Annotated in this window: 238 protein-coding genes, 9 tRNA genes, 1 pseudogene and 2 riboswitches (1 of these 250 cut by a window edge); of the genes and pseudogenes, 191 read left to right on the forward strand and 57 right to left on the reverse strand. The window is 40.6% G+C overall.

Annotated elements, in window-relative coordinates:
- The 3 genes from DFR63_RS12055 to DFR63_RS01195 form a co-directional block, all read right to left on the reverse strand.
- On the reverse strand, positions 1–287 hold a 287-nt coding region (locus DFR63_RS12055), incomplete at its 3' end, for an IS3 family transposase (RefSeq protein WP_147302186.1).
- Positions 288–400: 113 nt separating this feature from the next.
- The gene (locus DFR63_RS11685; protein ID WP_162842251.1) at positions 401–763 is read right to left on the reverse strand and encodes a helix-turn-helix domain-containing protein; all 363 of its coding nucleotides are present in this window, start codon (positions 761–763) and stop codon (positions 401–403) included.
- A gap of 475 nt (positions 764–1238) precedes the next feature.
- Positions 1239–1943: a dihydropteridine reductase gene (locus DFR63_RS01195; RefSeq protein WP_115883935.1), complete on the reverse strand. Its 705-nt coding sequence runs from the start codon at positions 1941–1943 to the stop codon at positions 1239–1241.
- Positions 1944–2481: 538 nt separating this feature from the next.
- Between DFR63_RS01195 and DFR63_RS01200 the strand changes: the two genes are divergently transcribed.
- The 4 genes from DFR63_RS01200 to DFR63_RS01215 all read left to right on the forward strand — a co-directional run bounded on the left by DFR63_RS01200 (position 2482) and on the right by DFR63_RS01215 (position 8222).
- Entirely contained in the window at positions 2482–3060 is a 579-nt protein-coding gene (locus tag DFR63_RS01200) for a hypothetical protein (RefSeq protein ID WP_115883936.1), read from the forward strand.
- 73 nt (positions 3061–3133) lie between these two features.
- On the forward strand, positions 3134–4522 hold the full coding sequence (gene fumC / locus DFR63_RS01205) for a class II fumarate hydratase (RefSeq protein WP_115883937.1): 1389 nt from the start codon (positions 3134–3136) through the stop codon (positions 4520–4522).
- Between the two features lie 10 nt (positions 4523–4532).
- On the forward strand, positions 4533–6059 hold the full coding sequence (locus DFR63_RS01210) for a Ppx/GppA family phosphatase (RefSeq protein WP_115883938.1): 1527 nt from the start codon (positions 4533–4535) through the stop codon (positions 6057–6059).
- 39 nt (positions 6060–6098) lie between these two features.
- A complete protein-coding gene (locus DFR63_RS01215) occupies positions 6099–8222 on the forward strand; it encodes an RNA degradosome polyphosphate kinase (protein WP_115883939.1) in 2124 nt (707 codons plus the stop codon).
- Between the two features lie 376 nt (positions 8223–8598).
- Here DFR63_RS01215 and DFR63_RS01220 read toward each other — a convergent pair whose 3' ends face one another.
- From DFR63_RS01220 to DFR63_RS01230, 3 genes are read right to left on the reverse strand one after another with little or no spacing between them, the layout of a single operon-like run.
- Complete coding sequence (locus tag DFR63_RS01220; RefSeq protein WP_115883940.1) at positions 8599–9414, reverse strand: RluA family pseudouridine synthase; 816 nt, start codon at positions 9412–9414, stop codon at positions 8599–8601.
- A gap of 1 nt (position 9415) precedes the next feature.
- A complete protein-coding gene (locus DFR63_RS01225; RefSeq protein WP_115883941.1) occupies positions 9416–9907 on the reverse strand; it encodes a thioredoxin family protein in 492 nt (163 codons plus the stop codon).
- A gap of 19 nt (positions 9908–9926) precedes the next feature.
- The gene (locus DFR63_RS01230; RefSeq protein WP_115883942.1) at positions 9927–10334 is read right to left on the reverse strand and encodes a disulfide oxidoreductase; all 408 of its coding nucleotides are present in this window, start codon (positions 10332–10334) and stop codon (positions 9927–9929) included.
- A 103-nt stretch (positions 10335–10437) separates the two neighbouring features.
- Between DFR63_RS01230 and DFR63_RS01235 the strand changes: the two genes are divergently transcribed.
- From DFR63_RS01235 to yhaM, 9 genes are all read left to right on the forward strand, one after another.
- A complete protein-coding gene (locus tag DFR63_RS01235) occupies positions 10438–11556 on the forward strand; it encodes a GAF domain-containing sensor histidine kinase (RefSeq protein WP_245954103.1) in 1119 nt (372 codons plus the stop codon).
- Positions 11557–12189, forward strand: coding sequence for a response regulator transcription factor (locus tag DFR63_RS01240; protein ID WP_115883943.1), 633 nt, complete (start codon positions 11557–11559; stop codon positions 12187–12189).
- Positions 12190–12346: 157 nt separating this feature from the next.
- Positions 12347–13669: a dicarboxylate/amino acid:cation symporter gene (locus DFR63_RS01245; protein WP_115883944.1), complete on the forward strand. Its 1323-nt coding sequence runs from the start codon at positions 12347–12349 to the stop codon at positions 13667–13669.
- Between the two features lie 224 nt (positions 13670–13893).
- Positions 13894–14340: an XRE family transcriptional regulator XdrA gene (gene xdrA / locus DFR63_RS01250; RefSeq protein ID WP_115883945.1), complete on the forward strand. Its 447-nt coding sequence runs from the start codon at positions 13894–13896 to the stop codon at positions 14338–14340.
- Positions 14341–14426: 86 nt separating this feature from the next.
- Positions 14427–15557, forward strand: a complete 1131-nt coding sequence (locus DFR63_RS01255; RefSeq protein WP_115883946.1) for a DUF445 domain-containing protein — start codon at positions 14427–14429, stop codon at positions 15555–15557.
- Between the two features lie 53 nt (positions 15558–15610).
- Positions 15611–15961, forward strand: a complete 351-nt coding sequence (locus DFR63_RS01260) for a YlbF/YmcA family competence regulator (protein ID WP_115883947.1) — start codon at positions 15611–15613, stop codon at positions 15959–15961.
- A 90-nt stretch (positions 15962–16051) separates the two neighbouring features.
- Positions 16052–17236 (forward strand): metallophosphoesterase family protein, encoded by a 1185-nt coding sequence (locus DFR63_RS01265; RefSeq protein WP_115883948.1) that lies wholly within the window; start codon positions 16052–16054, stop codon positions 17234–17236.
- Between the two features lie 7 nt (positions 17237–17243).
- Positions 17244–20171, forward strand: a complete 2928-nt coding sequence (locus tag DFR63_RS01270) for an AAA family ATPase (protein ID WP_115883949.1) — start codon at positions 17244–17246, stop codon at positions 20169–20171.
- A gap of 12 nt (positions 20172–20183) precedes the next feature.
- Positions 20184–21122 (forward strand): 3'-5' exoribonuclease YhaM, encoded by a 939-nt coding sequence (yhaM, locus tag DFR63_RS01275; RefSeq protein ID WP_115883950.1) that lies wholly within the window; start codon positions 20184–20186, stop codon positions 21120–21122.
- Between the two features lie 337 nt (positions 21123–21459).
- Here yhaM and DFR63_RS01280 read toward each other — a convergent pair whose 3' ends face one another.
- The 3 genes from DFR63_RS01280 to DFR63_RS01290 form a co-directional block, all read right to left on the reverse strand.
- Positions 21460–22587 (reverse strand): foldase protein PrsA, encoded by a 1128-nt coding sequence (locus tag DFR63_RS01280; protein ID WP_115883951.1) that lies wholly within the window; start codon positions 22585–22587, stop codon positions 21460–21462.
- A 111-nt stretch (positions 22588–22698) separates the two neighbouring features.
- Positions 22699–23082 carry a YtxH domain-containing protein gene (locus DFR63_RS01285; protein WP_115883952.1) on the reverse strand — a complete coding sequence of 128 codons (384 nt, stop codon included), beginning with the start codon at positions 23080–23082 and terminating at the stop codon, positions 22699–22701.
- Between the two features lie 51 nt (positions 23083–23133).
- Positions 23134–23565 (reverse strand): HIT family protein, encoded by a 432-nt coding sequence (locus DFR63_RS01290; RefSeq protein WP_115883953.1) that lies wholly within the window; start codon positions 23563–23565, stop codon positions 23134–23136.
- 89 nt (positions 23566–23654) lie between these two features.
- Between DFR63_RS01290 and DFR63_RS01295 the strand changes: the two genes are divergently transcribed.
- Positions 23655–24395 (forward strand): ABC transporter ATP-binding protein, encoded by a 741-nt coding sequence (locus tag DFR63_RS01295; protein WP_115883954.1) that lies wholly within the window; start codon positions 23655–23657, stop codon positions 24393–24395.
- Positions 24385–25587, forward strand: coding sequence for an ABC transporter permease (locus DFR63_RS01300; protein ID WP_115883955.1), 1203 nt, complete (start codon positions 24385–24387; stop codon positions 25585–25587). The genes DFR63_RS01295 and DFR63_RS01300 overlap by 11 nt, the downstream gene beginning before the upstream one ends.
- On the opposite strand, the gene DFR63_RS01305 is transcribed toward DFR63_RS01300, so the two are convergent.
- Positions 25584–26123: a hypothetical protein gene (locus DFR63_RS01305; protein ID WP_115883956.1), complete on the reverse strand. Its 540-nt coding sequence runs from the start codon at positions 26121–26123 to the stop codon at positions 25584–25586. The two genes, DFR63_RS01300 and DFR63_RS01305, sit on opposite strands and share 4 nt — an antisense overlap.
- 173 nt (positions 26124–26296) lie before the next feature.
- Between DFR63_RS01305 and hemE the strand changes: the two genes are divergently transcribed.
- The 5 genes from hemE (at position 26297) to DFR63_RS01330 (ending at position 35103) form a co-directional block, all read left to right on the forward strand.
- Complete coding sequence (hemE, locus tag DFR63_RS01310; protein ID WP_115883957.1) at positions 26297–27322, forward strand: uroporphyrinogen decarboxylase; 1026 nt, start codon at positions 26297–26299, stop codon at positions 27320–27322.
- A 6-nt stretch (positions 27323–27328) separates the two neighbouring features.
- Positions 27329–28246, forward strand: coding sequence for a ferrochelatase (hemH, locus tag DFR63_RS01315; protein WP_115883958.1), 918 nt, complete (start codon positions 27329–27331; stop codon positions 28244–28246).
- Between the two features lie 17 nt (positions 28247–28263).
- Complete coding sequence (gene hemY / locus DFR63_RS01320) at positions 28264–29637, forward strand: protoporphyrinogen oxidase (RefSeq protein ID WP_115883959.1); 1374 nt, start codon at positions 28264–28266, stop codon at positions 29635–29637.
- Between the two features lie 72 nt (positions 29638–29709).
- Positions 29710–30702 (forward strand): lipoate--protein ligase, encoded by a 993-nt coding sequence (lplA, locus tag DFR63_RS01325; RefSeq protein ID WP_115883960.1) that lies wholly within the window; start codon positions 29710–29712, stop codon positions 30700–30702.
- Positions 30703–30927: 225 nt separating this feature from the next.
- The gene (locus DFR63_RS01330) at positions 30928–35103 is read left to right on the forward strand and encodes an NACHT domain-containing protein (RefSeq protein WP_115883961.1); all 4176 of its coding nucleotides are present in this window, start codon (positions 30928–30930) and stop codon (positions 35101–35103) included.
- An 80-nt stretch (positions 35104–35183) separates the two neighbouring features.
- Here the strand turns inward: DFR63_RS01330 and DFR63_RS01335 are convergent, their stop codons facing one another.
- Complete coding sequence (locus DFR63_RS01335; protein WP_115883962.1) at positions 35184–35381, reverse strand: IDEAL domain-containing protein; 198 nt, start codon at positions 35379–35381, stop codon at positions 35184–35186.
- Between the two features lie 213 nt (positions 35382–35594).
- On the opposite strand from DFR63_RS01335, the gene DFR63_RS01340 reads away from it, so the two are divergent.
- From DFR63_RS01340 to DFR63_RS01350, 3 genes are all read left to right on the forward strand, one after another.
- Positions 35595–36188 carry a competence protein ComK gene (locus tag DFR63_RS01340; protein ID WP_115883963.1) on the forward strand — a complete coding sequence of 198 codons (594 nt, stop codon included), beginning with the start codon at positions 35595–35597 and terminating at the stop codon, positions 36186–36188.
- Between the two features lie 130 nt (positions 36189–36318).
- A tRNA-Asn gene (locus DFR63_RS01345) sits at positions 36319–36393 on the forward strand.
- 3 nt (positions 36394–36396) lie between these two features.
- Positions 36397–36485 (forward strand) — tRNA-Ser (locus DFR63_RS01350).
- 74 nt (positions 36486–36559) lie between these two features.
- Here the strand turns inward: DFR63_RS01350 and DFR63_RS01355 are convergent.
- From DFR63_RS01355 to DFR63_RS01370, 4 genes are all read right to left on the reverse strand, one after another.
- On the reverse strand, positions 36560–37633 hold the full coding sequence (locus DFR63_RS01355) for a tyrosine-type recombinase/integrase (protein ID WP_115883964.1): 1074 nt from the start codon (positions 37631–37633) through the stop codon (positions 36560–36562).
- An 11-nt stretch (positions 37634–37644) separates the two neighbouring features.
- Positions 37645–38094 carry an ImmA/IrrE family metallo-endopeptidase gene (locus DFR63_RS01360; RefSeq protein ID WP_162842252.1) on the reverse strand — a complete coding sequence of 150 codons (450 nt, stop codon included), beginning with the start codon at positions 38092–38094 and terminating at the stop codon, positions 37645–37647.
- Between the two features lie 102 nt (positions 38095–38196).
- Complete coding sequence (locus DFR63_RS01365; RefSeq protein WP_026859388.1) at positions 38197–38871, reverse strand: DUF4352 domain-containing protein; 675 nt, start codon at positions 38869–38871, stop codon at positions 38197–38199.
- A gap of 65 nt (positions 38872–38936) precedes the next feature.
- On the reverse strand, positions 38937–39287 hold the full coding sequence (locus DFR63_RS01370) for a helix-turn-helix domain-containing protein (RefSeq protein ID WP_051239022.1): 351 nt from the start codon (positions 39285–39287) through the stop codon (positions 38937–38939).
- A gap of 277 nt (positions 39288–39564) precedes the next feature.
- On the opposite strand from DFR63_RS01370, the gene DFR63_RS01375 reads away from it, so the two are divergent.
- From DFR63_RS01375 to DFR63_RS01620, 50 genes are all read left to right on the forward strand, one after another.
- Positions 39565–39774, forward strand: a complete 210-nt coding sequence (locus DFR63_RS01375) for a helix-turn-helix transcriptional regulator (RefSeq protein ID WP_115883966.1) — start codon at positions 39565–39567, stop codon at positions 39772–39774.
- 34 nt (positions 39775–39808) lie between these two features.
- Positions 39809–40576, forward strand: coding sequence for a phage regulatory protein/antirepressor Ant (locus DFR63_RS01380; RefSeq protein WP_115883967.1), 768 nt, complete (start codon positions 39809–39811; stop codon positions 40574–40576).
- Complete coding sequence (locus DFR63_RS01385) at positions 40577–40870, forward strand: hypothetical protein (RefSeq protein WP_115883968.1); 294 nt, start codon at positions 40577–40579, stop codon at positions 40868–40870.
- Between the two features lie 172 nt (positions 40871–41042).
- Positions 41043–41546, forward strand: a complete 504-nt coding sequence (locus DFR63_RS01390; RefSeq protein ID WP_115883969.1) for a helix-turn-helix domain-containing protein — start codon at positions 41043–41045, stop codon at positions 41544–41546.
- Entirely contained in the window at positions 41547–41789 is a 243-nt protein-coding gene (locus DFR63_RS01395; protein WP_115883970.1) for a hypothetical protein, read from the forward strand.
- A gap of 2 nt (positions 41790–41791) precedes the next feature.
- Complete coding sequence (locus DFR63_RS01400) at positions 41792–42019, forward strand: helix-turn-helix domain-containing protein (protein WP_035785450.1); 228 nt, start codon at positions 41792–41794, stop codon at positions 42017–42019.
- Positions 42020–42169, forward strand: a complete 150-nt coding sequence (locus tag DFR63_RS11690; protein ID WP_162842253.1) for a hypothetical protein — start codon at positions 42020–42022, stop codon at positions 42167–42169. It abuts the gene before it with no gap.
- Positions 42170–42173: 4 nt separating this feature from the next.
- Positions 42174–42458 (forward strand): hypothetical protein, encoded by a 285-nt coding sequence (locus DFR63_RS01405; protein WP_115883971.1) that lies wholly within the window; start codon positions 42174–42176, stop codon positions 42456–42458.
- Positions 42446–43393, forward strand: coding sequence for a YqaJ viral recombinase family nuclease (locus tag DFR63_RS01410; RefSeq protein WP_115883972.1), 948 nt, complete (start codon positions 42446–42448; stop codon positions 43391–43393). Before DFR63_RS01405 ends, DFR63_RS01410 begins: the two co-directional genes overlap by 13 nt.
- 2 nt (positions 43394–43395) lie before the next feature.
- Positions 43396–44229 (forward strand): recombination protein RecT, encoded by an 834-nt coding sequence (recT, locus tag DFR63_RS01415; RefSeq protein ID WP_115883973.1) that lies wholly within the window; start codon positions 43396–43398, stop codon positions 44227–44229.
- Positions 44216–44671 carry a single-stranded DNA-binding protein gene (locus DFR63_RS01420; protein WP_115883974.1) on the forward strand — a complete coding sequence of 152 codons (456 nt, stop codon included), beginning with the start codon at positions 44216–44218 and terminating at the stop codon, positions 44669–44671. The genes recT and DFR63_RS01420 overlap by 14 nt, the downstream gene beginning before the upstream one ends.
- 15 nt (positions 44672–44686) lie before the next feature.
- On the forward strand, positions 44687–45484 hold the full coding sequence (locus tag DFR63_RS01425; RefSeq protein ID WP_115883975.1) for a phage replisome organizer N-terminal domain-containing protein: 798 nt from the start codon (positions 44687–44689) through the stop codon (positions 45482–45484).
- A gap of 12 nt (positions 45485–45496) precedes the next feature.
- Complete coding sequence (locus tag DFR63_RS01430; protein WP_115883976.1) at positions 45497–46270, forward strand: ATP-binding protein; 774 nt, start codon at positions 45497–45499, stop codon at positions 46268–46270.
- A gap of 213 nt (positions 46271–46483) precedes the next feature.
- Positions 46484–46969: a hypothetical protein gene (locus DFR63_RS01440; RefSeq protein ID WP_115883978.1), complete on the forward strand. Its 486-nt coding sequence runs from the start codon at positions 46484–46486 to the stop codon at positions 46967–46969.
- A gap of 10 nt (positions 46970–46979) precedes the next feature.
- Positions 46980–47471 carry a hypothetical protein gene (locus tag DFR63_RS01445; protein ID WP_115883979.1) on the forward strand — a complete coding sequence of 164 codons (492 nt, stop codon included), beginning with the start codon at positions 46980–46982 and terminating at the stop codon, positions 47469–47471.
- Between the two features lie 2 nt (positions 47472–47473).
- The gene (locus DFR63_RS01450; protein WP_115883980.1) at positions 47474–47686 is read left to right on the forward strand and encodes a hypothetical protein; all 213 of its coding nucleotides are present in this window, start codon (positions 47474–47476) and stop codon (positions 47684–47686) included.
- Between the two features lie 248 nt (positions 47687–47934).
- A complete protein-coding gene (locus DFR63_RS01455) occupies positions 47935–48231 on the forward strand; it encodes a hypothetical protein (RefSeq protein ID WP_115883981.1) in 297 nt (98 codons plus the stop codon).
- Positions 48232–48242: 11 nt separating this feature from the next.
- Positions 48243–48503 (forward strand): hypothetical protein, encoded by a 261-nt coding sequence (locus DFR63_RS01460; RefSeq protein WP_115883982.1) that lies wholly within the window; start codon positions 48243–48245, stop codon positions 48501–48503.
- 197 nt (positions 48504–48700) lie between these two features.
- Positions 48701–48991, forward strand: a complete 291-nt coding sequence (locus DFR63_RS01465; RefSeq protein WP_147302187.1) for a hypothetical protein — start codon at positions 48701–48703, stop codon at positions 48989–48991.
- On the forward strand, positions 48981–49349 hold the full coding sequence (locus tag DFR63_RS01470) for a hypothetical protein (protein ID WP_115883984.1): 369 nt from the start codon (positions 48981–48983) through the stop codon (positions 49347–49349). Before DFR63_RS01465 ends, DFR63_RS01470 begins: the two co-directional genes overlap by 11 nt.
- Complete coding sequence (locus DFR63_RS01475; protein ID WP_115883985.1) at positions 49342–49602, forward strand: hypothetical protein; 261 nt, start codon at positions 49342–49344, stop codon at positions 49600–49602. The genes DFR63_RS01470 and DFR63_RS01475 overlap by 8 nt, the downstream gene beginning before the upstream one ends.
- Before the next feature lie 189 nt (positions 49603–49791).
- Complete coding sequence (locus DFR63_RS01485; RefSeq protein WP_115883987.1) at positions 49792–50049, forward strand: hypothetical protein; 258 nt, start codon at positions 49792–49794, stop codon at positions 50047–50049.
- A gap of 106 nt (positions 50050–50155) precedes the next feature.
- The gene (locus tag DFR63_RS01490; protein WP_162842254.1) at positions 50156–50605 is read left to right on the forward strand and encodes a YopX family protein; all 450 of its coding nucleotides are present in this window, start codon (positions 50156–50158) and stop codon (positions 50603–50605) included.
- Positions 50606–50681: 76 nt separating this feature from the next.
- Positions 50682–51206, forward strand: a complete 525-nt coding sequence (locus tag DFR63_RS01495) for a dUTP diphosphatase (protein ID WP_162842255.1) — start codon at positions 50682–50684, stop codon at positions 51204–51206.
- An 80-nt stretch (positions 51207–51286) separates the two neighbouring features.
- The gene (locus DFR63_RS01500) at positions 51287–51709 is read left to right on the forward strand and encodes a RusA family crossover junction endodeoxyribonuclease (protein ID WP_115883990.1); all 423 of its coding nucleotides are present in this window, start codon (positions 51287–51289) and stop codon (positions 51707–51709) included.
- Between the two features lie 20 nt (positions 51710–51729).
- Positions 51730–52152: a hypothetical protein gene (locus DFR63_RS01505; RefSeq protein WP_245954104.1), complete on the forward strand. Its 423-nt coding sequence runs from the start codon at positions 51730–51732 to the stop codon at positions 52150–52152.
- Positions 52153–52438: 286 nt separating this feature from the next.
- Entirely contained in the window at positions 52439–52864 is a 426-nt protein-coding gene (locus tag DFR63_RS01510) for a terminase small subunit (RefSeq protein ID WP_115883991.1), read from the forward strand.
- Positions 52861–54126, forward strand: a complete 1266-nt coding sequence (locus DFR63_RS01515; RefSeq protein WP_115883992.1) for a PBSX family phage terminase large subunit — start codon at positions 52861–52863, stop codon at positions 54124–54126. The genes DFR63_RS01510 and DFR63_RS01515 overlap by 4 nt, the downstream gene beginning before the upstream one ends.
- A gap of 12 nt (positions 54127–54138) precedes the next feature.
- Positions 54139–55524, forward strand: coding sequence for a phage portal protein (locus DFR63_RS01520; protein ID WP_115883993.1), 1386 nt, complete (start codon positions 54139–54141; stop codon positions 55522–55524).
- Positions 55511–56701: a hypothetical protein gene (locus tag DFR63_RS01525; protein WP_115883994.1), complete on the forward strand. Its 1191-nt coding sequence runs from the start codon at positions 55511–55513 to the stop codon at positions 56699–56701. Before DFR63_RS01520 ends, DFR63_RS01525 begins: the two co-directional genes overlap by 14 nt.
- A gap of 2 nt (positions 56702–56703) precedes the next feature.
- Positions 56704–57081 carry a WDGH domain-containing protein gene (locus DFR63_RS01530; protein ID WP_211313780.1) on the forward strand — a complete coding sequence of 126 codons (378 nt, stop codon included), beginning with the start codon at positions 56704–56706 and terminating at the stop codon, positions 57079–57081.
- Between the two features lie 397 nt (positions 57082–57478).
- Positions 57479–58054, forward strand: a complete 576-nt coding sequence (locus DFR63_RS01535) for a phage scaffolding protein (protein WP_115883995.1) — start codon at positions 57479–57481, stop codon at positions 58052–58054.
- Between the two features lie 14 nt (positions 58055–58068).
- Positions 58069–59046 carry a phage capsid protein gene (locus DFR63_RS01540; protein ID WP_115883996.1) on the forward strand — a complete coding sequence of 326 codons (978 nt, stop codon included), beginning with the start codon at positions 58069–58071 and terminating at the stop codon, positions 59044–59046.
- 14 nt (positions 59047–59060) lie between these two features.
- Complete coding sequence (locus DFR63_RS01545) at positions 59061–59177, forward strand: HeH/LEM domain-containing protein (protein WP_211313771.1); 117 nt, start codon at positions 59061–59063, stop codon at positions 59175–59177.
- Between the two features lie 15 nt (positions 59178–59192).
- Entirely contained in the window at positions 59193–59495 is a 303-nt protein-coding gene (locus tag DFR63_RS01550) for a head-tail connector protein (RefSeq protein WP_115883998.1), read from the forward strand.
- On the forward strand, positions 59495–59818 hold the full coding sequence (locus tag DFR63_RS01555; protein WP_115883999.1) for a phage head-tail adapter protein: 324 nt from the start codon (positions 59495–59497) through the stop codon (positions 59816–59818). The genes DFR63_RS01550 and DFR63_RS01555 overlap by 1 nt, the downstream gene beginning before the upstream one ends.
- 4 nt (positions 59819–59822) lie before the next feature.
- Positions 59823–60218: an HK97 gp10 family phage protein gene (locus tag DFR63_RS01560; protein ID WP_051239017.1), complete on the forward strand. Its 396-nt coding sequence runs from the start codon at positions 59823–59825 to the stop codon at positions 60216–60218.
- Positions 60219–60223: 5 nt separating this feature from the next.
- Positions 60224–60679, forward strand: coding sequence for a gp17 family tail completion protein (locus DFR63_RS01565; RefSeq protein ID WP_162842256.1), 456 nt, complete (start codon positions 60224–60226; stop codon positions 60677–60679).
- A gap of 5 nt (positions 60680–60684) precedes the next feature.
- A complete protein-coding gene (locus tag DFR63_RS01570) occupies positions 60685–61224 on the forward strand; it encodes a phage tail protein (protein ID WP_115884001.1) in 540 nt (179 codons plus the stop codon).
- A 62-nt stretch (positions 61225–61286) separates the two neighbouring features.
- On the forward strand, positions 61287–61781 hold the full coding sequence (locus tag DFR63_RS01575; RefSeq protein ID WP_115884002.1) for a tail assembly chaperone: 495 nt from the start codon (positions 61287–61289) through the stop codon (positions 61779–61781).
- An 11-nt stretch (positions 61782–61792) separates the two neighbouring features.
- Positions 61793–62131 carry a hypothetical protein gene (locus DFR63_RS01580; RefSeq protein WP_115884003.1) on the forward strand — a complete coding sequence of 113 codons (339 nt, stop codon included), beginning with the start codon at positions 61793–61795 and terminating at the stop codon, positions 62129–62131.
- A gap of 293 nt (positions 62132–62424) precedes the next feature.
- Entirely contained in the window at positions 62425–65157 is a 2733-nt protein-coding gene (locus tag DFR63_RS01585; RefSeq protein WP_147302188.1) for a phage tail protein, read from the forward strand.
- A complete protein-coding gene (locus tag DFR63_RS01590) occupies positions 65157–65960 on the forward strand; it encodes a distal tail protein Dit (RefSeq protein ID WP_115884005.1) in 804 nt (267 codons plus the stop codon). The genes DFR63_RS01585 and DFR63_RS01590 overlap by 1 nt, the downstream gene beginning before the upstream one ends.
- A complete protein-coding gene (locus DFR63_RS01595) occupies positions 65957–69835 on the forward strand; it encodes a phage tail spike protein (RefSeq protein WP_115884006.1) in 3879 nt (1292 codons plus the stop codon). Before DFR63_RS01590 ends, DFR63_RS01595 begins: the two co-directional genes overlap by 4 nt.
- Positions 69836–69885: 50 nt before the next feature.
- Positions 69886–70317 (forward strand): DUF1617 family protein, encoded by a 432-nt coding sequence (locus DFR63_RS01600; protein ID WP_115884007.1) that lies wholly within the window; start codon positions 69886–69888, stop codon positions 70315–70317.
- A gap of 2 nt (positions 70318–70319) precedes the next feature.
- Complete coding sequence (locus DFR63_RS01605) at positions 70320–70631, forward strand: hypothetical protein (RefSeq protein WP_115884008.1); 312 nt, start codon at positions 70320–70322, stop codon at positions 70629–70631.
- Positions 70632–70666: 35 nt separating this feature from the next.
- Positions 70667–71035 carry a DUF2951 family protein gene (locus DFR63_RS01610; protein ID WP_162842257.1) on the forward strand — a complete coding sequence of 123 codons (369 nt, stop codon included), beginning with the start codon at positions 70667–70669 and terminating at the stop codon, positions 71033–71035.
- 142 nt (positions 71036–71177) lie between these two features.
- Entirely contained in the window at positions 71178–71474 is a 297-nt protein-coding gene (locus DFR63_RS01615) for a hypothetical protein (RefSeq protein WP_115884009.1), read from the forward strand.
- A gap of 62 nt (positions 71475–71536) precedes the next feature.
- A complete protein-coding gene (locus DFR63_RS11695; protein ID WP_162842258.1) occupies positions 71537–71695 on the forward strand; it encodes a hypothetical protein in 159 nt (52 codons plus the stop codon).
- Positions 71695–72564, forward strand: a complete 870-nt coding sequence (locus DFR63_RS01620) for an N-acetylmuramoyl-L-alanine amidase (RefSeq protein ID WP_115884010.1) — start codon at positions 71695–71697, stop codon at positions 72562–72564. Before DFR63_RS11695 ends, DFR63_RS01620 begins: the two co-directional genes overlap by 1 nt.
- Positions 72565–72711: 147 nt before the next feature.
- Here the strand turns inward: DFR63_RS01620 and DFR63_RS01625 are convergent, their stop codons facing one another.
- On the reverse strand, positions 72712–73152 hold the full coding sequence (locus tag DFR63_RS01625; protein ID WP_115884011.1) for a hypothetical protein: 441 nt from the start codon (positions 73150–73152) through the stop codon (positions 72712–72714).
- Between the two features lie 198 nt (positions 73153–73350).
- Between DFR63_RS01625 and DFR63_RS01630 the strand changes: the two genes are divergently transcribed.
- From DFR63_RS01630 to DFR63_RS01640, 3 genes are all read left to right on the forward strand, one after another.
- Positions 73351–73995, forward strand: a complete 645-nt coding sequence (locus DFR63_RS01630; RefSeq protein ID WP_115884012.1) for a hypothetical protein — start codon at positions 73351–73353, stop codon at positions 73993–73995.
- Positions 73988–74407, forward strand: coding sequence for a hypothetical protein (locus DFR63_RS01635; RefSeq protein WP_115884013.1), 420 nt, complete (start codon positions 73988–73990; stop codon positions 74405–74407). The genes DFR63_RS01630 and DFR63_RS01635 overlap by 8 nt, the downstream gene beginning before the upstream one ends.
- 82 nt (positions 74408–74489) lie before the next feature.
- Entirely contained in the window at positions 74490–74876 is a 387-nt protein-coding gene (locus DFR63_RS01640) for a YolD-like family protein (RefSeq protein ID WP_115884014.1), read from the forward strand.
- Positions 74877–75539: 663 nt separating this feature from the next.
- Here the strand turns inward: DFR63_RS01640 and DFR63_RS11890 are convergent.
- The 3 genes and pseudogenes from DFR63_RS11890 to DFR63_RS01655 form a co-directional block, all read right to left on the reverse strand.
- Positions 75540–75859: pseudogene (locus tag DFR63_RS11890) on the reverse strand (MazG nucleotide pyrophosphohydrolase domain-containing protein).
- 395 nt (positions 75860–76254) lie between these two features.
- Positions 76255–77100: a MurR/RpiR family transcriptional regulator gene (locus DFR63_RS01650; RefSeq protein WP_115884015.1), complete on the reverse strand. Its 846-nt coding sequence runs from the start codon at positions 77098–77100 to the stop codon at positions 76255–76257.
- 57 nt (positions 77101–77157) lie between these two features.
- Positions 77158–78177 carry an NAD/NADP-dependent octopine/nopaline dehydrogenase family protein gene (locus tag DFR63_RS01655; RefSeq protein WP_115884016.1) on the reverse strand — a complete coding sequence of 340 codons (1020 nt, stop codon included), beginning with the start codon at positions 78175–78177 and terminating at the stop codon, positions 77158–77160.
- Positions 78178–78354: 177 nt separating this feature from the next.
- On the opposite strand from DFR63_RS01655, the gene DFR63_RS01660 reads away from it, so the two are divergent.
- The 3 genes from DFR63_RS01660 to DFR63_RS01670 all read left to right on the forward strand — a co-directional run bounded on the left by DFR63_RS01660 (position 78355) and on the right by DFR63_RS01670 (position 81287).
- Entirely contained in the window at positions 78355–79368 is a 1014-nt protein-coding gene (locus tag DFR63_RS01660; RefSeq protein ID WP_115884017.1) for an ornithine cyclodeaminase family protein, read from the forward strand.
- A 23-nt stretch (positions 79369–79391) separates the two neighbouring features.
- Entirely contained in the window at positions 79392–80768 is a 1377-nt protein-coding gene (locus DFR63_RS01665; protein WP_115884018.1) for a sodium/glutamate symporter, read from the forward strand.
- Between the two features lie 243 nt (positions 80769–81011).
- Positions 81012–81287, forward strand: a complete 276-nt coding sequence (locus DFR63_RS01670; protein ID WP_115884019.1) for a hypothetical protein — start codon at positions 81012–81014, stop codon at positions 81285–81287.
- A gap of 105 nt (positions 81288–81392) precedes the next feature.
- Here DFR63_RS01670 and DFR63_RS01675 read toward each other — a convergent pair whose 3' ends face one another.
- The 4 genes from DFR63_RS01675 to DFR63_RS01690 all read right to left on the reverse strand — a co-directional run bounded on the left by DFR63_RS01675 (position 81393) and on the right by DFR63_RS01690 (position 84206).
- Complete coding sequence (locus tag DFR63_RS01675) at positions 81393–81872, reverse strand: DUF4352 domain-containing protein (protein WP_115884020.1); 480 nt, start codon at positions 81870–81872, stop codon at positions 81393–81395.
- A 178-nt stretch (positions 81873–82050) separates the two neighbouring features.
- On the reverse strand, positions 82051–82281 hold the full coding sequence (locus tag DFR63_RS01680; protein WP_115884021.1) for a DUF378 domain-containing protein: 231 nt from the start codon (positions 82279–82281) through the stop codon (positions 82051–82053).
- Between the two features lie 112 nt (positions 82282–82393).
- Entirely contained in the window at positions 82394–83113 is a 720-nt protein-coding gene (locus tag DFR63_RS01685; protein WP_115884022.1) for a sulfite exporter TauE/SafE family protein, read from the reverse strand.
- A gap of 49 nt (positions 83114–83162) precedes the next feature.
- Positions 83163–84206, reverse strand: a complete 1044-nt coding sequence (locus DFR63_RS01690; protein ID WP_115884023.1) for a C45 family autoproteolytic acyltransferase/hydrolase — start codon at positions 84204–84206, stop codon at positions 83163–83165.
- A gap of 205 nt (positions 84207–84411) precedes the next feature.
- Here DFR63_RS01690 and DFR63_RS01695 point away from each other — a divergent pair, with 205 nt between their 5' ends.
- Positions 84412–85128 carry a deoxynucleoside kinase gene (locus tag DFR63_RS01695; RefSeq protein WP_115884024.1) on the forward strand — a complete coding sequence of 239 codons (717 nt, stop codon included), beginning with the start codon at positions 84412–84414 and terminating at the stop codon, positions 85126–85128.
- Between the two features lie 185 nt (positions 85129–85313).
- Positions 85314–85514, forward strand: coding sequence for a cold-shock protein (locus DFR63_RS01700; protein WP_115884025.1), 201 nt, complete (start codon positions 85314–85316; stop codon positions 85512–85514).
- A gap of 45 nt (positions 85515–85559) precedes the next feature.
- On the opposite strand, the gene DFR63_RS01705 is transcribed toward DFR63_RS01700, so the two are convergent.
- Together DFR63_RS01705 and DFR63_RS01710 are read right to left on the reverse strand one after the other, a co-directional pair.
- A complete protein-coding gene (locus DFR63_RS01705; RefSeq protein ID WP_115884026.1) occupies positions 85560–86003 on the reverse strand; it encodes a PH domain-containing protein in 444 nt (147 codons plus the stop codon).
- 233 nt (positions 86004–86236) lie between these two features.
- Complete coding sequence (locus tag DFR63_RS01710) at positions 86237–87100, reverse strand: VOC family protein (protein ID WP_115884027.1); 864 nt, start codon at positions 87098–87100, stop codon at positions 86237–86239.
- 129 nt (positions 87101–87229) lie between these two features.
- Between DFR63_RS01710 and DFR63_RS01715 the strand changes: the two genes are divergently transcribed.
- Complete coding sequence (locus tag DFR63_RS01715; protein WP_115884028.1) at positions 87230–87559, forward strand: winged helix-turn-helix transcriptional regulator; 330 nt, start codon at positions 87230–87232, stop codon at positions 87557–87559.
- Between the two features lie 41 nt (positions 87560–87600).
- Here the strand turns inward: DFR63_RS01715 and DFR63_RS01720 are convergent, their stop codons facing one another.
- Complete coding sequence (locus DFR63_RS01720) at positions 87601–88161, reverse strand: thermonuclease family protein (protein WP_115884029.1); 561 nt, start codon at positions 88159–88161, stop codon at positions 87601–87603.
- A gap of 128 nt (positions 88162–88289) precedes the next feature.
- Between DFR63_RS01720 and DFR63_RS01725 the strand changes: the two genes are divergently transcribed.
- On the forward strand, positions 88290–89021 hold the full coding sequence (locus tag DFR63_RS01725; RefSeq protein WP_115884030.1) for a MerR family transcriptional regulator: 732 nt from the start codon (positions 88290–88292) through the stop codon (positions 89019–89021).
- A gap of 21 nt (positions 89022–89042) precedes the next feature.
- Here DFR63_RS01725 and DFR63_RS01730 read toward each other — a convergent pair whose 3' ends face one another.
- A complete protein-coding gene (locus DFR63_RS01730) occupies positions 89043–90575 on the reverse strand; it encodes an FAD-dependent oxidoreductase (protein ID WP_115884031.1) in 1533 nt (510 codons plus the stop codon).
- Between the two features lie 181 nt (positions 90576–90756).
- Between DFR63_RS01730 and DFR63_RS01735 the strand changes: the two genes are divergently transcribed.
- From DFR63_RS01735 to DFR63_RS01800, 14 genes are all read left to right on the forward strand, one after another.
- A tRNA-Met gene (locus DFR63_RS01735) sits at positions 90757–90828 on the forward strand.
- 22 nt (positions 90829–90850) lie between these two features.
- Positions 90851–90926: transfer RNA gene (locus tag DFR63_RS01740), tRNA-Asp, on the forward strand.
- 20 nt (positions 90927–90946) lie between these two features.
- A tRNA-Phe gene (locus tag DFR63_RS01745) sits at positions 90947–91019 on the forward strand.
- Between the two features lie 19 nt (positions 91020–91038).
- Positions 91039–91112, forward strand: a tRNA-Gly gene (locus DFR63_RS01750).
- 9 nt (positions 91113–91121) lie between these two features.
- Positions 91122–91193, forward strand: a tRNA-Asn gene (locus DFR63_RS01755).
- A gap of 3 nt (positions 91194–91196) precedes the next feature.
- Positions 91197–91268, forward strand: a tRNA-Glu gene (locus tag DFR63_RS01760).
- Positions 91269–91306: 38 nt separating this feature from the next.
- Positions 91307–91394, forward strand: a tRNA-Ser gene (locus DFR63_RS01765).
- 473 nt (positions 91395–91867) lie between these two features.
- Positions 91868–93433 (forward strand): fatty acid degradation protein FadX, encoded by a 1566-nt coding sequence (fadX, locus tag DFR63_RS01770; RefSeq protein WP_115884032.1) that lies wholly within the window; start codon positions 91868–91870, stop codon positions 93431–93433.
- A gap of 17 nt (positions 93434–93450) precedes the next feature.
- On the forward strand, positions 93451–94965 hold the full coding sequence (gene fadD / locus DFR63_RS01775) for a long-chain-fatty-acid--CoA ligase FadD (RefSeq protein WP_115884033.1): 1515 nt from the start codon (positions 93451–93453) through the stop codon (positions 94963–94965).
- A gap of 52 nt (positions 94966–95017) precedes the next feature.
- The gene (gene fadE, locus DFR63_RS01780; protein ID WP_115884034.1) at positions 95018–96223 is read left to right on the forward strand and encodes an acyl-CoA dehydrogenase FadE; all 1206 of its coding nucleotides are present in this window, start codon (positions 95018–95020) and stop codon (positions 96221–96223) included.
- A 49-nt stretch (positions 96224–96272) separates the two neighbouring features.
- Positions 96273–98531 carry a 3-hydroxyacyl-CoA dehydrogenase/crotonase FadB gene (gene fadB, locus DFR63_RS01785; protein WP_115884035.1) on the forward strand — a complete coding sequence of 753 codons (2259 nt, stop codon included), beginning with the start codon at positions 96273–96275 and terminating at the stop codon, positions 98529–98531.
- 31 nt (positions 98532–98562) lie between these two features.
- Entirely contained in the window at positions 98563–99747 is a 1185-nt protein-coding gene (locus DFR63_RS01790) for a thiolase family protein (protein ID WP_115884036.1), read from the forward strand.
- Between the two features lie 191 nt (positions 99748–99938).
- Entirely contained in the window at positions 99939–100349 is a 411-nt protein-coding gene (locus DFR63_RS01795; protein ID WP_115884037.1) for a FixH family protein, read from the forward strand.
- Positions 100350–100576: 227 nt separating this feature from the next.
- Complete coding sequence (locus tag DFR63_RS01800) at positions 100577–101044, forward strand: hypothetical protein (protein ID WP_115884038.1); 468 nt, start codon at positions 100577–100579, stop codon at positions 101042–101044.
- Between the two features lie 102 nt (positions 101045–101146).
- Here the strand turns inward: DFR63_RS01800 and DFR63_RS01805 are convergent, their stop codons facing one another.
- The gene (locus DFR63_RS01805; protein ID WP_115884039.1) at positions 101147–101734 is read right to left on the reverse strand and encodes a DUF4352 domain-containing protein; all 588 of its coding nucleotides are present in this window, start codon (positions 101732–101734) and stop codon (positions 101147–101149) included.
- Positions 101735–101809: 75 nt separating this feature from the next.
- Positions 101810–102727 (reverse strand): 1,4-dihydroxy-2-naphthoate polyprenyltransferase, encoded by a 918-nt coding sequence (locus DFR63_RS01810; protein ID WP_115884040.1) that lies wholly within the window; start codon positions 102725–102727, stop codon positions 101810–101812.
- 116 nt (positions 102728–102843) lie between these two features.
- Here DFR63_RS01810 and DFR63_RS01815 point away from each other — a divergent pair, with 116 nt between their 5' ends.
- The 5 genes from DFR63_RS01815 to menE are packed head-to-tail and all read left to right on the forward strand — an operon-like array spanning position 102844 to position 108892.
- Positions 102844–104238 (forward strand): isochorismate synthase, encoded by a 1395-nt coding sequence (locus DFR63_RS01815; RefSeq protein ID WP_115884041.1) that lies wholly within the window; start codon positions 102844–102846, stop codon positions 104236–104238.
- Positions 104201–105868 carry a 2-succinyl-5-enolpyruvyl-6-hydroxy-3-cyclohexene-1-carboxylic-acid synthase gene (gene menD, locus DFR63_RS01820; protein WP_115884042.1) on the forward strand — a complete coding sequence of 556 codons (1668 nt, stop codon included), beginning with the start codon at positions 104201–104203 and terminating at the stop codon, positions 105866–105868. Before DFR63_RS01815 ends, menD begins: the two co-directional genes overlap by 38 nt.
- Positions 105855–106649, forward strand: a complete 795-nt coding sequence (menH, locus tag DFR63_RS01825; protein ID WP_115884043.1) for a 2-succinyl-6-hydroxy-2,4-cyclohexadiene-1-carboxylate synthase — start codon at positions 105855–105857, stop codon at positions 106647–106649. Before menD ends, menH begins: the two co-directional genes overlap by 14 nt.
- The gene (gene menB / locus DFR63_RS01830) at positions 106646–107464 is read left to right on the forward strand and encodes a 1,4-dihydroxy-2-naphthoyl-CoA synthase (protein WP_115884044.1); all 819 of its coding nucleotides are present in this window, start codon (positions 106646–106648) and stop codon (positions 107462–107464) included. Before menH ends, menB begins: the two co-directional genes overlap by 4 nt.
- 57 nt (positions 107465–107521) lie before the next feature.
- Positions 107522–108892 carry an o-succinylbenzoate--CoA ligase gene (menE, locus tag DFR63_RS01835; protein ID WP_115884045.1) on the forward strand — a complete coding sequence of 457 codons (1371 nt, stop codon included), beginning with the start codon at positions 107522–107524 and terminating at the stop codon, positions 108890–108892.
- Positions 108893–108920: 28 nt separating this feature from the next.
- On the opposite strand, the gene yidD is transcribed toward menE, so the two are convergent.
- Positions 108921–109154, reverse strand: a complete 234-nt coding sequence (gene yidD / locus DFR63_RS01840; RefSeq protein WP_115884046.1) for a membrane protein insertion efficiency factor YidD — start codon at positions 109152–109154, stop codon at positions 108921–108923.
- Positions 109155–109229: 75 nt separating this feature from the next.
- On the opposite strand from yidD, the gene ytkD reads away from it, so the two are divergent.
- Entirely contained in the window at positions 109230–109688 is a 459-nt protein-coding gene (ytkD, locus tag DFR63_RS01845; protein WP_115884047.1) for an RNA deprotection pyrophosphohydrolase, read from the forward strand.
- A gap of 193 nt (positions 109689–109881) precedes the next feature.
- On the opposite strand, the gene pckA is transcribed toward ytkD, so the two are convergent.
- The gene (gene pckA / locus DFR63_RS01850) at positions 109882–111456 is read right to left on the reverse strand and encodes a phosphoenolpyruvate carboxykinase (ATP) (RefSeq protein WP_115884048.1); all 1575 of its coding nucleotides are present in this window, start codon (positions 111454–111456) and stop codon (positions 109882–109884) included.
- 298 nt (positions 111457–111754) lie between these two features.
- Positions 111755–111858, forward strand: a riboswitch (SAM riboswitch).
- Positions 111859–111956: 98 nt separating this feature from the next.
- Here pckA and metK point away from each other — a divergent pair.
- From metK to DFR63_RS01865, 3 genes are all read left to right on the forward strand, one after another.
- Positions 111957–113141 carry a methionine adenosyltransferase gene (gene metK, locus DFR63_RS01855; protein ID WP_115884049.1) on the forward strand — a complete coding sequence of 395 codons (1185 nt, stop codon included), beginning with the start codon at positions 111957–111959 and terminating at the stop codon, positions 113139–113141.
- Between the two features lie 29 nt (positions 113142–113170).
- Positions 113171–114079: a nuclease-related domain-containing protein gene (locus DFR63_RS01860; RefSeq protein WP_115884050.1), complete on the forward strand. Its 909-nt coding sequence runs from the start codon at positions 113171–113173 to the stop codon at positions 114077–114079.
- Positions 114080–114156: 77 nt separating this feature from the next.
- Positions 114157–115536 carry an NAD-dependent succinate-semialdehyde dehydrogenase gene (locus DFR63_RS01865; protein WP_115884051.1) on the forward strand — a complete coding sequence of 460 codons (1380 nt, stop codon included), beginning with the start codon at positions 114157–114159 and terminating at the stop codon, positions 115534–115536.
- A 139-nt stretch (positions 115537–115675) separates the two neighbouring features.
- Here the strand turns inward: DFR63_RS01865 and DFR63_RS01870 are convergent, their stop codons facing one another.
- Complete coding sequence (locus DFR63_RS01870) at positions 115676–115888, reverse strand: hypothetical protein (protein WP_115884052.1); 213 nt, start codon at positions 115886–115888, stop codon at positions 115676–115678.
- 193 nt (positions 115889–116081) lie between these two features.
- On the opposite strand from DFR63_RS01870, the gene DFR63_RS01875 reads away from it, so the two are divergent.
- From DFR63_RS01875 to DFR63_RS01910, 8 genes are all read left to right on the forward strand, one after another.
- The gene (locus DFR63_RS01875) at positions 116082–116729 is read left to right on the forward strand and encodes a DUF2975 domain-containing protein (protein WP_115884053.1); all 648 of its coding nucleotides are present in this window, start codon (positions 116082–116084) and stop codon (positions 116727–116729) included.
- 14 nt (positions 116730–116743) lie between these two features.
- The gene (locus tag DFR63_RS01880; RefSeq protein ID WP_092598221.1) at positions 116744–116959 is read left to right on the forward strand and encodes a helix-turn-helix domain-containing protein; all 216 of its coding nucleotides are present in this window, start codon (positions 116744–116746) and stop codon (positions 116957–116959) included.
- A gap of 73 nt (positions 116960–117032) precedes the next feature.
- On the forward strand, positions 117033–117881 hold the full coding sequence (locus DFR63_RS01885) for a patatin-like phospholipase family protein (protein WP_115884054.1): 849 nt from the start codon (positions 117033–117035) through the stop codon (positions 117879–117881).
- 122 nt (positions 117882–118003) lie between these two features.
- Positions 118004–118714 (forward strand): threonine/serine exporter family protein, encoded by a 711-nt coding sequence (locus DFR63_RS01890; RefSeq protein ID WP_115884711.1) that lies wholly within the window; start codon positions 118004–118006, stop codon positions 118712–118714.
- 12 nt (positions 118715–118726) lie between these two features.
- A complete protein-coding gene (locus DFR63_RS01895) occupies positions 118727–119182 on the forward strand; it encodes a threonine/serine exporter family protein (RefSeq protein WP_092598228.1) in 456 nt (151 codons plus the stop codon).
- A 15-nt stretch (positions 119183–119197) separates the two neighbouring features.
- Complete coding sequence (locus DFR63_RS01900) at positions 119198–119773, forward strand: GNAT family N-acetyltransferase (RefSeq protein WP_092598231.1); 576 nt, start codon at positions 119198–119200, stop codon at positions 119771–119773.
- 65 nt (positions 119774–119838) lie between these two features.
- Entirely contained in the window at positions 119839–120507 is a 669-nt protein-coding gene (locus DFR63_RS01905) for a GOLPH3/VPS74 family protein (protein WP_115884055.1), read from the forward strand.
- A gap of 112 nt (positions 120508–120619) precedes the next feature.
- A complete protein-coding gene (locus tag DFR63_RS01910; protein ID WP_115884056.1) occupies positions 120620–122146 on the forward strand; it encodes a Na+/H+ antiporter NhaC family protein in 1527 nt (508 codons plus the stop codon).
- A gap of 53 nt (positions 122147–122199) precedes the next feature.
- Here DFR63_RS01910 and DFR63_RS01915 read toward each other — a convergent pair whose 3' ends face one another.
- A complete protein-coding gene (locus DFR63_RS01915) occupies positions 122200–123117 on the reverse strand; it encodes an aminoglycoside phosphotransferase family protein (protein ID WP_162842259.1) in 918 nt (305 codons plus the stop codon).
- Positions 123118–123206: 89 nt separating this feature from the next.
- Here DFR63_RS01915 and DFR63_RS01920 point away from each other — a divergent pair, with 89 nt between their 5' ends.
- From DFR63_RS01920 to DFR63_RS01960, 9 genes are all read left to right on the forward strand, one after another.
- Positions 123207–123947 carry a DUF429 domain-containing protein gene (locus DFR63_RS01920; RefSeq protein ID WP_115884058.1) on the forward strand — a complete coding sequence of 247 codons (741 nt, stop codon included), beginning with the start codon at positions 123207–123209 and terminating at the stop codon, positions 123945–123947.
- A gap of 72 nt (positions 123948–124019) precedes the next feature.
- On the forward strand, positions 124020–125072 hold the full coding sequence (locus tag DFR63_RS01925) for a 2,3-butanediol dehydrogenase (RefSeq protein WP_115884059.1): 1053 nt from the start codon (positions 124020–124022) through the stop codon (positions 125070–125072).
- Between the two features lie 109 nt (positions 125073–125181).
- Positions 125182–126099 (forward strand): SIR2 family NAD-dependent protein deacylase, encoded by a 918-nt coding sequence (locus DFR63_RS01930; protein ID WP_115884060.1) that lies wholly within the window; start codon positions 125182–125184, stop codon positions 126097–126099.
- 3 nt (positions 126100–126102) lie between these two features.
- Positions 126103–127128 carry a lipoate--protein ligase gene (gene lplA / locus DFR63_RS01935; protein ID WP_115884061.1) on the forward strand — a complete coding sequence of 342 codons (1026 nt, stop codon included), beginning with the start codon at positions 126103–126105 and terminating at the stop codon, positions 127126–127128.
- A 53-nt stretch (positions 127129–127181) separates the two neighbouring features.
- Positions 127182–128423 (forward strand): M20 family metallo-hydrolase, encoded by a 1242-nt coding sequence (locus DFR63_RS01940; protein ID WP_115884062.1) that lies wholly within the window; start codon positions 127182–127184, stop codon positions 128421–128423.
- A gap of 23 nt (positions 128424–128446) precedes the next feature.
- Positions 128447–128812, forward strand: coding sequence for a PH domain-containing protein (locus DFR63_RS01945; RefSeq protein ID WP_211313772.1), 366 nt, complete (start codon positions 128447–128449; stop codon positions 128810–128812).
- Positions 128813–128873: 61 nt separating this feature from the next.
- The gene (locus DFR63_RS01950; RefSeq protein WP_415708138.1) at positions 128874–129110 is read left to right on the forward strand and encodes a DUF1413 domain-containing protein; all 237 of its coding nucleotides are present in this window, start codon (positions 128874–128876) and stop codon (positions 129108–129110) included.
- Positions 129111–129204: 94 nt separating this feature from the next.
- Positions 129205–129831 carry an LbetaH domain-containing protein gene (locus tag DFR63_RS01955; RefSeq protein ID WP_115884065.1) on the forward strand — a complete coding sequence of 209 codons (627 nt, stop codon included), beginning with the start codon at positions 129205–129207 and terminating at the stop codon, positions 129829–129831.
- Between the two features lie 276 nt (positions 129832–130107).
- Entirely contained in the window at positions 130108–131703 is a 1596-nt protein-coding gene (locus tag DFR63_RS01960; protein ID WP_115884066.1) for a solute:sodium symporter family transporter, read from the forward strand.
- A gap of 62 nt (positions 131704–131765) precedes the next feature.
- On the opposite strand, the gene crcB is transcribed toward DFR63_RS01960, so the two are convergent.
- The 4 genes from crcB to DFR63_RS01980 all read right to left on the reverse strand — a co-directional run bounded on the left by crcB (position 131766) and on the right by DFR63_RS01980 (position 134089).
- Positions 131766–132128, reverse strand: coding sequence for a fluoride efflux transporter CrcB (gene crcB / locus DFR63_RS01965; protein WP_115884067.1), 363 nt, complete (start codon positions 132126–132128; stop codon positions 131766–131768).
- Positions 132121–132486: a fluoride efflux transporter FluC gene (locus DFR63_RS01970; protein ID WP_115884068.1), complete on the reverse strand. Its 366-nt coding sequence runs from the start codon at positions 132484–132486 to the stop codon at positions 132121–132123. The genes crcB and DFR63_RS01970 overlap by 8 nt, the downstream gene beginning before the upstream one ends.
- An 18-nt stretch (positions 132487–132504) precedes the next feature.
- Positions 132505–133491, reverse strand: coding sequence for a proline dehydrogenase family protein (locus tag DFR63_RS01975; RefSeq protein WP_115884069.1), 987 nt, complete (start codon positions 133489–133491; stop codon positions 132505–132507).
- Between the two features lie 94 nt (positions 133492–133585).
- Positions 133586–134089: a gamma carbonic anhydrase gene (locus DFR63_RS01980; protein ID WP_115884070.1), complete on the reverse strand. Its 504-nt coding sequence runs from the start codon at positions 134087–134089 to the stop codon at positions 133586–133588.
- A gap of 79 nt (positions 134090–134168) precedes the next feature.
- Here DFR63_RS01980 and DFR63_RS01985 point away from each other — a divergent pair, with 79 nt between their 5' ends.
- Positions 134169–134975 carry an alpha/beta fold hydrolase gene (locus DFR63_RS01985; RefSeq protein WP_115884071.1) on the forward strand — a complete coding sequence of 269 codons (807 nt, stop codon included), beginning with the start codon at positions 134169–134171 and terminating at the stop codon, positions 134973–134975.
- Positions 134976–134994: 19 nt separating this feature from the next.
- On the opposite strand, the gene mnmM is transcribed toward DFR63_RS01985, so the two are convergent.
- Positions 134995–135543: a tRNA 5-(aminomethyl)-2-thiouridylate-methyltransferase MnmM gene (gene mnmM / locus DFR63_RS01990; protein ID WP_115884714.1), complete on the reverse strand. Its 549-nt coding sequence runs from the start codon at positions 135541–135543 to the stop codon at positions 134995–134997.
- A gap of 51 nt (positions 135544–135594) precedes the next feature.
- On the opposite strand from mnmM, the gene DFR63_RS01995 reads away from it, so the two are divergent.
- The 4 genes from DFR63_RS01995 to leuS all read left to right on the forward strand — a co-directional run bounded on the left by DFR63_RS01995 (position 135595) and on the right by leuS (position 141005).
- The gene (locus DFR63_RS01995; protein WP_115884072.1) at positions 135595–136347 is read left to right on the forward strand and encodes an ABC transporter ATP-binding protein; all 753 of its coding nucleotides are present in this window, start codon (positions 135595–135597) and stop codon (positions 136345–136347) included.
- Entirely contained in the window at positions 136322–137884 is a 1563-nt protein-coding gene (locus DFR63_RS02000) for a putative ABC transporter permease subunit (protein WP_115884073.1), read from the forward strand. Before DFR63_RS01995 ends, DFR63_RS02000 begins: the two co-directional genes overlap by 26 nt.
- A 5-nt stretch (positions 137885–137889) precedes the next feature.
- Positions 137890–138387 carry a methylated-DNA--[protein]-cysteine S-methyltransferase gene (locus DFR63_RS02005; protein ID WP_115884074.1) on the forward strand — a complete coding sequence of 166 codons (498 nt, stop codon included), beginning with the start codon at positions 137890–137892 and terminating at the stop codon, positions 138385–138387.
- A gap of 203 nt (positions 138388–138590) precedes the next feature.
- Entirely contained in the window at positions 138591–141005 is a 2415-nt protein-coding gene (gene leuS, locus DFR63_RS02010) for a leucine--tRNA ligase (RefSeq protein ID WP_115884075.1), read from the forward strand.
- A gap of 281 nt (positions 141006–141286) precedes the next feature.
- Here the strand turns inward: leuS and DFR63_RS02015 are convergent, their stop codons facing one another.
- Positions 141287–142540 (reverse strand): BaiN/RdsA family NAD(P)/FAD-dependent oxidoreductase, encoded by a 1254-nt coding sequence (locus tag DFR63_RS02015; protein WP_115884076.1) that lies wholly within the window; start codon positions 142538–142540, stop codon positions 141287–141289.
- Positions 142541–142623: 83 nt separating this feature from the next.
- Here DFR63_RS02015 and DFR63_RS02020 point away from each other — a divergent pair, with 83 nt between their 5' ends.
- From DFR63_RS02020 to DFR63_RS02050, 7 genes are all read left to right on the forward strand, one after another.
- On the forward strand, positions 142624–144258 hold the full coding sequence (locus DFR63_RS02020) for a putative polysaccharide biosynthesis protein (RefSeq protein ID WP_115884077.1): 1635 nt from the start codon (positions 142624–142626) through the stop codon (positions 144256–144258).
- Positions 144258–144947, forward strand: a complete 690-nt coding sequence (locus tag DFR63_RS02025; RefSeq protein ID WP_115884078.1) for a pseudouridine synthase — start codon at positions 144258–144260, stop codon at positions 144945–144947. The genes DFR63_RS02020 and DFR63_RS02025 overlap by 1 nt, the downstream gene beginning before the upstream one ends.
- Positions 144948–145023: 76 nt before the next feature.
- Entirely contained in the window at positions 145024–145848 is an 825-nt protein-coding gene (locus tag DFR63_RS02030) for a hypothetical protein (RefSeq protein ID WP_115884079.1), read from the forward strand.
- A 539-nt stretch (positions 145849–146387) separates the two neighbouring features.
- Complete coding sequence (pepV, locus tag DFR63_RS02035) at positions 146388–147797, forward strand: dipeptidase PepV (RefSeq protein WP_115884080.1); 1410 nt, start codon at positions 146388–146390, stop codon at positions 147795–147797.
- Positions 147798–148248: 451 nt separating this feature from the next.
- Complete coding sequence (locus tag DFR63_RS02040) at positions 148249–149040, forward strand: phosphotransferase family protein (protein WP_115884081.1); 792 nt, start codon at positions 148249–148251, stop codon at positions 149038–149040.
- A 22-nt stretch (positions 149041–149062) separates the two neighbouring features.
- Positions 149063–149695 carry a tRNA (guanosine(46)-N7)-methyltransferase TrmB gene (gene trmB, locus DFR63_RS02045; RefSeq protein ID WP_115884082.1) on the forward strand — a complete coding sequence of 211 codons (633 nt, stop codon included), beginning with the start codon at positions 149063–149065 and terminating at the stop codon, positions 149693–149695.
- A gap of 86 nt (positions 149696–149781) precedes the next feature.
- Positions 149782–150978 (forward strand): MalY/PatB family protein, encoded by a 1197-nt coding sequence (locus DFR63_RS02050; protein WP_115884083.1) that lies wholly within the window; start codon positions 149782–149784, stop codon positions 150976–150978.
- Positions 150979–150992: 14 nt separating this feature from the next.
- Here DFR63_RS02050 and DFR63_RS02055 read toward each other — a convergent pair whose 3' ends face one another.
- Positions 150993–151289 (reverse strand): hypothetical protein, encoded by a 297-nt coding sequence (locus DFR63_RS02055; protein WP_115884084.1) that lies wholly within the window; start codon positions 151287–151289, stop codon positions 150993–150995.
- 70 nt (positions 151290–151359) lie between these two features.
- Here DFR63_RS02055 and DFR63_RS02060 point away from each other — a divergent pair, with 70 nt between their 5' ends.
- The 9 genes from DFR63_RS02060 (at position 151360) to ccpA (ending at position 160047) form a co-directional block, all read left to right on the forward strand.
- Complete coding sequence (locus DFR63_RS02060; RefSeq protein ID WP_115884085.1) at positions 151360–152433, forward strand: M42 family metallopeptidase; 1074 nt, start codon at positions 151360–151362, stop codon at positions 152431–152433.
- A 3-nt stretch (positions 152434–152436) separates the two neighbouring features.
- The gene (locus tag DFR63_RS02065) at positions 152437–153426 is read left to right on the forward strand and encodes a PTS sugar transporter subunit IIC (RefSeq protein WP_115884086.1); all 990 of its coding nucleotides are present in this window, start codon (positions 152437–152439) and stop codon (positions 153424–153426) included.
- Between the two features lie 15 nt (positions 153427–153441).
- On the forward strand, positions 153442–154251 hold the full coding sequence (locus DFR63_RS02070; protein WP_115884087.1) for a DUF1444 family protein: 810 nt from the start codon (positions 153442–153444) through the stop codon (positions 154249–154251).
- Positions 154252–154262: 11 nt separating this feature from the next.
- The gene (gene ytpR / locus DFR63_RS02075) at positions 154263–154856 is read left to right on the forward strand and encodes a YtpR family tRNA-binding protein (RefSeq protein ID WP_245954105.1); all 594 of its coding nucleotides are present in this window, start codon (positions 154263–154265) and stop codon (positions 154854–154856) included.
- A 12-nt stretch (positions 154857–154868) separates the two neighbouring features.
- A complete protein-coding gene (locus tag DFR63_RS02080; RefSeq protein WP_115884088.1) occupies positions 154869–156554 on the forward strand; it encodes a DNA translocase FtsK in 1686 nt (561 codons plus the stop codon).
- A 15-nt stretch (positions 156555–156569) separates the two neighbouring features.
- Positions 156570–157871 carry a UDP-N-acetylmuramate--L-alanine ligase gene (gene murC / locus DFR63_RS02085; RefSeq protein WP_115884089.1) on the forward strand — a complete coding sequence of 434 codons (1302 nt, stop codon included), beginning with the start codon at positions 156570–156572 and terminating at the stop codon, positions 157869–157871.
- A gap of 95 nt (positions 157872–157966) precedes the next feature.
- Positions 157967–158440 (forward strand): DUF948 domain-containing protein, encoded by a 474-nt coding sequence (locus DFR63_RS02090; protein WP_115884090.1) that lies wholly within the window; start codon positions 157967–157969, stop codon positions 158438–158440.
- Positions 158441–158474: 34 nt separating this feature from the next.
- Positions 158475–158930, forward strand: a complete 456-nt coding sequence (locus DFR63_RS02095) for a YtxH domain-containing protein (RefSeq protein WP_115884091.1) — start codon at positions 158475–158477, stop codon at positions 158928–158930.
- A gap of 127 nt (positions 158931–159057) precedes the next feature.
- Complete coding sequence (gene ccpA / locus DFR63_RS02100; RefSeq protein ID WP_115884092.1) at positions 159058–160047, forward strand: catabolite control protein A; 990 nt, start codon at positions 159058–159060, stop codon at positions 160045–160047.
- Between the two features lie 197 nt (positions 160048–160244).
- Here the strand turns inward: ccpA and DFR63_RS02105 are convergent, their stop codons facing one another.
- Genes DFR63_RS02105 through DFR63_RS02115 form a run of 3 tightly spaced genes read right to left on the reverse strand, consistent with a single transcriptional unit; the run spans position 160245 to position 162676 of the window.
- Positions 160245–161390 (reverse strand): acetoin utilization protein AcuC, encoded by a 1146-nt coding sequence (locus DFR63_RS02105; protein ID WP_115884093.1) that lies wholly within the window; start codon positions 161388–161390, stop codon positions 160245–160247.
- Positions 161390–162025, reverse strand: a complete 636-nt coding sequence (locus DFR63_RS02110) for a CBS and ACT domain-containing protein (RefSeq protein WP_115884094.1) — start codon at positions 162023–162025, stop codon at positions 161390–161392. The genes DFR63_RS02105 and DFR63_RS02110 overlap by 1 nt, the downstream gene beginning before the upstream one ends.
- Before the next feature lie 18 nt (positions 162026–162043).
- Positions 162044–162676, reverse strand: a complete 633-nt coding sequence (locus DFR63_RS02115) for an N-acetyltransferase (RefSeq protein ID WP_415708139.1) — start codon at positions 162674–162676, stop codon at positions 162044–162046.
- A gap of 218 nt (positions 162677–162894) precedes the next feature.
- On the opposite strand from DFR63_RS02115, the gene acsA reads away from it, so the two are divergent.
- Both acsA and DFR63_RS02125 read left to right on the forward strand, forming a co-directional pair.
- Entirely contained in the window at positions 162895–164604 is a 1710-nt protein-coding gene (gene acsA / locus DFR63_RS02120; RefSeq protein ID WP_115884096.1) for an acetate--CoA ligase, read from the forward strand.
- Between the two features lie 138 nt (positions 164605–164742).
- Complete coding sequence (locus tag DFR63_RS02125) at positions 164743–166410, forward strand: formate--tetrahydrofolate ligase (RefSeq protein WP_115884097.1); 1668 nt, start codon at positions 164743–164745, stop codon at positions 166408–166410.
- A 162-nt stretch (positions 166411–166572) separates the two neighbouring features.
- On the opposite strand, the gene DFR63_RS02130 is transcribed toward DFR63_RS02125, so the two are convergent.
- On the reverse strand, positions 166573–169113 hold the full coding sequence (locus DFR63_RS02130) for a transglycosylase domain-containing protein (RefSeq protein ID WP_115884098.1): 2541 nt from the start codon (positions 169111–169113) through the stop codon (positions 166573–166575).
- A gap of 425 nt (positions 169114–169538) precedes the next feature.
- Between DFR63_RS02130 and tyrS the strand changes: the two genes are divergently transcribed.
- The gene (gene tyrS, locus DFR63_RS02135; RefSeq protein WP_115884719.1) at positions 169539–170801 is read left to right on the forward strand and encodes a tyrosine--tRNA ligase; all 1263 of its coding nucleotides are present in this window, start codon (positions 169539–169541) and stop codon (positions 170799–170801) included.
- A gap of 157 nt (positions 170802–170958) precedes the next feature.
- Here tyrS and DFR63_RS02140 read toward each other — a convergent pair whose 3' ends face one another.
- Positions 170959–172287, reverse strand: a complete 1329-nt coding sequence (locus tag DFR63_RS02140) for a YjiH family protein (RefSeq protein ID WP_115884099.1) — start codon at positions 172285–172287, stop codon at positions 170959–170961.
- Between the two features lie 148 nt (positions 172288–172435).
- Between DFR63_RS02140 and DFR63_RS02145 the strand changes: the two genes are divergently transcribed.
- Positions 172436–173383: a dipeptidase gene (locus DFR63_RS02145; RefSeq protein WP_115884100.1), complete on the forward strand. Its 948-nt coding sequence runs from the start codon at positions 172436–172438 to the stop codon at positions 173381–173383.
- A gap of 40 nt (positions 173384–173423) precedes the next feature.
- Here the strand turns inward: DFR63_RS02145 and DFR63_RS02150 are convergent, their stop codons facing one another.
- The gene (locus tag DFR63_RS02150) at positions 173424–173915 is read right to left on the reverse strand and encodes a hypothetical protein (RefSeq protein WP_147302191.1); all 492 of its coding nucleotides are present in this window, start codon (positions 173913–173915) and stop codon (positions 173424–173426) included.
- A gap of 115 nt (positions 173916–174030) precedes the next feature.
- Between DFR63_RS02150 and DFR63_RS02155 the strand changes: the two genes are divergently transcribed.
- From DFR63_RS02155 to DFR63_RS02185, 7 genes are all read left to right on the forward strand, one after another.
- A complete protein-coding gene (locus DFR63_RS02155; RefSeq protein ID WP_115884102.1) occupies positions 174031–175173 on the forward strand; it encodes an MFS transporter in 1143 nt (380 codons plus the stop codon).
- A gap of 60 nt (positions 175174–175233) precedes the next feature.
- On the forward strand, positions 175234–175503 hold the full coding sequence (locus tag DFR63_RS02160) for a hypothetical protein (protein ID WP_115884103.1): 270 nt from the start codon (positions 175234–175236) through the stop codon (positions 175501–175503).
- Between the two features lie 132 nt (positions 175504–175635).
- Complete coding sequence (locus DFR63_RS02165) at positions 175636–176841, forward strand: DUF418 domain-containing protein (protein ID WP_115884104.1); 1206 nt, start codon at positions 175636–175638, stop codon at positions 176839–176841.
- A gap of 11 nt (positions 176842–176852) precedes the next feature.
- On the forward strand, positions 176853–177527 hold the full coding sequence (locus tag DFR63_RS02170) for a response regulator transcription factor (RefSeq protein ID WP_115884105.1): 675 nt from the start codon (positions 176853–176855) through the stop codon (positions 177525–177527).
- A 6-nt stretch (positions 177528–177533) separates the two neighbouring features.
- Positions 177534–178526 carry a sensor histidine kinase gene (locus DFR63_RS02175; RefSeq protein ID WP_115884106.1) on the forward strand — a complete coding sequence of 331 codons (993 nt, stop codon included), beginning with the start codon at positions 177534–177536 and terminating at the stop codon, positions 178524–178526.
- Between the two features lie 101 nt (positions 178527–178627).
- Positions 178628–179389, forward strand: coding sequence for an ABC transporter ATP-binding protein (locus tag DFR63_RS02180; protein ID WP_115884107.1), 762 nt, complete (start codon positions 178628–178630; stop codon positions 179387–179389).
- Positions 179376–181325 carry an FtsX-like permease family protein gene (locus DFR63_RS02185; protein ID WP_115884108.1) on the forward strand — a complete coding sequence of 650 codons (1950 nt, stop codon included), beginning with the start codon at positions 179376–179378 and terminating at the stop codon, positions 181323–181325. Before DFR63_RS02180 ends, DFR63_RS02185 begins: the two co-directional genes overlap by 14 nt.
- Before the next feature lie 88 nt (positions 181326–181413).
- Here DFR63_RS02185 and DFR63_RS02190 read toward each other — a convergent pair whose 3' ends face one another.
- Together DFR63_RS02190 and queF are read right to left on the reverse strand one after the other, a co-directional pair.
- Positions 181414–182061 (reverse strand): queuosine precursor transporter, encoded by a 648-nt coding sequence (locus tag DFR63_RS02190; RefSeq protein WP_115884109.1) that lies wholly within the window; start codon positions 182059–182061, stop codon positions 181414–181416.
- Positions 182062–182108: 47 nt separating this feature from the next.
- Positions 182109–182597 carry a preQ(1) synthase gene (gene queF / locus DFR63_RS02195; RefSeq protein ID WP_115884110.1) on the reverse strand — a complete coding sequence of 163 codons (489 nt, stop codon included), beginning with the start codon at positions 182595–182597 and terminating at the stop codon, positions 182109–182111.
- A gap of 51 nt (positions 182598–182648) precedes the next feature.
- A riboswitch (PreQ1 riboswitch) is annotated at positions 182649–182694 on the reverse strand.
- Positions 182695–182830: 136 nt separating this feature from the next.
- Here queF and DFR63_RS02200 point away from each other — a divergent pair.
- Positions 182831–183742, forward strand: a complete 912-nt coding sequence (locus tag DFR63_RS02200; protein WP_115884111.1) for an alpha/beta hydrolase — start codon at positions 182831–182833, stop codon at positions 183740–183742.
- Between the two features lie 15 nt (positions 183743–183757).
- Here the strand turns inward: DFR63_RS02200 and DFR63_RS11700 are convergent, their stop codons facing one another.
- A complete protein-coding gene (locus tag DFR63_RS11700) occupies positions 183758–183973 on the reverse strand; it encodes a hypothetical protein (protein ID WP_115884112.1) in 216 nt (71 codons plus the stop codon).
- Positions 183974–184053: 80 nt separating this feature from the next.
- On the opposite strand from DFR63_RS11700, the gene DFR63_RS02210 reads away from it, so the two are divergent.
- The 8 genes from DFR63_RS02210 to DFR63_RS02245 all read left to right on the forward strand — a co-directional run bounded on the left by DFR63_RS02210 (position 184054) and on the right by DFR63_RS02245 (position 192624).
- A complete protein-coding gene (locus tag DFR63_RS02210; protein WP_115884113.1) occupies positions 184054–184677 on the forward strand; it encodes a GNAT family N-acetyltransferase in 624 nt (207 codons plus the stop codon).
- Between the two features lie 21 nt (positions 184678–184698).
- Positions 184699–185877, forward strand: a complete 1179-nt coding sequence (locus tag DFR63_RS02215) for a M20 metallopeptidase family protein (protein WP_115884114.1) — start codon at positions 184699–184701, stop codon at positions 185875–185877.
- Positions 185877–187160 (forward strand): amidohydrolase, encoded by a 1284-nt coding sequence (locus DFR63_RS02220; RefSeq protein WP_115884115.1) that lies wholly within the window; start codon positions 185877–185879, stop codon positions 187158–187160. The genes DFR63_RS02215 and DFR63_RS02220 overlap by 1 nt, the downstream gene beginning before the upstream one ends.
- A gap of 119 nt (positions 187161–187279) precedes the next feature.
- A complete protein-coding gene (gene pruA, locus DFR63_RS02225; protein WP_115884116.1) occupies positions 187280–188821 on the forward strand; it encodes an L-glutamate gamma-semialdehyde dehydrogenase in 1542 nt (513 codons plus the stop codon).
- A 294-nt stretch (positions 188822–189115) separates the two neighbouring features.
- Positions 189116–190258 (forward strand): CitMHS family transporter, encoded by a 1143-nt coding sequence (locus DFR63_RS02230; RefSeq protein WP_245954106.1) that lies wholly within the window; start codon positions 189116–189118, stop codon positions 190256–190258.
- Between the two features lie 130 nt (positions 190259–190388).
- Complete coding sequence (locus DFR63_RS02235; protein ID WP_115884117.1) at positions 190389–190757, forward strand: hypothetical protein; 369 nt, start codon at positions 190389–190391, stop codon at positions 190755–190757.
- Positions 190758–190912: 155 nt separating this feature from the next.
- A complete protein-coding gene (locus DFR63_RS02240) occupies positions 190913–192259 on the forward strand; it encodes a thermonuclease family protein (protein ID WP_115884118.1) in 1347 nt (448 codons plus the stop codon).
- Between the two features lie 164 nt (positions 192260–192423).
- A complete protein-coding gene (locus tag DFR63_RS02245; protein ID WP_135098129.1) occupies positions 192424–192624 on the forward strand; it encodes a cold-shock protein in 201 nt (66 codons plus the stop codon).
- Positions 192625–192925: 301 nt separating this feature from the next.
- Here the strand turns inward: DFR63_RS02245 and rpsD are convergent, their stop codons facing one another.
- Both rpsD and DFR63_RS02255 read right to left on the reverse strand, forming a co-directional pair.
- Entirely contained in the window at positions 192926–193528 is a 603-nt protein-coding gene (rpsD, locus tag DFR63_RS02250) for a 30S ribosomal protein S4 (RefSeq protein WP_115884120.1), read from the reverse strand.
- 219 nt (positions 193529–193747) lie between these two features.
- Positions 193748–194218 (reverse strand): GAF domain-containing protein, encoded by a 471-nt coding sequence (locus tag DFR63_RS02255; protein WP_115884121.1) that lies wholly within the window; start codon positions 194216–194218, stop codon positions 193748–193750.
- 115 nt (positions 194219–194333) lie between these two features.
- Between DFR63_RS02255 and DFR63_RS02260 the strand changes: the two genes are divergently transcribed.
- The 4 genes from DFR63_RS02260 to DFR63_RS11705 all read left to right on the forward strand — a co-directional run bounded on the left by DFR63_RS02260 (position 194334) and on the right by DFR63_RS11705 (position 198657).
- Positions 194334–196028 (forward strand): septation ring formation regulator EzrA, encoded by a 1695-nt coding sequence (locus tag DFR63_RS02260; protein ID WP_115884122.1) that lies wholly within the window; start codon positions 194334–194336, stop codon positions 196026–196028.
- 57 nt (positions 196029–196085) lie between these two features.
- The gene (locus DFR63_RS02265; protein WP_115884123.1) at positions 196086–197213 is read left to right on the forward strand and encodes a cysteine desulfurase family protein; all 1128 of its coding nucleotides are present in this window, start codon (positions 196086–196088) and stop codon (positions 197211–197213) included.
- A complete protein-coding gene (gene thiI, locus DFR63_RS02270; protein WP_115884124.1) occupies positions 197210–198412 on the forward strand; it encodes a tRNA uracil 4-sulfurtransferase ThiI in 1203 nt (400 codons plus the stop codon). Before DFR63_RS02265 ends, thiI begins: the two co-directional genes overlap by 4 nt.
- Before the next feature lie 80 nt (positions 198413–198492).
- A complete protein-coding gene (locus tag DFR63_RS11705) occupies positions 198493–198657 on the forward strand; it encodes a hypothetical protein (RefSeq protein WP_162842260.1) in 165 nt (54 codons plus the stop codon).
- A gap of 120 nt (positions 198658–198777) precedes the next feature.
- Here DFR63_RS11705 and DFR63_RS02275 read toward each other — a convergent pair whose 3' ends face one another.
- Positions 198778–199161 carry a cytidine deaminase family protein gene (locus tag DFR63_RS02275; RefSeq protein WP_115884125.1) on the reverse strand — a complete coding sequence of 128 codons (384 nt, stop codon included), beginning with the start codon at positions 199159–199161 and terminating at the stop codon, positions 198778–198780.
- A gap of 15 nt (positions 199162–199176) precedes the next feature.
- Positions 199177–199974, reverse strand: coding sequence for an NAD kinase (locus DFR63_RS02280; protein ID WP_115884126.1), 798 nt, complete (start codon positions 199972–199974; stop codon positions 199177–199179).
- Between the two features lie 264 nt (positions 199975–200238).
- Between DFR63_RS02280 and sppA the strand changes: the two genes are divergently transcribed.
- From sppA to DFR63_RS02315, 7 genes are all read left to right on the forward strand, one after another.
- Positions 200239–201240: a signal peptide peptidase SppA gene (sppA, locus tag DFR63_RS02285; RefSeq protein ID WP_115884127.1), complete on the forward strand. Its 1002-nt coding sequence runs from the start codon at positions 200239–200241 to the stop codon at positions 201238–201240.
- 12 nt (positions 201241–201252) lie between these two features.
- Entirely contained in the window at positions 201253–201834 is a 582-nt protein-coding gene (locus tag DFR63_RS02290) for an RDD family protein (RefSeq protein ID WP_115884128.1), read from the forward strand.
- A gap of 106 nt (positions 201835–201940) precedes the next feature.
- Positions 201941–202840, forward strand: coding sequence for a class I SAM-dependent methyltransferase (locus tag DFR63_RS02295; RefSeq protein WP_115884129.1), 900 nt, complete (start codon positions 201941–201943; stop codon positions 202838–202840).
- A gap of 7 nt (positions 202841–202847) precedes the next feature.
- The gene (locus DFR63_RS02300) at positions 202848–204038 is read left to right on the forward strand and encodes an acetate kinase (protein ID WP_115884721.1); all 1191 of its coding nucleotides are present in this window, start codon (positions 202848–202850) and stop codon (positions 204036–204038) included.
- A 240-nt stretch (positions 204039–204278) separates the two neighbouring features.
- Positions 204279–204764: a MepB family protein gene (locus tag DFR63_RS02305; protein ID WP_115884130.1), complete on the forward strand. Its 486-nt coding sequence runs from the start codon at positions 204279–204281 to the stop codon at positions 204762–204764.
- 26 nt (positions 204765–204790) lie between these two features.
- Positions 204791–205294, forward strand: a complete 504-nt coding sequence (locus DFR63_RS02310) for a GNAT family N-acetyltransferase (RefSeq protein WP_115884131.1) — start codon at positions 204791–204793, stop codon at positions 205292–205294.
- Between the two features lie 87 nt (positions 205295–205381).
- Positions 205382–205900, forward strand: coding sequence for a cysteine hydrolase family protein (locus DFR63_RS02315; protein ID WP_115884132.1), 519 nt, complete (start codon positions 205382–205384; stop codon positions 205898–205900).
- Between the two features lie 236 nt (positions 205901–206136).
- Here DFR63_RS02315 and DFR63_RS02320 read toward each other — a convergent pair whose 3' ends face one another.
- Positions 206137–207192: an LLM class flavin-dependent oxidoreductase gene (locus DFR63_RS02320; protein WP_115884133.1), complete on the reverse strand. Its 1056-nt coding sequence runs from the start codon at positions 207190–207192 to the stop codon at positions 206137–206139.
- A 108-nt stretch (positions 207193–207300) separates the two neighbouring features.
- Entirely contained in the window at positions 207301–207798 is a 498-nt protein-coding gene (locus tag DFR63_RS02325) for a universal stress protein (RefSeq protein ID WP_115884134.1), read from the reverse strand.
- Between the two features lie 143 nt (positions 207799–207941).
- Between DFR63_RS02325 and ald the strand changes: the two genes are divergently transcribed.
- A complete protein-coding gene (ald, locus tag DFR63_RS02330; RefSeq protein ID WP_115884135.1) occupies positions 207942–209057 on the forward strand; it encodes an alanine dehydrogenase in 1116 nt (371 codons plus the stop codon).
- 93 nt (positions 209058–209150) lie between these two features.
- Here ald and DFR63_RS02335 read toward each other — a convergent pair whose 3' ends face one another.
- On the reverse strand, positions 209151–209726 hold the full coding sequence (locus tag DFR63_RS02335) for a hypothetical protein (protein ID WP_115884136.1): 576 nt from the start codon (positions 209724–209726) through the stop codon (positions 209151–209153).
- 99 nt (positions 209727–209825) lie between these two features.
- Here DFR63_RS02335 and DFR63_RS02340 point away from each other — a divergent pair, with 99 nt between their 5' ends.
- Together DFR63_RS02340 and DFR63_RS02345 are read left to right on the forward strand one after the other, a co-directional pair.
- Entirely contained in the window at positions 209826–210515 is a 690-nt protein-coding gene (locus tag DFR63_RS02340) for a metal-dependent hydrolase (RefSeq protein ID WP_115884137.1), read from the forward strand.
- A gap of 106 nt (positions 210516–210621) precedes the next feature.
- Positions 210622–211884: a DRTGG domain-containing protein gene (locus tag DFR63_RS02345; RefSeq protein ID WP_115884724.1), complete on the forward strand. Its 1263-nt coding sequence runs from the start codon at positions 210622–210624 to the stop codon at positions 211882–211884.
- Positions 211885–211935: 51 nt separating this feature from the next.
- Here the strand turns inward: DFR63_RS02345 and DFR63_RS02350 are convergent, their stop codons facing one another.
- Positions 211936–212301, reverse strand: a complete 366-nt coding sequence (locus tag DFR63_RS02350) for a YtpI family protein (protein WP_115884138.1) — start codon at positions 212299–212301, stop codon at positions 211936–211938.
- Between the two features lie 76 nt (positions 212302–212377).
- Here DFR63_RS02350 and DFR63_RS02355 point away from each other — a divergent pair, with 76 nt between their 5' ends.
- From DFR63_RS02355 to polA, 13 genes are all read left to right on the forward strand, one after another.
- Positions 212378–213334, forward strand: a complete 957-nt coding sequence (locus DFR63_RS02355; RefSeq protein WP_115884139.1) for a DHH family phosphoesterase — start codon at positions 212378–212380, stop codon at positions 213332–213334.
- A 14-nt stretch (positions 213335–213348) separates the two neighbouring features.
- Positions 213349–216495 carry a DNA polymerase III subunit alpha gene (locus DFR63_RS02360; RefSeq protein WP_115884140.1) on the forward strand — a complete coding sequence of 1049 codons (3147 nt, stop codon included), beginning with the start codon at positions 213349–213351 and terminating at the stop codon, positions 216493–216495.
- A gap of 66 nt (positions 216496–216561) precedes the next feature.
- Entirely contained in the window at positions 216562–217797 is a 1236-nt protein-coding gene (gene ystJ / locus DFR63_RS02365; protein WP_115884141.1) for an NADP-dependent malic enzyme, read from the forward strand.
- Positions 217798–217799: 2 nt separating this feature from the next.
- The gene (locus DFR63_RS02370; protein ID WP_115884142.1) at positions 217800–218222 is read left to right on the forward strand and encodes a FadR/GntR family transcriptional regulator; all 423 of its coding nucleotides are present in this window, start codon (positions 217800–217802) and stop codon (positions 218220–218222) included.
- Positions 218223–218240: 18 nt separating this feature from the next.
- On the forward strand, positions 218241–219089 hold the full coding sequence (gene accD, locus DFR63_RS02375; RefSeq protein ID WP_115884143.1) for an acetyl-CoA carboxylase, carboxyltransferase subunit beta: 849 nt from the start codon (positions 218241–218243) through the stop codon (positions 219087–219089).
- Between the two features lie 2 nt (positions 219090–219091).
- Entirely contained in the window at positions 219092–220039 is a 948-nt protein-coding gene (locus DFR63_RS02380; RefSeq protein ID WP_115884144.1) for an acetyl-CoA carboxylase carboxyltransferase subunit alpha, read from the forward strand.
- 233 nt (positions 220040–220272) lie between these two features.
- Positions 220273–221232, forward strand: a complete 960-nt coding sequence (gene pfkA / locus DFR63_RS02385; protein ID WP_115884145.1) for a 6-phosphofructokinase — start codon at positions 220273–220275, stop codon at positions 221230–221232.
- A gap of 13 nt (positions 221233–221245) precedes the next feature.
- The gene (gene pyk / locus DFR63_RS02390) at positions 221246–223006 is read left to right on the forward strand and encodes a pyruvate kinase (RefSeq protein ID WP_115884146.1); all 1761 of its coding nucleotides are present in this window, start codon (positions 221246–221248) and stop codon (positions 223004–223006) included.
- Positions 223007–223024: 18 nt separating this feature from the next.
- Positions 223025–223762, forward strand: coding sequence for a hypothetical protein (locus tag DFR63_RS02395; RefSeq protein ID WP_115884147.1), 738 nt, complete (start codon positions 223025–223027; stop codon positions 223760–223762).
- A 279-nt stretch (positions 223763–224041) separates the two neighbouring features.
- A complete protein-coding gene (gene citZ, locus DFR63_RS02400) occupies positions 224042–225157 on the forward strand; it encodes a citrate synthase (RefSeq protein ID WP_115884148.1) in 1116 nt (371 codons plus the stop codon).
- Positions 225158–225182: 25 nt separating this feature from the next.
- Positions 225183–226451, forward strand: a complete 1269-nt coding sequence (gene icd, locus DFR63_RS02405) for an NADP-dependent isocitrate dehydrogenase (protein ID WP_115884149.1) — start codon at positions 225183–225185, stop codon at positions 226449–226451.
- A gap of 95 nt (positions 226452–226546) precedes the next feature.
- A complete protein-coding gene (locus DFR63_RS02410; RefSeq protein ID WP_115884150.1) occupies positions 226547–228121 on the forward strand; it encodes an AbgT family transporter in 1575 nt (524 codons plus the stop codon).
- A gap of 141 nt (positions 228122–228262) precedes the next feature.
- Positions 228263–230686 carry the 5' portion of a DNA polymerase I gene (gene polA, locus DFR63_RS02415; RefSeq protein WP_115884151.1) on the forward strand. 180 nt of this gene lie beyond the right edge of the window, so the window shows 2424 of its 2604 coding nt (coding positions 1–2424); the start codon lies at positions 228263–228265; the stop codon falls past the right edge of the window.

Consider the following 230686-nt stretch of genomic DNA (forward strand, 5'->3'; position numbering starts at 1 on the left):
CGCCCATCGGTCGTACTGAATTCAGTAATATCTGTCACCAGTTTCTGCATGGGTTTGGCTGCGTGAAATTCACGATTGAGTATATTCGCAGCGATATAGTCGGGTTTGACTGTTTTATATCTGCGTTTCTTTCGTCGAATCACCGATTTCAAATTCATCATCTTCATCAGTCGATACACATGTTTGTGATTCACCTTAGCCTGTCTGAAATGATTCAGGTATATCGTCATTCGACGATAGCCATAAATGCCATCTAACGCATTATATGTCTCTAACATCATGGTCATCAATGATTGATCTCTATTTTCATACTGTGCAGGTTTTCGATGCAGCCATTTATAATAGCTCGCTCTGGAAATCCCCAGCACCTGGCAAAGATGAACAATCGGATATTTATGTTTTAACGCTTCGACCGTTTGGTACGACGCTTTTTGGCGGATTCTTGTTTGATCAACTCTCTTTCCATTTGTTCCTGCTTTTTTAGCGTCTCAACTTCCATTTCTAACCACTGATTTCGGATTCTGAGCGCTTCAATCTCAGCTTTCAACTGTTCTTCACCCGTCTGAGCTTCCGTCGTCTTCTTCTTACCTCGATTGTCTTCGAGTGCTTTCGGTCCAAATTGTTTATACTTTCTCGTCCATGAATAGACGTTAGTGTAGCTGACCTTAAATTTTTCTGCAGCGTCTTTATAAGATAGTTGGTGATTGATGACATACTCCACAATCTCGATCCGTTCTTCGTATGTTGTCTTTCTACTTTTCATTTGATAGACCTCCGGTTTTGGAGAATACGTTCGATTCTCTTTGCCTTCAGTATATCGCATCGCCCAGTTTCTAATCGTATGATCACTCGGAATATTATATTTAACAGAGAGACCTTTGTAGGACAAATTACTATTGAAGTATTCTTGAACCACTTGATGTTTGAATGCTTTTGAATAGTTACGATTCTTTTGTGGTCTCAGTAATCCAGTCGTCCCATGCTTCAAGTATTTATCTAGATAGAGTCGGAAGGTTGATTCGTTTAAATCTAGCTCATAATCTTCACGGAGTGCTCGAAATGAAGTGCCATCTAAATATAACTCGATGTATTCAATCAGTTCATTCGTTGAATACCTTATGTTTGATTTCAAGAGAAAACTCCCCCTAAAGTAGTTTACTTTTTTAAGTGTCTACTTTAGGGGGAGCATATCACTTTGAAGATATCCCGGATTTTCATATTTATATAATAAAGTGAAATTAATTAGCGAAGAACTGCTCTTTTTGGCTTTCGTGTTTATCGAGCATAATCTGATGATTTGGTATGCCTTGTTTAAGCAGCAGATCGACATTCTGTTTCAGGAACTCATCGCTGCCGACCACATAAAATAGGGCATCCTTATCTTCTGTCAGTTTTTCTGCCTCTTCATAGTACTCATCGCGTGTACTGACGAAGTGCGCAGTCAGATTTTTATCTGCTGAAGATTGGAATATATCAGGAAATAAATAATTTTTAGATGAATCAATATTTAACGAGTGAATTTTAGCGACATTGTCATTATCATTCAGATAATCCAGAACCAGCGGTCTAAAAGTCGCCAGGCCGACGCCTGAAGAAAGCATATAAATATTTTTACCTTCACGCTTTAAAGGTACATTTGTATGTGTTTTAAATATTGCTGCTTTATCTCCAATGGACAATTCATTTAAAATCTGTTTAAACTTCGAAGCATCTTTTCTGATGCGGGTAGTAATGCCAATCGTGTTTTCGTCTTTCAAGGTAGAAATTGACATATGTCTGATTAAGCTTCTATCCGGCTTTTCTCCAGTGTTAAAACCTTCAAAAGCAAGGTGTATGTGCGACCCTTCTTCCCAGGTATAATCTTCAGGACATTCGAAAACAAAAGTTTTCACTTCGGGCGATTCATTAACAACATCTATCAGTTTACTCCAGTAAATTTGCATAAATATATTCTCCTTAAGGCTGTTATTTATGTATATCATGTATCTGTATTATATATTAACTGATAATTATTCTCAATTAAAAGGATTTTGATGAAAGCTGAAGGAGAAGTGGATGGACAAGTACGACGGCGAAACGACACCGTACTCGCAAATAAAAAACAAAAAAAACTGTACGGCACGAAGCTGTCCAGTTTAAAAAATATATTGAATAAGACTATTCTCTAATTTTTGTCTCTCCGTCATCTTTATATCCCCAGTCAGTTTCGCGTCCTGCTGTAAGGATTGAAGTCAGAAAGGCTATACAAACCATTAAAATAAGAAATGCTTTCATTATTGATTTGCCCCCAGTACTTATATTAATTACATTTATTATAAACCATTCTGCAAAGATTAAAAAGGTTTTGTTGTAAAAAAGGTATTTTCTCTTTATTATTCTCTGTTTCTTTTTATGATTACGTTATTTTAATTGCTGTTTGGGGTAAGATAAATATAATATAAGATTAAACTACAAGGCAACGATTATTGGAGGATAAAAATTATGGCAATGAATTTTAAAATATTTGAAACGAAAGAACTTGCGGACATTTTTGCTGCGGATTTGCTGCGTAAGCAGATTCACAACAATCCGGAAAGCATTTTAGCGCTGGATGTTAATGAAGATTTATCACCAGTGTATGAAAAATTTGTCGGTGAATTGAAAAATCATCCTGCAGACTTATCTGAAATTCAGCTGTATTCAGTAGGCAGAGGCGGTCTGGATATTTTTAAAAACCTTGATATTCCTTCATCACAACTAAATGAAGGCGGAACAGCCGATGATCTTGATGACAAAGGCAAGAAGAAAGTGAATGTCGCACTTCTCAATTTAAATTCAAATAAAAAAGTCGGCTTTAACAATGACAATGATGAATTATTTAAAGCAAAAGAGCTCTTTATCTATGCAACAGGAGGAGATAAGGAGGAGGTTGTCAGAAGTCTTTATGATGCCAATCTCTCAGGCAGCAGCATACTCAGCAATATTAAAAACCATCGCATGGTGACTGTCATAATCGACAAAGATGCGGCAGGCAGATTAGACCATGACATAGTAGAATATTACTCTTATAAGTTTGCATAGTTTTTTCTTAATGAATCCTTTCGCAATATAGTATAGACTAGTAATGAATACTATATTTCGGAGGGATTTTTATATGTCATTTAGAATTGAACACGATACGATTGGTGAAATTAAGGTGCCTGCGGATAAGTACTGGGCAGCGCAAACAGAAAGAAGCCGTCAGAACTTTCCTGTAGGCAAAGAAAAAATGCCGATTGAAGTTATCGTAGCATTTGCTCACTTAAAGAAAGCGACTGCGATTGTCAACAGTGATTTAGGAAAGCTTTCTCCTGTGAAAAAAGATGCGATTGTATTTGCATGTGAAAAAATAATTAAACGCGAACTGGATGATCATTTCCCGCTTGTTGTCTGGCAGACGGGCAGCGGAACTCAAAGCAATATGAACGTTAACGAAGTAGTCAGCTATGTTGCTAACGAGTATCTTAAAGATCAGGGCAGTGATGAAATTGTTCATCCGAACGACGATGTCAACAAGTCACAAAGCTCTAATGATACATATCCTACTGCGATGTATGTGGCGCTGAGCCAGGCAGTTGAACATCAGCTTCTGCCTGCACTTGAAAAACTGCATGGTACTTTTGAAGAAAAACAGGAACAATTTAAGGATATTATTAAGATTGGCCGTACGCATCTTCAGGATGCTACACCGCTTACTTTAGGGCAGGAAATCAGCGGCTGGTCATATATGCTGGAAAAATCAAAAGAAATAATTAATCAGTCTAAAAAACAGCTCAGCAACCTTGCAATTGGAGGGACGGCTGTTGGTACTGGAATTAATGCTCACCCTGAATTTGGCAGCAGAGTTGCCGACCAGCTTTCCGAACAAACGGGCCTGCCGTTTATCTCATCACCTAATAAATTCCATGCATTGACGTCTTACGATGAGGTAGTATATGTGCACGGTTCATTAAAAGCACTCGCTGCAGATCTGATGAAGATTGCAAACGATGTGAGATGGCTCGCTTCAGGCCCGCGTGCGGGTCTTGCAGAAATTGAAATTCCGGCAAATGAACCGGGCTCATCAATTATGCCGGGCAAAGTAAATCCGACTCAGTCTGAAATGCTGACTATGGTTGTAGCTCAAGTGTTCGGGAACGATACTGCTGTAGGGTTTGGAGCTTCACAGGGTAACTTCGAACTCAACGTGTTCAAGCCGGTTATTTTATATAATACACTGCAGTCTATTTACCTGCTGGCTGACGGAATGAACAGTTTCAATGATAACTGTGCTGCTGGAATTGAACCGATTCAGGAAAACATTGATAAGTATTTAAATAACTCTCTAATGCTTGTAACAGCATTAAACCCTCATATCGGTTATGAAAATGCTGCTAAAATTGCTAAAAACGCACATGACAAAGGAATCACTTTAAAAGAGTCTGCGCTTGATTCAGGATTGCTGACAGAAGAACAGTATGATAAATGGATTAAACCGGAAGACATGATTCACTCTAAAGAGTAGGAGTTTTTCGATGAACAAAATAAGCTTAATAGATATCGGATCCAACACGATTCGACTTGTACTTTTTGAATACACCAAGACACACGGCTTAAAAGAAATTAGAAATATTAAAACACCTGCACGTTTAGCTCAGTATATTGATGAAGATGGCTACATGGCAGAAGAAGGGATTGCAGCTTTATTAAAAATCCTGAACAGTTTTAAACAAATTTCGGAAAAATATCATATAACTAAGATTTTCCCGGTGGCCACAGCAGCCATCAGACAATCTAAAAACCGCGAGGATATTATCGGGCGCATTAAATCAGAACTTGATTTGGATGCGGTCATTATCAGCGGCGAAGAGGAAGCAACGCTTGGATATGAAGCGGCTGTCCACACAATCAGTTATTACGATGCCGTGACAATCGATATCGGTGGGGGAAGTACAGAGCTTACTTTTTACGAGGATAAAGAAATCATCTATCGTACGAGTTTATCGTTTGGGGTTGTTACGCTCAGTAAAATGTTTTTTGAAGGTAAAAAACATAATGACAAAGCGGCGATTAAACAGACTAAGCAATTTGTGGAAACTGAGCTGAAAAAAGTGAACTGGCTGCGTGACCGCCGTGTGCCGATTTTGGCAATCGGCGGAAGTGCGCGTAACATAGCGCGTATTCATCAGTCGATGATCAGTTATCCGATAGCTGGTGTTCACGGCTATACTATGGTGCGCAATGATTTACAGGATGTATATAAGCTGTTGAAAAATACGGACACTGAAAACCTGGATGATATCGACGGCCTGAGTAAAGACCGCGCTGATATTATTCTGCCGAGTATCATTGTTTTCAGAACACTGCTTAATATTGTAGATGCCAAGGAATTCAAGTTCAGCCGCAAGGGGCTGCGCGAAGGTATGGCTATGCGCATTTTCAGTAAGGAATATCCTGTTGCTTTTAATAAGTACAGAGTATTTGAAGATTCGATAGAACAGCTGGCCAATGACTTTAATCTGGATCCGACTGATACAGATAAAAGAACAGAAATTGTTGACCGTCTTTACCATGAACTTGAGCGCCTGAATATTTTATCGCTGTCGCGTACAAATAAAATGATTATGAAACATGCTGCTGGGATATATTATTTAGGTGACTTTATCGACAGGGATGCATCGAGTCAGCATACCTACTATTTAATCTCCAACAGCAATATTAACGGCATCGGACATCGTGACCGCGTCAGACTTGCACTGATAGCCAGTTATAAAAATAAAACACTGCTTGACTTTTATGCGAAGGAAACCGGCTGGTTTAATGATGAAGAACTGGATGAAATTCAGGCACTCGGTTCGCTCGTTAAATTTGCGAATGCCCTGAACATTTCCAATACGGAAATTGTCGAGAATTTACAATTATCGAAATCCGGAGATGCCTTCAGATTGACCATTCAGTACAATGGAGACCCGATTGCAGAAGAATATCATGCAGTCCGTCAGAAAAAGCATATTCAAAAAATTCTCGGCGGAGATTTGCGGATAGAATTTACAGAATCTTAATATTTACACGCTATAATTATGAGAGCAGGAGGATTATAAATGGCTTATAAATTAAACGATAAATCTTATTACAATAACCGCGAACTAAGCTGGTTGCGATTTAATTACAGAGTATTAGCAGAAGCAGGCGACACGCGTAATCCTCTTCTCGAACGATTGAAATTTATAGCGATAACGAGCTCTAATCTGGATGAATTTTTTATGGTTAGGGTAGCTGGTTTAAAGGACCAGGTTAAGATGAATTATGCCGAGCCTGATACTAAGACTGGTATGACTCCGGAAGAACAGCTGTCCGGAATCGGTGAGCTGAACCGTGAAAACTGCCGTATTCAATACGAAATGTATCACGAACTGATGGAGGAACTGGAAAAGCTGAATGTGTTCCTAAAAAGACCGCATCAGCTTCACCAGTCATTGCAGGATAAACTGGAAAAACTGTTTGATGAAGAAATATTACCGGCTTTAACACCGCTCGGAATCGATGCATATCGTCCGTTTCCTAAGCTGATGAACAAAAAAATTAACTTATTCGTAGACTTATCGAATGAACTGGGCAAACAGACTGCGATTGTGCAGCTGCCGACAGTGATAAAAAGATTTTATGAATTATCACACGAAGGCAAGACCTATTTTGTTCTGGCGGAAGATATTATTGAAGAATATGTGTATAAACTTTTTAACGGTTATCAGATTGACAGAACATTCCCGTTCAGAATTACAAGAAATGCCGACTTAACGATACATGAAGAAGGCGCTGCCGATTTATTAATCGAAATCGAGCGTTTCTTAAAAGAACGTACTAAAGGTGCCGCGGTTCGTCTTGAAATCGACCGGAGCCGTGACATTACCATTAACGGATCTTTCCTCGAGGAGCAGCTTTCACTGCATCCTGAAGATGTTTATCGTTTTGACGGACCTTTGGATTTAACGTTTCTGTTCGAAATGACGGATAAATTAAAGTACAGATTTCCAAAGCTTTTATTTAAACCGTTTTTCCCGCAGCAGCCGAAATTTTTGGGGAACCGTAATGTGTATGAAGCAGCGCTGAAAGAAGATATATTCTTTCATCATCCCTACGAATCGTTCCAGCCGATTATTGAATTTGTGCAGCAGGCAGCAACAGATAAAAACGTCTTGGCGATTAAACAGACCCTTTACCGGGTATCCAGTGATTCGCCGATTATCGAATCATTAAAATTGGCGGCTGAAAACGGCAAACAGGTTACAGTGCTTGTTGAACTGAAAGCGCGATTTGATGAAGAAAATAATGTGCACTGGGCGAAAGAACTGGAAGACGCCGGCTGTCATGTTATATACGGCATGAACTACCTGAAAACGCACAGTAAAATTACACTGGTTGTAAAGAAGGTCAATAAAAAAATTGTTAAGTTTGTTCATCTGGGAACGGGAAACTATAACGATTCCACAGCCAAACTTTATACCGATATGGGAATTATTACCACAGATCCGCGTATCGGAGATGATGCTGTAAACTTCTTTAACTATTTAAGCGGTTATTCGCTTAAACCTGAATACAAGGAACTGCATGTCGCGCCATTTGAAATCAGGGATATGTTTGCTGAACGGATTGACCTTGAAATTGAAAGTCATAAAAAATACGGCAACGGTTATATTTTTGCGAAGATGAACTCTTTAACGGATAAGAGAATAATCGATAAACTGCTGCAGGCCTCTCAGGAAGGCATAAAAGTGGATCTTGTGATTCGCGGAATATGCTGTATGAAGCCGGGAATTAAAGATGTCAGCGACAACATACGCGTTATTAGCGTTGTCGGCAGATTTTTAGAACACTCGAGAATTTATTACTTTTATCATAATGGTGATAAGAAAATGTTCTTATCGTCAGCAGATATGATGACGAGAAATATGATCAAACGTGTGGAAATTTTATTCCCCATCAACGATCCGAGAATTGTAGAAGAACTGATCGAAGTGAATGAATTATTCTTAAGAGATAACGTGAAAGCACGTGTGCAGCTGCCGGACGGTACATATGAATATGTTAAAAATGATCTGCCGACTTTGAGCGTTCAGGATGAACTCATGAAACGCGCTGTTGAAAACAGTGAGCAGAAGAAAACTGAATTACTGCAGGAACACAGCAACATACTGGAACGAATTAAAAGCCGGTTCAGGAAATAAGTTGTTTGATTTGCGGATTGTGAATTAGTACAGCACCCAAAATGGGTGCTGTTTTTTTCGTTTGAGTGTTGATGGTGGGAAATTGTTGGTTTGATAAAATTCGTGGAGTTGTTTGTAAGTACGCTGTTGATCTGATAACGTTTATAGAACGGTTTTCTGTATGACTTTGAAAAATAAAGTCCAAACGATTATACATTCGTCAGTGACTTGGGAAACCAAACGCATTTGATTACCCATGTAATTTCAACATGGTAAACTAACAGCCGTTAAGTCTCCATGTCACTCTAACATGGCAGTAAAATTACTAGACCAGCCAAATATTCACTAGAATCAAAAAACTGTCTCATCAATTTTTTGATGAGACAGTTTCGCTATATTATACATCTAGCGTTACACTGATTTCTTCGCCTGTAATCGGATGGTTAAATGAAACTTTGTAGCCGTACAGATGAAGATAGGGCGACGGCGGTCCGCCGTACAGTTTGTCCCCGACAAGCGGGGCGTTTAAGTGTTTCATATGCGCACGGATTTGATGTGTTCGGCCCGTTTCCAGTTCGATTGTCAGTTCTTCATATTTGTCTGTTACTTTCTTGCTAATAATATGCGTCACAGCGTCTTTGCCTGTTCTCGTGACATGGAAAATATTCGTGTGCGGCTTTTTACCAAGCGGCGCCTTAATTTTCTGTGCAGTAATTTTACTGTTTTTCTTCACGTGCCCCATGTAAATCCGTTTAATTTTATTTTCACTAAGCATATAGTCGAGCATTTTCTTCATATATGCATTTTTTGCCATCAGTACAAGTCCTGTTGTATCCACATCCAAACGGTGAACTGGTTCAATATATTCGCTCGCAACTGTATTAATCACGTCGTTTACGAGTGTGTTGTGCTCACCGGGTTCATTCGGATGAACTTTCTGGCCAGGCGGTTTTGATGCGACAAGCAGGTTCTCATCCTCGAAAAGAATAGCTGCCTGCATAGAGCTCTTCTTATAACTGCTCGCTTCACTGAAATCAGGCAGTGTGACTGTATCTCCTGTTTTAAGTTCAGTTTTTACCGGCTGAACTTCATCGTTAATAACGATATCTTTCGACATGCGTAGCCAGTGCATTTCCTTTTTAGGAATATGAAGTGCAATCAGAGCTTCTTCCAGAGTAGATCCATCGAATTTCTCAGGTACGGTAAATTTCATATTATTCTCCCGCAGCTGCTGTCATAAATTCTTCGAAGCCTTCAGCTGATCCCGGATTTCCTTCTAAGCGTTCAACTTCCTGGCCGTCTTCAAAGTAAATAAGTGTCGGTGTAGAGTTAATGTTCCACGTTGCCCACGCGTCTTCATATTCAAGCACGTTAAGCTGAGTTACTTCACCATCGACGCTGTCAAGAGCTTCAGATAGAAGCGGTGTGGCCTCCATACAATGTGGACATGTAGGGCTCCAGAAGTAGACGAATTCGCCTTCGCCTGAATTTACTATTTCTTCAACTTCAGCCGGTGTTTTGTTAGCCTGATAATTTTCATCATCCAGCAGGTCGATTGTCGCTCCTGTCAGTTCGTCCGGTTCTTTATCCGTGTAAGGATAGTACCCTTCAGTAATATCTTTTTCCTCGTTGTTCATAAATATAAATACTCCTACAAATACAACGACGATTAAACCAATAATGCCGTAAAAAATCTTGTTGCCCATAATTAATAGCTCCTATTCTTTAATCTTTTTTAATGAAAAATGATAAAATGAAAATAATGATAAATGCAGTCAGTGCAAGCAGGGGAATGGTAATAAAACCAGCCCAATTTATATATTGTACTGTACAGGATACACCCATACAAGCATTGGCGCTCTCGCCGAGGGCCGGAATTTTCTGCAGTGCGTAGTGGTAGGTGGAAACCAGTATCCCAATACCGCTCATTGCACGGACGTATAATCTTACGTTAGCATCGTTTTTAATAAGGCCGATAAACGACAGCAGTACAAGCGGGTACATTAAAATACGCTGGTACCAGCACATCTCGCACGGTTCATACAATCTGATTTCACTGAAGTATAAAGAACCCAGCATAGCAATTAATGACACGATAAAAATCATTTGCATGTACAGTTTGTTACTTTTCATATCAGCGCTTGTCCTTTCATTTTAGTTTTGTAACTTACTTTTATATTATAAGTGTTAACAGCTATATTAAGTGTAACAAATTTCTTACAATTTATTAAAAGGGATGATAACAGTGAAAAGTAAGTTACAGCTTTTAAAAGATATTGCTGAGTTCTTAAATACGGAAACCCACCGCCAGTCGATGATTGACGGGGCATTGAAAATGCTCATCGACCATTCAAATTTTAAAACCGGCTGGATATTTTTTATTAATGAAGACGGCAGGCATGAACTGAGCGCACATTATCAGCTACCGCCTACTTTGCAGTATAACGGTCATACATATCTGTGCAATGACAAATGCTGGTGCGTCAATAAATTTAATAAAGGAGAATTGTCGAATGCGACGAATATCGTAGCCTGTTCGAGGCTCGAAAAGGCTGCGCGGGAAATGCCTGATGAAAATAATAATATTACACATCACGCTACAGTGCCGCTGATTTCCGGTGTGGAATCTTTCGGTTTATTAAATGTGGCGACACCTTACAGTACTGAGTTTCAAAAGGATGAGCTGGATCTTCTGGAGTCGGTGGCCTTTCAGCTCGGTTCTACACTGAAACGGCTGGATTTAACGACACGGGAAAAAGAAAATATGATTATCAAAGAACGTCAGCGGCTCGCACGCGAACTTCACGATTCGGTTAACCAGATGCTGTTTTCTATCGGTATTACATCTCATGCGGCGAAGGCTTTAAAGGACAGCGAGCAGAGCAGTCTGGCCTTTGAAAGAATAGAAAATACATCGAAATATGCAATGAAAGAGATGAAGGCGCTGATTTGGCAATTAAAACCAATCGGTCTCGAGAACGGTATAATCGAAGCGGTCAATCATTACGCTAAAATTCTCGATTTGAATATAGAAATTACAGTGAATGGTTTTTATAATATACCGGACGAGACAGAAATTGAATTGTACCGTATCGTTCAAGAGGGACTTAATAATATCAGAAAACACGCGGGGACAAAAAATGCAGAAGTACTGCTGGAATTTACTGATGAAGAGCTGAGGCTTGTAATCAGTGACAAGGGCAGGGGTTTTATTCCGGCAGAAAAAACAGGTGTCAGCCATGGGCTGACAAACATGCATGAACGCGTACATAAAATGGGCGGTTCCTTTGAAATTCAGTCCCGCCAAGGGCTCGGAACTGTGTTAATTACACGTATAAAACTTGGAGGCAATTAAATGTATAATATAATTCTTACTGACGACCATCAGGTTGTAAGAGAAGGCATGAAATTTTTATTATCAACAACATCTGACATTAATGTAGTTGAAGATTTTGACAGCGGCCGGGAGACGCTTGAATATCTGGAAGATAATCATGACAAGATTAATCTCGTGCTAATCGATCTCGTCATGCCTGAAATGGATGGGATTGAGCTGACTGCTTTATTGAAAGAAAAGTATAAACACATTAAGGTGCTGGTCCTTTCAAGTTATACGAGCGAGGAATACATTCGTCCTGTCTTCCGTGCCGGAGCGGACGGTTATATTATTAAGGAGATGGATGTGGAAGAACTGATTCAGTCGATAAAAAACGTTATAGAAGGTGACAGGGTTGTACATCCTGACATTTTAAAAGTTATCGATAAAACAGGCAATCTGCCGCATGAACGGAATATACTGTCGAGAAGAGAGACTGAAGTGCTGAAGGAAATTGTTAAAGGCCAGTCTAACAAGGAAATCAGCGAGGCGCTATTTGTCAGCGAGAAAACTGTTAAAACCCATGTGAGTCATATCTTAAATAAACTGGAAGTGTCAGACCGGACTCAGGCTGTCATTTATGCAATAAAATTCAACATTATTGATTTTTAGTGTAAAATGATAAAAATTATTCATCCTGTGAAAGCGATTAACCATGCGATTTAGAGCGGTTCATCCATAATCTTTACTTTAATTTTATAGACAAATCTCCATTTAGCAAAGTATACTTGAATACATATTCAGGAATTATTAGCTAAGGGGGATATACATGAAAGTAGGAAATAAACTCACACTCTATATTGTAATCGCTTTAATTGCGGGGATTGCAGTAGGGTCAATATTTAATACAATGGCGGACGCTGCATGGGTCCAATGGATTGATCAGTACGTATTTAATGTGCTCGGGCAAATATTCTTAAATCTTATCTTTATGGTAGTTGTACCGGTCGTATTCATTTCGATTGTACTCGGAGTTGTAAGTGTCGGGGATCCGAAAACACTCGGACTTATCGGTATTAAAACAATGGTTTTCTACCTGATAACAACTGCAATTGCAATTTCACTGGCTATTGGAGTTGCATTGATACTTGAGCCTGGTGAAGGACAGGCTGACTTATTGAATACCGAGGAAGTGTCGGAATACCGATCGACAGAACTTGAAGGCGGCGATACACAGCTTGCGATGGAAACAACATTTGATCAGACATTAATTAATATTATTCCTGATAATTTATTTGTTGCACTGGCTGATCAGAACATGCTTCAAATTATTGCTTTTGCAATTTTTATCGGCGTCGGGTTAATTGCCGTTAAAGAGAAAGCAGGCGGAATCATTACATTATTCGAACAAGCTAACGAAGTAATAATGTGGATTGTTCTGGCAATTATGAAATACTTTGCTGCACTCGGTGCATTTGGCCTTGTAGCAACTGCATTTACACAGGCTGGCTTCGGCGCTATTCAGCAGCTGGGTATGTACTTTATCTGTGTGCTGCTGGCATTGTTCATTCATTTTGCCTTAGTATATGGTTCGGCAGTCCAGTTCCTCGGCAAGAAGAGTTTTGTCTGGTTTATTAAGAACTTTGCACCTGCACTGTCAGTAGCATTCAGTACGTCATCTTCAAGTGCTGTATTGCCTGTATCACTTGAAACAGCGCAGAACAAACTTGGAATCCGTAAAAGTATCTCAAGTTTCGTACAGCCGCTTGGTGCAACTGTGAATATGGATGGTACCGCAATTATGCAGGGGGTAGCGACAGTATTTATCGCTCAGCTGTCAGGTATCGATTTAACAATCGGACAAATGGCTACTGTCGTCATTATTGCGACAATTGCAAGTATCGGAACAGCAGGAGTACCGGGTGTCGGTCTCGTAATGCTCGCGATGGTATTAACTGCAGTAGGACTTGATCCGGCAGCAATTGGTATTATTCTCGGTATCGACAGACTTCTGGATATGACGCGTACGGCAGTTAATATTACTGGTGATGCAACGATTGCACTTGTTATCGATCATCAGCAGAATGTTAAGGAAGGCAAGTTCATTAAAGGCAAGAGTAAATATGTTGATGGTGAAATCGTCAATAAGTAATTAAAATCAAGGAAGTATGAAGGCAGTGTTGCACTGTTTCTCATACTTCCTTTTATTTATTTAAAGTAGAATGAAAAAATTTGTTCAATAGTGAATAATTAGTGAATTTTTTCATAATCTCTTTAATTTGTAATCACTATCATTTACAATGTATATCAGGTTAAATTGATATACAAGCATGATTGATTAACTTTTAATCGCGGTGCTGTGAAGGGACGATTTTAATGGATAAGCAGGAATTTACAGAGATTCTACAGTCGAAGTTCAAGATAGTTCGAACGGAGGCTGGATACACCCAGGATGCTATGAGCCACACCATTGGATTATCCAAAAAAACGCTGGTACAAATAGAAAAAGAGCGAATATTACCCAACTGGACAACATGTATCTCGCTTTGTGCACTGTTTAGAGATAGTGAAGTACTGACGAATATTTTTGGCGGAGATCCACTGGAACTTACGCAGGTCTTATCAAGAGGCTCAGCAATATACCCAAATTATGAAAAAGAAAATATATATTGGGAAACGCTTGAATCAAATAATGGCTACAAGTTTGAATTCAACAAAACGAATTCAATTTATAGAGTGTTAAATGCAGATAACCAGCCGGTTCATGCATCATATATTGAAAGAGAAATAAGAACTTACTTCGAACGTAAAAGCAATCGATAAATTTCAGCACCCGCGAGGGTGCTTTTTCTTTTATTTCTATAAAAAGTAATATATAGTTATTAAGTTGAATAAGGGGTGAAATAATAATGAATCCAATCATTCAGATTATGATGATGGCGCTGATTGGTGCGCTGATCGGCGGTCTGACAAATACGATTGCAATTAAAATGCTTTTCAGGCCGTATGAAGCAAAATACCTGTTCGGCAAACGGCTGCCGTTCACACCGGGAGTAATCCCTCTCCGGCGGGATGAGGCCTCGACGAAACTTGGTGAAATTATAACAGGGCATCTGTTAACACCGGAAGTTTTCGAAGAGAAATTAAAAAGTCCGGAAACTGATAAATTAATAATGCATTTTATAGACAGGCAGATAGAAACGATTGAAACCGAACGGCTGACTCCGGATTATTTCCTGGAACGTCTGTCGCCGGGTCTGACAGAAAAAATCGTTACTTCATTTAATGAAGAAATACGTGCAAAAGTCTCTGAAGAAGGACGGAAATTGTACGTCAGAACGATAAATGATATCATGCCAGAAGATGCGCTCCATGCGATTGATAATAAAGTATCTCATCTTGCTTATGATATTAACGATAAACTCGTACAGTATATTTCTTCTGACAAAGGATTTCATGACATTTACACAATGGTTGATGAGTTCACTGAAAAAAGAGGCCGTCTTGCCCGCAGTTTAAAATACGTGATGACAAAAGAATCGATGACTGAACGCGTTCAGACTGAACTGCTGAAACTGATTCAGCAGGAGAAGATGATTAATATCGAAACACGGGTCATAGAAGATGAGTATAATAAACTGAAGCAGAGCGGATTATCTGAACTAGTGACGAACTCAGATCTCGATAATATCTTAAACAGTATTATAGAAGTAATGCAGCAGAAAATTGATATTAGAAAAATATTAAATACACCGATTACAGACTTCAACAAAGACCTTTTTATCCGTTTCAAAGAAAAAGGCAAATACAAACTGAAGGATAACTTTATCGAGTATTCGGGCAAGAACATGAGTAAGATAATGAATAAACTGCAGCTTGCGGAAGTTATTAAAAAACAGATTGACAGTTTTGAGCTGGCGAAGCTGGAATCTCTCGTCATGGATGTTGCAAATAAAGAATTCAAAATGATTATGCTGCTCGGCTACGTACTCGGGGGAATTGTTGGGATTGCCCAGGGCATATTAGTATTGTTTTTCTAAATAGTAAATTTGTGTTAATGTAACACTATCAAACTAAAAGGAGTTTTATATTAATGGTTAATGTATACGATCAGGCGAATGCACTTGAAAGTGCACTGCGCGAATCAGAAGAATTTCAGCAAATGAAGGAACTTTACAGCAAGGTTAACGAAGATGCTGAATCAAAAAAATTGTTTGATGATTTCAGAGATATTCAAATGACATTACAGCAAAAACAAATGCAGGGTGAAGAACTTTTAGAAGAAGAAATTCAAAAAGCTCAAAACTCGGCACAGGAAATTGAAAATGATGAAAACATTAAAGGTTTAATGGAAGCTGAACAGAAAATGAGCCAGCTGATCCAGGACTTAAACCGTGTTATCATGAAGCCTATCGAAGAGCTTTATGAAATTAACAATCAATAAACAGAAAAATTAGTTGAGAGGCCGTGCCGGCCTCTCTTTTTTGTTATAATGTTGAAGAATAGAGTTTTTTCTGAAGGAATGGTGAATCTAATGGTTAAATTTATCCATGCGGCAGATTTGCACCTGGACAGTCCGTTTAAATCCCGGTCAAAGATGCCGAGCAATATACTGGAAATTTTAATGACAAGTACATATAAAAGTGTCACCCGGATGATTGATTTTGCAATTAAAGAGGGTGTGGATTTCCTCCTTATCTCAGGGGATGTATTCGATCAGTCGAACCGTTCTTTGAAGTCTGAAATATTCCTTAAAAAAGAATTTAACAGATTAAAAGAAAAAGGCATCTTCGTTTATATGATCCACGGAAACCACGATCCAATTTCCTCCGGCTTTAAAACGACGTGGCCGAATAATGTGTCCGTCTTTAAAGAGAATGTTGAAACTTATGAAATGCTGAGCTCGAAGGGTGAACGGATTTATCTGCACGGTTTCAGCTATCTGCTGGACGAATCCTATGAAAACAAACTGGATGAGTACCCGACAAATACAGATAACCGGGGTATTCATATCGGAATGCTGCATGGAACATATGCAAAAACAAAGTACGATGCTAAGCGCTATACAGAATTTAATCTGGAAGCACTGAACAGCAAACTGTACCATTATTGGGCGCTCGGTCATATTCATATCCGGTCGCAGCTGGCGGATTTACCGCAGGTTCATTATTCAGGCAACATCCAGGGGCGTCATAAAAATGAAACCGGCGAAAAGGGTTTTCTCCTTGTCGAAGGGGACGACGTTTCTTTATCGGCAAACTTTGTTCCTGTACAGGAAGTGGTTTTTGAAAATCTTGAACTGGATACAAATTCACTGAGGAAAGAAGAGCTGTATCAGCAGATTGTTGAATTCAAACAGAGTCTGAGAGAGAAGAGCAAGTACATTGTTAATCTTCAGCTGAACTATGACGGAGAAGATGAAATTTCTCAAAGCGACTATAATGAACTGATCGAACTGCTCCAGGAAGATGAAGTGAATATTTCTGAATTCGTCTGGATTGATAATATTAATGTCTCATATAATAATGAAGAGCAGATAGCATTGCTGAAAGATATTAAAACGAGTTACTCAGATAATGAAGAGTTATTCAGAAGTGCGGTTAATACGATGTATATGGATCCGAACATTAACCGTTATCTGCCGCCAATCAGTGAAGTATCGCCGGGCGAACTTCTAAAGATGGGTGAAGATCGTCTAAAAATGTTGATGAGGAAGTAGTGAAATTATGAAAATCCTATCAGTAAATATATACGGCTACGGTAAAATAATTAAACAGGAATTTAATACAAATCAGGATTTCATTCAGATATTCGGTGAAAATGAAGCCGGCAAGTCGACAATGATGTCCTTTATTCATTCTGTGCTGTTCGGTTTTCCAACGAAAAAGGAACAGGAGCCGCGCCGTGAACCTCGTATGCATAACCTTTACGGCGGCAGGCTGACAGTAAAATTTAAAGATGAACCGGAACCCGTGGAAATAGAAAGACTAAAAGGAAAAGTCCAGGGCGATGTGAAGGTGTACTTTAAAGATGGTACAACTAAAGGTGAGGAATGGCTCACTAAAAAAATGAATTATATAGACAAACGTACATACCGTTCTATATTTTCGTTCGATGTGCTCGGTCTTCAGGATATTCACAAAAATATGACTGAAGACAAGCTGCAGGAATATCTGCTCCGTGCAGGAGCGCTCGGCTCCCACGAATACGATGAGATGCTGAATGCCATCGACAAAGAACTTAAAATGCTGTACAAGAGAAACGGCATTAACCCGGTTATTAATACAGAGCTTCAGGATTTGAATGATTTAAGCGAAAAAATCCGCGGGCTTGAAAAACATGAAGAAGAATATAAAACATTTATTAATGAGCAGGTTAAAACGCTCGAAAGCTTAAATTCCAAAAAACATGCACTGAATCAGATGGAAATGATCCGCAAGCAGAAAATGAAAGAAGTCATGTATCATAAAGATATTAAAGACTGGAAGGCGCTTGAGAGCAAGCTTAATATCGAACCGGTCAACTTCCCGGAGCGGGGAATCGAACGTTACGAATCACTGCGTAACCATGTTAAACAGACGGCCAAAGATATCGGTCTCCGTCAGGAGAAACTTAAAACACTGATTGCTGAAATACAGCATGTGAAGCTCCCTGATAAAAATATGATCAGCTATCTTGAAGCACTGCAAAAAGAAGAACCTGAAATTAAACAGCAGAACATGGAAGCTGTACGTTTATCAAACTCGGCAGTAAATCTTGAAAATGAGATTTTAAATCTGCAGAAAGACATCGGCTGGCAGGAAGAACATCCGGATGTCGATGATTCGAATATCGTGCGTGAATCCGTGCAGTCACTGCTGTCAAAGTACGATGAAATTATGCTGGAAGAACAGTATTTAATTCGTGAGATTGATCATTTGAGAGCAGATATTAAACAGCTTGATGCCGAAATTGAAGAGTCGGAACGCAATCAGATTGACGATGGCAGAATGAAAAAGAAACGCGAAGTGCTGGACCGTGAATTCGAACTGGTTGAAAAGAAACGGATGTATCAACTGATTGAAAAAGATTACGAACGCGAAAAACGCGAGCGTGACAGAGTAAAGAACTGGCAGGCAGCGCTGATTATTTCAATCAGTATTATCGCAATAGCGATCGGTGTTATGTTTATTATCAACAACAGCTACTTATACGGCGGACTTTCGCTTGCTGTGGGTGCGGCAGCGCTGTTTATACTGGTTATTACGAATAATCGCGAACAGGATACGCTGAAGACCGATTATCAGCAGGAAGTTGACACGCTGCAGGATGAAATTAATGCCCTCAAAAACGAATATGATATCGACTTTGATATCGATGATGCTAAAGATCTTCGGCAGGAATTAAAAGGCCTGCGCGCGAAGCGCAATTCATTTTCAGTTAAACTGGATGATCTGAAAGAAACGCTGTCAGTAAACGAAGCGAATCAGGATCATTTAAACACTCAGCTTGCTGAAGTGAAACATAATTTGAAAGTGAATCCCGAACTTGACGATAAATATATCGTCGATGCAATATACACAATACGCCAGATTAAACAGAAGCGTCATCAGATTAACAGAGAACAGCAGGAACTAGATAATATTACTAAAAATCTAAATGATTTTGACACACGTGTAAGTGAAGAAGTGAGTGCCTTAGGTATTCATTACAAGCAAACTTCCATCTTCCATGAAGCAGGTCAGCTGTCGTCGAAACTCCAAAAAGATGAGGCGATGTATTACAGCCTCAGAGAACAGGCGGACCTTCTGGAAAATGAAATTACAGTACTGGAAGAGCGGAATGCAGCATCGCAGCGTGAGCTGAATCAGCTTCTGGATTATGTGGAGGCGGACGACGAGGAAGAATATTACTATTACGCGAGAAAACACAGCGAGTATATAAACAATGTCAACCGCTTTAAAGAACTAAGCGACAAACTGGATGAAGAACACTTCGACTATGACCTCAGAAACGAGCTGTCGGGTCGTCTCTTAGCAGATTTGAAAGCGGATGAAGATAATATCGGTGCCCAGCTTGATAATCTGAATGAACAGATTCAGCTGGAACAAGAGGCACTGGTTAAAATCAACAATGAAATCAAGCTTCTGGAAAGTGACGGCAAGCTGAGTGAACTGAACCACCTCTACGGTATGCGTAAAGGCGTCGTGCAGAGCCTGGCTGAAGAATATATGTCCCTGACATACATCCGCATCTTAATTGAAACGCATATTAAAGCCATCAAAGATGAGCGACTGCCGATAGTAATAGAAGAGGCGAGGGAAACATTTGAATTTGTAACGAAAGGCCGTTATATTAATGTCATCTACAGTGACGAAGGCATTTTCGTGAAACATAAAAATGGACAGGTATTCCATCCGCTTGAACTGTCACAGTCGACCAAGGAAATGCTTTACATCAGCTTGCGTTTAAGCCTTATCAGAGCACTAAAAGGCTACTATCAGCTGCCGATTATTATCGACGATGCATTCGTCCATTTCGACAGCGAGCGTACGAAAACGATACTTGATTACTTTAGAAGTAAGTCAGATGACCAGGTACTGTACTTTACATGTAATTTAAATACGAGTATTCCATCTGCTCAAACAATCAAACTAAAAGAAAAAACGAAGTAGGAGGGTTCAGTAATGAATAATATTTCATCATTACAGCCTGGAGATTCAGTGGATACATTCTTCTTAATTAAACGCAGCCAGCAGGGTGTCACAACTCAGGGCAAACCGTACATGACAATCGTGCTGCAGGATAAAACAGGAGAAGTCGAAGCGAAACACTGGAATGTTACGCAGAAAGATATCGATGTACTGTTGCCGGAGACACTTATTAAAGTTAAAGGTGATATTATCGATTACCGCGGCAAAAAGCAGATGAAAATTGCAAACTTCCGTCTTGTGACACCTGAGGACGGGCTGGAAGCGAAAGATTTCGTAGAAAAAGCACCGATTGACGGCGATGAACTGTACGATAAAATTTTAGACTACTGCCTGAAAATCGAAAACGGCAGTCTGCAGCGCATTACGCGCCAGCTGCTGACTAAATACCGCAAAGAATTCTCGTACTACCCGGCAGCGATGACAAACCACCACGACTTTGTGTCAGGACTCGCATATCATGTATATTATATGCTCCGTGTAGCTGATTCTTTATGCGAAATTTACCCGACGCTTAACAGAAGTCTGTTATTCAGCGGAATTATTCTGCATGATATTGGCAAGGTTAAAGAATTGAGCGGCCCGATTGGTACGACATATACTAATGAAGGAAACTTGATCGGCCACATCGTGATTGCAACAGAGGAAATTACGAAAGTCGCAGATCAGCTTAACATTGAAGGCGAAGAAGTCATGATACTGAAACACTTAATTCTGAGCCATCATGGCAAACTTGAATATGGTTCGCCGAAAGTTCCGATGATTAAAGAAGCGGAAATTCTGCACTTTATCGATAACATTGATGCACGTATTATGATGATGGACAAACATATTGATAAGGCGGATAAGGGTAAATTCACAGATAGAATCTTCCCGCTTGAATCACGCAACTTTTATCGCCCGGAAAACTTTTAATATAGTTACTAATTGGTAGATCCTCGCAGAAATGCGGGGATTTTTTGTTTGATGGAATTGTATACTGGGGCCTCGGATTCACAACAGGGGAATGCCGTTGTAAACCGGAAGGGCTGGATTCACAACAGGGGAATGCCGTTGTAAACCGGAAGGGCTGGATTCACAACAGGGAAGTACCGTTGTAAACCGGGCCCCCCAGATTCACAACAAGGGAATGCCGTTGTAAACCTGAGGTTTCGCCTTTGAATCTTTGATGGAACCCGACGGTGAAACAGTGTCGTACTTCAGCAACAAAAAGACGCAAAGCCACAGGCTTTGCGTCAAGTAATATTCAGTATTATTCAGAGTCTTCTTCAGTATCTGCTGATTCTTCATTTTCTGATTCTTCTTCAGCATTTTCTTCAGTTGGAGCGCCTTCTGATTCTTCTTCAGCTGCAGCGTCTTCCTGCTGTGCGTTTTCCAGTGCTTCATCAGCGTTCAGGAATGTTTCTTCAATGTAAGATTGTATTTCTTCGTTTTCAAACGACACGTTGTATTCCTCTAAAAGATCACGGTAACCCTGCAGTGCCTGGCTTGGATCTTCCTGGATTTTCTGGTTTACAAGCTGTGTTTTGATAGTGTCTAATTCTTCTTTAGGAGTGTCTTCAAGAGACACATCTTCGTTAAGAATGATATGGTAGCCGAATTGTGATTCGACAGGCTCTGAAATCTCGCCCGGCTCAAGTTCGAATAGTGCTGTTTCAAATTCTTCAACCATCTGTCCTTTGCTTACATAGCCGAGTTCACCATTTTGCTGGGCACTGCCTGTATCGTCTGAGTTCTCAGACGCGAGTTCACCGAAGTCAGCGCCGTCATCAAGCTGTTTTTTTAAGTCATCAGCTTTTGTTTTTGCTTCTTCTTTAGTCATTGCCGCTTCGTCCTCTTCACCTTCAGCGTCTTCAGCATCTTCTTCGCCTTCTTCGCCTTCTTCAGCGAAAGATACGAGGATGTGAGATGATTTTCTCACGCTGTCGAATGCTTCTTCATCAGTGATTTCAAAGTAATCAGCAAAGTATAAGTCGTTTAATGCATTAGATACGCGCTGCTGCTTGTATGTATCGACAGTCATTCCCGGCTGTGATTGCTGGAGCATCATTGCGAAGTTTTCCTCGCCGCCGTACTGTTCAATTTCAGCATCGATCTGTTCATTAAGTTCATCCATATTTAGTTCTTCACTGTATTTATCAGTTAAAACTTTATCCAGTACTAATTGGAAGGTCTGGTTTGCGACCTGATTTGTTCCAATCTGGTTCAGAACGTCATCAGCTGTAACATCTCCTGCGTCACTCGTAGCGAGAACGCTGCCGAATTCTACATCGCCTTCTTCTGTTGAAGCCGAATCTGTATTTTCTTCGCCATCATTGCTGCACGCAGCGAGACTTACTAAACCTAAACCTAATAAAATTGGTGCTAATTTCTTCTTCATTCTCAAATTTCTCCTCCCGGTTGCATATACAAGGCATAATATATCATATAAAAAGGACAGTGCACAAACTTAAACACACCGTCCTGTAAAAATATTCTGTTTTTTAACCAGCTAGTTATTGTTGCTGTCTTCTTTTTTGTCTTCGCCTTTAGCTTCTGACATCGCAGCTTCAGCTTTATTGGAAATATTTTCAATATTGCCCTGGAGCCTTTCGATGTTCGGATTGATGTCCGCCTGGAAGTTTGAAATCATCGATTTTACCTCGTCACCAAGAGTGGAGAAGACCTCGCTTGATTCATGTTTCGTTTTAAGGAAAGAGTTTTTAATTTCTTCTCCTTCGATTTTAAGCTGGTCCATCTGCATTTTTAAATCACCGGAACCTCTTTTTAATGACTGCTGCAGTTCTTTCCCTGATTTAGGTGCATTTAAAAAGGATATGAGCATGCCGCCTGTAATTCCGACTGCGAATCCTACACCGATATTTTTAAGTTTCATATTCATTCACATCCTTTATCTCAAATATAATATACCCTGCTTTAATCTTAATTATTCATTTAATTTATTTTTAATTGCCGCTTCAAGATCGGAACGGATTTCAGGTGTGTTGTTCTCATCTTCAACACTGACCCATTTATATCCGAAGCCGTCGTGTTCTTCTTTGTAGCGCGGAATAATATGGAAGTGAAGGTGAAATACCGACTGCGAAGCATACGCGCCGTTATTCTGTACAACGTTTAAACCGGCAGGCTGAAACGCATCTCTGACTGCGGTTGAAACTTTAGTAATTACACTCATGAGTTTCGCGCCTGTTTCCTCATCAAGGTCGAAGATATTTTCAATCGGCTGTTTAGGTACGACTAATGTATGGCCTTTAACGATCGGGAAGGCATCCATAAATGCGATAACATCGTCATCTTCATATACAATGTTAGCGGGTATCTCTCTGTCGATAATTTTTTCAAAAATTGTCTTATTCATCTCAATATCCTCCATTAAAAACTTATGATATAGTTTTACTTAAGTATCAGTATACAAATAATTAGAATTATTTAAAAGGAAGTCAGACGATGGTATTAGAAATTAATCAGCTTACAGGCGGGTATTCAAAAGAGCCCGTTATTCACGATATCTCTTTTAATATAAAGTCCGGTGAAATTATCGGACTGATCGGTTTAAACGGCGCAGGCAAAAGTACGACGATTAAACACATTCTCGGCCTGCTCAGGCCGCACAGCGGTAATATTAAGGTAATGGATACTGCGATTGAAACGGATGTTGAAGCCTACAGAAGACATATGGGCTACATTCCGGAAGCGCCGATTCTCTATGAGGAACTCACACTCCGGGAACATATCAATATGACGGCGATGGCTTACGGCTTGACTCCAAAAGAAGTGGAGTCGAGAAAAGAGCCGCTCCTGAAACGCTTCCGTCTCGAGGATAAGGAAGATACTTTTCCGAGCCACTTTTCAAAAGGGATGAAGCAGAAAGTCATGCTGATTTGTGCATTTATCGTAGAACCGGATCTCTATATTATCGATGAGCCGTTCTTAGGGCTCGATCCGCTCGGTATTGAATCATTGATTGAACTGATGATTTCAGAACGCGATAAAAACCGGTCCATTTTAATGAGCACACATATTCTAGCGACAGCAGAACGCTACTGTGACCGGTACATCATTATCGACCAGGGGCGTAAAATCGCAGACGGTACACTGAATGAGCTGCGTCAGCAGACAGGGCTCTCTGAAGGCACACTGGATGATGTATATATCCAGCTGACTGGCGGGAAACGTCATGAGCAGTAAACTGTTTAACACACGTATGGAGGAAGATATAAAAATAAGGAGCTATTACGGCAAATTTATTTTTAACAGTCACTTCCTTGTATTCTTAATGATCGCGGGCGGTGTGCTACTGTATACGCTGCTCGGCTTAAGAGAAACTCTCAGTCCAAGTATTTACATCGACACACTGTGTGCGCTCTTAATGGCAGCAGTCCTGCAGCCGAAGTACCGTACACTCTTAAAGGAAGCGGATATGCTGTTTCTGCCGCCGTATGAAAAAAGAATGACGGCCTACTTTAAGCGTGCGGATATTTACAGCCTGTCACTCGGTCTTGCCTTGCCGGCAGTTACATCAGTAGCAGTGCTGATTCTCCTTTCAATCGGTCACAATTTAACATCGATTGTCCTATTTTTTTTAATGGCTGTTTTGTTATATTTCAGTGCCTTTAATATCAGACGTCTCTCAGTTAATACGGACTGGAAAAAGTGGGCTGTCACAGCAGTCTTAATTATTATTAATTTTGTCTCGCTGATGCTGGTGCTGATTCAGCCTTACCTTATTACTTTAGGGCTTCTGTTCATCATTATATTCACCGTCATAATGAAGAAGAGTTCTTTTAAAACATTGTCTTGGCTGAATTATGTGCAATACGAAAAAGAAGCGCTTCAGCAGTATTACCAGACGGTCAGTATGTTTACAAATGTTAAACGCATCGATAAGGCGTTTAAGAGAAGACGATTTCTCGATATACTGCTGTGGGAGCCGAAGGCGGAGAAATTCAATAAGAAATATATGTACGAATATTTATTTTACCGTTCTTTTATGCGCGATCATGATCTGCCGATGATTGTGCTCCGCATCATTATTTTATTCTTTATTACCATGTTCTGGATTGGCAATTTGTATGTATCGTTAATCTTCAGCCTGTTCGGTATTTACTTAATCGTGCTTCAGATGTCGCAAATCTATACAGCGCAGGCTTATCTCCTGTGGCCGAAAGTATGGCCGGTATCGAGAACTTATATCCAGGACAGCTATATCAGATATTCACACAAAGTCGTATTTGTAATTACACTGCTGTTTGCTGTTATGTTTACAATCACGCATCCTGACAAACTCTACTATGTGCTGGCTTTCCCGGTTTGGGGCTATATTCTTAACCGTGTTTTATCGAAAGCCATCTATAAAAAAGAAAGAGAACTCAGCGATTAGTCGCCGAGTTCTTCTTTTTCTTCTTCAGTATATTCATTGTCATCAATATTGTAGTAAGTTTTCGATGATAAAAAGTCGCCGAACAGTGATTCTTCATTGCGGAATTTCTTTAAGGCATCGGATGTTAAGTATTTTTTATAAACATCAGTATGTTTAAAGTCATTGTAGATACTCATATCTGCCCATTTAATCAGCACGATATAATTCTCATCACTAATATTCAGACCTGTTCTGAAAGAAACCACACCGTTCGCTGCTTTTAATTCTTCAGAAAGATCGCTTAAGTGACCTCTCAGGGAATAAGTGCCGTCTCCTGCAGCAGGTATATAAAACATAGATAATGGTAGCTCTTCATCAAGAGAACCCTGTTCATTCAATATTTTATAAGTCATATTCGCCGAGAAAATCGATTTTTCATTACTATCTTCATAATACAAAATTGCTTCCGGACCTCTTGCACTGATAGATACATGAGGATTATTTTTCTGCAGGGAAGAAAGATAATCAAGCGTTCCCGTAGTTGCGTGTAAATACACTGTGCTTCACCTCTTGTTTTGATATGTTAATCAGTATATACCTGAAATAACAGAATGTTAAACAAATCTCAAATAGAACGATTTTTTGACAACTTGACCGTAATTAATAATTGTTCTAAAGAATATGATAAAATGTATAATGTATGAACATATAAATATTAGGGGGTACCACTGTGTTTAATGATACACTCATTCGAGCAGCACGCGGAGAAAAGACAGAACATACACCAGTTTGGTTTATGAGACAGGTCGGGCGTTCGCAGCCGGAATATAACAAAGTTAAAGAAAAGTATTCTTTAATCGAAATTACAAAACAGCCTGAACTCACTGCTTATCTCACGGCTACACCTGTAGACAACTATAATGTCGATGCGGCAGTACTTTATAAAGATATAATTACACCGCTTGCACCAATCGGTATTGATGTAGAAATCAAAGCCGGAGTAGGACCGGTAATACATAACCCTGTCCGTACTGAAAAAGACGTTGAAAATCTTGGAGAACTGGATCCGTTTAAGGATTTAGACTATGTATACAAAGCAATTCAGATTTTAACGCAGGAAAAATTGAATGTTCCGCTTATCGGCTTCTGCGGTGCACCATTTACTGTTGCGAGCTATATGATTGAGGGCGGTCCTTCTAAAAACTACCACCGTACGAAAACAATGATGTATTCGAACCCGGACTTATGGTTCAAATTAATGGATAAGCTGGTTGAAACGAGCATTACCTACCTGACTGCGCAAATTAAAGCAGGTGCAAGCGTGATTCAGATTTTTGATTCATGGGGCGGTGCGCTTAATAAAGCGGACTATAACTATTACCTTGCACCGGGCATGAAGAGAATTATCAGTGCAGTTAAAGCGCAAAATGTACCGGTTATTATTTTCGGTGTCGGAGCGAGCCACCTGGCAACAGAGTGGGACAAGCTCGGCAGTGACGTGCTCGGACTCGACTGGAGAATGTCGATTACTGAGGCGCGTGACTTAGGGATTACGAAAGCGCTGCAGGGTAACCTTGACCCGGCACTCCTGCTTTCGGACTGGTCAATTATAGAAGAACGCGCGAAGAAAATCGTTGAAGAAGGAAACAGAACAGGTCACATCTTTAACCTTGGCCACGGCGTCTTCCCTGAAGTCAGCCCGGACGTTTTAAAACGATTGACAGAATTAGTACACACACACAGTAAAGGATTGTGATTTTAAATGGCAGAGAAAAAAGCACTATTAGTAATGGCATACGGTACGCCGTATAAAGAATCGGATATCGAGCCGTACTATACGCATATTAGACACGGCAGAAAGCCGAGTGAAGAAGCACTTCAGGATTTAAAAGACCGCTATGAAGCAATCGGCGGTATTTCTCCTCTGGCGGATACGACAGAACGCCAGGCGAAAGCTTTAGTTGATGCTTTAAACGAACAGAGCGATGATGAATTTGAACTGTTTATCGGTTTAAAACATATTCATCCTTTTATCGAAGACTCTGTGAAAGCAATCAGTGAAGCGGGTATTAAAGAAATATACAGCGTGGTGCTTGCACCGCATTATTCAAACTTCTCTGTCGGTTCATATAATAAACGTGCGGAAGAAGAAGCGGAAAAATACGGCCTTACAGTTAAATCGGTAGAATCATTTTATGAGCAGAAGCCGTTTATCGATTTCTGGGTTGATGCATTGGAAACAACTTTCGACCAGGAAATCCCTGCCGACGAAGCGGATAAAACTGCGATTGTAGTCAGCGCGCACAGCTTGCCGGAGAAAATTAAGGAGCATAACGATCCTTACCCGGATCAGCTTGTGGAAACTAAAGATTTAATTAAAGCACGCTTTGACAAAGGCCATTATTTTGTTGGCTGGCAGTCGGAAGGCAACACACCGGATCCATGGCTTGGACCGGATGTTCAGGACTTAACACGCGAACTGTACAACAAACATGGTTTCAAGCACTTTGTGTACATTCCGCTCGGTTTTGTGTGTGAGCACCTGGAAGTGTTATACGATAACGACTATGAATGTAAAGTGGTAACGGATGAAATCGGTGCGGTATATCACAGACCGGCAATGCCGAATACAGATTCACGTTTCATTCAGGCTATGGTGAACGAATTAATTAAATTGTAATAAGAGAGGCGTTAAGAGTGAAAAGAGTAGCGATAGTAGGTGCAGGAATTACAGGGTTGTCTGCCATGCATTATCTGCTGAAAGAAGGCAGCGGCATGACAGTTGATTTATACGAAGCGTCGGACCGCGCCGGCGGCAAAGTCAATACTCATATCCGGGACGGCTATACGATAGAGCTCGGACCTGAGTCTTATTTAGCGCGTAAAGAAGTCATGACAGAACTCGCTTATGAAGTGGGACTTGGTGACACTCTGGTCCGCAACCAGACGGGGCAGGCGTATATCTATGCAAAAAATAAACTGTCACCGGTGCCAAAAGGCACGATGCTCGGTGTACCTATGGAGCTGTCTCCGCTCTTAACGACAGAATTAGTATCCTGGACGGGAAAATTGCGGGCAGGACTCGATTTTCTAAAACCTGCCATGCCGTTATATAAAGATATTTCAGTAGGAGAATTTTTCCGTGCGCGTTTCGGGGATGATCTTCTGGAACATATGATCGAACCGCTCTTAGCAGGGGTTTACGGTACAGATATCGACAAACTCAGCTTAATGTCGACGTATCCTAACTTCAAAGAGACCGAAGAAGAATACGGCAGCCTGATGAAAGGCCTGATGGCTGAGAAAAAAGATAGGCCCGCAGCTCCGAAGAAGAAAACTGGTGCTTTTCTTCAGTTTAAAGACGGATTGCAGTCGTTTATCGACCGGCTGGTCAGCGAAAACGAAAAACGCGGCGGCCAGATTCACTTTAACTTCGATGTCACTGCGATTGAAAAAACTGAAGACGGCTACGACCTTACAGCTGACGGCGGCACGCATCATTACGATGAGGTCATCGTCACGACACCGCACTTCCAGTACAAGCGCTGGTTTAAAGATAAAGAATTTGAGTACTTCAAGCATATGGAAGCAACGAGTGTTGCGACAGTTGTAATGGCCTTTGATGCCGAACAGGTGAAAAATACGATTGAAGGTACTGGATTCGTAATCAGCCGCAATATGGATACATCGATTACTGCGTGTACATGGACGAATAAGAAGTGGGAACACTCGACACCTGAAGGCAAGGCACTGCTGCGCGCTTATGTAGGGCGCCCCGGTGACTTTATCGTCCATGAGAAGTCGGATGAAGACATCGTCCGTCTGGCACGAGAGGACCTCGATAAAATTATGGATCTCGACGGGGAACCAGAATTCACGATTGTAACGCGGATGATGAATGCGATGCCGAATTATTTTGTCGGACATAAGTATATTATTGATGATATTCAAAAATACGCAGCAGAAAACTATCCGGGACTGCACTTAATCGGTGCCTCGCATTATGCAGTCGGACTGCCGGATTGTGTGCAGACCGCAAAAGATACTGCAGAAAAAATATTAAATAAGTAAAAATATGATTTTAAGACCTGCTTCCTTTATAATGGAGGCAGGTCTTTTATTATGTACCAGGGGGAAAATACAATGAAGTTTATTTCAAACAACGACATCAAAGATCCGATGATTAATCTGGCGATGGAGGAATATATACTAAGAGAAATTCCGACGGATGACTCTTACTTTCTTTTCTATGTAAACCAGCCGTCGATCATTATCGGAAAAAATCAGAATACAATTGAAGAAATTAACGAACCGTACATTAGAGAACACGGCATTAAAGTAGTAAGACGCGTGTCGGGCGGAGGAGCAGTATATCATGACGAAGGCAACCTGAACTTCAGCTTCATTACAGAAGACGACGGTGACAGCTTCCACAACTTTAAAAAATTCACGCAGCCGATTGTTGAAGCCTTAAAAGAAATGGGTGTGGATGCTGAACTGTCGGGGCGGAATGATATTGAGATTGAAGGCGGGAAGAAAGTTTCGGGGAACGCGATGTTTACACAAAAAGGACGTATGTTCTCGCACGGCACTTTAATGCTTGAGAGTGATATTTCAGAAGTACAGAATGCCTTGAAAGTAAACCCGAAAAAAATCCAGTCCAAAGGAATTAAATCGGTCAGTGCGCGTGTTGGAAACATTAATGACTACTTAGATGAAAAAATAGATATAGAAGAATTTAAAGAGAGAATACTTGCGAATATATTCGGCGGACTGGAAAACGTTGAGGAATATAAACTGACAGACGATGACTGGGCGAAGATTAACAAGCTGTCTGAAGAAAAATATCAGACATGGGCATGGAACTACGGCAAAAACCCTAAATATAACTACGATAACTCTCACAAATACGATGCAGGCTTGCTTGACGTGAGATTGGAAGTTAAAGGCGGCCGCATCGAACATGCGAAAATCTTCGGCGACTTCTTCGGCGTAGGAGAGGTAGTGGATATAGAAAATCTGCTGATCGGTGTGGAACACAACCGGGAGCATATTGCTGAGGCAATTAAAGATGTGGATATTAGTCACTATTTAGGACGGATTACGAGAGAAGAATTTTTAGATTTAATTTCATAAGAGAGATTTGGAGGGGCCGGCGCTGGGAAGCACCGGCTCCTTATATTTGTGAGAATTGTTGAAAGTATAAAATAAGATGGAATATATGAATTTCTTATCAGTAATAGTATCATTTGTCATGATATAATGACGGAAATTAAAATTAATAGATTTTAAATTTGATTAGTGTAATTAAGTCTAAAATATTGATAATTAATTGTATTTAAAGTGATTAGGAGACATGAAATGATGATTATTAAAGAATACGATTTAAATTGGTCAACTTTTGAGATAGTCAATAATAATACAACGCAAGCATTTGAGAATATGTGTCGACTACTGTTTCAGCAACAATTTCTTAGCAAAGATACGATTCTAAACTCAAAACCAAATCATCCAGGAATAGAAGTCTCTCCTGTTGAACACTCAGACACAGGAAATATTATAAGTTTCCAATCGAAATATTTCAAATATCGTACTGATTATAGTCAGATTAAAAGTTCGATGGATCAAGTAATTAAACATTATTCTGAAGATTTAGATACAGTCTATCTATATAGTAATACTGAAATTAATAAAGATGCAAAATCTTTTATTAAAATAGTAGAATTATTAGAAGAACATGGCATAACTATTGAATTAATTACAAATAACGCTATATTAGATTCGATACGAGATAAACCTATTATAACCACACAATTTTTTAATAAAAATTTTCTTGATAAATCATGGTTTGTACAACAAAGAAAGATAAGTTTAGATATTATGGAGATGAGATATAATAATCTTTTTAATATAACAACTGAAACAGAAAATCTTTTTAACTACTTTCTTATGAATAATAAGACAGTGGAATTGATTAACAAAAAATTAGAAACCGCTATAGATACATTAGAAAGTCTATTATACAGAGTAGAAGATTATAATCATTTGATTGAAAGAATAATATATAAAGTAGAAACATTAGCAGTCAATACTTCTAATGTTTTAGAATGCTTAGAGTGGAATCATGAATTAGTATCATTTTTTGAAGCTGATTTAAAAGATATCAGTAAGAAAATTGAAGGTCTTGAAGCGTCGGATTCAAGAGAGAAAAATAGAAATAAGATATTCAATCTTAAAGAAATATTACTATTTCCAGATCTATTAACCATCACAGAAAAAGAAAGAAGTCTTATACAGAATAAATCGCTTATTATAAAAGGGGCAATGGGTACTGGTAAAAGCCAACTTTTATCAGAAAAATTGAATCAATTAATAAATCAAGATGAGCATGCTATTATGCTACCTGGGCAAGCATTTTTGGGAACAGATAACATTGAGAAACAAGTAATGAGCTTTTTAAAATTATCTTTTGAATTCGATGAGTTACTATCTATTTTTGAAAGCATCGGTGAGGTAAGTAAAAAATATACGTATATTTTTATAGATGCAATAAATGAAAGTGAAAGTACAAAAATTTGGAGTAATGGCTTACAAGCTTTAATTGATAAGATAAATAATTTTGAAAATATACGTCTAGCAATATCTATACGTAATGGTTTTGAAGATATCTTATTTAGCAAATCTGTGCAAGATAATATTATAGACAAAAACATTACTGAAATTGAGCATCATGGTTTTTATAATAATAGTATTATTGCAATAAAAGAATTTTTGAACCACAATAATATTCCTTTCTCTCCATCATATTATTTTGACTCTAATATGATTAACCCACTTTTCTTAACGATGTTTTGCAAAGTATATGATGGAAATCAAGTGAATTTTACTGATTTATTAAAGAGGTATATTGAATATGTTGATCGAGAAGTACAAGATAAGATAGGATCCGGTGGAACAATATCTATAATAGAAAAAATAATAAATGAAATTGCAGCTATTCATTTAAAAAACGATAAACTGAGTATAAGCGAAGAAGAAATACTACAATTAAAATTCTGGGATATATATGGTTTAGCCCAACAAAAATTATTATTGATATCTATTCTTAAACGTAATGGAATATTATTACAAGTACCTTCTCAAGGAGAACTTCATTATCGATTCGGATATAATCTGTTAGAAGAATTTATATATGCTAAGACGATTATAGATAAGTATGATGATCAAGATGATTTGAGAAAATACTTACACGATGAATTGTTGGCTATAGAAGATGAAAAGATAATGAATTACAAAAATATAAATATTTTTGTAATCACTACAGCATTGTATAGAGAGAAATTTAATGAAGAGTGTATTGATGTAATAATGAATTTAAAGGATAATGACGAAAAAAAATATATCATTACTAAATTTATAGAGTCTTTTTCTTTAAGAAATTCTGAAGATGTTGAAATTGATATTTTTAGGAAATATCTTAAAATTGCTGAAGTGGAATCTGATGTAGTATTTGATATATTAATCGAGAATAGTCTCAAAATAAATCACGAACTTAATTCAGAATACCTACATTCAATATTATTTAAATTACCTTTAGCAGACAGAGATTATATATGGACGATATATATTAATAACTTAAGTGATAATTTCAGACTTATTCAACTTATTGAGTACTATAGTGAAAGTACAAAAAGTGTTGAACTGCTTAATGAAAAACAAGTGGATTTGTTAGTAACTTTATTTTCATGGACTTTAACATCTTCTAATAGATATATTAGAGATAAAGCAACGAAAGCTATAATTGAAATACTAAAAGAATATATAAATCTATGTTTGCCATTATTAAAACAGTTTGAGAAAGTAAACGATCCTTACGTTTATCAAAGAATTTATAGTGTTGTATATGGAGTGTGTATGAAGAGTCAACAAATGACGAAGGAAAAACATAAAGAAATAGGATTGTATGTATATGGAGAAATTTTTGACAAAGATTTAGTGTATCCCGATATTTTGTGTAGAGACTACGCTAGACAAATTATAGAAAGATATATTTACTTGTATCCTGATAATAGTTTGAATATAGACCTAACCAAGTTGAGACCACCGTATAAATCAACACCAATCCCAATCATTGTAAAAGAGGTTGATAAGAATAAACTTAAAGAAGGAATGAACCTTATAGCATCTTCAATGGCTCCTGACAAATCTCAAATGATGTATGGAGATTTTGGAAGATATGAATTTCAATCTGCATTAAGCAATTTCGAAGATATTGATGTGAATCATTTGTACAAGTATGCTTTAGAAATAATTAAAGAAATTGGTTACGAAGATGATTTATTCAAACATTATGATTCTTCATTAACTAGAAGAGATTTTTCAAGACATAATCATCAAAAAACAGAAAGAATCGGTAAGAAGTATCAGTGGATTGCTATGTATCAAATACTCGCCCAAGTATCTGATACTTATAAATTAGAGAACTATTGGGATGAAAATTTGACATATAATGGACCTTGGATTCCCTATGTTAGAGATTTTGATCCTACACTGAATCTAAACAATATGGAACCAACAGATATTCCAATATTTAATGAATTTATAAATGATGATAACAAATTTATACAAAATGACTATAGTGATAAAAATATAAAACTATGGACAGAGAAAAAAGATGATTCATTTGAGAAAAATCACGAAGAACTATTAATTACAGACAGTGACGATAATGAATGGATAGTCTTGTATCAACATCAAGAGTATACTAAAAAAGATAAATATATCCATGATGATTATAGAACGAGAAAAAATACACAAATAATATGGACAATTTCACAAGCTTATCTTGTTCCGACAAAAGATTTAAATAGTCTAAAACAACACTTAGATACAAAAAATTTCATGGGGAGATGGTTTCCAGAGGGTTATTCTTCAAAATATGAATTATTTAACCGTGAATATTCTTGGGCTCCAGGTATAAAAGATCTTGTTAGTGAATCGTGGATTGAATATGAAAAAGATACAGGAAAGTTTGAATCTAAAGAAGATACTTTCATGAAACCATATTTTAATTCTGATGATGAATTTATTTTGGAAGAAGTTACTGAAACAGTAACAGAACCAATAAAGAAAAAAGTCGCTGATATATTGCCAACTTCATTACATTTTTTGTGGGAACAACAATATGATGCTTCACAGAAAGAGAGTACGAATTTCACAATACCAAGTGCTTATTTGATTAATAAACTAGGTTTAGAACAAAGGGAGATAGATGGTTATTACTATAATAACAATAATGAATTAGTCGCTTTTGATCGAGAGCTCTCAAAAAAAGGGACTGGATTAGTAATTAGAAAGACTGCTTTAGAATATTTATTAGAAGAGAAAGATTTAAGTGTATTTTGGACTTGTATTGGAGAAAAACAATTTATAAAAGGAGAAATTACAGGACAAGAATACTCTGAATGGAGTGGATTTCATTATTTAGAGAATAATGAAATTATAGGTCAGATGGACAAGTATTCAAATGATAATTAATTTCTTATAAGTAGAAATTTCTTCGATATACAAAGTGCCCGACCATATCATGGCCGAGCGCTTTGTATTATGTACTCCATTTACAGTTCTTTCAGTAAATTAGTGTACTTTATGAATTTCTCTTCGTCTTTCTCGATGAGTGATTCTTCTATTTTTGCTCTATATAATTGTACATTAAAATGATACATGGATTCTTGCAAAACAAGATCTGCTGATAAGTCATTAATTGTGTTGATGAAGCCTCTTAATTGATTTGCAGGATAAACTGGTCTGCCCATATGAAATTACCCCTCTCGAAACTATCTTTAACCAGATTATATACCACATTCTCATTTAGGTCAATGATAATGAGAATCGTAAAATTGTTTTTTTTCTGATAATTAACTTTTATCACCTCATATTAAACAATAGACAACATTATATATTAATAGTTAACATTTTAATCATTCTGTGTTATATTGATTGTAATGAAGAATACAGGGAGGGAAAGTATGAGCCGGCAGCATTATATTATTAATGATGAAACGATGTATATTGTAGCTAAGTCACTCGGTCGCTATACAGAAAGTCTGATAGGGGAACTTTACGGAGAACCTATTGAATGCCTTTCTATACCTAATAAAGTTTTGGAGCACAACTGTAAATATCATTTTCAAACTTACGCATCACGCAAAGATTTAACGAGAAGTTTATCTGGTATACGTTCTAAGCATCCAATTATTTTAGACTTATTCGGTTCATATATATATTTCTGCACACATTCAGACCGGGTTAATGAAAACTGCTGGTTTAATCTACGATACATCGACAGTTATTATGATTATAATGGTAATACAAAAATTAAATTTGAAAATAATGAAGAAATGGAAATAGACATTTCCTACAGCTCTTTTAATAATCAGTATCTAAATGCTGTTAAATTGCATTATAAATTTAATCTGGCTAAAGAAAAAACTTACCGCAAAGATGAAGCTTCGAAATTTTCTTATGAACAACAGCATCAGGAAATGCAGTATATTAACGAAGCTGCGAGAGAAACCTATTTAAAATACATGCGAGGTATTGATCAAATCAATAAAATCTGACTATGATAATAGAAAAGGGATAGTTATTTATCAATGTTGTAAATTTAACTTAATAAATATTAAAATACTGTTGATTTAGTTAATATTCGTTGCTATAATGAATAATGTTCGATTGAAACATACATACTATTCCACAGTAGCTCAGTGGTAGAGCTATCGGCTGTTAACCGATCGGTCGTAGGTTCGAGTCCTACCTGTGGAGCCATATGGAGATGTACTCAAGTGGCTGAAGAGGTGCCCCTGCTAAGGGCATAGGTCGCATTGCGCGGCGCGAGAGTTCAAATCTCTCCATCTCCGCTATACAAGGCTTAACCCTAGTGGTTGAGCCTTTTCTTTTTGTGTTGACCCCCGTTTGACCCCTTTCTGACCCCTTAAAGGTCTAAAATGGCATCTTTTTCTGTGCTCGGATACAAGTGACCATATATTTTTTCTATCGTAATTGATGAAGAATGTCCTAAGCGTTTTGCTAAAGTTTCACGATCCATCCTTAACCGGTTAATACAATCAGAAGCATGTGAATGTCGAAACTCATGTGTCTTAATTCTTTTTAAATCAATTTCATCCATTATCTTATCGTACCTTTTCGGTATTGTGCTTTCCCCATACGATTTATAGAAATTACCAAACACTACATAATCATCTTTATATTCCTTTTCACTTTTGTACCATATTTTATATTCATGTAATAAATTAATCACATGTTTTGGGATATATACTTTTCGGATAGATGTTTTAGTTTTTGGTGTATGCACCTTGCCGTTGTAATTCGTCTTGTTAATATCGACATAGCCATCAATCAGGTTTACATCATTCCAGGTAAGCGCGCGAAGTTCTCCGTGTCGCAGTCCACTAAAGAAGAGTAGGCGGTAGTATGTCTTAATTAGAATGTCGTCCACTTGATTATAGAAGTATTCAAATTCATTCAAGGTCCAGTAATCCCAACTCGGTGTTTCGTCATTTTCGATATTCCCTGCCAGTGCTGCAACATTCTTCTTCAAGTCATAGAACTTTACTCCGTGATTTAAGATGCTGCTCAGCGCCGTGTGTACATCCTGGATATAGCCTTTCTTCAACGGTTTATCTCTGAACATCTTATTTGTCATGTGGTCGTGAAAGTTCAATATATCTTTCGTACTCATACGGTAGACGTTCATCTTCTTAAAGTACGGATCTAGATGATTATTGACATAGTTCTTTATCGTCTTAATACTAGATGGTTTTCTCCGCTTGGAATACCACTCAATATAATGTTCAGACAGGACTGTAAACGATAGGTAGTCTGACGATTCTCCTTCCTGCAGCTTGATGAAAAACTCATCTTCCCACTTTCTAGCTTTACCCCGTGTCGGGAGATTCCGCTTTGTCTTATACTTTCTATCTCCGAACTCATCGATATAACTTAATTTCACATACCACGTACCATTACTTGCTTCATAGACAGGCATTGTATTCCCTCCTAAAATTGCAGTTGCAAGACTTCCGCGCGACTCTTTAACATCTGTAATCTTTTTATCGCGACTTCCTCAGACACGTTAAATTCCTTCATTAAATCGATTGGTTCATACCATCCATTCTTAATGATTAAATTCTCCGGTAATTGTAAGAGTAGGGCGAACTTCTCAGCTTCTGCTTCCTGCAGCTGGTTAAACGTTTGCGGCATCTCCTTTTGATTGGTCGCATGTAAAAACATATGACCGGCTTCATGACAGAACGCTTTAAACATCTCATGTCGTTTATCAAACTTTAAACCGATAATATCGACACCGGCTTTCTGAACATAAAAGTTAGATTGATGATTATATAAAATATGGACATCGAACATATAAGAGAGATGTTCTACTGATAAATCCGTTACATCTAATATTGATAATTCAACGATTTCATTTACTTTATCTTCAATTCTCATGTAAAAACCCCTTAAATTAGAACATATGTTCGGTTTGAAGTTTAAAAAAGTGCTGACCACCTTGAATATGTTCATTCTTCCAGTGGTCAGCTGGTGTATTACTTATTGTAGATTTATGATTCCTGTTTCAGTACCGAACATTCCGGACTGAACTTGCAATTGCTTGCTTTGACTGTCTATGACACTTTGAGTTATATCATACACAATCAATGCATCTCGTGAAGATCCAGGATTTATTTCTTCTGCGAGTAGTCCTAAATTATCTGGGCTAATCGCTTGGTTAGCTGTCATTGATGCAGTGCCGTCTGGTTCAAATACTGTTTCGCCATCGACTATCTTGAAGTAACTATCCATGAGCGTTACTGCCTCATTTTGGTTGTTTGTCACGGAGACATCTAAGATTAGATAAGTATCGTTTGCATTTGAAGCTATAACGTCACCTACGCTATCTTGTTGATACATATCATTTACAGTAAAATCAATATCATCAACAGTTAATGTTTCGCCGATGCCAACTGTTTCAACAGCTTCGTCCTCTTCAACTACCTCTTCATCTTCTTCTGCAGATTCTTCTTGTTCGCCGCTTTCCGTTTCCACTTCTTCTGCAGGCTCTTCTGATTCTTTGGTAGCTTCTTCTGGAGTCGTATTAGTAGCGTTATCCCCACCACCTAATAGCGCACCACAAGCGCCTAATAGAATGAGTACACCGAAAATGATTAATACCCATTTGAGACAACCGCCCCGTTTCTTCTGTTGCTTACGTTCTTCTTCTGACATTCAAAATCCCCCTCTAATTCTAATATATGTAATTGCAATCTATAAATAATAGGGCATAGCCCCAATTACTTATCTTTATTCTTCTGCTTGTATGCTAAAAACTCAATCTTATCGTTTATCTCTTTAATCAGTTCCTGTTTTACATCATCAGGCAGGGCATCAAACGCTTCTTTATCCTCAAACATGAAAGCGTCGAAGTCGTCGGATGGATCATTGGCAACATCGCTTTTACCTAATAAGTAATCAGTAGTCACATCGTAGAGCTCGGATATTTCTACTAACATATCATTATCAGGCTTACGATGACCGTATTCATAGCCGGAGTAAGTGCTCGTAGCTATATTTAAACGTCTCGCTGCTTCAGTCTTAGACCAGCCTTTGCGTTCCCTTAATGAGATTAATCGGTTTACATCCATATTCATGCTCTCTTTCATATGTGAATTTATGCTAATTGTAGCCTTTTAATGCGTTAAGAGAAATATATTTTTCAAAAAGCGTAATAAAAGTGTTGACTTACGCGAAATGCGTCAGTATAATACTAATCAAGAGTTACGCATTACGCATTAAAATTTAGTCGGCGATATGATGAATGACTAGCGAGAGTGAGCGATGATATGAGCCACGCATCAATACATTAAGTCATTGCGATGAATCATTCATGATATGGACGACTAAATGGAAGGAGGGGTTTAAATGGCTCATAGACTAGAAGAAATACGCAAGTCTAAAGGTATCACGCAGACACACGTTGCATTGAAGTTAGGGTACAAAACATCGTCCTACTACAACAGCATCGAAAAGGATAAGAATTACGTGCCGAAGTTAGACATGGCATATAAGTTATCAGAAATTCTTAACGAACCATTGGAAGAATTGTTTCCCAATGAAAAAATTTTAGCTTAAATTTACGCATTTCGCGTTAATTAGGAGGAATGACATGAATCAATTAGCAGAAATACAAATTGAAAACAAAGAAGATTTCGGTCTTGTCGTAAGCAGCAGAGTGGTAGCGGAGCAAATTGGTAAGAGACATGGCGACGTTATAAACCAAATTAGAAGAATTTTAACCGACGAGAATGTTCGTTCGTTGATTATTGATAATGAATACCGAGATAAAAAAGGTGAGCTAAGAACAGAGTACCTACTTACTAAAGATGGTTTCACATTGTACATGTTCAATATTCAGGGGCACAACGATTTCAAAATGAATTACATCAACAAATTTAACGAAATGGAAGACCACATCAAGAATCAAACGCTCAAACTTCCGACTACTTATAAAGAAGCGTTACTCGAATTAGTTGCTAAAGAGGAAGAGAACGAAAGGTTAAGACTCGAAACTGAAATCAGCAGGCAACGCATTAGTGAAATGAAGCCTAAAGCGAGCTACTACGACAACATTTTACAAAACAAGAGCTTAGTTACAATCGGACAAATTGCAAAAGATTATGGAATGTCAGCACAAGCGCTCAACAAGTTACTGCACGATCTAAAAGTTCAATACAAACAATCTGGTCAATGGTTGCTTTACTCGAAACACCACAGTAAAGGTTTAACACATTCGGACACGACAGAGATTGAACATAAAGATGGTAGTACATCGGTAAGAATGCATACCAAGTGGACACAGAACGGAAGGTTATTCCTGTATGAATTACTCAAACAACACAATATCTTACCAATGATTGAACAGGAGGTTTCTTAAATGGAAGAAGTTAAGTTTTGGCAAAGAGCTTGGGAAATTGGTTTTATAACCGGCAAATCGAAAGCAATGGATGAATATGTTGAACATATTTCAGATGTAATGAATGAAATGGAATTAGCAGAAGAGCCTGCAGTACTTGACTTAGTGAATAAGGTTATATTCCGTTTAAAAATTGATAGCCACAGTAATAAAACGCAAGGACTTTCTTTAACAGAAACAATGCTCGGAGAAAAATACAGCGAAGGCAATATCGATAAAGAAATGCTTTCTAAATTAATAAAAGATAACAAGTGAAGAAACTCAATGCGGAAAGAGTATCACTCTTTTGAGGAAGTACTAACCAACGACCAATTGGTTAGCACTAGATGAGTTATCAGTTATGCGACTAACTTAATTAACTCTATACACAGTATACGAGTTATCCGAATCAACAATCAATCTATATAAATTGTCAGGAGGACAACAGATGTCAACAATAATTGCCAAATACAGACAACGAAACAACTTAACACAGCAGCAGGTAGCCAATCAGCTACACGTAGACAAATCCTACATCAGCCGTGTAGAGAGTGGTCAGAAGCCAATGACACAAACAATGTGCAGCGCCGCACTATCCAATGCATCAGATGCCAATCTATTAAACGATGTGGCTTACGAAATGACAGGCGGACACACATTGCCAACACCATCAGATCGTGTCTATGACGGACATCGCATGTCCTATGTATTCCGGATTCAAAAGGAAATCGATGAGTTTATGGAAGTGCTACACCGCAATCGATTAGACAAACAGCCAGAGCATCTGACACAAGATGAAAAAGAAGGACTGCATCACATGATTTCAGAGTTACAAGATGTCCTGTTTGAAGGCACGGGATTTGTAAATCGGCTGATGCAAGATTATCAGATTAAACCGCAACAGCTGAATCAGAATCGGGATGCGAAGTTGCGAATGGAAAGGAGAATATAAATGTCTTTACTCATTGAGTATATGCACTTTATCGCGATAACTAAAGAACACGACGAACCGCAAAAGTTATCTTTACCAATAGAAATGGCGGAAACGATTAATGAGCAATTCAAAAACTTCCCGGACGGTGTGCCAGTCACTACAGGAAAAAGAACAATGACAGTACAAGCATTGATTATCGGCACTCAATCTTTTTGGAAAAAACCGCTGATGTTAGTGCCGAATAATGGCGAGGAGGATTGACCATGAAAAAATTCTACCAACTGTACATTGCACGGAACGAAGCAGGAGAGTCCACAGCGGATGTTGGGAAGTTAATTGGACTAAGTAAAGCATCGTACTGGAATCGAGAAAACGCAATAACAAATTTTGATCTAGCAGAAGCATTTATTCTGGCACAGCACTATGGCAAAACAATTGAAGAATTGTTTCCGGAAATGGTGCATATGCTACAGAAGAAAGAGGTGTCGTGAATGCCGACAATTAGAGAATGGAAAGTATTACTCATCTCAGCAGCAGTGCTTATTTCGGTATATCTACCAATTTTCCTTTATCTAACAAGCGAAGCTTATCTTGAGAACGATCCGATGTACAACGAAATTTACGGACTAAATGAGGAGTGAAGTCATGTTTGCGACTAACTTATTTTTCGCAGAAGAAAATTCTAATCTACAAATAAAAATTGAAGAACTCGAAGGCGAAAAAGAAGTGCTTCGTGAAGAAAATGAAGTACTTGAACAAATGAACGCTGAGTTAGTAAAAGAAATAGAAACGCTGAAGAAAAAAATAATAGAGGACTTGAAAGATAGAGTGCCCAAAGAAATGCAAAAACGACCGGTTGGCAGACCAGTCGTAAAGAAAAAATACCTTAAACCAATTCTACCACAGGAGGATAAATCATGGCAGAGCTAGTTAATATAAAAGATTTAACACGTGAAGAATGGCTACAAGAGCGCATGACAGGTATCGGTGGAAGCGACGCTGGGACAATACTTGGAGTGAACAAATGGAAGTCTAAAACACAGTTGTTCTTTGAAAAAACGAATCCGGAGATGATTCAAGAAATCAGTAATGATGCGATTCATTTCGGGAACGTTTTAGAAGACGTTGTGGCAGAAGAATTTGCAGCTCGTACCGGTAAAAAAGTGCGTAGAGATAACAGAATGCTTAGACATCCTGATCATCATTTTATGATGGCTAACCTGGACCGTGTTGTTGTCGGCGAGAAAGCATTACTCGAATGTAAAACCACCTCACAGTACAACGTAGAGCAATGGGAAGACGATAACGTGCCGGCACAGTATTTGTGTCAGATTCAACATTACATGGCTGTCACAGGCTTTGAGAAGGCATATATCGCTGTTTTAATTGGTGGCCAATCATTTATATGGAAAGAAATTGAAAGAGACGATGAACTCATTCAAATTATCATTGATGCTGAAAAAGACTTTTGGGAGAACAATGTTCAAGCAAACGTTATTCCAGAGATTGATGGCAGTGAAGCCACATCGGACTTCATTAATCATATATATCAAGATATTGATAATGAAGAGATTGAGTTGGGTTCAGAAGCCGATACGTTGATGAAAGCAATAGAAAGTATCAAAGAAGATATTAAAGAAAAACAGCAACTGCAAAAGAAATATGAGAATCAGTTGAAAGATTCACTTGGACATAATGCAGCAGGCAAAACAGAAGCATATATTGCGACATGGAAACAGCAGACTCGCCGCAGCATAGATAAAAAAGCACTGGAAGAAAAGTACGGTAAAGATGTGATTGATCAGTTCTATAAAGAATCGGAATACCGAGTATTAAGAATTAAACAAATCAAGGAGGAACAATAATTATGGCAACAAATGAAACTTTAAAGCAACAGGTAGCAACGCAGAAACAAAACGAAGTATCACAAGGTAACAAACCAAAAACAATCGGTGACTATATCGACCAAATGGCACCGGCAATGGCACAGGCACTTCCGCAGCACATGAGCATTGAACGTATGACAAGAATGGCGACAACGGTTATTAGAACGACACCACAGCTAAAAGAAGCCGATGTATCGAGCTTACTTGGTGCAGTGATGCAATCCGCACAACTCGGTCTTGAACCAGGACCAATGGGTCACTGCTACTTCTTACCATTCAGAAACAATAAGAAGGGCACGACAGACGTTACGTTTATTATCGGTTACCGAGGGATGATTGATTTAGCGAGACGATCCGGTCATATCCAATCGATTTATGCGCATGCAGTCTACGAAAATGATGAATTTGATTATCAGCTCGGTTTGCACAGTGATTTGAAACATGTACCGACAGAAGATGACAGAGGAGCATTCAAAGGCGCTTATGCAGTCGCTCACTTTAAAGACGGTGGTTATCAATTCGAATATATGCCGAAGTCAGAAATTGAAAAACGCAGAGCAAGAAGTAAAGCAGGAAACAGTAAGTATTCTCCATGGGCAACAGATTATGAAGAAATGGCGAAGAAAACAGTGATCCGTTACATGTGGAAATACCTTCCGGTCTCAGTAGAAATGCAAACAGCAGTATCGCATGACGAAGGTGTAGGTAGAAGCATTAAGGATATTACTCCTGACGATGATAGCTACGTAGATATGCCAGAAGTTGTCGCAGATTATCCACAGAATGAGGAGGGCTCAGTAGATGAATCAAATTAATTTAATCGGAAATTTAACAGCTGATCCGACACTCACTGTAAGTCAAAGTAATTTATCAATTGTAAGTTTCAACATTGGAGTGCAGAGACCATTTAAGGACAAGCAGTCAGGGGAGTATCAATCAGACTTCCCTCGCTGCAAAGCGTTTGGAAAAACAGCGGAAATCATTAGCGAACATTTTAAAAAGGGTTCGAAAATCGGATTAACCGGTTCAGTACAGACGGGGAGTTACGAAGATAAAGACGGCAAAAAGGTTTATACCACTGATGTAATCGTCAACCAAGTCACATTTGTAGAGCGTAAAAACCAGCAGAATAACAGCTATAAACAAGCTTATGGAAACAATCAGCCTCAGCAAGCGCGAGGAAATCCACCGGTTGAACCGAATCCATTTGAAAATGGTGGACCAGTAGATGTGAATGATGATGATCTTCCATTTTAAGAAAGGGTGTAGAGTATGGCAGAAAAGAATAAACGTTATTTTTGGCTGAAGTTAAAAGATGACTTCTTCAGTCAGAAAGAAATAAAAATGTTGAGAAGAATTGCAGGCGGCGACACCTACACAATTATCTATCTTAAAATGTTGCTGCTTAGCTTGAAAAATGACGGAAAAATTTATTTCGATGGTATCGCAGAGAACTTTGTAGAAGAAATCGCATTAGATATCGATGAAGATACAGAGAACACTCAGATCACGTTCAATTACTTGGCACAAAAAGGATTAATAGAGTTTTCAGATGCAGAACTTGAAATGACGAATATAGCATCGATGATCGGTTCTGAAACAGATGCTGCAAGGCGAAAAAGAAAACAGCGGACACGTAAAAAAGCGCTGCTTTGTGACAATGTCACGACAAAGTCACAACTAGGTCACACAGAGATAGAGATAGAGAAAGAGTTAGATATAGAGCAAGAGGAAGAAGAGATACCTGCTGCGGCTCGTGATGAAATGGAATCTTATTTCGGTTCACTTACTCAATTTATGTACGAAGACTTAGAGTTCTATAAAGATAAATTCGATGAACCGAACGAAATAATTATCGAAGCAATTGATATTTGCAGACAACGCAGCGCTAAACATTGGAACTATGCAAAGAGCATCATTCAGAGTTGGCGCAATCATAACTTGAAAACATTAGATGCAGTTCGTAAACATGAAGCGAAGAGCAAACTTAATAACTATAAGCCAACTAACCAAGAAGTCGACCTTAATACTGACTATGAAAAAAGTTTAACTGAAAAACTCGGATTTTAGAGGAGGGCTGATATGGAACAAATCAAAAAGATGATGCACGAGAACAAAATCAAGCATTCCGAAGTCGAATACACCGGTGAGAAGTGCGACGGCTGCGGTAGAGATTTGAAAATTGTGCAGATCACTTTCGCAGACGGTGAAGTGAAAGAGAATGAATCCGGATGTATATGTGACCGCATCAAGTTTGTAAACGACCAACAGAAAAAGATAAAAGCTGATGCTTTTGCGAAAGCGAGTATTATGCATGGCGATTACAAAGAAAAGACATTCGATAATTACCAGGCGAATAGCGATGAGCAAGTGCAGGCAGCGAAAAAGATGCGGTACTATGCAAATCATTTTGACGACATGTTATCAGAATCAAATTGTTTATTAGTACAAGGAACCTTTGGAACAGGCAAAACACACCTCGCAGCTGCAGTCCGCAATCAGTTAAGAGCGCAAGACTATCAAGTGTTATTCATATCGCTGCCGGACTATGTAGATAAGTTGAAACAAGGCTTTAAAGACTTAAACCAAGTCCATCCGATTTTCAAATTTGCAAAAGAAGCTGATTTACTGATTTTAGATGATGTCGGCGCAAATCGAATGAGCGAATGGGAAGTGTCAGAGCTATTTAGATTAGTCGATGCACGACGAAATAAATGCACTATCTATACTACAAATTTAACGAGCGAACAATTCAGATCATCGCAAGCATTGTATCGAGTCTTTTCTCGAATGATGGAAAAAGCAAAAGCCATTGTTATAGATGGTGACGACTACCGCATGAAAGGGGTTAAGTAATGCCACACACACTAGAAAAACCAGTCGAGGTCGCCGTTTCTCCGGAAATGGCACTCGCTGATAAGTTATTGAATCGAGAAACCATCGTAAAAGACGATATAAGCGCATTGAATATGTTTGGGGACAAATACATTCAAATGTTATTAAAGACACCACAATCGCATGTTAGGGCGAAATTAGCGGAAGTATTGGCGCATCTTTGGAGGGATGACAATGACAGGCTTACGAGATTTGACCGAAAGACAAAAACAAATTGCTGAAGAAAATGGCATTAAAACTAAAACGTTAAGCAGCAGATTAAGTAAAGGGTGGCCGATAGAAGAAGCTATATCTATGCAGCCGCATGAACGGTATTCCAGAGTTAATCGAAAACGCACCATCTACGGTGTGGAACTTTCGGAGGATGATATAAAGACTGCAAGGCGGAATGGCATCGCAAATAAAACACTGCAAGGAAGATTTAAGCAGGGATGGACGAAAGAACGTGCGATTAATACACCAGTTCGGAAATCCAGTCATGTATATGGACCGGCACCAAAGCCAGAAATCGAGGGCGAGGAATTACTTCAAATTATTGGCCGCATTAAATACATGAGGATGCAGGAAAAAGATTTCCCGATGCCGATTCCAAAGCCGCTGCTGAACAAACTAAAACAAACCGGGCGGACATTGGAAGATGTTCGCGCTGTGAAGTGTTAGGAGGGGTGTCATGAAAGTATATGAAGCCTATGAGGGCGATACGTTTATCGCTACTGGCACGATTAAAGACATTGCAGCAGCGTTGGGAGTGTCGGTATCAAGCGCGCGCGCTATGGCGAATCGAGGACATTCGAAGTATACCGTTATCGAAATTGGCACACGCCGACAGATATATGCGTACTATCTCGATGATGAATTTATTACAGAAGGCACGATGCATCAGATTGCGGAAGTGACCGGGGAGCAATTAGTTACTTTAAACTTTTTAAGTTCTAATGCAGCGAAGAAGCGAAACTTAACGAAAACATTAATCAAACTGGAGGGCGAAACGATGATAGTAAAACGCACACATGGAGCTAAATTTGCACCTGTACCCACGAATGACGAGCGAAAAGAAGCGATTAAAGTATTTAAGAATGTACCAGTGAAACCTGCGGAGTGGAGACCGAGTGAATACGCAAAATCTTTATTTGAGCATAGTTTTGCGAAATGGAGAGCTTAAATATGACGACTAAACTCAACCTATATGACCATCGCATCGAGCCAATAGGTACAGCGACATTCATTAAGGCTAAAAATGGTTATGAAGTGGTGTACAACGACGATGTACATTACGGGAACACAACGCTCACGAAAGAAGAGTTGCCGGCTTACCTGTCGTCTATGGGATTAAATTCGATGAGCGGTAAACAGACTAGTCTGATGGATTTTATATGAAACGCTGCGAAGAGTGCAATCAGTTTAAAGACGAGTTACCGTTTCTTTACGACTACAACGACGAAGATATGAAGCCGATAGAAGAACGTAGAACGTGTAAAGAGTGCTGGCGAGTATTGAGACGGCAAGTACGAACTATCAGCAATGGACCGATGGTAAAACGGAATGGCATACGGTATTTAAGTGTGACGGTCGTAGGGCAGCCGCTAAGTGGTCAATTAGAATTATTTTAGGAGGAGTGATATGCATTGGTCATCATTTATAAAGATTACTCCAAAGAAGAATATGACAAAGAATATAATCGGATACTCTTCGGCGATAAAAAAGTGCCGCCAAAAGAGGGAGACAGATACACGAAGTATGTATACGTGAGCAGAGATGGAAAGCTCCGCTCTATAGATGTTGCGAGAAATATACGCGAATACGGCTGCGGTTTCTTCGGACCGACAGATTACGATAACTTTTGGAATTGGTTTGACGAACACGAAAGACATTATCTGGAGAAGGGTTTCGAAGTGGAATATCAACAGCCATCATTATTTTAGGAGTGAGAACCATGCAGCAACTAGATATTTTTTCAGTCGAGCAGCCAGTTACTAAAACAGGTTTCAAATATCGTCGCAGATTGTACAACGATAAAGATCAGTACCTGTACACCGTCATACCTACTGCTGACGGCTACACGTTAAACAGGGTGCAGTCGTTAGCAGAGAATATAGGACTAATGAAGGTAACGCATGAAGAGTATCGGAAATTCAAAGCTGAATGTGGATTGGTCGAGAAAATACCGAAAGATGTGGAGGGGCGGTTGAAATAAAAAAGAGGCTGAGAATTTCTTTGATCGGATTAATCAGCCTCATTACATCATCGAGAAAGATGAAAAAACACCTTTCCAAATTAATATACGGGAGTAAATATCTTTCTTCAAGATAGTAAGTTAAAAATTTATCCGACAAGCTAAATGGCAATCAAAAAGGAGAGTGAAAAGCTATGAAAGTAATCACTGGTGGCAGGGTGAGCGGTAAGACATATCAAGCGATTAAGTACGCATCTGAAAATTGGCTGTATATCCTCGTGAGAAATCGACAGGAAGCGACAGAAATATTTCAGATGGCGAATAAATTTGGTTTTGGCATACCTTATCCAGTGACCGTCGAGGAACTAAAAAGAGGCGACGGAAAAGGTACATCTCTTGAACGCAACGGAATCATCGTTGATAACGCACTATCAGTATTACAAGAGTTACTACCTGTACGGATTAATATGGCGACGGTAGAAATGGAGGCTGATAGCGATGAGTTATGAAAAAGATTTTAAAATAACTTTTTATAACCAAGAAGACAACGAAGAGTTATCTGACCAATACAGTGAACTCTTGATGATTAATCGGGATGGAGAAGTATTTGAGTTAGTTCATAACGGGCGAGGAGAATATAGTCCGTCATACGAAGGAGATTGGATAGGTTATAAGATTAAAGGGAGTTCCAAAACTGACGAGTACGAAGCGAAGGCAAAGGCGTTTGACGAAATAAGAGAAGCCCGAAAAGAGATTCTCGTAGATGTTCATGAAAGAGGATTCAACATTCCTGCAGACCAAGATAAATTCACATTGCAGTCTGAAAATATCATCAACAAATACGAAAGCGGTGAATCCAATGACTAACTACCTAAACCAAATCGAATCAGACTTATACAAACTGTATTCTATTACAAACGGCAGCGGTGAAGTAGTTGAAATGGTTACAGAACTGACGGAGAAATATGAGAAGGCGAAGGCTTGGGATAGAACACAAGAGTTGCTTAAAGAGTGTACACAACAAACACCTGGTGATGATTATGAAGTCGATTGGCATGAATTTGAAATGAAGATTGACGATATTATTAATAAACACGAAAGCGGTGAATCGGATGCTTAAAAATGACGAGGTGGACTACTGCACTAAATGCACGGTTAAACCGATTGTGAAAGAACATATGTGTGAGAAATGCTACACGGAGCATAACGAATGGCTGAGAGATTTGGTATCAGGAACAACGACTGTCAAAGACGGGATAATAATTGATGCCGACGGCTACTACACGATTTATGAGAGTGGGGAGAGGGGATGATAGAAATTAAGTTTTTTGAAAAGCATACAGGAAAACCTATCGGAATGCACGAGCGTTCTTTAAGTGTAGAAGCAGATGGGAGCGTGATGGAAGTGACTGAGGGCTTCAGTGGAGTAATTTTAAGTAATCCCGCCGATGTGGTTTACAAAATAATAAATGATGGAGAAACGAAAGTATACAAATGCACTTGTGGAGCTAGGTATTGGTCAATGGATAACTACAAAGAACATTTAATGAATTGCTTTAAAGCATGACCGCCTACACATGGCTCACCCTGTTACTGGAAACAGCACCGTATATTCTTGGTGCAGGGTGTGTGGTGTTGGTGATACTAATTTATAAATTGTGGAGGATGAAATGATGAGAGAGATTAAATTTAGAGCTTTTAAACACGCGGGCACTCCGGAAATGTTTAACGATGTACAGGTAATTGACTTTGAGAGTGGCACAGCACATTTAGGTTACAGCTTATCTAATTTCACAGAACGAACAGATAAAGAAAGACTAGACAATCTTATTTTAATGCAATACACAGGTCTTAAAGATAAAAACGGAGTGGAGATTTATGAAGGGGATATTGTTGATTTCAACGGAGAATACGAAGTTTGTTACGGGCAACACGGTGTGCCGTCGGTGGAGGAACAAGAATATATCGACCACGCTTATGGTTTTTACTTCAAAGCACAACACGATTTGAAAGATATCATGCCGTTCGGACTGGATATACCTCTTAATAGAACTTATGTAAATGAGTGCAAAATCATCGGAAACATTCACGAAAATCCCGAACTCCTCGGTGATAACCAATGACATTCACATTCAAAATACTACTTGCAGCACTAGCGTATTACGTTACGACAGTTATATTGATGAGGAGGAAGAAGAAATGAATACACTATTAAACAAGGCGGACTTAATCTATTTACTGACACAACAAAACAAACTGGATGCAGCGATGCGTAAAGAATTAGGCATCAGTGAATCAGATTGGATGTCAACAATGGCAATGGAGCACAGTATCGCCTTAAACGTAGAACTACATGAATTTATAAACGCCTGCTTCAAGTCGTGGAAATATTGGAAGCGCAAAGATATGAATATGGATGATGTGCTGGATGAAGCGATTGATGTCATTCACTTCTGTATGTTGCGACTGAACAAATCAACAGCAAAGACTGAATTTATCGCAGGTAATGTAGAAAGTGAGCTTCAAGACAAACGACAACTTCAAGACCGCGCAGCTGTAAAAAGAGTGATATATCACTTATCAAATGGCGTTATGTCAGCTGAAAACATACTTGTCTATGTATTATCGATACTCGATTACTACGGATTTACGGGGCAGGATATTATCAATCAGTACAACAAGAAGAATGCAGTCAACTTTCAGAGACTTGCGAGCGGATATTAATCATGACGGCGACTACAGATGGTTCGGAAGAACAGACTATCGTAGATAAAGTGAAAGAGATACTCGGGAGGTAATTATATTTGATCGAATTCAAAGTAGAGGGACGTCCAGTACCACAGCCCCGTCCAAGAGTGTATCGAACAGCTACCGGTAAATCGAAAGCAGTCAATTCAAGACAAAGTATAAACTATAAACGCATCGTAAAGTATGCAGCACTCAGCGAGATGAACAAGCAACAATTAACCATGACTGACCGACCATTAGCCATGAGCCTGACGTTTGTTTTCGCTCCGCCTAAGTCATACACCAAAAAGAAATTAGAAGCTGTGAAGAGCGGTGAATTGAGATATACGAAGAAGCCCGACTTAGATAATTTGGCTAAAGCGATACTTGATGCATGCAACAACACAGTGTACAAAGATGATTCACAAATAATCACACTAAGCATTAATAAAGAATACGGACACACTGACCATGTGGCTGTCGAAATAACACAATTATAATAACGGGGTGTAGATGAATTATGAATTATGCGACTAACGAAGTTTATTCAGCGGATAAAGTGATGGAGTTAATAAACAGCTACCCGTACTATATCAAGCGTATTACAGCGTTGCGAAAAGAATATCAAGATGAGGTAGGCGGCGGCAATATCGGGCAATATGGTATTGAAGCAACGCTACCAAAACCGCAGGGTGGAAATACAGATCCCGTATTTAACGAAATGAAACGTCTGATGAAAATGGACCAGGAACTGACTCGTTTAGAGAACAAAACTCGGTATATCCAAAACCGATGGAACCGTATCACTGATGAGAGATTAGCGACAATATTAAATCTCAGATTGAGTGGATACATTTATAAAGAAATAGCTGAAAGAGTGGGATTATCAGAGCCGAGAGTGAATCAGCTTATGAAAGAAATATGCAAGGAGTTTAGCTATTAAGAAATTTAAGAAACTTAATTTACTTAATTAGTTAGGTGCTAATGGAAAAATGACTGTACAATATGAGGTAGGTCGGGACGGCGAAGCTCAACGACCAAGTGACTGACTCCGGCATGAGTCCTCCTCCTAATATAAAGAACGTAAGGCATCGCTAACGCGGTGTCTTTTTTGTTGCCTGAATACTGACGAGCAGACTTTCACTTCCCTCTTTGTATAGAAGTTGCCGTCAGTATTGAGTTAATAAAAATAAATGAAGTGAATAACGTGAAAGTCGGTGGTATATGAGATGAACGAGAAGCAAAAAAGATTTGTAGATGAGTACATCATTCATGCAAATGTTTATCGAGCTGCGATTAATGCTGGATATAGTGAAAATTATGCTAGAACTAATGCAAGTAAATTGTTAGCGAAAGATAGTATTAAAGATTATAAAGACAAACGCTTAGAGGAAATGAAGAATAAACGCACAGCAGATGCTCAAGAGGTAATGGAATATCTTACATCAGTTATGCGCGGTGAGATGAAAGATGAAACATTGTTAGTTGTTCCGACTGGTGACTTCGAAAGTGAAGTACAACGACATGATCAGCGAGCAGATACATCTCAGCGTACTAAGGCTGCTGAATTACTTGGTAAACGTTATGCAATGTGGACTGAAAAGACAGAAATCGAACACTCCGGAGCTGTGCAGTTTGTAGATGATATAGAATGACAACTGCGATCAAAATATCAGAGCTGTTACCGAAAGCATTCCATCCAGTCTGGAAAGCATCATTTGATCCGTCAAAGTTAAATGTCGTATGTAAAGGCGGACGTGGTTCAGGGAAGTCGTCAGATATTGCACACATCATCGTACAAATGTTGATGCGCTATCCAATCAATGCTGTTGGTATTCGTAAGATTGACAATACGATTGAACTTTCGATATTTGAGCAGATTAAGTGGGCGATATCAGAACAAAGAGTGTCACACCTGTTTAAGGTTAATAAATCGCCGATGAGAGTCACGTACTTACCCCGTGGTAATTACATGGTATTTAGAGGTGCTAAAGAGCCTGAACGTATTAAGTCCCTCAAATCAGCCGAGTTTCCGTTTGCGATTGCCTGGTTGGAAGAATTAGCGGAATTCCTAACTGAAGATGAAGTTACGACCATTACGAACTCCCTCTTACGCGGAGAGTTGCCGGATGGTCTTTTTTATAAGTTCTTTTCGTCTTATAACCCGCCAAAGCGTAAACAGAGCTGGGTGAACAAGAAATACGAATCAGCATTCATCGCAGACAATACATTCGTACATCATTCAACGTACTTGGACAATCCGTTTATCAGTAAGCAATTTATTGAAGAGGCAGAGGCAACTAAGGCTCGTAATGAGCGTAAGTACCGACATGAGTATATGGGTGAAGCGATTGGTTCCGGTGTTGTGCCGTTCGATAATCTGGAGTTCAGGGCTATTACGGATGAAGAAGTTAAGGTATTTGATAATTATCGCTTTGCAGTCGACTTTGGTTACGCTGCTGACCCATTAGCATTCGTTGTATGGCATTACGACAAAAAGAAAAACACGATATATGCAATTGATGAGATATACGAGGTTAAGATGAGTAACCGTGAGTTTGCTAAGAAAGTAATAGAAATAGGTTATCAGAATGAACGCATACTTGCCGATAGCGCGGAGCCTAAATCTATTGATGAGTTAAGGCGAGAGCATGGTTTAAAACGTGTTAAAGGTGCCAAAAAGGGCAAAGACAGCGTGGAGTTCGGCGAGAAGTGGCTTGATGATTTAGATGCGATAGTAATTGACCCGAAACGCACACCGAAGATAGCTTATGAATTCGAAAATATAGATTATCAAACGGATAAAGACGGTAATGTGAAACCTAGATTGCAAGATGTTGATAATCACGCTATAGATGCTACACGCTATGCTTTTTCTGAAGACATGAAGCAAACAACGATGAGCATACTGAAATAAGGAGGTACTCGAATGGACCCATTTACGAAGCCGCACGGCGAGATATTAACAGACAGTATTAAAGTTGAAGATGAAACGCAAGAAGAAATGATATTGAGATTGATTACTGAACATGATAGAAATATAGCGATTTATCAAACAGGACAGCGGTATTACGACGGTGACCCTGATATTAAGAGTGAAGATCCTCCGAAAGACACAAACGGGCAAACGGATGAGTTGAAACCCGATTGGCGATTTGACCACAATCCGCATGCTAACCTAGTCGATCAGAAAGTCGGTTACATTGTCGGAGAATCTCCTAACTATCAACACAAAGAAGAGAAAGTAACAGAAGTTATCGAAAAACACTTAGGCTATGACTTTGACGATGATTTAAACGATATACTCACTGCTGCATCAAATAAAGGTGTGGAGTGGTTGCATCCATATGTGGATGAAGAAGGTAACTTTAATACACTTGAAATCCCCGCTGAACAGATTGTACCTGTATGGAAAGACCGTAAACAACGTGTACTGCATGCAGTAATCCGACATTATACAGTCGGCGATGAATTGCGCGTGGAGTACTGGACAGCCGAACGGGTGTGGTATTACATCTCAAAAGACGGTGAATTGCAGCTGGGTTGGTACCACGGCATCAATGAAAACAATCCAACAACACACTTAGACGGTGAAAGTTGGGGCAGGGTGCCTTTCATACCATTCAAGAACAACTCGCAGTCAGTGAGTGATATCTGGCGATACAAGACGTTTATAGATGCGATGAATAGACGGTCATCTGATACGCAGAACATGTTCGATGAATCAACGGAGCTTATCTATATCTTGAGAGGATATGAGGGTGAGAATCTCGGAGAGTTCATGCGGAATCTAAAATTCTACAAAGCAATTAACGTTTCTGAAGATGGTGGTGTCGATACTATCCGTGTAGAAGTGCCTGTTACATCATCAAACGAATGGCTAGAGAAGCTTAGAGAATATGTTTATGAGTACGGTCGTGGTGTTGATTTTAATAAGAACGAACTCGGCAATAGTCCTTCTGGGATTGCATTGAGATTCCTGTATACCGGCTTGGATTTAAAGACTAAACAATTGGCTAGAAAAACGATACCGGCAATTAAGCAGCTGTTATGGTTCGTATTTGAATACGAGGATATGGATGGGAATATTGCTGATGAAGTCGATGTCACATTCAACTATAACCGTATGGTGAATGAGTTAGAACAATCTCAAATAGCGAGTATGTCACAAACTGTTATTAGTGATGATACAGTGATGGCGAACCATCCATGGGTAGACGATCTGGAAAAAGAAAAAGAGCGATTAGCTGCAGAAGATGGCCGCGTTGATTCCGAACTTCCAATAAAGGGAGTTGAGGGCGATGAACTGGAATGATTTAGGACGGCAAATTGATGCACTAATTGGTATGGCTGAAAACAGTGTACATCAGCGGTTTCAGACACGTATTAATGAGATTATCAGTATGTATGACTCATTAGTAAATAACTATGCAGATGAGGACAGCCTAGAAGCCTTGAACAAATACAATCGTTTGAACAAGGCGATTAAGCAGCTTGAACAGGATATAACGAGTGATTATTCAGCTTTATATAAAACAATTGCATATGCACAAGCACTGGCATTTATCCATTCGACAGTGGGTAGTGTTTTTTTATTGTCTGGATTAACAGGATTGGCACCGGTGCTTGCATTCCCAAAGTTACTGGAGTTAAGGAAGTTACTGAAACAGGACACCGAAGAATACGACTTGCTGAACACATTATCGCATCATAGAAACGATATGCTGCGGGAGCTGAAAGGTACGCTGAATTCAAGCGTAAATGACAATATCAATCCATCGGCCACTAAGAAGAAATTAAAACGCATTGCGGAGAAGTACACAACTAGAGTGCAGCGTGTATCAACGTATGAAATAGGGCGCGCCGAAGCACTAGCAGAAGTTCAACTTGGCGAACGATACGATACCGCAGTAAATGAATTAAAAGATAAACCAAATAAAGCGCCAAAAGGCTTCAAGTTTGACGATAAGGAACGGGGTAAACGTTTTGTCGATGAAGGCAGTCGTTTAAAGCGCATATGGGTGTCTCAGCGTGATTTAAGAGTCCGTACAACACATATTGTCTTAGACGGTCAAGTATCCGACCATGAAGGCTTATTTTATTCGAAAGCGACTGCATCATACGGCAAAGGTCCTCGTTTGATGGTAGGTATCAATGCTATGCAGGAGAACATGGGATGCCGGTGTTCTGTAGGGTACAGAGTAAACGGTATTGAACTGGACCAGTTAGACGACGAGACTATGAGTGCGGATCAACGTGAAGTATATGAAAAAACTTCATTCGACCATTACCAAGATTGGCTGCAGTTTCATGAAGATGATATTGCACCAGATTATTACAATCAATTATCTAAGAAAATGATGTGGTATAAGAATCCGACTCCGACAACGGAAGAACGCACGGAGCATAACTTAATGACTGATGCGAAACGTTTCCGGAAGATGGTCGAGCGAGGATTTCATAAGAAGACAGACGGGAGCTGGGGATATTGAGTATGGATAAAGAAGTATTGCAAGAAGGCATGACCGAACAAGCTAATGGAGTGATATCCATCATGAAAGCACATGATTTATCAGCGAGATATGTATCTGACGGTTATCACACTTTTGATGAACTTTATTATCACAGAATGATTTTATTTAGTTTGTTGTGTAAAACTAATCGTGATAAGGCTTGGAAGTCTTGGTTACATGATGACGGTACGATGTTCGATGACAGCTTTATCGTTGGTATAGAGACATCGGAAGGACAATACACATATCATTACGGCAAAGAATATTGGGATGAGTTTAATGTGAAAGAACTAGAAAAAGCACCGGAGTACGACGGCCATAAGCCGGAAGATATTACCCGTCTATTGTCTTTAATATGAAATTTAACGAACCCACCGTATTCTTCGGTTCTATCGCCCTTGTGTACGTCTTAATAGCAATCCATATGTTAAGTGTAGGCAGACCTGTAATGGCTCTCCTGTGCTTATTTGTGTTGGTTTTATGCGTGATGATTATAAAGGTTTCTGACGAATAACCACACGAAAGGATGTGATGCTTTATTGTTACAGCATTGAAAATCTAATCGGAGGTGGTCCAAATGAGTGTTTGGGTATCTTGATGGCTATACATTAGCTGATTTAAACAGATGAATAAATAATATGATCCCGTCCTGGACATGACGTTAAAAGGTCTATTTTTCATGCCCGCACAAGCGATATTGTGCAAACCCATGCTGGACGTGCCAGCGTAATAAAAACTGTAAAGGATTGATTATAAATGAAACGTGAATTTTTAAGAGGTTTAGGAATCGATGAAGAGCATATCCCGAAAATTTTAGACGAGCATCACGACAGTTTAAAAGAATACAAAGATTCAGCGAGCAAAGTCACTGATTTAGAAGCTCAACTCAATACTGCAAACGAAGAGTTATCTAATCGTGATAAGCAAATCGAAGAACTAAAATCTTCTACAACTGACAATGAAGCGTTACAAAAACAGCTAGACGACTACAAAGCCAATAACGATAAGTATGAAGAAACGTTAAGTAAGGTGAAACTCGAAAGCGCGATTAAGTTAGCTGTGGCTAAGGATGCGAATGATGCCAACGATGTGCTGGCTTTACTCGATAAAGAAGGTCTGGAACTCGACGGCGACACAGTGAAAGGTCTTGACGACAAACTCACTGCACTGCGAGAAAGCAAACCTTATTTATTTGAAAGTAATAAGAAGACAGGCAGAACACCATCTGAGGGTGGAGCGCCACCGAAAATGACGAAATCTGACATATTGAATATTCAAGACCCTAAAGAGCGACAAAATGCAATTAAGCAAAACATGAATTTATTTAACTAAAAGGAGAATGCTAAATGAAAAACAAACAAAAGAAATTCGTTCCGGAGACATTCGTACCGAAATTTAAATTAAATATTCAACACTTCGCATCACCGAATTACCCGGAGGATAACTTACAAACAGTACCTTCACTGGACAACTTTAAAGAGAAATCAGTCGATTACGTACACCGCTTTGAACAGTCGCTGAAAGATTTTCAAGAGGCTATCGGCATTTCACGTTTAATGCCTGTTCAGACAGGTATGACGATTGAGTTACTTGGTAAGCCGACAGTTAACTTAGCGGACGGTAACGTGGCAGAGGGTGACTTAATTCCATTATCTGACGTTGTACCAGCTGTAATTAGCACTAAAAAGCTAACACTTAAAAAATACCGTAAAGCTACTTCAGGTGAAGCAATTCAGACTTATGGTGCAAACGATGCAGTACAGTACACAGATGATGCGCTGATTAAAGATGTCCAGAAAGGTATTCGTACAGACTTATTTGATCTCGTACAATCTGGTGAAGCGCAAACGAACCTAAACGCTGCAAACGGTCTACAAGGTGCACTTGCAACGTCTTGGGGTGCATTACAAACTGTATTCGAAGATGACACAATTCGCGTTATCGTATTCGCTCATCCGATGGACGTAGCACAGGCGATTGCGGATAAGCAGTTAACACTCGAAACGGCTTTCGGACTGAACTACTACACAGACGCAACAGGTACAGTGGTATTCACTTCGACACAAGTCACACGCGGTTCTGTATATTCAACTGCCGCTGAAAACTTAGTCATTGCGTATATTCCTGCAGGAACTTCAGACTTAGGAGTAACATTTGGACTGACTTCAGATGACACTGGATTCATTGGAATGAAACACTTCTTAGGTAACGACACATTAACACAACAAACACTTATCGTTTCAGGTGTGCTAATGTTCCCTGAACGTCTTGACGGCGTGGTACAAGTCCCTTTAGCGGCATCGGAACCAACGACGGGGGAGTAATCGCTGCACAAACCGTGCAGAATCTCAATGATTACACTGTCGCAGAATTGAAAACGATGCTTGACGAACAAGGTATTGAATACAGTTCGAGTGCGAGAAAAGCCGATTTAATCGGACTATTGGAAGAGTAAGGCGGTGCTTTTTAAATGGATGTAAACAAAGTCAAAATCATAAACAAGTGGAAGCTTGATGACAAATCTAAAGATGAAAGCATCGAGTTACTCATCCCACATTATGCAGGGGTGGCTTCTGAATACTGTAACCAAGTGTTTATTGAGCCTTATCCACTCACTGTGCAAGAATTTATCGCTAAGATGATTGAATATCACAATCCGGGCTTATCAAGCCGTAATATGGGTAGTGTAAGTTATTCGTGGGATAACGACTATGAGGAAAAGCTATACAAACTTATCAAACCTTATCGAAAGGTATCGTGGGGTGGTAAGTAATGTTTTTAGAAGAATATCCTCACACTTTAAGAGTCGTCCGTTCTGAAACAGTCGTTGATAAGACAGTTTATCCGTGGAAAGAGACTATAAAAGAATCAGAACACACGATTCAAGGCTTCATGGACACACCGACATCTTCACAGCAAATTAATTACCACAACTTAAATATCACATTAGATCGAGTGCTTTATATTCCGTTTGATACGGATATTACTCGGTCTGATGTGTTTTTTTATGGTGATGTGAAGTATAAGTTCAAAGGTGACTTGCAGGATCAGGGCGGCCAAAATGAAGTGTTAAGCGCTCCAGTCGAAAGGGCGTGATGATGTGGCTCGAACAAATAGAATCGTTGTTGATTTAGAAGAGTGGTCAAACGATGTAAAGGATTGGGCAGAGCGTGGTATCGAAACGACTACAGAAATCGCATATAACGAATCTAGGCGGCGTATAGCGGTGGATACGGGTGATACTCGTGATTCTATCGAATCAACATACAGAGGCTTTAACGGTACTGTATTAGTGGGGTCTCCCATTGCGATTTACCTTGAATATGGCACAGGAATCCATGCGACTGGCCCAGGAGGTTCACGAGCTAAGAAAATACCATGGACATACTACAAAGACGGTCAATTCTTCACAACTTACGGCATGGTCGCTCAGCCGTTTTGGAGACCGACAATGGATATTACTGAACAATACTTTAAAAACTACTTTAGGGGGTGATGCAGGTGCAACGATATAAATCAGCTGAACAAGATTTAGCACGGTCAGTAATGAATAATCTATTGCAGTCTCCAATGATGGAGAAAGTGGACGGCAATATTTATGACAGGCAGCAAGACGGTATCGGCTATGACGAAAACATGAACAAGATTACACCATTCACATATATTATTGTCGGAGAATGTAGTGTATCGAGAGCGTATTCCAGTGCATCGCATACGGAAGAAATCTCACTCACATTGCATCTGTATCATCGCTCCGGTAAGTATACAACGGCAGACATGACTCGCGGCTTACTGACCGATTTAGAACACTACGCGACGGCTAATCCGGTCATGCAATATTACGAAATTAAAAGAATCCGACTGATTAATAAACAGACGATTCCAGATATAGATTTAGAAACATCACACGGCATATTGCAATTGCGGTATGTCGTTAAACATTTAACAAGGAGATGAAGTAAATGGCAGTAGATAAATGGACATTACTCGGTATTCCGACAAGCGTTCCCACAGCACAAGCGACAGCTGAAAATTATGTCATGACAGGCACAAGTGAATTTTCTCATGAGATTGAAAACGAATTAAGAGAATCAATCAAAGGTAATCGTAAAGATTGGAGTGGGGGCGTTGTCGAAGAAACTATCTCGGTCACTTTCCCTTACGACCCAACATTTACAGCAGACAGAGATTTTAAAGATGCATGTAAATACGGTAGACAGATGCGTTTTTGGATTATCGATAACACTTTAGTCGGGACAGGAGAAACTGCAAAACATAACTCAACTTTCGCTTATGTAATCCCTGAGTCACGCTCATTATCTGTTGATGATGAATCCGACACAATTGAAGTATCTCTTAAAGTGAAACTTAACTCGGCAGATGGTGAAGAGCCGAAACTACCAGATGAAATTTTAGATCCATCACTCGCAGGACAAGTGGCATACGAAACAATCGGAGCTGCAACAGGCGATTTGGAAAATGCAACGACACAAGAAGTTTAATAACAGGGTGGCTTTTGCCACTCTTTTTTATTTATCTATTTTGAATTGGAAGGAAGATTTTTATGACTGAAGCGATTAAGGAATTAAGAATTAATGACAATATATATAAAGCAAAAGGTACTTATTTATTTGGTAAAACGGCTGAAAAGTACGCTAAAAATGAATTGAATGAAGAAACAGGTAAAGAACAAAAAGGTGACGGAGTGACATCTATCTTTATGGGGCTTATGCAGCAAGACCCTGATGCTCTTGTTAAGTTCTGGCATTGTGGGACATCACATTATAAGAAAGAAGCGCCATCTTTAGAAGATATTGCTGAAGCGATTGAAGATATTGCGGATGAATCAGACTTACATCCTTATTTTGTTGGAGCTTTACGCTTACTCAATGAGGGCGGGTACTACAAGGGAAAGCTACAGACACTATGGTTCATGATGCATCGTTCTTACTCGAAGCTGAAAGGCGAAGAGAAAGAGAAACAGAAGGATTCAATCGAAATGTTCAAGGAACTGTACGAGGAAATCACGGGCAATCCGCCGTACGAAAGCAAGGCTTAGATTTTGATTATGTGATTGAAAAGACAATCCAGTTAATCGGCTATATTTCTGTTCAAGAGTTAGAATTACTGACTCCGCACGAATGGGAGCAAATGATTAAAGGTGCCAGGCACCGCCGATTAGACGGCCTGGAAGATATGCGTACACAATCCATTATGTTCGCTCAATTAAACCACGGAAAAAACGTTAAAGCTATCAGTAAAAAGCTTGATGAAGAACGTGTGCTGATCAATCAAACGAAATCGTCTTATGAATTTGATAAAGAACAAAAACGCAAACATGAACGTGCAAAACGCATGGTCAGACAACGAGCATTGCAACGTTGGTTAGATAATAAAAATTCAAAATAGATAAGTAAGAAAGGAGTGGAGCGATGGATAACATCAGTCGATTTATTGCAGAAATTCAAGCGAATATACGTAATTTTGAGCGTAATGTTAAGAAAGCGCAAGCGATGGCTACAGCATTACCTAACGAAATCGAAACTGAAGTTGATGCTGATATTAGTAAGTTCCGCCGGGGACTACTACAAGCGGAAGCACTCGCGCGACGTTTTTCGGCAAAAAACATAGTAAAAAACGTGGTTGTCAGAGTAGATAGAGCTCGGAATAACCTAAGAAGATTCGTCGATGATGTTGATCGAATGAACGACAATTTCCAAAACGAGCTCATGCGACTTGCAAAGATGATTTCTGCAGTCGGGATTGTACTGGGTAATGTCATACGTGGAGGATTACTTGCATCATTTAGTGCTCTAATTCCGATTATCGCAAGCTTAACTTCAGCAATTATGGCACTCGGTAATGCTTTAGGTGTGACGGTCGGTAACATACTTGGATTTGTGGGTGCGTTAGGTGTAGCGGGTTTAGGCGCGGCTGCTTACGGAGGCTTAGTCGCTTCTGTACTGGCGCGTTACAATGATGAAGCCTTTGAAGCAACAGAGTCATCCAGCGCTTTCACACGAGCCTTAGACAGTATTAAATCGGCATGGAGTGGCATTGTAGACCAGAATATCGACAGGATATTTATGCAGATGGGACAAGCTATCTATGGGGCGCAGTTTGCACTGGAAGGCTTAACACCATTTATCAACGATGTGGTTCAATCCATGACGGGTATGACGAATAAATTTAAAGAGTTCATGAAAGAATCGCCAACGATGCTGCGTTTCTACGACAACATGAGTACGAAAGGCTCAACGGTATTCGATAGTGTCATTAACGGATTGGGGCAGTTTGGTAAAGGCTTAGTTGATATGGTCAACGCCGGCATGCCATTGATTGAAAATGTCGCTGGTGCATTCGAGGATATGGGCACGAAGTTTGCGGACTGGTCGGCTCGTATGGCAGAAAATGACGGTTTTAAAGCATTTACGGATTATGTGAATGAAAATATGCCGAAGATTAGTTCTATTTTTGGCGATGCCTTTCACGGTATTATTGATTTATTCGCTGCTTTTGGAGAGAACAGTTCGCTTGTTTTAGATGGATTAGTCGATATGATGGAGCGATTCAGAGAATGGTCGGCCACAATTAAAGAATCGGACGGGTTCCAGAAATTCATTGATTACATTCAAACGAATGGACCAACGGTTGTTGGACTGATCGGGAACATTGTCATGATGGTAGTGAACTTTGCAGTTGCTATGGCTCCAATCGCACAAGTTGTCCTCGAGGTTGTTAATGCGATTATTGCCTGGACGGCGGAGCTGTTTAAAACGAATCCAATAGTGGCGCAAGTTATTGGGGTCATTACGACATTGGCAGGTATATTTATGATGCTCGTGCCAACGATATTAGTCGTAACCAAAGTCTTGCTGCCCTTCATCGGTATGCTGATTAGATTGTTCACTCAATCTGCACTGGTTAAAGGTGCTATTTCCTTGTTGGGCGCAGCATTATCATTCTTAGGTGGTCCTGTCAGCATTGTTATTGCTGCGATTACAGCGCTTGTTGCGATATTTGTTATGGCTTATCAGGAACTTGAATGGTTCCGAAACATTGTAAACACGGCCTGGACGTTTATCTCGACATTTATACAAGAACGTGTTGCCCTGATTATTGAAACGTTCAATCAATTCAGAGAGCAGGGGCAAGGGATTTTTGAAGCGTTGTGGAATACGATTGTCACAATAATTTCTGAAGGTCTCGCACAAACGTACAATTCTATTATTCAATGGGTAACTAGTGTTATCGCTGCGATTGTTGCTTGGGGCATACAGTTAACTTCAACAGTAACATCTGCTTTAACTCAATTCGCTTTAACAATAGCAATGAAACTTATTGAGGCTAAGAATAACTTCGTTACATGGATAGCTTCAACTATAGCGAGCATTGTTGCATTTGGAGCAAGCATAATCAGCAGTATCATTTCAACAATGACATCTTTTGTATCATCAATCATTAGTGGTACAGCAAGTGCGCTAAGTGCAATAGTTAGTTTTATTGCATCGGGGATCAGTTCAATTGTTTCTTTCGGAGCGAGTATTGTTTCAACGATTATTAGTGCGATGGCGAGCTTTGTTAGTTCAATTATTTCCGGCACAGTAAGTGCGCTATCTGCGATTTCATCATTTGTATCGTCAGCAATTAGTTCGATAGTAAGTTTTGTATCGAATTTAATTAGCAATATTACTTCCGGAATGAGTAGTTTTGTAAGTAGCATAGCATCTGGCACATCAAGTGCACTATCGACTTTTGCATCATTCATTTCCTCTGCGATAAGTAGCATAGTGAGCTTCGTGTCACAAATTGTGTCGAACATCACTTCAGGAATGTCGCAATTCGTTTCCGCTATCGTTTCTGGTGGTGCAAGTGCAGTAAGTGCAGTGGTATCTATGGGGAGTCAAATAGTATCTTCTGTAACTGGATTTGTCGGTGATATGGTGAGTGCAGGTGCTGATTTAATTCGAGGGCTGATAAACGGTATCAAAAATATGGCAGGCGCTGCGGTAGATGCTGCCAAATCTGTTGTAGGAGATGCCATAGCAGGTGCTAAAAACTTACTCGGCATTAACTCTCCATCCCGTGTATTCCGTTCATTCGGTGAGTACACTATGCAAGGATTAGAAATCGGTATAAACCGTATGGCAAGTCGAGCAGTCGGTGCAGTAACCGATGTGGCTAAAGATATGACGAACTCATTTGCGCCTGATTTAACGACGACTGCTGATATAGATAGTCAGATTGGCTCGATTGATAGAAATATCAGACATAGCGTGCAAGATGATATAGATCGCGGTATTGAAATTAATCAGAATGCCAACATCAACTTAAATCTCGGTAACCGCTCATACAGGGCATTTGCTGAAGATATTAATCACGAGAACACAAGAGTTACAAACTTAGAAGAATCGTATTTAGGAGGTGCGTATTAATGTTTGAAGTTGAATATGAGGGTCCAGGGCAGGAGACGGGTGAGCTGATAATCAGTTCGCCTTTTTCATTGCTTGTAGATGGTCGGAATATCGACAGTTATTACTCAAATAACGATTTGCGAGTAGAAACAATTAATGTCTATGGACGGCAAACAAATGAATATGATATTCAAACAACGACTCCTGCTAAATACAATGGTCAAATGGTGCTAGGCAAGCGTATGAAGGCGAAAAGTATTCAGGTAGTGTTATTTATCGAAGCAGAAGAAATGGGGCTAATTCAAGCGTTTATGAGTGATTTAAACAATCGTTTAAGAAATGCGAATACTATTGCTTTCAAAGATGAGCCGGATTTAACGTATTATGCTGAATTCGAGAGCGCAGACGTACCGCAGGAGGGCTTGAAGCAAGAGGTCACATTAAACTTCTTATGGCATGATCCGATGAAGTACAAAATTGAGAAACGCATTGATTATGTGAATGCACAACGCTTAGTAATTGATTCTGTAGAGCCTGTACATCCCGTGATTGAATTGCAATTTGAAACAGGGATTAAAACTTGGTCGATGCGCAACACATCCACAGGAATGAATATAAACTATGAACATGAGTTGATATCCGATCGTTATCAAATGGATTTAGAAGAATTATATCTAACACGAAGCGCAAATGAAGTTGATGCAATGGATGGTTTAAAACTGGATTCTGACTTTGAAGAATTCACAGTTAAGAACGGCGACCAAATCGTCGTCACTCCGACTCCGCAAAGCATCACGATACGTTACAGAGGTGTCAGCCTATGATTTATCTATTTGACAGAACGAAAAAACTACAAAAGATTATCCCAAGAAAGCATATAAATAGCGCAAAACCCACAGTGGTACGCAACGGCATTTACCAACTTGCCGTTGAAGTGCCACTTTTTTATGAAACTAAACAAGGTACGCATTACAATTATCAAAAATCAGTCAGCAAAGCAGAATTTGCCGGGCACTACGATGATAAAGGCAGATTCCAACTGTATAAAATATACTCACGCAACATTACTGCAAATGAGCAAGGCGAGTTTCTACTATTCGATGGTGTGCATATCTTCTTCGATGAAGCGAAAGCTATGGGGAATATTCATGACAGACGATTCAGGGATAGCGAAGCAAAAGCGCCTGCTGATGCTGCATTTAACTCAATTGGTTGGACTGTCATTGATTATGATGTGACTGATAGACATGATATTAACTTTTATCGCGCGAGTATTACGGATGCCTGGAATGATTTAATTTCCACATATGGCGTTGAATTTGATTACGAGCTGCAGTTTGACGGCCGTAAGATTATTAGTAAAAACATCATCATGAAGAAACAAATCGGGCGATGGACTGGTCAGCGTTTTGCTTATGGTACGAATGTGCTTACGCTTACTCAAGAACAAGATGAGTCAGAAGTGTATACTGCTGCGGTGGGTCGTGGACGCGGTGAAGAATCTGGCGATGGCTTTGGTCCGCGTTTAGAATTCGGAGACATCGCTTGGAGTAAGGACGGTATTACTAAACCAGTTGGACAGAATTATATTGAGCTTCCTTCTGCAACTGCAGAATACGGTTTTATTGAAGATGGTGTTGTGAAACCTCGTATTGCACCGGAAGTAATATTCGAGGATATCGAAGATAAAATCAAACTAGCTGATGCAACGTATTACTGGCTGCTTGAAAACTGTCTGCCTAAAGCGACGTGGAAAACAGAAGTGGCACGGATTGGTAATCTTAAACTTGGTGATACAGTCGGTGTTCTGTATAAAGCCGCGGGCATTATTAAGCGCGCTCGTGTTGAGAAGATTGAATATAACCTACTTGATCCGGAGCTTAGCAAACTCACGTTAGGTGACTTCCATCATTTTGAGAACCGCCAGATGAAACGGATTAATGCTCAAATTAAACGGTTAGGTAGAGATTCCAATGACCGAATCACTCGTATTAAAAATGAATGGAATGCTTGGATTGATAATCAGTTCACTGCTGCAATGAATCAATTTGAACAAAACTTAATCGACCAACAAGCAGAAATCGAAGCTGACCGTGAGAACATGACGAATCTCATCGAAGGTACGCGCACTGAATTTACCGACAATCTAAACGCAGAAATCACGCAGACGAAGGAATACGCTGAACAGCAAGCGCAGGAGAAAGCGGAGGAAGTACGCACAGACTTAGAAACGGTCACAAGTGGACACCAAGAAATGCTTGACAGCTTGAAAGATAACGTAATGAACATCGATGATTTTATCGGACCGCGCGACAGAACGTTGCAATCTATATTAGATATCCAGAGGGAAGAACTGGAACAGAAGATTGAAATATACAATCGTCGATACCCGAACTTAGTTATCGGTACGACACTAGAGAATATAGAGGGATTCGAGCCGTGGTCTGACACACAATTTGAATTACGGACAAACGAAAGTCTGAATTACATTCGGACGTACGTTGAATCAAGTCGCTTTACTTGGGGGTATCACTATCCAGATACTGTTTATTTAGAGCAAGGTAAAACATACACATTGGCATTTGATTTTAGGAGTGACGTTATTAAAGATTTGGACTACACGTATTTCATGGGTCCTTATTCAAATGTACCACTTGACACTGCTCTTTTAAGAGGATTTATGGCAGATGGTGAGTGGCACAGATATTACATCACTTTCAATTGGATTAATACAACTCGACAAGCAAGACTTTTGATAGGCACAAACCGTGAAAGAGGTGACACTTCATCAGGTTGGTTTGACACACGTCAAATTCATGTATACGAGGGCGATGCGCACGATATACCGTGGTCGCCATCACCTTCAGATAACTCACAAATTGTTAGTCAACTACTTTTTGAAATGCGTCAACTCGAAGATGGGATGAGTACACTCGCAACTAAAACTGAAGTGGATCTATTGACGGGGAATGTAACGCAACTCACTAACGAATACCAATCTACATCGGAGCAAGTAAGTAGTAAGTTGCAAAATCTTGATGATGTACTCGGTGTAAACGGTAGTCATTTCACGCAAATCGCTGAACAAGTGCAGTCTAAAGTGTGGTTGAACGATGTCACGGACATTAACCCAAACTTAATTCCTTTTGCAGATGTAAGTGAAGGAGAAAACTTGGAGCGATGGAAACCACCGTCATTCATTAATGTGAACTCCCGTTGGGTAGATGAGTTTAGGGAATACGTCGTCCGTTCAACGTTGTCAGGAACGGTTCTTGGCGTTCAGTCAGAAACATTTGAAGTGGTTAGCGGAGAAGATTTAACACTATCATTTATTGGTAGGACATCGACAAACTGGAACTCCAGCCCAGACTTCAGATACACCTATCTAATTAATGAAAACGGCACAAACCAATTTTTAGGTAGTGCAACAGGTCATGAAGTCATCGATGCTTCAAGAAGACGAAGTACATGGAAGTTCAAAGCGAGCTTTACAGGAAGGGCAAGAGTATTAATCGGGACTTACCGATTATCTGCTAACACCGATGCTCGGTTTAGCTTCAAAGAGCCTAAATTAGAGCGTGGCAATGTACGCACACCGTTCCTTAACGCTTTCAGTAACATTGAACAACTCGCTAATAAAATTGCATTGCAGGTGCAGGAAATAGACGGGGAATATTTATCGCAATCTGACGTTGCGATTCAACCTGACTACGTTCAAATCGGCGCACAACGTATTGGCGGAGAAACAATCGGTGCGGTGTTGCGTGTCAGTCCAACGGGAATTGATATGGTCGCTGAAGCCATGCGATTAAGTGGCGACTTATACGTTGATGGAGATATTACAGCATTGGCAATACAAGCAATAGAAGGTAACTTTGCTCGCCTTTTCGCTAATCAATTAACAGCTAATGTGATTACAGCAGACCACATTCAAGTGGGTACAGTATTAATCGACAAAATGTTTGCTACTTCGGCTAGAATCGACCAACTCATCACGAAAACACACTTCGTCAACGAAATGCACACATTGACGTTGAACGTTGTGGATTTAAACGCTTCACAAATACGAACTCGATTATTATCCGCAAACACAATCGAAGCATCATGGATAAAATCCGGCACAGCATTACTCGACAGAGTATTTTCGTCTACAGCGATGTTCGAGCGGATGATGGCTAAAAGTGCGTTTGTAACAACATTAAGTACAGTTACACTCGACTTACACGAGCTGACGATATGGCGACCAGACGGTGTACCGTTCGTGATGAACGGTATGGAACGCTTCGGGCATCCGGTCCCTGTAGTACGCTACATCGACGATGAAGTTGAAACCGATGATAAAACGTACTGGACTAACAGCAGGGGAGCGCAAGTTGTGGGTATTGCTTACGGTGACCATGCAGGACGTTACTATAATTTAGTTGTTGGAATGGGATTACGTTGGGATAGCGATTATGCTACACAGTATTGTAACGTTCAAATCAGAACGGTCAATTCTCCAACTGGAGTGAATATTCCTGTTTTCAACAAAGAAATCACTGCTAGGCGAAGCGACGGACTGCAATGGCACACATTAAGCGTGCCGTTAGGTCGTCCGACTTACGGAGCAATGACTTTTCAAATTGAAATATTCAGACGCGGAGAGAATGTATACGCGCCGGTGGAAATGCGTTACGCACGTTCATGGATTAGTGCTTAGAGACTTACAAACGTAGGTCTCTTTTTTATATAAAATTGGAGGGTTTAATTATGAAATTAGAAATATTAAACGGCACACTATATGCAATCGCAGAATATTTACCGAACTTAAAGTTAAACGGGCGAGCAAACCGCGCTAGACAGCGGCTGCTTAAAAAGGTTGTCGAGAAGTTCCAAGAATTGCAATCGGATGCACAGGAATTGAAAACGGAATACCCCGACAACGCAGACAAGCAGAATGAGGGATTCGTTGAGTTATACAAAGAAAACGCAATTCTCGACATGACGGAAAACGAACACTTAATGCCGTCACTGTACGATGCGTTGCTTGATTATCCACATGAGATAAGCGTTGAGAGAAATAACGGCAACCCGTCTGATGCGAGCATACACGATTATTTAATCGATGTGTTGGAAGCAGAGATTGATAATAACGGCGCAGAAGCCGATAACGAAAATACAGAATTAGTGGAGGAGAAATAATTATGACATTAACAGGTAAAGAAACAAACTACTACATTGCACGTTACAACAACTCAAGCGACGAACATTCAGTTCTAAGATTTAACAGTTACAACGGTCTATTTTCGGCGGTAAACGACTTTGAACAAGCAACGAAGTATAAGACGTTTGACGAAGTTAAGCAGTTAGTTAATATTCACAATATGATGGCGAACCTTACAAACCAAGCGTATGAGTATTACGCAATGAAGCATGACACCGAATCCTTTCGATTAGACGAGAATGGCGACATTGTGACTGAAGAAGAACCGGTAGAAGAACAGCCCACGGAATAACCGTAGGCTTTTATTATGCAGAAAGGGGTGAGCGTTTGCCTGCGTCATTAGAAGGTCATGAAAAACGACTATCAAGATTAGAAAGAAAAGATGAACATTACGAAGAACGTTTTTCACGGCTTCATAAGAAGATCGATGAAAACGAAAAGAAATCCGAAGAAGAAACAAAGAGAATATTTGATGTATTGGACGAAATCAAAACTGGACAACACTCACAAGAGTTGGTTAATCAAAAAATGAACTTTACGTTGGACAGTATAAACAGAGAACGTGAGATTGACAAAGAAGCAAAAAAAGAGAACAGGCAAGATATGAAAAAATTAAAATATTGGATGCTTGGGCTAATCGGAACGCTCGGCACTTCCCTACTGGTGGCTCTTATACGAACATGGCTAGGAATATGAAAGGTGGTGAGTTCAAACGATGCAAACAGCTAGCGAATTTATCATTTTAGGCGCAAGTTTCTGGCAGTGCTTCTGGTTGGGTATTTGTAAATAACGCATGAGGGGCGAAAGCTCCTCTATTTTTATTGGAGGTGAACTATTAATGGAACGTGAACAACATACAGTTAGCGACAGAAAAGTTAAGCACGAAGTGAAAAGCGACAAAATAAAAGGTTTAATCCACCAGATACTCGGCATACTGTTGGCATTTTCAGCGTTTGCAGGTGTCGCGGGGTTTGGTATGGAATGGCTCGATGAAGAACTCATTAACTCATTCGGTGTATTACTTTACGCAATAGCCGGTTTTGGTTACACAGCATATACGATTTACAAAAACCATTTCAGTGGTAGAAAAGCGCAAAAACAAAACGAAGAACTAAAGAGAAAAGGTTTGAAATAAGCATCTTAACAGAAATGTTGAGGTGCTATTTTTATGCCCAAATTTAATAAGGAGTGATAGGTATGGTAGAGAAAACTCAAGCAGAAAAAGAACGTGACGATGTATTTACTAGAAATCAAAAATTCGGCGGTGTCGGTGAAGATATTAAGCCAGTGGAAAAACCGGAAAAAGCAGACGAAACACAATTCAAAGGCTTCAAACCCGATGAGGAGGTTAAATAATGGCATATAAAATTGTAAATAATATGTTGCCCACAAGTAAGTACGGCATTAAAGCGCCATACGCAATGAATCCGTTATATATTACTGTCCACAATACAGGAAACACGGCATCCGCACGTAATGAAGCAGCGTACCATAACAATAATAATGCACAGGTCAGCTATCATGTAGCTATAGACGATAAAGAGGCGGTACAACTCATTCCGTTCAATCGCACAGCCTGGCACGCAGGTGATGGTATGGGTAATGGTAATATGCGATCAATCGGCATTGAAATCTGTTACTCAATGGATAATGGATATTCAGGCGCTAAATCAGCCAGGTATAAAGCAGCAGAGGAAAACGCAGCACTATATATCGCTTATGTGCTTAAACAGTACGGTTGGGGAATGGACAGACTGAAACGTCACTACGACTGGAGCGGTAAAGACTGTCCACATAAAATGCACGCAACGAACAGTTATCAAGCGTTTAGAAACCGTGTACAAGCGCATTTAAATGCACTGAATAGCAATAGTAGCAAACCGGTTTCGAAGCCTGCCAGCAAGCCTAAACCGTCAAAAAAACCTACAAGCAGCAAGAAGTCAACGGCGACTATTGTGAATGAAGTAATAGCCGGTAAGTGGGGCACTGGAAATGCTCGATTCAACGCTTTGAGAAAGGCGGGATATAACCCTACGACTATTCAGAACGCTGTCAATAAGAAATTAGGCGCAAGTCCTTCTAAGTCAGCTAAAAAGTCTATTGATACTGTTGCACGTGAAGTCATTGCTGGTAAGTGGGGCAACGGTAACGCTCGCTTCAACGCGCTTAAAAAGGCTGGATACAACGCAAACGCAGTCCAGAAACGAGTTAATCAGTTACTATAAAACACGTCACTAAGCACTCGCGAAATTACAGACACAATATATGGCTTGAACAACCATAATAAAATTAAATAATTCAACTACAAAACCCCTCGAACACATTACTGGAATGGTGTGTAAGAGGGGTGTTTTTAATATGTATATCTTTATTTAGTGACTTAATATAAATTGTATTAAGTCATTTATGAAAGAAATATCTTCTTTAAAGTTTCTAGCTGAAGATATAATAACTAATATATACATTAGTTTCTCTTCCACACTTTTCTCTCTTAAATCTTCTCCTGCGACATCTATTAACTCCTTTCCTCTTTTATCTTCAAATACCTTCTCAATAAGGTTTAATTTACTATGATTATTAATATCAGATGTGTATATTGCAATAATATTATTTATAAAATCATCGTTCTCTGAATCAACCACGCGCAAAACATCATTCTGATGTTCATATTTACCATCATCTGGCATAACATTCCTTAAGCAATTAGGACAAGTTACAGTAATACCGCTTATTTCAATTGTAGAATTTTCAAGAAAAATAGGCATAGAGAACACGGATGAACATTCAGGACAAACTGCTGGGATATTTGGCATTAAATAATAACCTCCTCATTCAATAATCTAATCATATATTATTTCATAAGCTTTTAACATATATGATTTATATTTCAAATACACAGGTATTGCTCAAATAATGAACTTTATGTTAATATATTACGCTCATATCTATGAATTTACACATTTTTAGTCTACTATTATGAGTGAAGAAGAAAAAGAGAGGAGGGCAAGTATATGGTATGGACTCCTAAAGCAAGAATGGAAAAATTAAGATGGTTACTCATGGAGCGAGAGACATCTAACTATCGTAACTTACAAATTCAGAAATTTTTATTTTTCAATGAAATGTTTAATAAATTACATGGAAAACAATATGATATAAGCAGTCTAAGAGCATATGAAAACGGCCCTGTATTTAGTAACACTTATGGAGATCTCATTCATGAAGAAGATGAATTTTACGATGAATTGAAAAAGGTTGAAATCAACCTTACTCCAGAGGAAATCGACAATATGAAAAGGTCTGAGTGTATAATTAAAACACTCACTGATTATGAACTATCAGAATTAACGCACCACTTAGATTTATGGAAGAGCAAAGAAGAGCGTATCGCCAATGGTGAAAGACAAATACCTATAGAGGACTCCGACATATCTGAACAAGATATGAAAAAAATATCTCAATTATATGATTTGTATGAAGGTATGGATGATAAAGAAATCATAGAAATTAGTGATAAAAGGTACGTTATTTCAAAAGAAGATATGTCTAAACTAACAAATGAACACACGGAAGTTCTTGATAAACTCAGTGTGCATGAAAATTTAATTAATCCAGTGTATGTATCAATTGAGGATGGAGTGTTAATGATTGATTAAAGAAAGAGATGTTACAACGTTAAAAATGCCATTCCCTGATATAAGCTCGGGATTAGCGTTATCTGCGCATATGTATATTTGTTATGAATCAGGTGAAAGCAAAAAAATGTTTAAAGTCCAATCATTAAAACCACGTCACCTTATGAATATGCCAGCTAATAATTGCATAATTGAAGAAAAAGATATTCAAAGAAATCCATTTAACAAAAAGTCTATAATAGATTTAGACAAATATTTTCTCCTGGAAAGAGTGAGAATTAAAGAGTGGGTTCTCGCTAAAACCAGAAGAGATATCTGCTCTGATCTATATAATAAGATACGAGAAGAAACAGAAGATTTATCAATCTGTCACGAACAAAAAATGAATGTAGATGAAATCGTAACACTTAATAAAGCTGTGAGTAAGATATAATAATAAGCCCTCCAAAAGAGGGCTATTTTAATCTTTACATACAGAACATACGTTCGCTATAATTACCCTAAAAGGTGATTCTATGAACGTATCTAAACTAGCTGACATCAATATTCCACAAGGCAGAGGCATGATTAAGTGGGCGCCATTTGCCACGATGCCGGAACAGTTTGAAAATGTGAGCAGAATGAAAGTGGAACAAGTACATGTGCCTAAACCTAATCTGACAGATGAATTGCAGCAGGATATGGAGTTGAAGTTGCGTGAATTGTTAGGACAAAACGTCATATTGCGGTACTGGCAGAGCGGTTACGAGTACCAGGTAGAATGTGTCATCGAGAGCTTGGACGATTGGAGCAGGGTGGTTACTGTGCGTAAAGAGGACAGTTTTATGTTTGTTCAATTTGAACATATTTATAGTGTGGATGAGTATGATTATATGAGTGATTTAGACTGCCTATATTCATAAATTTAGACTAAACATGGTATAATATAGACGTGCAGTTCTCCGGTATTAATGAGACGAGAGAACTAATTGTGATGTTATATTGTAGCTTCAAACTGGACGGTGTGGAAAGCCGTCCTTTTATTATGCTAAAATTAAATCAGTGCTTAACATGGTGTTATCTATTCTGCAAAATAGCGCACAAAAAATCCGCCTTTCTACTATAATAAGTAGTGGGCGGTATTAAAATAGATATTTGAAGTGGGTAAACACTCGCTTGCAATTTTCACAACGGATATCTGTCTGTAAATCTCGTTGACGTATTTTCGTGCTATACTTATGATTGCATTGAGTGCATTGGACGTTTTCTTTCAGTAACGGATCAAATCGATAATTTTCTAAAAAGTATATGATTTTCATGTGTATCCTTTCGCAATCAGTTTAATTTGAGTATAGCATTTTCTGACCCCGTATCTGATAAAATATTTATAAATTACGTTTGTCACACATTAACAGGATAATGTAACCCCTTGATTTAACTGGATAATATTTATATAGAAATTAAGGAAAAACGAGATTTGAGATTCTCTCCATCTCCGCTTATATAAGCTCAACCCCAAAAGGGGTTGAGCTTTTTTGTATGAATATTTCTAATGCTGATAAAATATATCTTAAATCGAACATAATTTAATCAATTGGATATATAGAATTTAACTTGTCGGTATGAGCTTAAACACTTTTTCCAGAGATATATCGTATTTATTTGCGAGTATAGAGACGTTTCCGAGAACATCCCCGAGCTCTCAAATTAATTCATTTCTGTTTTCAGTGTATGACTCAGCTTCTTCATCGGGTCTATCTCGACCGATTTCCAAAGCGCGAATGGCTCTGGCGACCTCTCCGGTTCCCTCAGCAAGAAAACCAATTCGCATAAAAATATCTAAATCAGATCATCCTCTGCTTTTATAATATTTTTCCACACAATGTTGAAATTCAGTAGCGTTCATATATATTCCCCCTGTTTAATAGTCGAGTGCTATTAAAGCAATGAGAGTGAGAAATACAACTTGTAAAATAATTAACTCTTCAATAGGAGTTATTGTCGAAAGAGGAGTACATAATTACATAAGGAACTTCATTTTTTGGTGTAGTTTTCTATTTTGGTTTAAAATATGCATGTAAAAAGGGTCTGCAGTAAGTGTGAAATTAGGAGTTGTAGATTGCTTAGTATTAATCAGATTAGTAACACTATACAAAATTATTAAATCAATTAAGTATAGCTGTTGCTTCAAATTTTTAACTTTCGAAAAAGAACAAACGTTTGTTCTAAATATTTATAATATTATATAATTGAATAGAAGCCCAATCTTAAGAAGACTGAGCTTTTATTTTTGTAAGTAATTTACTTAGAAAAACCAAATCGTTCATTCAAAAAGTTCATTTCTTCAACGTTTTTGAATAAAGTCGAGCTGTCTTGCAGAGCTAATAAATAGTTAAGAATGTCAATAATCATAACTGTAGAAACATGCGAGTTTGAGTATGAATTTGCTTCTACATTTGTAATCAATAAGATACTCGCATTATTACTTATATCTGTTGAGTGATTATCTGTAATAGCAATCTGTTTTATATTTTTTTCTTTCACATATTGACTAAGGTTTCCCATTCTTGAAGAATAGGTGGGGATAGAGATGAAAATTACTAAATCTTCATTATTCATTCCGCGAATATAATCTAATGCTTCAAGTGTTTCTCCATTAAAAAGAGTAGATTTTGCATAAAACTCATTTATGTGTACATTCAACATATGTGCAGGACCGTATGAGTTCTTTCGAGCAACAATTAATATCTTTCGAGCATTTTTAATTGCTTCTTTAAACTCTACAAATGTTTCGAGTTTATTGTTATAAGCTGTTTGGTTTAAGTTAGAAACAGACTGATTATAAACAATAGAAACAGCATCATCATTAGTTTGTTTATTCTCAGTATTAATATTTTGTGTTTTTGGCATAGCTAGTCTTTTTTTAACTATATCTTGAATAACTTTCTGAAGATCTGGAAATCCACTATATCCAAGGTCTTGAGAAAACCTAACCACAACAGATTCACTGACATTCGCAGATTTTGCAACTTTGCTTGCGGTAGTAAAAGCTGCTTCGAGCCAATTATCTAAAATATAGTATGCAACTCTTTTTTTTGCCTCGCTGGCAGATTCTATAGAATCTTGAATTTGTGTGAATATAGACATATTAAAAGCCTCGTTTTCTATGGGATTTACGATTAGTAGTATATTTGAAAATGATTACTAAGAATATTGTTGAATATTACATATTCTTCTTCCTGTTTCTAAAAAGTTTTGATTATAGATAGAAGATGCGAGATTAATGACCAATTCCATCGTAGGTACATTGATATTTTTTCTTCTAGCTAAATAGTATAAAGGAACTAAGCTCATTGGAATATCTTCTAAAATATAACGTGAGTTTATACTCTCTGGAGCAACAATATCTTGATACTCAGTATTATATCGTATTCTATCATATAGCTCAGTATCGTCTCTTCCGTATTTGTCTTCCAACCATTCGTAAACTCCTATTACATCTATATCATATGCTTTACTTATTAAAAGTCTTTCATAGTCTAGTTTCTCAATAAATTTTGCAATAGAAGGACTGATACCTTCTTGGTAAAAGTTATATGAATCAGCATTATCTATACGAGATAGATTAAACAAGAAAAGTGTTGGGTGCAACATAGCTCCGATATTACTAAAGCTTGTAACTAATACGTTATTATATACAACAAAATAGGGGAGTATACTATTTAAATCTTTTACCACTTGAGGAGCTTTTTCTTTAGGTATAGTAGCAAGACCTACACTTTTTTTTGTACCATAGATTGTAATCTCAGTTGGAGCTTCTTTCCTACATGCAAACAATAAAGTTTCCGTTTCTCCAATAATATTGTTTTTGTCATATAACTCAAAAACTCTTTTAAATTGAATGGCTCCGCCTGTACGACCAGGATGTAAAACAATTGTTTGACTATCGATATATTTAACAACTTCTTTACTTAAGTCTTTATGTGCGAAAGAAGGGGTAATTATAAAAATATACTCACTTCCTTCAAGAGCAACTTGTAAATTATCTGTAACTAAATCAATGATGTAATCGATATTGTTATACGTAATAATATTATTGTTTAAAATTATGGGATCAATAACCTCTTTAAATTTATCATACAAGTTTACTGTATGACCCCTTTCTTTCAATTTTGCTGAAAAAGCTAATCCTCCATTACCGGCCCCAATTATTGTAAATTTCATATTATCTCTCCTTGCAATTTTAATTCTTAAAAAGCAATATTTATTGCTAAAATTGTATAATTAAATAAATCACTTGTCAAATAAAAGTCAGAAAATTCTATAATAAACAATAATAATTGTTGATTAGCAAGAATAATTGTGTTAAATTGACTTTAATAATAATTAGGAGGAAGAGAAATGAATAATTCAATATTGTTTTTAAATCAGGAATCAATTATCAAAAGTGGCGGGGACGATATCAAACAAGCAATAGAAGTAATGGAAGAAGTTTATTCTTTACATAATAAAAAAGATTATGTATTGCCGCCTAAAACTGTTTTAAGATGGGGAGATTTTGATTCAGAGAGCACCAGGGGGAGAGTTAATTCTATGCCGGCATCAATTGGAGGCGCTTTCAATAGTGTGGGTATTAAATGGATAGGGAGCTCACCTACTAATCCGGAAAAATATAATTTACCAAGAGCTTCAGCGATAATAGTTTTAAATGATTATGAAACATTTATACCCAAAGCAGTTATGGATGGAATGTTAATTAGTGCATTAAGAACTGGAGCTAATTCAGGTGTAGCAGCTAAATATTTAGCTAAAAAGGATTCAAAAACTGTTGGTTTAGTTGGCGCAGGTGCTCAAAGTAAAACACAATTATTAGCATTGAATCAAGTATTACCTAAATTAGAAAACGTAAAAATTTTCGATTTAAATGTAGATCGCGCAGAGGCCTTTAGTAAAGAAATGAGCGAGAGACTTAATTTGAAAGTTGAAACTGTTAATTCAGCTGAGAAAGCGGTAAAAGGATCAGATGTATTTGTAACTGCAACTGTTACTAAGGAACCTATAATTAAGGCAGAATGGATTGAAAAAGGAATGCTTTACTTACATGTCGGGAGTCATGAAAGTCATTTTGATGTAATTCATAAAGCAGATAAAATTGTAGTGGATGATTGGGAAGAATTAAAGCATAGAGGAGTAGAAACTTTACCTATTATGTTTGAACAAGGTGAATTTGACCCTGAAAATATTTATGGCCAAATCGGTGAAATTGTAAATAATATAAAAAAAGGCCGAGAAAATGATGAAGAATTCATTTATTTTAACAGTGTTGGTATGGGCATACAAGACGTAGCTTTAGCTTCAGTAATTTATGAAAATGCAATGAATAAAAATATAGGTAAAGAACTAGAATTATTTTAACTAAAGAATAAAGGGGGGAAACCATGATACCAACTGATGCTATTGATTCAGGTATTTTAAACAGTTTGTTATTTTATATAATGGTAATGGGACTATTATTAGTAGTAGCTGTATTCATTCGTATAAAGTTAAAGGTTTTCAAAAAATATTTTATCCCTGCTTCTTTAATAGCGGGTGTATTAGGGATAATATTTGGACCATTTGGAATTGGTATATTCTCTGAAGAGATGGTGAGTGCATGGGGTGCATTGGCAGGTATATTAATTTCAATAGTATTTGCACCAATGCTGCTTGGGGTTAAAAAGAGTGAAAATAAAGGGAAATCTAAGTTAATGATTAGACATCTTATTTTTAGTTACACAGCAAGTTTATTACAAATAGGAGTACCTCTTCTAGCAGCAAGCCTATTAATATTACCATTCTTCGATGTGCCCGAAATTTTTGCAACTATTATAGAGGTTGGATGGGCAGGTGGTCATGGAACAGCGGCTGGTATGTTCGAAGTTTATGATGCACTTGGTTGGGACGAAGGTGGATCTTTAGCAGTAACGACTGCTACGATAGGTATAGTATTCGGTATAGTATCTGGAATAATTATGATCAATATAGCAGTTAAGAAAGGTTATAGTGCTGTTATAAAAGATCAAAAAGATATTTCAACTGAAGATACTGAGGATATTATTCCTGTTGATAAACAAACAGCAAACTCAGTTGAAACTGTGAATCCAGACATGATTGAAAGTACAGCTTTTCATATAGGTTTAATTGGAATCGCTATCATTTTAGGTTGGTTCATGCAACAAGTTTTGAATATATTTGTAACCGGTATTCCACTGTTTCCACTTGCTATGATTGGTGGTTTAATAGTTAATGCGGTAATAATGAGAACGAAGTACAGTATTACTGTAGATAAAAAAACTTTGAATCGTATTCAAGGAGTAGCTTTAGATTTTCTTATATTAGGAGCTGTAGCTTCGATACAAATTCCTGTTGTAGTAGAGTTTGCGCTACCACTTATAATATTAACGGTAGTCACTGTCGGTTTAATGATGTGGTATTTCTACTATCTTGGTCCAAGATTCTTTCCTAAAGAATGGTTCGAAAATGCTATAGTTCATTATGGAGCTTATTCTGGTGTCACAGCAATAGGATTAATGCTATTAAGGACGGCAGATCCTAAAATGGAGACTGAGGCTGGACAAGGTTTTGCATTAAGAGCGCCTTTATATAGTCCGTTTTTAGGTGGCGGACTTCTTACAGCAATTATACCGCTATTGGTATTAAATAGTAGTGGGGTCATTATAGGGCTTAGTGCATTGGCAATAGTAGCTATATTATTATTAATTAGTCATTCACTTGGTTTGGTTAAGTTATTTGGCTCAAGAGAAAATTTTAACTAAATAAGAAAATCTGTGTAATAAAGAAACAACTTACCTCATTAAATCAACAATAAATGTAATGATTTTCTAAAGTGGAAATAGAAATTTACTTTAGAGAATTGAGTACAAAATTGTTTATTGTTTAATGAGGTTTTATACTTTTAAATGAATTTTTTATATAGAATAAATTAGTTAGTATCTCGTAATCATCTTTTTAATATCTTAAACTTAAAATACATAGTATAATATTTTAAGAAGAATGGAGTGATTGAGATAAAGAAGCTGATTGAGACAGTTAAGTCAGAGCATTGGGATATTGTAGTATCGACTGAAACAACATTAACTTTCACAACAGGACGCATTGAGTATACTATTACCAAGCGGCCATTAAAAGGTTATAAGTTTACAGAACTGTCGACCCACAGCGATAATGAGACTGTACACATTTTTGAAAGTCCTGAAGACTTAATTATTTATATTAATGAAAATAAAGCGTCCTGGGAGGAGAAGGTAATTCCTTTCGAACTAGGAGATGCTTAGTTTTTAGGCAGGATAGAATAATGTTCTTAATTTATAAAGCAACAAATATTTATTTCATAAAAAAACCGCTCTCTGTTTTATAAAGCAGAGGGCGGTTTTGTCTAACTATTCAGGTTCAATTGTATATCTTACTTTTTCGCTTTTTAATCTCTTAGAAGGTGAAAATTCCAGCTCAAACTCTGATGGTTCCCCCTTGATTTCAAAAGCCCGCTGACCGTTCGCGGTTTCGCCGTCTGCTACCCGGTTCATTAACTTTTCAACTGGATATGTATTAGTTTTAACACCATCCACGTACAAGTCGATGTCGACTCCTAGAGAATAGTCTTTGCCTGAATTGTTTTCAACTGTCAGATCGACGATTAATATAGCATCCGGGTTTGTGTTTGCCGAGCGGTTTATTTTATCAGCATAATAGGTATCGTCGACCGTCAGAGAGATACCTTCGATTGTTGACGTTTCTCCAATATTAAGATTTTCTTCAACTGCTTCAGCTTCAACTTCTCCTGATTCACCTCGATTGAATGCTCCGCATGCGGTCAGGAAGAACAAAGCAATAATACTTCCAAACAAAATATTCTTCTTCAATAATTACACCTGCCTTTAATAAGTTACTATACTTTTATCATGCTGTATAAGATCTCAATCATCAACGTCTCATCTTAGCTTTTTAATACTTTTATGTTTTTCTACACTAATAAAAAAATGAAGTTTTGCACTGGGCATATGTAAAAATAAAAAACCGCCTGAATGAGGCGGCTGTATATTATACATTTCTTCTATCTGTTCTGTCTACTCTGGGTGCGTTGATTAAGCCTAAGAACTTAAGGCTGTACAAGGCTGAAAGTCCTACTAGTACATACACGATTTTAGACAGTAATTCATCTTGTCCGCCAAAAATTGTTGCTACTAAATCAAACTCAAAAAGTCCAACCAGCAGCCAGTTCAATCCGCCAACGATTAAAAGGATCAGAGCAATATTATCTAATGCTTTCATAGTATCCTCCCGTATTGAGACATACTAAATAATTCCCTCAGGAAAATACTTCAAACCAAAAAATAGAAAATATTTCATATAAATGTGAAAAGTTAATTTTAGATTCGTTAATTCAAATACTCGTTATTACTAAATATATTCCTGTGAATATCAAAATCACATAAGTAATATTTAAAAATACCTTCTGGGTAATCTTTTTAAATACCAGCCGCCCGAGGGCTACACCTATGAAAAGGGCCAGCAAGGCAAGAGCGGATGATACCCATATTTCTGAATTTGTTTCGCCGAATGTTATCTGCATAATCAAACTGATGGTATAGGCAAATAAATAGAAGGCGAGCGTTGTGCTGCGCAGCACAGTTTTGTCTACCCGCGCACCAGAAAAGTACAGTAGCAGCGGAGGTCCGGGCACACCGATGCTTGTAGTCAGGAGACCTGACAGACCGCCTGCTGCCGTATCTTTGAATCCTGTTCTCTTTACAGTAAGATTGCTGATTAAAAGCATAGTTAATATCAGTACGATAATTCCAACGCCGAATTTAATCAGTGCTGTTTCCATAAACAGGTATACAAAGATGCCAGCAAGGAGCCCCGTTGGACTGCCGTAAACAAGCCTCTTAAGCAGCGTGAAATCAATTTCATTTCTTATGCTGTAAATCATTACAGACGATAAACAGATCGAAAGTATAATGTTAATTTGAATAGCTTCGTGAAATGGAAACACGAGCAGCAGAAAGGGTGTGCCGACGATTGAAAATCCATATCCGGTACTCGTCTGCAGAGATGAAGCAACGATAACAATTAAAAATAAAATCAGCAGTTCTTCAGACAAAGGGAATCACCAGCCCTTTTTAAATTAGTTAATCAACTGAAATTCCAGCTCATTCCATATTAACAAAAGGTTTGCCGAAGTCGAGTTCCCCTTTAATTTTCGTAATATTAATATCTTTTCCTCGCAGCCATTGCTTAAAATCAAAAATCACCGGCTTTCTGTCCAATCCGATAACAAACAGCGCTTTTAACTCTTTCGGCAGATAGACAGACGTATGAATCGTTCCAGCGGAAGCATCGTACTTAGTTGAGGCAATGCCTTCATTAAAACTGTTCATGATTTTAAAAGCTTCATATGCGCTGTTTGTCTTTTCCTGCTTGTCTATTATATTTCTCTCACGCTGGAGAGATTCTTCCTGTCTGTAGCGGTTTTCTTCGTGCAGCATATGGAAGTGATTCGTGCAGACGTTAGACTGCCTGACAGCGACATTTCTCGGTGATGCTTCTATTACGTAAGGTATGTTTCTTTTATCCTGTACAACGTAGCTGAAGGAATGGCGATGGGGGATTTCTTTCAAGAGAGCGGCTGCCTCACTGGTATCAGCACAAGTCTCTAAAATCAGTCTAGCAATCATGCTGCACATAAAGCCGTCCCCGGATTTTTTAGTATGGGTGAAGTTATAACCGATAACGAGACCTTTTTCATTCATGCCGTCAATCCGTCCGGTTATTTGCATAGTCGGTCCCATAAAAGCATAGCCTCTGTCTGTAGGCTGATAAAAAATATATCTGCCTTCATATCCACGGGGATGGCTGTCGTAATTTCGTACGAAAAAATCATTGCCTGCAAAAATCGAACAGCCGCTCCGTGTCAGTTCCAAATAATAGCCGCCGAACTTTTTTAATGCTTCTTTTATATCGAGGGACAGGGCATCAGCGAGTCCGCGAATTTCATCCAGTATTTGAGGTGCAAACTCTTTTAAAAACTTTATAGACGTCTCAGTATTAACGACAAAGTGGCGTTTCTCTCTCGGGCGCCATTGACGTTCCCGATTTGGTAAAATAGGAGAATCTCTCAGCTGTTCTCCCTGGAAGTATCCGAAATCGTAATGACTGCCTCTGAATTGGAATACATCGCTGTAATAGGGTTTCATATAACTCTTACCCCTTTCTTCATAGTAAGATAAGTGTATTATGAAAGCTTATCCAGCTGAAAGTTTAATGCCTGAACATAATTTCTGAAATCCGTCACTACTTTTATATTAGTTTTCTGTTAAAATAATGAAGGCTTAAATTTAATTCTGTATAGAAAATATTATTTACATAAGTTTAAGAAAAAATATAAATTTGGTGAAGAAAATGAACCATGGAAAAGGTGAAGGTAAATTGATTACATTAGCAGGAACAATTGGCGCAGGGAAGACAGAGTGGGGGAAAGTTATAGCGAGACATTTTGAAGTCGAACTGCTGGAAGAAAAAGTAGACGGCAATCCCTTTCTGGCGAAATACTACGAAGACCCGGAAAGATACAGCTTCCATCTGCAGGTATTCTTCCTGAATCACAGATTCAAAGCAATTAAGAAAGCAATGGCTCACCCCAATTCTGTTTTAGACCGTTCCATTTATGAAGATGCGATGATCTTTGCGAGACTGCAGTATGAAAACGGCTCGATGGATGAAGCGGAATATGAAACCTACCTCGATTTACACGAGAATATGATGGAAGAACTTAATGATTTATATAAACAGCAGGTGCTGTTCAAAAAATCACCGGATTTGATGGTCATGGTCCACGGTTCATTTGATGAAGTGATGAAAAGAATTAAAAGACGGGGTAGAGACTTTGAGCAAATTGAAGGCAATCCCGGTTTATATAAATATTATCAGGATCTTTACAATCTGTATGAAAATGAATTTATCACTGAATACAAAAACAAGGAAATATCTCCTGTCTATGTAATTGATATCGATAAGATGGATTTATTTAAGCCGCAAGATGTGGAAGCGGTTGTTAAAGGCATCGAAGAAACTTTGAAAAGAGACAGAGGATTCGTTCATCCGGAAGAGCTGGAGTAAGTTTTAAGGATAAATAAAAAAGATTCTTATAAATAGTTGACATTTACACAAAAGCACTGTAGTATATAAAAGGTAGTTATTAATCAACAAATATTTTAATTGTTTCATTCGTTTGAAAAACTCTTAAAATTTTTACATTAACAATTGCAAATATTTAAGTGCAAAAGCACTAGGAGGTTTTTTCTATGAACGAAGGAACAGTAAAATGGTTTAACTCAGAAAAAGGATTTGGATTCATCGAACAGGAAGCTGGAGACGATGTATTCGTACATTTCTCAGCAATCCAAGCTGATGGTTACAAAACTTTAGAAGAAGGACAAAAAGTTAACTTTGAAATCGAAGAAGGACAACGTGGCCCACAAGCTACTAACGTCACTGCGATATAATATAAAACTTTCAAGAGACAGCCGAGGCTGTCTCTTTTTTTGTGCTTAAATATCCTGATAATCGGCATGATGAGCACGTTTCTTTAGTTCTTCGATGAATAAAGACTTATTCTCGGGAGAAATTCTTAAACTGCCGAAAGCAATGCTCCTCGAATGGATCTCGATGCCGTCTTTAGAAGTCATCATCCGGTAACCAGAGATGAAGTTTGAAGTCGGATGCACTTTGAAAATATCTCTGTAAGGGATTTTGCTGCCGAAAATTACAGATTTTGCATGCAGATAATCATCGTGAAAAGTATATCGGGTATTAAAAGTCATCAGTATAAGCAGAAGAATTATTGGGATAATAACAATAAGAAGCAGAATGATGGTTGAAAAGGATGCAGATGCACCTAAAAAGAATGCAAAAGCCCCAGCTAATGCTATAACAGCAATACAGATAATCATCATAATACTGAAGGATAAATCAATCTTTGATTTAAAAGTCATAGAGAATCCTCTTTTCTTGAGTGGTTACTGCCATTGTAAACAAGTAAATTAAAAAAGCCATACCCTGGGTCTGGGTATGGCTTTTATAAATGTGTAAACATAGATTAAAGTAGCTGAAAATGATTTTTTATTAATAAGAGGGGGCCTATTAATTTCTAACTGATAATCATTTTCAATTACTAATATACAATCTTAATGAGAATGAGTCAACCCTAATTGAGAATCTCTTTCAATTATTTGTGACTATTCTGTGTCTGCATTCTGATGTGGTTGCCGGAAGGGTCCACTGCCAATGTATAGCCATCTTCTTTTTCAGCAGTAAAACCGAGGGCTTTAAGTCTTGATACTGCTTCATTCAGAGCTTCGTCGGAAGGGTAGACTACAGTATAATAATCGAGACCGATACTTCCTTTTTCGGGGGCAGGAGCGCCGAGCCCATTCCAGATGTTAGCTGCGATATGGTGATGGTATTTCTCACTGCTCATAAATAGTGCCTGTCCGCCAAAGTTCAGGATGACTTCAAATCCAAGTCCTTCTGTATAAAACTCATCAGTTTTTTGAAGTTCACTGACGTGAAGATGAACGTGTCCCATTATAGTATCTTTTGGCAATCCTTTAAAGTCCTCGGGGTCCGGTCTGTTTTTAAGAAGATCTTGTGCGTTCAGCGGTTCAGTCACCATATGCACCTGGTTATCATTCCAAATCCAGTGTTCTGGTTCTCTGTCTATATATATTTCGATTCCGTTGCCGTCCGGATCATCCAGATAAAGTGCTTCACTTACATGATGATCTGCTGAGCCTAAAGGTATTTGCTTTGCCGCAAGATGCATTGTCATTAAGGCAAGGTCTTCTCTTTCAGGGAGAAGGAGGGCAAAGTGGTACAAGCCTGCAGAACGGGGATGTGTGCGTTCTTTGTCTGTCTGGTTTAAAATAAGCAGTACATTTTCACCGTCAGCAGTTAATTCAGCACTTGTTTCGTTCTGGTTAAGGACTTGAAAGCCGATTGTTTCAGTGTAGAACTTTAATGAACGTTCTAAATCCTTTATATTTAATGATACTTTTTCTACATAAGTTGCATTTCCATTATGGAAGGTCATATTGTATTCTCCTTTTCGGTAACTTTATGTAACTAAGTATATATTAATCATCAAGTAATAGCAAGTAATAGATTTTACTTTTATTAGATGCTTTTTTGTGATATTATATTTTAATAAGGAGTGATATAAATGTCTCAAAATGAAATGTGCCCCCGCTTTGAAAAAGCGGTGAATATATTAAGTCAAAGATGGACTGCGCTGCTTATTTACCAGATGCTGGACGGTAATTCGAGATTCGGAGAAATTCAGGCGGCAACGGGTGTCAGCGGTAAAGTGCTGTCGGATCGTTTGAAAAGTATGGAACAAGAAGGTCTTATCAATCGCGAAGTCATTCCAGAAACGCCTGTAGTTATCCAGTATTCTTTAACGGAAAAAGGTTTGTCACTTGAACCTGTGTTAAGGGATATTGAAAAATGGTCTCAAAACTGGATTGAAACAGAAGGCAAAGTAGAAGCTTAAAAAATTAAAACTGGGAATCCGATTCGGGATTCCCAGTTTTTTTATTCTGACCAGATTCCGAGTCCTTCACTTTTAGCTTCATCTTCGGCCTCTTTCAGCAAATCTTCGTATTTGTCATTAGGCGGATGTACATACTCCGCAGTGGCGAGACCTTCTCTCACAAGAATTTCATTGACCATTTCGCCATCGGCATATACATAAGCTAAATAACGGTCATAGTGATCCTGTTTTTCTTCATCAAATTCTACAGTTATTGTATCAGCATTATCCAATAGTTCCTGTGTTCTTTCGAACGCTTCTTCTGCATAAGGTTCATCATGTTCACCGTTTCTTCCGATTTCAGGCGTATTGATAATTAGGTATCTGAAGCTTTCGGACTTTCCGTTGTAATTAAATCGCGTCGTATCACCGTCGATATGCTGGTCGACTGTTACCTCGTTATCTGCAGAAACTTCTTCATTATCTTCACCGGCAAAATTATCATTATATACTGTGACTCCGATAAATAGTAAAAGTATTACAATCATTCCCGGAAGGCCCAGTTTTCTCAAATGTCTCGGCCGGACAAATTTATTGTTCTTCCTGTTGTTTTCTGATGCCATTATCGCTCATCCTTTTATAGTAAATACTACTTCTATATTATAGTTTTTATCTTGTTAAAACAATTATAAAATCAGCGTTGACCTTGACGCTGCGTCATAGTTTATACTCAAATTTAAGAGGTGAGGAAATGAAAATTAAAGAACTGGCTGAGCTTTCAGGCGTGAGTGTCAGAACGCTGCATCACTATGATGCGATTGGACTGCTGACACCAGAAACTGATGCTGTGAACGGCTACCGCAACTATTCAGATGAAGATATATCAAGACTGCAGCAGATTCTATTTTTCAGGCAGTTGAATTTTAAGCTGGGGCAGATCAAAGATATATTGGACAGCCCGTACTATATTAAAAGAGAAGCGCTTCAAATGCAAAAAGCTATTATCTTAAAAGAACACGCGAGGTTAGAAAGTATTGTAAAACTGATAGACAAGACAATCAAAGAAGAAAAAGGAGAAATAATTATGACAAATGAAGAGAAATTTGAAGGTTTAGATTTTTCACAAAATCCCTATGAAGATGAGGCGAGAGAAAAGTGGGGGAGTCAAGCTGTTGAGGAGTCAAAACAGAAACTCAAAAAAATGGGCGCAAAAGACACTGAACAGAAGTTTAACAGCATCTATACTGAACTATCGAAAGTGAGACATATGGAAGTAGATTCAAAAGAAGCGCAGGCACTTATCCACGAATGGTATGAATACTTAAATGAAATAGGAGAGTATACTCCTAAGATGTTTAAAGAGCTTGGAGATATGTATACAGAAGATGAAAGGTTTAAACAAAACATCGATAAATTTGGAGAAGGACTGGCTGAGTTCATGCAGCAGGCAATGACTGTATATTATGAAAATCATAAAAAATAATCCCTGAGGAGGGATTATTTTTTATTTGTATGGTCTGATATCAGTATCCAGATTATCCGTTGCCGGTCCTTCAATCACTTTGCCTGTGTAATTAAACCTTGAGCCGTGGCAGGGACAATCCCATGTTTTATCATCATTGTTCCAGTTTAAACTGCAGCCCATGTGGGTGCATCGGTTAGATACGACATAATAAATATCGCCGTCGCGGTAGACACCTTTTTTCACCGGGCCGTCTTTTGCAACAGTCCCTTCACCCTGATCGAGCTCGAGCGTATCGAAATCTGGATGAGATTCCGTCATACTTTTTATTTCCGACTCCGCAACATGCATCGGATTTGTTAAGTGCTGCTTTAACTGCTGGAAAGTTCCTTTTTTACGGTTAGGGTCGAGCATTTCTCTATACATATTATTTTTACCCTCTGCCAAGTCGCTGATTATCATCGAAGACAGAACACCATTTGCCATACCGTATTTGTTAAATCCTGATGCGACAAAATAGTTTTCATTCTTTTTGTTAAAATAACCGATAAAAGGCAGGGAATCCGCGGTCATTAAATCCTGAGCCTGGTAAGCATATAAGGTTTTTTCATTTACAGTTTTCTGTCCTGCGTAATGCTCCAGTTCGTCGAGCTGCTTGTCCATATCTTTTTGCTCGTAAGAACCGTGACTGAGACCGCCGAACAGGAGGAGAGGCAAGGCATTGCTCTTATCCACGATATTCCTGATTGACAGTCCGGCGCCGTCGTAACCGCTGAGCGAGATATTTTCCGGTATCGGAGTCGATGTTTCCGCGACGAGGCCGTAGCCGTAACTGATTTTAAAACTGTTAAAGTAGAAGTTTTCAAGATCGAGAAATGGAAAATGAGTTGCAATAATCAGGTAATCAAAAGTTATTTTGTAATTATCACCTGTTGAAAGGGTATTGCCGTCAGTACTTTTAGCACGTGTATGTTCATATATAGTTACGTTAAGGCCCTGCAGCACTTCGATGATTCCTTTTAGAAACTTAAGAGGATGGAATTCAGCCTGGTTTTTCATAACGAGTCTTCCCGCTGTTTCAAATGGAAGATTATTTTGGTCTGTTGATAAGTAGCCATCAATAGAAAGTTCTTTATATACTTTATCTTCCTTTTCGAGGTCTTTCACTGATTTTTCATGTTCAGCTTCAGCATAAATTACGCTGTCTGTCCGTTTGAAGTCGCAATCTATGTTGTATTTCGTTACAATACGCTCAATTTCTTCGATCGCACTCATTTGTGATTCATAATATAATTGAGCAGTATCTGCGCCTTTCTGGTTTTTCAGCTGACTGTAAAGTAAACCCTGCTGTGCTGTTATTCTTGCAGTGGTATTTTTTGTAGTGCCGCTGACTAATTCATTGCCTTCAATTAAAGTTACGTCATATCCTTTTACAGCGAACTGATAAGCATTCATTAAACCGCTTATACCGCCGCCTGCAACCAGCACATTTGAATCTGTGTTCTCTTTAAGTTCGGGAAACTTCGGCAGTTCAACCGAAGCAGACCAGTACGACTGATTAACACCCTTATTCATGAGACCCCTCCTGTTAAATATTTATAATACTCTTACCCTAAAAATGGCAATTCAACTTTATAATTTCAAAAATTAAGAAAGTGTAAATTTATTATATGAAAATGATTAAAAAGACTTGAAATATCCGGCGGAAACCTATAGTATATATAACAGACATTAAATATATGTTAAATAATATTAGCGCGGGATGGAGCAGTGGTAGCTCGTCGGGCTCATAACCCGGAGGTCGGAGGTTCGAATCCTTCTCCCGCAATTTTATATTTTTACATAAGAGTGGTCCCGTGGTGTAGCGGTTAACATGCCTGCCTGTCACGCAGGAGATCGCGGGTTCGATTCCCGTCGGGACCGCCATTCAAAATTTTATATAACACGGTTCAGTAGCTCAGTTGGTAGAGCATGTGATTGAAGCTCACAGTGTCGGCGGTTCGATTCCGTCCTGAACCATATTTACTTTATTACCTTCGCGGGTATAGTTAAATGGTATAACCTCAGCCTTCCAAGCTGATGTTGTCGGTTCGATCCCGTCTACCCGCTCCATCTTATTGTTCCACAGTAGCTCAGTGGTAGAGCTATCGGCTGTTAACCGATCGGTCGTAGGTTCGAGTCCTACCTGTGGAGTCTGGCCCGTTGGTCAAGCGGTTAAGACACCGCCCTTTCACGGCGGTAACACGGGTTCGAGTCCCGTACGGGTCATACTCAGAAGTGTAATCGCACTTCTGTTTTTTTATTCTGGACAGTTGGCCGAGCGGCTGAAGGCGCACGCCTGGAACGCGTGTAAACGGCAACCCCGTTTCGAGGGTTCAAATCCCTCACTGTCCGTTACATATTATTAAATAGCAGTACAAGAACAGATACGTATTTAATACGTGTCTGTTTTTGTTTATATGAATTTTTAATTTTTTTGAAAGCAGGAGATTAAGTAATGAAATTCAAATAAGCAGAAAAAGGTAAAGTGGACGGACCAATTTATGGTACTTGGCCATTTTTTTACATTAAAGTCAAGTCATAATTATTTCATATTGAAGGTATAAATATTTTCTGAATATTATTTAGAAATATATAGTCATAAACGTTGAATTATCAATACTAGCAGTGGTTAAATACTAATTAATATAAGCTGGTACTAATAGTTAGTGTGAAATTATATAATGTGTTTTTTAAAAAAAATATGAAATGAAATCGTTTACAAAAATTGAACGTGATGTTACATTTGAAAAAGTGAAGGGGATAAATAAAGAAAGGGTCATATGTTGAATTTTTAAATGAATATTACAAGGTCGGGAGAATAGAGTATGGAGATTATTTCATATGATGATTTAAGGAATATCGTAAAAAGCGGTGATGTTATTTCTATTGCCGCTCTGTCTACAGGAAACTTGCCGATGGAAGTATTAAAGCATTTGGCAGAACAGCATGATGAGCATGGGAATCTCGATAATTTAACCTTTGTCGTCGCGAATGATATCAGCGATTTTGATGATGGTTTTGATCTCGATTCTTTTGTCTCTCGCGGCATGGTTAAAAGAATTATTACCAGTCTGATGGTCGCTTCTCCCGTTACTGTTGAAGCGGTTAAAAACAATGAGATTGAAGTTTATTTTCTGCCGCAGGGTATCATCGCGATTTCTTACCGCGATCAGGCTTTTTCTTCACCGGGAACCATTACTAAAATCGGATTAAATACTTTTGTGGATCCCAGACTTTCCGGCGGGAAAGTGAATGATGCAAGTCGTGATGACTTAGTATCCCTAATGAAGATTAATAATGAAGAGTATCTGCATTACGATTTTCCGAAGATTGACATTGTTCTTTTGAGAGGTACATATGCTGACGAGGATGGCAACATTTTCATGACGCATGAGTCTCATCTCGGTGAAGGTTTCAGTGCAGCTTCAGCTGCAAAGAAAAATAACGGCAAAGTAATCGTCCAGGTTAAAGAGATAATTGCAAAGGGGAGTTTCAATCCGCAGGATGTGTTTGTTCCTTCGGAGCTTGTCGATTACGTCGTTATAAACAAAAACCCAAAATATCATAAGCAGGTGATACAGACATATTATGATCCCGCTTTATCCGGCCATCACAGAATTTCGCACAGTAAGGAGAAGTTTTTGGAGTTCGGCGCGAGAAAAATTATTTTACGGCGTTCGGCACAGTTTTTAAAACGCGGGCATGCGGTCAGCATCGGTTATGGAATTAACAATGAGCTGTCGAATGTGCTGCGTGAAGAGCGAGCTGATCATCTTGTCAAATTGAATATTGATACCGGTATATTCGGGGGGATTATCGGAAGCAGAAATCATTTTGGCATGAACTATAATCTGGATGCAAGAATGCGTCACGATATGACTTGGGATTTTATTTTTAACGGGGGTCTCGATATTGCATTTCTAAGCTTTGCTGAAATAGATAAAGCTGGTAACGTGAACGTTTCTCAGTTTGGGGAGAGAATGAACGGCAGCGGCGGTTTTATCGATATCAGCCAGACAGTTAAAACTTTGATTTTTTCAGGAACGATGGTCGTCGGGAGCGAATCGCATTGTAAAGATAATGAACTGGTAATTGATTCAGAAGGGCATTCCAAAAAATTTGTCGACACTGTTCAAAGTATGGATTTCAATGCGGATTATTCAAGGGAACTTGGCCAAAATGTGTATTATGTTACCGAACGCGCTGTCTTTCAGCTGACTGATGAGGGGATGGAACTGATTGAGATTGCTCCGGGGCTCAGTCTAGAAAAAGATGTGCTTTCGCAGATGGATTTTAAGCCGAAAATATCGAAGGATTTAAAAGTAATCAAGAGTGAACTGTTTCAGGAAAACTGGGGGAAATTAGCAGAGACAATTGAAAACAATCATTAACAAAGGGGAAGATATCAATGAATTATGATTGGATTAAAACAAGATCCGACTACGATGAAGTCAAAGCAGCAGTAATAGACCCGCAAAAAGGGACGGAATGGTCATTTCAGGATTTAAATGCACGGGCAGAAAACCTGGCAAATTATTTAACAGATCAGGGCATTAAAAAAGGAGACGTTGTCGGTATTTTTGCACCGAATGATGTATCGATATTCGACTTATTATTTGCCTGCTTTAAAACGGGAGCGGTTTATATGCCGATGAACTGGCGTTTAAAACCAAAAGAAATTCAAAGTGTCATTTCAGATTCAGGCGTAAAAATGATTTTTTACTCACTTAGACACAAAGAAAGTTTAACCGGTACACCTGAAGGACTGCTCCATATGGATGTCGATTCACCGGAATATGATAAAATCTGTGACCCGGAAAATCATAAACCGTTTAAAACTGCAAATGTAAAAAGTGATGAACTGGCTGCCTTAATGTATACGAGCGGAACGACAGGACTGCCTAAAGGTGTAATGTTCACCTATGATTCCTTTGTCACGAACTTAATTAATACATCATTAACATACAGAACACATTCCAAACAAACGACAATTCTGTCAACACCGATGTTCCACGTGTACGGTTTAAACGACACAGCCTTACCGCTATTAATGGCAGGCGGAACGCTTGTGCTGCACCGCTACTTCGACGGTGCTGAGCTCAACGATCTGATGGCGAAATACGAACCGGATTATTTATCGCTGATTCCGACGATGTATTACGCTATGCTCGTTGCGGATAACTTTAACCTTGAAAGTTTTAAAAATATCGAATATCTCATTCAGGGAGGATCAGCACCGCTGCCGGCTGTTCAGAAGAAATTTGAAAGCATGGGGTATACGCTGATTAACGGTTACGGTTTAACAGAAGCACCGCTCGCCATGGTAAATGCGTCGGATAATGCCAAAGTTAAACCGATGAGTATCGGCAAACCGGTATTGTTTACAGATATAAAATTACTTGATGAAGATAAAAACGAAGTAGCAACGGGTGAAATCGGAGAACTTGCGGTCGGCGGAAAACAGGTGACACCGGGTTACTGGAATAAGCCGGATGTAACGAAAGAGTCGTTCTGCGGCGATTACTTCCTGACGGGAGATCTTGCGAAGATGGACGAAGACGGAGATATATTTATCGTCAACCGTAAAAAAGAACTGATTATTACCGGCGGGGAAAATGTACTGCCTTCAGAAGTTGAAGCGGCACTGTCAGAGCACCCGATAGTCAAAACTGCTATTGTCGTCAGCTATGAGAGCCCTGAATACGGAGAGTCGGTTTCTGCAGCGATAGTGCTTACGGAAGAAACTGAGAATTTTGAAGAGATACTGGACAAGCATGTCAGAGAACGCATTGCAGGTTACAAGATTCCAAGACTTTATCTCGAGATGAAAGAAATTCCATTGAACTCAACTGCTAAACCGGACCGGCTCGAAATCCAGCAGTTAATGAATGAAAAAGCTCAGGAAAACGGCATAGTACAATAAAAATTTTAACGTTATTTGAAAGCGTTATCTTAATAAGGTGGAGGGAAATATTATGACAGAAAAAGAACAGACACTTAAAGAATTGTATCCGGAAGACTTAATGAATGTATCGAAAGAATTGACTGAAGGAGAAGTTAAATTTTTAAAACAGCTGGACGATCTGCTGGAATCCAAATACCGCGATTCAATTAACGATCACTGGGTGAACGCAACAGTGCCTGAAGACTTTTTTGAAGAGATGGGTAAATTGAATTATTTCAGGAATCCTTTATTGTTTGAAGGTCGTGAAGGAGCGAAAACACCGAGCCAGCTGTTCCAGTTCTTTATGTCCTATACAGTGGCGCGCTTCGATGTATCGCTGGTGACAGTGCTTGGTGTGCATCAAGGGCTCGGCCATAACGCCTTTTTATTCGGCGGCTCAAAAGAACAGGTTGCACATTATATTCCTAAGCTGCAGTCTCATGAAATGAGAACATGTTTTGCATTGACTGAACCGGATCACGGTTCTGATGTTGCAGGAGGTCTTGAAACGACCGCTAAGCGTGAAGGTGATGAATGGGTGATTAATGGTGCGAAAAAATGGATTGGGGGCGCTAATGTTTCGGATGTCATTCCACTCTTTGCTGTAGATGTGGAAACCGGAAAACCCAAAGGTTTTATTATCCGGCCGGAACAGGAAGGCGTCGACATCGATATTATCGAGAACAAGATTGCTTTAAGAATCATTCCGAATACAAATATTCGTTTAAATAATGTAGTCGTTAAAGAAGAGGACAGACTGCAAAACATAAACAGTTTTAAAGATATTGCCAAAATACTTTATTCTACACGTGCAGGCGTATCTTATATGGCTACGGGTGCCATGGCAGGTGCACTGCGCGCAACGCTTGACTACGTCACACAACGCAAGCAGTTCGGCAAAGAAATCAGCAAATACCAGCTTATTCAGGAAAAACTGGCAATGATGCAGGGTAACCTGTCCCATGCGATGGCACTGTCGGCTCAGCTTGCGCGAATGCAGGAGAACGGCGAGTACGATGAAGTGGCAACATCAACTGCAAAAATGATGAATGCCTTAAGACTGCGCGAGTCGGTGTCCATGGGACGCGGAATAACAGGTGGAAACGGTATTCTTGCAGAGTATGATATAGCGAGATTCTTCTCAGATGCTGAAGCTGTTTACACTTATGAAGGCACGCACGAAATCAATGCCCTTGTAATCGGCAGAGCCTTAACCGGTGATTCCGCATTCATTTAAGTAGTGGGTGTCCGATGAGTTAAAGATAAAATAATTTGGAGGGTTTTTCATGACGATAAAGAAAGCAACAGTGCTTGGCGGAGGGGTCATGGGCAGTCAGATTGCTGCCCTGCTCGTAAATGCAGGCTTAAAAGTAAAATTGCTTGATATAGCAATAGATGAAAAAGATCCTAATAAAATTTCAAAGAAAGCTTACGAAATCATCACGGATAAAAAACGGCCGCAGCTGTTTGACTTAAATTTCGCATCGAATTTAACATACGGCAACTTCGATGAGGATTTAAAAGGTGAGGATGACGCTGATATTTATATCGAAGCGGTTAAAGAAGAACTGGAAATCAAACACAGTGTCTGGAAAAAAGTAAAAGAAGTTGCAAAAGATAATGCCTTATTTGCAACAAACACATCGGGTATTCCGATTGAATATATCGCTAAAGTATTCAATGATGATGAACGGAAAAGATTTTTCGGCATGCACTTCTTCAATCCGCCGCGCATTATGAAGCTGGTTGAAATTATTCCGCTTCAGGATACTGCAGAAGAGTCGGTAAAGCGCGCTCAGCTTTTTGCAGAAGATAAACTCGGCAAAGGTGTCGTTGTTGCGAACGACGTACCGGGCTTTGTAGCCAACCGTGTCGGTACACAGACAATGAATGATATTATGCACCGGGCAGAAGAAGAAGGCATATCGATTTCCGAGACAGATGCACTTACCGGCAGAAGTATCGGACGTCCAGGTACGGGCACCTACGGCTTGAGTGATCTCGTCGGTATTGATATTGCAGTGACAGTAACTAAAGGGCTGCAGCAGGTACCGGGTGAGGAGAAGTTCTTTAATGAGACTAAAATAGCCGAGAAACTTGCAGAACAGGGGGCGCTTGGAAGAAAAACAAAAAAAGGATTTTATAAAAAAGAGAAGAATAAAATTCTCGTATTTGATCCAGAAAAAAATGACTACGTTGAACAGTCAAAACCTGAATTTCCAATTCTCGGTAAATTCAGTAAAGATTTAAAAGAGAATATGGATATTATTTTTAATGCTGATGATAAAGCCGGCTTATTTTTATGGGAAACCTTGAGAAATAACTTTTACTATTCAGCCTTAAATGTGCCAAAAGCAGCTTCGGATTACAGAGATATCGACCGGGCGCTTATCTGGGGATTCAACTGGAAAAAAGGACCGTTCCAGCTGTGGGATTTGATGGGCTTCAGCCGGGTTAAAGATCGCATGAAAGAAGAACTCGGAGAATTGCCTGAATGGATAGAAAAACGCACTGAACCTTTTTATAAAGAAGGGGAAACCATTGAGCGGGTAACACCAGTAAGTGATTTTATCGATAGTGAAATCTGGAACCGAGAGGATTCCAGGCTCTCGGTAGTTAATACAGACCAGCTCTTGTTAAAACTGCAGAGCGGCAATAACATTATTTCTGACGGTTTTGCCAAAGACTTAATAGAAGCTGTCGATCTTTTAGAGAGCGAAGATTTTTCAAGTATGGTTTTATATGCTGACGGCAGAAATTTCAGCGTTGGAGCTAACTTGTACATGATGAAAAAAGCACATGAAATGAATCAGGTCGAAGAATTAGTCGGACCGGCCATAGATACACTTCATAAAAGCTTTAACCGTCTAAAATATTCACTGAAACCGATAGTGACGGCTGTGCAGGGCAAAGCCCTCGGCGGAGGCTGTGAGTTAGTGCTGCATTCTCCATTCGTTGTTGCAGCAAGTGAAACATATATCGGCATGGTTGAAGCGGGGGTCGGACTCCTGCCGAGCGGCGGCGGACTTGCTGAAATGTCGGACCGTATATTAAGTACAAATCATAAGCACGATGACAAACAGCAGTCGATGAGTGAGGTACTGACGAATATCGGTATGGCAAAAGTTTCAATGAATGCGTATGAAGCGAAGAGATACGGTTATTTAAGAGATACCGATTCAATTATTCTTAATGTGGAGAAACGTGTGGAAGCAGCTTTAAATAAAGCGCGTCTGGAATCAGAAATGAATTACATTCCTAAACCTGAAGGAAAGTATATTGCTCTTGGTCGTGACTTTAAAGCGCTGGCAGAAGGAATGCTTGATGCACAGCGTCTCGGTAACTTTATCAGTGATCACGATTACGAAATTACCTTGAAGATTGCAGAAGTATTATCAGGCGGAGATATACCGCGCAACACTTATGTGAATCAGCGCTATCTGCAGAAACTCGAGAAAGAGAGATTTTTAAATCTCCTGCAGAATGAGAAAACTTACGCTCGGATCAGTCACATGCTGGAGACGGGAAAACCGCTCCGTAATTAGTAATATGTACGTACAGAGAGGATGAAGTTAAATGCAGGATGCATATATAGTAGCTTACGGACGCTCGGCTGCCGGAAGAGCAAAAGGCGGCGCGATGTTCCACGACAGACCGGATGAGATTGCAGCACAGGTTCTTAAAGGTGTGCTTGGACGTGTCGATGGTAAATTCAGTCCGGATATGGTAGAAGATGTGATTGTCGGAAATTCATTTCCAGAAGGATTGCAGGGACAGAATATTGCACGGTCAATCGCCCTGCTTGCAGGAATGCCGGATGAAGTGCCGGGACAGACAGTAAACCGATACTGTTCATCAGGACTGCAGACGATAGCAATCGCAGCCAACCAGATTATGGCAGGACAGGCAGATGTACTGGTTGCCGGCGGTGTGGAATTAATGAGCGCTGTACCGATGGGCGGCAATGAGCCGACAAATAGCCCAGTATTGCAGGATAAAGATTCAGGAGTGTCATATCCGATGGGGCTGACTGCTGAAATGGTGGCAGAAGAATTTAAAGTTTCGAGAGAAGATCAGGATGCTTATGCAGTACAAAGCCATCAGAGAGCACAGGCTGCGCTCGAGGCTGGGAGGTTCGAAGACGAAATTATTCCGGTTGAAGTAAATAAAGTATCCTATGACGAAAATGGGCCTGTTATAACGAAAGGTGAATTTAAAACAGATGAACATATACGTCCGGATACGAATATGGAAGGACTTGCCAAACTCAGAACAGTATTTAAAGCAGACGGTACTGTTACAGCAGGAACATCAGCACCGCTGACAGACGGCGCAGGCTTTGTGGTAGTAATGTCAGGAGATAAGGTGAAAGAACTCGGAGTCACTCCAATTGCCCGCTTTGTCGGATTTAAAGCAGTGGGCGTAGATCCTAAGATTATGGGCATTGGCCCTGCATATGCCATTCCTGAAGTACTGGAACAGGCCGGTTTATCGGTCAAAGATATGGATTTAGTCGAGCTGAATGAAGCATTTGCTTCCCAGACAGTCGCTTCAATCAGAAAAGTGGGACTGGATATAGAGAAAACAAATGTCAACGGCGGTGCAATTTCACTCGGTCATCCGCTGGGTGCATCCGGTGCCATGCTGACTGCGAGGCTGCTTGCTGAAATGAAACGCAGACCTGACTCAAAATACGGCATGGTGACAATGTGTATCGGTGTTGGTATGGGTGCAGCAGGAATATTTGAATATGTAAGATAACAAATAACCTCTCCGGATTAAGTTTTGGAGAGGTTATTTTAGTTCAGCATTAAAAGTGACTGGTGTATCGATAAGAAGTAGATTCACTATTTTGAAACGTTATAGACTCAGAATCTTCGAAAATGTGTGGTATTCATGAACAGGGCTGGTGATAAAATAAACCTATACTTAAGTTTTGGGGGAATATTTAAATGAAGAAATTATTGTTACTTTCAGGCCTTACTCTGGTGCTTGCAGCGTGCGGAAACAGTACGGAAGAAGCCGAGGGCGAAGAGGCTCATGAACCGCATGAAGAAACTGCAGAGCACCATCACGAACAGGTGCTGGATATTAATTTAACTGTGGATAATGAAGATAATCCATCTGTCATCAGTGTCGAACTGCTGAAGGAAGATGAAGCTTATGAAGCGGATCGTGTCCGGTTTGAAGTGGAAGATACTGAGACTGCAGAGATTACATGGCTGAACGCTGAAAGTGAAGGTGATGGCATCTATACTGCTGAAACTGCACAAGTTGAGCCTGGAGAATACAGCGTTACAGCACACATTAATGGTCCTGAAGACCTGCACGAACATACAGATGATATTTTTGAAATAGAATAACTGGAGAAGAACAGGCTGATATATAAAACTTTTATCAGCGTGATATAGCGAGTAGAACAGCAATGCCTGCAATGATGAAAAGAATGAAAGCAAGACCAATACCGCTTAAGATTTCAATCATAATACCGACTCCTTAACAAATTACTCTCAATGTAACATAATTGTTTTTAACATACATGTAATGATAAAATTATATAAATGAAATCATTAAGAGAGTTGGAAAATATATGGATCCTTTATCAGTCTGGTTAGATTTAGTTGTACTGCTGGCTTTATTTATCGCCTCAGTTTCCGGTCTAGGTATTTACTTTTCAAGAAAACGTGCGGAAGTTATGACGACACAGCCGCTTCTGATGATAGACGAAGTCGGCTGGAGAAAGGACGACCGCGGGAAATACATGATGTTCCGTGTCGAAAATAAAAATGATAATCCATTTCACATTGAGAAAGTTTATATTAAAGGTTATGATTTTACGACAAAATACCATTACATTAAAGAGAAAGAAGAAAATGATGTAGTGATTCTGAAATTTTATATGCAGCCCGATCAGACAATGAACTTCCGCATCCGTATTTTATACAGAGACTTCAATAATAAAAGTCATATTATGATGTCTGTGCGTATGGATATGGAAGACGGAGAGCTGACATACGAGGCAGAGGGTACGAAGTTTATCCTCACAAAAAGAAAATAAGTATTTAAGAACGCCTTATGATAAAATGAGGTGTTTTTTTCATAAAAATTCCAAATAAAATTAAACAAAAAACAGCGCCGTGTCACGGCGCTGTTTTTAGATTTATTCTTCGCTGTCAGCAGGTGCTGAATCAAGCTCGATTTCATGGTCTAGTGATTCAGTTTCTTCAAGCGGATTTTCACGGGCCTGCAGGTGTGTTGCGAGTTCCGGATCAAGCGGACCGTAGGCAACGACTGCAGCTGTGTTTTCTCCCGGTTCCACTAATTCATTGGCCGCGGCTTTTCCGTCTGCAAATTCACCATCGTCTTCAAGGTCCATCGTGTAGTTATCTGTCGGTGCTTCGCCTTCATCACTCACCTGGCGGACTGCTAAGTCCAGACTGAATGCTTCAGACGGGCTTGCTGCGCGTTCAGAAGTATTGGAGAATTCAAACTCAACTGCCACTGCCTGAACCGTTGTATCATTCCCTTCAGCGTCAACAGCCGGTACTTCAACCGGTGTAAAGTTTGTGAAAGTGTAATCCCCGTTGACCCCAGAGTATGATAATTCTTCCTCTGCCGCTTCTTCTGTTGTTTCTTCAGCCGGAGTTTCTTCCTCTGTGCCTGCTTCTTCTGTGCTGTCTCCATTACACGCGGCAAGTAAAAGCATACTTGCAAGACCTCCCGCGAATAACGTACGTTTTAACTGCATGATAAATCCCCCTATATTGTTTGTTTCAACTATATTATATTCTTCACAGAGCTGAAACACAATTTTCAGAAAAATTTATATGCCGGTCATCCCGTAAATAATCAAACCGATGGTCAAAAGCAGTCCCATAATTGTATTCAGCTTGCCCATCGATGCCATGGCTGGAATCAGTTCAACCGGTGTATTTCCTTTACGCATCAGCATAATTGTTTTCAGCGCAAGCGGAATAGACAAGAGCGGGATGAGCAGAAATACCGAGCCCATCGGCGTAAAGAAGGCCAGGTATATTAAAAATACATAACTGAACAGGAGCAGGGCTGCAGCAATCATTACCGCAAACGGCTTACCAACAAGAATGACATAAGTTTTGCGGCCGCTCGCCTTGTCCTTTTTCCGGTCGCGTATATTATTTGCCATATTGAGTAAACCTATTGTAATTGCCGGAGGTATGGACATTAATAAAGGAAATACATGCAGTGTGCCTGTGTGAATAAAAAATGTAATCATAATAATTACAGTGCCCATAAAGAAACCTGCAAATATTTCACCAAACGGTGTCCATGATATCGGCACAGGGCCGCCTGTGTAAAGATAACCGACCGCCATTGATACAGCACCAGCGATAAGTATCCACCACGATGAATTTATCGTAATAATAATTCCGATTACAGCGGCGATGCCGTAAAATATAAGAGCGATTGTCAAAACGAGACGGGGACTCATGCCATTTCTTACAATAGCACCAGCGATACCGACGGATTCATGTGAATCCAGACCGCGTTTAAAATCGTAATATTCGTTAAACATATTGGTAGCCGACTGTATTAATACTGTAGCGATCAGCATAAGGAAAAACATTCCCCAGCGGATGTCAGCAAATAACAATACACTTGCCGTCCCGACAAAAACAGGTACAAAACTTGCTGTCAGTGTATGCGGACGCGTCAGCATTAAATATTTTTTAAATCCTGTATGTACTTGTGCTTCCTGCATGACTTTCTCCTTTAAAACATGATGGTTATAATTTTATCATATTTAAGTGTTGTCCATACACACGGTAGGTAAAAAATGATAAAATAAAGCTAATTATGATGAAAGTAGTGTGACTCATGAAATTACAATCGTCTCGAACATTTATAGAGAGTATCAGTCTGGATTCCGACAGGCAATATCTTACACTGCATATTCCTATGGATGAGTATAATATTGACGAAGAAAAAATATTTACATACTTTGATGAATCGAAGGGTTCACGCTATTGGTTCAAGTCAAAAGATAACACGTATAATGTTATCGGAATCAATTACATCGAAAGTATGTGGCGTGATAAGTTTCAGCCGGAATCGGCAGCGGACAGTAAGAAAACACTGTTTGCCAAACTGCAGCAGGAGATGCTCGGTGATGATCTGAAATCGAAACTGAGCTTATTCGGCGGAACATTATTCGATGATAAAGATACGACTGACGAGTGGAACGACTTTAGAATGATTGAATTTCATTTGCCGGAATGGCAGTTTGATCTGAAAAATCACGAAGTGTTTTTAACTCGTGAAAAAACAGAATTAAATATGGAGGATGTGCTCGATGAAGTTGACGGGGTGCTGTCGGCGATAGAAAATACTGAACTCACCGAGAAAGAAAAACCGGTCGTTAAAAGTAAACGCGATATTTTTCCAAATGAATGGAAAATGCTCGTTGAAGAAGCAGTAAATAATTTAAACGACGAGTTTAAAAAAGTAGTGCTTGCCCGTCAGAAACTCATCACTTTTGAATCGAGAGCAAAACGGCTTTATTTAATCAGACGGTTAAAAGACGAAGCTGACACGTACACGATTTATTATGAAAAAGGCAAATCGACTTTCGTTTCGAAAACACCTGAAAAATTATTTTCAATCCACGGAGAGGAACTGGCTACGAATGCGATTGCCGGTTCAATTCAGCGCGTCGAAGACAGCCGGGAGAATGATTTGCAGAAAGACTTTTTACTGAACGATGAAAAAAATCTTTTTGAACACCGCGTTGTCAGAGAATCAATCGTCAGTGATATCGTGCCGTTTTCAGAAGGGCTGAACTACAAAAAAAATCCGCTGCTGCTCGAAAATAAATATATATATCATTTGTTCACGCCGATTCAGGCTATGCTGAAGAAGGATGCGGATGAGTTTAAAATATTAAAACAAATTCACCCGACCCCGGCAGTAGGCGGCCTGCCGAAAAAGCTGGCGAAAGATTATATTAAAGATCATGAATACGGCACAAGAGGACTGTACGCAGCGCCGCTTGGCATTATTCATGAAGACAAAGAATGTGAGTTTGCCGTCGGTCTCCGTTCCATGCTGATTTCTGCACGCAGCGCGACACTTTTTGCCGGGTGCGGCATTGTGAAAGGCTCGGATCCGGAAGCTGAATTTTTGGAAACAGAAGTTAAATTCACACCGATGCTGAACGTCTTGGAGGCGACTACTAATGAGCTATACGGAAGCACTAACGACACAAACATTTAGTATCATAGATGCACTGTACGAATACGGTATGAATGAACTGGTTATCAGCCCGGGTTCACGCTCAACGCCGCTTGCTATCGCGGCGGAGCTGCATGAAGGGATTAAGACGTACATTCATCCCGACGAACGGGGTGCAGGGTATTTCGCCGTCGGGCTGACTAAAAAAAGACGTCAGCCGGTCGGTATATTATGTACATCCGGCACAGCAGCAGCGAATTATACACCCGCTGTCAGCGAAGCGGGACTAAGTCATCTGCCGCTCATAGTACTGACCTCGGACCGTCCGCACGAGCTTAAAAATGTCGGTGCGCCGCAGGCGATTGAGCAGCATAATATGTACAGCAATTTCGTACGCTATCAGACGGAACTGCCGATTGCTGACAGTCATGACAGTGCAGAATCATTAATTAACGATAAAGTGCTGCAGGCCAGCCAGTATTTCAACGGCATTAATATGGGGCCAGTGCATTTTAATATCCCGGTCCGCGAACCGATTATGCCGAATGTTGAACGTCTGGACTTATTTAAGCGGGTACAGAAATCAATGATCCCAGCGACTACTGTCCCGGGGCATATTGAAAAACTAAAAGGCACAGGTCTTGTTTTTATCGGTGAAACAGCAGAAGATTTAACACCGCTTGTGTCTGTTTTGGAACAAGGCAATCTTATTGCTGTCTGCGATCCGCGGCAGAATCTGCGAACATTTGTTAAAGATGCCATTGTTAATCACGATATGATGTTTTCAAATTTCAGCGAAAACCATCGCCGGTATATCGAAGACAATATTGATTTTATTATCCGTATCGGTGAGCCTGTAACTTCAAAACAGACCAATGCATTCTTAAAACAAACGGCTGTGCCGCAATATTTAATCAGTGAATTTCAGGACATCAAACCCTTCCCGGTCACACCAGATGAAACATATGTCGGCACAATCAATGAAATTCTTCCAAGGCTGATTGCTGATAATTTTAAGAGCGATACTAAAGAGCGCTTCACAGACTTATCAAAAGTGCTTCATAAGTATATAGATGAGCATATTTCCGGTTTTGACGATGAAGGCAGATATGTCTACGACATTATCAGAGAGACCGATGCGTCCCGCACATTTTTCCTATCCAGCAGTATGCCGATCAGAGACTTTGAGCGTTTCGATACACGTGTTGTCCATGATGTATTCGCGAACCGCGGCGCCAACGGTATTGACGGTGTGATTTCCAGCGCCCTCGGCCTCGGCACCAAAGAGCCGGTGACCATGCTGATTGGAGACGTATCGATGAATCATGATATTAACAGTCTGCTGCTTGCAAAACTTGAAAATATCGACTTTACGATTATCGTCTTTAACAATAACGGCGGCAATATTTTCAGCTATCTGCCGCAGTATGCACATAAACCGCACTTCGAAAGATTGTTCGGCACACCGCTTGATCTCAATTTTGAGCATGCCGCGAAGCTTTACGATTACGAATATATTCATATTGAAAATTCGAATGAATTAACAAAAGAAATGCTGAATAAAACCGGGCGTCAGATGATAGAGATTAAAACAGACAGAGAACATAATCTCGAGAGTCATAACGAGCTGAAAGCCCGGCTTAAAGAGCTGGTGGACAATGCTGAATTTTAATTATGAGCTGCTCGATAACAAGCGGGACAAAACGATTATGCTGCTGCACGGGTTTTTATCGTCTAAAGAAAGTATGAGAAGAATCGCAGAGGATTTAAGCAGCGTACGTAATGTAATTCTTGCAGATCTACCCGGTTTTGGCGGTACATTAAGCACGCCGCATGATTACCGTATGGAAGATGTTACAGGAGGACTTGTAAATATTGCAGACAGAGAAGGTATTAACACTTTCGATGTGCTCGGCTACTCGATGGGCGGCCGGGTCTCTCTGGCCTTAGCAGCTGACTTTCCAAAAAGAATTGATAAATGCATACTGGAAAGCGCCTCGCCCGGTATCGCTGATGAAGAAAAGCGCGCGGAACGGCTTCGAATTGACCGTGAGCGCAGCAGTTTTATAATTAGCGATTATAATGAATTTCTTCAGTTCTGGCAGGGTATGCCGCTGTTTTTGACTCAGCGTAATGCAGACCGATCAGTGCTGCAGGCCCAGCACGAAGAGCGACTGCAGCAGACACCGGCGGAAGCTGCAGACAGCCTGTTAAAATACGGCACGGGTGTACAGCCCTCGTACTGGGATAATTTAAGCGGACTTGAGAGCAGTTTTTATTTACTGGCAGGCAGTAAGGACAAGAAATTTGTGGCAACAGCTGAAACGATGTCAGAACGTTTGAAAAGTGCTAAACTGAATATAGTTGAACATTGCGGTCACAATATTCATCTTGAAAATTACAAAACTTACATAAGGTTAGTACGAGAGTACCTAGAGGAGGATAACTCATGACAAGAGTTTGGGAAACAGTTAAAGAATACAGTGAAATTAAATATGAATTTTATAATGGTATTGCTAAAGTAACGATCAACCGTCCGGAAGTGCGCAATGCATTCACGCCGGATACTGTTGCAGAGATGATTGATGCATTCACGCGCGCACGGGACGATCAGCGTGTTTCGGTAATAATTTTAACTGGTGAAGGCGACCTTGCCTTCTGTTCAGGCGGAGACCAGAAAAAACGCGGACACGGCGGCTATGTAGGGACAGATGAAGTACCACGTTTGAACGTTCTTGATTTACAGCGTTTAATCCGTGTTATTCCTAAACCTGTTATCGCTATGGTTGCTGGTTATGCAATCGGCGGCGGCCACGTGCTGCACGTTGTATGTGATTTAACAATTGCTGCTGAAAATGCACGTTTCGGCCAGACTGGTCCTAGGGTCGGTTCATTTGATGCCGGTTACGGTTCAGGTTACTTAGCGCGTATCGTCGGCCACAAAAAAGCGCGTGAAATCTGGTACTTATGCCGCCAGTACGACGCACAGGAAGCACTGGACATGGGCTTAGTCAACACAGTTGTACCTTTAGAGCGTCTGGAAGACGAAACTGTCGAGTGGTGTGAAGATATTATGAAACACTCACCGACTGCACTCCGTTTCCTAAAAGCTTCGATGAATGCTGATACAGACGGATTAGCCGGGTTACAGCAGCTTGCAGGAGATGCAACACTGCTTTATTACACTACAGATGAAGCGAAAGAAGGCCGTGACGCGTTTAAAGAAAAACGTGAACCGAACTTCGATCAATTCCCTAAATTCCCGTAAATTGCATATTTTAAAATATAACACCCGTCTATGATGGGTGTTTTTGAGGTGAAGTTAATGTCATACAAATGGCTGGAAACAGCAAGTTTTACTTATCCTGACAACATTGCTGTGAAATACAAAGATGAATCTCTGACGTATCAGATGCTGTATATGCATGCACATTCACTCGGTACACAACTGCAAGCCCTTAAATTAAAACGAGTCGGTTTGTATATCGATAATTCATTGGACTCTGTAAAACTGATTCACGGTCTGATGATGCTCGGTGTGGAAATGGTAATGCTGAACACGCGGTTAACTCCGGGTGAACTTAAGAACCAGCTGGAGGATGTGTCAGTCACAACGGTCATTGCGACCTTGCCGGCTGAGATTCCCGGAGTGGAAGTAATTCAGTACGAAGATTTGCTTCAGCTTGAAACGCAGACTTTTATCGTCAACAATCCTCAGCCGGATGATATTTTATCGATTATGTTTACGTCCGGAACAACGGGGCGCGCTAAAGCAGTGCCGCAAACATATAAAAATCATGCAGCATCTCACTTAAATTGCCGGCAGCATTTTAATTATGACAGTGACAGCACCTGGCTGATGGTTAACCCGATTTTTCATATTTCAGGACTGTCAATCCTGTTCAGAACTGTAATGACAGGCTGTACGTTAATCGTCGAAAATAAGTTCGATGAGGCGCGCGTATGGAATATTTTAAGCCGGGATAAAGTGACTCATACGAGTATGGTGCCTGTTATGCTGAAGCGCCTGATGAAAATAGAAGGCACACATCATCTCGAAGGACTGCTGCTCGGCGGCGCGAGTACAACACCGTCGCTGCTGGAAAAAGCAATGAACAAAAATCTGCCGGTGTATAACTCATTCGGCATGACTGAAACATGCTCCCAAATTGTTCAAATTTCTTATAAAGATGAAAAGATTTTAAGCGGGACTGTTGGGAATATTCAGGATTATGATATTAAAGTCGACGAAAATACAGGAGAACTCCTGATTAAAGGCGGAAGTGTTGCGAACGGTTATTTAAATGCAGATATGAAGAAAGAAGACGGATACTTTAATACAGGAGATCTCGCGGAAATTGACAGCGAGGGTTATCTGTATATTTTAGACAGACGGACTGATTTGATTATCAGCGGCGGCGAGAACATTTATCCGAAAGAAATAGAGGATGCGGTATACTCGCTCAGCGGCGTCGATCGCTGTGTTGTCATTAAAAAAGGCGATGAAGAGTGGGGCAGTGTGCCGGTGCTGCTGCTGGAAGAAGAAGTGGACGAGGCATTGCTGCTCAATCACTTAAGTAAGCATCTGGCAAAATACAAGCTGCCAAAGGAAATTCACTATGTCGATAAAATTATTGTGACATCGACCGGAAAGATTTCACGCAGTCAGAATCAAAAAATGTTTCTCGGCCGTTAAATACAGGTATGGAGCATTAAAGAGATAATTACTGATGTTTTTTCTTTTCGTTTACAGGGACTGGATCAAAGCCGCCTTCATGAAACGGATGGCATTTTGAAATGCGCTTAGCAGCCATGAAACTGCCCTTCATTGCGCCGTGTTCAGCGAGAGCTTCCAAAGCATAATTTGAACAGGTCGGGTAAAAGCGGCAAGTCGGTGGCGACATTGGAGAAATATATTTCTGGTAAAAATGAACGGAGCCGATTAATACTTTTTTCATTACAGTATCACCTTTTAAAATTAATACAACTATTGTAAGCTGCTAGATGCAAGAGTGCAACCGGGAGGATTCTATATGAAAACATTTACTGATTTTAAAGGCAGACATGTTACATTGAAAAACAGTTACGTTGAAAATACGAAACATGTACTTATAATCCCTAAATTTAACGGCCAGTTTTTACTGACAAACCATAGAGAGAGGGGACTGGAATTCCCCGGCGGGAAAGTCGAAAATGGAGAAGCACTTGTCGAAGGTGCTCAGCGCGAACTCTATGAAGAAACGGGCGGTCTCGTGGGCGACATGCATTTTGTAGGTACATATACCGTTCACGATGGCGAGGAGACATTCAGTAAAGCAGCATTTTGCTGTAATATTGAACGGCTGGATCAGCTGAAACACTATCATGAAACAAATGGCCCAATGCTGGTGGACCATATAGACGATATTCCTGAAGAAGATAAAAGTTTGCTTTTGAAAGACGATTGTATCGTTTATTTATATAATGAAGTCAGAGAAAACGGCTGTCAGTAGTGAAGGCTGAAATAAGAGACCCCGGAACAATGAAATTATTCCGGGGTCTCTTCATTTTGAAATGCTGCGAGTACGTTGTGAAATCGACAACGTTCATAATAAGTGTCCCTGTAGAAAATATGCAGCGAGCCTGCCGATTCCAACAAAAAATCCCAGGATAATCAATATCCCGGGATTCTGCAATCAAATATATTTAAAACCCGCCTTTTTCAGCAATCGCAGCTGATTGTTCACCGAATTTTTTAAAGTTTTCAATGAACTTATCTTTAAGTCCTTGTGCTTTTTCAGTGTATGCATCTTTGGATTCCCAAGTGTTAATTGGTGCAAGAATTTCTTTCGGTACACCAGTCACTGCTGTTGGAATTGATAAGCCGAACATTTCATCTTCAACGAATTCACCTAATTCGAGTTCACCGCTGATAGCACGGCGTACCATTGAACGTGTGTGTGCAAGATTCATACGCTTGCCGACGCCGTATTCGCCGCCTGTCCAGCCTGTGTTTACAAGATAAACGTTAACTTCATGCTTGTCGATTAAATCTCCGAGCATGTTCGCATATACTGTCGCGTGCAGCGGCAGGAATGGTGAACCGAAGCATGTTGAGAATACCGGCTGCGGTGTAGTAACGCCGCGTTCAGTTCCTGCAAGTTTAGATGTAAATCCGCTTAAGAAGTGGTACATTGCCTGATCTTTGTTTAACTTGGCGATTGGAGGAAGTACTCCAAATGCATCTGCTGTTAAGAAGATGATCGTTTTTGGATGTCCTGCAACTGAAGGAATGCGCGCATTATCGATATGGTCAATCGGATATGCTGCACGTGTATTCTCAGTCAGTGAACCGTCATCGTAATCAGGATTGCCGTCTTCATCGATCACTACGTTCTCAAGTACCGAACCGAATTTAATGGCTTCAAAGATTTCAGGCTCTTTTTCTTTTGATAAATTAATAGTTTTAGCGTAGCAGCCGCCTTCGATGTTAAACACACCATCGTCATTCCAGCCGTGCTCATCGTCACCGATAAGATCGCGTTCCGGGTCTGCAGAAAGCGTTGTTTTACCTGTACCTGATAAACCGAAGAATAATGCAACATCTTTGTTTTCGCCGACGTTGGCACTGCAGTGCATGCTGAGCACGCCTTCTTCAGGAAGCAGGTAGTTCATAATTGAGAAGATTGATTTCTTCATTTCTCCGCCGTATTCAGTACCGCCGATAAGAATGATTTTCTTTTCTAATGATACAAGGACGAATACTTCAGAACCCGTACCATCGACCTCAGGGTCTGCTTTAAAAGTAGGTGCAGATACAATCGTAAATTCAGGATCGATTGCAAGTGCTTCTTCTTTTGTTTCAGGACGGATAAACATTGTTTTCGCAAACATGTTGTGCCAGCTGAACTCATTAACAACCTGAAGTTTCAGTTGTGTATGCGGGTCTGCGCCTGCATAACCGTTAAAGACAAATAATTCTTCTTTGTCATTTAAATATGTAGTAACTTTATCGAATAAGTTATCGAAAATTTCCTGTGAAATAGGCTGGTTGACCTCGCCCCAGTCAATCTTGCTGTCGGATACGCTGTCTCTAACGATAAAACGGTCTTTCGGGCTGCGGCCTGTGTATTCTCCAGTCTGCGCGCGAAGTGCTCCTGTATTTGTAAGTACTGCCTCTTTGCGTCGTAAAGATGCTTCGACAAGTTCAGCGTTTGATAATTGTTTGTGAGTAGAAGGTTTATTAACAAGACCTTCGATTAAACTTTTATGGTTAACCATGATTCGCCTCCAAGTATTTTCATTAACGAAGTATTTAGAAATTAGTATAACACATTCGTTTTTATGTTTACACAATAACAGGATAACGTTTTTGAATATTGAATTGTTTTTTGCAATGCTGGTTCATAAGGTGAATTTATATATCATTATAAAAATTATAAGTATATGTTTATAAAATTAAGGATTTTTCACAGCTTGCTGTTGAGTTTTATAGTTTAATTATCTAAAAGCTGCTGCAAATAACTTTCGTTAATCTTGATTTGCTCATTCCAATAATGTAAGATAAATAATAAGTTATCTCTTATCCAGAGGTGGTGGAGGGATTCAAACCCTGTGAAGCCAGAGCAACCTCCTTTTCAAGAAAGGTGCTAAAGAATGCAGAGTAATTCTGAGCGATAAGGGAAAAGGGCGAGCCTTTTTCTCTGTTTATTATGGAGAAAAAGGCTTTATTTTTTGCTTTTGAGAGATAGCTAAATTAGCTATAAAGGAGAAATTTTTAAATGTCAGAACGTAAATTATTTACTTCGGAGTCAGTTACAGAAGGGCATCCCGATAAAATTGCAGACCAGATTTCAGATGCGATTCTCGATGCAATTTTAGAAGGAGATCCATACGCGCGCGTCGCTTGTGAGACTGTAGTTAATACAGGTCTCGCTATGATTGTCGGGGAAATCAGTACAGAAACTTATGTAGATATTCCGAGAACAGTCAGAGAAACAGTTAAAGAAATCGGTTATGTCGATGCAAAGTACGGTTTTGATTATAAGACGATGTCAGTACTGACCGGTATCGATGAACAGTCTGAAGATATTGCAGTCGGTGTGAACAATGCTTTTGAAACGAGAGAATCTCAAGGTGTATCTACCGGTGCAGGAGACCAGGGTTTAATGTTCGGCTATGCAACAAACGAAACGAAAGAGTTTATGCCGCTGCCAATTTCATTAGCCCATAAAATTTCACGCCGCTTAACTGAAGTGCGTAAAGATAATACAATTTCATACTTGCGTCCGGACGGTAAGTCGCAAGTCACGGTGGAATATGGAGAAAACGGCCAGCCAAAACGTGTCGATACGATTGTTATTTCAACGCAGCACCATGAAAACATTCCGGCAACTGAAATATATGAAGATATTTTAAAACATGTCATTCAGGCAGTGGTTCCTGAAAACCTATTAGATGAAGAAACTAAATATTTCATCAATCCGACAGGGCGGTTTGTGATCGGCGGGCCGCAGGGAGATGCCGGTTTAACCGGACGTAAAATTATCGTCGACACATACGGCGGCTATGCGCGTCATGGCGGCGGTGCATTCAGCGGCAAGGATCCGACAAAAGTAGACCGCTCTGCAGCATATGCTGCGCGCTATATCGCAAAGAACATAGTAGCAAGCGGTGCCGCTGATAAATGTGAAATTCAGCTCGCATATGCAATTGGTGTATCACAGCCGGTTTCTATTGCTGTCGATACTTTCGGCACAGGGAAATATAATGAAGAAAAAATTACAACAGTCATCAGAGAACTGTTTAATTTATCACCAGATGGTATTATAGATATGCTAAACTTGAGAAGACCAATTTATAAACAAACTGCGAGTTATGGACATTTTGGTCGCACTGACATCGACTTGCCTTGGGAAAGACTGGACAAAGTTGATGCTCTAAAAGATCTTCTTAGAAATAGCTAATTTAAGCAGTTCGGAAAGAGAGGAACAATATGAATACTGATATTTTTACAGATCCGATTTTTATCGCGGTCGCAGCAGTCCTTCTTATTATTGCAATCTGGTTTTTAGTGTATTACTTTAAACACCGCAAGGAAGTTAAAGCTGTAAAGGAAACGCATGCGAAAGAAAGAGCATCTCTGGTTGAAAAATACGAGAGTACGCACGAGGAAGAACGTTTAGAGCACAAGAAAGAAATGTCGACTTTAAATGAGAAGTATCATAATGATACGACGCTTCTCGATAATAAGCTTTCCAGTCTGCATCAGTTTACTGTAGATAAAGGCGAATATTTAACAGACCTTGCTTTAATTCAGTTAAAGGAAAAACTTGTTAAAGAGGAAAAGATCCGTGAAACGGATATGATTATTCTTTCAAATATTTATTTACCATCAAGAAATTATACAAATACGCGTAAAATAGACCATTTAGTATTAACACGTACTGGTATTTACTTAATTGATTCTAAATACTGGAGCGGGCATATTTTACACGGTGTAAATGAAAATCAATTTGAAGAAGTGCCTTATATCGAATCATTCTTTGATCTTCTTGAACTGAACAAACAGCACGAACAGACATTGATTTTTGAAAAAGCAGATGCTGAAAATGTCTCTGTGAACCATTACAATGGTGTGATTGATGAAACGAAAGTTACTGCTGAAAAACTTAAGAATAAATTTAAATTACAGTATGATATCGTACCGATTATTTACTTTAACCCGAAAGATAATGGTAATTATTCAATTACTAATTATTCTGAAGATCCATCAATCCGAGTGATTGTCGGCCAGGAAGATTTAGAAGCATTCTTCCTGAAATATGTATTCCACGGCAGATTCCAGTACACAGTCAAAGACCTGGATGAAATTGCGAATGCATTAATCGATCAGAGTCTGTAACTCTTATATTTTGTAAAATAAAATTAATCGTCCTATAATTATTTATAGGACGATTTTTTATTATGGAGGGAATTTTAATGGCAGAAGAACTGATTGTAACTAATCCGGCAACAGGTGAAGAAGCAGGCCGCGTCGACAAAGATACGAAGGATTCGATTGAGAAGAAAATCCGCATTGCCCACGAAAAATTCCAGGACTTTAGAAAAATGAGTGCAGCAGACCGTTCGGACTTACTATTTAAATGGGCGGAAAAAATTGATGAAAATAAGCAGGAGATTGCAGAACTGGTCACACTGGAAGGCGGCAAACCGCTGGCGGAAGCACTGGGAGAAGTTGACTATGCCAACAGTTATATTAAATATTATGCTGAAGAGGCAAAAAGAATATACGGACGCACAGTACCGGCAAACGGTGATGACACGAGAATTGTTGTCACAAGACACCCCATTGGTGTCGTCGCAGCGATTACACCGTGGAACTTCCCGGTAGCGATGATGGCACGTAAAGCAGCGCCTGCAGTAGCAGCTGGAAATACGTTTATCGTTAAGCCGGCCAGTGCAACACCGATGTCGGCGATGAAATTTATCGATTTGGCTGTCGAAGCCGGTTTTGATCAAGGCGTGATTCAATACGTTAACGCTTCCGGCCGGGATGCCGGTGAAATATTTACAAGTTCAGATAAAATAATGAAGCTGACTTTTACCGGTTCAACTGAAGTCGGTAAACAATTAATGAGTGATGCAACAAGTACTGTTAAAAACGTTACGATGGAACTCGGCGGCCATGCACCGCTAATCGTTCATAGCGATGCGGATATAGAAAAAGCAGTTGATGGGGCGATTGCATCTAAATTTAGAAATGCAGGTCAGACTTGTGTCTGTGCCAACAGGTTTTACGTCCATGAAGATGTACTGGATGAATTCACCGAAAAATTTACTGAAAAAGTCAAAGCGCTTAAAGTCGGAAACGGTATGGATGACGATGTTAAAATTGGACCGTTAATCGATGAAGACGGTTATAACAAAGTGATGAAACACATTGGAGATGCGGTTGAAAAAGGCGGTCAGGTGACGACTGGCGGCAGCGGCAATCATTCAGGCGGCTATTTTGTTGAACCGACTGTGATTACTAACGTGACGGATGACATGATCTGCATGTCTGAAGAAACGTTTGGTCCCTTGGCACCGATTCAGAGCTACTCTAATTTAGATGAAGCAATTAAAAAAGCAAATGGCACAGAATACGGACTTGCAGCGTATTACTTTACTGAAAGCTATAAAACAGGTATCCGTTTAACCGAAGAATTGGATTTCGGTGTACTCGGCTGGAATAACGGCGCACCAAGTGCGGCAAATATCCCGTTTGGCGGCATGAAAGAAAGCGGCGTCGGCAGAGAAGGTGCGCCGGAAGGACTGGAACCTTATACAGAAACTAAAGTCACTTCTATAAAATTATAATTTTTAAAGCGTCAAATACAAAAGATTATTGAACGTAATAAATTTTATACAAGACAAAGAAATCCGTATGTTAGATTCCTATAGGAAGCTGACATACGGATTATTTATATTGGTAATATTTATGCCTCAGCTGTTATGTTTACTTCTCTTTAACGTGATTACTCTTTTCTGCTGCTTCTGCATCTTTTTTAACATTTGAGCGGACAGCTAAAGATAAAAATGCGACGACTGCAGGCATGAACAGCGAATTTAATACATTGACCTGGTCCAGGAAAAAGTACTGTACGGCAAGTAATATCGCCAGAACAATAATGTACATAACAATAAAGCGGATTAATTTTTCTTTATTCATAAGCGCTCCTTTTGTAAGCGTATTCTTTCTTAACAGTTTGGCAGTAAAACTAAACAATATCAATAAAAACTTTCTTCTCAAAAAAATATAAATATACGTTTTAGATTAATTATTTAATGATAAACATTAAATAATTATTGAATTAGATTAAAAAGGATGCTATATTATAAATAAGAATATGGAGGGGATAAAAATGGAAGAACAAATCGTAGTGCACAAACGTTTTAAAACACTTGCCACAGTGATGTATGTATTGTCGTTTATCGTCATGATCATTGATGGACTTGTTGCAGCTGGTGTCGTAATCGGCGGAATCGTCCTCGCAATTATGCCTGTTGATGAAGTGATGGGGATATTATCAAACTTAACGATGGATGCTTCTTTAGAAACACCGGGCGGAGCCGTTACTATTACAGAGGAAATTTTGTCCTATGTCAATCTGGACAAAACAATGCTGATGCTTCTTTTACTTCTGTCACTTCTGAATGTGTTAATCATTCTGTTTATCATCATTCTCGTTAACAGATGGCTTGCCAACTTGAGAAAAGGCAACATTTTAACTGTACAGAACAGCAAATATATTGAGTATATCGGCTACAGCTTTGTCGCTTTTGCACTGATGGAAATGCTGATGTCTATTGCGGTGTCGCTGCTTATAAAAAGTTCAATTGCAATATCGGAATTACCGGCGGATTTCCGCGAATTCTTTGATATAGAAAACATAGGAATTACTTTCGATATCAATCTTATACCAGTATTCGCAGGGATTTTAATCTGGATGATTGCTAAATCTTTAAAATATGGTTCGTATCTGCAAGATGAATACGATCAGACAGTATAGGCGGGGTGAGACAGATGATTGTTGTGAGACTGGACAGAGTACTTGCAGACCGCAAGATGGCACTTGGTGAACTGGCAGAAATCGTAGGGATTTCAAATGTCAACTTATCAAATTTAAAAACCGGCAAAGTTAAGGCGGTGCGATTTTCGACCCTTGACGCTATTTGCAAGGCGCTGAATTGCCAGCCGGCTGATATTTTGGAATATCAGGATGATGAAGAAATGAATTAGATGACGGACTTTGGTTTCCTGTGATACGTTTAATAGTAATATGACTTCAAAGAGAAATAAGGAGCAGGATATAATGAATGGTACAGGACTTGTTTTAGAAGGCGGCGGTATGCGCGGTATATACACTGCGGGCGTGCTGGAATATTTTCAAAAAGAAGGGATACACTTTCCGTATGTCATTGGCGTATCCGCCGGTGCCTGCATGGCTGCATCGTACTTATCAGAACAGCCGGGCAGAAATAAAAAGGTGAATATCGATTTTGTAAATGATAAACGGTATTTATCGTATATGAATTTAATTAGAAAAGGCGAATTGTTCGGCATGGACTTTATATTTGATGAGATTCCGAATAAAATTGTGCCTCTGGATATTGGGAAAATTATTTCTGGACCTGAGGAGTTTGTTATCGTCACGACGAAATGTGATACGGGAGAACCGATGTACTTTTATAAAGAAGATTACGATGATAAAACGCTCGGCACCTTGCTGAGAGCATCGAGCTCCATTCCGTTTTTCGCTGAAGCAGTTGAACATAACGGTATTCATATGCTGGACGGCGGCATTGTCGACCCGCTGCCGATTGTAAAGGCGGAAAGTGACGGACTCACTAAAAATGTAGTCGTCCTGACTAAACCGAGAGGCTATTATAAAAAGCCGAGCAAAATATCCAACATTGTAAATTATAAAAAGTATCCAAAAGTCGACGAACGGATGAAAATCAGATATAAACATTACAATGACCGGCTTGATTATATTTTTGAACAGGAAGAAAAGGGTAATATCATTGTGATTGCACCTAGCGCTGATGCGGGTGTCGGACGGACAACGCGCAACCGTGACAAGCTGGAACAGTTATATGAACTCGGCATCTCAGATGCAAAAGAGAAATGCCAGGCGATCAAATCGTTTATAAATGAATAAGGATGATAAGCTTTAGCTGATGCTGAAGCTTATTTTTTATATAATAGACATTGGAGGTGTTGTGGGTGACGGAAGAAAAACTTCACATTGATGATCATGAAGAGCAGATTAAAGATGTTGTTATGCTCGCAGCACGCATTCTGCTGGAAGCAGGTGCTGAAGGGACGCGGACTGAAGAAACGATGAATTACATAGCGTCTCATTATGGTTTTGTTAAAAATAACAGTTTTGTCACGAATACGGTCATTAACTTTATTTTGCACGACCAGTCTTATCCAAGAATTTACAGAATAAAAGAACGGAATACCAATTTAATTAAAATTTCCAAAGTCAATACTGTATCAAGAAAATTAGTTAGAGATGAATTGACACTTGATGAAGCTTACAAAAGACTTGAGGAAATCTATGTTAAAACAAAAGACCACCCGCTGTGGTTTAAAACAATCGCTGGTGCACTTATCGGACTCAGCTTTTTGTATTTACAGGACGGTATGAAAATTGATATTTTAACTGTGCTGTTTGCCGGCGGAATTGGTATTTTAGTCACCGAAATGATAAAAAAACGTATGCGCACTCAATTTATACCGGAGTTCTTTGGAGGATTGAGTATTGCCCTGGCTGTCGTTGCCGGACATTATTTTATTCCCGGAGGGAACTTATCGGTAATGCTGATTTCATCGGTGATGCCAATCGTTCCAGGTGTGCTGATTACCAATGCGATCCAGGATCTGTTCGGCGGTCATATGATGATGTTCACGACTAAATCATCAGAAGCACTCGTCACATCTTTTGCTATCGGTGCCGGTGTTTCTGCAGTTTTAATATTCGCTTAAGGAGGAGAAATGATGGAATGGTTATTAAACTTACTATTTAGCTTTACCGCATCATTCTTTTTTGCTGTCGTATTCGATGCGCCTAAAAAATTATTTCTCCCGGCGGGTATTGTCGGTGCGCTCGGCTGGATGATGGGGCAGACAGCGGGAATGCTGTTCGATTTGCCGCTGGTTATGGTAAACTTTATCGGTGCGTTTACACTGGGGATAATGAGCCATGTCATGGCCAGGGTGTATAAAGAACCGTCGACTATTTTCTTAATACCGGGAATTATTCCGTTTGTACCCGGCGGGCTGGCGTACGATGCGACCAGTAGCATTATATTATCGGATTATACCGGTGCGGTAAATATTATCATGGAAGTCATTATCAGTGCCGGTTCGATCGCAGCAGGGATATTATTTGCAGAACAATTCGCCCTGCTGTTTATTAAAAAAAGACGTGTATTTTTCATGAAAAAAAGATAACTGAGGAGCTTAATTATGGAAATTAGAAATTATCAGGCAAGTGACGAAAGAGGCTGGGTGAGATGCCGGGTTTTATCGTTTTTAGATACGGCGTACTACGACGATGTTCATAGAGAGAAAGAAAAGTTTGAGAATCCATCGATCGAACTTGTCGCAGAAAAGGATAATCAGATCGTTGGACTGATCGACATTGAATATGACACAGAAGATGAAAAAGTATGTTCAGAAGAGGGCACAGGCGGCATGATTTGGCATTTAGCTGTCCATCCTGATTATCAGAATGAGGGTATCGGCAGCCAGCTGATGGAACGCGCTTCTGAAGAAGCGATTAAATTGAATCTGGAATTTTTAGAAGCATGGACGCGCGATGCCGGCAATTCGGCAGCATGGTTTGAAAAGAACGCTTATAGACAAGTGGATGAGTACTATCATCTGTACTTATCAGATCAGGATATGGCGCATACAGTACAGCCGGGGGATGATAATCTTCAACCTTTATACATGTTCGCTCAGTATACCGGAGATAATATCGAACAGTTTGAATCGATTGAAAGAAAGTATAAATGCATGTGCTACATTAGAAATTTGTAATTAAATGGATTGTTTAAACTAAGATCTGTGATGGTATTGATAAGTGACCCCAGGAGGTGTCTTTTATGTTTACAATAGCAGAATCACTCATCTTACTTGGTACCGACGATGAAAAAGGTACATCAGTGTCGTCAGCGAGCCTGGGATACGGTCTCGCCGGTTCTATACTGGCAGAGCTCGCTATGATGGAACGCCTGAGCCTTGAAGATGATAAAGTAATTATAATCGATGATACATTGACCGAAGTATCGTACTTCAATTCTGTGATTGAAGAAATTAAAGCCGATCATAAAGCGCGTACAGTGGAATACTGGGTAAACCATTTTGCCAATAATACGAAAGCGGTACATGACCCGGTATACTTATCATTAGTCGATAAAGGCATATTAAAAGAAGAGGATAAAACGTATTTTTTCTTTTTCAATACAAATGTCTATCCTACGGTGGATGACCGTCCGGAGCAGGCAATCAGAGCGCATGTCAAAGATATTGTATTTAACGGTAAAGCGCCTGATCCTGAAATTGCACTCTTATTAAGTATAATAAAAACATGTGATTTAACAGCAGAAGTGTTCGGTAAAAAAGATAAGAAAGCTGCTGAGAAAAAACTGGATGAGATAATTGATAATAACGAATACGGCAAAGCGGTCAGCAAGGCGGTTGAAGACATGGAAGCGGCGATATTAACCGCAGCGACAACCGCGGTCATGACCACAACAGTGATTAATAATTAAAGATTAAGGTAGAGGCGGAGCTTATGCTCTGCCTTTTTCCTGTTTTCATAAAGCCCGGACTGATGTATTATTAAAAGATATTGATATTACAAGTGAGAAGGGTGTTTACGAGATGGAATATGGTTTGTTATCACTGCTTCCGCCGCTATTGGCAATTATTATTGCCATCATTACTAAACAGACCGTCGTTGCCTTATTTTTAGGTGTATGGTTTGGTGCAACGGTAATGAACGGCTGGAATCCCGTTTCAGGCTTTACATATACAGTGAATGAAATTATGGTTCCGTCAATTGCGGACCCGTGGAATGCGTCACTTATTCTGCTGGTTGTATTTACTGGCGGATTCATTAATGTGCTTCGTTCTACAGGGGCCGGCAAGGCATTTGCAGAATTTGCGACGAAGAAAGTGAATACGCGTCAGAAAGGCCAGAACTTTGTCTGGGCAAGCGCCTTCCTGTTTTCTTACACAGAACCGGTATTAATACTCGGAACTGTCACGCGGCCGATTACTGACCGCTTAAAGATATCGCGTGTTAAACTCGCATACATCGTCGATTCGATGGGGAGCCCGGTTGCTTCGATGTCACCGATTAGTGTGTACGCACCGTTTATTACGGGTCTAATCGCGACCCAGCTGGCAGCGCTCAGTTTATCGGAAAATCCATGGTCGCTATTTATACAGATGATTCCGTTCCACTTATACGGAATTTTTGCGATTGTCGGTGTACTGCTTGTAATCAATATGAAAATTGATATCGGCCCGATGTATAAAGCAGAACAGCGCGCGATAAAAACCGGTAAATTATACGGAGAATACGATAAGTTAATGGTTAAAGATACCGGAGAGGAAGCCCCGATTGATGCAGATATCTTCAGTTTTCTGATTCCGCTGGCTCTATTGTTTATTGGAATCTTCGGTGTGATATTCTGGACTGGGGATATTAGCGCAAACGGACTTGCAGGCTCATTTTTAAATGCGGACATTATCTTTGCGATTACAACAGGATTTTTCCTCGGTTCAGCCGGAGGAATGCTGTATGCAAAGCTGCGCTACAAACAGCCGCTGGAAGAGCTCTTGAACGGATATGTAGACGGTGTTATGCAGGTTATGATTGTACCTGTCATTTTAGTTATGGCATGGTCAATAGGAACAGTCGCAACTGAAATGGGACTTGGAGAAGTCATTGCGCATTACGCAGGAAGCTACCTGCCTGCATTTTTAGTACCGGTAATTATCTTTTTACTAGGCGGACTGATTGCCTTTGCGTCAGGAAGCTCATGGGGAGTGTTCTCAATTATGCTTCCGATTGCGATTCCTATGGGGATTGCACTTGATTTAGAACTGGCACTAGTTATCGGAGCGGCAATCAGCGGCGGGGTATTCGGCGACCATTGTTCACCAATATCAGATACGAGTATTATGTCGTCCACAGGGTCAGCTGCAGACCATATGGAACATATCCGTACGCAGCTGCCGTATGCAATCATTATTGCACTGTCAGCAGGCACGGGATTCCTGATGACCGGATTAACACAAAATTCAATTCTCGGTATTATTACGACTGCAGCTGTACTGGTTCTGATACTGCTGTTTGTTAAAAACAGAATGAAAAAGAAATATCCAGCTGCATCCGAGTAAAAAAAGCACTGAAATCATTTAACAATGATTTCAGTGCTTTTTCATGTTTGATTCTAATATTTCTTATACCATTTCGGAATAGTCAGTTCAAAACGATCATACCAGCCGAGAATCTCAGTATAGGAACGTCTCATCGTTTTAATTTCTTTATCGCCAAAAGGAAGTGCCCATGGCAGGGAAGACAGCATGTTAGCTGAGATATATAAAAGCAGCAGTTTCCAGAATTCATCTGGCACATCGTTATTAAAATAACCATCGACTCTGCCGCTGGCAAAAGCGGAACTGGTACTCGCACACCAGGTAATTCTATTGAATTCCTCATATGCTTCACCGGTATCATGACGGTCGAAGTCTATAATATGCAGCTTATTATTGCTGTCAATCAGCATATTGCCAATATGAAAGTCACCGTGGTGCTGCACATTTCTATTATTATCAATCAAGTGTCTATATTTACTGATGGCGTCCATTAAAAGGTGACCGTTATCATACTTCAATTCGCAGTCATTATACATTTTTATTTTCTTATCAATTTTTCTGTTATATCTTGTCTTCCATGATTCTTTGTCTTCACTGACAGGTTTAAAACTATGAATCTCAGCTAAAATTTCCCCAGCTTTGATGCCAAAGTTATACTGCTCTGATAAAGTGAAATTATTAATTACATCTCCTGCATCATTGCCATCGATCCAGTTTAGCAGCAGGAAATAATAAGTATCATTTAAACACTCACCATGTGCAGCAAGTTTGTGAGTAGGGATATTTTTTTCCCTAGATTGCATTAATAAGTCTTTGTGCTCCAGGTACGCCTGCTTATTTTTAATATCAGTCATTCTAAGTAAATACTTCTTAGCTTCAGTTACAACGATAAACTTATGATCATTGGACCATCCTTTATTAAAGGGAGTAATAGATTGAATATTTTTAAGCGGCAGTTCTGATAAGAGAGAATTAATCATCACTTCAGACATTTTAACCATCCTTAATATTAATAAGTTAAGACAATTATAATATACTTGGAGTATCATCAATAATGATATTCGGAAAGTGAGTGATAAAAATGAAATTTATCGGGATAGATCTGGCATGGACTTATAAAAACGAAAGCGGCATTTGTGTCATGGATGAGAACGGGGAAGTGCTCATCCTTGAATCTGCAGTATTCAGCGATGAAGATATCGTTAAGATTATTAAAAACTACAGCGATGAAATGCTGCATATCGCAATCGATGCACCGCTCGTCGTTAATAATGAGACCGGTTCACGTCAGGCGGAACGCGATCTGCAGAGAGGCAGAATCCACGGGCATCGTCTGTTTGCGTTTAACTCCAATAGAACATTTATGACTAAAGCATATAAAGGAATAAGAGGAGAGGTGCTGAGTCAGTTAATTAAAGAACATCTTCCAAATATCAGCATCGGTATGAATGATAAGGGCTCGAATATTATTGAGACATTTCCGACGGGTATAGTAAGCGGCTTATTTCCGGATATTTTTCCGGTTAAATATAAACGTAAAAAAGGAATGACATTTGAAGAAACAGTTGGTCAGATGAAGCTGCTGACAGAACGTATTGGCCTGCTTGAACAGCGGGGTATTATATCCGGATTCAAAGAAAAACTGATGGTGGATGAAGCAGCGATTAACCGGAAACATCATAAGCACCTGGAAGATAAGCTGGATGCTGTCCTGTGTACTTTAGGACATTATCTGATTTATAAAGAGATGGCTGCTGCGAGAAAATTCGGCACAGATAAAGATGGTTTTATACTTCTGCCGGAAGCTCTTGAAGAAATATAGTTTACACTTGTGATTTTTTTCGCAATAAATTATAATATAAGTAAGAAAAACATTCAAGGAGTGAAGTGGTTTATGAAAGCAGTAGTATACTATGACACAAAAGATGTTCGAATCGAAGAAGTGGCTGAACCTAAAGTTTATGCTGAGGGTGTTAAAGTAAAAGTTGCCTGGACAGGTATATGCGGTACTGATCTGCATGAGTATCTCGGAGGTCCAATTTTTATTCCGGGAGACGCGCCGAATGGTGTGACAGGTAAAGAAAGACCTGTAATTATGGGACATGAATTCAGCGGTGTAATAGAAGAAGTCGGAGAAGAAGTTGAGGGACTGGCTGCCGGAGATAAGGTTGTTATCAACCCTGTTCTGACAAATAAGCAGCATGACAATCCTTTATACGATTTCTATAAAGAAGGAACGTTTATCGGTCTCGGGGATGACGGCGGTTTTGCTGATTTTGTCGTCGTACCTGCAGAAAACATTGTTAAACTGAAAGACAGTACTTCCTTGAAAATCGGTGCCTTGGTAGAGCCGACAGCAGTTGCGCTGCAGGCAATCCGTGAATCGGAACTTAAGTTCTCCGAAACGGTTGCGGTCTACGGTGCAGGTCCTATCGGTCTTGTGACTATATTAGCTGCACGTGCAGCCGGAGCGAAAGATATCTTTGCCTTTGATTTATCGGATGAGCGCCTCGAGAAAGCTAAAGAATTTGGTGCAACACATACTATAAACAGCGGTAAAGAAAATCCTGTAGAGTATATTAAGTCGATTTACCCGGACGGTGTCGACCGGACATTTGAAGTCGCGGGTGTGAAACAGACACTTGAACAGTCTATTCAGTCGACTAGACCGAGAGGCATGGTCTGCATTGTTTCCATCTTTGAAAAAGAAATCGATTTTAATCCGATGATGCTGACAGCTTCAGGAGTAAGAATATCAAGTTCTTTAGGTTATGAACCGGATATCTTTGAAGCGACTGTAAAAATGATTGAAAGCGGCCAGATTGATCCGTCGCTGATGATTACTGAAGAAATAGAACTCGATGAAGTGATAGAAAAAGGCTTCAATAAATTAATTGAAGATAAGTCTCAGGCTAAAATTCTCGTTAAACTGAGCGGGGAAGAATAACTGAATATATACTTTTAAAAACCGCGGTGATTATATCAATCACCGCGGTTTTTAATCTGTTATAGTAGTTTTAAAAGAAGTTTTAAGAATTTATTAAAGGATTGAGAATATGAATAAAACATCATGGCATGTACTGTCAAATGGCGAGTATTTAACTGCTTCAAGCAAATTGGCCATGGCGCTTGATGAAGCGGATGCTGTATTAATCGGTGTTGGTGCAGGCATGGCGGCAGCAGATGGTTTTACATATGCAGGACCGAGATTTACACAAAATTTTCCTGAATTCATTGAAACATACCGCTGGCTCGATATGTTTCAAGCAAGCGTATTTGAATTTGAAAATTTAAATGAAGAATGGGCATTTTTCAGCCGTTTTGTCGATTTAAATTATATGAGTCAACCGCTCGGAGAATCCTATATACGTCTGAAAGAATTACTGAAAGGCAGAAATTATCATATTATTACATCCAACGCAGACAATGCTTTTGAAAAAGCCGGTTTTGATAAAAATAAAGTATTCGACGTGCAGGGTAAATATAACTTACTGCAGTGTTCAAAAGGATGTACTCCAAAACGTTATAATAATGAAGAATTAATGAAAGAAATGATCGACCGCGAGCGGAGTATGAAGGTGCCTGACGATTTGATTCCATATTGTGAGGAATGCGGTGCGCCTATGGAGCTGAATCGCCGTAATCACACCGACTGGATGGTGGAAGATGAACAGTTTTTCAGTGACCAGAAACTGTTCCATAATTTCTTGGATTCTTATACAGATAAAAAGTTATTAATACTGGAACTCGGCTGCGGCTATATGGCACCGCAGGTTATTAAACACCCATTTCAGCAGCTGGCTGAAAACAGGCAGAATGCATTGTATATGACTGTGAACTTAAAAGATTACAGAATACCGCCTGCTGTAAGAAAACGTTCAATCTGGCTGCAGGAAGATATCAGAACACTGCTTGAAAATGTTCAAAAAGAACAGCAGATTATTAAAATGAAAACATACGAAACGGAGCAATAATCAATGTATCTTATAGAAGTTAAACGCAACGGGAAATATATCTACGACGGAGCAGTTGCTCTTGCTGTTCAGGTTTATGCGCAGAAGAATTTATTTTTAGGAGAAGATATGGTCTTTCCATACTTAACAGAACCGCTTGTTCAGGTCGGACGCTATCAGAACGCTCGTGAAGAAGCGAATTTAGAATATATGAAAGAGAACGGCATTAATCTGGTCAGAAGGGATACTGGCGGCGGTACTATTTATCTCGATATGGGCGGCGTGAATTTCTGTTTCGTCAGTGATAATACTAGCGCGAGTGCAGATATTAATTTTGATCAGATGTATGCTCCTGCCATAGAAATATTAAAAGAACTTGGCTTAAAAAATGTGGAGAAAAGCGGACGCAATGATTTGCATGTAGATGGAAAGAAAGTTTCCGGCGGCGCAATGAATGTTGTTAACGGACGGACCTACAACGGCTATAGTCTGCTCTTAGATATCGACGAAGAGAAAATGGAGAAATCACTTAAACCGAATAAAAAGAAGATGGAATCGAAGGGAATTAAATCAGTCCGCAGCAGAGTCAGCGCTTTAAGAAATCATTTAGATGAAGAATATAAAAATCTTTCAAGCATTGAATTCGCTGAACTGATGATTCTTAAAATATTTGGTGCAGCTGACAGAAGCGAAGTTAAAACATATGAACTGACCGATGAAGACTGGGCCGGAATTGATCAGCTGATGGCTGAAAAATACAGCAACTGGGAATGGACTTTCGGGAAGTCTCCGAGATTTAAGTATTCAAGAGACGGCAGATTCTCTATAGGTACACTTGATATTACGCTCGATGTTGACGGCGGTATAATTCAGCATGCAAAAATTTACGGCGATTTTTTCGGTAATCAGGAAATCAGGACAGTGGAAGAAGTGCTTGAAGGTGTACGTCTCAAAGAAGAAGATTTACTATCTGCTCTCTCTTCTATAGATCTGAGTCATTATTTAGGCAGTATTACGAAAGAAGAGATTGTGAAACTAATTTTAGAATAAATTCAATGCTGCAGGGTATAGAACAAAGTAATTGAAAAAGGAGTGCATTCACAGTGAACCATTTAAAAATCAATGAAGAAAGATTATTAAATAGAATTAATGAACTGGGTCAGGTAGGACGAAATGACCAGGGACAGTTAATCAGACTGGCTTTGACAGACGAAGATAAACAGGGCAGGGATTTACTGGTCAGCTGGTTTCAGGAACTTGACTTAAAAGTTGAAATTGATCGTTTCGGCAATATATTTGCAACCTGGGAGGAAGAACACAATAAGGGAGAAAAACCTTTAATGCTGGGCTCTCATATCGACTCGGTCATTGATGCCGGAATATATGACGGCAGCTACGGCGTACTGTCAGGACTTGAAACAATCCAGTCATTAAAAGAAAATAATATTAAGACAAAAAGACCGGTCACTGTGGCAGCATTTACTAATGAAGAAGGCGTGAGATTTCCCCCGAGCATGCTTGGATCTTTAGTATATTCAGGAGATTTAAGTCTCGAAAAAGCACTCGATACTATGAGTATAGACGGGCTGAGATTAGGTGACGAACTTGAACGCATCGGTTATGCGGGGAATAATGAACCCGGTTTTATTCAGCCGGAAGCCTATATTGAACTGCATATTGAACAGGGGCCGGTACTCGATAAGGAAGATTTCGAAATTGGTGCAGTTCACAACCTTCAAGGGAACTCAAGACGGGAAATTACTTTTAGAGGAGAAGCGAACCATGCAGGATCAACACCGAACTATCTGCGTAAAGACTCAATGCAGGCAGTGACATACTTTATGTCAACGCTGTATAATTATATTAATAAAAATGAACTCGACACAGTTGCAACGCTCGGATCAATTCAGCTCGAACCGAATGCCGCAACAATTATACCGTCAAAAGCAACATTTACACTCGATATGAGAAGTCCGACAGAAAAAGGTTTCCATGAAGCGCAGAAGTTAGTCCGCGATACACTGGAAGAAATTAAAGCAGAAGGAAAAATAGGTGTAGAGGCGACTGAATTTGCGATTTTTGAGCCGGTAATATTTGATAAGTCGATTGTAGAAAATATTGTCGCAGCTGCAGGAGAGTTAACCTTAAGTTCGAAATTAATGACATCAGGCGCAGGTCACGATGCCCAGATGATTAACCGGATTGCACCGTCAGCGATGATCTTCGTTCCAAGTAAAGACGGTGTCAGTCACAACCCATTGGAATATACATCACCAGAACAGCTGGTAAATGGTGCGAATGTTCTGCTGTTAACCGCATGCAGATTACTGAATATAAATAAATAAAACTAAAAGACAGGGGTAAAATTATGGAAGTTAATAATATTCTCGAAGTGACATTATTCGCTGAAATTCCAGTACCGGAAGATATAAAAGTAATGCTGGTTAATGGAGAAGAAGCGGTTGAATCGTATAAAACATTCCGCGACAGTGTCACATTTACTAATAAACGTATTATTGTGCGTGATTCACAGGGAATGACTGGAAAGAAAGTTGAAATCTACTCTATTCCTTATAAAATCATTGATATATGGTCATCGGAAAATGCTAAAGGTATGTTTGATTTTAACGCTGAAATTGAGTTGTGGACAAGAACAGGTAATTTTAAAATTAAACTCGATAAGAAAATAGACATTCGCGAAATAGATATGTTGATTGCAAACTCAGTACTTTAATTGTTATATCTTGTGATAATTGGGTATTAATAATGTAATCAAAAAGTCTGAGGTGGTAATGATGGCTAAAAATGAGAAGGAGATTATTAAAAAAGCGTGGCAGGAAACGAAGAATTTAAAAAAGGGTGAAGTTTTTCTGCTGAAAGATCTCTTCAAAGGTTATAAGTGGAATAGGATTAAAACGGAAAAAAGAAGCAGTCTCGGACGCTTGTTTTTAGAAAAGGTCCAGAAGAAAAAATCAGTTGAAGCAATTGAAAAAACTTCTTCCCATCAGCAGCAGTACAGAAAACTGGGATAATTTTACCGGTTCTCTACAATATTAATACTTACTTTACATCGTGAAACATGGCACCAAGTTAAAATTATAAGTATTAACATGGTGGAGGAAGGAAATGAATATTTCAAATAAGCAACTGGACAAAGAAGTAATGATTCATGATGATGCGAGTATTATAAACTGTGAATTTGGTATATATACAGAAGTGGGTATGTCTAATTTTCTTGAGAACAGTACACTCGGAGATTATTCCTATACCGGACAGTTCTGTTTTATACAAAATACGATTGTAGGCAGGTTTTCAAATATTGCTGCGATGGTAAGAATAGGGCCGACGGATCATCCATATGACAGGCCTTCACTGCATCACTTTACTTACAGAAAGAAAATGTACGGTTTCAGTGATGACGATGACAGTGAATTCTTTAATCACAGAGAGAACAGAATAACATCAATCGGTCACGATACGTGGATTGGCCATGGTGCAATTATTTCACCTGAGGTGACGGTAGGTCACGGAGCTGTCATCGGTGCAGGAGCAGTTGTTACTAAAGATGTAGAGCCCTACGCAATTGCAGTCGGAGTACCGGCTAAAGAAATTAAGAAAAGATTCAGCGATGAAGTAATTGAAGCGCTGCTGGATATAAAGTGGTGGGACTGGTCTCATGAAAAGATTAAAGAATGCATAGAGGACTTTCATCTGCCAATTGAGGAATTTGTCCGTAAGCATTATCAAAACTAGGGGAAACTCTGGTTTTTTTGTTATAAAACTATATTACATATAAATATAGTTGAAAATATTCATTTAATATTAAAAGTTAGAATTTATAAATTGAATACTATACAATTATTAGTATTCAATTGGAATTGTATTTCATTAAAGAGGTGGAAATTTAAGATATGGACCCCAGGATTTTTACGGTGTTTGATATCATAGCTAAATTTACTTATTCTTTATTTAAATAGCTGAATGAACTGCTTATTAATTAACATCATTTAATTAAGGAGAGATTTAGCTATGAATGTTTTGTCTATTATTTTATTTTTAATAGTAATTATCGGCGTCACATTATATGCATATTTCAGATCTAGAAGTGTAAATAAAAACAGTGCATCCGGATATTTTATGGGCGGACACAGCCTGGCCGGTTTTGCGGTAGCTTCTACAATAATCATGACAAACTTATCAACCGAACAGCTCGTCGGACAGAATGGCCAGAGCTTTGTTGCAGGTATGGAAGTTATGGCATGGGAAGTAACGGCGGCAGTCGCAGTAGTGCTTTTGTGCTGGGTGTTTTTGCCTAAGTATTTAAAATATGGAATCAGCACGATTTCAGAATTTATTGAAATGCGTTACGACGTTTTTACTAAAAGACTCGTATCACTTTTATTTATATTCACGTATATAGTATCGTTCCTGCCGGTTGTTTTATATTCGGGATCACTGGTGTTTAATCAGTTATTTAAGGTCAGCGAATTTCTGAATGTGAGCGATAATACTGCAGTTATTATTATCGCAGCGGTAATCGGCGCTGTCGGTATACTGTATTTATTTATCGGCGGACTGTCACTCAGTGCCTACAGTGATACGCTGTACGGCATCGGCCTGATATTCGGCGGCTTGCTTGTCACGGTGCTTGCGCTTAAATATTTAGGAGATGGAAGCTATCTGCATAGCTTCGACCACATTGTTAAAGAAACTCCTAAGAAATTAAACGCCTGGGGTGCAGTAGATTCAACGATTGTACCGTGGCCGACCCTGATGTTCGGGATGTTCTTTAATAACTTGTTTTTCTGGTGTACAAACCAGATGATTGTGCAAAAAGCACTAGCTGCGAAAAGCTTAAAAGAAGCGCAGAAAGGCGCCATATACTTAAGCATATTTAAAATATTCGGTGCACTTTTCTTAGTACTGCCGGGTATTATTGCATTTAACATATTCAATGGCGCTGTAGGGAGTACAGCTGATAATGCATATCCGATGCTGATTAATACAATCTTACCTGAATGGGCCTTTGGTATCTTCGGGGCGATTATTTTCGGGGCCATATTGAGTTCATTTGTCGGGTCACTCAACAGTACAGTGACCTTGTTCTCACTCGACTTTTACAAATCATTTATAAATAAAAAAACTTCAGACAGAAGATTAGCAGTAGTGGGAAGAATCACAACTATAATTGTAGGTGTAATAGTAGTGATACTTGCACCGGTTATTTCGTTTTTCCCGTCAGGACTGTATGCGGTGGTGCAGCAGTTTAACGGTATATACAGTCTGCCTGTTCTGATCCTTGTTGTAGTCGGATTCTTTGCGAAGAAGACATCGAAACTTGGTGCGAAAGTAACCTTTATTACACATATAGTTTTGTATACATCGGCAAACCTGCTGTTAAGCGATGTACATTATTTATATATACTGAGCGTACTCTTCTTTATAGACCTTGCTGTATTGCTGATATTTAACAAACTGTATCCATCGAATGAATTTGATTTAAGCAAAGACTTCTCAAAAGTGGATATGACACCTTGGAAATACAGATATGTCGCAGGAATTGCAGTCCTTGCAGTTGTTGTCGCCAGTTATATAATCTTCTCACCGCTCGGAGTAGCGGCGTAGAAATAGTTTCTAAACACAAAAATACCTCCGATTCATCTTGAATCAGAGGTATTATTTTATGCTTAAACAAACATACTGCCCGCAATTAAGCCGAAGGCTACTGCAACAAGTGTAAAGAACACCGTGGACAGCGAATATTTAAAGAACAATTTTGTTTTCTTTTCCCGGAGGAGGTTAAACTGATCTAATGCAAATTGTGAATATGTCGTAAAGCCGCCTAGAAATCCGGTAACGATAATTAAGTAATACTGGGTATTTTCTACAACGATCATTACCGTAAAGCCCATCAAAAAGGAACCCAGTATATTGATTGCCATCGTATTATAAGGTATATCGTTATCTTTAAAAACGGGGAGCTGGTGTATATACGCGCGCAGGCTTGCACCAAGTCCTGCTGCAACCATCATTGTCAGTATATTAATCATTTACTTTTTTGCCTCCGAGCGTAAATCCAAGGAAGACAGCGATGACTCCGAGGATAAGATTGCTGCCGAGATAAACAAGAAACATGGCATAATCCCCGTAGGAAAGCAGCAGATAATGTTCATAACTCAGCATCGAAAATGTCGTAAAACTGCCGAGGAATCCCGTAATTAAAAAACTGTGCATCGACGGTTTTAATTCTTTTGCGATAAAGAACCCGATTAACAAAGCACCGGCCATATTCACTATTAAAGTACCGCTGAAAAACGGCAGCTGCAGTGTCAGCGCGCCTATGGATAGTAAAAAGCGCAAAAGTGCACCGAGTGCTGCACCTGCGCCTATACTTAAATATTTATTCATAAAAAATCCAATCTAATCTTAGTTTTTAATTGCTTTACGCACAAGTGCAAGTCCTGCCACCGCAGCAACCGCTGCAGCACCGGCTTGTACTTTTTTGCTTGAAGTCAGAGACTTAACAACCAGGTTAAGGTTTTGAGGTCTCTCTGCCAATCTTCTCATGAAGTAGGCGTACCAGTCTGTTCCGTACGGTACATAGACACACATGTTATAGCCTCGGGCGACCAGATCCTGCTGATAGTCTTTACGGAAACCGTACAGCATCTGGAATTCAAATTTGTCTTTTGAAATACCTTGCGTTTCGATAAAGCGAATCGTTTTTTCAATAATGTTGTGGTCATGTGTCGCAATTGAAGTGAACCCGCTGCCTTCTACTAAGTGTGTTTTAATAATTTCAAAATACGACTGGTCGATATCAGATTTATTCTGATAAGCGAGTGTTGCAGGTTCTTTGTAGGCGCCTTTAACTAAACGTATGCGATTGTCTTTATATTTTCTGACGTCTTTTTTAGCATCATAAAAATATGCCTGAATCACTGTGCCCACGTTGTCATACTCTTTCAAAAGCTTGTCTAGAATATTAAGTGACGGTTCTTTTGACACGTAGTTTTCCATATCCAGATTGACGAACAAGTCTGTTTCTTTTGCTGTCTCTAAAATTTCTTTTATATTGTTATAACAAAAAGTTTCATCGATATGTAAACCGATTTGAGACAGTTTAACTGACGCATGAGCATCGATGCCTTCTTTTTGTATTGCTTTAATCATTTTAATAATATTATTTTTTTCTTTCAGAGCTTCGCCGCGGTCGGATATGAATTCTCCAAGATTGTCGAAAGTTACACTCATACCCTGATTATTTATGTCGGAAAGACAACTGAGAGTGTCACTTACACCTGTACCTCCGACGACTTTTTGCGCACCAAACCTGAGCCCCATTTGTTTTGATGCATCATTTAAAATTTTGTTCTCAGATAAACCGATAAAAATATCCCTAACTACTCCCATTGCTAATCCTCCTGTTAAATAAAGCGTTTTCTTTTTATGCTTAATTCATTATATCGTCTTTTTACTAAGAAAGGGTATAAAAAATATTATTTATTTATTTTTTATAGTTGGGAATGTGACCAACGTATGTCTCGTTGATACGCTTCATTTCCTCAAGGTCTTCTGAGGTCAACTCTCTGACCACTTTTGCAGGACGTCCGAAAGCAAGCGTATTCGGAGGGATAACTGTTCCTCCCGTAACGAGCGAGCCCGCACCGACAAAGACATTTTCACCGATAACTGCCTCATCGAGCACAATTGAATCCATGCCGACCAGTGCACCTTGTTTTACAGTGCAGCTGTGCAGTGTCACCTTATGGCCAATTGTTACATTATCTTCCAGTGTAAGCGGCAAACCCGGTGTCTGGTGCAGAACAGATAAGTCCTGAACGTTCGTATTATTGCCGATACGGACAGGAGCAATATCACCCCGGACGACCGAACCGAAAAATACTGATGAATTTTCTCCGATTTCAACATCTCCAATTATTGTCGCATTTGGTGCGATAAAGGCAGAGTCACTAATTTTTGGTGTATGATTTTTATAATCTATTATCATTTTAAATTTCCTTTCCCATCTCAAATGTTATAATAAATTCATCATATCAAATTTGCATTTATTTGTAAGGAGAAAGCTTATGTGGAAGTGGGAGACAGAAAACGAACCAAAGGGTGTCGTGGTCATTGTTCACGATTTGCTGGAACACCATGAGTACTACGATGAGCTGACGGTAAAACTGCGCCGTGACGGCTATCATGTCATTATCGGAGACCTGCCGGGACACGGTCAGACAACGCGTGTAAACAAAGGTCATATCAACAGCTTTGAACAGTATATGGAAAGAGTGGCGGAGTGGCATTCACTCGCGGTGCAGTACGATCTGCCGACCTTTATAATCGGGCAGGGGCTCGGTGCTTTAATTGCACTGGAAGCGCACAGACAGAACAGAATTCAATCCGACGGCATCGTCGCCTTAAACCCGCTCTTGTCATTTAAACAGTCATTTATGAACCGCAAAAATACAATATTGACGAGCGTGCGCGTAACCAATGATGAAGCGAGATTTAATCTCGGGATTAAAATGAATTACTTTACACAGGATAAGCGGTTCTTAGAGCGTTATAAAGCAGATGAACTGATTGTCGACAGGGTGAGCTACCAGTGGTACAAGACCATTATCAATCAGATGAAACTGACATCGGAGAACATGGAGGAAGTCAGCGGCGTGCCCATATTAACAGTAATGAGCAATGACGATCAGATTATCAATCCTTATTTATCTGCGAAGTATATAAAGCGGGCATTGTCGGATGATTTCCGTTTTACAATGCTGAATTCAGAGGAACACAGCATATTCCAAAGAGAAAATATAGAATATCCGTATTATTTAATGACGCAGTTCTTTAATGCGCAGCTGTTTTCAATAGGTATAATAACGGATTAATTGAAGTAAGAATATATTCTTACTTCAATTTTTCTATTACCAGCAGAAACGGCGCGCTGTTTTTCTGGTTAATATACTGATACTTGAGCACCTGCGCCTTATCCTGCGGCCAGGCCGACAAGTTTTCAAGCAGCGCATCCCGTTCGATTTTCCCGCTGTCGTGGCCGTGGTAGATAACGATTATTATCCGGCCGCCGGGGGTCAGTAAATTAAACAAGGCATCGACTGCTGTAATCGTAGTATCGTAAACAGTCGTAATTGATTTATCGCCGCCGGGAAGATAGCCGAGGTTAAAAATACCTGCTTTTACAGGGGTGCTGATATACTTGGATATATTTTCATGGCCGTCGTGCACGAATGAAATATTGTCGGCCTGGTATTTTTCACGGGCGCTGTCTATTGCTTCAGCCTGTACATCAAAGCTGTATATATGGCCGTCCGGTGCAAGGCGGCTGAGAAAAGCTGTATCGTGGCCGTTGCCGCAGGTGGCATCGACTAATATATCTTCTGCGCTAACAATTTCTTTAATGAAATCCTTTCCTGCAGGGAGTATTCTTTGCAGCATAATATCAATCCTTTCAATTTCTATTAATTTTATCATAAGAAGGTTGGGTCTTTAATGATTACTGCCAGTAATTTAACTAAAAAATACGGCGAGAAGACAGCCGTTAAAAACATAAATCTTTCAGTTAAAAAAGGGGAGCTGTTTGCTTATCTCGGGCCGAACGGTTCCGGTAAATCCACGACGATAAAAATGCTGATGGGACTCCTTGAACCATCGGATGGTTCCGTTGAAATACTGGGCGAACCTATGCATTTAAACAATACGGAGCTGAAAAGAAAGATCAGTTTCGTACCCGACACCCCCGATATTATCGGCAAACTGACCGGCAACGAATATTTAAACTTCGTTGCGAGCATTTACAAGATGGATAAAGAGACGTATAAAAATAAACGCGAAGAACTCGTTAACATGTTCGAACTCGGTAATGATCTCGGTGTGCTGGTCGAAGAATATTCACACGGCATGCGTCAGAAACTTGCCGTGATCGGTGCGCTGATGCATTCTCCGGAAGTTATTTTCCTCGATGAACCGAATGTCGGCCTCGACCCGAAAAGCAACCGCGAACTTAAAAATTATTTGACGGACTACGTGCGACAGGGGAATACGGTCTTTCTGACCACGCATACGTTAAGTCTCGCAGAAGAAATCGCGGACAGAATATGTATCATTTATCAAGGTGAGATTAAGGCGCTTGGAACGCTTGCTGAACTGCGCGAACAGGCAGGGGTGGGCAGGACGCTCGAGGATATATTCCTGGCACTCACAGACGGGGAGGACGTACATGTTCAAGAGCATACTGAAAGTTGAGGCCCAGTCCAGACTGAATTATTTTAAAGCACTTGGTACGGGGAAGATAATATTGTATTTATTCCTCGCATTTATCCTGCTCGTTATGCTTGTTCCGGCAGTATGGATGGTTTTAAATATATTTCTTTTTAATGCAGAAGAAGTGCTGATTGGTAAAGCTCTTCTGCTGCTGTCGCTGTTTCTTGTACCTGTATTGTCACTGTTTTTAGTGAACGGCATTATTAAAGAAATGTTTATGGATAAAAATATCGATTCATATTTAGTGCTGCCTGTTACGCCGAGGGCAGTATTTTCGGTAAAATTATTTTATCAGTTTACCTTTAAAGTACTGCCGGTTGTACTTTTTATCAGTTTAGCTGCAGGGCTGACGCTTTCTGCAAGATATGAAGCGCCGATGCTCGCAGTAAGCAGTATCGTTTATTTTCTGTTTATTGGAGCACTCAGTACAGCGGCTGCCTATATTGTCGTATTTCTTGTGACGAAAGTGTCGTCAGCGAGACGTGTCGGTGAGATTTTAACGCTCTTCGGCGGCGTCGCAAGTGTGCTGCCTTACTTCATTATAATGGCAGGCGGCCAGTATTTAAGACCGGTAATCAACATGATGCCGAATGTTGACTTTATCTTTTCAGGCTTTCTATATGATCCGGAAATGCTGAAATACATTTTGCTCCTGCTTGTTTTTGCAGCTGCATCCCCAGCTTTAATTGCACTCGTCCTGAATTACGTTACTGCCGCTTTTGTTAAAGGAACGGCGACTGCAGGAAATTTAGAGCACAAAAAAACCGCAGCAGCGGAAACAGGTTCACCGGTCCGTGCTCTTTTGAAAAAAGATATGACCATGACAAAACGTGACTTTAAAGAATGGTCGGCAGTGCTGCCGCAATATTTGTTCCCGTTTGTCTTTTTATTTTTGCTGACTTCAAATCCGCTGATTTACGGCGGTGAATCATCATCGGATGACCAGGTACTGATTTCAATTGCCTTTGCAGGTTCGATTATGATTTCACTGTTTGTCGCTGCGATGAATACCGCAAGAGACGCTCGTACGTATGACTTTTTAAAAATGATGCCGGTCAGCGGCCTCGATATTGCCAAAGCAAAATATTTATATAATTTTATAACGATTACACCAATGTATATTATAATTACAATTATTATTTACTTTATACTGGATGTGCCGGTCACGACTTTAATTTATGCAGTGGGGATATCGGTGCTGCTCGTGCTGACAATTGCGCCGCTCGGCATGCTGCTCGGGGCAATGAACCCTGTTGTGTCCAAAAAGAATCCGGCACAGCGTCTTGATACAGCTGCGAATATTATTATTTCAGTGACTATTTTTGCCCTGATATTTTTAATGGGATATATGACACAGTTTACCGTCGGCTTTAACGGAGAAGAATACGTGCTGAAGCACGGGACTATGCTGATAGTTATCGGGGTGCTGATTATTTTAAGTATTTTATCCTATGTGTTTCTCTTAAGAAAAACGGGTGCGAAGTATGATGAAGGCTATAATATTACCTATAAGGACTGATGATCATGACAAGTACTGTATATTATCATAAATTTGATATCGGCTGGCTCAGAATTGAATCTCTGGATGATGCGATTATAAGAATCGACTATGCTGACGATCCGGAGACGTCTGATAAGCCGGATAAAGTAATTAAGCAGTGCATCAGCGAACTAAACGAATATTTCAGCGGAGAACGCGAAACTTTTGGGGTGAAAATTAAGCCGGAAACTCACGGTACTCCGTTTCAGAAGTCAGTTTGGAAAGAGCTCCGGCAGATTCCGTACGGGGAAACAATCAGCTACAAGGTGCTTGCTGAACGCATCAGCGGCAGCAATTATTCGCGTGCTGTTGCCAATGCCAATGGTAAAAATCCGATTTCGATTATTATTCCATGCCACCGAGTCATCGCGAGCAACAATACGCTCGGCGGATATACCGGCGGCCTGGATAAGAAAAAACTGCTCTTATCTGTTGAAGGCAGACAGCCTTGCTATATTAATGAAATTCAGCTATATTATTAGTATCAGAAGCAGTAGCAGAAACGTTTCTTTAAGAGAGCCGGTGGCTGGTGGGAACCGGTATTAACGTCAAGTGAACTTGTCTGTGTTAATTTCATATCTTTTAAAGTTGCACATAATGTGAATGCGGGTGGTACCGCGGTCGTATAGATCGTCCCATATCTTTTTTAGATATGGGATTTTTTTATTTAATAGGAGGAAAACCAATGACGTTTAAACACAGAGACATCGAAAAAAAATGGCAGCAGTACTGGGAAAACAACAAAACATTTAAAACCGAAGACGAAATCGGCAAAGAGAAATTTTACGCCCTCGATATGTTCCCGTACCCTTCAGGTGCCGGACTTCACGTCGGTCATCCGGAAGGCTACACAGCGACAGATATCGTCAGCCGCATGAAACGCATGCAGGGCTACAATGTGCTCCACCCTATGGGCTGGGACGCCTTTGGTCTGCCTGCAGAGCAGTATGCAATTGACACCGGCAATGATATTCATGCTTTTAACGAGAAGAATATCGATAACTTCCGCCGTCAGATCAAAGAACTTGGTTTCAGCTACGACTGGGACAGAGAAATTAACACGACAGATCCTGAATACTACAAATGGACGCAATGGATTTTCATCCAGCTGTATAAAAAAGGACTTGCCTACGTAGATGAAGTACCTGTGAACTGGTGTGAAGCACTCGGCACAGTGCTCGCCAATGAAGAAGTTATTGACGGCAAGAGTGAACGTGGCGGCCATCCGGTAGTAAGGAAACCTATGAGACAATGGATTCTCCGTATTACTGAATACGCTGACCGTTTACTGGAAGACCTTGATGATCTCGATTGGCCTGAATCATTAAAAGATATGCAGCGCAACTGGATCGGCAAATCAGAAGGGGCAAACGTCACTTTTGAAATCGATGGTTTCGATGAGTCATTCTCTGCGTTTACAACACGTCCGGATACGATATACGGAGCAACGTATGCAGTTCTTTCTCCAGAACATAAATTAATTGATAAAATTACTTCTGATGAAGAAAGTGAAGCGGTTAAAGCTTATCAGGAAAAAGCGGCGCATAAGAGTGAGCTCGAACGTACTGATCTTGCGAAAGAAAAAACCGGTGTGTTTACAGGTGCTTATGCAATTAATCCATTAAGCGGAGAAAAACTGCCGATTTGGATCGCGGACTACGTTTTAGCGTCTTACGGTACTGGTGCAATTATGGCTGTTCCGGCGCATGATGAACGCGACTATGAATTTGCTAAGCAGTTTGATCTTAAGATACTTCCGGTGCTTAAGGGCGGAAACATAGAAGAGGAAGCATTTACCGGCGAAGGTGTGCACATTAACTCTGGAGAGCTCGATGGACTTGGCCTCGAGGACGGTATTAAGAAAGCAATTGAACTTCTCGAAGAGAAAAATGCCGGTGAAGCAAAAATCACTTACAGGTTAAGAGACTGGCTGTTCAGCCGCCAGCGTTACTGGGGTGAGCCGATTCCTGTAATTCACTGGGAAGACGGCACGATGACGACAGTTCCTGAAGAAGAATTGCCGCTCGAACTGCCGGTAATGACTGAAATCAAACCGTCAGGTACAGGCGAATCACCGCTTGCAAACAACACTGACTGGGTTAACGTAGTTCGTGAAGACGGCGTTAAAGGCCGCCGTGAAACAAATACAATGCCGCAGTGGGCCGGCAGCAGCTGGTACTTCCTGCGTTTTATCGATCCGCACAATACGGAACAGCTGGCTGATCCCAAAAAACTTAAACACTGGCTGCCTGTAGATTTATATATCGGCGGTGCAGAGCATGCGGTCCTGCACTTACTTTACGCAAGATTCTGGCACAAGTTTCTGTACGACCTTGGCGTTGTTCCAACGAAAGAACCATTCCAGAAGCTGTACAACCAGGGAATGATCCTAGGTGAAGGCAACGAGAAGATGAGTAAATCAAAAGGCAACGTAGTAAATCCGGATGATATTATTTATTCTCATGGGGCAGATACGCTGAGACTGTATGAAATGTTCATGGGGCCGCTCGATGCATCAATCGCATGGAGTGAAAACGGACTCGACGGAGCAAGAAGATTCCTAGACCGTGTATGGAGACTCATAGTTAATGAAGAAACAGGTGAACCTGCAGCGAAAATCGTCGACAAAGAAACACCTGATCTCGATAAAGTTTATAATGAAACTGTGAAGAAAGTAACGGAAGACTTTGCATCGCTGCTGTTTAACACGGGTATTTCACAGCTGATGGTATTCGTAAATGAAGCCTACAAAGCTGAAGAAGTCAGCAAGTCTTATATCGAAAACTTTGTTAAACTGCTGTCTCCTGTAGCGCCGCACATCGCGGAAGAATTGTGGAGTATTTTAGGCAACGAAAAAACAGTTGCCTATGCAGAATGGCCTGCCTACGATGAATCAAAACTTGTAGAAGACACAGTGGAGATCGTTGTACAGGTTAACGGCAAAGTTAAGAATAAACTGGAAATTGAAAGAGACCTCACAAAAGAAGCAATTGAAGAACTTGCACTGGCTGATGAAAAAATTAAAGAAGCAATAGAAGGAAAAACAATACGTAAAGTAATCGTTGTACCACAAAAATTAGTAAATATTGTAGCTAATTAATGAAAAGCACCGCTCCGGTCTGCAATCAGGCCCGGAGCGGTGCTTTTTCCAAAAAACTCGTACGTTAGAATCCCAGGAGAATAGCATCAGCTTGAGACGACAGGCTCAAGAGATGCCCTAGGAAAGATAACGTACGAGTTTTAAATTATCCAATGGGTTTTGCGGTGCGGTTAACAACGGTATACCCCTGTTGTGAATCCAACGCTCCCGATTAACAACGCCACTCTCCTCTTGTGAAGCGAGGGTTGAACCACGGGATTAAATACATTAGTTAAACCAGTTTATCTGTTCGAACAGTGATACCCTGCCACATAGCCGGTGACCAGTGCGCTTGTAATATTGTATCCGCCGGTGTAGCCGTGAATATCCAGCACTTCTCCTGCAAAGTGGAGCCCCTCGATTAACTTGCTCGACATGGTAGACGGGTTAATTTCTTTTAAGTTAACGCCGCCGCCTGTAACAAAGGCTTTTTCAATTGACTGAGTGCCGTTAACGTTAAAAGTAAAGCGTTTGAAAAATTCAACTAGCGCTTGTTTCTGCTGATTCGATACGTGGTGGCCGCTGGTGCTGCCGTCGATTTTTAAATACTCAAGCATGAAATTAATCAGCCGTTCCTGGTGTATATTTTTTAAAATGTTTTTCAAACTTTTATCTATATTATCTTTTACAGTTTTATTAATGTATTCCTGCATTTCACCCATCGTATACTGCGGGAAAAAGTCGAGCTGCATTTTAATGTTTTCTTTCTTCTGAGACAATTGCTCTTTATAGACGAACTGGCTGCAGCGGAGGGCAGCAGGGCCGCTCACGCCAAAATGAGTAAAAATCATATCCATCTGATGAGTAACACGGGGTTTCCCGTTTTTCTTTAAGACAGATAAAGCAACGTCGTCAAGACTGATGCCTTTTAAGGAACCGTCAGTGAAAAAACGCTGATTGGATGTAATCGGTACTTCGGTCGGAAACAGGTCGGTGACTGTATGCCCAAGTGTTTTTGCAAATTTGTGGCCGTCACCTGTAGAGCCTGTCTGCGGCACACTTTTGCCGCCGGTCGTAATAATGACATTGCGGGCGTTAAATGTATCTCCATCGCTTGTCTTTACGCCGGTAATTTTATCGTCTTCAGTTAATACTGCAGCAACTTCCGTTTCAAAACGAATGTCCACTTTATTCTGGTCGAGCTGTTCTAAAAATACATTCAGCACATCTTTTGCTTTGTTCGAAACCGGGAACATCCGGCCATGGTCTTCTTCTTTTAATTTTACACCATTGGATTCGACGAAATTAATAATTGATTCATTGTCGAAGACAGAAAATGGGCCGTATAGAAATTTTCCGTTACCCGGTATATGTTTAATAATTTCTTCATAAGGCAGACGGTTGGTAACATTGCAGCGTCCGCCGCCTGAAATCAGCAGTTTTTTGCCGAGCTTTTTATTCTTTTCGATTAAAAGCACCTTGTTATTGTTTAAACTTGCAGCGTAGGCTGCCATAATTCCGCTGACACCGCCGCCGATTACTATCGTATCGTACATGAGTTTTCTCCTTTTAGTTTTAAAGTATTCCTTTATCCATTATAATAATGGGTATGTTTATTATAGATAAGAAGGGTTAATATATGTCGGATCAGAAAAAGATGTTTCGCGGTACATTCCTTTTAACCGCGGCTACATTTACTACCCAGATTTTGGGAATGCTTTATTTAATTCCATTTTACAGCATAATGGGCGGAGAAGAAAATCTCGCTCTTTACGGGTATGCTTATACACCGTACACAATTATGCTGTCCGTTGCCGCAGCCGGCGTGCCAGGAGCGGTATCGAAATTCGTTGCAAAGTATAATGCGCTCGGTGCTTACGAGACTAGTCAGAAACTTTACAAATCAAGTCTCGTTGTCATGATGGTTTCAGGTATTCTTGCTTTTCTTGCTTTATATTTCATGGCGCCGGTTATCGCTGAAGCACAAAGTGCAGCAGGCGGGGGCGGAGAACACCGCTGGAGCACCGAAGATATTACCAGTATTATACGTGTAATCAGTTTTGCAGTCATTGTTGTACCATTTATGGCAACGTGGAGAGGGATTTTCCAGGGACACGAGTCATTCGGCCCGACGAGTGTCTCTTCAGTTGTCGAACAGATTTTACGTATCGCAGTATTGTTATCAGGTGCCTTTATCGTTATTAATGTAATGGACGGTTCGATAAAAAACGCTAACGAAATTGCCGTTTTTGCTGCTTTTATCGGAGCGGTCGGTGCAACTGTAACACTCGCCGTATTCTGGAGAAAACGCAAACCGTTTATGGCTGAGCAGCGTAAACAGGATACGAGCGGCATCGATTTGTCCTACGGTGAAATGTATAAGGAGATTATCCGCTACGGTCTGCCGTTTATCATTGTCAGCGTGAGTATTCCTGTCGTCTTATTTATCGACCAGATGACGCATAATAACGCACTGACACTCGCCGGCGTGCCGGGCAGTGTGCAGGATTCATGGTTCGGGATGCTGAACCTGACAACGCACAAACTAGTGATGATCCCAACAGCATTCGCATCTGCCTTTGCGATTACTATTTTACCGTTCATCACAAAAAATTATCAGCAGAAATTATTTGATAATGTTCACAGCCAGGTGAAATCGATGATTCTGATGCTCCTGTTTTTCGTTATCCCTGCAGGTATCGGGATGATGATTTTATCAGCACCGATCTATACATCGTTTTACAGCTATAATGAAGTCGGAATTATGATACTGACTTTTTATGCACCTGTCAGCATTATCATTTCCTTGTTTTCTGTGACGTGCTCCATCGTTCAGGGAATAGACAAGCAGCACCTGACGTTTTACGTAGTCATTGTCATGCTTGTCATCAAAGCGGCTATCAACATTCCGCTGATTATGAACTTTTACACAGTCGGCGCAGTCATGGGTACAGCCATCGCTCTCGGTGCCGGAGTAATTATGAACCTGATTATTATTAAAAAACACGGAAAAATTCGTTTCCGCGCCTTCGTCGCACCGATCTTTCAGATTATTGTATGCGCGCTGGCAATGCTGTTGGCAGTAGAACTTGTATACTACCTGCTGATGATTAATATCGATAAAATGACGACAGCGAGTTCTGTTCTTACACTGTTAATTACAGTTCCGGCAGGTGTGCTTGTTTATCTGTTTATTTCATTTAAAACAGGACTTGCAGATGAAGTGCTCGGAGACCGGGCAGGGAAAATCCGACAGAGAGTGAAGTTTTTATAATGAGACTGGATAAATATCTCGCGAATGCAAATCTCGGCAGCCGCAAAGAAGTCAATAAACTGATTAAAAAAGGAGATATTTCCGTTAACGGGGATATCGTTAAAAGTCCAAAGACAGACGTCGGTTACGATGACAAAATTTATTATATCGATGTGCCGATTGTGCTGGAGGAATTTATTTACTTTATGGTGAATAAGCCGGACGGAGTAATATCTTCAACGGAAGAAGGGCCGACGGAAACAGTCATCGATTTAATCGCCCATCCGCAGCAGGGTGAATTATTCCCTGTCGGCAGACTGGATAAAGATACTGTGGGGCTTTTGTTTATTACAAACGACGGCAAACTTGCCCATCAGCTGCTGTCTCCTAAAAATGAATACTATAAAACGTATCACGTGACACTGAGAGACGAAGTGTCACCGGAAGATATCATCAGGCTTGAAACGGGAATTGAATTGAAGGACTTTACAACTAAACCTGCAAAAGCGGAACTATTAAGTCCAAACGAAGTTTCGCTGTCGATTACTGAAGGAAAGTTTCATCAGGTTAAGCGGATGTTTTTAGCCATCGGCAATGAAGTTATCAGGCTGAAGCGGACGGGCTTTGCATCATTGATACTGGATGAAACACTTGCTGAAGGCGAATACCGCAGGTTAACTGAAGAAGAAATAAAAAATTTAAATAATTAAGTTTAGAATATCCAGGCCAGGGTATATTTTATATTAAGTCAAATGAAAAACAATTTTATAATATGAGGTGTATCAAATGGGAAAATTATTTAATTTAGTATTCAGAGTCGGTGCGGTACTCGGTATTGCATACGCTGCAAAAAAACTTGCAGACAATAAAGATGCTGTAAAAGAAGAATATGCGAAAGCGAAAGAAGATCCGAAAGGCTATGCACAGAACGTGCAGGAGAAAGCAACTGCAAAAGTGCAGGATGTCCAGTCTAAAGCTCAGGAAGAGTATTCTAAAGCAAAAGAAGATCCGAAAGCTTACGCAGAAAACATGCAGAATAAAGTAACTGACAAAGCAAAAGAAGTACAATCCAAAGCAAATGATCAGATGGACGCTGCTAAAGACAAAGCCGAGGACGTACAGTCTAAAGCGAACAAAAAAGTAGATGAAGTAAAAGACAAAATTGATGATGCGCAAACTAAAGCAAACGAAAAGGTAGATTCAGCGAAAGACAAAGCTGATGACGTTCAGTCTAAAGCGAATAAAGAAGTAGATCAAGCAGCAGAAGACCCTGAAGCTTACAAAGAAAAATTAAAAGAAAAAGGTCAGAAAAAAGCGGACGAAGTAAAAAAAGACGCTAAAAAAGAAATGAATAAAGATAAATCTGATGCAGATGCTAAACCGGATAGAGAAACTCCGGACAATGTTGATCAAAGAGAATCTGTACTCGCAGATGAAGGCGGACTTTCAGAAAGCGAAGTAGAGAAATTCGAAGAAGAGCACGATGTTGATGTTGTTGGTGAAGCAGGCGCTAAAGATGAAAATCATAACGTTCATGTCGTTACTGATAACAATAAAAACAGTAATAACAACAAGAACAATAACAATAAGAACAGCAGCAAAAATAAGTAATAATTAAGCAAATTTAAAAGGCTGAGACAAAAGCCTCGAAGTAATAAGAGAGATGGCTTGAAAATCTTGATTTTAAGATTTTCAAGCCATTTTTTTATAGAGTAAATTAATGACAGATTGTCAGAAATGTTTCCGCAAGATCACTGTCATGCCAACCTGATTTGATGGGGTTGGTATAACCGAGGCTCATGTATATGAAAGGCGCGATGCATAGGTATGACGGGCGCTCATGTATATGAAAGGCGCGATGCATAGGTATGACGGGCGCTCATGTATATGAAAGGCGCGATGCGTCGGCGTGACGGGCGCTCATGTATACGAGAGACTCGATGCGTTGGCATGAGGGAAGCTCATGTATACGAAAGGCGCGATGCGTTGGCGTGACGGGCGCTCATGTATATGAAAGGCGCGATGCATTGGTATGACGAAGTCTCATATATACCCCAATCCCTTTTCCCAAAATTTCTCCCACACCAAGACTGAAAAAACTTATTAAAAAGTATATAATAGAAGTAAATCTCTTGCTGGAGCTGATAATAATGGATGCGAAACAATTAGTTAGTCAATATAAAGATGATTTAATTAAGGATTTGATGGGGCTGCTCTCAATTGACAGTGTAAAAAGTGATGCAGTTAAGGATGCGCCTGTCGGTGAAGGGCCGAAACAAGCCCTCGAATATATGATTAATCTCGGAGCACAAGAAGGACTGCCGACGAAAGTTGTAGATAATCTTGCCGGTCATATTGAATTTGGTCAAGGTGAGAAATTGTTCGGTGTTCTCGGACATGTGGATGTAGTGCCGCCGGGCAAAGGATGGACGTCGGAACCATTCGAACCGGTCCTTGCCAATAATGAAATTACCGCGCGCGGTGTACAGGACGATAAAGGCCCGACAATGGCTGCTTATTACGCCTTGAAAATTTTACATAACGAAGGGTATAAATTTAATCAGCGTGTCCGTCTCATTGTCGGCACGGATGAAGAGTCAGACTGGCAGTGTACGGATGCTTACTTCAAAAGTGAGGAAATGCCGGATGCCGGATTTTCTCCCGATGCTGCTTTCCCGGTTATTCACGGAGAAAAGGGAATTACTTCGTTTAATATCGTCCAGACGAATCTCGATGATGAATATGTCGACAGCGATATTGAATTAAAAGCATTTATATCCGGTGAGCGTTACAACATGGTGCCGGAGTCTGCGGAAGCGAAACTAAAAGTTCTGACACAAATGAGCTCAATTATTCAGGCTTACGAAGGGTTTATCCGGAAAACAGGAAATACCGGAAAATACGAAATTGACGGTGGCTTCTTAAAACTTGAACTGTCCGGCAAAAGTGCACATGGTTCGACACCGGAAGAGGGTGTGAACGCCGGTACCGAGCTGCTTAAGTTTCTTGTGGAAATTGAGCTCGACACAAATGGCAGACAGTTTGTCAATTTTGCAGAAAAATACATCATCGGCAATTTAAGCGGCGAACAGTTCGATATGGCACATCATCACGAGGAGATGGGAAATGTCAGTGTAAATACAGGCATGATTAACTATACGGAAGTTGACGGCGGTATTTTCGGGGTGAATTTAAGATATCCGGCTGGTCTTGATTTTGATCAGGGCATTGAAAATTTGGAAGAAACGATAAAAGAAACAGGTTTTACAATTGAAGATATCAGTGACCAGAAACCCCATTATGTTGATAAAAATGACCCGCTTGTTTTAAAATTGCTGGAAAGCTATCAGAAGCACACCGGTGATGACAGTGAAGCATTTACTATCGGCGGAGGAACCTATGCGCGGACCCTTGAAAGGGGTGTCGCTTTCGGTGCAATGTTCAGCGATACTATTGATACGATGCACCAGAAAGATGAGCGTATGAATATCGATGAACTGCTGCTGGCAACAGCGATTTATCTGGAAGCTTTATATAATACGTGTGTGGTTAAACCTTGACTTTAATGCTTCAATTTACACATTAAATGAATATCTGCTGCTTAATGGACAGGCAATAATAACAGATATTTTTGAAGTATCAAACATCGGGTATACGGTATATGTAAGAATGAAATCCTCTATTCCCAGAAGGCGTAAAACCTGTTATACTAACATTTGCTTCTTTGCTCGGGGAACGGGTCCGATTCAGGCAGCCGAGTAAAAAATGAGCGTTAAAATCAGTACATCACTCAGTTAACTTTAAACAACATTTTGTTTAGTGTATAATAATTTATCTGAACAACATCACAGTTGCTATGTACTAACATTCAGTTGGCAAAAGTATTACATCTTTTGTCCTTGAAATAAAACATTAAACCCGATAAAATTTTAAACACGAACTAAATTTGCGCTATCTAATTAAATATTATAGCGCAAATTTTTATTTGAACGATGAAACGAGGTGTAAGAATTGGATCATTTCTATCAACTCGGCTGGCAATTAGATCCTTTAGGAGGCCCATCCGGTGAAGCTTATAAAGCTGAGCAGGACGGCCGCAAATTATTCCTGAAAAGAAACGCCAGCCCTTTCCTAGCGGCGTTATCCGCAGAAGGCATCGTCCCGAAACTCGTTTGGACAAAACGGATTGAGACGGGCGAAGTGGTAACAGCACAGCATTGGAAAAATGGCCGGGAGTTGACACGTGAAGATATGGGAGGGCTGCGGGTCGCAGCGCTGATGAGTAAAATACACACATCAGAACCGCTTCTCACGATGTTAAAACGTCTCGGCATGAAACCGATGCTTCCGGAAATTTTACTTAATAAAATACAGTCATCGTTATCTCCGAAAGTTAACGCCCATCACGTCGTTAGAAATGCTATCCAATACCTCGAGAACGCAGTGCCGGAAATTGAGGTTGCAGATTGCAGAGTGTGCCACGGTGATGTAAACCATCACAACTGGCTGCTGTCTGATACGGACGAGCTCTTTTTAGTCGACTGGGAAGGTGCAATGATTGCAGACCCGGCCATCGACCTTGGAATGATCTTATACCCGTACGTTGAACATAGCGAGTGGGACAGCTGGCTCAGAGATTACGGAGTAGAACTCGATAACGACCTCCGCTCCCGCATGAAGTGGTATACTTTCGTACAGGCGATTACGATGATTCAATGGTATGAAGACCGGAAACGATTTACTGAAATGAACGAATGGATATTATTCCTGTCTAAAGTTATGGACAAGGACCGTCTTATTTAATAATTGAGAGTAGTGAATATTTTTGAGAATGCGCAATAAGCCCTGGGCGATTGATTATCTTGAATCAAATGACCAGTTTGTGGATGTTAACAATAATTACAGTAAAAAAATAAAAGAGTTTTTCAGTAAGGATCAGCCGCTTCATATCGAAGTTGGTACAGGCATGGGTAATTTTATTACGACGCTTGCAGAGAACAATCCCGATATTAATTACGTCGGGATTGAAATCGACAAGAACGTTATGATCCGCGTAACGGAAAAGGTAGTGGATCTCGGGTTAGAAAATGTAAGACTAGTACTGCTGGATGCCAACAAACTGATGGATTACTTTAATGAAAACGAAGTCGATAAAGTCTATCTGAACTTTTCCGATCCGTGGCCGAAGAACCGTCATGCAAAAAGAAGACTGACACACAGCAATTTTTTATCGAGCTATAAACAGCTGTTAAAAGAAAACTCAATTGTGGAATTTAAAACGGATAACAGAGGACTGTTCGAATTCAGCCTGATATCGATGAATACATACGGCATGAAATTCGAAAATCTGAACCTCGATGTTCACGATGATGAACCGGAAACGAATATCCGTACTGAATATGAAGAAAAATTCTCGCAGCGCGGTCATAAAATATATTGGATTCAGGCATCTTTCTAAGGGAAGGTGCTTTTTTATATTCGTGTATTATCTCTTAAACAATGTTAAAATGTAAGGATACAAAACATTTAGAGTGGAGGAATATAATGACACAGTTCGATTTCAATAAAGCTACGTCAAGAGAAGGTACATACAGCGTTCAGTACGACGGCACCGAAGCTTTATTCGGAGCGACAGGACTCGAACCTTTCTGGATTGCGGACATGGATATAGAAACACCCGAAGTCATCAGAGATGCAATTAAAAGACGTCTCGACAACGGGATATTCGGTTATACGATGTGGCAGAACGAGCGTTTTTACGAACCGATAAAACAGTGGTGGAAAACGCGCTTTAATATTTCTTTAAACGAAGATGATATTCACTATGCTGCTTCGGTATTATATACTGTCGGAGAAGTGATGAGGCAGACGACAAACGAAGGAGACGGGGTTATCTTAATGACGCCATCCTACAACTCATTCCCGAATTTAATTAAAGGGAATGACCGTAAAATAGTGGAGACACCGCTGATTTACGATGAGAGTAAAAAGGAATACTTTTTAAATACTGAAGAGTTTACGAATCTGTGCGCGCGTGAAGATGTAACTTTATATATTCACTGCAACCCGCACAATCCGACCGGCAAAGTCTGGTCAAAAGAAGAGCTGTCTGAAATTAAGAAGATCTGCCAGGAAAACAATGTATATTTAATCAGCGATGAAATTCATATGGATTTTGTCCGTCCAAAAGAGGATTTTGTGTCGATGGTATCGCTGCTTGAAGAAAATGATTCCGTGCTCGTAACGACCGGACTCGGAAAGTCATTTAACCTGGCAAGTATTCCGCACTCTTATTTTATTACAAAAGACAGAAATATTACGGCTGATATTACTACTGCGATGGGGAGCAGATATAATGTCAACACGGCTTCAAGTCTCGCACTCGCGGCGATAGAGGCTGCTTATACGGAATGCGGGGAATGGATTGACCAGCTGAACGATCATGTGGCAGGGAACTTCCAGCTGATCAGCGACTATATCGACGAGCATCTGTCCGAATATTTATCATTTGATATTCCGAAGGCAACTTATCTCGGCTGGATCAGTTTTGAAAAATCCGGCCTGGATGCATCAGAGGTCCACAGAGCTCTTGTGGAAGTCGGCGGAATTGCTGTGTCTCCGGGCAAACTGTATCTGGATGATGAGAATAAACATTTCAGATTCAATGTTGCTTCAAGCAGGACACGTATAAAAGACGGTCTTGACCGCATCAGAAAAACATTTGAACATTTAAGCAAATAAAAAAATCATGGGGATTACTGAACAGTAATCTCCATGATTTCAGCTGTGTAAGGATCTGCTAAAAAGTTATATTTCACCGTATTTTCATCATTGCCGACATGCAGCACACCGCTTACGGTGTTTGTATTTAAACCAAAACGGTTTTGGCCGTCTGCCTGGTAGTCGAGTGAAATGAATGAAATGTCTTCAAATTGAAGGTGCAGGTTATCGACAATTTTCTTCGTATCGACTCTGCGGTGCAGTAATAACCATACTAATAGCGGAATAACCGTTACAGCCAATAATGTAAATACAATCAAATTACGCTTCATATGTACATCCTCCTTATGAAGTAGTTTAACACAGAATATTAAATAATTAACAATTAAAAGGGGTATTTTCATGGAACTGTCGAAAAAAACACTGGAAAGAATGAAGACTTTAACAGAATTGCACGGTGCACCCGGATTTGAAGATAAAGTGCGTGAATACATGAGAGCTGAACTGTCGGAATATGCTGATGAAATTATTCAGGATGGTCTCGGCGGTATTTTTGCAGTCAAAAAGAGCAAAAATAAAAATGCTCCGAAAGTTCTTGTCGCAGCTCATATGGATGAGGTCGGTTTTATGGTCACTGAACTGACGGACAACGGCTTCCTTAAATTTACGCCGCTTGGCGGCTGGCCGACTGATGTTTTATTAAGCCAGCGGTTTTCAGTGCGCACAGCATCGGATGAAGAAATTACAGGCGTTATCGGCAGCGTGCCGGTTCACTTCAGAAGAGGTGAAAACAAAGAGACTAAAATCGAAGACATGCTTCTCGATGTGGGTGCGGACTCAAAAGAGGAACTGCTTGAAATGGGGATCAATCTCGGTGATTCCATCGTGCCGAAAGTCGATTTTCAGGTTCTTAAAAATGACAAAAAATTACTTGCCAAAGCTTGGGACAACAGATATGGCTGCCTGATTGCGATTGAAACGCTCGAGTCGCTTAAAGATACTGAGCTCGACTGTGATTTGTATATTGGAGCAAATGTTCAGGAAGAAGTTGGGCTTCGCGGAGCGAAAGCCAGCGCTAATATGATTAAGCCCGATATTGCTTTCGTTGTTGACTGTTCACCGGCCAACGATATGATGGGCAAAAAAGACGATCTTGGCAAGATAGGAGAGGGAACTCTGCTTCGTCTGTTTGACCGCACTATGATTCTCTCTCCAAAAATGCGGGAGTTCCTGCTCGATACAGCCAAAGCCTCGGATGTTAAGTATCAGTATTATCACTCACCGGGCGGAACGGATGCCGGCAGCATTCATGTCTCAGGGAACGGAGTGCCGTCAGCTGTAGTCGGTATTTGTTCACGCTATATTCACACGGCGAACTCCATTATTAACTATGAGGATTATTTGCATGCACATAATTTATTAACTTCACTGATTAAAAACGTCAATAAAGAAACTGCAGGCAGAATCCGGGGGTAAGCTATGAAAAACATACTGCACCGCTGGTTTATAGAAGCGATGAGTTTTATGGCACTCGGATTATTCGGCACTTTAATCATCGGTCTGATTATTAATACTGCGGCATCTTATATCCCGTTTTTAAGCAGCCTGTCGGTAATCGGCGATACAGCACAGAGCTTAACAGGCGCTGCGATCGGTGTTGCCATTGCTTACGGCTTGAAGTCTCCCCCGCTCGTTATTTTCTCGGTGCTCGCTGTCAGCCAGCACGCTTATGATCTAGGCGGGGCGGCTGCGAGTTTTATCGTAAGTTTAATAATTATTGAAGCGGCGAGACTTTATCAGCAGAAAACGAAACTCGATATAATCGTGACACCGCTGTTTACTTTAATTGCCGGTTTTCTAATCGCCGGTTTAATCGGCGAAGCAGTAGGCGGTGTAATGACGGGGCTTGGTGATATTATCGTCTTTGCGACTGATCAGCAGCCGTTTATGATGGGCATTCTTGTAAGTGTCGTCTTCGGCATCACGCTGACAGCGCCGCTGTCGAGTGCGGCTCTTGCTCTCATGCTCGACTTAAGCGGCGTAGCCGCCGGTGCAGCAGTTATCGGCTGCTGCTGCCATATGGTCGGGCTCGCTGCGATGAGCTACAAAGATAACGGCGTATCCGGTGTCATTTCAATCGGTGTCGGCACATCGATGCTGCAGGTGCCGAATATACTGAGGAATCCATTCATTATTATGCCGCCGGTTATCGCCAGTGCAATTATTGCACCGATTATGACTGTCTTTTTTCCGATGGAAAATAATGCAGCCGGGGCAGGCATGGGAACGAGCGGCTTCGTCGGCCAGATTATGGCAGTTGAAACGATGGGGCTGTCGATGTCCACTGTGATGCTGATTCTGGTATTTCATATCGTTTTACCTCTAATTGTAACTCTGATATTCTATAAACTGTTTAGCTTTTACGGGTTTATTAAACAGGGCGATCAAATTATTAGCTTAGGTAAATAACACAGGAGGTAAATCATGAATATTTATAAATTGCGTGATCTGATTATTGAAAGAATCACGGCAAAAAGAAATGATGTTTCACATAAATTCAACCGCGAAAAGGAAGAACTGCGCGTTGAGCGTACTGATAACGGTCAGGGAATTACAATTGCTTTATCAAAAGCACTGAATAAAGCGAAGAATGATGATAAAATTATAGATGAAATTGTTTATTATATCGATGAATCTCTGACGCGTATGGGAGAAGAGAAAATCGATGCGGAGACAGCGGCGATTTACCCCGTTGTCCGTGCAACGAGTTTCCCCGATAAAACTAAAGGCGGAGAGCCGTTTATCATTACACCGCATACGAATGAAACGAATATTTATTATGCAGTTGATTTTGATAAGAGTTACCGATTAATCGACGAAGCATTGCTTGACTCTCTCGGCATGTCGGAAGAAGATATGAAAGTGCTTGCGGAAAACAATTTAAAAAATCTGCCGGTTGAAATTAAAAAACAGACAGTTCAGGACAATGATTTTTACTTCATTAATCATAATGACGGCTACGATTCGTCGCGTATTTTAAATACGGACTTCCTGTATGAAATGCTGGAAAAAACAGAAGGTGAAATGCTGGTCGGCCTGCCGCATCAGGATGTGCTGATTATAGCAGACTGTAAAAATAACGTCGGCTACGATATTATGGCACAGATGATGATGCAGTACTTTGCAGAAGGACTGACACCGATAACATCTCTGTCGTTTTCATACGACGGAGCTAAGCTGCAGCCTGTATTTATATTAGGCAAGCAGAGAAATTACAATAAAAAAAACAAATAGCGAAGAAAGTAGTGAATGATGTGAGACTCACATACAATGAAAACGTTGGAGATGTATTATTTGTAACATTAAGAAAGACGGAGAATGTCTCATATGAACACCATGGCGATATTACTCTGATTAAAGACGGCGATGAAGTCATCGGCCTGAATATTTTCAAGGCAGCAGATAACCTGTCACTTGACAATGCGGACATCAGCGACTATGAAACGATGGTGCCTCGTATTAACGAACTCCTTCAGAAGAAGGGCCTTGATACAATTGAGTTCGATCTGACACCGAAGTTTATCGTCGGCAAAGTAATCGAAAAAGAAGCGCATCCGGATGCGGATAAACTGAATGTAACAAAAGTGGATGTCGGCACAGAAGTGCTGCAGATTGTCTGCGGCGCGCCGAACGTTGATACAGAGCAGAAGGTTGTCGTAGCAAGAGTCGGTGCTGTAATGCCCGGCGGTTTATTTATTAAGCCTTCTACTCTCCGGGGTGTGGATTCAAACGGGATGATTTGTTCTAAGAAGGAACTTAACTTAAAAGATGACGGGGTAAAAGGTATCTATGTTTTAGACGGCAGTTACAGCGTCGGCCAGCCGTTCCCGGTCGGATAAAGGTGAGATTAAATGACGAGAAGAAAAAGACGAGAATTTAATAAGGAACGACACGACAGAGAAGAGAGTAAAGAAGCATTCAAGTTTCCTCTTGATATCGGGAGTCCGGACGATGCGGATAACGGACCTGAAACTCTATTATATTCACCGCCTGCCTATGTCAGACGGCCGCAGCAGGAAACGAAATACAGCACGTTGAGACCGTCGGTAAAACGGCCGACGAGAATGACAATTTCTAAAGCGCGTCAGGTTCCATCGTCAGTTTACGGCTTAAAAAAGCCGGAACGGCCCGAACGGGATGAGCGTGAAATTTACCTTGAAAAATTTAAAAATTATAATTCTGTCATTGTCGATAAAATTGTGCAGGAACGTACCGAACGTGAAAAAAGGAAAGATAAACAGAAGATAAAAGAGCAGCAGCGCCGTACGGAGCTTGCTGCGCTTAAAAAGAAACGCGACTCAGAAAGAGCAGGCGGCGCAAAGTTCAGGCAAAAAGCGCCAGCGAGAGAAAAGCGGCATGATACACTGAGTGTACTCGGTTCAAAACAGAACAAGCTGCGCGAAAAACAGCAGGCGGCAAACGGCAAACGAATCGGCCCGAATGCAACACAGCCGGGTATAAGCATACTCGGAAGCGCCCAGGCAGCTGATTATAAAGAACCGGACAAAGCGCTGGCAGAAAAAATTGATGAAGCATTTGTTAAACTGAATGTGGAGGGCCGTGTCATCAGTTATACTTCAAACGGTATTATCGGCCGCTATGAAGTGAAGCTGAACCGTGCCTTTAGAGTCAGTAATATACCGCGTCTGAATGCAGCTTTGAAAGAAGAACTCAGCCTTAATGAACTGCGTATTATGAGCCCGCTGATTGGCACGTCCAACATTGGTCTCGAAGTTCCGCTTGAAAATCCGCGTCCGATTACTTTCCGCACGCTTTTTGAAGCGAGCAGTCTAAAGCTTCGTAAAAGTGATTACAAATTTGCAGTCGGTAAAACGGTTGACGATAAAATTTTCAGCTATGAATTATCAAAAGCAGGACATATTTTAATTTACGGCAATCAGCCGAATTACGATACGAATGTAATCGACAATATACTGCTGTCGCTGTTAATGAACCATAATTCGAACGATTTAAAAATTGCAATTGCAGCTGAAGATGACAAATATGATGACTATCTCGACGTGCCGCATTCATACAGCAGCAGAGTTTCACTGACAGACAAAGAAACACTGAAAATGTTTCTGCACGAGCTGAATGAACGCAGTGTGGCGTTCAGAAGGGCACATGTCAGAAATATTCAGAGTTATAACAGCCGCGTGAAATTCGAGTCGAGAAAAGCAACCCTGGTAATTATTATCGATGATCTTGCTGCCTTATTGCAGAATAAAAATCCGGATGCAGTACGCGCGCTGATACAAATTTTAAAACAGGGAAAACCTCTCGGCATTCATGTCATTGCAAATCATATGAATACAAAAATCGATATCCGCTACGAACTTTTGCAGCTGCTGCAGACCAAGATTGCCTTTTACGATCCGGATAATAATGCAGTAAGCGGCACAGATGAACTGACACAGGGCAATGATGCACTAGCTGTCATTCCTACTTCCAACAAACCGAACCGGATATCAATCGGCACGGTGAACAAAACAGTAAAACAGAGTGTATTTGATCATATAAAATATAATAATCGATGAAAGATTGGTGTAATCGTGAAGAAATATCATTTTATCGGAATAAAGGGTGCGGGAATGAGCGCACTTGCTCAGGTTCTCTATGACATAGGTCATGAAGTGCAGGGTTCTGATATTGAAAACGAAGTATTTACAGAGGGTCCATTGCGTAAAAAGGGAATAAAAATATTGCCTTTTTCCGAAGATAATATCGTCGAAGGCATGACATATATTGCAGGAAATGCATTTAAAGATGACCATCCTGAAATAAAAAAAGCTTATGAAATGGGCTTTGAAGTCATCCGTTATCATGTGTTTTTAGCAGACTTTATGGGCAGCTATATTTCAATCGGGGTTACCGGTTCGCACGGTAAAACATCGACGACAGGTCTTCTTTCGCACGTGATGAACGGAGATGTAGAAACGACGTATCTGATTGGTGACGGCACGGGATTTGGCCTGCCGGACAGTAAATATTTTACTTTTGAATCATGTGAATATAAACGTCACTTCCTGAGCTACTATCCCGACTATGCAATCATTACAAACATAGATTTTGATCACCCTGATTACTTTAATGATATTTCAGATGTAGTGGACGCATTTAAGGAAATGGCATCGCAGGTGAAGAAATGTGTTATTGCTTACGGCAATGACCCGTATATCGGACAAATTAAAGAACACGTGAAGGATATGCTGACCTACGGTATTGAGAGCAGTGATGATATCATTGCGAAGAATATTAAAGTGACTGAATCCGGCACTGTTTTTGATGTGGAAATTAAAGGTGTTCATTATGATACATTTAAAATTCCGATGTTTGGTGATCACCTCGTCTTAAATTCGCTGGCAGTAATCGGAGTCTCTTATCTTGAAGACTTGGATATCGACTTGATTAAAGAATCATTTTTAAATTATAAAGGTGTAAAACGTCGTTTTTCTGAAACTAAACTTCATAATATGGTAATTGTTGACGATTATGCCCATCACCCAAAAGAAATCGATGCCACACTTGAGACAGCACGTAAAAAATATCCGGGTCGTGAAATTATCTCGGTTTTCCAGCCGCATACCTTTTCGCGCACGGAAAAATTCCTGCAGGAATTTGCCAATGTACTGTCAACGTCTGATAAAGCCTATATAGTTGATATCTTTGGCTCAGCTCGTGAAACTGCCGGCAATTTATCGAGCAAAGACCTGGTCGATTTAATACCCGGGGCAGAGCTGCTGACGGAAGCCGACCTCGAACGTCTCGATAAACATGCAGACGGCGTTATTATATTTATGGGTGCAGGAGATATCCAGAAATATGAAAAACGCTTCACTGAACTGCTCTCTTAAAATAACGAAGAGTTAATATAAAATAAATGTTTATATCATTGTGAATTAGGTTATGATAATTAAGAATACAGAAAAGAAATATTGGAGGCGTTAGAATGGATTGGCAAATAGTTTTATATATTGCCGCGGGTATTGCCGCGATTGCATTTTTAGTACTGTGTATCGCAATTGCAGTTGTACTGTTCTCGGTTAAGAAAAACCTGGACCACGTAGCCAGCACCTTAGATGGACTGGATGGTCAGATTCAGGGAATTACACGCGAGTCAACAGACCTTCTGCACAAATCGAATCGTTTAGTTGAAGATATTCAAGGCAAGTCTGAAAAACTTAATGCTGTAGTGGATGCAGTGCAGGGTATCGGTTATTCTGTAACCAACTTAAATGATTCTGTCGACCGTGTTACGAATTCAATTACACATAATATTTCTCAAAATGAAGAGAAAATTTCACAGGTTGTACAATGGTCAAACGTTGCTATGGAAATTGCGGATAAATGGCAAATAAGACAGCAGCAGCGCAACAGAGCTTACAATAAAGTGAATGTGGATGGGCAGTCAGAGAATTTATAAGTCTCAATGATTGATCCTATTTGGAGGTTAAATCATGGAAACGTATAATAGAGACAGACACGTAAAAGGTGTCGAGAGCTACGATGCACAAGTAGAAACATCGACCGGCCGCGATTTTACGGTAGGTCTCGCATTGGGATTATTCGTCGGCGTTGTCGGCGGTCTGTTTATCGCTCCTAAATCGGGAGATGCTTTAAGAGATGACATTAAGAAGCTCCAGGATTCTGTAGTCAATGAACAGAATGACGGACCTTCAATCTCTGAAAAGCTCGATGAGAAAGTCAGTGATGTTAAACAGATGGTTAAAGACAAGAAAGCTGAAATGGACGAAAAATCGAGAGTTAAGAAACTCGATGACTCAGCAGTCCAGCTTCAGCAGCAGGCAATCCAGGAGGAAGTCGCAGACAGTAATCTGAAGCGGCCGAACGTGGTTGATATGTCGAAATACGCGGAGAAATCCGTTGCAAAGCCCAAAAAATCGGATAAATAATTCAGTCACTCCATGTGACTGAATTTTTTTGTTATAATATTGTTACATATACGGTACCAAAGAAGGCAAAAATTTGATATTATTGATTAAAACGTTTACATTTTCACATTAGACTCGGAGGGATATTATGACAGTTACTATATATGATGTGGCTAGAGAAGCAAAAGTCTCCATGGCAACAGTTTCTAGAGTCTTAAATGGTAATCCAAACGTCAAACCTGAAACAAGAAAAAAAGTTAAAGATGTTATAGATAGATTGAACTATCGCCCGAATGCGGTGGCAAGAGGACTTGCAAGCAAGAAAACGACGACAGTCGGCGTGATTATTCCGGATATTTCAGATCTTTATTATTCAGCGCTGGCGCGGGGCCTTGAAGACATCGCAGAAATGTATAATTACCAAATTATTATTACGAACACAGATCAGGATCCTAAGAAAGAACGCAATGCCTTTTTAAACCTAGTCAGCAAACAGGTTGACGGCATTATTTTCCTCGGCGGAAAACTGAACAGCGATGTGCTTCAGGATATTGAAACTTCAAGAGTGCCTGTAGTGATTTGCGGATCAGGTGAGGAAGATAATGACATTCCGAACGTTAATATTAATTACTATGAAGCAGCAAAAGAAGTTGCAGGGAAGCTCATCGCTGACGGCACTAAAAATATCTGTTTTGTTACAGCAGGATACTCCCGTTATCAGGAATCACGTATGATTTCAGGCATGAAAGAAGCATATGAAGAAGCGGGATTCAACGGCGACGATTATTTGATGACAGAAGATGCCGGTGATTACGAAAAAGGTAAAGAAATCTTCGGCAAACTGCTCGATAATGAACGCGATGCAGTCATTGTTATCAGTGACGAAGCAGCGATAGGTATACTGCACGGCGGGCATGAACATGGAGTCGCAATGCCTCAGCGTCTGCAGATTATCAGCTGTTCAAATACGCGTCTGGTAACGATGGTGAGACCGAAAATTTCGAGTGTCGCAGTACCATTATATGACCTTGGCGCAGTAGGCATGAGACTGCTGACAAAACTGATGAATGAAGAAAAAGTCGATACTACATCAGTCGAACTGCCTTACAGTATCGATTACCGTACGACCACAAGATAATGAACAAAGAAGAAACCTGAGGACCTCTTGATGAGAGGAGAGCCTCCGGTTTTTTGTTTTGTATGGACTTTGTTAAATCGACAATGTACATAGAAAAAGCTGCATAGACTTTGTGAAAACAACAACGTCCATACAGCTCAAAAACATACCTCAAAATTCACAACCTACTGACCTGCCATAAAAAGATAAACACCCGCTCACTGTTCCAGATACATCATAAGCCGGTCGAGCATACTCTTATTTTTCTCCGCAATCTCAACACGGCGCGGAATATCTGTAAAATCTTCCAGTGTATCTTCCCACAGCACAGGGAAGTCCACTTGACATTTTTCCTTGTATTTATCGATAAATTTCTCCGGGAGCGGTCCTGACGGAGCATCGATATCTTTCATGGCCAGCCATACCTGGCTCCACATCCGGGGGACGACCTGCCAGATATTGTAACCGCCGCCGCCAACCGCAATCCACTTGCCGTCAGTATACTTATCTGCGAGCCCGCGAACGAAACGCGGTATTTCCTCATATGATCTGGAAGTCAAAGCTAAATGAGTCATCGGGTCCCGGAAGTGCGCATCTACACCGTTCTGGCTCAGAATAATGTCGGGTTTAAAAATCTGGATTGCCTGTTCAATACTTGTTTTAAAGACTTCGAGAAATGACTCATCTTCAGTAAATGCATCGATGGGCAGATTCATCGTGAAACCGAAGCCTTCTTCTGTACCGCGTTCAGTAGCACTGCCTGTTCCGGGAAATAAATATCTGCCGGTTTCATGAATCGAATATGTCACAATATCGCTCCGGTTGTAGAAGGTCCACTGCACACCGTCACCGTGATGGGCGTCTGTATCGATATACATCACTTTTTTGCCGTATTTCTGGGCGAGGTATTCGCATGCAATCGCAGTATCATTATAGACACAGAAGCCGTTTGCCTTGCCGCTGAATCCGTGATGCAGTCCTCCGGCTAGACTTAAGGCCTTATCGGTCTGTCCGGTCATTACCAGATCGACAGCTGTCAGCGTGGCGCCAACGAGAGCCGCACACTTTTCATGCATATCTTTAAAGCTCGGTGTATCTTCCGAATCCAGACCGTACTTCGCCAATTCTTCTTTCGGCAGTTCGCCGTGTCCCGCTGCCCGCACAGCTTCGATATAATCACGGGAGTGGACGAGAGCGAGTTCCTCGTCAGTTGCTTTGCGCGGTTTAATAATATCCTCATCAGTTAAAAATCCGGCATCCGTTAATAAGTCCGTCGTTAATTTTAAGCGCATCTGATTAAAAGGATGAGTATCGTTAAACCGGTATTTAAGCAGTTCATCGGTATAAACATACAAGGGTTTCATTACGACATCTCGCTTGGATCCAGTACATTAAATCCGGATTCTTTTAATTTTTCTATAGCAATTAACGGATTCATTGCATCGATGCGCAGTACGATAATTTTGTGATCTTTTTTATCTGCATTCGGATAAATTGAAATGCTGACGATTTTAATATTCAGGTCTTTGAATACTTTTCCGATATCAAATATGACTCCCATGCGGTCCTTAATATCAATTTCGATAATAGAACCGGGCTCTTTAATGCCTGTCAGCTCGAGGAAAGTATTAAGCATGTCTTTCTGGGTAACGATACCGACGATTTCTGTCCCGCGCATTACTGGAATTGCTCCAATCGCATAATGATAAAAATCTTTAGCGATTTCTTCGACGAAGTCGAGCGGATGGCAGGTGGTGACCTGCTGGCGCATAATCTTATTCAATTCGAGATCGAGCGATAAATCAGCATTCTTATTTGTAATGGACGGCAAGGCGAGATTCACATCTTTATCGGAAATAATACCTGCCAGACGGTTATTGTCATCCACAATCGGTATATGCCGGATTGACAGGCGGCTCATCAGGTTCATCGCTTCGTGTATTGTATCGTTGATGTGGAGTGTCTCCACGGGAGAAGTCATAATTCTTTCTACTAGCATTTATCATCGCACCTCTCGTTAAATTAAAAAGCGGTTTTTAAAACGGATTTCATCAAATTGCTGCATTTGTCTGTCATTAATATTTTTACCTATACGTGCCATCAGTGTGTTAGCCGGGTGACCTGTAATTTCAGGATCATTTGTCTGGAATACTTCGTAGCCCGCCCGCTGCATCAGACGGATCATAAGATTTTTGTACTCGTAGACATCGAGGCCGCTGTTTTTTAAGTCCCAGTGCCAATAATATTCTGTCGTAATGATAATATAATTTTCGATAAAATCATCGTAAGTGGACAGTTCCAGCATCTTGCCGGCAAGACCGAGTCCCCGGCAGGGCAGGGCGACTTCAACTGCGCCGAGCTCCATAATGAAAGAATGATTCCCATCTGACCATCGCTCGAGCGGGTCGGGGTGAAGAAATATAATATAGCCGACAATATGCTTATTTATATGACTGACGATAATTCTGCCTTCCGGAAGTTCCGCAATTTCCACGAGTGCCTGAAACTGTTCATCCGGACGTCTGAACGCGGTTAAATTATCGTCAAATGTATACGTTCTTAAAGTGTCGCTGTCAACAGGGCCTTCAATAATGACCATGTCAGATTCTGTTTTAGTTTCCATTTTAAAATAGTGTTTTTGATGCCTCAATGGAACACCCCTTTTAAAAGTAATTAAATGTTATGAAAAAACAAATTCATTATCATTATATATTATCGGCTATTCATACTAAAGTGAAAGCGGTTTTATTTAATAAAAATAAAGAAAATAAAAGAAATCAAGCGTTTTCATAGAATTCTGAACTGCCTTTCAATATAATGGCTATATGAAAGCGAAATCATAAATACAAACAAGGGGTGTCGTTAAGGATGAAAGTAGAACTTTACGAAGCAACAGATCAACATGCGAACATGCCGAATTACGAAGCGGCAAAAGAAAATTTCTCATGGGAAGAGATTGAAAAAGAATTTTCATGGTACGAAACAGGAAAAGTTAATATGGCTTATGAAGCTATTGATAAACATGTGGACGAAGGATATGGAGATAAGATTGCGCTTCACTATAAGCTGAATGATGATATTCAGTCTTTTACTTTTAAAGAAATGAAAGAGAATTCAAATAAAGCAGCTAACATTTTAAAAGATGCCGGAGTGAAAAAGGGAGACCGCGTATTTATCTTTATGGCACGGTCACCAGAATTATATTTTGCACTGCTCGGCGCTTTAAAAATCGGTGCTGTAGTCGGACCGCTGTTTGAAGCGTTTATGGAGAAAGCGGTCAAAGACAGACTTGAAAACAGTGAAGCATCAACTATTATTACAACGACGGAATTGCTGCCGAGAATTCCCGTTGATGACTTGCCTGATTTAAAAAATATTATCGTTACAGGTGACGATGCAGAAGATCAGTACACTAATTTTAATAAAGAAATGGAAAAAGCATCGAAAGAGTTTGATATTGAGTGGCTGGATAAGGAAGACGGTCTGATTTTACATTATACAAGCGGATCAACAGGGCAGCCGAAAGGTGTACTGCACGCACAGTACGCCATGGTGCAGCAGTATATTTCAGGTAAATACGTGCTCGACTTAAAAGAAGATGATGTCTACTGGTGTACAGCCGACCCGGGCTGGGTAACAGGTACTTCCTACGGAATATTTGCTCCATGGCTGAACCGGACGACTAATGTTATTGTCGGCGGCAGATTCTCTGCAGAATCATGGTACAGTGCTCTCGAACAGCTGAAAGTAACTGTCTGGTACAGTGCACCGACAGCATTCAGAATGCTGATGGGCAGCAGTGACAATGTAGTAGAGAAATATGATCTATCATCACTGAGACACATACTGTCAGTCGGAGAACCTTTAAACCCTGAAGTTGTTAAATGGGGGATGGAAGTATTTAACCTCCGTATTCACGATACTTGGTGGATGACTGAAACAGGTGCGCATATGATTGTTAATTTCCCTTCTGTGGATATTAAGGGCGGCTCGATGGGTAAACCGCTGCCTGGAATTAAAGCGACCATTGTCGATGACCAGGGCAATGAGCTGCCGCCAAACCGTATGGGGAACCTCGCTCTGAAAGCAGGGTGGCCGGCGATGATGCGTGAAATTTGGAAAAACAAACCGAAGTATGATTCTTACTTTATCGGTGACTGGTATATTTCAGGAGACTCTGCCTACCGTGATGAAGACGGCTACTTCTGGTTCCAGGGACGTGTCGACGATGTCATTATGACCGCGGGCGAGCGTGTCGGTCCATTTGAAATTGAGTCCAAACTTGTCGAACATGAAGCAGTGCAGGAAGCGGGGGTTATCGGTAAGCCGGATCCTGTCAGAGGAGAAATTGTGAAGGCGTTTATCGCGCTTAGAAGCGGTTATGAGCCGACTGACGATTTAAAAGAAGAAATCCGTGTATTCGTAAAAAACGGTCTCGCAGCACATGCGGCACCGAAAGAAATAGAGTTTAAAGACAGTCTGCCGAAAACGCGCAGCGGTAAAATTATGAGACGGGTGCTTAAAGCATGGGAACTCGATTTACCGGCAGGCGACCTGTCATCGATGGACGATGATTAAATTAATAAATTATAAGAAAATTTAAATAGTAATCGAAAAGCAGGCCGTTTACAATGGCCTGCTTTCATTTTTTATGTCATAATGAATAAGAGTTGTGAAATCGTTTTACAACGCAAATTATACTTAGGAGCTGAGAAGATGGCACATTTGACTGACCAAGAAATTGCGTCAAAAGCCTCAATACAACCAATTCAGGAAATTGCTGAAAAAGCAGGAATTCCTGAAGACGCATTAGAAATGTATGGTAAATATAAGGCAAAAGTAGACATCAACCAACTGGAAGGAAACAAGGAAGATTCTAAGATAGTTCTTGTATCCGCGATGAACCCGACACCTGCAGGTGAAGGTAAATCAACAGTAACTGTAGGATTAAGTGATGCTTTTAATAAAATCGGTAAAAAGGTAATGGTTGCTTTACGCGAACCTTCCCTCGGACCTGTAATGGGTGTTAAGGGCGGAGCAACAGGCGGAGGCCATGCACAAGTATTGCCGATGGAAGAAATCAACTTACACTTTAACGGTGATCTACACGCAATTACTGCAGCAAATAACGCACTGAGTGCATTTATTGATAACCATATTCACCAGGGCAATGCATTAAACGTTGATCCGCGCCGTGTAACCTGGAAGCGTGTTATCGACATGAATGACCGTGCGCTTCGTCAAGTTGTTGTCGGTTTGGGCGGACCTACTAGAGGGGTTCCGCGCGAAGATGGATTTGATATTACAGTTGCAAGTGAAATCATGGCTGTCTTATGTTTATCAAACGACATCATCGATCTTAAAGAAAAATTAGCTAAAATTGTATTCGGTTATACTTACGACAAAAAACCAGTAACAGTTGGAGAGCTTGAAGTTGAAGGTGCTTTGGCACTTCTTCTTAAAGAAGCGATTAAACCTAACCTGGTACAGACTATGGAAGGCACGCCTGCCTTAATTCACGGCGGTCCATTCGCTAACATCGCTCACGGCTGTAACTCAATTATTGCAACAAACACAGCAAGACAGCTTGCTGATATCGTTGTAACAGAGTGCGGATTCGGTTCTGACCTCGGCGGTGAGAAATTCATGGATATTAAAGCACGCATGGGCGGCTTTAAGCCGGATGCTATCGTTTTAGTTGCAACAATCCGTGCACTTAAGATGAACGGCGGCGTCGCTAAAGCTGACTTAGGCGAAGCTAATGTTGACGCACTTAAAGAGGGTGTTGTGAACTTAGGTAAACACATCGAAAACGCTCGTAAATTCGGCGTTGAGCCTGTAATTGCTTTAAACGACTTTGTAACTGACACTGATGAAGAAAGAAACTTCGTTCTTGGCTGGTGTAAAGAACAGGGCGTACGCGTTGCCTTAACACAAGTATGGGAAAAAGGCGGAGAAGGCGGCGTTGACTTAGCTAACGAAGTATTAGCAGCAGTTGAAGCTGGAAACGACTTCCACCACCTGTATGAAGATGAACTGCCAATCGCTGACAAGATTGAAAAAATTGTAACAGAAGTATACGGCGGAGACGGTGTTATCTTAACGGATAAAGCTAAAAAACAAATTGCTGATATCGAAGCTAACGGCTGGGGCAACTTCCCGGTATGTATGGCTAAGACTCAGTACTCTTTATCAGACGACCCTAAAAAACTTGGACGTCCGACAGGTTTCAATGTAACTGTCCGTGAAGTTATCGCCAAAGCAGGTGCAGGATTTGTTGTAGCACTGACAGGTGATATCATGACTATGCCTGGACTTCCTAAAGTACCATCAGCTGTGAAGATGGACGTAAATGCTGACGGATCTTCAACTGGATTATTCTAAAACGGAATTAAAATGATAAAAGCCCAAAATCTTCGGATTTTGGGTTTTTTTGTGTTTGGTTTTGGGATGTTAGATGTTTGAATGACAACGCCGCTCAAATCTCAACTAAAACACCCCTCTGCACAAAAAAACACCTCCACAAGTGGAGGTGTTCCTGGTAAATTAATCATCGTCATCGTCATCGTCATCGTCGTCATCAGATGAGGAACTCGAACGACTTGAGCTGCTCGATGATCTGCCGCCGACTGTATATCTGTCGTCATAAGTCCGAGTGACACGTCCTCTTAAGTCACTGTTAGAAAGACTGCTGTCAATCGAACTGCCCATACGGGACTGGATTGCAGGGTCGCTTAGCGAACTCTTATCTGAGAACTGTGTATCTTCTGCGATTAATCCCTTAATAGCTCTGTCCATGCTGCTTGAGCAGTCATCTTCAAGTTCCATACTCAAGGCACAGAATTTTTCTTCTCTGACTGAGGAAGGCTGCTGGAATTCTTCGTATGCACCAAGCTGTTCCGGTGCAACATTTGTTAAGGCCTGTGCCATATTTCTCCAGTTATACAGATGGTAATATTGTTCAGCATCTGTGCTGGAAACTTGAGGAATATTCCGGTCATAGCCCATCCAGATACCAAGTGTTACTTTCGGGTTAAATCCAATCATCCATGAATCGACGAATTGTTCAGATGTACCGGTTTTCGCTGACCAGTCATATACATTCTGCACAGATTCATAATAATCTTTAATGTGATAAACAGAACCGCTAACAAATGATTCTTTAAGCATATCAGCCATTAAGAATGATGTTGAATCTTTGAATACTCTTGTCGGATCCTGCTGCTGTTCGTAGATGACTTCACCGCTCGGATTAGTAATGGATTCAATCATGTAGCTCTCCGTCATTTCACCTTCGTTGCCAAAGATAGAAAATGCATCGACGTTTTCTACAACTGATATATTATTAGTACCCAGCGGCAGTGAAGTCGTGCTGAGCAGTTCATCAGACACGTTCAGATTCATCTGTTCTAAATACTGTCCCGGATTATGATTTTGAACCTCGGACCATAAGCGGAGCGTACTTAAGTTGTACGAGTTGCTGAGCGCGTGTTTTGCTGATACGAGACCATATTCTTCAGTAGAATAGTTTTTTGGTTCATAGCCGTTAAAATTGAACTCTTTATCGAGCAGTACGGTGTCCGGAACAATCAGCCCCTGATCGATAGCGGGAGCATAAGTGCTCAGCGGTTTCATAGTTGAACCTGCCTGGCGTTCTGTCTGAGTTGCATGGTTGATTTCAGATTCTTCGTAATCACGTCCGCCGATAAAACCGAGTATTTTTCCGGTAGCATTGTCTTTTAAGACCATGCCGACTTCGTGGTCCAGCATCACTTCTTCTTCGCCTTCAGTTGCGTTCAGTGCATCAAGACTGCTGCGCTCTCCGTAATAGCTGAAGCTGTTAGCTTTCGTTTCCTGCATCGTGTCGTAAATTGTCTTGTCGATTGTTGTTTCAATCTGGTAACCTTCATTACGCATTGCTTCGTTCGCTTTCTGCGTATATTCCTGATTGATTAACGGTGTTGAATCGACATCTTCACGGCTGATGCCTTCTTCTTCTGCGAGAATATATTTAATAATCTCGACACCGCGGCGTTCTACTTCATCTGTTAAGAACGGATAATTCTGATTTGGTACGACAACACTTGAAGCCATATTTTCATATATATCAAACGAGAGTGCCTGATCGTATTCTTCCTGTGTAATCGCGCCTTCAGTCAGCATTCTTGAAAGTACAAATTCCTGGCGGTTTTTACCTGCTGCAAGTAATTCTTCTTCTTTCATAGATCCGTCCTGGTTAAATGGTGTATATGCGTAAGGGTTTTGAGGCAGTCCTGCTAAAAATGCACTTTCAGCAATGTTCAGTTCTGCTGCAGGCTTGCCGAAAACACCCTGTGCGGCAGATTCAATACCTGCGATATTTTGTCCGTTGGCATTACGGCCAAACGATACTGCGTTTAAGTATGCTTCCATAATTTCTTCTTTGGACATTATATTTTCTACCCGGAATGCAAGCAGTAATTCTGCTGCTTTACGGTCGAATGTCGGATCGTTGGTCAGCATCTGATTTTTAACCAGCTGCTGTGTAATCGTACTTCCGCCCGAACTTTCTTCGCCGCCTGCAACCTGCTGCAGTGATGCGCGGAGAAATGCTTTAGGTACGACACCGTTATGTTCGTAAAAGTGTTCATCCTCAGTAGAAATTAATGCATTTGTGACGTTCTCAGAGATGTCATCATAATCGACGGTTTCCCGAATCAGGTCGGATCTCAAGGTTCCGAGCTCTTCGCCGGAGCCGAATGTTACAGTCGTACTTTCAGTCATTTCGGTAAGGTCAGTTAAAATTTCTTCTTCAGCCAGCACATCTTCATCCGAGACGAGTGCTGCGAAGTAGCCGAGACCGATGCTGAAAAGGAATATTCCGAGCAGGGTGAATGCTAATAGTAAAAATAAAACTACATTCCATATAGTGTCATATGCTGTAAAAAATGACACCCTGAGCGGGGAACCTGCTTTTTTAAAGCGGGCGACTGTATTATGATACTTGTCCTTCGCAGTTGCTCCATGAACTTTGTCTTTCTTTTTGTCAGGATCTTTACGCGAGAACATCTTTTTTATATTATCAATAAAGTCATTTTTCTTTTCCATGCCTACCTCCTGTTAAAAAGATTATATCATATGTTCTTCTTACACTCATAGTGATAAAAGCCCGTGTAAACATATTGTAAATCAACCCTGTAATAGTATCTCAAAACTGTTGAATGTCAAATGAAAAGTACGCAAAAAGGAATGCAAACTTGACTTTTAATTATACTGCTAATATAATTAGATAAAATTTAATGAATAATTTGAACGATGAGAGAAGTAGTATTTTTATTTAATTCAGAGAGCCGGCGGGTGGTGTGAGCCGGTGATGATAATTTTACGAATACACTCATTGTAAAAGTTCAAATCGTAATAGAAAACGTAAATTCTAATTTAGAGATAAATTGTTTGGTGGTACCGTGTAAAGCACCCATACTGTATAAGTATGGGTGCTTTTTTTATTCATTAAAATAACATTATTGGAGGAAATTATGACTACATTATTGGAAGATTTGCAATACCGCGGCATTGTATATCAGATGACTGACGAAGAAGAAATTAATGACATGCTCGAACAGGAGAGAATTTCCCTGTACTGCGGGGCGGATCCGACAGCGGACAGCCTGCATATCGGTCACTTAGTACCGTTTTTAACATTGCGCAGATTCCAGCAGTACGGTCATCGTCCGGTAGTTTTAATCGGCGGCGGAACAGGAATGATTGGCGACCCTTCATTTAAAGCAGATGAGCGTAAATTGCTGACAGAAGACGAAGTGGATGCGAACGTCGAAGCGATTAAACGCCAGATGGAAAACATTTTTGATTTCAGCGATGAGAATGCGGCAGTACTTGTTAATAATAAAGACTGGCTCAAAGATATCAGCCTGATTTCATTTTTACGCGATTACGGCAAGCATGTCGGCTTGAACTACATGCTGTCAAAAGATGCGATTCAATCCCGTCTTGAAACAGGAATTTCTTACACTGAATTTACGTACACTATTTTACAGGCAATCGATTACGGGCATCTAAATAAAAATTTCGATGTTAGAATTCAAATCGGCGGATCTGACCAGTGGGGGAATATTACAAGCGGCCTTGAGTTAATGCGCAGAATGTACGGTACAACAAACGCTGAAGGTTTAACAATTCCGCTGATCACAAAAGCGGACGGCAAGAAATTCGGCAAGACTGAATCAGGCAATATCTGGCTCGACAGAAAACGTACTTCACCTTATGAGTTCTACCAGTTCTGGCTGAATCAGAGTGATGAAGATGTTATCAAGTTCCTTAAATTATTTACTTTCGTTGAACATGAAGAAATTGAAGAGCTTGCCGTTTCAGTTGAAGAAGAGCCGCATTTAAGAAAAGCCCAGAAGCGCCTTGCAGATGAAATCACTGAATTCATCCACGGCAGCGAAGGACTGGAAGAAGCTAAAAAAGTAACGGAAGCTTTATTCAGCGGTGACATTAAATCACTTGATGCCGCACAGATCAAAGATGCATTGAAAGATGCACCGTCAGCAGAAGTTGATGCCGAAGATAATACTCTTGTCAACGTGCTTGTCAACGCACAAGTTTCCCCGTCAAGACGCCAGGCAAGGGAAGATATTACGAATGGCGCGATTTATATCAATGGCGAGAGAATGCAGGACGTTAATCACGAAATTACTGAAGAAGATAAAATTAACGGTGACTTCACGGTCTTCCGCCGCGGCAAGAAAAAATACACTATCGTTAATTATAAATAGGTTAATAACTCAGCAGCAGAATTAATAAGATTCTGCTGCTGAGTTTTGATTTTGAACAGGGGAGGCTGCCGGGTATATATGATATCCCGTTATGTCAGTGCCGGCAGCCCATTTTAGAACACATAAAAAAAGTTCAGCAGACGCTGAACTTTTTTTATTAGAAAATAATATGTGCTGCAACGATAACAATCGGTAAAGTAATTGCAGTTCTGATTAAGAAAATAACAAATAGTTTTCCGAGTCCTAAAGGAATTTTCGAACCGAGTATTACGCCTCCGACTTCGGATAAGTAAATGAGCTGAGTAATACTCATTGCTCCGACGATAAAGCGCGTCATTTCACTTTGAACACTTTCAATTAAAATGGCCGGCAGAAACATATCTGTAAAACCGATAAATATAGTTTCACTCATTGCCTGTGCTTCAGGAATGCCAACGAGTTCGAGCAGCGGCACGAACGGTGCTCCGATCCAGGAGAATATTGGTGTATACTCTGCAAGTATTGTCCCGAGCGTACCGATAGCCATAACAATTGGGAGAACACCGAACCATGTATCAAATACTGTTTTGATGCCTTCCTTAATCAACGGAAGGGGACCGGGCGATGCTCCTGCTTTGTCCATCGCTTTTTTATAGCCCCATGACAAAGGATTATGGCTGTCCGGAACTGTCTCTTCGAGGACCGAACTTTCGTTGTAATAAGTATCTTCAATTCTGGATAAGGGCGGAATGCGCGGCATGATAAGTGCTGCGATAACACCGCTGAGTATAATCGTTATGTAAAAAGGACCGAACATATGCAATAATCCGATTAAGTCCAGAATAACGATTGTAAATGTAATCGATACTACCGAGAAAGTTGATGCAATAACACTGGCTTCGCGTTTCGAGTAATACCCATCTTCGTACTGTTTACTTGTTAAAATAACACCGACAGTTCCATCGCCGACCCATGATGCAAGATTATCGACAGTTGAGCGTCCCGGCAGAGTGAAGAGCGGACGCATGACTTTAGCAAATAGTGTACCGATAAACTCCAGCAGGCCGTAATTCAGAAGAAGCGGCAGGAAGAACCCGGCAATAATGAAGACCGTGAACAATGTAGGCAGCAGATCCTTTAAAATCATTCCGCCGGTATTTTCTGAAATAATCATTTCAGAGCCGACCTGTATATAAGCAAGCACAGCGAAAACGGCGCCGATTGTTCTGAGAATTACCCAGAAGTTCGTTGTGTTAAATACGTCATGCATAAATCCGGATCCGGATTTAATAATCCAGCTGTATATAATACTGAGCAGTGCAGACAAGACGATTGCTGCCACCGTTAAAAGTATTATCGTATCAAGTGTGATAAAATTTATGATAGCATCTGCGAGAAAAGCAACGGGAACCGTAGTTTCACCATCGATCTTCAGCGGTACCAGGAACATAAAGATACCGATGACAGAAGGAATGAAGAACTTTAAAAATGTAGTAAAACGCGACATAGCATACCCTCTTTTTATTAGTAATTTAAGTAATTTCATTTATATACTAAATAATTATACAATAAGGTGAATAATAGTAAAGAAGAAAACGTTTTCATATGTATTTAATTCTATTATAATGGATATAGAAAGAAAAGGGGAGATAATTATGAATATTATTGATACACATTGTGATGCACTTTTGAAATTACAGAGCGATGCAAGGGCAACTCACGGATATTTTCAAAAGAATCGCCAGCTTAATTATTTAAATTCAGACGAACTCGATACGAATATGGAGCGGAGAATTAAAGGGCAGGTGAAAGTACAGTTTTACGCAATATTCATTTCACCTGGTATACCGGATAATGAAAAATGGCAGCATGCTCTCGAACAAATCGATGCGTTTTACGAAGAAGTGCTGACGGTGGAAAATATGGTGCATATTAAAAAGTTATCAGAGATTGAAAATTTAAAGGAAAATGAATACGGCGCAGTGCTGACACTGGAAGGCTCTGATGCTTTCGGTAATGATTTAATGAAACTGCGCACCTTATTCAGATTGGGCGTTCTGTCAGTGGGGCTTGTATGGAACAACGGCAACCTGGTTGCAGACGGCGTAGGAGAAACACGCGGCACCGGTTTAAGTGAATTCGGTTTTAAAGTTGTGGAAGAATGCAACCGGCACAACGTCTTAATCGATGTCAGTCATTTGAATGTTCACGGTTTTGAAGATGTAATTGAACATGGAAAATATGTATTTGCGAGCCACTCCAATGCATGGAGTATTCATAACCATCCGAGGAACCTGCATGATGAGCAGATTATTAAGCTTATTAAAAAAGGCGGCATGATTAATATCGTTTTCTGTCCGCCTTTTATCGGAGAAGGAAAAGTGACTCTGGAAGATCTGTTAAGACATGTCGATAAAATTATCGAGCTCGGCGGAGAAGAAAATATTGGTCTCGGTTCTGATTTTGATGGTATCACTGAATTTGTAGAAGGCTTGGAAGATGCTTCTGAATACGGTAATTTAATAGGAGCTTTACGTTCAAAATACGGCGAGGAATTTACAGAAAGAATCGCTTCACGAAACTTTGTAGAACGTTTTTGTTAAGAAAGAGCGCAGATTATTTAATCTGCGCTCTTTCTGCGTACTATTCTTCCTCATTTTCTCCAATGAGTTCATGGACTTTAGTTCTCGCTGACTGCATATCCTCTTCCTGCCTGCTTATTTTATCCATTTCTTCATTTAATGTGGCGTCAATAGAATCGTCGACGAGCGGATTGACAAAAAAGAATTCTTCATTAAAGCTCGAGTATAATCCCATTAGATCTTCAACCTCATTTAAATAATCAATCATCGCTTCCTGGACTTCAATATGATTTTTATCACTGAGCGTATAATTGGAAACTGTTTGGCGGAAGTCATCAATACTTGGAATGATATTTTCATTTATACTTTTCAAGGCCTTTTCCCGGTTCGAATCACTGCTGATATTTTGTGCTGTTTCATCGAGCATCGTACTCAGCTCACTGTCATTACGTTCAAAAGCACCAAGCATCTGTGTATAGTTTTCTCTAGATTCACTGCTGCACGAACCGAGGAACAGTACGAAAAAGGGAACTAAAAACATTATTTTCCTCATATTTACACCTCATAAATTAGTTAAACACAAAAAGACATTTGAAACGTTTATACTTTATTGTATAATAATCAGGTTGCCTTTTTAAACTATATTATATTAAATGTGAGGAAAACATATGAATAAAAAATTAATCGTTACTTTTACAGTAGGAATATTCCTGCTAGGAATGATGGAACTAATCGTTTCCGGAATTCTGGAGCTGATGAGTGATGACCTCGGCATCAGCCACGCTTTAACAGGTCAGCTGATTACCGTCTATGCAGTCAGCTTTGCTTTGTTTGGGCCGCTGTTAATACGCCTGACTGAGAACATATCACCGAAAATTGTCGTGCTGCTTTCATTGGCAGTATTCATTGTAGGTAATATTGTGTTCGGTCTGGCTGACTCATTTTTAACATTATCACTCGGCCGTGTGATTACAGCCATGGCTGCTGCAGTATTTATCGTTAAAATACTTGATATGACAGTCATGCTGTCAGAGCCGCATATCCGCGGAAAAATGCTTGCACTTGTCTACATGGGATTCAGTGCGGCAAACGTGTTCGGTATACCGATCGGCACGATTATCGGTGCGCAGTTCGGCTGGAGAGTTATCTTCGGCATCGTTATAATGCTCGCCATCTTAGTCGGACTCGGCGTGCTGTTTTTCGTCCGTCCGGAAGCTCTCGCTGATGACACTCCTGCAGGTGTGCAGAAGAGCAGAATTAAATCTAAAAAGAATGTGGCGCTGTATATTACAGTGACACTTGCGGTTTTAATCGGAAACTATATTATTCTCGGCTATATTTCGCCGCTTATGACGTCACACGGATTTACTCTTGAAAATGTTTCATTCGCTCTGTTAATTACCGGTATCGGCGGTATGACAGGAACATATCTCGGCGGTAACTTAATCGATAAAATCGGTCCGAAGAAAACTGTGATAACTATGATGTCTCTCTTCCTTCTTAGTCTCGCAGTAATGCCGTTTCTATACGGCACGCCGGTCCTGTTCTATATCAATATGTTTGCCTGGAGTCTTTTCCAGTGGGCGACATCACCTGCGGTACAAGGCGGGCTTGTTGAAAATGTTGAAGGTTCAAGCTCGAACGTGTTCAGCTGGAATATGTCGGCACTTAACCTTGGAATCGGTGTCGGTGCTGTAATCGGAGGGCTGTTTATCAGCAACTTCGACATCAGCTACGGTCCGTGGCTTGGATTTGTTATTGTACTTTGCGGACTGATTGCTGCAACACAAATTAAACCGCAGACTGTGTAAATTCTTGAATAATAAAGTAAATCCATTATAATTAAATAACGATAAGAGGGAGCGGTTAATGTGTTAATGCGTTTAGTTATGATAGTTTTAGCCAGCGTCGCATCGATTTTTGTTATTAATTATACAGGGATTTATATACTGGATTATACATGGCAGAACATACTGTATGGTGCACTGATCATTATCGGCATCATGATTTTATATAAAATACTGATTAAGTTTTTAAAACTGTTTTTATTTGTAGTAATAGTGGTACCGGTGTTCGGTATTTGTTTCTATTATATATATTCATACATTACAGGTGAGCCGCCAGCATTTATGCAGTTCTGATACGGTGCCCGGAAATCTTAATTAAGATTTCCGGGTTTTTTTGCGGCCGTTCTTATATTTTGCCTTCTAATACGGCATCTGTTTTAATTTTTTCTTGTTACAAGTATACTTACTGTAAATGGAGGGTGAAATATGGGGGACAATAATCCGATAGAGTTTAACAAAAGAATTTTTGAAATTGACGGCATCCGCGGATTTGCGCTGCTCGGCATACTGATGATGAATATTATGTCGTTTGCGGGCCCGGATATTGATGACAGTTTTTCAGGAACACGAAGTGAGATTTATACCGGTTTCTGGAATGAATTATCACTGTTTTTTATTAATACGTTCGTCACGGCTAATTTCTACACAATGTTTTCATTTTTATTCGGTCTTGGTTTTTACATATTTTTATCGCGTGCTGAAAAGAAAAAGCAGTCGACTTCAGCATTGTTTTTAAGAAGAATCGGCTTGCTTTTAATTTTTGGTCTGCTGCATGGAATTCTATTATGGTACGGAGATATTTTATGGACGTATGCAATTACAGGCTTATTCCTGCTTTTGTTTTATAAATTCAAGCCGAAAGTGAATTTAATTATTGCAGTAAGCCTGCTCGTTATTATGACAATTATGATTATTTTAAGTGGTGTAGCGGCCTATATGATGGAGATGTACAATTCAGGCACAGGCCTTGAGACGGAAGGTTTTGTCTTTTCACTGCACATGACAGAGACAATTTTAAACGGCTCCTACGGCGACCTCGTCAGAATGAATGTAATAATTCTCGGCTTATCCGCTGCCGGTGCGATTTTTGTAATTCCAAATGTACTGGCAATGTTTTTACTTGGTCTGTATGCGGGACAGAAAGGTTATTTTAATAACTTGCGCAAGTCTCTCGGACTATTAAAAAAAGTTGCAGTTATCGGCATTGGCATCGGCTTACCGGTGAAAATATTTACAGGCTATTTAACAACGTATCAGTCACACGATGATGTATTTGTTCAGCTGGCCCAGCTGTCCAGCACCATCGGCGGACCGCTCATGTCACTCGGCTACATTGCGGCACTTGCATTAATTTTACTGAAGCTGCCGAAACTGGTCAGTCTGCTCCAGCCGATTGGCCAGATGGCGCTGACGAACTATATCGGCCAGACTGTTATTATGCTTGTAATATTTTATGTGTTCGGGCTGTTTAACAGCGTTAATGCTGTATGGTTTATACCGATTGCAATTGGGGTCTTTATCCTGCAGCTGCTACTGAGCCATTTCTGGATGAAGTACTTCAGCTACGGTCCGCTCGAATGGCTCTGGCGCAGCTTTACCTATTTAAAAATAATGCCTCTTAGAAAACGGTAAGGAGTTTTTAAATGAAATTACTTATAATTGAAGACGATCCGGTACTGATGGATGAACTGGCAGCGCGTTTTAAAGAGTGGGATATTGACGCCTGCGGCGTGAGGGATTTTAATGATGTGATGAACGATTTTATCCGGTATAATCCGGAACTCGTTATCGTTGATATTACACTGCCGAAGTACGACGGATTCTACTGGTGCCGCATGATCAGGAATGTCTCCAGCGTCCCGATTATCTTTCTCTCTTCAAGAGATCACCCGGCAGACATGGTGATGAGCATGCAGATGGGGGCGGACGATTACGTGCAGAAGCCGTTTAACTTTGAAGTGTTGAATGCGAAAGTACAGGCGCTCTTAAGGAGAACGTATGAATATCAGCATAAGGAAATTGATATATTTAAATTCAGAGATGGGGTATTCGATTTTAAAAAACTGACGGTCACAGTAAATAATGAAACTTTGGAACTGACAAAAAATGAATCCTATATTTTGTCGATTTTATCGCAAAATACCGGGGATACGGTATCACGTAAAGAAATTATCGAGTCGCTGTGGGAAGATTCAAAGTTTATCAGTGATAATACGCTGACAGTCAATGTCAACAGACTGCGTAAAAAACTCGAATCCGTCGGTCTGTCGGATGCGATACTGACAAAAACCGGCATCGGTTATATTTTAAAGGAGTAGATGGTTATGTATTTTAAAGAAAACATTCCTGTCTTCCTGCTGTTTATGAGTTTTAACGCGGTGATTCTGTTTATCGGCTATGTGGATAACAGCATACCGAATGTTGCTGTGACCTACATTTTTTGCTTCAATCTGCTGATTTTTGCGGCATATATTCTGTGGGACTTGCTTAGAAAGAGACAGTTCAATAATGAGTTTCAAAAGCTCGAATCACTGGAGGATACTGCCGGGATGACGGAAGGAAATACTCCGCAGCAGCGTATAATCTACGGCAAACTCAATGAGATGAGAATGATTCACCAGCATGAGCTCGACCGTGAATCGCAGAAAACACGTGAAAATCTGGATGAGCTGACTCGCTTTATACATGACATGAAAATGCCGGTGACGACGATGAAGCTGATGATTGATGATTTGGACGTGAAAGAGAGGGAGAAACTGGCTGTGGAATGGACCCGGCTCAACAGCATGCTGAACGAGGTGCTGTACTTAAAACGTCTGCCGAATATTAAAAATGATCTATATATAGAAGAAATTAATCTTGAGAAACTTTTAAACGTTTCCATAAAAAAACTGAGGGATATATGTATGCGGAAGAATATCGGTTTTGATATTCATCTCCATGAAAGAGCCGTCCATACAGACAGAAAATGGATGCAGTTTGTCATCGACCAGCTTATTACGAATGCAGTCAAGTATTCGGAAGATAATGATATTGTTATAAAAGGACAAATGATAGAAGCCCGGATGATTTTAACTGTAACGGATTACGGCAGAGGAATTAAAGAAAAAGATGCAGGACGCATATTCGAAGCGGGCTTCACTTCGACGAGCAATCATGACGATGAACAGTCCACCGGCATGGGCCTCTATTTAACGAAAGAAGTGTGCGACGTGCTGGGTATTTATATAGATATTGAGTCTGTCTACAGTGAATATACAACGGTAACTTTAACGTTCAGCGAGGCGAATGAATTCAGTAAAATCACTATGAAGTGACGAAAATGTCACTTTATAGTGTTTTTTGTTCGCTGAATCAAACGATTAAGCAATAAAAACAGTATAAACTGAAGTTAACCAATGAAACAGGAGGAGTTCTTATGCTGTTAAAAGCAACAGATATTAAAAAAAGTTATGGTAATAAATTCAATCGGACAGAAGTGCTGAAAGGTATAGATATTAATTTAAATAAAGGTGAATTCGTTTCAATTATGGGAGCATCGGGTTCGGGCAAGACGACTCTCTTAAACGTCCTCAGTTCAATCGATAATGTAACAAGCGGCCATATTTATATAGACAGCGTAGATTTCACGACTTTAAAAGATAAAAAACTCGCTGACTTCAGAAAGAATGATCTTGGATTTATTTTCCAGGATTACAATCTTCTCGATACACTGTCGGTCAAAGAAAATATTATGCTGCCGCTGTCCATACGTTCTATGTCAAAAAAAGAAGCGGAAGCACAGTTTGACAGTGTAGCGGGGCAACTTGGCATCAAAGAACTTGCCGGAAAATATCCGGGACAGATATCGGGCGGCCAGGCTCAGCGTACAAGTGCTGCCCGGGCTTTTATCCACCAGCCGAAAATCATCTTTGCGGATGAACCGACGGGTGCACTGGATTCAAAATCCGCAAGCGGCCTCTTAAAAAAATTACAGCAGTTAAATGAAACATTAAATACCAGCATTTTAATGGTAACGCACGACCCGACAGCGGCAAGCTTTTCACACCGGGTAATTTTTTTAAAAGACGGTCAAGTGTATACGAGCCTGTCGCGCGGCGAAATGATTCAGGATGCGTATTACAGTGAAATTCTGGATACGCAGCGTGTATTAGGCGGTGTCGTTGATGAAGCTGAATAATCTGGTCATAAAAAACTTTTTACGCAATCTTAAAAATTACGCGCTGTATATATTTGCACTGGTATTCAGTGTAGCGCTGTTTTTCTCACTCTTAACGCTGACGCTCGATGAGACAGCGATGGAAGAAATTGCTGGCAGCACACCGATGACAGCCTTATTCTCAGTCGGTTCAGTAACTGTTGTTATTATAATCATTCTGTTTGTAATGTTTGCGAATATGATTTTTATCAAAAGACGCCACAAGGAACTGGCGCTGTTCCAGCTGATCGGCATGAACAGAAATAAAATATTTAGAATTTTACTGCTTGAAAATTTCCTTATATATTTTGGCAGTCTGATCGGCGGTATTGTACTCGGTTTCTTTATTTCGAGACTGCTCCTGATGCTGCTTTTAAAAATTATGCGTGTTGATATGATGGTGGAGATGAACTTCTCACTGACTGCTGTAGTGATTACAGCTGCAGTATTTGTATTTATTTTTATCGTGCTGATGATTCAGAACTACGTATTCTTAAAACGTTCATCACTGATTAAGATGCTGAAACTGAACAAGACTTCGGAGAGTACCGGCAAACCGCTTGGTAAAATGACGATTGTACTTGGAATCGCCGGTATTGCTATGATTGCGCTCGGCTATTATATGTCGCAGACGATGTTTGAACGGGCGATGGAAAATCCAATAATGCTGCCTGTCTATATGGTTGCGATCTTATTCCTGACGATAGCGGGCACTTATATCACTTTTAAATACTCAGTCGCATTTATTTTAAACATGATCCGCAAAAGCAAGAACGGTCACGTCAGTGTGAATGATGTACTGTCAGTAACAAGCGTTATGTTTAAAATGCGCTCAAATGCATTTCTGCTGACAGTGATTGCGGTTATAACGGCTATCAGTATTACCTCGATGTCATTATCATATATCACATACTATTCTACGGATAAAATGCTCGAGAGTACGACCCCTTACGATTATACAGTTGAGAATTCCGAAGATCTGGACTTCTATGAAAAACTGCTGAATGATAACGATTATGAAATTGACAGAATTGAAAAATCATTTATGCACTACAGTATAGTAAGAACAGATGAAAATACCGATCTGCCTGAAGGTGAAGAGACCGGAATGGACAGCAATGAAATAGGTATTGTTGTTGCAAGTGATGAGGAATTTGACGGATTTGACGTTGCAGAAAACGAAACGAAAGTTACGGGAACGCTCGCGATACTCGATATGTTCATGTCATTTGAAGAAGGCGATCCTGTGACATTTACCAACGGTGCAGATTTTGAAAGAACAGTAGAAGTGACAGATAAGACAAGTGACGGCATCTTACCATCGAACTTATCATTCGCTTTACCGGTACTCATTATCGATGACGCAGTATATCAGGAACTCGCTGATAATCAGCCTGAAGAAAACGAAGAATTTGAAATGCCGTCGGAATTGTATGCCTTTAATATCGTCGGCGGTGATAATGATGAAATCCTTGAAATGATGGATAAGGAAGAGCATCCGTCATTCAGCTCGAAACTGCTGGACTATAAAGAAATGACACAGATGTCAGGAATGATGGCATTTATAGTAGGCTTTCTCGGCTTTGCCTTCCTGCTGACATCAGGCTGCATTCTGTACTTTAAACAAATTGACGAATGCGAAGAAGAAAAAGGCAGTTATAAAGTGCTGCGCAAACTTGGATTCTCAGAGGGAGAAATATTAAAAGGACTTGCTCTTAAAATGATTATTTCATTCGGTATTCCTTTAGTTATCGGTCTTCTGCATTCACTGTTTGCAGTTAAATCCGGATGGTTTATCTTCGGGATTGAAATGTGGACACCGACCCTGATCGTAATGGGTGTCTACACGGTACTGTATTCAATATTTGCTTTAATGTCACTCGGTTATTACCGGAAAATAGTCAGAAAAAGTATATAAAACTAAAAAAACTTCCGCTGTCTTTTGGACAATGGAAGTTTTTTTAGTTTCTGACACAATGAGCGGTTCTCATCGTCACGAAAGCCGGCTAATAAAACTGTTCAGTGACATTTTTCAATAAAGCCCGTTCTTTATCGAGCTGTTTTCGGACAACACCGACGAGCAGATACACTATCGGCGTATCCAGCAGCACGATAATAATTTTAGCGATGTACTGCATAAAGATCATGCTGATTAATACATTCGCCGGTACCGTGCCAATAAAAGCAATCACGATAAAAATACTCGTATCAGCAAATTGTGTAATTACTGCTGAAAAGTTATTGCGGAGCCACAAATGTCGTCTGCCGTGACGTTCTTTTAATTTATGAAAGATAAACACATCGAGGTTCTGACTGACGAGATAAGAGACCAGACTCGCGATAATGACCTGGAAGCTGCCCCCTAAAATCATCTCGTATTCCGTCTGCATTTCAAAGAACGGTGCAGCCGGCACTTCTATTGCTATGTAGATGAAAATTAAAACGATGAGCTGTGTAACAAAGCCTGCGCGTATAGCGCGCGCCGCCATCTTTTTACCGTATACTTCACCGATAACATCGGTAATTAAAAATGTTGCCATATAAACGATAACAGCGGCGGGTAAATCAAATCCAAAAATCGTAAATACTTTAACTGCCAGTATGTTTGAAACAACGAGCAGTCCCGCAAACAGTGCGGTTAAATAAAATATCAATATGTACCCTCCATTTTAAAATGGAAGAAATTCTTAGCCGGTCACTCTTATCTGTTGTCTATCTTTTCCGGGTACAAATCGTGATTCATCATGCGGTGGTCAGCCATCTCTTCATATTTCGTTCCCGGTCTCCCGTAATTTACGTACGGATCAATGGAGATGCCGCCGCGGGGTGTGAACTTGCCCCAGACTTCTATGTATTTCGGGTCCATCAGTTTAATGAGGTCATCCATAATCATATTCATGCTGTTTTCATGGAAGCCGCCGTGGTTGCGGAAGCTGAACAGGTATAATTTCAAGGCTTTGCTTTCAACCATTTTCACATCGGGAATGTAGCTGATGTAAATCGTTGCAAAGTCCGGCTGGCCTGTCATCGGACACAGCGTTGTAAATTCAGGACAGTTAAATTTAACAAAATAATCGCGGCCGATATGACCATTTTCAAACGTTTCCAGAATTTCCGGATTATAATTAAATTTATATTCTACATTTTGATTTCCCAATAAACTTAAATCTTTTGAATAATCATCTGTCATTATAAAAATCCTCCTTAAATTAAAAAAACATGAGCCCGAAGGCACATGTTGTGTGTCTTAGTTTTTTTAAGAGGGTGCGGCTAAGAACCTCTTCGTAATTTATTTTCCAGTACTCATTATACATAGAGCAAAGAGAAAGGTCTATACTGTGTTTTTTGTAAGTGGATACATGATTCTTCATATAGTCAGCAGTTTTTTGGTACTATTAAAGTAACAAGAGTACGGAGGTACGGATGATGGAAATCAAAAAGTTTAAAGTAGGTAATTATCATGCAGAAGTCACAGCTTTTTTAGGTGATTCAGGTGTCAAAGTCGAAGCGAAGCCGGCCGTCGTCATTTGTCCCGGCGGCAGTTATATGTATGTATCAAAACGCGAAGCTGAACCAGCAGCTTATGAATTTCTGGCTCAGGGCTATCAAGTATTTATACTGCGCTATTCAACGATAGGAACAAGGCTTGAAGCTGAAGGAAAAGAAGCGACGCGGGATGAAATGTACAAAATCGCTGCAGGGCTGGAACCTGAAGAAATTCTCGGTTCCGAGTTTCCGAATCCCTTAATTGAGCTGGCACTCACGATGACTCATATCCGCGAAAATATTCATGAATATAACGTGGATGCGGATAATATCGGTGTCCTCGGATTTTCAGCAGGCGGCCATCTGGCAGCAAGTCTCGGTGTGCACTGGAATCAGCTGTGGCTGAGTGAGCGGGTCGGAAAAGAATCCAGATGGTACCGCCCGAACTTTCAAGTATTAAGTTATCCGATACTGGATTACGATCTTAACAGAATTATTGCCGAAGAAAGAGGCATCGGAGATCCTAAATACATGTCGATGGCGAGCCGTATGGTATTCGGGCAAGCGATAGAAGCGGATACTCTCGATAAAGCAACAGTGAAGAATTATGTATCTGAAAACACGCCGCCCACTTTTATTTGGCATACGGGTGAAGACAAACTTGTATTTATAAAAAATGCGCTGGATTTTGCGGATGCGCTCGAACGTCACAATGTGCCCTGGGAACTCCACACTTTCCATAAAGGCGATCACGGTTTAAGTACCGCGACAAAAATAACAGGAAAAGTAAATACCCACGTACAAAAGTGGGTGCCGCTAATGTTTGAATGGCTGGAAGATATTAAATAAAAAAACAGCCGTATTTTAACGGCTGAAATTTAAATTATATTCCAAATATAATTCTGTATGATCCGGATAGATTAATTCAATCAGTATATTGTCTTCATCAAAAGAACTATTTTTACTCATACAGTTATATATAGAAGAATCTAAAGGTGGTTTTCCCACATCTTTATCAGTGATCAGTTTAAAAAATGTTTTGTCATTGCTGGAGTTCATACATTTCACTAATATATTCATTTTACACCAACTCCTCAATATATTAATAACCGATTTCAAGAGTTTTAAACATCATTATAATATGGAAGGAAGAGATAAATATGAACTTTGTAAAACTGACTTTAAATGATATCGAAGAGATTTTAGAACTGCAGAATTCCGTGTATGATTTTTTAGAACAAAAGGAAGTTCTCGAAAAACTGTCGAGGGAAGAATTTGAGAAAGGTGTAAACCAGGGCTATGTTGCAGGTGTATTTCATGAGAATAAATTAATTGCAGTGCGGACAATGTATATCCCGGATATTGATGAAGAAGAGCACCTGGCTGATGATGTCGGGGTGAGGAGAGAACAATCCATTTACTCTGAAATCTCTCTCGTTGATCCTGAGCACAGGGGGCAGGGGCTGCAGACAGAAATGGGCAGGTATTTAATTGAGCAGGTGCGTGCGAGCGGAGATTTTGATTATATTTTTTCAACTGTAATGCCGACGAATCTGCCAAGTTTGAAAGATAAATTTAAACTCGGCTTTAAAATAATGAGAACAAGATTGAAATATAACGGCAAGAGACGTCATGTTCTCTATCTGCCTTTAAATGAAAATATAGAAGTTTCAGGAGAAGTTTTGAAAATTAAATACGATAATTACGACTGGATGATGAACGCCGGACAGGATTATATCGGAGATGCTTTGAACGGTGAATTTATTGAATATTATAAGAAATAATTATATAGGGAGTGAGATGCAGTGGACATAAATGAAAATATTATTAACGATGCAATCGAATTTAGGAGAGTACTTCATCTTCACCCGGAGTTAAGCACAGGTGAATATGAAACGTCAAAACGCATTCAGGAAAAATTAACAGAGTTCGATATTCCCTATCAGACAGGGTTTGCTGATACAGGAGTCCTCGGGATTATAAAAGGTGAACAGGAAGGTGGAATTATCGGTATCAGAGCGGATATCGATGCACTGCCGATTACTGAAGCTTCCGGAGAAGAATTTACTTCGCTGAATGAAGGTGTCATGCACGCCTGCGGTCATGATGCACATACGTCAATGCTCCTTCATGCCGGGAAAGTGCTGAATGACAATAAAGATAAAATTAAAGGAACTATACTGTTGATTTTCCAGCCGGCGGAAGAGCTGTCACCGACGGGCGGCGCAAAACGCATGCTGGAAGATGGAGTGTTCGATGAATACACTCCGGATATGCTGCTTGCCCAGCACGTCTGGCCGGATCTTGCAGTCGGGAAATTCGGTGTAATGGCCGGACCGATTATGGGGAATTCAGACCGTTTTAAAATTACAATTAAAGGTTCCGGCGGGCATGCTTCTATGCCTCACAGTACGACGGATGCACTTATTGTCGGCAATCAGGTTGTCAGCGCACTGCAGACAATTGTGAGTCGCAACACGGATCCTATGCAGCCGGCAGTTGTAACAGTCGGGCGTTTTACAGCCGGAACAAAACACAATGTTATCGCGGAAACAGCGGAACTTGAAGGAACTATCCGCACCCAGTCGGATAAAACCAAAGAGCTTGCTAAAAAACGCTTTTTTGAAATTGTTGAACAGGTTACTGCTGCTATGGGAGCAGAGGCTGACATTGAGTTTTACGACGGATATCCTGCAACGGTAAACGACACAGAATGGGCGGCACAGCTGAAAAAATCGGTTAATAAGCTGTACGGCGAGGAAGCGACACCGGCCCTCCTGCCAAGTCTCGCTGGAGAAGATTTCAGCCGTTTCCTTTTAGAGTATCCGGGAGTGTACTACTGGCTCGGTACATCGGTTGGAGAAGGACAAAAACCGCTGCACAATCCTGCTTTCAGACTCAATGAAGATGCTTTTAAATACGGTATTACAGCGATGGTTCATATGGCATTAGATTCTTTAAATAAGCTTTCGGGGGAACAATAATGACAGATATTCAGCAAAAACTGATTGCAACACGCCGTAAATTTCACCGTTTTCCGGAAGTCGGTTTTACGGAATTTATAACGACATATGAAATTTATAAAACTTTGAAACCGATGGACTACACTCTTTATCTTGGAGACGATGTGCTCTTAAGAAGTGCCCGGGTAGGTGTGCCTGGAAAAGATGCATTTCTGCACAGCTATAAAAGGGCAGCAGAATATGGTGTTCCTGAGGAGTTTTTAGACTATGTAAAAGAAGGCACTACAGGAGTAATTGCTACGCTCGATACGGGAAAACCCGGTCCGCATTTTGCAGCGAGATTTGATATAGACGGCCTGCCGATTACAGAATCCGCGGATGAAGATCATATCCCGGAAAAGGGAGGTTTTAAATCTCTTCACGAAGGAGAAATGCATGCCTGCGGGCATGATGGTCATATTACGACAGGTTTATTTTTAGCTGAGTATATCAATGCTGAAAAAGACAATCTTAAAGGCAGGTTTACGCTGATTTTTCAGCCTGCGGAAGAAAGTGTGCGCGGGGCAAAATCAGTCGTCGAAAAAGGCTGGCTGGATGATGTTGATTATTTCTTTTCCGGTCATCTCGGCATTAGAAATCTGCCTGTCGGGACTGTCAGCGCTGGAACGACCGATTTTCTGGCAAGTTCAAAATTCGATGTAAAGTTCACAGGAAAGTCAGCACATGCAGGTGTTGAACCTGATTCAGGAAATAATTCTCTCCTTGCAGCTTCGGCCGCCGCTTTAAATTTAAATGCGATTGCACGTCACGGCAAGGGCAGAACGCGGATTAACACCGGTACACTCAGTGCAGGGAGCGGCAGAAATGTCATTGCTGACACTGCATTTATGGAAATTGAAACGCGCGGAGAAACAACTGAACTTAATCATTATATGTACAATAAAGCAAAAACAGTCATCCAGGCCGCTGCAGATATGTATGAAAATGAAGCGGAAATCATAGATATGGGTGAAGCACCGAATGCCGCATGTTCAAAAGAACTGATTGAAACAGTTAAAGAAGCGGTCAAACACAACAGCAAGATTACTGACTTGAAAGAAACACTGCCGCTTGGAGCTTCGGAAGATGTGACGATGATGATGGAACGGGTTCTTAAAAAAAATGGCAAAGCGACTTATATGCTCTTTCCGTTTGCTTTAAAATACGGTCATCATCATCCGAAATTTGATTTGGATGAGAGCGTTTTACACGTTGCCGTATCAACATATATAGATATTGTGAACTGGCTGATGAAAAACGGCTAAATATTTAAATAATTAACCTGAATCAGTTGGACAATTTAACAAATAATGTTATCTTAAAAATGCGGAAACAATTAAATAAGTTTTATATTTTTATCAAAAAACAAAGGAGAATTTATTTTATGATACCGTACAAGCATGAACCATTTACAGATTTCTCGTTAGACGAGAACAAAGAAGCATTAAACAAGGGGTTTGAAACAATTAAAAAAGATTTTGGATCGGATTATCCGTTGATCATTAACGGTGAACGCATCTTTACTGATAAAAAACTGGAATCATATAACCCGGCTAAAAAATCAGAAATCATCGGCAACATGTCACAGGCTGGTGAAAAAGAAGCACTGCAGGCAATGGAGGCTGCTAAAGAAACATTTAAAGAATGGAGAAAATCTTCATTTGAATTCCGTTCTGATGTATTGTTCAAAGCAGCTGCAATTGTACGTAAAAGAAAATTCGAATTTACAGCAGTGCTTGTAAAAGAAGCCGGAAAACCATGGAAAGAAGCGGACGCAGATACTGCAGAAGCAATTGATTTCCTTGAATATTATGCAAGACAAAACCTTGAATTAAAAGACGGACGCAAAGTTGAATCACGTCCGGGTGAATTCAATAGATTTGATTACATTCCACTAGGCGTCGGCCTTGTTATTTCTCCATGGAACTTTGCGTTTGCAATCATGGCGGGTACGACATCGGCTGCGCTTGTAACAGGGAATACAGTATTACTAAAACCATCATCTAAAGCGTCGGTAATTGCTTACAAATTTATCGAAGTGCTCGAAGAAGCAGGTCTGCCTAAAGGCGTGGTCAACTTCATTCCAGGTTCAAGCCGTGAAATCGGTGATCTGCTGGTTGAACATAAAGATACTGCATTTGTATCGTTCACAGGTTCAAGAGATGTCGGTGTAAGCATTTATGAAAAAGCAGCCATCGTCCAGGATGGGCAGGTTAACCTTAAACGTGTTATCGCTGAAATGGGCGGTAAAGATACTATCGTTGTTGACAGCACTGCAGATCTTGACCTTGCAGCAGACGCAATCGTTAAATCAGCATTCGCCTTCAGCGGACAGAAATGTTCAGCATGTTCACGCGTTATCGCCTTATCGGACATCCACGATGAATTACTTGAAAAAGTAGTGGAGAGAACGAACAAACTGACAATCGGCGACCCTGAAAATGACAATTACATGGGCCCTGTTATCGATGACGCTTCTGTTGAAAAAATTGAGAAGTATCTTGAAATCGGTAAAGAAGAAGGAGAACTTAAAGCTGGCGGCAAGATCGACAACGAAACAGGCCACTTCGTTCACCCGACAGTATTCGCAGGACTTAAGCATGATGACCGTTTAATGCAGGAAGAAATTTTCGGGCCGGTAGTCGGTTTCGCAAAAGCGGATAACTTCACAGAAGCTATCGAATTTGCAAACGATACAGACTACGGTCTGACAGGTGCTGTTATTACTAAAAACAGAGAGCACATTGAAGAAGCACGCCGCGACTTCATGGTAGGTAACTTATACTTCAACCGCGACTGCACAGGTGCAATCGTCGGCTACCACCCATTCGGCGGATTCAAGATGTCAGGTACAGACTCTAAAGCAGGCGGACCGGATTACCTTCAGTTGCACATGCAAGGTAAAACAACTTCAGAAATGCTTTAAGATATTAAATTTTAAGGATAATCAGTTCTATTTGAACTGGTTATCCTTTTTTATTTGCATTTATTGAGGGTCTGGGACTTTGGATTGTCATGCCTATGCATCAGGCCATTCGTATACATGAGGTTCTGTCATGCCTATGCATCAAGGCATTCGTATACATGAGGCTCTGTCATGCCTATGCATCAAGGCATTTGTATACATGAGGTTCTGTCATGCCTATGCATCAAGGCATTCGTATACATGAGGTTCTGTCATGCCTATGCATCAAGGCATTCGTATACATGAGGTTCTGTCATGCCTATGTATCAAGTCATGTTTATCTTTGCGATTCTTTTCTTTGGAATTATGCAGGATACAGGAATGTTTAATCCGCTTATTACCAAAATGGTCAGGTTATCCCGGGGTAATGTTATTCTGGTTTCCATGGCTACGGTAATTATTGGGGCAATTGCTCACTTGGATGGTTCGGGTGCTTCGACTTTCCTGATTACCATACCGGCTTTGCTGCCTTTATATAAAAAATTGAATATGAGTCCTTATATGCTCGTCATGCTAATCGGTATGAGCGCGAGTATTATGAATATGGTACCGTGGGGCGGACCGCTCGGACGAACTGCCGCGGTACTCGGTGTGGATTCCTCAGAATTATGGCAGCCGCTTATTCCGCTCCAGGCTGTGCTGATTGTACTGCTTATTGCTATGGGAGCACTGGTCGGCAGTTTGGAGAAAAAAAGACTCCTTAAAAATGGAACGCTGACTGAAGGAATCAATTTTGATAATTTCAACGTGAAAGGTGACAGTAACAGTGAAGCAACATCTTTGGAAAGACCGAAACTTCTCTGGTTTAATCTTCTGCTCACACTTGCTGTGGTCGGTCTGCTGATGTCAGGGCTACTCCCTGCAGGGTTGATATTTATGCTGGCGGTAAGTATTGCCTTGCCGATAAACTACAGGAATATGGATTTGCAAATGGACCGTATTAAAGCCCATGCACCAAGTGCTTTAATGATGGCAGCGATTATTCTGGCAGCAGGATCCTTCCTTGGCATCCTCGGGAACACAGGGATGCTTGATTCACTTGCAGAAGACATGGTAGTTATACTCCCTGCCTTCCTCGTGCCGTTTCTGCATTATATTATCGGTTTCTTTGGTGCACCGCTGGAACTGGTACTTAATACAGATGCATATTATTTTGCTCTCCTTCCAGTAGTAGAGCAGATTGTATCGACTCACGGTGTTGACAGTATTACCGCAGCTTACTCTATTATGATCGGAAATGTTATCGGAACCTTCATCAGTCCGTTTTCTCCGCCCTTATGGCTGGCTGTCGGACTGGCAGGAATTGAGATGGGGCGTTATATAAAATATGCTATCTTCTGGGTTTGGGGATTCAGTGTCCTTGCAATGGTGGCAGCGTTTGTAATGGGAATTATTTAATACTTAATAATCAAAGCAGTATGAACTCTTAGGAGGTCATGCTGTTTTTAATTAGTTAATTATAAGCTTGAAAAGATTGAGCAGTTAGAGGATAACTGAAGTGAAAATTGCTGCACACTGGAGTGGTAATATGGAGAATACGGATGATTTAAGCATTACTGTCAAACGCCGAACCTGGTTTTTACGAATGACGACACCCGTAAAGATTCAATTTAATGGAAGACTAATAGGAACCGTTGAATCTTTTAAAGAGAAGGAGATGGAGTCAAAGGCTAATATTAAAGCCGGCGACAGTATACTGATAAAAGATACACTGTTCGGTAAAACTGCAAATATTCTTTTGGCAGTATGGACTGTTATATTTTTAAGTAATCCTATAGTGTCAGCTCTGTCTGATCCAAATACAGAACCATTTATACCAGTGACCGGTCTGGTTATTTTAATAATATACCTCGTCATATGTACTGTTTCTATTTTTTGCGGCAATATAAAATTGTGATAGAACCAAAGATATAAGGACGAAATTCTAAAAAATACTCAAAATGGTGGATTGAGACGTTCCAACTTGTTCAAAATTTCCATTAAATGTTTATTCACAGATGCTTTTTATCACGTATAATAAAGAGATATGAATATTAATGGAGAGTAGACAAAATGAGTATTATATTCGGTTTTTTGATTTTTATTTCAACAATTTCTACAGCGGTCTTGTTTGGACTTGCGATGCACGGGCACTGGACTGATAAGGATCAGAGCGGATCTTTTTGGAAACCGGTATTTGTGCTGCTGGCTGTGTCCGGCATTCTGATGATTAACCGTGCGCTGATTGTAGACGGCGCGACGATTAATGAAGCATTTTTAATTCTATGGGTTATGGTGTCAATCGCGATGTTTATATCGATGGCATCAAGCCGTTTTTATAAATTAAAGTACAAGGAAAAAGGAAAATTCAGTAAAATTTCACGCAACGCATTTATTCTCGGTTTTATAATATTTCTTTTATTTGTATTTACCTTGCCGGGAACAAATGTTGAAGAAGGAGCAGCTGCTACTGAGTCAGAAACTGTAGAGAAAGCTAAGGATATCGTCCAGGATAATGAAGCAGGCACTGAAGCAGAAAAAGAGGCGGAAGAACAACGTTTGACTGCTGAAAAAGAGAAAGAGGAAGCGGCCAAGGAAAAAGCTCAGGCTGAACAAGAAGAACGTGAAAAGGCTGAGAGAGAAGCTGCAGAGAAAGAGCAGGCGGAGAAAGAAAAAGAAGAAAAACTTGCTGCTGAAAAGACGGCTAAGGAGAAAGAAGAGAAACAGAAAGCTGAAAAAGAGAAGCAGGAGAAAGAGAAAGACTCTGCTGCCAAGGATGGTCTCGCGGAAGTAGAACTTTATCGTGTAGTCGATGGTGATACTGTTCACGTTCTGGACAGCGACAACAATACATTGAAGTTAAGACTTCTCTTGATTGATACACCGGAAACGGTTCACCCGAACAAGCCTGTAGAACCATTTGGTCCTGAAGCTTCGGCGAGAATGACGGAGCTTATGAACAATGCAGAAGAGCTGTATATTGAGTATGACGAAGGGGCTAAGACGGATCATTACGGCAGATATCTTGTGTACCTGTATGCTGATGGCGTAAACGTGCACGAAGTGCTGCTGGAAGAAGGACTTGCGAGGGTCGGTTATATTTATGAACAGCAGCGCTATCTGTCAGAATTCCGGGAGAAAGAGCAGTATGCAAAAGATAACCAGCTTGGCATCTGGTCAATTCCCGGCTACGTAAACGAGGACGGCGAAGGTTTTAACAGTGAAGAGGAAGAAATTGCTGCTGAAGCGGAACCTGAGATTAACACGGAGCAAAATGCAGAAAGTGCTTCAGGTACTTCATATAACTTCGCCAACTGTACCGAATTAAGAACTGTGTTTCCGGAAGGCGTAGGAAGTGACCATTCTGCTTACCAGCCGAAAATGGACAAAGATAAAGATAACTGGGCGTGTGAAAATTAAAGATATTTCTAATTTAGGTTGGCTTATTGGTCAGACCATGGTATATTAAGAGTGTAGTTTTTAAGGCAAAGTTTAAATAGTTTCTCTTCATTATTTGAAAAAACTCTTTTAAATGTTTAAAACTGCAAAAATAACACGTGCATAAGCACAAGGAGGTTTTTTCAATGAATGAAGGAACTGTAAAATGGTTTAACGGAGAAAAAGGTTTTGGTTTCATCGAGCAAGAAGCAGGAGACGACGTGTTCGTACACTTCTCAGCTATCCAAGGTGAAGGATACAAAACTTTAGAAGAAGGTCAAAAAGTTACTTTTGAAATCGAAGAAGGACAACGCGGACCACAAGCTGTCAACGTTGCAACTGTTTAATAAATAGTTTAATTTTTTAGAGAGACACCTCAGGGTGTCTCTTTTTTGGTTTCTATATTTATATGGTTACCTTGATAAGAAATAGATTTATGTTAATTTTTTGCGGTTTTTCTCCTCTGCTTGTGATAAGTTGTTGCACATTGTCAAAGACACGGTGACGGGATGGAACTGTTAAAGTATGATATTAAATCACCGTCGTCGTCCAGCTCTCCAATCACTCACACCAAAATCTCAAAATACCCATTTAAAATACAAAAAAACCCGAAACCATTTAATAATGATTTCGGATTTCTCAAACTTATTATCTTGAGTAGAATTCAACGATTAACTGTTCGTTAATGTCGGCGTTTAATTCACTGCGTTCTGGCAGTCTGTCGAAAGTAACTTCTAAGTTATCTTTGTTGAATGTTAAGTACTCAGGTGTGAAGTTGCTTAATTCAACAGCTTCAGCAATGATATCAAGGTTACGTGATTTTTCACGCACTCCGATAACCTGACCTGGTTTAACGATAAATGAAGGGATGTCTACACGTTTGCCATCCACAGTGATGTGACCGTGGTTAACTAACTGACGTGCTTGACGCTGTGTGCGGGCAAGTCCTGAAGCACGAACGATTGCGTCTAATCTAGTCGCAAGCAAGATCATGAAGTTCTCACCGTGAACACCTTTCATTTTACCTGAACGGTCGAATAAAGTGCGGAATTGACGTTCGTTAATTCCATACATGTAACGGAGTTTTTGTTTCTCCTGTAATTGCATACCGTACTCTGATAATTTAATTCTTTGTGTTGGACCGTGCTGACCCGGCGGGTACGGACGACGTTCCAATTCTTTGCCTGTGCCAGTCAGGGAAATTCCTAAGCGGCGTGATTTTTTCCAGATTGAACCTGTAAAACGAGCCATAATTAGCTCCTCCTTATGTTTTATAATATATGCAAAAAACATCATAAGGGAATAATCTCCTGCGAGGGTATACGATTTAAAGTGCCTTCGCCTCATAGCATTGGTTACGCAGCACACCAACCGCGGGGACCGCATACTTACTTGCAATGATTATCCGCTACTTATACTGTTCATTTACACAATAATTCATTTTACACTCTTCGTTCCCAACTGTCAACGTTAAATATAGTCTATCAGTGTATCAACAAAGGCTTTTAAGCCGTTGCGGTCTTCTTCTGTGAAACGTTCGTAAATCGGCGCATCAATATCGAGCACTCCGATGCCTTTGCCGTCTTTGTACAGCGGCAGAACGATTTCGGATTTGCTGTTTGCGTCGCAGGCGATGTGACCAGGGAATTCATTTACATCATCCACGATAAAAATATCGTTGCCGCGGAAAGCTGTACCGCATACGCCTTTGCCGTTTTCAATGCGTACGCATGCAGGGAGCCCCTGGAACGGTCCGAGTACTAATTCATTCGTTTTTTCTTCATATAAGTAGAAACCGACCCAGTTAATATCTTTAAGGAAATAATTTAAAAGGCTGGATGCGTTTGACAGATTCGCAATTCTGTCCGTTTCATCTTCGATAAGACTTTTCAGCATTTTGTTGAGTGTCTCGTAATCTTTAATTTCAATATTAGTAAACATATTATGCCTCCGTGCGTTTTATGTATATTGGTGATTTTAAAGAATTATACATTTATATGTTTTGCAACGCAACGTTTTGAGCTATAATTGAGTATATATCTAGGAGGTAAAGTGTATGTGGGTGTATATATTAATCGCGATTATCATTTTGGTTATCGTGGCAGCAGCTGTACTGCTGTACTTAAGATCTGTAAAAACACAAATGATTGATACTCAATACAGCAGACTGCATGAAGTAAATCAGCTTCCATTTAAATTGGATTTAGTGAAATTAAAAAACTATAACCTGCACGGCGAAGCGAAAGAGCTTTACGACAAATGGCAGGATGAATGGAACGAAACATTAAATACTCATAGTACACATGCAACAAATGCACTTGAACAGTCTAAAATAAACGTTGAGCAATTTAAATTTGCCAAAAGTACAAAAAATAATGAGCTCGCAGGGGAAAATATCGAGATTATTAAAAATAAGTACGATGAACTGACTGAAGAAGTTGCAGGGTTTACAAAAGCTGTTGAAGAGGGGAAGCATCAGAATATTGAAAGCGAACGCTTGTACCGCGAAGCAAAACGCGATGTGCTCGCCAACGGCCACAAATTCGGAGATGCGAAAAAACCGCTGGAAGAAGTTATTAAAGCTTATGAGCCGGAAGTTGCAAGGTACGAAAAAATGGTCAATGATGGAAATTATCTGCGTGCCAATGAGTTTATCTTCAACACTTACAACGAACTGCTGAACTTAAAAGACAGCATGGATGAAATTCCGAAACTTATTAAAGAAGTTCAAAAAGAACTGCCGCAGCAGTTCCAGGAACTGCGCTACGGCTGCAGAGATTTGCGTGCCAAGGGATACGATCTTGACCACATTAAAGTCGAAAACAGGTTGTCAACGCTGAAAAGTAACTTAAACCGTGTTGAACCGCTGGTTGCTAAACTGGAGCTTGAAGAAGCCGACTCCATTTTAGAGAGTATTCACGATGAGCTGGACGATATGTATGAACTTGTAGAGCATGAAGTTAATGCGAAGAATAAGTTCGACGGCGGCAAGGATGTTATTACAGATGAATTATTTAACGCCAAAGCATTGAACTATACACTGCGCACTGAAATCGATTATATTAAAGATCAGTATCATATCGATGAATCTGATGTTCAAAAGGTAATGAATTATGAAAACGAAATTGAAAATCTGATTTCGATTTACAGCGGTATGATTGAAGAAACTGAGAAAAACACGACGCGCTACAGTGCTATCGTGGATAATATCGATTATTTAAAAAATAATGCGCATACGATTCATGAAGAACAGAACAGCATTCAGGAGCATCTGGTCAGTTTGCGTGAAGATGATGCGGAAGCTCGTGAGAATCTGCGTTACGTCAATGACCGGAAAGAAAAGGTGTACCGTGAACTGATGGCATCGAACCTTGTAACACTGCCTGAGCAGTTTATCGTTATGAAGCATGAAATTGAAGTGAATATTAAAGAAATTGAAAATTACTTCAGCCGGCGCCCGCTGAATGTGGAATACGTTAAAGCCAAAGTAAATGATACTGTTCTGATGATGAATAAATTTGAACAGGAAGCATATGCGGTGATGAGAGATTCAGAGCTGACGGAGCTGATGATTCAGTACGGCAACAGATTCCGCAGTACGGATGCGGATTTGAATGCTCATTTAAATGAAGCAGAGCGCTTATTTAAAGAAAACCGTTACAAACGTGCACTGGACGTTGCTAAAGATGCAGTGGAAAGTGTGGAGCCCGGCAGTGCGGCGAAAATAGAAAAACAATATGATAATAATTAACATCATGACTTAGGATATGTCATATCCTAAGTCATTTTATGTGAGAGGTGAATTAGGATGATATATTTTGATAATGCGGCGACGACAGCACCTTACAAAGAGGCACTTAAAACATATATAACAGCGAGTGAAAAATATTTTTACAATACAGCAAGTATTCATCAGAGCGGCAAAGATGCAGCGAAGCTGCTTGAAGCGGCTCGTGCTCAAATACTGGATCTGATGGGCTTGAAGACTTATGATTTAGTTTTTACAGCAAGTGCGACGGAAAGTAATAATATAGCGATTCAAAGTATGCTGAGACAAAAGAAACAGTTCGGCAGTACGATATTGACGAGTGAGCTCGAGCACCCGAGTATCGTCAACGTGCTGGAAGAAATGAAAAAGGATGGTTTTACGGTTAAGTATATTAATACGAATGAAGACGGCAAGGTAGATTTAGATCATTTAAAATCATTGCTGGATAGCGATGTTGTTTTCGTAACAGTGATGGCGCTGAATAACATTATCGGCAGCATCCAGCCGATAGAAGAAATTACCCGGATGCTTAAAGACTATCCAAAAGTTCATTTCCATGTCGATGCGACTCAAGCGATCGGCAAGACGGACTTGAATTACAACGGTGTCGATACAATCAGTATTTCCGCCCATAAATTTAACGGAGTAAAAGGCATCGGGGGGCTGTTTATAAGGGATCTCGCAACAATGAGACCTATCCAGTACGGCGGAGGGCATGAGTATAATGTCAGAAGCGGGACAGTCAATCTGCCTGGAGCGGTGTCAATGGCTAAAGCACTCCGTCTGACGCTCGGTGAGGCGCGTGAAGTAAAGGAAAGACTGTCGCAATTTAATGAGAAAATAAGAACGGCTGTACGGGACCTCCCATTTATTTATCTTCAGCCGAAGGCAGCGTCTTATATCGTGAACATGGCATTTATCGGCGCAAAAGGCGAAGTAGTCGTAAACGCCTTATCAAAACGCGGTATCGCGGTGTCGACGACAAGCGCCTGCGCATCTAAACTTGCCACGTTGAACGAGACGCTGCTCGCCTTAAATAATGAAGATAAAATTATCGAGGGCAGCATCCGTATATCGATGGGGCGTCATACAAGTGAAGATGATGTAAATAAATTGATTACTGCTTTACGAGAGGTTTACGAAGAATTAGGAGATGTACTGAAATGAAATTTGATCACATATTAATACGCTACGGCGAACTGACACTGAAAACAAAAAACAGAAAAATGTTTGTAAATGCACTTCGCGAACGGATGATGAAGGCACTGAAACAGTATGACGTACAAATTAAAGCGAATCGAGACCGCGCATATATCGTTTTAAACGAAGAAGATCCGCATGAAATTATTGATAAACTGACTAATATCAGCGGTATTTTAAGCATGTCACCGGTCGTCAGACTGAAAAAAACGGATGAGGCAATGAAGGAAACCGCTCTTAAATTTTCTAATGAAATTGAAACGGGCCATTCTTTTAAAATAGAAGTGAAACGGGCGGACAAGCAGTATCATCTGGATACCTACGGCGTTCAGCAGCTGCTGGGCAACCACGTCTTCGAAAACACATCGCATCTTACAGTTAACGTCAAAAATCCAGATTATAAAATACTGGCAGAAATAAGACCAGATGCAATTTACATGTACTACGAAACGATTAAAGGACTTGGCGGCCTGCCGCTCGGCACCGGCGGCAAAGCGCTTCTCATGCTGTCAGGCGGAATTGACTCGCCGGTAGCGGGAATTGATATTATGCGCCGCGGTGTGGAAATCGAAGCGATTCACTTTCACTCTCCGCCTTACACGAGCCCGCAGGCGACTGATAAAGTTAAGGCACTCGTCGATATTATGAGTGAAAGAACGGGTTATGATATTAAACTTCACATCGTTCCGTTTACAGAACTGCAGACAACCTTGTATGACCGAATTCCGGATAACTTGTCGATGACTTCGACACGCCGTATTATGCTCCGCATCGCTGAAAAATTAACTAAGAAAATTGGCGGAGAAGCAGTCGTCAACGGTGAAAACCTCGGGCAGGTTGCTTCGCAGACCTTGACAAGCATGTACGCGATAAATGAAGTGACCACACTGCCGGTTCTCCGTCCGCTGCTCACTTTAGAGAAAAATGATATCGTGAAAATGGCAAAAAAAATGGGAACATATGAAACTTCCATTCTGCCATTTGAAGACTGCTGTACAATTTTTAAACCGAAAGCACCGAAGACGAAACCATCATTGGAATCGGTGAAGAAATTCGAAGATGTCGTTGACTTTGAACCGATGATTGAAAAAGCGATGGAAAATATCGAAGTATATATGCCGTCGAAAAAAGAAAAAATTGAAGATGACTTCAGCGGTCTGCTGTAAGGCGTGTTATCCCGGAAGATTGACTTCCGGGGATTTTTTATATAGCTTGAAACTAAACTGAGAATTAAAGGGGAAAATTTATGAGAAGTTTAGGGTTCTTATGTCTGCTTGGTGTAATTTTGTTATTTGGCACGCTGGCTTTGGATTTACATAACTTTGGTCTGTTGACTTACGGACTTGGATTCATTTTAACTATTCTGGCAGCGTATTTTTTTGCTAAAGATAACAAAATGAAGAGAGAGTAATTTCTTTTAATACTGAACCGCCGTCGTCCTCGGAAACCGTCAAAAATCGTTAATTCTCCAAAAAGCCACACAAAAAGGCAGATCCTCTTCGAAATCTGAGGATCTGCCTTTTAAATTTGCTTATATATCCCAGCGCTCAGGAAGCAGCGCGCTCAAGGGAACAATTCTTTCTCCAGATACATGAACATTGCATTCATAATTTCTGTTATTTATCTGCACGATAAACTCCCTGCACCTGCCGCATGGCGGAAGTACACGGCCGTTACGGTGCACCGCGATAATTTCTTTAATGCGTGTTTCACCTGCCGTAACCATCGCTGCAATTGCTGAATGTTCTGCACAAAATCCGATGGAGCAGGCGACATCAATCGCAACGCCGGTGAATACATTATCATTTTCCGTCAAAAGTGCAGAAGCAACGTAGCCGGCTTTACCATTCCGCGCAAGTTTTCTTGGGCGCAGCGTATTTTGTGCTATCTTATGCAAATCAAGATTTTCTGTCATATTCCTCCGCCGCCTTTACAGGAAATTCCTCTGTGTTTTGTGCCAGAATGTATTGTTGTGCAGTCTGATAGTTTTAATTGTTTTATCACTTAACTTGATGCTCACTTTTTCAGTATTCTGCACACTTAGCGCTTCATTGTCCATGCTCATAATCGGGTAGTAATTATCGGACTGGTCGATAACTATTGTAATAGGACGTTCCTTAGACAGGAGAAAACTCGTTCCGAGTGTGCGGTGATTATTATTGTTGACACTGCCGAGTTCTGTTACCTGCATGGCACTAATCAGGGGATCAACTACAGCGCCGCCGAGCGATTTATTATAGCCGGTTGAGCCTGTCGGTGTCGAAACCACAATCCCGTCTCCATTAAAGTGTTCAAACAGAAAATCTTCTATGTAAATATCCATCATAATTGTGCGGACCAGACTCGAACGAAGCGTAAATTCGTTCAGGCAGTAATTGGGCTGATTATTATTTACTTTTACTTCGATTACAGGATAGTTGCGCATCTCAAAATTATTCAGTTTAAACACGCGTCTAATTTCAGAAAGATTATGGTAATTGAAGTCCACATACATATAATTGCGTTCTTCAATACCGATACCGATGTACATACAGTCGTTTCTAAAATCATTTTTTCTGATCGCCTGTAAAAAGGCGCCGTCTCCGCCAATCGATGCAACGATACTGGCGTCATTACAATTATCAACAGTTTTAATTCCGAACTCATCGAACAGGTTCACAAGATCGCTGACAATTTTTTTAGAATTTTTATTACTGGGTTCAAAGAAATAAATAGTATTATTTACCATATTTAAAGTACTCCTATATCTAAATAATTGCTTTATCCATCTTAGTTAATTATTAAATAATATAATTATTTCAAATTATATACTAGTGAATGATTTTATGCATGACTATCGTTTAAATATAAGTCTTCACAGCGTATCTTGTGTCTTGTCAAAAACGATAAAATCGCTACTGTAATTTGAAGATAAAAATTTCCGGCTGTGAGGCGAAACGTATTTAAAAAAATGTTATCATAAAATGGACTTTTAAAAATAGGAGGATCTTTCATGAAAAGAATTATCGCTTTAGTTTCAGCAATCGCTCTTGTGATACTCGGTCTCGGCACGTCGTTTATGACATCGCTGTGGGCGAGTGACTGGCAGGATATGTTCGATGACTTTTCAGATTCAGGAGCACCGATTTCCCAGGTGCTTGAAGAAGGGGATGCAGGCAGTAAAATTGCCGTCGTAAATTTTGATGGCGTGATTCAGGATACAGGTTCTATGGGCGGCGGAATGTTCGCGACAGAAGGTTACGACCACCCGATGACAATCCAAGCCTTAAAGGATATTGCAGCTGATGATACATACAGTGCAGTATTACTGAATGTCAATTCGCCTGGCGGCGGTGTCTTTGAAAGTGCGGAGATACATAAGTATTTAATGGAAATTAAAGAAAGCGGCAAGACAATTTACAGTTCAATGGGGAATATGGCAGCGTCCGGCGGCTACTACGTATCTGCACCGGCTGATCAGATTTTCGCCACTGATGAAACAATAACAGGTTCAATCGGTGTTATTATGCAGAGCATGAACTACAGTGAACTTGCTGAAAACTTCGGCATTTCTTTCGATGTGTATAAGAGCGGCAAAATGAAAGATATGATGTCCGCTTCACGCGAAGCTACTGAAGAAGAGCAGGATTACCTGCAGAGCATTGTCGATACGATGTTCCAGGATTTTGTTGATGTGGTAGCTGAAGGCCGCGGCATGTCAGAAGAAAAGGTAAGAGAGCTTGCTGACGGCAGAATTTACCTCGGCGGCGAAGCAATTGAAAATGGGCTGGTTGACCAGGAAGGCTACTTTGACGATGCACTGGCTGCCTTGAAAGAAGAAATCGGCGGGACACCGCAGGTAGTTGAATTCGGCGGCGCTCAAATGACGTCATTCCCGTTCGGTGTTAAAGTCCAGAACGCTCTTGAAAGTATTACCGGCGGCGGAGAAGTTAAAATGGTCCAGGAACTGATTAACAACCGTCAGGGTGCCGAACCGATGTATCTATATGAATAAGGAGGGGTATCGATGGAAGAAACTAACGGAATTGTAAGAAAAGATACCGATTATATCCAGCAGCTGGAATATATGACCCACGCTGCCTTTTTCCCGAGATTCGTCGGCTATCTTATAGATATTATCGTCCTTTGGGCTGTGGCTCAGCTGACAATCGTGCCGGTTCTGACTATGCTCGGTGTGAGAGATGTCTTTTTCGGCATCGAAGCATTGTCGCTTGAAAATATCTCGACGACACTCTTGTATTTTATCTACTTTACTCTGATGACTTACTTCTTTAAGCAGACACTCGGCAAAATGATATTAGGCATCAGCGTTATTTCTTCAAAAGGAAAGAAACTGACTTTTTCTCAGGTGTTTTTCAGGGAAACAGTCGGCAGAATCATTTCGAATACTTTATTGTATTTACCATACCTTGCAGTGCTGTTTACCGATTCAAAAATCGGACTGCATGACTTTATCGCTGACACGTACGCGGTGAATAATAAGTACAAGGCTTACGGTGATGCTATTAAAAGTGAAATGACTCCGGAGAATGCACAGAAGCTGCAGGAGAAAGAAGAATTCAGCACTGCATCAAAACGCAACTTCTAATAGAACCCGATGTTAAGTAATTGAAGCGGCGGAGAGTATATAATATAATCAGGTAACTAGGACTATCCTAAATGGATAGTCCATATTTTTTTAAAGAGGGATATATATGGCGAAAACTACGATGGAACAAGTATATGAAGAACTGAATACCAGAATAAATGAGATTGTTAAAAAAGATGAAAAACCAAGACTGGAAGCACTTGCTGAAAGCCTGCTGCAGGTACATGCAGCAGGTTCTTTAAGCGACCTCAGAAAAGCTTTTCAGTTTTCCTATTTGAACCAGGTCAAAGAAGAGCCGGTGCAGAGCAACCACCAGCTGACACCGGACGCGATCGGCTACCTCGTTGCGCATATTATCGATTTATTTACTGCAGGCAAAGAAACTGAACTGCTCGATATCGGCAGCGGCACAGGGCACCTTGCGATGACAGTAAAAGAAATGGTAGATAATGTAAACCTGTCGGGGGTTGAAGTTGATCCGGCACTCGCGGAAATTAACGCAAACCTGTGCGAATTTTTAAAAGTGCCGATGTATATCCATCCTCAAAACGTCATTGAACCGAGCAGAATTCCGTCAGGTGATATCGCGATTGGCGACCTGCCTGTAGGGTATTACCCGCTGCCTGCTGCAAATTACAAGACAGCATTTGAAGAAGGTCAGAGCTATGCGCATCTATTAATGCTTGAAGCGGGCATGAATTTAGTGAAAAACGACGGTCTTGGGGTCTTTATCGTACCGTCGAATATGCTGGAAGAAAATAATGACACGATTAAAAAATATATTTCTGAAGATGCGACACTGCTGATGTTTTTAAATCTGCCGGCAACGATTTTCAAAACTGAAAAGCAGAGAAAATCAATTATTGTACTGAAGAAAGGTTTCTCGCCTCTTATTAATAATGAAGTATTAATCGGTGATGTGCCAGATTTTAAAAATGCTGCGAAAATGCAGGAATTTTTACGTCAGCTGAACGACTGGTATGAACAGTACAGCGGAAAGCAGTGATAACACCATGACAAAAATACTTGCGATAAATGCCGGCAGTTCGTCTTTTAAGTTCGAGCTCTTTAATATGCCTGAGGAAACTGAAATTGCACGCGGGCTGGTTGAACGCATTGGTCTTTCCGGCGGGAAATTCACCTTGAACAGCGAAGGCGGCCGCGAAATAATTGAAAGAGATTTTAAAAATCATAAAGAAGCAGTTAACGTGATGCTGGAAACTCTAGTGGATAAAAAAATTATCCAATCAATCGAAGATATTGACGGTACCGGCCACCGTGTAGTGCACGGCGGAGAAACATTTACCGATGCCGTTGTTATCGATGAAGCAGTTACGAGAGAAATCGAGAAGCTGTCTGAATTTGCGCCGCTTCATAACCCGGCTAACCTCATGGGGATTCAAGCGATGATGGAGCTGCTGCCTGACGTGACTCATGTCGCAGTATTTGATACATCCTTCCATCAGACGATGCCGGAAAGTTCTTATCTGTACAGTCTGCCTTATAAGTACTATAAAGACTACCGCATCCGTAAATTCGGCTTCCACGGCACGAGTCATAAATATGTGACGAATCGTGCCGGCGAGCTGTTAAAACGTCCGCTTCAGGAACTGCGTCTGATCAGCTGCCACCTCGGTAACGGAGCGAGTATCGCTGCAGTTAAAGCAGGCGAGTCACTGGACACGTCGATGGGCTTTACCCCGCTCGCTGGTGTGACGATGGGAACGCGCTCGGGTAACATCGACCCGTCGCTCATCCCTTACATAATGGAAAAAACCGATAAAAGTGCAGTGGAAGTGCTGAACGTGCTGAACAAAGAATCCGGTCTGCTTGGTGTCAGCGGATTTTCAAGCGATTTAAGAGACATTACTGAAGAAGCGAAAAATGGCAATGAACGCGCTGAACTGGCCTTAGAAGTATTCAGCTCGAGCATCCATAAATATATGGGCTCCTATGCTGCCCGCATGGGCGGTGTGGATGCGATAATATTTACAGCGGGTGTCGGGGAAAACTCTGCGCTGATCCGTGAAAAAGTATTGGACAGCCTCGAATTTATGGGAGTTTATCTGGATAAAAAAACGAACAATGAAACCGTCGGTATTGAAGCGACAATCAGTCATTCCTATTCACCGGTTAAGGTGCTGGTAATTCCTACGGATGAAGAAGTGATGATAGCAAGAGAAGTCTTAAGAAAGATAGCTTAGTACGAAGGGCTAGAAATATACATTGTGAAATTTTCATTTGACGCTTTCATCGGATAATGATGGAGGCGTTTTTATATCTTTAAAAAGAAAAAAAGCTCATGCCCGCTTGAAACACCTCTTGGATATCTCAAGCAGACACGAGCTCTGCCTAAAGTTAATTTTACTAAATATATTTTAAGTATTCAAGTAATGACATGCAGTTCAAAGGAAGATGCTAAAAATAAAGGATGAGATGAACTTATGTTTGAAGCTGTAAGACTGACTAATCAAATACTAAATGAATTAGGATGTTCTGAAGTAAACGATGTTGAAATTGAACCATTGAATATTGAGTATGAAAGCTGTCTTTTTTATATAGATCAAAAGAAGTACAGAAGCAGAAGAGCGAAAAAGACAACAAATAAAAAAGGTTATTTTACTGTCTTTTGGATAAAAGACGATAATAATAAAAATCGGCCGTACAATTGGGAGGAAACTCCCGGGAAAATAATAATTACTGTTATAGACGGGAATAAAAAAGGCCAATTTATATTTCCGAAGGTAGTTTTAGCGGAAAGAAATATTATTACAACAGATGATAAGAAAGGCAAGATGGCTTTAAGAGTTTATCCGCCCTTTGAAACCTCACTGAATAAAACAGCTGAACAGACTCAGAAATGGCAAAGTGACTATTTTATTGATTTGACGGATAGTATTAATAAAACGAAATTTAGTGAGTTATACTAAAAATAAAAGAAAAGGTGATTTTTATCATGAAAATCAGAGCGCTCGAAGAAACGGATTTGGAGTTTATCCATCAGCTGAATAATGAATATTCGATTATGTCCTACTGGTTTGAAGAACCGTATGAATCGTTAAGTGAATTAAAATATTTATACGAAAAACATCTCACCGACGATGATGAGAGAAGGTTTGTCATTGAGGATGACGGGATACTGGCGGGAATTGTCGAGCTGGTTGAAATCAACTACATCCACAGAAACTGTGAAATCCAAATTATCGTGCAGCCGGAATTTAACGGCAGAGGCTATGCGAAATTTGCGTTCCGGGAATGTCTTTCATACGCCTTCGATATTTTGAATATGCACAAAGTCTATCTGTATGTAGATACGGACAATGAAAAAGCAGCTCATATTTACAAAAAGAGCGGTTTTACGATAGAAGGAACTTTAAAAGAACAATTTTATACTAAAGGCGAATATCAGGACGCCTATCTGATGGGGCTGTTAAAACGCAATTGGCACCGGGGAGACTAAACAGTTCTTATGGACTGTTTTTTTAATTCGGAAAAATAGGGTATAGAATAAGAGATAATGCTAAATTGTTTAGACAGGAGTGTAAGTATGCTTGTAGTAATAGATGTTCAAAATGACACTTTTGATGAAAGAGGGAGCAACTTTGCGGAATGGTCCAAGGTCATTGAAGAGGGTGTTGCAAAAAGAATTGACCAGTCAATAGAGAATAACGAATCCATTATCTATACAAAAAATTTGTATCCCGATTTTGAATACGATGAACGCTCCGCAGAATCCATTCATTTTGATGAAGCGATATATCCGAAATTCTACACACGGCTTGAGGATTACGGTGACGAATACACGAAAACTTTTTACGGCATTCCGCCGAACCATGCGCAGAATATATATGAGAACTATAAAGATGAAGTCGAGACGAACCAGACCATTGAATTTATCGGTGTCGAAACAAACGTCTGTGTCCTCGCAAATATTATGGTGATTCAAAATATTTTCCCGGAAGCGAATATTACGGTGAATAAAAAACTTGTGGCTGCAGCAAGCGATGATCTGCACGATAAAACACTTGAGGTACTGTCGAATATGAATGTATTTGTAGTGGAATAAAGACTCGGGACAATGAATGTTCTGAGTTTTTTGTTTTATGGGAAGTTAAGGAGGTGTTGGATGCCCATGTAGCTTGGACAAGGGCATTTAAATGGTGTTGGATTCCCATGTGGTTTTGACGTGGGCAATTAAAAGGCGATGGATATCCACCTAACTTGAACATGGGCACCCAACCAGCAAAAGTATCTCAACGCACATAATAAAAGAGGATATCGCTCCGATATTCTCTTGAAACACTATTTATTTCTCTCGGCTTTTATCTTCTCAACGCCTTCACGCACGAGTGGTGCAACTTTTTCGCCAAACAGCTCAATCGTTTTAAGCACCTGCTCGTGCGGCATTGTACCGACCGGTGTCTGAAGTGTAAAGCGCTCAACGCCCATATGTTCATATAAGGCGATAATTTTTCTTGCCACAGTTTCGGGACTGCCGACATATAAAGCGCCTTCCGGATCGCACATATTATCGAAGGCTTCTCTCGTATACTGTCCCCAGCCGCGCTCGCGGCCGAGCTTTGTCATCGAACTTGAAATAGCTGGAAAGAACAAATCGCGTGCTTCACCGTCTGTATCCCAAATGAATCCGTGTGAGTTTGTTGCGACTTTCAGTTTGCTTTTATCGTGTCCTGCTGCTTCACCGATTTGACGGTAAAAGTCGGCGATTCTTGCAAACTGAAAAGGGCTGCCGCCGATTATCGCGAGGACTAAAGGCAGTCCGAGTTCCCCGGCGCGTTTAGCGGATTGCGGTGTACCGCCGCTTGCAATCCAAATCGGAATTTCATCCTGCACTGGTTTTGGGAAAATCTCAGCATTTTCTAAAGCCGTTCTGTGCGTTCCGGACCAGTTAATCTTCCCGCCTTTTTGCAGAGTCAGGAGCAGATCCAGCTTTTCATTAAACAGTGTATCGTAATCGTTTAAATTATAGCCGAACAGCGGGAACGATTCGATAAACGATCCGCGTCCTGCCATTATTTCAGCACGGCCGCCTGAAATTCCGTCTAAAGTCGAAAAACGTTCATAAACGCGTACCGGATCATCCGAAGACAGAACGGTCACACCGCTAGACAGACGGATATTTTTAGACACTGCTGCGCCCGCTGCGAGTACAACATCCGGTGCACTGACTGCATAATCATTTCTGTGATGTTCCCCGATTGAAAACACATCGAGACCGGCGCGGTCAGCTGCTTCTATTTCGCGCACGAGTTCCTGCAAGCGTTCTGCATGGGATATTGTTTTTCCGGTTTGAGGATCAAAAACCGCATCTCCAAACGTATTAATTCCAAGTTCCATAAGTAACCTCCGGTTATAAATTTGAATTCAGTGTAGCTGATATTCTTCAAATAAAAAAGTAATGAGCTCGAAAGCCCATTACTTTAATGTAAAACATTCAATTTAACATTAGCGGTTTTGTTCAATGAATTCTTCAGTCGCTACCATAGGCTCAAAGTCCGTAGGTAATGTTTCAGTGCGGACAACCAACACGTCACATTTAGCATTTCTTACAATGGCTTCAGAAACCGAACCGATAATAAAACGTTCTACAGCGTTCAAACCAGTCGATCCGCAGGCGATTAAGTCTGCGCCGATTTTTTCTACGGCTTTTTTAGGAATGATTGATTTAGGTGAACCATAGTCGATGATTTTCTCTACATGTTCAACACCTTTATCTAATGCGACTTTCTCATATCCGTCCAGCAATTTTTGAGCAAACTCGTTGGCACGTGCTGAAATTGAACGGTCGTACGCTTCAACAGACGCGAAAGAGCGAGTATCGATAACGTTGATAATAGAAAGTTTCGCGTTGTTACGTTTCGCAGCTTCGACTGCTTTCTGGAATGCCCATTCTGCTTCGTGTGATCCGTCTACTGCAACTAGGATGTTTTGATATTGTAACATTTAAAATCAACTCCATTTCCTCTTCTTAGTTATATTATACCACATGTATGCGCTAACAAAACTTTAAATATTGAGACAATTGTAGACCAAATTGTGACTTATTGTGATACAATATATTTGTTTGAATAAAGGGGGATTTGGAAATGATTATTGGTATACCGAAAGAAGTAAAAAACAATGAAAACAGAGTCGGTTTAACACCGGGCGGCGTTTATGCTTTCGTGCAGGCCGGACATACTGTCCGCGTAGAAAAAAATGCAGGCAGCGGTTCATATTTTGAAGATGAAGCATACCTTGAAATGGGTGCAGAAATCGTCGCTACTGCAGCTGAAGCCTGGGATTCAGAAATGGTCGTAAAAGTAAAAGAACCATTAGCCGAGGAATTCGATCTTATTAAAGAAGAGTCTATTTTGTTTACATACTTGCACCTTGCTCCGGAAGAAGCTTTAACTCAAGTGCTTGTCGATAAAAAAGTAACGGCAATTGCCTATGAAACGATTCAGCTGCCGGACGGTTCGCTGCCGCTTCTGGCGCCGATGAGTGAAGTCGCTGGACGCATGGCACCGCAGGTCGGCGCTGAGCATCTGAAAAGCATCAACGGCGGAAAAGGTATTCTTCTCAGCGGAGTTCCGGGGGTAGAAAAAGCTAAAGTGACTATCGTCGGCGGGGGAGCTGCAGGTACGAATGCTGCTAAAATGGCAGTCGGCCTCGGTGCGGACGTAACAATTTTAGACTTGAATCCAAAACGCTTAAGAGAACTCGATGACTTATTCGGTCCGCGCGTACAGACATTAATGTCAACGCCTTTAAATATTAAAGACTCCGTAGAATCGAGTGATTTAGTAATTGGTGCAGTATTAATTCCGGGAGCGAGAGCACCGAAACTTGTCACTGAGGAAATGATTAAAAATATGGCGCCGGGCTCTGTAATCGTCGATATCGCAATCGATCAGGGCGGTATTTTTGAAACGACTGATAAGATTACAACCCATGATGACCCGACCTATGTGAAACACGGTGTCATTCATTATGCAGTAGCAAACATGCCGGGAGCTGTACCGCGTACATCAACAAACGCACTGACAAACGCCACGCTTCAGTACGGACTTTTGATTGCCAATAACGGCTACAAAGAAGCACTCGTTAAAAACCCTGTTATTGCAGGCGGATTTAACACCTTCCAGGGTTACGTAACTTATGAAGCAGTTGCAGAAGCTCAAAACCGAGAGTACGTCAGCATTCACGATTTACTGAAATAAAATAAGGAATGGCAGCCCTTTGCGGCTGCCATTTTTATTTTGAAATAAGATTCGTTGTCGATTCAATAAAGTCCATTCACTAGAAAAAACACTTTATTTATCAACTACAGCAACATCAAACGGGATACTTTTCTTTAAATCCTCGAGCTGTTCAGTCCGGACCAGCGGAATAATCGACAGCCGCTTCTTCACATGCATTTTTAATTTCGCAAGAGGCTGAAGTTCTTTAAAGTTTCTAATATCAATCTCCCGGAGGTCGTAAATCACCCCGGAGACGTCATGATCGATAAAAATCTCGGCGAGACGGCTGTGCAAAAAGTAGGGAACTTTCGTAAAGGACGGCCCGATGATAAAGTGCTTGTTCCTGATTTCATTCGACAGCGTTTCGAGAAGCGCCGTATCCACATCGTGGAAGTCGCGTGTAAATATCTGGTCGACAATAAAACCGTCGGCTGCAGTTTCTCCGCGTATCGTTTCGATCAGTGTATTTTCAATCATGAAGCTATTCGTCTCATGGAAGTTGTTTATCGCTATATAAATTTCGCCGGCTGGTGTAAGCGCGCGCTGCATGGCCGGCAGTGTTAAATTCGGTGTGTTAAAGTCAGGGTAGGCAAAGAGTACAGCGTCAGCTCCCATACTGAGTGCATGTGTTAAATAAATATGTTTCATCGTATCGTCTCCTTATATGCAAAATGTCATTTTGATGATTATTAAAATGTATTTACGGGAATAGACTATTATTAATAATTTTAGACAGGAGTGGTAATTTTGACTGTAAAATTTCATGGACACGCGGTGCTTTCGTTCAATAATAATGACACAGATGTCATTATCGACCCGTTTATTAACGGCAACGATTTAACAGATTTAACGGTTGAGAACATTAAAGCTGATTATATTATACTAACACACGGCCACAATGACCATGTGGGAGATACAATTGAAATCGCTAAAAGTAATAACGCAACAGTAATCGCACCTGTAGAACTCGCGGCTTATGCAGAAGCACAAGGCGTGGAAAATACTGTCGGCATGAATGTCGGCGGGGAAGGCGAGTACGACTTCGGTAAAGTGAAATTCGTTCACGCATTCCACACGTCAAGCTATACAGATGGCGAAGGCGTAACCCATTACACAGGTGAGCCAATGGGCTTAATTTTAACAATTAACAATAAGAAAGTTTACGTTACAGGCGACACCGGTCTGTTCGGCGATATGGAACTCATTGCTAAAAGAAATGGACCGATTGATGTATGTTTTATTCCAATCGGCGACCACTTTACTATGGGCATCGACGATGCGGCTTACGCAATTAACGAACTGATTAAACCGACGATTGCTGTGCCGGTGCACTTCGATACCTTCCCGCCGATTAAGCAGGATCCTGAAGAATTTAAAAATAAAGTCAACACGGTTTGCCAGGTGCTAAAACCGGGCGAAGCAGTTCAGTACTCATAGAAAGATGAAGGAAACTCTCTGTGCAGAGTTTCCTTTTTTCTTTTATACACAAAGATTATTCGTGCTATGATAAATTTAACGGGAAATAAAGAAATTGGGTGAAGACATGTCGAAACATGAAGATATATTAAAATACATAAGAGGACTCAGAGAGGGCAGCAGTTTATCCGTCAGACAAATCTCAGGCTATATGGGCGTCTCTCTAGGCACGAGCTACCGTGCGATTAAACAGGCTGAGCAGGACGGTCTTGTGAAGACGGTGGAGAGAGTCGGCACCTTCCGCATCGTCCAGCGCGAAGTGAAAAGCCACGGTAAAATTATGTTCAGGGAAGTCAATCGCGTAATCCAGGGAACCGTTCTTTCCGGAGATAACTACCTTGATAAAGAGATTTCTAGAATATTAATCGGGGCGATGCAGACGGAAGATCTCGTAAAATATTTAGAACCGAACGGTCTGTTAATCGTCGGCAACCGTGAGAAGTCCCAGCGGAAGGCACTGGAAAATGGTGTTGGCTTATTAATTACCGGCGGTTTCGGCACCGGGGAAGAAATCCTGAAACTGGCAGAAGAAAAACAGCTGCCGGTTATTTCCACGACTCACGACTCGTTTACATGTGCATCGATTATACACAGGGAAGTGTACAGCCTGTCATTGTCGCAGAACATTGTTACAGCCGGCAGCCTGATGGTAAAACAGGAGCAGTATACAATTGATATAAATGAACTCGGAAAGGAAATTCATCCAGAAGATAAAAACATGATTCTCTTAAACGGCAACCGTTTCGTCGGAGCCATCCGTTCGAAATATCTCGATGAAATGACGAAGGATAACTATACTTCTTATCTGCTGCCGGATTACAGTGCAGAAGAGGATACGACGCTCCTGTCCCTCCGGCAGATTATGAGCTGGCATCAGCTGAATATAATTCCGGTGGTGGAGTCCGGTGATTACAGAGGCATCGTCCACCGGAGAGAAGTGTTTAAAAATATATCATCGAGAAACTTAAAATCGGGCATGTCGACAGATCAGCTGATCGACAGGGAAATTAAAATCGACAGCAATAAAATCAATATCCGAGTCATGCCGTTTATGGCGGACGAATACGGTTCGCTGTCGCAGGCAAACTTTATGCGCCTCGCGGAGCGTTTAATACTCGTTGTGCTTCAGGAGAATGATATTCACAGCTATCACATCGATACTTACAACATCATGAACTTTAAAATTGTACAGCTATATCAGGAAATAGAACTGACCGGTGAAATTATCGACCGGGGCGAGCAGTTTATCCGTCTGGAAATCATCCTCAACGTTCAGGGAACTGCATATTCCAAGGCGACCTTCATGATTCAGCATTTCAACGAAAAATAAAAAACATCCTGCTGTAAAATTTACAGCGGGATGCTTTTCTATGTATTGCTTTTATTTTTTGCGTTTGGCTTTGTTCGCTTTCATCGCTTCAAACTCTTTCCATGCCTGCTCTTCAATGGGCAGATTTTCCGTGAAGTATTTCCGCGCTTTATTAAAGTAAAACAGCTGGTAGGCACCGAGCAGCACGAACAGGCCGCCGATTAAATAAGCAACGGCAGTGTGGAACTGGACTATTGAGTTCAAACCGAACGCGATGAGAAACAGGGCAAGCCATATTCTCGCAATACTGTTATAATACGCGCCTCTGACGTCGCGGATTGTCCGTATCTTTCTGACTTTGAAAACCACAAAAAGAATAAAGGTAAAGACAATCGCTGTGACGAGAAATGACACGGCAAGCGTGTACAAGAATTCCATACGTTACAACTCCAATCTCTAATGTAGTATAATTGATTGATGAATGTAAGTAAATTAATATTGAGGAGTTTCGCCATTGTTTAATAAATTAACCGGACATTTAAATGACTTAAACACATATGCCAAAGACGTACTGGAACTGATAGAATCACACGATGAAATTGTTATACTGAGACATCAGAAACCGGATCCCGATGCCTACGGTGCTCAGCTCGGTCTTCGTGCATATTTACAAAATAAATATCCTGATAAAAGTATCAAGGCGCTCGGCAGCGGCGAGCCGTCACTTGAGTTTTTAGGAGAAATGGACCGCGTGAGTACAATTGAGCGGCCTCTGGTTATTGTCGTGGATACGGGAAATAAAGAACGCATTGACGGCACGCTCGACTACGCAGAAAAAATCGTTAAAATTGACCATCACCCGAATGTCGAATTGTACGGCGACGTGTCGATTGTTGAGACGGATGTATCCTCATCGAGCGAACTGATTTATCTCTTAATCGACAGATGGGACAGCTCAGCTATGAACGATGAAGCCGCAGCCTTGTTTTATATGGGAATCGTCGGTGACACGGGCAGATTTTTATACAATAATACGAGTGCTCTGACGCATGCAGTCGCATCTAAGCTGAAAGAGTTTAATTTCGATGCTGCGGATTTGAACAATCAGATGCATAAATCATCTAAAAATAAATTTAAATATAAAGGTTATTTAATTAATAATGCAGTGTTTACGGATTCCGGCATCGCTTATGTGTACGTGCCGAAATCAATCATGGAAGAATACGATTTAAGCGTCAGCGAAGCGGGACTGGATGTAAATATCTTCAGGGAAATTGAAGATGTGAAAGTATGGTTTATCGCACTGGAAGGCGAGGGTGAAATCCGCGTCCGCCTCCGTTCAAAAGAGGTCGTAATCAACGATGTCGCTGCGATGTTCGACGGCGGCGGCCATCCGCTCGCTTCAGGCGTCCGTGTAAAAAACATGGATATGCTCAAAGAACTGCTTGTGAAAATTGAAGAAAAATTGTAAGAGTAGGTGTTTCAATGCTTAATTTAAATGTGCACAGCTCATTTGATTTTTTAAATTCAAATATTACATTGGAGCGTTTATACGAGAAATTAAACAGTGACGGCCAGCGCGCTGTAGCTGTCACTGATTTAAACCGCATGCACGCGGTATACCGGCTGATGGCAACTGCCCCGAAGTACGATATTAAACCGGTGCCCGGCATGGAAATTATTGTGGAAGACGGCATGAACGGCGTGTCGCTTGTGCTGCTGGCGAAAAATCATCAGGGCTATCTCGAGCTCGTGCGCACAAGCGCCATGCTGTCGTACAGAGGTTCAGAGCGGACGTCGCTCAAGTTTCTTCAGGATACTATTAAAAACTGCCTCTTAATCGGCAAGACTTCGGAAGCGACGGCCATTTTAAGCGCCATGGATCTTTCGGAAGAAGATAAATATATCAGCCACGATTCAGACGGAGATTACAAGAAGGTGTTTATAAAAGCCGCGCATTACGTTAATTCAAATGAACGGGGCTCCTTAAAAGTGCTGAATGCCATCCGGGATAACGAGCGGCTCAGTATTGACAGCGTGCAGAACCTCGAGGGGGATGCCTGTATTCAGACCCGGGATATGGTGCCTGAAGCCGCGCGCGTTTATTTAAAAAATAATGAAGAAATTATAAACAAGTGCGAGGTGCCGATACCTTCTGTATCTCATACACTGCCGAAATTTAATAATCCGGAAGGCAGCAGTTCAAAAGACTACTTATGGCAGCTTTTAACGGAAAGATTTGAAGCAGGAGATTTCAGAGACCGTAATGAATATATGGAACGGCTGAAGTACGAATACGGCATTATTACCGGTATGGGATTTGAAGATTATTTTTTAATTGTCCAGGACCTGGTAAATCATGCAAAATCAATCGGTATTTACGTCGGGCCGGGCAGGGGATCCTCCAGTGCAAGTCTCGTGTCGTATCTTTTGGATATTACCGAAGTCGACCCGCTTGAATACAATTTGCTGTTTGAGCGTTTTCTGAATCCGGAGAGGGTAAGCATGCCGGATATCGATATCGACTTTGAAGATTCAAGACGCGATGAAGTCGTTAAATATTTAATTGAAAAATACGGCGATATGCGGGTGGCGAACATCATTACATACGGAACGCTGAGCGCCAAAATGGCTGCGCGCGACGTGGGGCGCGTCTTCAGTTTTTCTGACGATGAACTGAAGCTCGTGTCCAATCTGGTGCCGGATGAGCCGAACGCATCGCTTGAAGATGCATTTTCAAGCAGCCGTTTTAACACGCTTTTAGAAGCGGACAGAAAGTATAAAACATTTATGGATATCACGTTGAAAATTGAAGGACTCCCGCGCCATACATCGACGCACGCAGCAGGCCTTCTTCTGAGCAGTGAAACGCTGACGAACAGCGTGCCCGTAATTTTCGCTGAAGGCCATGTAATGAGCCAGTGGCCGATGAAAGATGTCGAAGCGGCTGGACTGTTAAAAATTGATCTGCTCGGCTTAAAAAATCTGTCGCTGATCCGCTATATGGTCCAGAGCATCAGGCGGACGGAGAAAAACTTCTCGCTTGATGATATAAAAGAAGATAAAAGAGTCTATAAAATGCTGTCAAAAGGAATGACTCTCGGTATTTTTCAGCTGGAGTCATCCGGCATCAGACGGGTCATTGAAAACTTTCAGCCCGAAAGTCTGAAGGATCTCGCTGCAGTACTTGCACTGTACCGGCCGGGTCCGATGAAGGAAATCGATAACTTTATCTACAGAAAAGAACATCCTGAAACAATTAAGTATCCGCATGAAGATCTGAAAGATATTTTAAAAGAAACGTTCGGTGTCATCGTCTACCAGGAGCAGATTATGCAGATTGCCGGTAAAATTGCCGGCTTCAGTTACGGGGAAGCGGATATTTTAAGACGCGCCATGGGCAAAAAAGACCGTCATGCGCTGACTAATGAGCGCGAGCATTTTATTGCCGGAGCAGTGAAGAAAAACTACACTGCAGAGCTTGCAGAAAATATTTTCGATCTGATTATGGAGTTTGCAGACTATGGTTTTGTTAAGAGTCACGCGGTTGCCTACGGTAAAGTTGCCTACACGATGGCCTATATGAAACTGCATTATCCCGAACATTTTTACGCGGTCATATTAACACACCACCGGGGCAACGACGAAAAAATCAGCCAGCTTCTAACCGAGCTGAAGATGATGCGTATCCCGCTCCTCGCTCCGGATATTAATACATCCATATGGCAGAACTCGCAGCAAGAAGGCATTCTGCTCGGCTTTTCGATGATCAGCGGGATTTCAAGACCGCTGTATGAAGCGCTCATCAAAGCGCGTAAGGACGACGGACCTTTTAAGGATATATACGACCTGGTATCCCGCACGGATTTTAAATTCAATGAAAAAATCTTAAGAAACTTAATTATCTCGGGGGCACTCGACGGTTTTGAAGAAAACAGAAAAACGATGCTGCAGACGCTGCCGGATATTTTATCGACGGTGAGCGATGGTTATCAGCACGACTCGTTCTTAAGCTCCCTTGGTTTTAATCTTAAAAAAGAATACCGGTACAGCGAAGAAATGGACGGCGCTGAAAAAATTGAAGGCGAAAAAGAAGCGCTCGGATTTTATATTTCAACACATCCCATCCTCTTAAAGCATCGGGAACTTGAATTTATTCCCTTTTCTCTGATTCATCATAAACGTAAACACGGTACCTATCTTCTCTATATTGAAGATTTCCGCACGATTAAAGTGAAGAAAACAGGGCAGAATATGGCCTTTTTGACACTGACTGACGGGCATTCTAATATTGACGGGGTCCTATTTGCGAAAGAGTATTTTAAATATCATCCTATGCTGAAAGAATCGATCGTGGCAGCGGATGCAACTTACGGAATGCGCCAGGAAAAACCGCAGCTCGTTATAGACAGACTGTATCCGGCGGACGACTACGTCCGGACGTATATAGAGAAAACCAAGAAAATCTATATCAGGGATGTCAGTATCGATGAAATTTCAGAGCTGCTCGCAGACAGCGGGGTGCCGATTCACGATTTTAATACGCAAGAATTTGCCGGATATATTCCAATCAGTAAAATAGAAGCGTTAATTTCAAACATACAAGTCGAAAATATCCGTTTAATCGTGTAAATTTATTGTAAAATAAAAAAATTAATGATAATATACCGTGGTATGACCACTTTAGGAGGAACTAATTTGTCTTTAAAAAGCGATGCATTAGAACTGCACAAAGTTAACCAGGGAAAGCTTTCCGTCAATTCAAAAGTAGCATTAAAGGATAAAAAGGCGCTCAGTCTTGCGTATTCACCGGGAGTTGCTGAGCCGTGCAAGGAAATATACGAAGATGAAAGAAAGATATTTGATTACACGATTAAAGGTAATACTGTAGGCGTTGTCACTGATGGTTCGGCAGTGCTCGGACTCGGTAATATCGGAGCTTCAGCCAGTCTGCCGGTAATGGAAGGGAAGAGTGCGCTTCTTAAAAACTTTGCAGGCGTAGATTCTTTCCCAATCGCTTTAAAAACAAATGACGTCGATGAAATCGTCAATACAGTTAAACTGATGACTCCTGTCTTCGGTGGTATTAATCTGGAAGATATTTCAGCGCCGAGATGTTTTGAAATTGAGGAAAGGCTGAAAAAGGAAACTGATATTCCTGTCTTTCACGATGATCAGCACGGGACGGCTATCGTTACGCTGGCTGGTCTGATAAACGCAGTCAAACTGACAGGCAAAACTTTATCTACTGTTAAAGTGGTACTGAACGGCGCGGGCGCTGCAGGTGTTGCTATTGTTAAACTGCTTCACAGTTTTGGAGTCAAAGATATGATTATGTGCGATTCGCGCGGAGCGATTTACGAAGGCCGTGAAAGAGGCATGAACGCAATCAAAGATGAAGTTGCGAAGTTTACCAATATCGATAATGAAGAAGGCAAGCTTGCAGATGTTATTAAAGATGCAGATATTTTTATTGGTGTATCAGTGGAAAATGCAGTAACTGAAGAAATGGTCCGCTCGATGAATGAAGATCCGATTATCTTTGCTATGGCAAACCCGACTCCTGAAATTATGCCTGATGTCGCAATTGCCGCCGGTGCCAAAGTAGTGGGCACAGGACGCAGCGACTTCCCGAACCAGGTTAATAATGTACTGGCTTTCCCGGGTATTTTCAGAGGTGCACTCGATGTTCAGTCGACGCACATCAATGAGGAAATGAAAAAAGCGGCAGTGCTCGCAATCGCAGAAATTGTTAAGCCTGAAGAATTGAGTGCGGATTATGTGATTCCGGACGCCTTCCATCCGGAAGTAGCGCCGATGGTTGCAGAGCGCGTGGCAGCGGCTGCTATGAATACGGGCGTGTCGCGTAAAAAAGTTGAAGCCGGTTACGTATACTCCAGGACGAAAAAACTGATCAGCGAATTGAACGGTTAATCATGGAAAATAAAAAGGGTCTTCAGATGATTCTTGAAGAGATTAATAAAATTATCGTGGATCAGAATATCGGCATCGGAGAGAAGCTACCGAGTGAACGCTATTTGAAAGAACGGCTGAATGTCAGCCGGCAGAGCGTAAGGGAAGCGCTGAGAGCGCTGGAACTTATCGGGGTTATTTACGTTAAACGCGGGGAAGGTACGTATCTTGCGAATATCGACAGCCACCAGCTCTACACTTTAATAGCGAAATATCTGCTTAGAACAGACAGACAATATGAAGAGTTAGTTGAATTGATGCATATGATTGATTATTACTACGAACATAAATATAATGGCATGAAAACTGTGGATGACGGTGATAATCAAGTGGTGCAGAGAATCTACAAACTGCTGAAAAAATATGCTGACGGCTATGACAGCTAACTTCGATGAGGTGTAAAAATGTTAAAGGATATATTTTTTAAACTGAACAAAAAAGCAAGTGATGAAAAAACGGATAAGGCTGAGAAACAGGAAACGATTATGACGAAGTGTCCAAACTGCAAGAAGATTCTTTATTCAAAAGATCTTCACAAGCGTTTGAACGTCTGTTCAAATTGCGAGCATCATCTGCCAATCATAAGCACGGAGCGGATGGATGCGCTGCTCGATATTGACAGCGGCAAAGAACTGTTTGCAAATATTACATCGGTTAACCCGCTGAATTTCCCGAATTACGAAGAGAAACTTGCTTCTGATAAAGAGAAAACAGGTCTCGAAGAAGCATTAATCGTTTCCCACGGGAAAATTATGGGCAGTGAAGCGGTCGTCGCGATTATGGATCCGCGTTTCCGTATGGGCAGCATGGGTTCGGCGCTCGGTGAAAAACTGGCGCGTACTTTCCAGTATGCAACAGAACACAGACTGCCGGTCATCGTCTTTACAGCGAGCGGCGGCGCGCGCATGCAGGAAGGGATTTTATCGCTAATGCAGATGGCGAAAGTCAGCGTCGCGATTGAACGGCATAACAAAGCAGGTCTTCTTTACATCGCCTACATGACAAACCCTACAACGGGCGGAGTTTCCGCATCATTTGCGTCAGTCGGCGATATTAACTTAGCTGAAAAAGGCGCTTTAATCGGTTTTGCCGGACGCCGTGTAATCGAAGAAACAATTAAAGAAAAACTGCCGGATGATTTCCAGACGGCGGAGTTTTTACTCAAGCACGGGCAGCTTGATGATGTCGTCAACAGAGTGAACATGAAACGCTATCTTGGCACGATTTTAAAGATGCATGAAGAGGTTGTGTAATTATGGTATTTGAATTTGAAAAACCGGTTCAGGAACTGGAAAACAAAATTAAAGAGCTTGAAAAATATGCCCATAAAAATAAGCTGGATTTGACGACTGAAATCAGCTTTCTGGAGAGAAAAGTGAAGGATAAAAAAGAAGAAGTATATTCTCATCTTACACCCTGGCAGCGTGTTGAAATTGCACGCTACATAAAACGGCCGACTTCAAAAGAATATATCGCTGCGCTGTTCGATGACTTTATCGAGTTTAAAGGCGACCGCGCCTACTCGGATGACAATGCGATTATCGGAGGTATTGCGATGTTCAAGGGACGTCCAGTGACCGTAATCGGCAACCAGCGCGGAATGGATACGAAAGATAATATTGCGCGCAACTTCGGCATGGCGCACCCCGACGGCTACAGGAAAGCTCTCCGTCTGATGAAGCAGGCGGAGAAATTCAAACGCCCGGTGATCTGCTTTATAGATACGAAAGGTGCATATCCGGGTAAAGCCGCTGAAGAACGCGGCCAGAGCGAGTCGATTGCAAGAAACCTGGTCGAAATGGCTGGTCTGACTGTGCCTGTAATCAGTATCGTTATAGGGGAAGGCGGGTCGGGCGGTGCACTAGCGCTCGGTGTCTGCAATAAATTATTCATGCTCGAAAATGCAACTTACTCGGTGATTTCACCAGAAGGTGCAGCAAGTATTTTATTTAAAGACGCTTCGCTGAAAGAAATCGCAGCGGAATCTTTAAAAATAACTGCAGCTGATCTGCTTGAACTGGGCGTGAGTGACGGCACGATAAAAGAACCGGCCGGCGGCGCTCATCACGATAAATCATTTGTTTTCAACAAAACGGATGAAGTGCTGCAGAATGCACTGGCGGAACTTACGCCGATGGACGGTAATGCTTTAATCGATCAGCGTTACGACAAATACATGTCGATTGGACAGTTCAGTGAATAACAGGAATATATAAATCGCACTTGCCCGTATGGAGGCGGGTGCGATTTTTTTGATTAGTGTATCAATGGAGCGTGTTCATTGGCCGGCTGGCGTCTTTACTCAGCCAATGAACTTAAGTCAGTAGCGCACCGCAAGCCCGCCTTTCGATTTACTCGCATTTTCCGCGCCATATAGATAGACCGTGAAAGCATAATTATGCTATGTTTAAATGGACTGGCAGGTGGGTGATAATCATGAGGAAAATAGCGGTTTTGACAAGCGGCGGAGATGCGCCCGGCATGAATGCCGCGATACGTGCAGTGGTGCGTAAAGCAATTCATGACGGTTTGGAAGTTTACGGTGTAAGTCACGGTTTTAACGGACTGATAAATAACGATATTAACAAAATGAATCTCGGTGATGTCGGCGACATTATTCACCGGGGCGGGACGGCTTTATATTCCGCACGCTGTGAAGAGTTCAGGACTGAAAAAGGCAGAAAGCGTGCGGCGGATAATTTAAAGACATACGGTATTGAAGGTCTCGTCGTTATCGGCGGGGACGGTACGTACAAAGGTGCTTTTGAACTGTCGAAACTCGGTGTGAAAACCGTCGGTGTGCCTGCAACGATCGATAATGATATTGCCGGCACTGATGTAACTATCGGCTATGACACAGCACTCAACACCATCGTTGATATGATCGATCGTATCCGGGACACGGCAACGAGCCATGAACGGACCTTTATCATTGAGGTGATGGGCAGGGATTCCGGGGAACTTGCACTAAACGCCGGGCTCGCGGCCGGCGCGGAAACAATTTTTATTCCTGAGCGGAATACGAAGCTGGAAGATGTGGCCGAACGTATTCAGGCCGGGCTTGACCGGGGGAAAAAACATTCCCTGATCGTCGTCGCAGAAGGGGTCATGACTGCAGAATACTGTAGCGCTCAACTGGCAAAGTATATTAATATAGAAACCAGAATCAGTGTTTTAGGACATATCCAGCGCGGCGGCAAACCGAGTGCCGCAGACAGGGTGCTTGGTTCGAGACTCGGAGCTTATGCCGTAGATCTTCTCAAAGAGGGTCAGTCGGGTGTCGGCGCCGGTATTTCCAAAAATGAATTAACAGCCACAGATTTTTCGTACGTACATGTACATGAGAAAAAGTATGACAACAGTATTTATCTGCTTTCAAAAGAGCTTTCAATTTAGGAGGAAAAGAAGAATGAGAAATACAAAGATTGTATGTACAATAGGACCGGCTTCAGAATCGGAAGAAGTGCTTGAAAAAGTAATTATGGCGGGGATGAACGTTGCGCGTTTAAACTTTTCGCACGGTGACCACAAAGAACACCAGGCGCGCATTGATACGATTAGAAAAGTAGCGAAACGCCTCGATAAAACAGTCGGTATTCTCTTGGACACAAAAGGACCGGAAATCAGAACGCACTCGATGGAAAATGGAGAGGTTGAACTTGTCCGCGGGCAGAAAATCGAAGTGTCCATGACAGAGGTGCTCGGTAATTCAGAACGTTTCTCTGTTTCCTATGAAGGGCTGATCGATGATGTTGACCCGGGAGACTTTATTCTTCTTGATGACGGACTGGTTGAACTTGAAATCGATGAACTGAATAAAGATACAGGCATTATTACGACGACTGTTAAAAACAACGGCCTCTTAAAAAATAAAAAAGGGGTTAACGTGCCTGGTGTCAGCGTAAAACTACCAGGCTTAACAGAAAAAGATAAGGAAGATGTGAAGTTCGGCATCGAGCAGGGTGTTGATTTTATCGCGGCAAGCTTTGTCAGACGTGCAAAGGACGTGCTTGAAATCCGGGAGATGCTTGAATCACACGACGGAGAATACATTAAAATTATTCCTAAAATTGAAAACCAGGAAGGAATCGACAACATCGATGAAATCCTAAAAATTTCAGACGGCCTGATGGTCGCCCGAGGTGACCTCGGTGTGGAAATTGCCCCGGAAACAGTACCGATGATGCAAAAAGAGCTCATCAGAAAATGTAATTTACTCGGTAAACCGGTAATTACTGCAACACAGATGCTCGATTCTATGCAGACGAATCCGAGATGTACACGCGCTGAAGCAAGTGACGTGGCGAACGCAATTTACGACGGCAGCGATGCGGTAATGCTGAGCGGTGAAACAGCAGCTGGTGCGTATCCGGTAGAAGCAGTGCAGACGATGGCGAAAATCGCAGTATCGGCTGAAGAGGCTCAGGACTATAAGAAATTATTATCCGACAGAACGAAATCAACTCAGACAAATATGGTGACAGCAATCGGTGTATCCGTTGCCCACACTGCTCTGAATTTAAAATGTAAGGCAATTGTCGCAGCAACTGAAAGCGGACATACAGCGAATATGATTGCGAAATACCGTCCGCATGCGAATATCGTGGCGGTCACTCCTTATGAACATGTCGCGCGTCAGCTTAATCTCGTCTGGGGTGTTAACCCGATTGTCAAAGAAGCGGAAAGAGATACAGATGAGCTGCTCAATACATCTGTAATGGCAACGCTTGAAAAAGGCTACGCAAATGAAGGCGACTTAATTATTATTACCGCAGGTGTGCCTGCAGGCCGAGCGGGCACGACGAACTTAATGAAACTGCACGTCGTCGGGGATACGCTGATTAAAGCGCAGGGGATCGGCGATAAAACAGCAGTCGGAGAAGTAGTTACTGCAAGAAATTATAATGAACTGGAAGGCAAAGATACAACGGACAAGATTGTTGTTGTTCAGTCAGTCGATGCCTTAATGACGCCGCTCTTAGTTAAAGCAGCAGGATTAATTACTGTTGAAGGCGGACTGACAAGCCAGGGTGCTATCGTCGGCTTGAACCTGGAACTGCCGACTATTGTCGGTGCAAAAGAAGCACTTGAAGTGCTGGAAGACAATATGCTCGTTACTATAGACAGTGAGCAGAGCGTAGTCTACAGCGGACATGCGCATGTGTTATAAGGATTAGAGGTGTGTTGTATGAAGAGAACACTCACTGCCTTACTCGGGAGCATATTGTTTTTATCAGCATGTTCAGCCGGCAATGAAGATCAGCCGGCTGAAGAAGCAGCTCCTGAGACTGAGCAGGAAAATACAGAACAAGCTGCCAGCAGCAGCGATATGTCGTCAGCTGATTTAATTGAGGGTGCAGTTGAAAATAGTGAAGGTATTACGAGCTATGAAGCCCGACAGTCATTTAAAATTACTATGCCGGAGGAAGAAAGTACAATTCGGACGATTATGACTTATGGCGGACAAAATGAGCTGAAACTCTCTGTGAATAACAATGGTGATATCATTACTCATTATGTGGTTGAAGGTGACCACTTTATGTACCGGGACAATGAAGTCGTCGATACAGAAGAAACAGTGGAAATTGAAAGCAGCGATTACGAAACAATCGTCTCGGCACTTAAAAACTATCCGGAAGGCGAAGTCAGCGAACTTGACGGAGGGTATGCACTCACGATAAAGATCGACGACATCTCAGGATTAAGCAGTTTTATCGATGAAGAAACACTCGCTGATGTCGAATCGGCAGAGAGTATTAACGGGACTCTGCAGCTGTACTTTGATGCGGAGTATAAATTTACTGGCAGTGAACTTAAAGCGGACCTGGTAAATGAGGGCGAAGAAATTACGATTCACTCGACGGTCGATTATACGAATATCGACAAGGTTGACATGATTGAAAAACCGCATAATATGTCAGAATAAAATATCAGAATCAAGAAACCGGAGGCAGTGTATAAAAATGCCTCCGGTTTCTTATTAACAATTAATTTATACTTATGCTAATATATAAGATAATTAACTGATTCTTATTACACGATAAATAATCAGTTAAATAGTAATAGAATCTCGCAGTGTCAAAGGTTACGCTTACATTTTGTATTCTTATTCACAAACTTGGGTCTGTGAGAAGGTTAAACATAGATGTGACAATTTTGTTATACTTGGTTTAAAGATTCTGTTACATACTTAGGAGGGGGATTTATGACTGGAAACAGCGGTTTAGAAGGTGTTGTAATTGGAGAATCAAGAATCAGTTCAATTATCGGCACACAGCTGACTTACAGCGGTTATGAAATTGATGATTTAGCAGAAAATGCTGAGTTTGAAGAAGTGGTTTATTTATTATGGCACGATGATTTACCAAATGCCGAACAGCTCAAGCAGTTTAAAAAGGAGTTATATGAGCACGCTTTTTTAAATGACGATGCAAAGGATTTCTACAAAACATTTGTAGATAAATCAGTACATCCTATGAGCGCAGTGCGCACTGCGGTCTCACTGCTTGCGCATACAGATGAGAAGGCTGAAGAGCAGTCTGAAGAAGCGACGCTCCGTAAAGGAATTCGCATTCAGTCGAAAATTCCTTCAATTGTTGCGGCAATTGCCCGTACACGTGAAGGAAAAGAAGTGATTGATCCGAATCCGGATTATGGTTACGCAAAGAACTTCCTGTATATGCTTTACGGAGAAGAGCCGACTGAAGTTCAGGTTGAAGCGATGAATACAGCCTTGATTCTTCATGCGGACCACGAAATCAACGCTTCGACATTTGCTGCGCGTGTCATTGTTGCAACTTTATCGGATGTATATTCCGGTGTTACAGGAGCGATTGGCGCCTTGAAAGGTCCGCTGCACGGCGGAGCGAATGAACAGGTGATGGCAATGCTTGAGGAAATCGGTTCTCTGGATAATGTCGACAGCTACATCCACAAGAAATTAGACAACAAAGAAAAAATTATGGGAATGGGCCACAGAGTTTATAAAGAAGGCGACCCGCGGGCGAAATATCTTGAAGATATGGCACGCCGCTTAACTGAGGAAAACGGACAGCCTGAACTTTATGAAATGTCTGTTAAGATTGCACGTATTATTGAAGAAGAGAAAGGTCTTTTGCCTAACGTTGACTTCTTCAGTGCATCTGTTTACCATTCACTGGGAATTTCACATGACTTATTCACACCGATTTTTGCCGTCAGCAGAACGTCCGGCTGGATTGCACATATTTTCGAGCAGTACGAAAATAACAGATTAATCAGACCACGCGCGGAGTACAGCGGCCACACGGACAGAAAATACGAACCAATTGAAAAAAGATAATTAAAATACAACGGGGGTCTCACTAATGGCAGGAGAAAAAATTCAAACTAAAAATGGTGTACTGAACGTACCTGATAATCCGGTAATTCCTTTTATTGAAGGAGACGGAATCGGCCCGGATATCTGGGCAGCAGCGAGCAGAGTGATCGATGCAGCTGTAGAGAAAGCATACAACGGCGAGAAGAAAATCGACTGGCTTGAAGTATATGCAGGTCAAAAAGCATTCGACAAAACTGGCGAATGGCTTCCGCAGGATACACTTGATAAAATCAATGAGTATTTAATCGCTATTAAAGGACCGTTAACGACACCAATCGGCGGCGGTTTCCGTTCATTAAACGTTACACTGCGCCAGGAGCTCGACTTATTCGCGTGCCTGCGCCCTGTAAGACACTACAGCGGTGTACCTTCACCGGTTAAACACCCTGAACACTGCGATATGCAGATTTTCAGAGAGAACACTGAAGACATTTACGCAGGAATCGAATTTAACGAAGGCACGCCGGAAGTTAAAAAAGTGATCGACTTCCTGCAGGATGAAATGGGCGTTAAGAACATCCGTTTCCCTGAGTCTTCATCAATCGCAATTAAACCTGTATCAAAAGAAGGTACAGAACGTTTAGTGCGTTCTGCAATCAACTATGCAATTGAGCATAACAAACCATCAGTGACACTTGTACACAAAGGAAACATCATGAAGTTTACTGAAGGCGGATTTAAAAAATGGGGTTATGAGTTAGCCCGCAATGAATTCGGCGACAAAACATTTACTTGGGCTGAATACGATGAAATCGTAGAAAAAGACGGTAAAGAAAAAGCTGATGAAGTGCAAAATCAGGCAGTTGCTGACGGCAAAATCATCATCAAAGACTCTATTGCAGATATCTTCCTGCAGCAGATTCTGACTCGTCCGAAAGAGTTTGACGTTGTTGCAACGATGAACTTAAACGGAGATTATATCAGTGATGCTCTTGCAGCACAGGTTGGCGGAATCGGTATTGCACCGGGTGCGAACATCAACTACGAAACAGGTCACGCTATCTTTGAAGCAACACACGGTACAGCGCCTAAATATGCCGGTCAGGATAAAGTGAACCCGTCATCTGTTTTACTGTCTGGTGTCTTAATGCTGGAACACTTAGGATGGCAGGAAGCTGCTGATCTTGTGAACAGTGCAATTGAAAATACAATATCGAAAAAAATCGTCACATATGACTTCGCCCGCCTGATGGACGGCGCTACAGAAGTTAAATGTTCCGAGTTCGGTGATGCTTTAATCGAAAATATGCAATAATTCAGATTGTAAAATCTAAAGCTCAATATTATAATAGAAAAGCCGCTCCTCGGAGCGGCTTTTAATTTTGATACATATTGGAGGAAGTTTAAGCTGTGGACGAGAGTAAAAAGAAACATGGATTGTTTCAGAAATTTTTAGATTTTGTTGAATGGCTGGGTAACAAACTGCCGCACCCGGTTACACTTTTTGCACTACTTGCGGTACTTACTTTAGTTTTATCATCAATTTTCGGAATACTTGGAATTTCCGTCACACATCCAGGTGAAGGTAACGAAGAAGTTACCGTGAAAAATCTATTAAATGCTGAAGGAATCAGTTATATATTTGAAAGTATGACGGATAATTTCATCAACTTCGCACCGCTCGGCGTTGTACTGTTAACAATGCTCGGTATTGGAGTTGCTGAGCGTTCCGGATTAATAGGCGCTGCCTTAAAAGCGTTTGTACTGTCTATTCCAAAAAACCTGATCACGGCAGGTCTGGTTTTTGCCGGGATTATGTCTTCTGTAGCTTCTGATGCAGGTTATGTAGTACTGCCGCCGCTTGGTGCGCTTTTATACCTCGCACTCGGCAGACATCCGCTTGCGGGTCTTGCAGCGGCCTTTGCCGGTGTATCTGCAGGGTTCTCTGCGAACTTGCTCTTAAGCGGAACAGATGTAATGCTTGCTGAACTTACATCAGCAGCGGCTGCAGTAATTGATCCTGCTTATGCAGACTCAATCAACGTGGCAATGAACTGGTACTTTATTATCGTTAGTGTGTTCCTGCTGACATTTGTAGGCTGGTTCGTTTCTGCCAAAATTGTGGAACCGCGTCTCGGCTCATTTAAAATGTCCAAAGAACAGGAAGAGGAATTATCAGGCGAAGATATGGACGGCATTCAGACACTTCAGCCTGTTGAGAAAAAAGGTCTGATATGGGCACTTATCTCTGTCATAATCGGTCTCGTCCTTGCCGCACTGCTGGTAGTGCTGCCGAATTCACCGATGCGCGGATCAGACGACATCGGTTCTTATATGGATACCATTATCCAGTCGCCGTTTATGAGTTCACTGGTGCCGATTATTGCGATACTCTTCTTCATACCGGGTCTCGTATACGGTCTTGTAACAAAATCAATTAAAAACGATAAAGACGTAGCGAACCAGATGACTGACACTATGGCTTCCATGGGAATGTTTATCGTTTTGGCATTCGCAGCGGGTCAGTTCGTGGCTTACTTTACAGAATCTAATCTCGGTCTTGTCATCGGAGTTTACGGGGCCCAGCTTTTAGACAGCCTCAGCCTGACAGGAGCACCATTGTTAATCGGCTTTATGCTTGTGACTGCCCTGATTAACTTGTTCATCGGAAGCGCGAGTGCCAAATGGGCACTGATGGCACCGATTTTCGTGCCGATTCTGATGCAGCTCGGGTATTCTCCGGAATTGACGACGATGGCTTACCGTGTAGCGGACTCAAGCACAAATATTATTACACCGCTGATGACCTACTTTGCAATTATTATTGCTTTTGCACAGAAATACGATAAAAATATTGGTATTGGTACGCTGATTTCAGTTATGCTGCCGTACTCTATTTTCTTCTTTATCTTCTGGGCGGTTATGCTGATTGTCTGGAGTCTTCTCGGCCTGCCGCTCGGTCCGGATTCACCGGTTCACTATTAAAAAATACTTTAAAAACACCTGCCTCAAAATTGGGACAGGTGTTTTTTTAAAGACCTGGTCAACAGCAGGTCTTTTTTAATTGGATAATATTCAATGGAACTGTATAATTTAAAGTAAGAATGAAGACTTAAGGAGAGTATTATGGCTAAGTTAATTCTCATGGATGGAAACAGTATCGCCTTCCGTGCATTTTACGGCCTCCCGCTGTTAACGAATCAGAGCGGGCTGCATACGAATGCAATTTTCGGCTATGCGAGACTGCTTGAAAAAGTAATAAAAGAAGAAAATCCCGATTATTTTTTAGTGGCGTTTGATGCCGGTAAATCGACGTTCAGACATAAACAATACACGGAATATAAAGGCGGCAGACAGAAAACTCCGCCGGAACTCGGTGAACAGTTCGCGCCGATCAGAAAGCTGATTGATGCTTACGGGATTAAACGTTTCGAGCATGAAGACTACGAAGCGGACGATATTATCGGTACATGGACCAGGCTTGCTGACAAAGAGAACTTTGAAACGATTGTTATTACCGGCGACAAAGACTTGACGCAGCTGGCAAGTGACAATACAAAAGTATATATTACGAAAAAAGGTGTTACCGATATTGAAGTGTACACACCGGAACACGTCGCAGAAGTATACGACGGCCTTAAGCCGCTGCAGATTATCGACTTAAAAGGTCTGATGGGCGACAAATCGGATAATATTCCCGGTGTCCCGGGCGTCGGTGAAAAAACTGCGGTTAAACTTTTAAAAGAATACGGCAGTGTTGAAGAGGTACTGAATAACCTGGAAAATATCTCTGGAAAAAAATTAAACGAAAACTTAACGAACAATCAGGAAATCGCACTGATGAGTAAAGATCTCGCCACAATTTACCGCGATATGACGTTTGATTTCAGTCTCGATGATCTCAAGTTCAAAAATGAGGATTCAGAAGAGAAATACGAGCTGTTTAAAGAGCTTGAATTTAATTCGCTTCTGAATAATATGGAAGCAGCCGAAGTGGAAGAGGTAGCCGCGTTTACAGCAGAACCGACGGATTCTTTAAATGACTTCGGCGATGATATCAGCATTTATCTTGAAGTGCACGCGGACAACTATTTAAAAAACAAACCTGAATATATCGGTATTGCTGATGAGAATTTTGTTCTCGTTAAAGCATCGGCTGAATTTGATTCTGACGAGCTCAGCCAGTTTTTAAATACGCGTACTTCTGTCACGACCTATGATTTAAAACGCCAGGTTGCACTGTTAAATCATCTGAACATTGAATTCGATCATTTTACAGAAGATATTATGCTCGGCAGCTTCTTATTAAATCCGTCTAAAAAAATTATCGATGTAGCTGAAACAGCAGCCGATTTTAACGTATCGATTAACAGCGATGATTTCCATTACGGCAAAGGACGGAAGCAAAAAGACCCTTCAGCTGAGGAAACAAAAGCTTTCGTTGCCGATAAAGTCCAGGCGATTGAAAAAGTGACGGAGCCGATGGCGGAAAAATTACGTGCAGATGAAATGTACGACTTATGGCATGACCTTGAAATTCCGCTGTCGAAGGTGCTCGTTCAGATGGAACTTAAAGGCATCAAAGTCAAAACTGACCGCCTGAAAGAAATGGAAACAGAACTGAGCGGCCGGCTGAAAGAGATAGAAGAGAAAATATACGAACTTGCAGGTGAAGAATTTAATATTAATTCCCCAAAACAGCTCGGCGTAATTTTATTTGAAAAACTCGGACTGCCGGCTATTAAAAAGACAAAAACCGGTTATTCGACAGCGGTCGACGTGCTGGAGCAGCTCGCAGACAAGCATGAAATTATCGAACATATTTTAACTTACCGCACTATCAGCAAGCTGCAGTCGACCTACGTGATCGGACTGCAGGGTGAAGTCACTGAAGATTCACGCATTCATACGCGCTTTAATCAGACGCTTGCTCAAACGGGGCGTTTATCGAGTGTGGAGCCGAACCTGCAAAATATCCCGATCAGACTGGAAGAAGGACGCAAAATCCGTCAGGCTTTCGTGCCGTCGAAAGAGGGTAACGTACTGCTCGGACTCGACTATTCACAAATTGAATTGCGCGTCCTCGCTGCAATTACAAAAGATGAATCGATGATCGAAGCATTTACGAACGATATTGATATTCATACGAAAACGGCCATGGAAGTATACGGTGTCGAACTGGATGAAGTAACACCTGAAATGCGCCGGAACGCAAAAGCGGTAAACTTCGGTATCGTTTACGGCATCAGCGATTACGGACTGAGCCAGAACTTAGGCATTACGCGGAAGGAAGCGGGCCGGTTTATCGAAACCTATCTCGAATCCTTTAAAGAAGTCAAACAGTTTATGCACGATATCGTTCAGGACGCGAAACGCGACGGCTATGTTACGACGCTGCTGCACCGCCGCCGCTACGTGCCTGACGTTAACAGCAGAAACTTTAATGCGCGCTCCTTTGCAGAACGTACAGCGATGAACTCGCCGATTCAGGGGAGTGCTGCTGATATTATTAAACTCGCGATGGTAAAATATGCCGGGAGTGAAGAAGCA

This window comes from Jeotgalicoccus halotolerans, from assembly GCF_003387165.1.
Classification (GTDB): domain Bacteria; phylum Bacillota; class Bacilli; order Staphylococcales; family Salinicoccaceae; genus Jeotgalicoccus; species Jeotgalicoccus halotolerans.

Excerpts from the sequence above, each read along its gene's own strand:
- DFR63_RS11695 (WP_162842258.1), top strand. The coding sequence starts at position 71,537 with ATGGTAGAGAAAACTCAAGCAGAAAAAGAACGTGACGATGTATTTACT.
- DFR63_RS02180 (WP_115884107.1), top strand. The coding sequence starts at position 178,628 with ATGCTGTTAAAAGCAACAGATATTAAAAAAAGTTATGGTAATAAATTC.
- DFR63_RS02055 (WP_115884084.1), bottom strand. The coding sequence starts at position 151,289 with ATGAAGCGTAATTTGATTGTATTTACATTATTGGCTGTAACGGTTATT.
- pepV (WP_115884080.1), top strand. The coding sequence starts at position 146,388 with ATGGATGCGAAACAATTAGTTAGTCAATATAAAGATGATTTAATTAAG.
- DFR63_RS01575 (WP_115884002.1), top strand. The coding sequence starts at position 61,287 with ATGACTGAAGCGATTAAGGAATTAAGAATTAATGACAATATATATAAA.
- DFR63_RS01695 (WP_115884024.1), top strand. The coding sequence starts at position 84,412 with ATGAACCATGGAAAAGGTGAAGGTAAATTGATTACATTAGCAGGAACA.
- metK (WP_115884049.1), top strand. The coding sequence starts at position 111,957 with ATGTCAGAACGTAAATTATTTACTTCGGAGTCAGTTACAGAAGGGCAT.
- DFR63_RS01235 (WP_245954103.1), top strand. The coding sequence starts at position 10,438 with ATGATAACAGTGAAAAGTAAGTTACAGCTTTTAAAAGATATTGCTGAG.
- icd (WP_115884149.1), top strand. The coding sequence starts at position 225,183 with ATGGCAGGAGAAAAAATTCAAACTAAAAATGGTGTACTGAACGTACCT.
- DFR63_RS02140 (WP_115884099.1), bottom strand. The coding sequence starts at position 172,287 with ATGTCGCGTTTTACTACATTTTTAAAGTTCTTCATTCCTTCTGTCATC.
- DFR63_RS01420 (WP_115883974.1), top strand. The coding sequence starts at position 44,216 with ATGAATCAAATTAATTTAATCGGAAATTTAACAGCTGATCCGACACTC.
- DFR63_RS01330 (WP_115883961.1), top strand. The coding sequence starts at position 30,928 with ATGATGATTATTAAAGAATACGATTTAAATTGGTCAACTTTTGAGATA.
- DFR63_RS01400 (WP_035785450.1), top strand. The coding sequence starts at position 41,792 with ATGAAAAAATTCTACCAACTGTACATTGCACGGAACGAAGCAGGAGAG.
- DFR63_RS01280 (WP_115883951.1), bottom strand. The coding sequence starts at position 22,587 with ATGAAGAAGAAATTAGCACCAATTTTATTAGGTTTAGGTTTAGTAAGT.
- DFR63_RS01890 (WP_115884711.1), top strand. The coding sequence starts at position 118,004 with ATGCTCGCAGCACGCATTCTGCTGGAAGCAGGTGCTGAAGGGACGCGG.
- DFR63_RS01800 (WP_115884038.1), top strand. The coding sequence starts at position 100,577 with ATGGATCCTTTATCAGTCTGGTTAGATTTAGTTGTACTGCTGGCTTTA.
- DFR63_RS02295 (WP_115884129.1), top strand. The coding sequence starts at position 201,941 with ATGGCGAAAACTACGATGGAACAAGTATATGAAGAACTGAATACCAGA.
- DFR63_RS01515 (WP_115883992.1), top strand. The coding sequence starts at position 52,861 with ATGACAACTGCGATCAAAATATCAGAGCTGTTACCGAAAGCATTCCAT.
- menD (WP_115884042.1), top strand. The coding sequence starts at position 104,201 with ATGAGCTATACGGAAGCACTAACGACACAAACATTTAGTATCATAGAT.
- pfkA (WP_115884145.1), top strand. The coding sequence starts at position 220,273 with ATGAGGAAAATAGCGGTTTTGACAAGCGGCGGAGATGCGCCCGGCATG.
- DFR63_RS02065 (WP_115884086.1), top strand. The coding sequence starts at position 152,437 with ATGAAAAACATACTGCACCGCTGGTTTATAGAAGCGATGAGTTTTATG.
- DFR63_RS01245 (WP_115883944.1), top strand. The coding sequence starts at position 12,347 with ATGAAAGTAGGAAATAAACTCACACTCTATATTGTAATCGCTTTAATT.
- fadX (WP_115884032.1), top strand. The coding sequence starts at position 91,868 with ATGGAGATTATTTCATATGATGATTTAAGGAATATCGTAAAAAGCGGT.
- DFR63_RS02360 (WP_115884140.1), top strand. The coding sequence starts at position 213,349 with ATGCTTAATTTAAATGTGCACAGCTCATTTGATTTTTTAAATTCAAAT.
- fadE (WP_115884034.1), top strand. The coding sequence starts at position 95,018 with ATGACAGAAAAAGAACAGACACTTAAAGAATTGTATCCGGAAGACTTA.
- DFR63_RS01520 (WP_115883993.1), top strand. The coding sequence starts at position 54,139 with ATGGACCCATTTACGAAGCCGCACGGCGAGATATTAACAGACAGTATT.
- DFR63_RS01930 (WP_115884060.1), top strand. The coding sequence starts at position 125,182 with ATGAATAAAACATCATGGCATGTACTGTCAAATGGCGAGTATTTAACT.
- ytkD (WP_115884047.1), top strand. The coding sequence starts at position 109,230 with ATGAAAACATTTACTGATTTTAAAGGCAGACATGTTACATTGAAAAAC.
- DFR63_RS01590 (WP_115884005.1), top strand. The coding sequence starts at position 65,157 with ATGTTTGAAGTTGAATATGAGGGTCCAGGGCAGGAGACGGGTGAGCTG.
- DFR63_RS01360 (WP_162842252.1), bottom strand. The coding sequence starts at position 38,094 with ATGAGAATTGAAGATAAAGTAAATGAAATCGTTGAATTATCAATATTA.
- DFR63_RS02095 (WP_115884091.1), top strand. The coding sequence starts at position 158,475 with ATGGAAACGTATAATAGAGACAGACACGTAAAAGGTGTCGAGAGCTAC.
- DFR63_RS01630 (WP_115884012.1), top strand. The coding sequence starts at position 73,351 with ATGGTATGGACTCCTAAAGCAAGAATGGAAAAATTAAGATGGTTACTC.
- DFR63_RS01955 (WP_115884065.1), top strand. The coding sequence starts at position 129,205 with ATGAATATTTCAAATAAGCAACTGGACAAAGAAGTAATGATTCATGAT.
- DFR63_RS01860 (WP_115884050.1), top strand. The coding sequence starts at position 113,171 with ATGAATACTGATATTTTTACAGATCCGATTTTTATCGCGGTCGCAGCA.
- DFR63_RS01595 (WP_115884006.1), top strand. The coding sequence starts at position 65,957 with ATGATTTATCTATTTGACAGAACGAAAAAACTACAAAAGATTATCCCA.
- DFR63_RS02305 (WP_115884130.1), top strand. The coding sequence starts at position 204,279 with ATGTTTGAAGCTGTAAGACTGACTAATCAAATACTAAATGAATTAGGA.
- rpsD (WP_115884120.1), bottom strand. The coding sequence starts at position 193,528 with ATGGCTCGTTTTACAGGTTCAATCTGGAAAAAATCACGCCGCTTAGGA.
- DFR63_RS01385 (WP_115883968.1), top strand. The coding sequence starts at position 40,577 with ATGGAAGAAGTTAAGTTTTGGCAAAGAGCTTGGGAAATTGGTTTTATA.
- DFR63_RS02090 (WP_115884090.1), top strand. The coding sequence starts at position 157,967 with ATGGATTGGCAAATAGTTTTATATATTGCCGCGGGTATTGCCGCGATT.
- sppA (WP_115884127.1), top strand. The coding sequence starts at position 200,239 with ATGAAAAGAATTATCGCTTTAGTTTCAGCAATCGCTCTTGTGATACTC.
- DFR63_RS02110 (WP_115884094.1), bottom strand. The coding sequence starts at position 162,025 with ATGCTAGTAGAAAGAATTATGACTTCTCCCGTGGAGACACTCCACATC.
- DFR63_RS01730 (WP_115884031.1), bottom strand. The coding sequence starts at position 90,575 with ATGAATAAGGGTGTTAATCAGTCGTACTGGTCTGCTTCGGTTGAACTG.
- DFR63_RS02260 (WP_115884122.1), top strand. The coding sequence starts at position 194,334 with ATGTGGGTGTATATATTAATCGCGATTATCATTTTGGTTATCGTGGCA.
- pruA (WP_115884116.1), top strand. The coding sequence starts at position 187,280 with ATGATACCGTACAAGCATGAACCATTTACAGATTTCTCGTTAGACGAG.
- DFR63_RS01950 (WP_415708138.1), top strand. The coding sequence starts at position 128,874 with ATGGCTAAAAATGAGAAGGAGATTATTAAAAAAGCGTGGCAGGAAACG.
- DFR63_RS01975 (WP_115884069.1), bottom strand. The coding sequence starts at position 133,491 with ATGGGAGTAGTTAGGGATATTTTTATCGGTTTATCTGAGAACAAAATT.
- recT (WP_115883973.1), top strand. The coding sequence starts at position 43,396 with ATGGCAACAAATGAAACTTTAAAGCAACAGGTAGCAACGCAGAAACAA.
- DFR63_RS01240 (WP_115883943.1), top strand. The coding sequence starts at position 11,557 with ATGTATAATATAATTCTTACTGACGACCATCAGGTTGTAAGAGAAGGC.
- DFR63_RS02080 (WP_115884088.1), top strand. The coding sequence starts at position 154,869 with ATGACGAGAAGAAAAAGACGAGAATTTAATAAGGAACGACACGACAGA.
- DFR63_RS02395 (WP_115884147.1), top strand. The coding sequence starts at position 223,025 with ATGAAGAGAACACTCACTGCCTTACTCGGGAGCATATTGTTTTTATCA.
- yidD (WP_115884046.1), bottom strand. The coding sequence starts at position 109,154 with ATGAAAAAAGTATTAATCGGCTCCGTTCATTTTTACCAGAAATATATT.
- DFR63_RS01910 (WP_115884056.1), top strand. The coding sequence starts at position 120,620 with ATGGAATATGGTTTGTTATCACTGCTTCCGCCGCTATTGGCAATTATT.
- DFR63_RS01700 (WP_115884025.1), top strand. The coding sequence starts at position 85,314 with ATGAACGAAGGAACAGTAAAATGGTTTAACTCAGAAAAAGGATTTGGA.
- DFR63_RS01460 (WP_115883982.1), top strand. The coding sequence starts at position 48,243 with ATGCAGCAACTAGATATTTTTTCAGTCGAGCAGCCAGTTACTAAAACA.
- lplA (WP_115884061.1), top strand. The coding sequence starts at position 126,103 with ATGTATCTTATAGAAGTTAAACGCAACGGGAAATATATCTACGACGGA.
- citZ (WP_115884148.1), top strand. The coding sequence starts at position 224,042 with ATGACTGGAAACAGCGGTTTAGAAGGTGTTGTAATTGGAGAATCAAGA.
- DFR63_RS01395 (WP_115883970.1), top strand. The coding sequence starts at position 41,547 with ATGTCTTTACTCATTGAGTATATGCACTTTATCGCGATAACTAAAGAA.
- DFR63_RS01470 (WP_115883984.1), top strand. The coding sequence starts at position 48,981 with ATGAGTTATGAAAAAGATTTTAAAATAACTTTTTATAACCAAGAAGAC.
- DFR63_RS01525 (WP_115883994.1), top strand. The coding sequence starts at position 55,511 with ATGAACTGGAATGATTTAGGACGGCAAATTGATGCACTAATTGGTATG.
- DFR63_RS02025 (WP_115884078.1), top strand. The coding sequence starts at position 144,258 with ATGAGACTGGATAAATATCTCGCGAATGCAAATCTCGGCAGCCGCAAA.
- DFR63_RS01570 (WP_115884001.1), top strand. The coding sequence starts at position 60,685 with ATGGCAGTAGATAAATGGACATTACTCGGTATTCCGACAAGCGTTCCC.
- crcB (WP_115884067.1), bottom strand. The coding sequence starts at position 132,128 with ATGATTAATATACTGACAATGATGGTTGCAGCAGGACTTGGTGCAAGC.
- DFR63_RS02165 (WP_115884104.1), top strand. The coding sequence starts at position 175,636 with ATGGGGGACAATAATCCGATAGAGTTTAACAAAAGAATTTTTGAAATT.
- DFR63_RS02230 (WP_245954106.1), top strand. The coding sequence starts at position 189,116 with ATGCCTATGTATCAAGTCATGTTTATCTTTGCGATTCTTTTCTTTGGA.
- DFR63_RS02050 (WP_115884083.1), top strand. The coding sequence starts at position 149,782 with ATGACACAGTTCGATTTCAATAAAGCTACGTCAAGAGAAGGTACATAC.
- DFR63_RS01510 (WP_115883991.1), top strand. The coding sequence starts at position 52,439 with ATGAACGAGAAGCAAAAAAGATTTGTAGATGAGTACATCATTCATGCA.
- DFR63_RS02335 (WP_115884136.1), bottom strand. The coding sequence starts at position 209,726 with ATGAAACATATTTATTTAACACATGCACTCAGTATGGGAGCTGACGCT.
- DFR63_RS01375 (WP_115883966.1), top strand. The coding sequence starts at position 39,565 with ATGGCTCATAGACTAGAAGAAATACGCAAGTCTAAAGGTATCACGCAG.
- DFR63_RS01725 (WP_115884030.1), top strand. The coding sequence starts at position 88,290 with ATGAAAATTAAAGAACTGGCTGAGCTTTCAGGCGTGAGTGTCAGAACG.
- DFR63_RS02320 (WP_115884133.1), bottom strand. The coding sequence starts at position 207,192 with ATGGAACTTGGAATTAATACGTTTGGAGATGCGGTTTTTGATCCTCAA.
- xdrA (WP_115883945.1), top strand. The coding sequence starts at position 13,894 with ATGGATAAGCAGGAATTTACAGAGATTCTACAGTCGAAGTTCAAGATA.
- DFR63_RS02015 (WP_115884076.1), bottom strand. The coding sequence starts at position 142,540 with ATGTACGATACGATAGTAATCGGCGGCGGTGTCAGCGGAATTATGGCA.
- DFR63_RS11705 (WP_162842260.1), top strand. The coding sequence starts at position 198,493 with ATGAGAAGTTTAGGGTTCTTATGTCTGCTTGGTGTAATTTTGTTATTT.
- DFR63_RS01215 (WP_115883939.1), top strand. The coding sequence starts at position 6,099 with ATGGCTTATAAATTAAACGATAAATCTTATTACAATAACCGCGAACTA.
- DFR63_RS01865 (WP_115884051.1), top strand. The coding sequence starts at position 114,157 with ATGGCAGAAGAACTGATTGTAACTAATCCGGCAACAGGTGAAGAAGCA.
- DFR63_RS01535 (WP_115883995.1), top strand. The coding sequence starts at position 57,479 with ATGAAACGTGAATTTTTAAGAGGTTTAGGAATCGATGAAGAGCATATC.
- DFR63_RS02290 (WP_115884128.1), top strand. The coding sequence starts at position 201,253 with ATGGAAGAAACTAACGGAATTGTAAGAAAAGATACCGATTATATCCAG.
- DFR63_RS02125 (WP_115884097.1), top strand. The coding sequence starts at position 164,743 with ATGGCACATTTGACTGACCAAGAAATTGCGTCAAAAGCCTCAATACAA.
- DFR63_RS01530 (WP_211313780.1), top strand. The coding sequence starts at position 56,704 with ATGGATAAAGAAGTATTGCAAGAAGGCATGACCGAACAAGCTAATGGA.
- DFR63_RS11690 (WP_162842253.1), top strand. The coding sequence starts at position 42,020 with ATGCCGACAATTAGAGAATGGAAAGTATTACTCATCTCAGCAGCAGTG.
- DFR63_RS01875 (WP_115884053.1), top strand. The coding sequence starts at position 116,082 with ATGGAAGAACAAATCGTAGTGCACAAACGTTTTAAAACACTTGCCACA.
- DFR63_RS02070 (WP_115884087.1), top strand. The coding sequence starts at position 153,442 with ATGAATATTTATAAATTGCGTGATCTGATTATTGAAAGAATCACGGCA.
- menH (WP_115884043.1), top strand. The coding sequence starts at position 105,855 with ATGCTGAATTTTAATTATGAGCTGCTCGATAACAAGCGGGACAAAACG.
- DFR63_RS02060 (WP_115884085.1), top strand. The coding sequence starts at position 151,360 with ATGGAACTGTCGAAAAAAACACTGGAAAGAATGAAGACTTTAACAGAA.
- DFR63_RS01795 (WP_115884037.1), top strand. The coding sequence starts at position 99,939 with ATGAAGAAATTATTGTTACTTTCAGGCCTTACTCTGGTGCTTGCAGCG.
- DFR63_RS02370 (WP_115884142.1), top strand. The coding sequence starts at position 217,800 with ATGGAAAATAAAAAGGGTCTTCAGATGATTCTTGAAGAGATTAATAAA.
- DFR63_RS01870 (WP_115884052.1), bottom strand. The coding sequence starts at position 115,888 with ATGAATAAAGAAAAATTAATCCGCTTTATTGTTATGTACATTATTGTT.
- DFR63_RS01620 (WP_115884010.1), top strand. The coding sequence starts at position 71,695 with ATGGCATATAAAATTGTAAATAATATGTTGCCCACAAGTAAGTACGGC.
- queF (WP_115884110.1), bottom strand. The coding sequence starts at position 182,597 with ATGACAGATGATTATTCAAAAGATTTAAGTTTATTGGGAAATCAAAAT.
- DFR63_RS02005 (WP_115884074.1), top strand. The coding sequence starts at position 137,890 with ATGACAAGTACTGTATATTATCATAAATTTGATATCGGCTGGCTCAGA.
- DFR63_RS01485 (WP_115883987.1), top strand. The coding sequence starts at position 49,792 with ATGATAGAAATTAAGTTTTTTGAAAAGCATACAGGAAAACCTATCGGA.
- DFR63_RS01220 (WP_115883940.1), bottom strand. The coding sequence starts at position 9,414 with ATGAAATTTACCGTACCTGAGAAATTCGATGGATCTACTCTGGAAGAA.
- DFR63_RS01805 (WP_115884039.1), bottom strand. The coding sequence starts at position 101,734 with ATGCAGTTAAAACGTACGTTATTCGCGGGAGGTCTTGCAAGTATGCTT.
- DFR63_RS01900 (WP_092598231.1), top strand. The coding sequence starts at position 119,198 with ATGGAAATTAGAAATTATCAGGCAAGTGACGAAAGAGGCTGGGTGAGA.
- lplA (WP_115883960.1), top strand. The coding sequence starts at position 29,710 with ATGAAGTTTATTTCAAACAACGACATCAAAGATCCGATGATTAATCTG.
- DFR63_RS02150 (WP_147302191.1), bottom strand. The coding sequence starts at position 173,915 with ATGAGGAAAATAATGTTTTTAGTTCCCTTTTTCGTACTGTTCCTCGGT.
- DFR63_RS01720 (WP_115884029.1), bottom strand. The coding sequence starts at position 88,161 with ATGGCATCAGAAAACAACAGGAAGAACAATAAATTTGTCCGGCCGAGA.
- DFR63_RS01335 (WP_115883962.1), bottom strand. The coding sequence starts at position 35,381 with ATGGGCAGACCAGTTTATCCTGCAAATCAATTAAGAGGCTTCATCAAC.
- DFR63_RS01905 (WP_115884055.1), top strand. The coding sequence starts at position 119,839 with ATGTTTACAATAGCAGAATCACTCATCTTACTTGGTACCGACGATGAA.
- DFR63_RS01260 (WP_115883947.1), top strand. The coding sequence starts at position 15,611 with ATGGTTAATGTATACGATCAGGCGAATGCACTTGAAAGTGCACTGCGC.
- DFR63_RS02300 (WP_115884721.1), top strand. The coding sequence starts at position 202,848 with ATGACAAAAATACTTGCGATAAATGCCGGCAGTTCGTCTTTTAAGTTC.
- DFR63_RS01440 (WP_115883978.1), top strand. The coding sequence starts at position 46,484 with ATGACAGGCTTACGAGATTTGACCGAAAGACAAAAACAAATTGCTGAA.
- DFR63_RS02235 (WP_115884117.1), top strand. The coding sequence starts at position 190,389 with ATGGAGAATACGGATGATTTAAGCATTACTGTCAAACGCCGAACCTGG.
- ccpA (WP_115884092.1), top strand. The coding sequence starts at position 159,058 with ATGACAGTTACTATATATGATGTGGCTAGAGAAGCAAAAGTCTCCATG.
- DFR63_RS02325 (WP_115884134.1), bottom strand. The coding sequence starts at position 207,798 with ATGTTACAATATCAAAACATCCTAGTTGCAGTAGACGGATCACACGAA.
- DFR63_RS01495 (WP_162842255.1), top strand. The coding sequence starts at position 50,682 with ATGAATACACTATTAAACAAGGCGGACTTAATCTATTTACTGACACAA.
- DFR63_RS01295 (WP_115883954.1), top strand. The coding sequence starts at position 23,655 with ATGGTATTAGAAATTAATCAGCTTACAGGCGGGTATTCAAAAGAGCCC.
- DFR63_RS01225 (WP_115883941.1), bottom strand. The coding sequence starts at position 9,907 with ATGGGCAACAAGATTTTTTACGGCATTATTGGTTTAATCGTCGTTGTA.
- DFR63_RS01970 (WP_115884068.1), bottom strand. The coding sequence starts at position 132,486 with ATGAATAAATATTTAAGTATAGGCGCAGGTGCAGCACTCGGTGCACTT.
- DFR63_RS01405 (WP_115883971.1), top strand. The coding sequence starts at position 42,174 with ATGTTTGCGACTAACTTATTTTTCGCAGAAGAAAATTCTAATCTACAA.
- fadD (WP_115884033.1), top strand. The coding sequence starts at position 93,451 with ATGAATTATGATTGGATTAAAACAAGATCCGACTACGATGAAGTCAAA.
- DFR63_RS01200 (WP_115883936.1), top strand. The coding sequence starts at position 2,482 with ATGGCAATGAATTTTAAAATATTTGAAACGAAAGAACTTGCGGACATT.
- DFR63_RS01230 (WP_115883942.1), bottom strand. The coding sequence starts at position 10,334 with ATGAAAAGTAACAAACTGTACATGCAAATGATTTTTATCGTGTCATTA.
- DFR63_RS01815 (WP_115884041.1), top strand. The coding sequence starts at position 102,844 with ATGAAATTACAATCGTCTCGAACATTTATAGAGAGTATCAGTCTGGAT.
- DFR63_RS02255 (WP_115884121.1), bottom strand. The coding sequence starts at position 194,218 with ATGTTTACTAATATTGAAATTAAAGATTACGAGACACTCAACAAAATG.
- DFR63_RS02380 (WP_115884144.1), top strand. The coding sequence starts at position 219,092 with ATGGTATTTGAATTTGAAAAACCGGTTCAGGAACTGGAAAACAAAATT.
- DFR63_RS01985 (WP_115884071.1), top strand. The coding sequence starts at position 134,169 with ATGTGGAAGTGGGAGACAGAAAACGAACCAAAGGGTGTCGTGGTCATT.
- DFR63_RS01585 (WP_147302188.1), top strand. The coding sequence starts at position 62,425 with ATGAACGACAATTTCCAAAACGAGCTCATGCGACTTGCAAAGATGATT.
- fadB (WP_115884035.1), top strand. The coding sequence starts at position 96,273 with ATGACGATAAAGAAAGCAACAGTGCTTGGCGGAGGGGTCATGGGCAGT.
- DFR63_RS01430 (WP_115883976.1), top strand. The coding sequence starts at position 45,497 with ATGGAACAAATCAAAAAGATGATGCACGAGAACAAAATCAAGCATTCC.
- DFR63_RS01410 (WP_115883972.1), top strand. The coding sequence starts at position 42,446 with ATGGCAGAGCTAGTTAATATAAAAGATTTAACACGTGAAGAATGGCTA.
- DFR63_RS01255 (WP_115883946.1), top strand. The coding sequence starts at position 14,427 with ATGAATCCAATCATTCAGATTATGATGATGGCGCTGATTGGTGCGCTG.
- DFR63_RS01265 (WP_115883948.1), top strand. The coding sequence starts at position 16,052 with ATGGTTAAATTTATCCATGCGGCAGATTTGCACCTGGACAGTCCGTTT.
- DFR63_RS01600 (WP_115884007.1), top strand. The coding sequence starts at position 69,886 with ATGAAATTAGAAATATTAAACGGCACACTATATGCAATCGCAGAATAT.
- DFR63_RS01270 (WP_115883949.1), top strand. The coding sequence starts at position 17,244 with ATGAAAATCCTATCAGTAAATATATACGGCTACGGTAAAATAATTAAA.
- DFR63_RS02000 (WP_115884073.1), top strand. The coding sequence starts at position 136,322 with ATGTTCAAGAGCATACTGAAAGTTGAGGCCCAGTCCAGACTGAATTAT.
- thiI (WP_115884124.1), top strand. The coding sequence starts at position 197,210 with ATGAAATTTGATCACATATTAATACGCTACGGCGAACTGACACTGAAA.
- DFR63_RS02200 (WP_115884111.1), top strand. The coding sequence starts at position 182,831 with ATGATGGAAATCAAAAAGTTTAAAGTAGGTAATTATCATGCAGAAGTC.
- DFR63_RS01650 (WP_115884015.1), bottom strand. The coding sequence starts at position 77,100 with ATGTCTATATTCACACAAATTCAAGATTCTATAGAATCTGCCAGCGAG.
- DFR63_RS01925 (WP_115884059.1), top strand. The coding sequence starts at position 124,020 with ATGAAAGCAGTAGTATACTATGACACAAAAGATGTTCGAATCGAAGAA.
- DFR63_RS02315 (WP_115884132.1), top strand. The coding sequence starts at position 205,382 with ATGCTTGTAGTAATAGATGTTCAAAATGACACTTTTGATGAAAGAGGG.
- DFR63_RS01915 (WP_162842259.1), bottom strand. The coding sequence starts at position 123,117 with ATGTCTGAAGTGATGATTAATTCTCTCTTATCAGAACTGCCGCTTAAA.
- DFR63_RS02020 (WP_115884077.1), top strand. The coding sequence starts at position 142,624 with ATGTCGGATCAGAAAAAGATGTTTCGCGGTACATTCCTTTTAACCGCG.
- DFR63_RS01450 (WP_115883980.1), top strand. The coding sequence starts at position 47,474 with ATGACGACTAAACTCAACCTATATGACCATCGCATCGAGCCAATAGGT.
- DFR63_RS11700 (WP_115884112.1), bottom strand. The coding sequence starts at position 183,973 with ATGAATATATTAGTGAAATGTATGAACTCCAGCAATGACAAAACATTT.
- DFR63_RS01195 (WP_115883935.1), bottom strand. The coding sequence starts at position 1,943 with ATGCAAATTTACTGGAGTAAACTGATAGATGTTGTTAATGAATCGCCC.
- DFR63_RS02185 (WP_115884108.1), top strand. The coding sequence starts at position 179,376 with ATGAAGCTGAATAATCTGGTCATAAAAAACTTTTTACGCAATCTTAAA.
- DFR63_RS01655 (WP_115884016.1), bottom strand. The coding sequence starts at position 78,177 with ATGAAATTTACAATAATTGGGGCCGGTAATGGAGGATTAGCTTTTTCA.
- DFR63_RS01880 (WP_092598221.1), top strand. The coding sequence starts at position 116,744 with ATGATTGTTGTGAGACTGGACAGAGTACTTGCAGACCGCAAGATGGCA.
- DFR63_RS01810 (WP_115884040.1), bottom strand. The coding sequence starts at position 102,727 with ATGCAGGAAGCACAAGTACATACAGGATTTAAAAAATATTTAATGCTG.
- DFR63_RS02210 (WP_115884113.1), top strand. The coding sequence starts at position 184,054 with ATGAACTTTGTAAAACTGACTTTAAATGATATCGAAGAGATTTTAGAA.
- DFR63_RS01490 (WP_162842254.1), top strand. The coding sequence starts at position 50,156 with ATGAGAGAGATTAAATTTAGAGCTTTTAAACACGCGGGCACTCCGGAA.
- DFR63_RS01660 (WP_115884017.1), top strand. The coding sequence starts at position 78,355 with ATGAATAATTCAATATTGTTTTTAAATCAGGAATCAATTATCAAAAGT.
- DFR63_RS01690 (WP_115884023.1), bottom strand. The coding sequence starts at position 84,206 with ATGAAACCCTATTACAGCGATGTATTCCAATTCAGAGGCAGTCATTAC.
- DFR63_RS02350 (WP_115884138.1), bottom strand. The coding sequence starts at position 212,301 with ATGGAATTCTTGTACACGCTTGCCGTGTCATTTCTCGTCACAGCGATT.
- DFR63_RS01960 (WP_115884066.1), top strand. The coding sequence starts at position 130,108 with ATGAATGTTTTGTCTATTATTTTATTTTTAATAGTAATTATCGGCGTC.
- yhaM (WP_115883950.1), top strand. The coding sequence starts at position 20,184 with ATGAATAATATTTCATCATTACAGCCTGGAGATTCAGTGGATACATTC.
- pyk (WP_115884146.1), top strand. The coding sequence starts at position 221,246 with ATGAGAAATACAAAGATTGTATGTACAATAGGACCGGCTTCAGAATCG.
- fumC (WP_115883937.1), top strand. The coding sequence starts at position 3,134 with ATGTCATTTAGAATTGAACACGATACGATTGGTGAAATTAAGGTGCCT.
- pckA (WP_115884048.1), bottom strand. The coding sequence starts at position 111,456 with ATGGTTAACCATAAAAGTTTAATCGAAGGTCTTGTTAATAAACCTTCT.
- DFR63_RS01945 (WP_211313772.1), top strand. The coding sequence starts at position 128,447 with ATGGAAGTTAATAATATTCTCGAAGTGACATTATTCGCTGAAATTCCA.
- DFR63_RS02245 (WP_135098129.1), top strand. The coding sequence starts at position 192,424 with ATGAATGAAGGAACTGTAAAATGGTTTAACGGAGAAAAAGGTTTTGGT.
- DFR63_RS02310 (WP_115884131.1), top strand. The coding sequence starts at position 204,791 with ATGAAAATCAGAGCGCTCGAAGAAACGGATTTGGAGTTTATCCATCAG.
- DFR63_RS02170 (WP_115884105.1), top strand. The coding sequence starts at position 176,853 with ATGAAATTACTTATAATTGAAGACGATCCGGTACTGATGGATGAACTG.
- DFR63_RS01790 (WP_115884036.1), top strand. The coding sequence starts at position 98,563 with ATGCAGGATGCATATATAGTAGCTTACGGACGCTCGGCTGCCGGAAGA.
- DFR63_RS01625 (WP_115884011.1), bottom strand. The coding sequence starts at position 73,152 with ATGCCAAATATCCCAGCAGTTTGTCCTGAATGTTCATCCGTGTTCTCT.
- menE (WP_115884045.1), top strand. The coding sequence starts at position 107,522 with ATGTCATACAAATGGCTGGAAACAGCAAGTTTTACTTATCCTGACAAC.
- DFR63_RS02275 (WP_115884125.1), bottom strand. The coding sequence starts at position 199,161 with ATGACAGAAAATCTTGATTTGCATAAGATAGCACAAAATACGCTGCGC.
- DFR63_RS01370 (WP_051239022.1), bottom strand. The coding sequence starts at position 39,287 with ATGGATGTAAACCGATTAATCTCATTAAGGGAACGCAAAGGCTGGTCT.
- DFR63_RS01380 (WP_115883967.1), top strand. The coding sequence starts at position 39,809 with ATGAATCAATTAGCAGAAATACAAATTGAAAACAAAGAAGATTTCGGT.
- DFR63_RS01425 (WP_115883975.1), top strand. The coding sequence starts at position 44,687 with ATGGCAGAAAAGAATAAACGTTATTTTTGGCTGAAGTTAAAAGATGAC.
- DFR63_RS02220 (WP_115884115.1), top strand. The coding sequence starts at position 185,877 with ATGACAGATATTCAGCAAAAACTGATTGCAACACGCCGTAAATTTCAC.
- DFR63_RS02145 (WP_115884100.1), top strand. The coding sequence starts at position 172,436 with ATGAATATTATTGATACACATTGTGATGCACTTTTGAAATTACAGAGC.
- DFR63_RS02105 (WP_115884093.1), bottom strand. The coding sequence starts at position 161,390 with ATGAAACCCTTGTATGTTTATACCGATGAACTGCTTAAATACCGGTTT.
- menB (WP_115884044.1), top strand. The coding sequence starts at position 106,646 with ATGACAAGAGTTTGGGAAACAGTTAAAGAATACAGTGAAATTAAATAT.
- DFR63_RS02130 (WP_115884098.1), bottom strand. The coding sequence starts at position 169,113 with ATGGAAAAGAAAAATGACTTTATTGATAATATAAAAAAGATGTTCTCG.
- DFR63_RS01365 (WP_026859388.1), bottom strand. The coding sequence starts at position 38,871 with ATGTCAGAAGAAGAACGTAAGCAACAGAAGAAACGGGGCGGTTGTCTC.
- DFR63_RS01640 (WP_115884014.1), top strand. The coding sequence starts at position 74,490 with ATGAACGTATCTAAACTAGCTGACATCAATATTCCACAAGGCAGAGGC.
- DFR63_RS01285 (WP_115883952.1), bottom strand. The coding sequence starts at position 23,082 with ATGAAACTTAAAAATATCGGTGTAGGATTCGCAGTCGGAATTACAGGC.
- DFR63_RS02265 (WP_115884123.1), top strand. The coding sequence starts at position 196,086 with ATGATATATTTTGATAATGCGGCGACGACAGCACCTTACAAAGAGGCA.
- DFR63_RS01540 (WP_115883996.1), top strand. The coding sequence starts at position 58,069 with ATGAAAAACAAACAAAAGAAATTCGTTCCGGAGACATTCGTACCGAAA.
- DFR63_RS02240 (WP_115884118.1), top strand. The coding sequence starts at position 190,913 with ATGAGTATTATATTCGGTTTTTTGATTTTTATTTCAACAATTTCTACA.
- DFR63_RS01505 (WP_245954104.1), top strand. The coding sequence starts at position 51,730 with ATGAATTATGCGACTAACGAAGTTTATTCAGCGGATAAAGTGATGGAG.
- DFR63_RS01355 (WP_115883964.1), bottom strand. The coding sequence starts at position 37,633 with ATGCCTGTCTATGAAGCAAGTAATGGTACGTGGTATGTGAAATTAAGT.
- DFR63_RS02155 (WP_115884102.1), top strand. The coding sequence starts at position 174,031 with ATGAATAAAAAATTAATCGTTACTTTTACAGTAGGAATATTCCTGCTA.
- DFR63_RS01615 (WP_115884009.1), top strand. The coding sequence starts at position 71,178 with ATGGAACGTGAACAACATACAGTTAGCGACAGAAAAGTTAAGCACGAA.
- DFR63_RS02280 (WP_115884126.1), bottom strand. The coding sequence starts at position 199,974 with ATGGTAAATAATACTATTTATTTCTTTGAACCCAGTAATAAAAATTCT.
- DFR63_RS01680 (WP_115884021.1), bottom strand. The coding sequence starts at position 82,281 with ATGAAAGCATTAGATAATATTGCTCTGATCCTTTTAATCGTTGGCGGA.
- DFR63_RS01605 (WP_115884008.1), top strand. The coding sequence starts at position 70,320 with ATGACATTAACAGGTAAAGAAACAAACTACTACATTGCACGTTACAAC.
- DFR63_RS02030 (WP_115884079.1), top strand. The coding sequence starts at position 145,024 with ATGGGAAAATTATTTAATTTAGTATTCAGAGTCGGTGCGGTACTCGGT.
- DFR63_RS01895 (WP_092598228.1), top strand. The coding sequence starts at position 118,727 with ATGGAATGGTTATTAAACTTACTATTTAGCTTTACCGCATCATTCTTT.
- DFR63_RS01475 (WP_115883985.1), top strand. The coding sequence starts at position 49,342 with ATGACTAACTACCTAAACCAAATCGAATCAGACTTATACAAACTGTAT.
- DFR63_RS01340 (WP_115883963.1), top strand. The coding sequence starts at position 35,595 with ATGAGCCGGCAGCATTATATTATTAATGATGAAACGATGTATATTGTA.
- DFR63_RS01995 (WP_115884072.1), top strand. The coding sequence starts at position 135,595 with ATGATTACTGCCAGTAATTTAACTAAAAAATACGGCGAGAAGACAGCC.
- DFR63_RS01550 (WP_115883998.1), top strand. The coding sequence starts at position 59,193 with ATGGATGTAAACAAAGTCAAAATCATAAACAAGTGGAAGCTTGATGAC.
- DFR63_RS02175 (WP_115884106.1), top strand. The coding sequence starts at position 177,534 with ATGTATTTTAAAGAAAACATTCCTGTCTTCCTGCTGTTTATGAGTTTT.
- leuS (WP_115884075.1), top strand. The coding sequence starts at position 138,591 with ATGACGTTTAAACACAGAGACATCGAAAAAAAATGGCAGCAGTACTGG.
- ald (WP_115884135.1), top strand. The coding sequence starts at position 207,942 with ATGATTATTGGTATACCGAAAGAAGTAAAAAACAATGAAAACAGAGTC.
- DFR63_RS01390 (WP_115883969.1), top strand. The coding sequence starts at position 41,043 with ATGTCAACAATAATTGCCAAATACAGACAACGAAACAACTTAACACAG.
- DFR63_RS02345 (WP_115884724.1), top strand. The coding sequence starts at position 210,622 with ATGTCGAAACATGAAGATATATTAAAATACATAAGAGGACTCAGAGAG.
- DFR63_RS01210 (WP_115883938.1), top strand. The coding sequence starts at position 4,533 with ATGAACAAAATAAGCTTAATAGATATCGGATCCAACACGATTCGACTT.
- DFR63_RS01715 (WP_115884028.1), top strand. The coding sequence starts at position 87,230 with ATGTCTCAAAATGAAATGTGCCCCCGCTTTGAAAAAGCGGTGAATATA.
- DFR63_RS11685 (WP_162842251.1), bottom strand. The coding sequence starts at position 763 with ATGAAAAGTAGAAAGACAACATACGAAGAACGGATCGAGATTGTGGAG.
- DFR63_RS01300 (WP_115883955.1), top strand. The coding sequence starts at position 24,385 with ATGAGCAGTAAACTGTTTAACACACGTATGGAGGAAGATATAAAAATA.
- DFR63_RS01555 (WP_115883999.1), top strand. The coding sequence starts at position 59,495 with ATGTTTTTAGAAGAATATCCTCACACTTTAAGAGTCGTCCGTTCTGAA.
- DFR63_RS01445 (WP_115883979.1), top strand. The coding sequence starts at position 46,980 with ATGAAAGTATATGAAGCCTATGAGGGCGATACGTTTATCGCTACTGGC.
- DFR63_RS01920 (WP_115884058.1), top strand. The coding sequence starts at position 123,207 with ATGAAATTTATCGGGATAGATCTGGCATGGACTTATAAAAACGAAAGC.
- DFR63_RS01665 (WP_115884018.1), top strand. The coding sequence starts at position 79,392 with ATGATACCAACTGATGCTATTGATTCAGGTATTTTAAACAGTTTGTTA.
- DFR63_RS01705 (WP_115884026.1), bottom strand. The coding sequence starts at position 86,003 with ATGACTTTTAAATCAAAGATTGATTTATCCTTCAGTATTATGATGATT.
- DFR63_RS01885 (WP_115884054.1), top strand. The coding sequence starts at position 117,033 with ATGAATGGTACAGGACTTGTTTTAGAAGGCGGCGGTATGCGCGGTATA.
- DFR63_RS01290 (WP_115883953.1), bottom strand. The coding sequence starts at position 23,565 with ATGAATAAGACAATTTTTGAAAAAATTATCGACAGAGAGATACCCGCT.
- acsA (WP_115884096.1), top strand. The coding sequence starts at position 162,895 with ATGAAAGTAGAACTTTACGAAGCAACAGATCAACATGCGAACATGCCG.
- hemH (WP_115883958.1), top strand. The coding sequence starts at position 27,329 with ATGGCAGAGAAAAAAGCACTATTAGTAATGGCATACGGTACGCCGTAT.
- DFR63_RS01710 (WP_115884027.1), bottom strand. The coding sequence starts at position 87,100 with ATGACCTTCCATAATGGAAATGCAACTTATGTAGAAAAAGTATCATTA.
- accD (WP_115884143.1), top strand. The coding sequence starts at position 218,241 with ATGTTAAAGGATATATTTTTTAAACTGAACAAAAAAGCAAGTGATGAA.
- DFR63_RS01980 (WP_115884070.1), bottom strand. The coding sequence starts at position 134,089 with ATGATAATAGATTATAAAAATCATACACCAAAAATTAGTGACTCTGCC.